Source organism: Plantactinospora sonchi (assembly GCF_036422035.1).
Lineage (GTDB): Bacteria > Actinomycetota > Actinomycetes > Mycobacteriales > Micromonosporaceae > Plantactinospora > Plantactinospora sonchi.
The window spans coordinates 57,672-288,357 of sequence record NZ_JAZGQK010000003.1; the positions used below are offsets into that span (position 1 = coordinate 57,672).

198 protein-coding genes, 1 tRNA gene and 3 pseudogenes (2 of these 202 only partly in view) are annotated in these 230,686 nt (G+C 71.7%); 119 read left to right on the forward strand and 83 right to left on the reverse strand.

Features of this window, described 5'->3' with window-relative positions; genetic code table 11:
* Both V1633_RS03705 and V1633_RS03710 read right to left on the reverse strand, forming a co-directional pair.
* Positions 1-2,045: the start of a zinc ribbon domain-containing protein gene (locus V1633_RS03705; RefSeq protein ID WP_331212718.1), read on the reverse strand. The gene continues 3,079 nt to the left of window position 1, outside the view; 2,045 of the gene's 5,124 nt are visible here — the first part of the coding sequence; its start codon is at positions 2,043-2,045; its stop codon lies off the left edge, out of view.
* A 243-nt stretch (positions 2,046-2,288) separates the two neighbouring features.
* Positions 2,289-3,716, reverse strand: coding sequence for a UDP-glucose dehydrogenase family protein (locus V1633_RS03710; protein ID WP_331212719.1), 1,428 nt, complete (start codon positions 3,714-3,716; stop codon positions 2,289-2,291).
* A 530-nt stretch (positions 3,717-4,246) separates the two neighbouring features.
* Between V1633_RS03710 and V1633_RS03715 the strand changes: the two genes are divergently transcribed.
* Positions 4,247-7,117, forward strand: a complete 2,871-nt coding sequence (locus tag V1633_RS03715; RefSeq protein ID WP_331212720.1) for a M14 family zinc carboxypeptidase — start codon at positions 4,247-4,249, stop codon at positions 7,115-7,117.
* A 66-nt stretch (positions 7,118-7,183) separates the two neighbouring features.
* On the opposite strand, the gene V1633_RS03720 is transcribed toward V1633_RS03715, so the two are convergent.
* Positions 7,184-7,927 (reverse strand): SDR family NAD(P)-dependent oxidoreductase, encoded by a 744-nt coding sequence (locus V1633_RS03720; protein WP_331213131.1) that lies wholly within the window; start codon positions 7,925-7,927, stop codon positions 7,184-7,186.
* A 208-nt stretch (positions 7,928-8,135) separates the two neighbouring features.
* On the opposite strand from V1633_RS03720, the gene V1633_RS03725 reads away from it, so the two are divergent.
* The 6 genes from V1633_RS03725 (at position 8,136) to V1633_RS03750 (ending at position 14,974) form a co-directional block, all read left to right on the forward strand.
* Positions 8,136-8,690, forward strand: coding sequence for a SigE family RNA polymerase sigma factor (locus V1633_RS03725; protein WP_331212721.1), 555 nt, complete (start codon positions 8,136-8,138; stop codon positions 8,688-8,690).
* The gene (locus V1633_RS03730; RefSeq protein ID WP_331212722.1) at positions 8,687-10,114 is read left to right on the forward strand and encodes a hypothetical protein; all 1,428 of its coding nucleotides are present in this window, start codon (positions 8,687-8,689) and stop codon (positions 10,112-10,114) included. Before V1633_RS03725 ends, V1633_RS03730 begins: the two co-directional genes overlap by 4 nt.
* 94 nt (positions 10,115-10,208) lie before the next feature.
* Positions 10,209-10,718 (forward strand): hypothetical protein, encoded by a 510-nt coding sequence (locus V1633_RS03735; protein ID WP_331212723.1) that lies wholly within the window; start codon positions 10,209-10,211, stop codon positions 10,716-10,718.
* A gap of 136 nt (positions 10,719-10,854) precedes the next feature.
* A complete protein-coding gene (locus V1633_RS03740) occupies positions 10,855-12,021 on the forward strand; it encodes an acyl-CoA dehydrogenase family protein (protein WP_331212724.1) in 1,167 nt (388 codons plus the stop codon).
* A gap of 620 nt (positions 12,022-12,641) precedes the next feature.
* Positions 12,642-13,007: a hypothetical protein gene (locus tag V1633_RS03745; RefSeq protein ID WP_331212725.1), complete on the forward strand. Its 366-nt coding sequence runs from the start codon at positions 12,642-12,644 to the stop codon at positions 13,005-13,007.
* A 791-nt stretch (positions 13,008-13,798) separates the two neighbouring features.
* A complete protein-coding gene (locus tag V1633_RS03750; RefSeq protein WP_331212726.1) occupies positions 13,799-14,974 on the forward strand; it encodes an FG-GAP repeat domain-containing protein in 1,176 nt (391 codons plus the stop codon).
* 71 nt (positions 14,975-15,045) lie between these two features.
* On the opposite strand, the gene V1633_RS03755 is transcribed toward V1633_RS03750, so the two are convergent.
* Complete coding sequence (locus tag V1633_RS03755; RefSeq protein ID WP_331212727.1) at positions 15,046-15,759, reverse strand: SDR family oxidoreductase; 714 nt, start codon at positions 15,757-15,759, stop codon at positions 15,046-15,048.
* 199 nt (positions 15,760-15,958) lie between these two features.
* Here V1633_RS03755 and V1633_RS03760 point away from each other — a divergent pair, with 199 nt between their 5' ends.
* On the forward strand, positions 15,959-16,555 hold the full coding sequence (locus tag V1633_RS03760; protein ID WP_331212728.1) for a TetR/AcrR family transcriptional regulator: 597 nt from the start codon (positions 15,959-15,961) through the stop codon (positions 16,553-16,555).
* A gap of 188 nt (positions 16,556-16,743) precedes the next feature.
* Here the strand turns inward: V1633_RS03760 and V1633_RS03765 are convergent, their stop codons facing one another.
* Positions 16,744-17,694 (reverse strand): hypothetical protein, encoded by a 951-nt coding sequence (locus V1633_RS03765; RefSeq protein WP_331212729.1) that lies wholly within the window; start codon positions 17,692-17,694, stop codon positions 16,744-16,746.
* Positions 17,695-17,804: 110 nt separating this feature from the next.
* Positions 17,805-18,479: a hypothetical protein gene (locus V1633_RS03770; protein WP_331212730.1), complete on the reverse strand. Its 675-nt coding sequence runs from the start codon at positions 18,477-18,479 to the stop codon at positions 17,805-17,807.
* A 599-nt stretch (positions 18,480-19,078) separates the two neighbouring features.
* On the opposite strand from V1633_RS03770, the gene V1633_RS03775 reads away from it, so the two are divergent.
* The 3 genes from V1633_RS03775 to V1633_RS03785 all read left to right on the forward strand — a co-directional run bounded on the left by V1633_RS03775 (position 19,079) and on the right by V1633_RS03785 (position 23,075).
* Entirely contained in the window at positions 19,079-19,633 is a 555-nt protein-coding gene (locus V1633_RS03775; protein ID WP_331212731.1) for an acyl-CoA thioesterase, read from the forward strand.
* Positions 19,634-19,940: 307 nt separating this feature from the next.
* Entirely contained in the window at positions 19,941-21,962 is a 2,022-nt protein-coding gene (locus V1633_RS03780) for an acetoacetate--CoA ligase (protein ID WP_331212732.1), read from the forward strand.
* A gap of 105 nt (positions 21,963-22,067) precedes the next feature.
* Positions 22,068-23,075, forward strand: coding sequence for an NUDIX hydrolase (locus tag V1633_RS03785; protein WP_331212733.1), 1,008 nt, complete (start codon positions 22,068-22,070; stop codon positions 23,073-23,075).
* A gap of 105 nt (positions 23,076-23,180) precedes the next feature.
* Here V1633_RS03785 and V1633_RS03790 read toward each other — a convergent pair whose 3' ends face one another.
* Positions 23,181-23,873, reverse strand: a complete 693-nt coding sequence (locus tag V1633_RS03790; RefSeq protein ID WP_331212734.1) for a TIGR03089 family protein — start codon at positions 23,871-23,873, stop codon at positions 23,181-23,183.
* A gap of 226 nt (positions 23,874-24,099) precedes the next feature.
* Between V1633_RS03790 and V1633_RS03795 the strand changes: the two genes are divergently transcribed.
* Both V1633_RS03795 and V1633_RS03800 read left to right on the forward strand, forming a co-directional pair.
* The gene (locus V1633_RS03795) at positions 24,100-25,245 is read left to right on the forward strand and encodes a glycosyltransferase family 4 protein (protein ID WP_331212735.1); all 1,146 of its coding nucleotides are present in this window, start codon (positions 24,100-24,102) and stop codon (positions 25,243-25,245) included.
* Positions 25,246-25,380: 135 nt separating this feature from the next.
* A complete protein-coding gene (locus tag V1633_RS03800; protein WP_331212736.1) occupies positions 25,381-26,481 on the forward strand; it encodes a mannose-1-phosphate guanylyltransferase in 1,101 nt (366 codons plus the stop codon).
* Between the two features lie 22 nt (positions 26,482-26,503).
* On the opposite strand, the gene V1633_RS03805 is transcribed toward V1633_RS03800, so the two are convergent.
* Positions 26,504-27,109, reverse strand: coding sequence for an NUDIX hydrolase (locus tag V1633_RS03805; protein ID WP_331212737.1), 606 nt, complete (start codon positions 27,107-27,109; stop codon positions 26,504-26,506).
* Positions 27,110-27,146: 37 nt separating this feature from the next.
* On the opposite strand from V1633_RS03805, the pseudogene V1633_RS03810 reads away from it, so the two are divergent.
* Both V1633_RS03810 and V1633_RS03815 read left to right on the forward strand, forming a co-directional pair.
* Positions 27,147-28,196 (forward strand): annotated as a pseudogene (locus tag V1633_RS03810) (hypothetical protein); the annotation flags it as partial.
* A 350-nt stretch (positions 28,197-28,546) separates the two neighbouring features.
* Positions 28,547-29,566, forward strand: a complete 1,020-nt coding sequence (locus V1633_RS03815) for an ArsR/SmtB family transcription factor (protein ID WP_331212738.1) — start codon at positions 28,547-28,549, stop codon at positions 29,564-29,566.
* Positions 29,567-29,717: 151 nt separating this feature from the next.
* Here the strand turns inward: V1633_RS03815 and V1633_RS03820 are convergent, their stop codons facing one another.
* Both V1633_RS03820 and cofD read right to left on the reverse strand, forming a co-directional pair.
* Positions 29,718-30,950, reverse strand: a complete 1,233-nt coding sequence (locus V1633_RS03820) for a coenzyme F420-0:L-glutamate ligase (protein ID WP_331212739.1) — start codon at positions 30,948-30,950, stop codon at positions 29,718-29,720.
* The gene (cofD, locus tag V1633_RS03825) at positions 30,947-31,984 is read right to left on the reverse strand and encodes a 2-phospho-L-lactate transferase (protein WP_331212740.1); all 1,038 of its coding nucleotides are present in this window, start codon (positions 31,982-31,984) and stop codon (positions 30,947-30,949) included. Before cofD ends, V1633_RS03820 begins: the two co-directional genes overlap by 4 nt.
* Before the next feature lie 97 nt (positions 31,985-32,081).
* On the opposite strand from cofD, the gene V1633_RS03830 reads away from it, so the two are divergent.
* The 3 genes from V1633_RS03830 to V1633_RS03840 all read left to right on the forward strand — a co-directional run bounded on the left by V1633_RS03830 (position 32,082) and on the right by V1633_RS03840 (position 36,388).
* Positions 32,082-33,074: a hypothetical protein gene (locus tag V1633_RS03830; protein ID WP_331212741.1), complete on the forward strand. Its 993-nt coding sequence runs from the start codon at positions 32,082-32,084 to the stop codon at positions 33,072-33,074.
* A gap of 121 nt (positions 33,075-33,195) precedes the next feature.
* On the forward strand, positions 33,196-35,781 hold the full coding sequence (locus tag V1633_RS03835; RefSeq protein ID WP_331212742.1) for a bifunctional FO biosynthesis protein CofGH: 2,586 nt from the start codon (positions 33,196-33,198) through the stop codon (positions 35,779-35,781).
* 349 nt (positions 35,782-36,130) lie between these two features.
* Positions 36,131-36,388, forward strand: coding sequence for a WhiB family transcriptional regulator (locus tag V1633_RS03840; protein ID WP_101367926.1), 258 nt, complete (start codon positions 36,131-36,133; stop codon positions 36,386-36,388).
* A gap of 144 nt (positions 36,389-36,532) precedes the next feature.
* On the opposite strand, the gene V1633_RS03845 is transcribed toward V1633_RS03840, so the two are convergent.
* Positions 36,533-36,982: a metallopeptidase family protein gene (locus V1633_RS03845; protein ID WP_331212743.1), complete on the reverse strand. Its 450-nt coding sequence runs from the start codon at positions 36,980-36,982 to the stop codon at positions 36,533-36,535.
* Positions 36,983-37,184: 202 nt separating this feature from the next.
* Here V1633_RS03845 and V1633_RS03850 point away from each other — a divergent pair, with 202 nt between their 5' ends.
* The 5 genes from V1633_RS03850 to V1633_RS03870 all read left to right on the forward strand — a co-directional run bounded on the left by V1633_RS03850 (position 37,185) and on the right by V1633_RS03870 (position 42,006).
* The gene (locus V1633_RS03850; protein WP_331212744.1) at positions 37,185-37,553 is read left to right on the forward strand and encodes a DUF3499 domain-containing protein; all 369 of its coding nucleotides are present in this window, start codon (positions 37,185-37,187) and stop codon (positions 37,551-37,553) included.
* A gap of 247 nt (positions 37,554-37,800) precedes the next feature.
* Positions 37,801-38,997: a polyamine ABC transporter substrate-binding protein gene (locus tag V1633_RS03855; protein ID WP_331212745.1), complete on the forward strand. Its 1,197-nt coding sequence runs from the start codon at positions 37,801-37,803 to the stop codon at positions 38,995-38,997.
* A 2-nt stretch (positions 38,998-38,999) separates the two neighbouring features.
* Positions 39,000-40,289, forward strand: a complete 1,290-nt coding sequence (locus V1633_RS03860) for an ABC transporter ATP-binding protein (protein ID WP_407951958.1) — start codon at positions 39,000-39,002, stop codon at positions 40,287-40,289.
* A 5-nt stretch (positions 40,290-40,294) separates the two neighbouring features.
* Positions 40,295-41,161 (forward strand): ABC transporter permease, encoded by an 867-nt coding sequence (locus V1633_RS03865; RefSeq protein WP_331212746.1) that lies wholly within the window; start codon positions 40,295-40,297, stop codon positions 41,159-41,161.
* Positions 41,158-42,006, forward strand: coding sequence for an ABC transporter permease (locus V1633_RS03870; RefSeq protein ID WP_331212747.1), 849 nt, complete (start codon positions 41,158-41,160; stop codon positions 42,004-42,006). The genes V1633_RS03865 and V1633_RS03870 overlap by 4 nt, the downstream gene beginning before the upstream one ends.
* 106 nt (positions 42,007-42,112) lie before the next feature.
* On the opposite strand, the gene V1633_RS03875 is transcribed toward V1633_RS03870, so the two are convergent.
* Both V1633_RS03875 and V1633_RS03880 read right to left on the reverse strand, forming a co-directional pair.
* Positions 42,113-42,472 (reverse strand): immunity 51 family protein, encoded by a 360-nt coding sequence (locus V1633_RS03875; protein WP_331212748.1) that lies wholly within the window; start codon positions 42,470-42,472, stop codon positions 42,113-42,115.
* A gap of 9 nt (positions 42,473-42,481) precedes the next feature.
* Positions 42,482-43,321: a TIGR02452 family protein gene (locus tag V1633_RS03880; protein ID WP_331212749.1), complete on the reverse strand. Its 840-nt coding sequence runs from the start codon at positions 43,319-43,321 to the stop codon at positions 42,482-42,484.
* Positions 43,322-43,452: 131 nt separating this feature from the next.
* Between V1633_RS03880 and V1633_RS03885 the strand changes: the two genes are divergently transcribed.
* The 3 genes from V1633_RS03885 (at position 43,453) to V1633_RS03895 (ending at position 47,083) form a co-directional block, all read left to right on the forward strand.
* The gene (locus V1633_RS03885) at positions 43,453-44,124 is read left to right on the forward strand and encodes a phosphotransferase (protein WP_331212750.1); all 672 of its coding nucleotides are present in this window, start codon (positions 43,453-43,455) and stop codon (positions 44,122-44,124) included.
* Positions 44,125-44,251: 127 nt separating this feature from the next.
* On the forward strand, positions 44,252-44,647 hold the full coding sequence (locus tag V1633_RS03890) for a hypothetical protein (protein ID WP_331212751.1): 396 nt from the start codon (positions 44,252-44,254) through the stop codon (positions 44,645-44,647).
* A gap of 327 nt (positions 44,648-44,974) precedes the next feature.
* Complete coding sequence (locus V1633_RS03895; RefSeq protein ID WP_331212752.1) at positions 44,975-47,083, forward strand: DUF4132 domain-containing protein; 2,109 nt, start codon at positions 44,975-44,977, stop codon at positions 47,081-47,083.
* A gap of 171 nt (positions 47,084-47,254) precedes the next feature.
* Here the strand turns inward: V1633_RS03895 and V1633_RS03900 are convergent, their stop codons facing one another.
* Positions 47,255-49,192, reverse strand: coding sequence for a zinc metalloprotease (locus tag V1633_RS03900; protein ID WP_331212753.1), 1,938 nt, complete (start codon positions 49,190-49,192; stop codon positions 47,255-47,257).
* Between the two features lie 377 nt (positions 49,193-49,569).
* Positions 49,570-50,457: an oxidoreductase gene (locus tag V1633_RS03905; RefSeq protein WP_331212754.1), complete on the reverse strand. Its 888-nt coding sequence runs from the start codon at positions 50,455-50,457 to the stop codon at positions 49,570-49,572.
* A 402-nt stretch (positions 50,458-50,859) separates the two neighbouring features.
* Here V1633_RS03905 and V1633_RS03910 point away from each other — a divergent pair, with 402 nt between their 5' ends.
* The 10 genes from V1633_RS03910 (at position 50,860) to V1633_RS03955 (ending at position 65,800) form a co-directional block, all read left to right on the forward strand.
* A complete protein-coding gene (locus tag V1633_RS03910; RefSeq protein WP_331212755.1) occupies positions 50,860-52,905 on the forward strand; it encodes a hypothetical protein in 2,046 nt (681 codons plus the stop codon).
* A complete protein-coding gene (locus V1633_RS03915; protein WP_331212756.1) occupies positions 52,898-54,958 on the forward strand; it encodes a TOMM precursor leader peptide-binding protein in 2,061 nt (686 codons plus the stop codon). The genes V1633_RS03910 and V1633_RS03915 overlap by 8 nt, the downstream gene beginning before the upstream one ends.
* Before the next feature lie 24 nt (positions 54,959-54,982).
* The gene (locus V1633_RS03920; RefSeq protein WP_331212757.1) at positions 54,983-56,818 is read left to right on the forward strand and encodes a SagB family peptide dehydrogenase; all 1,836 of its coding nucleotides are present in this window, start codon (positions 54,983-54,985) and stop codon (positions 56,816-56,818) included.
* A gap of 97 nt (positions 56,819-56,915) precedes the next feature.
* Positions 56,916-57,137 carry a hypothetical protein gene (locus V1633_RS03925; RefSeq protein WP_331212758.1) on the forward strand — a complete coding sequence of 74 codons (222 nt, stop codon included), beginning with the start codon at positions 56,916-56,918 and terminating at the stop codon, positions 57,135-57,137.
* A 116-nt stretch (positions 57,138-57,253) separates the two neighbouring features.
* A complete protein-coding gene (locus tag V1633_RS03930) occupies positions 57,254-60,094 on the forward strand; it encodes a lantibiotic dehydratase (RefSeq protein ID WP_331212760.1) in 2,841 nt (946 codons plus the stop codon).
* Positions 60,078-61,136, forward strand: a complete 1,059-nt coding sequence (locus V1633_RS03935; protein WP_331212761.1) for a lantibiotic dehydratase C-terminal domain-containing protein — start codon at positions 60,078-60,080, stop codon at positions 61,134-61,136. Before V1633_RS03930 ends, V1633_RS03935 begins: the two co-directional genes overlap by 17 nt.
* A 1-nt stretch (position 61,137) precedes the next feature.
* On the forward strand, positions 61,138-62,223 hold the full coding sequence (locus V1633_RS03940; protein WP_331212762.1) for a thiopeptide maturation pyridine synthase: 1,086 nt from the start codon (positions 61,138-61,140) through the stop codon (positions 62,221-62,223).
* A 243-nt stretch (positions 62,224-62,466) separates the two neighbouring features.
* The gene (locus V1633_RS03945) at positions 62,467-63,546 is read left to right on the forward strand and encodes a Bug family tripartite tricarboxylate transporter substrate binding protein (RefSeq protein ID WP_331212763.1); all 1,080 of its coding nucleotides are present in this window, start codon (positions 62,467-62,469) and stop codon (positions 63,544-63,546) included.
* A complete protein-coding gene (locus tag V1633_RS03950) occupies positions 63,546-64,259 on the forward strand; it encodes a tripartite tricarboxylate transporter TctB family protein (protein ID WP_331212764.1) in 714 nt (237 codons plus the stop codon). Before V1633_RS03945 ends, V1633_RS03950 begins: the two co-directional genes overlap by 1 nt.
* Positions 64,256-65,800 (forward strand): tripartite tricarboxylate transporter permease, encoded by a 1,545-nt coding sequence (locus V1633_RS03955; protein WP_331212765.1) that lies wholly within the window; start codon positions 64,256-64,258, stop codon positions 65,798-65,800. Before V1633_RS03950 ends, V1633_RS03955 begins: the two co-directional genes overlap by 4 nt.
* A 70-nt stretch (positions 65,801-65,870) precedes the next feature.
* On the opposite strand, the gene V1633_RS03960 is transcribed toward V1633_RS03955, so the two are convergent.
* Positions 65,871-66,539 carry a response regulator gene (locus V1633_RS03960; RefSeq protein ID WP_331212766.1) on the reverse strand — a complete coding sequence of 223 codons (669 nt, stop codon included), beginning with the start codon at positions 66,537-66,539 and terminating at the stop codon, positions 65,871-65,873.
* Complete coding sequence (locus V1633_RS03965) at positions 66,536-68,161, reverse strand: sensor histidine kinase (protein WP_331212767.1); 1,626 nt, start codon at positions 68,159-68,161, stop codon at positions 66,536-66,538. The genes V1633_RS03960 and V1633_RS03965 overlap by 4 nt, the downstream gene beginning before the upstream one ends.
* Positions 68,162-68,444: 283 nt before the next feature.
* Between V1633_RS03965 and V1633_RS03970 the strand changes: the two genes are divergently transcribed.
* Positions 68,445-69,575, forward strand: a complete 1,131-nt coding sequence (locus V1633_RS03970) for a Bug family tripartite tricarboxylate transporter substrate binding protein (protein ID WP_331212768.1) — start codon at positions 68,445-68,447, stop codon at positions 69,573-69,575.
* On the opposite strand, the gene V1633_RS03975 is transcribed toward V1633_RS03970, so the two are convergent.
* From V1633_RS03975 to V1633_RS03990, 4 genes are all read right to left on the reverse strand, one after another.
* Complete coding sequence (locus V1633_RS03975) at positions 69,517-70,323, reverse strand: ABC transporter permease (protein ID WP_331212769.1); 807 nt, start codon at positions 70,321-70,323, stop codon at positions 69,517-69,519. The two genes, V1633_RS03970 and V1633_RS03975, sit on opposite strands and share 59 nt — an antisense overlap.
* On the reverse strand, positions 70,320-71,273 hold the full coding sequence (locus V1633_RS03980; protein ID WP_331212770.1) for an ATP-binding cassette domain-containing protein: 954 nt from the start codon (positions 71,271-71,273) through the stop codon (positions 70,320-70,322). Before V1633_RS03980 ends, V1633_RS03975 begins: the two co-directional genes overlap by 4 nt.
* Before the next feature lie 455 nt (positions 71,274-71,728).
* On the reverse strand, positions 71,729-72,589 hold the full coding sequence (locus V1633_RS03985) for a DUF4097 family beta strand repeat-containing protein (RefSeq protein WP_331212771.1): 861 nt from the start codon (positions 72,587-72,589) through the stop codon (positions 71,729-71,731).
* A gap of 68 nt (positions 72,590-72,657) precedes the next feature.
* Positions 72,658-73,203, reverse strand: a complete 546-nt coding sequence (locus tag V1633_RS03990) for a toxin-antitoxin system HicB family antitoxin (RefSeq protein ID WP_331212772.1) — start codon at positions 73,201-73,203, stop codon at positions 72,658-72,660.
* 151 nt (positions 73,204-73,354) lie between these two features.
* On the opposite strand from V1633_RS03990, the gene V1633_RS03995 reads away from it, so the two are divergent.
* The 3 genes from V1633_RS03995 (at position 73,355) to V1633_RS04005 (ending at position 77,716) form a co-directional block, all read left to right on the forward strand.
* On the forward strand, positions 73,355-75,220 hold the full coding sequence (locus tag V1633_RS03995; protein WP_331212773.1) for an ABC transporter ATP-binding protein: 1,866 nt from the start codon (positions 73,355-73,357) through the stop codon (positions 75,218-75,220).
* Positions 75,221-75,255: 35 nt separating this feature from the next.
* Complete coding sequence (locus V1633_RS04000) at positions 75,256-77,043, forward strand: ABC transporter ATP-binding protein (RefSeq protein WP_331212774.1); 1,788 nt, start codon at positions 75,256-75,258, stop codon at positions 77,041-77,043.
* Positions 77,044-77,146: 103 nt separating this feature from the next.
* On the forward strand, positions 77,147-77,716 hold the full coding sequence (locus V1633_RS04005; protein WP_331212775.1) for a nucleosidase: 570 nt from the start codon (positions 77,147-77,149) through the stop codon (positions 77,714-77,716).
* Positions 77,717-77,755: 39 nt separating this feature from the next.
* On the opposite strand, the gene V1633_RS04010 is transcribed toward V1633_RS04005, so the two are convergent.
* The 4 genes from V1633_RS04010 to V1633_RS04025 form a co-directional block, all read right to left on the reverse strand.
* A complete protein-coding gene (locus tag V1633_RS04010; protein WP_331212776.1) occupies positions 77,756-78,616 on the reverse strand; it encodes a HEAT repeat domain-containing protein in 861 nt (286 codons plus the stop codon).
* Between the two features lie 158 nt (positions 78,617-78,774).
* Positions 78,775-80,439, reverse strand: coding sequence for a glucuronyl esterase domain-containing protein (locus tag V1633_RS04015; protein WP_331212777.1), 1,665 nt, complete (start codon positions 80,437-80,439; stop codon positions 78,775-78,777).
* A 313-nt stretch (positions 80,440-80,752) separates the two neighbouring features.
* Positions 80,753-81,457, reverse strand: coding sequence for an Ig-like domain-containing protein (locus V1633_RS04020; protein ID WP_331212778.1), 705 nt, complete (start codon positions 81,455-81,457; stop codon positions 80,753-80,755).
* A gap of 390 nt (positions 81,458-81,847) precedes the next feature.
* Positions 81,848-83,182: a cellulose binding domain-containing protein gene (locus V1633_RS04025; RefSeq protein ID WP_331212780.1), complete on the reverse strand. Its 1,335-nt coding sequence runs from the start codon at positions 83,180-83,182 to the stop codon at positions 81,848-81,850.
* A 364-nt stretch (positions 83,183-83,546) separates the two neighbouring features.
* On the opposite strand from V1633_RS04025, the gene V1633_RS04030 reads away from it, so the two are divergent.
* Positions 83,547-84,917, forward strand: coding sequence for an extracellular catalytic domain type 1 short-chain-length polyhydroxyalkanoate depolymerase (locus V1633_RS04030; protein ID WP_331212781.1), 1,371 nt, complete (start codon positions 83,547-83,549; stop codon positions 84,915-84,917).
* A gap of 33 nt (positions 84,918-84,950) precedes the next feature.
* Here V1633_RS04030 and V1633_RS04035 read toward each other — a convergent pair whose 3' ends face one another.
* The 10 genes from V1633_RS04035 to V1633_RS04080 are packed head-to-tail and all read right to left on the reverse strand — an operon-like array spanning position 84,951 to position 94,292.
* A complete protein-coding gene (locus V1633_RS04035; RefSeq protein WP_331212782.1) occupies positions 84,951-85,733 on the reverse strand; it encodes a MaoC/PaaZ C-terminal domain-containing protein in 783 nt (260 codons plus the stop codon).
* Complete coding sequence (locus V1633_RS04040; RefSeq protein ID WP_331212783.1) at positions 85,730-86,911, reverse strand: thiolase family protein; 1,182 nt, start codon at positions 86,909-86,911, stop codon at positions 85,730-85,732. The genes V1633_RS04035 and V1633_RS04040 overlap by 4 nt, the downstream gene beginning before the upstream one ends.
* Positions 86,908-87,393, reverse strand: a complete 486-nt coding sequence (locus tag V1633_RS04045; RefSeq protein WP_331212784.1) for a maleylpyruvate isomerase N-terminal domain-containing protein — start codon at positions 87,391-87,393, stop codon at positions 86,908-86,910. The genes V1633_RS04040 and V1633_RS04045 overlap by 4 nt, the downstream gene beginning before the upstream one ends.
* Positions 87,390-88,211 carry a fumarylacetoacetate hydrolase family protein gene (locus V1633_RS04050; RefSeq protein WP_331212785.1) on the reverse strand — a complete coding sequence of 274 codons (822 nt, stop codon included), beginning with the start codon at positions 88,209-88,211 and terminating at the stop codon, positions 87,390-87,392. Before V1633_RS04050 ends, V1633_RS04045 begins: the two co-directional genes overlap by 4 nt.
* A gap of 1 nt (position 88,212) precedes the next feature.
* Entirely contained in the window at positions 88,213-89,040 is an 828-nt protein-coding gene (locus V1633_RS04055) for an SDR family NAD(P)-dependent oxidoreductase (RefSeq protein WP_331212786.1), read from the reverse strand.
* Positions 89,037-90,680 (reverse strand): long-chain-fatty-acid--CoA ligase, encoded by a 1,644-nt coding sequence (locus V1633_RS04060; RefSeq protein WP_331212787.1) that lies wholly within the window; start codon positions 90,678-90,680, stop codon positions 89,037-89,039. The genes V1633_RS04055 and V1633_RS04060 overlap by 4 nt, the downstream gene beginning before the upstream one ends.
* Positions 90,681-90,683: 3 nt before the next feature.
* On the reverse strand, positions 90,684-91,094 hold the full coding sequence (locus V1633_RS04065; protein WP_331212788.1) for an acyl-CoA thioesterase: 411 nt from the start codon (positions 91,092-91,094) through the stop codon (positions 90,684-90,686).
* Between the two features lie 9 nt (positions 91,095-91,103).
* Complete coding sequence (locus V1633_RS04070; RefSeq protein WP_331212789.1) at positions 91,104-92,321, reverse strand: FAD-dependent oxidoreductase; 1,218 nt, start codon at positions 92,319-92,321, stop codon at positions 91,104-91,106.
* The gene (locus V1633_RS04075) at positions 92,318-93,340 is read right to left on the reverse strand and encodes a cupin domain-containing protein (RefSeq protein WP_331212790.1); all 1,023 of its coding nucleotides are present in this window, start codon (positions 93,338-93,340) and stop codon (positions 92,318-92,320) included. The genes V1633_RS04070 and V1633_RS04075 overlap by 4 nt, the downstream gene beginning before the upstream one ends.
* A 43-nt stretch (positions 93,341-93,383) precedes the next feature.
* Entirely contained in the window at positions 93,384-94,292 is a 909-nt protein-coding gene (locus V1633_RS04080) for a PaaX family transcriptional regulator (protein ID WP_331212791.1), read from the reverse strand.
* Positions 94,293-94,584: 292 nt separating this feature from the next.
* On the opposite strand from V1633_RS04080, the gene V1633_RS04085 reads away from it, so the two are divergent.
* The 6 genes and pseudogenes from V1633_RS04085 to V1633_RS36900 form a co-directional block, all read left to right on the forward strand.
* The gene (locus tag V1633_RS04085; protein ID WP_331212792.1) at positions 94,585-95,775 is read left to right on the forward strand and encodes an ABC transporter substrate-binding protein; all 1,191 of its coding nucleotides are present in this window, start codon (positions 94,585-94,587) and stop codon (positions 95,773-95,775) included.
* The gene (locus tag V1633_RS04090) at positions 95,772-96,545 is read left to right on the forward strand and encodes an ABC transporter ATP-binding protein (RefSeq protein WP_331212793.1); all 774 of its coding nucleotides are present in this window, start codon (positions 95,772-95,774) and stop codon (positions 96,543-96,545) included. Before V1633_RS04085 ends, V1633_RS04090 begins: the two co-directional genes overlap by 4 nt.
* On the forward strand, positions 96,542-97,195 hold the full coding sequence (locus tag V1633_RS04095) for an ABC transporter ATP-binding protein (protein ID WP_331212794.1): 654 nt from the start codon (positions 96,542-96,544) through the stop codon (positions 97,193-97,195). Before V1633_RS04090 ends, V1633_RS04095 begins: the two co-directional genes overlap by 4 nt.
* Positions 97,192-98,052, forward strand: coding sequence for a branched-chain amino acid ABC transporter permease (locus V1633_RS04100; RefSeq protein ID WP_331212795.1), 861 nt, complete (start codon positions 97,192-97,194; stop codon positions 98,050-98,052). The genes V1633_RS04095 and V1633_RS04100 overlap by 4 nt, the downstream gene beginning before the upstream one ends.
* Positions 98,052-99,044, forward strand: a complete 993-nt coding sequence (locus V1633_RS04105) for a branched-chain amino acid ABC transporter permease (protein WP_331212796.1) — start codon at positions 98,052-98,054, stop codon at positions 99,042-99,044. The genes V1633_RS04100 and V1633_RS04105 overlap by 1 nt, the downstream gene beginning before the upstream one ends.
* A gap of 251 nt (positions 99,045-99,295) precedes the next feature.
* Positions 99,296-99,376 (forward strand): annotated as a pseudogene (locus V1633_RS36900) (RCC1-like domain-containing protein); the annotation flags it as partial.
* A 561-nt stretch (positions 99,377-99,937) separates the two neighbouring features.
* Here the strand turns inward: V1633_RS36900 and V1633_RS04110 are convergent.
* Genes V1633_RS04110 through V1633_RS04125 form a run of 4 tightly spaced genes read right to left on the reverse strand, consistent with a single transcriptional unit; the run spans position 99,938 to position 102,271 of the window.
* On the reverse strand, positions 99,938-100,573 hold the full coding sequence (locus tag V1633_RS04110) for an ABC transporter permease subunit (protein ID WP_331212797.1): 636 nt from the start codon (positions 100,571-100,573) through the stop codon (positions 99,938-99,940).
* Positions 100,573-101,271 carry an ABC transporter ATP-binding protein gene (locus tag V1633_RS04115; protein WP_331212798.1) on the reverse strand — a complete coding sequence of 233 codons (699 nt, stop codon included), beginning with the start codon at positions 101,269-101,271 and terminating at the stop codon, positions 100,573-100,575. The genes V1633_RS04110 and V1633_RS04115 overlap by 1 nt, the downstream gene beginning before the upstream one ends.
* The gene (locus V1633_RS04120) at positions 101,268-101,750 is read right to left on the reverse strand and encodes a hypothetical protein (RefSeq protein ID WP_331212799.1); all 483 of its coding nucleotides are present in this window, start codon (positions 101,748-101,750) and stop codon (positions 101,268-101,270) included. The genes V1633_RS04115 and V1633_RS04120 overlap by 4 nt, the downstream gene beginning before the upstream one ends.
* Positions 101,747-102,271, reverse strand: coding sequence for an RNA polymerase sigma factor (locus tag V1633_RS04125; RefSeq protein ID WP_331212800.1), 525 nt, complete (start codon positions 102,269-102,271; stop codon positions 101,747-101,749). The genes V1633_RS04120 and V1633_RS04125 overlap by 4 nt, the downstream gene beginning before the upstream one ends.
* A 353-nt stretch (positions 102,272-102,624) precedes the next feature.
* On the opposite strand from V1633_RS04125, the gene V1633_RS36905 reads away from it, so the two are divergent.
* Positions 102,625-102,858, forward strand: a complete 234-nt coding sequence (locus V1633_RS36905; protein WP_407951959.1) for a hypothetical protein — start codon at positions 102,625-102,627, stop codon at positions 102,856-102,858.
* 51 nt (positions 102,859-102,909) lie between these two features.
* The gene (locus tag V1633_RS36910) at positions 102,910-103,032 is read left to right on the forward strand and encodes an RCC1-like domain-containing protein (RefSeq protein ID WP_407951960.1); all 123 of its coding nucleotides are present in this window, start codon (positions 102,910-102,912) and stop codon (positions 103,030-103,032) included.
* Positions 103,033-103,118: 86 nt separating this feature from the next.
* Here V1633_RS36910 and V1633_RS04130 read toward each other — a convergent pair whose 3' ends face one another.
* On the reverse strand, positions 103,119-103,919 hold the full coding sequence (locus V1633_RS04130; RefSeq protein WP_331212801.1) for an alpha/beta hydrolase: 801 nt from the start codon (positions 103,917-103,919) through the stop codon (positions 103,119-103,121).
* Positions 103,920-104,111: 192 nt separating this feature from the next.
* On the opposite strand from V1633_RS04130, the gene V1633_RS04135 reads away from it, so the two are divergent.
* The 3 genes from V1633_RS04135 to V1633_RS04145 all read left to right on the forward strand — a co-directional run bounded on the left by V1633_RS04135 (position 104,112) and on the right by V1633_RS04145 (position 106,046).
* Positions 104,112-104,384: a hypothetical protein gene (locus V1633_RS04135; RefSeq protein WP_331212802.1), complete on the forward strand. Its 273-nt coding sequence runs from the start codon at positions 104,112-104,114 to the stop codon at positions 104,382-104,384.
* A gap of 86 nt (positions 104,385-104,470) precedes the next feature.
* Complete coding sequence (locus V1633_RS04140) at positions 104,471-105,193, forward strand: hypothetical protein (RefSeq protein ID WP_331212803.1); 723 nt, start codon at positions 104,471-104,473, stop codon at positions 105,191-105,193.
* 265 nt (positions 105,194-105,458) lie between these two features.
* Complete coding sequence (locus V1633_RS04145; RefSeq protein WP_331212804.1) at positions 105,459-106,046, forward strand: dihydrofolate reductase family protein; 588 nt, start codon at positions 105,459-105,461, stop codon at positions 106,044-106,046.
* A gap of 209 nt (positions 106,047-106,255) precedes the next feature.
* On the opposite strand, the gene V1633_RS04150 is transcribed toward V1633_RS04145, so the two are convergent.
* From V1633_RS04150 to V1633_RS04170, 5 genes are all read right to left on the reverse strand, one after another.
* The gene (locus tag V1633_RS04150) at positions 106,256-107,263 is read right to left on the reverse strand and encodes an RNA polymerase subunit sigma-70 (RefSeq protein ID WP_331212805.1); all 1,008 of its coding nucleotides are present in this window, start codon (positions 107,261-107,263) and stop codon (positions 106,256-106,258) included.
* A gap of 400 nt (positions 107,264-107,663) precedes the next feature.
* Positions 107,664-107,735: transfer RNA gene (locus V1633_RS04155), tRNA-Arg, on the reverse strand.
* A gap of 106 nt (positions 107,736-107,841) precedes the next feature.
* Positions 107,842-108,522 carry a COG3415 family protein gene (locus tag V1633_RS04160; protein WP_331212806.1) on the reverse strand — a complete coding sequence of 227 codons (681 nt, stop codon included), beginning with the start codon at positions 108,520-108,522 and terminating at the stop codon, positions 107,842-107,844.
* 187 nt (positions 108,523-108,709) lie between these two features.
* Positions 108,710-109,426, reverse strand: coding sequence for a DUF305 domain-containing protein (locus V1633_RS04165; protein WP_407951968.1), 717 nt, complete (start codon positions 109,424-109,426; stop codon positions 108,710-108,712).
* A 47-nt stretch (positions 109,427-109,473) separates the two neighbouring features.
* A complete protein-coding gene (locus tag V1633_RS04170; RefSeq protein WP_331212808.1) occupies positions 109,474-110,382 on the reverse strand; it encodes a DUF3105 domain-containing protein in 909 nt (302 codons plus the stop codon).
* A gap of 95 nt (positions 110,383-110,477) precedes the next feature.
* Between V1633_RS04170 and argS the strand changes: the two genes are divergently transcribed.
* The 4 genes from argS to thrC all read left to right on the forward strand — a co-directional run bounded on the left by argS (position 110,478) and on the right by thrC (position 116,076).
* Positions 110,478-112,139 (forward strand): arginine--tRNA ligase, encoded by a 1,662-nt coding sequence (gene argS / locus V1633_RS04175; protein WP_331212809.1) that lies wholly within the window; start codon positions 110,478-110,480, stop codon positions 112,137-112,139.
* A 31-nt stretch (positions 112,140-112,170) separates the two neighbouring features.
* Positions 112,171-113,556, forward strand: coding sequence for a diaminopimelate decarboxylase (lysA, locus tag V1633_RS04180; RefSeq protein WP_331212810.1), 1,386 nt, complete (start codon positions 112,171-112,173; stop codon positions 113,554-113,556).
* Positions 113,553-114,902, forward strand: coding sequence for a homoserine dehydrogenase (locus V1633_RS04185; RefSeq protein ID WP_331212811.1), 1,350 nt, complete (start codon positions 113,553-113,555; stop codon positions 114,900-114,902). The genes lysA and V1633_RS04185 overlap by 4 nt, the downstream gene beginning before the upstream one ends.
* 124 nt (positions 114,903-115,026) lie before the next feature.
* Complete coding sequence (gene thrC, locus V1633_RS04190; RefSeq protein WP_331212812.1) at positions 115,027-116,076, forward strand: threonine synthase; 1,050 nt, start codon at positions 115,027-115,029, stop codon at positions 116,074-116,076.
* Positions 116,077-116,188: 112 nt separating this feature from the next.
* Here the strand turns inward: thrC and V1633_RS04195 are convergent, their stop codons facing one another.
* Together V1633_RS04195 and V1633_RS04200 are read right to left on the reverse strand one after the other, a co-directional pair.
* Positions 116,189-116,854: a response regulator transcription factor gene (locus V1633_RS04195; protein ID WP_331212813.1), complete on the reverse strand. Its 666-nt coding sequence runs from the start codon at positions 116,852-116,854 to the stop codon at positions 116,189-116,191.
* Entirely contained in the window at positions 116,851-117,699 is an 849-nt protein-coding gene (locus V1633_RS04200) for a sensor histidine kinase (protein WP_331212814.1), read from the reverse strand. Before V1633_RS04200 ends, V1633_RS04195 begins: the two co-directional genes overlap by 4 nt.
* A gap of 112 nt (positions 117,700-117,811) precedes the next feature.
* Between V1633_RS04200 and V1633_RS04205 the strand changes: the two genes are divergently transcribed.
* The 10 genes from V1633_RS04205 (at position 117,812) to rho (ending at position 130,454) form a co-directional block, all read left to right on the forward strand.
* Positions 117,812-118,525 (forward strand): ABC transporter ATP-binding protein, encoded by a 714-nt coding sequence (locus V1633_RS04205; protein ID WP_331212815.1) that lies wholly within the window; start codon positions 117,812-117,814, stop codon positions 118,523-118,525.
* Positions 118,522-119,271 (forward strand): hypothetical protein, encoded by a 750-nt coding sequence (locus tag V1633_RS04210; RefSeq protein ID WP_331212816.1) that lies wholly within the window; start codon positions 118,522-118,524, stop codon positions 119,269-119,271. The genes V1633_RS04205 and V1633_RS04210 overlap by 4 nt, the downstream gene beginning before the upstream one ends.
* The gene (locus tag V1633_RS04215; RefSeq protein WP_331212817.1) at positions 119,268-119,912 is read left to right on the forward strand and encodes a hypothetical protein; all 645 of its coding nucleotides are present in this window, start codon (positions 119,268-119,270) and stop codon (positions 119,910-119,912) included. The genes V1633_RS04210 and V1633_RS04215 overlap by 4 nt, the downstream gene beginning before the upstream one ends.
* A gap of 343 nt (positions 119,913-120,255) precedes the next feature.
* Positions 120,256-123,576: an efflux RND transporter permease subunit gene (locus V1633_RS04220; RefSeq protein ID WP_331212818.1), complete on the forward strand. Its 3,321-nt coding sequence runs from the start codon at positions 120,256-120,258 to the stop codon at positions 123,574-123,576.
* Between the two features lie 210 nt (positions 123,577-123,786).
* Complete coding sequence (locus tag V1633_RS04225; protein WP_331212819.1) at positions 123,787-125,037, forward strand: MFS transporter; 1,251 nt, start codon at positions 123,787-123,789, stop codon at positions 125,035-125,037.
* A 61-nt stretch (positions 125,038-125,098) separates the two neighbouring features.
* On the forward strand, positions 125,099-125,800 hold the full coding sequence (locus V1633_RS04230) for a phosphodiesterase (RefSeq protein WP_331212820.1): 702 nt from the start codon (positions 125,099-125,101) through the stop codon (positions 125,798-125,800).
* 111 nt (positions 125,801-125,911) lie between these two features.
* Positions 125,912-126,778, forward strand: coding sequence for an SPFH domain-containing protein (locus V1633_RS04235; protein ID WP_331212821.1), 867 nt, complete (start codon positions 125,912-125,914; stop codon positions 126,776-126,778).
* A gap of 14 nt (positions 126,779-126,792) precedes the next feature.
* Positions 126,793-127,143 (forward strand): hypothetical protein, encoded by a 351-nt coding sequence (locus tag V1633_RS04240; protein ID WP_331212822.1) that lies wholly within the window; start codon positions 126,793-126,795, stop codon positions 127,141-127,143.
* Between the two features lie 62 nt (positions 127,144-127,205).
* Positions 127,206-128,153, forward strand: a complete 948-nt coding sequence (gene thrB, locus V1633_RS04245) for a homoserine kinase (RefSeq protein WP_331212823.1) — start codon at positions 127,206-127,208, stop codon at positions 128,151-128,153.
* 297 nt (positions 128,154-128,450) lie between these two features.
* Positions 128,451-130,454 (forward strand): transcription termination factor Rho, encoded by a 2,004-nt coding sequence (gene rho / locus V1633_RS04250; protein ID WP_331212824.1) that lies wholly within the window; start codon positions 128,451-128,453, stop codon positions 130,452-130,454.
* Positions 130,455-130,532: 78 nt separating this feature from the next.
* Here the strand turns inward: rho and V1633_RS04255 are convergent, their stop codons facing one another.
* Positions 130,533-131,423, reverse strand: coding sequence for an NAD(P)-dependent oxidoreductase (locus V1633_RS04255; protein WP_331212825.1), 891 nt, complete (start codon positions 131,421-131,423; stop codon positions 130,533-130,535).
* Positions 131,424-131,495: 72 nt separating this feature from the next.
* On the opposite strand from V1633_RS04255, the gene V1633_RS04260 reads away from it, so the two are divergent.
* Positions 131,496-131,873 (forward strand): winged helix-turn-helix transcriptional regulator, encoded by a 378-nt coding sequence (locus tag V1633_RS04260; RefSeq protein WP_331212826.1) that lies wholly within the window; start codon positions 131,496-131,498, stop codon positions 131,871-131,873.
* 65 nt (positions 131,874-131,938) lie between these two features.
* Entirely contained in the window at positions 131,939-135,391 is a 3,453-nt protein-coding gene (locus V1633_RS04265; RefSeq protein ID WP_331212827.1) for a phosphodiester glycosidase family protein, read from the forward strand.
* Positions 135,392-135,490: 99 nt separating this feature from the next.
* On the opposite strand, the gene V1633_RS04270 is transcribed toward V1633_RS04265, so the two are convergent.
* Positions 135,491-136,390: a phosphatase domain-containing protein gene (locus tag V1633_RS04270; protein WP_331212828.1), complete on the reverse strand. Its 900-nt coding sequence runs from the start codon at positions 136,388-136,390 to the stop codon at positions 135,491-135,493.
* 51 nt (positions 136,391-136,441) lie between these two features.
* A complete protein-coding gene (locus V1633_RS04275) occupies positions 136,442-137,623 on the reverse strand; it encodes an RNA ligase (RefSeq protein ID WP_331212829.1) in 1,182 nt (393 codons plus the stop codon).
* 229 nt (positions 137,624-137,852) lie between these two features.
* On the opposite strand from V1633_RS04275, the gene rpmE reads away from it, so the two are divergent.
* Positions 137,853-138,077 (forward strand): 50S ribosomal protein L31, encoded by a 225-nt coding sequence (gene rpmE, locus V1633_RS04280; protein ID WP_120780597.1) that lies wholly within the window; start codon positions 137,853-137,855, stop codon positions 138,075-138,077.
* A 97-nt stretch (positions 138,078-138,174) separates the two neighbouring features.
* Positions 138,175-139,269: a peptide chain release factor 1 gene (prfA, locus tag V1633_RS04285; protein ID WP_331212830.1), complete on the forward strand. Its 1,095-nt coding sequence runs from the start codon at positions 138,175-138,177 to the stop codon at positions 139,267-139,269.
* Positions 139,270-139,318: 49 nt separating this feature from the next.
* On the opposite strand, the gene V1633_RS04290 is transcribed toward prfA, so the two are convergent.
* The gene (locus V1633_RS04290) at positions 139,319-140,881 is read right to left on the reverse strand and encodes a GGDEF domain-containing protein (RefSeq protein ID WP_331212831.1); all 1,563 of its coding nucleotides are present in this window, start codon (positions 140,879-140,881) and stop codon (positions 139,319-139,321) included.
* Between the two features lie 191 nt (positions 140,882-141,072).
* Between V1633_RS04290 and V1633_RS04295 the strand changes: the two genes are divergently transcribed.
* The 4 genes from V1633_RS04295 (at position 141,073) to V1633_RS04310 (ending at position 144,536) form a co-directional block, all read left to right on the forward strand.
* Positions 141,073-142,227 carry a N5-glutamine methyltransferase family protein gene (locus V1633_RS04295; protein ID WP_331212832.1) on the forward strand — a complete coding sequence of 385 codons (1,155 nt, stop codon included), beginning with the start codon at positions 141,073-141,075 and terminating at the stop codon, positions 142,225-142,227.
* On the forward strand, positions 142,227-142,877 hold the full coding sequence (locus tag V1633_RS04300; protein ID WP_331213133.1) for an L-threonylcarbamoyladenylate synthase: 651 nt from the start codon (positions 142,227-142,229) through the stop codon (positions 142,875-142,877). The genes V1633_RS04295 and V1633_RS04300 overlap by 1 nt, the downstream gene beginning before the upstream one ends.
* Positions 142,877-143,506: an arsenate reductase/protein-tyrosine-phosphatase family protein gene (locus V1633_RS04305; RefSeq protein ID WP_331213134.1), complete on the forward strand. Its 630-nt coding sequence runs from the start codon at positions 142,877-142,879 to the stop codon at positions 143,504-143,506. Before V1633_RS04300 ends, V1633_RS04305 begins: the two co-directional genes overlap by 1 nt.
* Positions 143,507-143,699: 193 nt before the next feature.
* Complete coding sequence (locus V1633_RS04310; protein WP_331212833.1) at positions 143,700-144,536, forward strand: undecaprenyl-diphosphate phosphatase; 837 nt, start codon at positions 143,700-143,702, stop codon at positions 144,534-144,536.
* A gap of 67 nt (positions 144,537-144,603) precedes the next feature.
* Here V1633_RS04310 and V1633_RS04315 read toward each other — a convergent pair whose 3' ends face one another.
* Together V1633_RS04315 and V1633_RS04320 are read right to left on the reverse strand one after the other, a co-directional pair.
* Positions 144,604-144,978: a hypothetical protein gene (locus V1633_RS04315; RefSeq protein ID WP_331212834.1), complete on the reverse strand. Its 375-nt coding sequence runs from the start codon at positions 144,976-144,978 to the stop codon at positions 144,604-144,606.
* 16 nt (positions 144,979-144,994) lie between these two features.
* Complete coding sequence (locus tag V1633_RS04320; protein ID WP_331212835.1) at positions 144,995-145,330, reverse strand: hypothetical protein; 336 nt, start codon at positions 145,328-145,330, stop codon at positions 144,995-144,997.
* 309 nt (positions 145,331-145,639) lie between these two features.
* Between V1633_RS04320 and V1633_RS04325 the strand changes: the two genes are divergently transcribed.
* On the forward strand, positions 145,640-146,425 hold the full coding sequence (locus V1633_RS04325) for a helix-turn-helix domain-containing protein (RefSeq protein WP_331212836.1): 786 nt from the start codon (positions 145,640-145,642) through the stop codon (positions 146,423-146,425).
* Positions 146,425-146,604, forward strand: a complete 180-nt coding sequence (locus V1633_RS04330) for a DUF397 domain-containing protein (RefSeq protein WP_331213135.1) — start codon at positions 146,425-146,427, stop codon at positions 146,602-146,604. The genes V1633_RS04325 and V1633_RS04330 overlap by 1 nt, the downstream gene beginning before the upstream one ends.
* A 207-nt stretch (positions 146,605-146,811) precedes the next feature.
* On the opposite strand, the gene V1633_RS04335 is transcribed toward V1633_RS04330, so the two are convergent.
* Positions 146,812-147,288, reverse strand: coding sequence for a hypothetical protein (locus tag V1633_RS04335; protein ID WP_331212837.1), 477 nt, complete (start codon positions 147,286-147,288; stop codon positions 146,812-146,814).
* Positions 147,289-147,398: 110 nt separating this feature from the next.
* On the opposite strand from V1633_RS04335, the gene V1633_RS04340 reads away from it, so the two are divergent.
* From V1633_RS04340 to V1633_RS04420, 17 genes and pseudogenes are all read left to right on the forward strand, one after another.
* Entirely contained in the window at positions 147,399-148,571 is a 1,173-nt protein-coding gene (locus V1633_RS04340) for a serine hydrolase domain-containing protein (RefSeq protein WP_331212838.1), read from the forward strand.
* 283 nt (positions 148,572-148,854) lie between these two features.
* A complete protein-coding gene (locus V1633_RS04345; protein WP_331212839.1) occupies positions 148,855-151,995 on the forward strand; it encodes a DUF7933 domain-containing protein in 3,141 nt (1,046 codons plus the stop codon).
* Between the two features lie 356 nt (positions 151,996-152,351).
* Complete coding sequence (locus V1633_RS04350; RefSeq protein WP_331212840.1) at positions 152,352-154,763, forward strand: transglycosylase domain-containing protein; 2,412 nt, start codon at positions 152,352-152,354, stop codon at positions 154,761-154,763.
* A 209-nt stretch (positions 154,764-154,972) separates the two neighbouring features.
* A pseudogene (locus V1633_RS04355) lies at positions 154,973-156,249 on the forward strand (serine hydroxymethyltransferase).
* A 199-nt stretch (positions 156,250-156,448) separates the two neighbouring features.
* On the forward strand, positions 156,449-156,838 hold the full coding sequence (locus tag V1633_RS04360; protein ID WP_331213136.1) for a hypothetical protein: 390 nt from the start codon (positions 156,449-156,451) through the stop codon (positions 156,836-156,838).
* Between the two features lie 272 nt (positions 156,839-157,110).
* The gene (locus V1633_RS04365; protein WP_331212841.1) at positions 157,111-157,344 is read left to right on the forward strand and encodes an AtpZ/AtpI family protein; all 234 of its coding nucleotides are present in this window, start codon (positions 157,111-157,113) and stop codon (positions 157,342-157,344) included.
* Positions 157,345-157,356: 12 nt separating this feature from the next.
* On the forward strand, positions 157,357-158,160 hold the full coding sequence (gene atpB, locus V1633_RS04370) for a F0F1 ATP synthase subunit A (protein WP_331212842.1): 804 nt from the start codon (positions 157,357-157,359) through the stop codon (positions 158,158-158,160).
* A gap of 65 nt (positions 158,161-158,225) precedes the next feature.
* Entirely contained in the window at positions 158,226-158,465 is a 240-nt protein-coding gene (locus V1633_RS04375; protein ID WP_331212843.1) for an ATP synthase subunit c family protein, read from the forward strand.
* Between the two features lie 27 nt (positions 158,466-158,492).
* A complete protein-coding gene (locus V1633_RS04380; protein ID WP_331212844.1) occupies positions 158,493-159,059 on the forward strand; it encodes a F0F1 ATP synthase subunit B in 567 nt (188 codons plus the stop codon).
* Positions 159,059-159,880, forward strand: coding sequence for a F0F1 ATP synthase subunit delta (locus tag V1633_RS04385; RefSeq protein WP_331212845.1), 822 nt, complete (start codon positions 159,059-159,061; stop codon positions 159,878-159,880). Before V1633_RS04380 ends, V1633_RS04385 begins: the two co-directional genes overlap by 1 nt.
* 82 nt (positions 159,881-159,962) lie before the next feature.
* Complete coding sequence (atpA, locus tag V1633_RS04390) at positions 159,963-161,612, forward strand: F0F1 ATP synthase subunit alpha (RefSeq protein ID WP_331212846.1); 1,650 nt, start codon at positions 159,963-159,965, stop codon at positions 161,610-161,612.
* A gap of 9 nt (positions 161,613-161,621) precedes the next feature.
* Positions 161,622-162,560 (forward strand): F0F1 ATP synthase subunit gamma, encoded by a 939-nt coding sequence (locus tag V1633_RS04395; RefSeq protein WP_331212847.1) that lies wholly within the window; start codon positions 161,622-161,624, stop codon positions 162,558-162,560.
* On the forward strand, positions 162,560-163,990 hold the full coding sequence (atpD, locus tag V1633_RS04400; RefSeq protein ID WP_331212848.1) for a F0F1 ATP synthase subunit beta: 1,431 nt from the start codon (positions 162,560-162,562) through the stop codon (positions 163,988-163,990). Before V1633_RS04395 ends, atpD begins: the two co-directional genes overlap by 1 nt.
* A 368-nt stretch (positions 163,991-164,358) precedes the next feature.
* Positions 164,359-165,492 (forward strand): LCP family protein, encoded by a 1,134-nt coding sequence (locus V1633_RS04405; protein ID WP_331213137.1) that lies wholly within the window; start codon positions 164,359-164,361, stop codon positions 165,490-165,492.
* Between the two features lie 255 nt (positions 165,493-165,747).
* A complete protein-coding gene (locus tag V1633_RS04410; protein ID WP_331212849.1) occupies positions 165,748-167,010 on the forward strand; it encodes an LCP family protein in 1,263 nt (420 codons plus the stop codon).
* A gap of 110 nt (positions 167,011-167,120) precedes the next feature.
* Complete coding sequence (locus tag V1633_RS04415; RefSeq protein WP_331212850.1) at positions 167,121-167,402, forward strand: F0F1 ATP synthase subunit epsilon; 282 nt, start codon at positions 167,121-167,123, stop codon at positions 167,400-167,402.
* Positions 167,403-167,414: 12 nt separating this feature from the next.
* Positions 167,415-167,855 (forward strand): DUF2550 domain-containing protein, encoded by a 441-nt coding sequence (locus V1633_RS04420; protein ID WP_331212851.1) that lies wholly within the window; start codon positions 167,415-167,417, stop codon positions 167,853-167,855.
* A gap of 36 nt (positions 167,856-167,891) precedes the next feature.
* Here V1633_RS04420 and V1633_RS04425 read toward each other — a convergent pair whose 3' ends face one another.
* Positions 167,892-168,503 carry a class I SAM-dependent methyltransferase gene (locus V1633_RS04425; RefSeq protein WP_331212852.1) on the reverse strand — a complete coding sequence of 204 codons (612 nt, stop codon included), beginning with the start codon at positions 168,501-168,503 and terminating at the stop codon, positions 167,892-167,894.
* 165 nt (positions 168,504-168,668) lie between these two features.
* On the opposite strand from V1633_RS04425, the gene V1633_RS04430 reads away from it, so the two are divergent.
* Together V1633_RS04430 and V1633_RS04435 are read left to right on the forward strand one after the other, a co-directional pair.
* A complete protein-coding gene (locus V1633_RS04430; protein WP_331213138.1) occupies positions 168,669-169,844 on the forward strand; it encodes a sensor histidine kinase in 1,176 nt (391 codons plus the stop codon).
* Positions 169,841-170,629 carry a response regulator transcription factor gene (locus V1633_RS04435; RefSeq protein WP_331212853.1) on the forward strand — a complete coding sequence of 263 codons (789 nt, stop codon included), beginning with the start codon at positions 169,841-169,843 and terminating at the stop codon, positions 170,627-170,629. Before V1633_RS04430 ends, V1633_RS04435 begins: the two co-directional genes overlap by 4 nt.
* Positions 170,630-170,726: 97 nt before the next feature.
* Here V1633_RS04435 and V1633_RS04440 read toward each other — a convergent pair whose 3' ends face one another.
* Complete coding sequence (locus tag V1633_RS04440) at positions 170,727-171,563, reverse strand: alpha/beta fold hydrolase (RefSeq protein ID WP_331212854.1); 837 nt, start codon at positions 171,561-171,563, stop codon at positions 170,727-170,729.
* A 488-nt stretch (positions 171,564-172,051) separates the two neighbouring features.
* Here V1633_RS04440 and V1633_RS04445 point away from each other — a divergent pair, with 488 nt between their 5' ends.
* On the forward strand, positions 172,052-172,561 hold the full coding sequence (locus V1633_RS04445) for an SRPBCC family protein (protein ID WP_331212855.1): 510 nt from the start codon (positions 172,052-172,054) through the stop codon (positions 172,559-172,561).
* Positions 172,562-172,608: 47 nt separating this feature from the next.
* On the opposite strand, the gene V1633_RS04450 is transcribed toward V1633_RS04445, so the two are convergent.
* From V1633_RS04450 to V1633_RS04460, 3 genes are all read right to left on the reverse strand, one after another.
* Complete coding sequence (locus V1633_RS04450; protein ID WP_331212856.1) at positions 172,609-175,404, reverse strand: helix-turn-helix transcriptional regulator; 2,796 nt, start codon at positions 175,402-175,404, stop codon at positions 172,609-172,611.
* Positions 175,405-175,650: 246 nt separating this feature from the next.
* On the reverse strand, positions 175,651-176,076 hold the full coding sequence (locus V1633_RS04455) for a VOC family protein (RefSeq protein WP_331212857.1): 426 nt from the start codon (positions 176,074-176,076) through the stop codon (positions 175,651-175,653).
* Positions 176,063-176,635 (reverse strand): cob(I)yrinic acid a,c-diamide adenosyltransferase, encoded by a 573-nt coding sequence (locus V1633_RS04460; protein WP_331212858.1) that lies wholly within the window; start codon positions 176,633-176,635, stop codon positions 176,063-176,065. The genes V1633_RS04455 and V1633_RS04460 overlap by 14 nt, the downstream gene beginning before the upstream one ends.
* Here V1633_RS04460 and murA point away from each other — a divergent pair.
* The gene (gene murA / locus V1633_RS04465) at positions 176,634-178,103 is read left to right on the forward strand and encodes a UDP-N-acetylglucosamine 1-carboxyvinyltransferase (RefSeq protein ID WP_331212859.1); all 1,470 of its coding nucleotides are present in this window, start codon (positions 176,634-176,636) and stop codon (positions 178,101-178,103) included. The genes V1633_RS04460 and murA overlap by 2 nt on opposite strands.
* Positions 178,104-178,162: 59 nt before the next feature.
* Here murA and V1633_RS04470 read toward each other — a convergent pair whose 3' ends face one another.
* A complete protein-coding gene (locus V1633_RS04470) occupies positions 178,163-178,732 on the reverse strand; it encodes a MarR family winged helix-turn-helix transcriptional regulator (protein ID WP_331212860.1) in 570 nt (189 codons plus the stop codon).
* A gap of 106 nt (positions 178,733-178,838) precedes the next feature.
* On the opposite strand from V1633_RS04470, the gene V1633_RS04475 reads away from it, so the two are divergent.
* Entirely contained in the window at positions 178,839-179,402 is a 564-nt protein-coding gene (locus V1633_RS04475) for an NADPH-dependent FMN reductase (RefSeq protein ID WP_331212861.1), read from the forward strand.
* 160 nt (positions 179,403-179,562) lie between these two features.
* Here the strand turns inward: V1633_RS04475 and V1633_RS04480 are convergent, their stop codons facing one another.
* Positions 179,563-181,086 carry a hypothetical protein gene (locus tag V1633_RS04480; RefSeq protein WP_331212862.1) on the reverse strand — a complete coding sequence of 508 codons (1,524 nt, stop codon included), beginning with the start codon at positions 181,084-181,086 and terminating at the stop codon, positions 179,563-179,565.
* A gap of 281 nt (positions 181,087-181,367) precedes the next feature.
* Here V1633_RS04480 and V1633_RS04485 point away from each other — a divergent pair, with 281 nt between their 5' ends.
* The gene (locus tag V1633_RS04485) at positions 181,368-182,216 is read left to right on the forward strand and encodes a 3-hydroxyacyl-CoA dehydrogenase family protein (RefSeq protein WP_331212863.1); all 849 of its coding nucleotides are present in this window, start codon (positions 181,368-181,370) and stop codon (positions 182,214-182,216) included.
* A gap of 76 nt (positions 182,217-182,292) precedes the next feature.
* Here V1633_RS04485 and V1633_RS04490 read toward each other — a convergent pair whose 3' ends face one another.
* Positions 182,293-183,189, reverse strand: a complete 897-nt coding sequence (locus V1633_RS04490; protein ID WP_331212864.1) for an NAD(P)-dependent oxidoreductase — start codon at positions 183,187-183,189, stop codon at positions 182,293-182,295.
* A 59-nt stretch (positions 183,190-183,248) separates the two neighbouring features.
* Between V1633_RS04490 and V1633_RS04495 the strand changes: the two genes are divergently transcribed.
* A complete protein-coding gene (locus V1633_RS04495; protein WP_331212865.1) occupies positions 183,249-183,638 on the forward strand; it encodes a MerR family transcriptional regulator in 390 nt (129 codons plus the stop codon).
* A 16-nt stretch (positions 183,639-183,654) separates the two neighbouring features.
* On the opposite strand, the gene V1633_RS04500 is transcribed toward V1633_RS04495, so the two are convergent.
* From V1633_RS04500 to V1633_RS04510, 3 genes are all read right to left on the reverse strand, one after another.
* A complete protein-coding gene (locus tag V1633_RS04500) occupies positions 183,655-184,506 on the reverse strand; it encodes an ABC transporter permease (RefSeq protein WP_331212866.1) in 852 nt (283 codons plus the stop codon).
* Positions 184,507-184,528: 22 nt separating this feature from the next.
* Positions 184,529-185,377 carry an ABC transporter ATP-binding protein gene (locus tag V1633_RS04505; RefSeq protein WP_331212867.1) on the reverse strand — a complete coding sequence of 283 codons (849 nt, stop codon included), beginning with the start codon at positions 185,375-185,377 and terminating at the stop codon, positions 184,529-184,531.
* 68 nt (positions 185,378-185,445) lie between these two features.
* Complete coding sequence (locus V1633_RS04510; RefSeq protein ID WP_331212868.1) at positions 185,446-186,075, reverse strand: DUF4126 domain-containing protein; 630 nt, start codon at positions 186,073-186,075, stop codon at positions 185,446-185,448.
* 73 nt (positions 186,076-186,148) lie between these two features.
* Here V1633_RS04510 and nucS point away from each other — a divergent pair, with 73 nt between their 5' ends.
* Positions 186,149-186,808: an endonuclease NucS gene (nucS, locus tag V1633_RS04515; RefSeq protein ID WP_331212869.1), complete on the forward strand. Its 660-nt coding sequence runs from the start codon at positions 186,149-186,151 to the stop codon at positions 186,806-186,808.
* Positions 186,809-187,186: 378 nt separating this feature from the next.
* On the opposite strand, the gene V1633_RS04520 is transcribed toward nucS, so the two are convergent.
* Positions 187,187-190,345, reverse strand: a complete 3,159-nt coding sequence (locus V1633_RS04520; RefSeq protein WP_331212870.1) for a glycosyl hydrolase — start codon at positions 190,343-190,345, stop codon at positions 187,187-187,189.
* 225 nt (positions 190,346-190,570) lie between these two features.
* On the opposite strand from V1633_RS04520, the gene V1633_RS04525 reads away from it, so the two are divergent.
* The 8 genes from V1633_RS04525 to V1633_RS04560 all read left to right on the forward strand — a co-directional run bounded on the left by V1633_RS04525 (position 190,571) and on the right by V1633_RS04560 (position 200,195).
* Positions 190,571-191,569, forward strand: coding sequence for a LacI family DNA-binding transcriptional regulator (locus V1633_RS04525; protein ID WP_331212871.1), 999 nt, complete (start codon positions 190,571-190,573; stop codon positions 191,567-191,569).
* 179 nt (positions 191,570-191,748) lie between these two features.
* Positions 191,749-192,645 carry an NAD-dependent epimerase/dehydratase family protein gene (locus V1633_RS04530; RefSeq protein ID WP_331212872.1) on the forward strand — a complete coding sequence of 299 codons (897 nt, stop codon included), beginning with the start codon at positions 191,749-191,751 and terminating at the stop codon, positions 192,643-192,645.
* A complete protein-coding gene (locus V1633_RS04535; RefSeq protein WP_331212873.1) occupies positions 192,642-193,913 on the forward strand; it encodes an enolase C-terminal domain-like protein in 1,272 nt (423 codons plus the stop codon). Before V1633_RS04530 ends, V1633_RS04535 begins: the two co-directional genes overlap by 4 nt.
* A gap of 195 nt (positions 193,914-194,108) precedes the next feature.
* A complete protein-coding gene (locus tag V1633_RS04540; protein WP_407951969.1) occupies positions 194,109-195,344 on the forward strand; it encodes an extracellular solute-binding protein in 1,236 nt (411 codons plus the stop codon).
* Positions 195,345-195,460: 116 nt separating this feature from the next.
* Complete coding sequence (locus V1633_RS04545) at positions 195,461-196,372, forward strand: carbohydrate ABC transporter permease (protein WP_331212875.1); 912 nt, start codon at positions 195,461-195,463, stop codon at positions 196,370-196,372.
* Positions 196,369-197,256 carry a carbohydrate ABC transporter permease gene (locus V1633_RS04550; protein ID WP_331212876.1) on the forward strand — a complete coding sequence of 296 codons (888 nt, stop codon included), beginning with the start codon at positions 196,369-196,371 and terminating at the stop codon, positions 197,254-197,256. The genes V1633_RS04545 and V1633_RS04550 overlap by 4 nt, the downstream gene beginning before the upstream one ends.
* A 55-nt stretch (positions 197,257-197,311) precedes the next feature.
* A complete protein-coding gene (locus tag V1633_RS04555) occupies positions 197,312-198,448 on the forward strand; it encodes a glycoside hydrolase 5 family protein (protein WP_331212877.1) in 1,137 nt (378 codons plus the stop codon).
* A gap of 148 nt (positions 198,449-198,596) precedes the next feature.
* On the forward strand, positions 198,597-200,195 hold the full coding sequence (locus V1633_RS04560; RefSeq protein WP_331212878.1) for an FAD-dependent oxidoreductase: 1,599 nt from the start codon (positions 198,597-198,599) through the stop codon (positions 200,193-200,195).
* A 106-nt stretch (positions 200,196-200,301) separates the two neighbouring features.
* On the opposite strand, the gene V1633_RS04565 is transcribed toward V1633_RS04560, so the two are convergent.
* Entirely contained in the window at positions 200,302-201,882 is a 1,581-nt protein-coding gene (locus V1633_RS04565; protein WP_331212879.1) for an FAD-dependent oxidoreductase, read from the reverse strand.
* Here V1633_RS04565 and V1633_RS04570 point away from each other — a divergent pair.
* Positions 201,875-202,642, forward strand: a complete 768-nt coding sequence (locus V1633_RS04570; protein WP_331212880.1) for an AraC family transcriptional regulator — start codon at positions 201,875-201,877, stop codon at positions 202,640-202,642. The genes V1633_RS04565 and V1633_RS04570 overlap by 8 nt on opposite strands.
* A 102-nt stretch (positions 202,643-202,744) precedes the next feature.
* Here the strand turns inward: V1633_RS04570 and V1633_RS04575 are convergent, their stop codons facing one another.
* Both V1633_RS04575 and V1633_RS04580 read right to left on the reverse strand, forming a co-directional pair.
* The gene (locus V1633_RS04575) at positions 202,745-202,948 is read right to left on the reverse strand and encodes a DUF397 domain-containing protein (RefSeq protein ID WP_331212881.1); all 204 of its coding nucleotides are present in this window, start codon (positions 202,946-202,948) and stop codon (positions 202,745-202,747) included.
* A gap of 16 nt (positions 202,949-202,964) precedes the next feature.
* Positions 202,965-203,834: a helix-turn-helix domain-containing protein gene (locus V1633_RS04580; RefSeq protein ID WP_331213139.1), complete on the reverse strand. Its 870-nt coding sequence runs from the start codon at positions 203,832-203,834 to the stop codon at positions 202,965-202,967.
* Between the two features lie 279 nt (positions 203,835-204,113).
* Here V1633_RS04580 and V1633_RS04585 point away from each other — a divergent pair, with 279 nt between their 5' ends.
* The 3 genes from V1633_RS04585 to V1633_RS04595 are packed head-to-tail and all read left to right on the forward strand — an operon-like array spanning position 204,114 to position 206,219.
* Positions 204,114-204,284 carry a hypothetical protein gene (locus V1633_RS04585; protein WP_331212882.1) on the forward strand — a complete coding sequence of 57 codons (171 nt, stop codon included), beginning with the start codon at positions 204,114-204,116 and terminating at the stop codon, positions 204,282-204,284.
* Positions 204,285-204,288: 4 nt separating this feature from the next.
* Positions 204,289-204,555: a hypothetical protein gene (locus V1633_RS04590; RefSeq protein ID WP_331212883.1), complete on the forward strand. Its 267-nt coding sequence runs from the start codon at positions 204,289-204,291 to the stop codon at positions 204,553-204,555.
* 23 nt (positions 204,556-204,578) lie between these two features.
* Positions 204,579-206,219: a hypothetical protein gene (locus V1633_RS04595; RefSeq protein WP_331212884.1), complete on the forward strand. Its 1,641-nt coding sequence runs from the start codon at positions 204,579-204,581 to the stop codon at positions 206,217-206,219.
* Positions 206,220-206,234: 15 nt separating this feature from the next.
* On the opposite strand, the gene V1633_RS04600 is transcribed toward V1633_RS04595, so the two are convergent.
* Both V1633_RS04600 and V1633_RS04605 read right to left on the reverse strand, forming a co-directional pair.
* Positions 206,235-206,897: a class I SAM-dependent methyltransferase gene (locus V1633_RS04600; protein WP_331212885.1), complete on the reverse strand. Its 663-nt coding sequence runs from the start codon at positions 206,895-206,897 to the stop codon at positions 206,235-206,237.
* 79 nt (positions 206,898-206,976) lie between these two features.
* Positions 206,977-208,467 carry an aldehyde dehydrogenase family protein gene (locus V1633_RS04605; RefSeq protein WP_331212886.1) on the reverse strand — a complete coding sequence of 497 codons (1,491 nt, stop codon included), beginning with the start codon at positions 208,465-208,467 and terminating at the stop codon, positions 206,977-206,979.
* Between the two features lie 218 nt (positions 208,468-208,685).
* Here V1633_RS04605 and V1633_RS04610 point away from each other — a divergent pair, with 218 nt between their 5' ends.
* From V1633_RS04610 to V1633_RS04620, 3 genes are all read left to right on the forward strand, one after another.
* Positions 208,686-209,270 (forward strand): FHA domain-containing protein, encoded by a 585-nt coding sequence (locus V1633_RS04610; protein WP_331212887.1) that lies wholly within the window; start codon positions 208,686-208,688, stop codon positions 209,268-209,270.
* Between the two features lie 246 nt (positions 209,271-209,516).
* Positions 209,517-210,572, forward strand: a complete 1,056-nt coding sequence (locus V1633_RS04615; RefSeq protein WP_331212888.1) for an alpha/beta fold hydrolase — start codon at positions 209,517-209,519, stop codon at positions 210,570-210,572.
* Positions 210,573-210,726: 154 nt separating this feature from the next.
* On the forward strand, positions 210,727-212,517 hold the full coding sequence (locus V1633_RS04620; protein ID WP_331212889.1) for a 3-hydroxybutyryl-CoA dehydrogenase: 1,791 nt from the start codon (positions 210,727-210,729) through the stop codon (positions 212,515-212,517).
* A 92-nt stretch (positions 212,518-212,609) separates the two neighbouring features.
* On the opposite strand, the gene V1633_RS04625 is transcribed toward V1633_RS04620, so the two are convergent.
* The 6 genes from V1633_RS04625 to V1633_RS04650 form a co-directional block, all read right to left on the reverse strand.
* Complete coding sequence (locus V1633_RS04625; protein WP_331212890.1) at positions 212,610-213,698, reverse strand: FG-GAP-like repeat-containing protein; 1,089 nt, start codon at positions 213,696-213,698, stop codon at positions 212,610-212,612.
* 119 nt (positions 213,699-213,817) lie between these two features.
* Positions 213,818-214,939, reverse strand: a complete 1,122-nt coding sequence (locus V1633_RS04630) for an Ig-like domain-containing protein (RefSeq protein ID WP_331212891.1) — start codon at positions 214,937-214,939, stop codon at positions 213,818-213,820.
* Positions 214,940-215,017: 78 nt separating this feature from the next.
* Entirely contained in the window at positions 215,018-216,130 is a 1,113-nt protein-coding gene (locus V1633_RS04635) for an FG-GAP-like repeat-containing protein (protein ID WP_331212892.1), read from the reverse strand.
* A gap of 41 nt (positions 216,131-216,171) precedes the next feature.
* On the reverse strand, positions 216,172-217,293 hold the full coding sequence (locus tag V1633_RS04640; protein ID WP_331212893.1) for an Ig-like domain-containing protein: 1,122 nt from the start codon (positions 217,291-217,293) through the stop codon (positions 216,172-216,174).
* Between the two features lie 38 nt (positions 217,294-217,331).
* Positions 217,332-218,447, reverse strand: coding sequence for an Ig-like domain-containing protein (locus V1633_RS04645; protein WP_331212894.1), 1,116 nt, complete (start codon positions 218,445-218,447; stop codon positions 217,332-217,334).
* A 272-nt stretch (positions 218,448-218,719) separates the two neighbouring features.
* On the reverse strand, positions 218,720-219,838 hold the full coding sequence (locus V1633_RS04650) for an Ig-like domain-containing protein (RefSeq protein WP_331212895.1): 1,119 nt from the start codon (positions 219,836-219,838) through the stop codon (positions 218,720-218,722).
* A gap of 223 nt (positions 219,839-220,061) precedes the next feature.
* Between V1633_RS04650 and V1633_RS04655 the strand changes: the two genes are divergently transcribed.
* Both V1633_RS04655 and V1633_RS04660 read left to right on the forward strand, forming a co-directional pair.
* Positions 220,062-220,343, forward strand: a complete 282-nt coding sequence (locus V1633_RS04655) for a hypothetical protein (protein WP_407951970.1) — start codon at positions 220,062-220,064, stop codon at positions 220,341-220,343.
* A gap of 28 nt (positions 220,344-220,371) precedes the next feature.
* The gene (locus V1633_RS04660) at positions 220,372-221,172 is read left to right on the forward strand and encodes an alpha/beta hydrolase (RefSeq protein WP_331212897.1); all 801 of its coding nucleotides are present in this window, start codon (positions 220,372-220,374) and stop codon (positions 221,170-221,172) included.
* A gap of 4 nt (positions 221,173-221,176) precedes the next feature.
* Here the strand turns inward: V1633_RS04660 and V1633_RS04665 are convergent, their stop codons facing one another.
* The 6 genes from V1633_RS04665 to V1633_RS04690 form a co-directional block, all read right to left on the reverse strand.
* On the reverse strand, positions 221,177-222,187 hold the full coding sequence (locus V1633_RS04665) for a glycosyltransferase family 2 protein (protein WP_331212898.1): 1,011 nt from the start codon (positions 222,185-222,187) through the stop codon (positions 221,177-221,179).
* Positions 222,184-223,038 (reverse strand): glycosyltransferase, encoded by an 855-nt coding sequence (locus V1633_RS04670; protein WP_331212899.1) that lies wholly within the window; start codon positions 223,036-223,038, stop codon positions 222,184-222,186. The genes V1633_RS04665 and V1633_RS04670 overlap by 4 nt, the downstream gene beginning before the upstream one ends.
* Positions 223,035-223,883 carry a glycosyltransferase family 2 protein gene (locus tag V1633_RS04675; RefSeq protein WP_331212900.1) on the reverse strand — a complete coding sequence of 283 codons (849 nt, stop codon included), beginning with the start codon at positions 223,881-223,883 and terminating at the stop codon, positions 223,035-223,037. The genes V1633_RS04670 and V1633_RS04675 overlap by 4 nt, the downstream gene beginning before the upstream one ends.
* 72 nt (positions 223,884-223,955) lie before the next feature.
* Entirely contained in the window at positions 223,956-225,359 is a 1,404-nt protein-coding gene (locus tag V1633_RS04680; protein WP_331212901.1) for an O-antigen ligase family protein, read from the reverse strand.
* A gap of 53 nt (positions 225,360-225,412) precedes the next feature.
* Positions 225,413-226,453: a hypothetical protein gene (locus tag V1633_RS04685; RefSeq protein WP_331212902.1), complete on the reverse strand. Its 1,041-nt coding sequence runs from the start codon at positions 226,451-226,453 to the stop codon at positions 225,413-225,415.
* A gap of 60 nt (positions 226,454-226,513) precedes the next feature.
* Positions 226,514-227,851, reverse strand: coding sequence for a glycosyltransferase family 4 protein (locus V1633_RS04690; protein ID WP_331212903.1), 1,338 nt, complete (start codon positions 227,849-227,851; stop codon positions 226,514-226,516).
* An 856-nt stretch (positions 227,852-228,707) separates the two neighbouring features.
* Here V1633_RS04690 and V1633_RS04695 point away from each other — a divergent pair.
* Positions 228,708-230,686 carry the 5' portion of a PQQ-dependent sugar dehydrogenase gene (locus tag V1633_RS04695; protein ID WP_331212904.1) on the forward strand. Its footprint extends 883 nt past the window's final position, so only the first 1,979 of its 2,862 coding nucleotides appear in the window; it begins with the start codon at positions 228,708-228,710; its stop codon lies off the right edge, out of view.

Consider the following 230,686-nt stretch of genomic DNA (forward strand, 5'->3'; position numbering starts at 1 on the left):
CCGGCGTGTACGGCGGCGGCCCGTCGGGTCTGCGCGGTCAGTCCGGCCGCTCCGATGCCGATCGCGACCAGCACCGGCGGCCACGGGGCGGCCACCCAGTTCAGCCCGTACGAGGCCGGTGCGGCCAGGGCGGTCAGCGCGGCGCCGACCACCGCGAACTCGCGTCGTACCTCGGCCGGGGAGGCGAGTACGGCGGCGATGGTGAGCAGGAACGCGGTGGTGGCGAGCTGCCAGGTCGTCGCGGTGACCCCGGCGGCCAGTTCGGCCGGGTACGCGTTGAGGTCGGCGGCCCAGACCGGCAGTGCGGCCCGGATCGGGGCGAGTGCCGCCCGCAGCGCGCCACCGGCCACCACGATGCCGATCACCACCAGGGCGGCGGCCGAGGCGAGTTGCGGTCCACGTCGGGCCGCCTCCGGTACCAGCCGTACGCCGACGCCGGTCGCCACGATGACGGCGGCGATCACGACGAGTGCCTGGCCGGGCAGGGCGACGGCGGCGACCCGGCCGGCGGCACCGATCACCGCCAGCGTCAGCACGGCGGCCCCGACGGCCGGCAGTGGTGGCCGACGCAGGGTCAGCGTGCCGGCCAGTACGGCGGTGGCGGCGAGCAGCAGCGCCACGGCGGCCCGGGTGGCGGCCGGTACGGTGTCCGCGGTCAGCAGGGCGCTGGTGGCGAAGGTGATGGCCACCGCGAGAGCGACGCCGTGCAGGGTCCAGGCCAGTTCGCGGACCCAGGGGGTGGTACGGGCGCGTCCGTTCGGGCCGGCGCCCCGACCGCCGGACGCGTCGGCGCTCAGGCCCGGACCGAGTACGGCGTCGGCCTCCTCCGGGAACGTCTCGGGCCGGTCCGGGCTCCGGTGCGGTCCGACCCGGTCCCGGACCCGGACGCGTTCGGCGGCACCGACCCGCCCGTCGTCGTCCTCGTCGTCGTCCTCGTCCTCGTCGGCCAGGTCGGGATCGGCGGTGCGCCGGTCGGTCGGGTCGACGTTGGCCGGACGCCGTGCCGGCAGGTCCGCTGGATCGAAGTTGCCGGTCGGCCGGAGCAGGTCGGTCGACCGGCCCCCGCCGAACGGGAGACGGGCGCTCCCGGTCAGCCGTCCGTCCTCGGTGAAGAGTTGGCTGAGATAGAGGTTGCCGAGGGCGACCGCGGTCAGCACCACGGCCCAGCCGGTGGGGCCGGCGACCCAGTCGTAGGCGGCCAGCGGCAGGATCGGCTGGACGGCGAGCACCGCCGCGTACCGGGGGGCGGCGAGTTCGGTCGCCCGGGCGTACGCGGTGGCGACACCGGCGGTGAACAGGAAGGCCAGTCCGGCGAAGAGGGAACCGGGCAGGCCGCTCTCGCCGAACCGGTCGACGGTCCAGAGGGCGTACCCGACCAGGGGCACCAGCAGCAGGCCGACCGCCGCGATGGTCTCCGCGGTGGCGGTGAGGCCGCGTCCGGCGATCCGGGGCGGGGCGATCAGCATCAGCGCGGTCGCCAGCACCATGATCGCGACCCGGCTGAAGTCGTCGAGCGAGCTGATCGCCACGGCGGCGAAGGCCACCGCCGCCACGCCGAGCACCAGGGCACCGAGCCCGAGCAGGATGTTCTGCACCTCGCGGGTGCTGGCCTCGGGTCGGGCGCCCGGGCCCGGGTCCCAGGTCGGCTCCGCGCCGGGCGGCGGCGGTGGTGGCGGCGGGGGTACGGTCCGGTCGGTGCCGCTGGTCGGCTGCCGGGGCACCCGGGGTGGTGCGGATCCGGGGGCCGCGGTCGGTGGGCGGCGGTCCGCCCGTCGGCGCAGTACCCGGCGCGGCTTGGCGCTCTGTTTACGTCGTTGCTGGGCGGCGTGGGTGAGGATGTCGCGCTGGAAGAGGGCGGCCTGCATCTGGGAGGCGATCGTCTTCTGTTCCTTGGCGATCGCCGACTCGCGGATCTTCATCTCCGCGATGGACCGTTCGATCCGCGCCAGGTCCTCGGACCACTGCTCCTGGTCCGACCCGCACTGTGGACACTGTGGTGCCGCTTCGAACTCCCGGCCACACGAGGAGCACTGGTACGTACTCACGGCACCCCCTCCAGCCCCGGCCGAGGCCGCGTCCCGGACCTTCTCCGAAGCATGCCCAAGCCGGGCCGGCGTTGAACAGCCCCCGTTCGCGTGCGAATCCCGCCTGAGGAGATCCTAAGAGTCCGGCCGTGGACCACGCGGGGTCCACGGCCGGCAAGTCGGAGTCGAATTTATGTCCGTCGCCCTCCCGGGCGGCGGGGGTCGGCGGTCACCAGGATCGGTGGCCGCCGCTGTCGGCGGTCGCTACGGCCGGCCCATGCCCCGGTAGTCCCAGCCCGCCTGGGTCCACAGTGCCGAGTCGAGGCAGTTGCGCCCGTCCACCACGCGGCGGCCGGTGACCAGGTCGCCGAGGACGACCGGGTCGGCGTTGCGGAAGTCGGCCCACTCGGTCAGTACGCAGACCAGGTCGGCCCCGCGCACCGCGTCGTTCATGCTGGGCTCGTACGTCAGCTCGGGCCGCTCCCGTCGGGCGTTCTCCATGCCCTGCGGGTCGTACACGTGCACGTCGGCACCGGCCTTGTTCAGCGCGGCGGCGACGGCGAGCGAGGGGGCGTCCCGGACGTCGTCGGAGTTCGGCTTGAAGGTCGCGCCGAGCACGGCGATCCGGGTGCCGGAGAGGTCGGGGCCGGCCGGGCCGTAGCGGCGGCCGAGCAGTTCGGCGGCGAGCTGCAGCACCCGGCTGCGGCGGCGCAGGTTGATCAGGTCGACCTCGTGCAGGAAGCGCAGCGCCTCACCGGCGCCGAGTTCCTGGGCCCGGGCCTGGAACGCCCGGATGTCCTTGGGCAGGCAGCCGCCGCCGAAGCCGACGCCGGCCTGCAGGAACCGGTTGCCGATCCGGGGGTCGTAGCCGATGGCCCGGGCGAGCTGGGTGACGTCGCCGCCGGCCACCTCGCAGACCTCGGCCATCGCGTTGATGAACGAGATCTTGGTGGCCAGGAAGGCGTTCGCGGCCACCTTCACCAGCTCGGCGGTGGCGAAGTCGGTGACCACCAGCGGGACCTCCCGGTCCTCGGTGGCGGCCAGGTCGAAGACGCCCTTGTGGGCGGAGTAGAGCATGCCGTTGGCCCACTCGCTCTTGACCCCGACCACGATCCGGTTGGGCCGGAGCACGTCCTCGACCGCGAAGCCCTCCTGCAGGAACTCGGGGCTCCAGGCGACCTCGACGCCGAGGTCGGCCTCGGCGTGCTTGCCGACCAACTGCTCGATCCACTCGGCGGTGCCGACCGGCACGGTGGACTTGCCGACGATCAGCGCCTTGCGGGTGAGGTGCTGGGAGAGTCCGGTGACCGCCGCCTCGACGTACGACAGGTCGGCGCCCATGCCGTCGGCCCGCTGCGGGGTGCCGACGCAGATGAAGTGCACGTCGCCGAACTCGGCGGTCTCGGCGATGTCGGTGCTGAACCGCAGCCGGCCGGCGGCCAGGTTGCGCTTGAGCAGCTCGTCCAGACCGGGCTCGTGGAACGGGACGTCACCGCCGGCCAGCTTGGCGATCTTCTCGGCGTCGACGTCGAAGCCGATCACCTCGTAGCCGAGCTCGGCGAAACAGATCGCGTACGTCGCGCCCAGGTAGCCGGTGCCGAGGAAGGTCAGTCGCGGGCGGGAGGCGCCGGAGGGCGGGATCACCGCGGGGATCGCCGGCAGGGGTTGAGTGCTCGGGTACGGAATCGTCACGCCTGTGTTCTCCGCTCGCGCTTGGCGGCGCTACGTTGCGTCGCGGTCGGGAGGTCGGCGCCGCCAGGACAGCGCCGATGTCGGACATTGTGGGCCTTGTACACCTCTGTGTCGCGCCTGCTCGGTCGGCGAGTCGGCCGCCGGCGCGGGCGACGACAAGCGCTGAGCCTACGCGGCGGCCCCTCCCCGGTGCACGTACGGTCGGCATCTTCACAGCCGGGCGACCGGTCCGGAGGGTCGCCCCCCGGCCGCCGGGCCGAGGTGGTCATCCGCCGGCTCACCGACCATCTACTGCCCGTTTGCTGCCTGACTGTCACTTCGGGTCCGGATCTGTCGAGGCCCGTGCTGGCCTGGTGGTGACTGTGGGCTGGGTTCGTGGTGACTGCTCCGACGGCGTTTTGCCCGCTGGGCCGGTTTGTAACCAACCGGGGGCCGGTTGCCCGCTTTGGGATCTTGACCGGATGAAATCGCTGGTCATAGGCTCCGAGCCACTTTCACCCCCATTCCCCCAGAAGGGACCTGAACTTCAGATGACAGTTCCGAAGTTCTCCCCGACGATCCCTACAAATCCCCCGAAGTCGGTAGTGGGTCGACGGCTCGGCGGCGCGGCGGCCGCGCTGCTGGTCGCCCTGCCCCTGCTGCCGGCCACGCCCGCCGCGGCCCGGCCGGCCGAGCCGACCCCGGCCTCCGTCGGCACGTCCGGGCACGGCACCCCGGGGTGCAGCACCGACCCGAACGCCCGGCTGACCGGCGTACCGAGCCCGGAGGCGCACCTCGGCTTCCCGCTCGGCGTCGGCCAGGAACGGGTGGTCACCGACGACGAGATCCGCTCCTACCTCGGCGCCGTGGACGCCGCCTCGGACCGGGTGGTCACCGGCAACCTCGGCGACAGTGTGCTCGGCCAGTCGATGCCGTACGCGATCGTCTCGGACTCCCGGCACGTCCGCCCGGACAGCCTGCGCCGGATCGCCGAGGACATCCGCGACCTGCGCGACCCGCGTCGTACCTCGGCCCGGACGGCGGCCCGCACCGCCGCCGACAGCCCGGCGATCGTCTGGGTCACCGGCAACGTGCACGGCGGGGAGAAGAGCGGCGGCGACGCCGCCCTGAAGACCCTCTACGAGCTGGCCGCCGGCCTCTCCTGCGGGGTACGCGAGCGCAACGACAACCTGGTCACCATCATCGTGCCGACCCAGAACCCGGACGGCCGGGACGCCAGCCGCCGGCAGAACGAGTACGGCTTCGACCTCAACCGGGACTGGTTCGCCCGGACCCAGCCGGAGACCGACGCCAAGGTCGAGCTGCTCCGCCGCTACCCGGCACAGGTCTTCGTCGACGCCCACGAAATGGGCGGCGACCAGTACTTCTTCCCGCCGAACGCGGACCCGATCCACCACGAGATCCCCGGCGAGACGGTCGACTGGATCAACCGGATCGGCGCCGCCAACGCGGCCGGCTTCGGCTTCAACGGCGCCTGCACCGACACGGTGACCAGCGAGTGCTACTTCAACTACGACACCTACGACATGTTCTTCATGGGATACGGCGACACGGTGCCGACCACCGGCTTCGGCGCCGCCGGGATGACGTACGAGAAGGGCAGCGGGTCCGCCGTGCCGGACCGGGTGCAGCAGCAGTTCAACACCCAGTGGGCCACCCTCGGCTGGGCCGCCGCCAACAAGCGGGAGGTCCTCTCCGGGTACTACAACATCTGGAAGGACGCCCTCGCCGAGGGGCGGGCCGGCACGCTGGAGCCGAACGAGGTGGTCCAGCCGACCAACGAGGTCCAGTTCCCCGTCCCCGACGTCACGATCCGGTCGTACTTCCTGCTGCCGGACCGGCAGCTCGGCGACGTACGGCGGCTGGTCGAGCGGCTGCGCGGGATGGACGTCGAGGTGTACGAGCTGACGAAGCCGGTCAGGGTGCCGAACGCGAAGATCTTCGGCGGGCGCTCCGCGAAGAACCGCACCGTGCCGGCCGGGGCGTACTGGATCCCGATGGAGCAGCCGCAGAAGCACTGGATCCAGGCGATCCTGGGCGAGGACCCGTACGTGCCGTTCCCGTACTTCTACGACGTCTCGTCCTGGAGCAACCCGCTGCTGATGGGCGTCGAGACCATCTACACCGGTGACCGGCTCTCGCCGAAGGCGCAGCGGGTCCGGGACATCGAGGGCGGTCGCACCTCCGCCGCCCCGTGGTACGGCGCGTACGCGTACCCGCTGGACTCGGCGGCGGCGGCCGAGCTGACCTTCGCGCTGCTGAACCAGGGCGTCGCGCTGCGCCGCGACCAGCGCACCGGCGTGGTCACCCTGCCCGCGTCGGCACTCACCGGCGCCCGGGACCGGCTCGCCGAGTCACTCGGCGTCACCCTGACCGCCCGTCGGACCCCACCGGCCGGCACCTCGCTGGCCCTGCCCGACGTCGGCCTCTTCGCCGGCACCGGCATCTCCACCACGTCCGGCTCCCACGGCGAGGCCCGGTACGTCCTCGGCAACCGCTGGGGACTCGACCTGAAGCCGGTCACCACCGCCGACATCAACGACAACACCGCGGCCTTCACCGGCCGGACCGTGCTGCTGGTGCCGGACGGGAGCAACGCCACCGGTGGGCTCACCGCGACCGGCCAGGCGAACCTGCGGGCCTGGGTGTCGGCCGGTGGCACCTACCTGGGGCTGCGCAACCAGGGCACCCGGATGGCCCGCGCCGCCGGGCTGACCTCCACCGTGGAACTGCCGAAGCCGGCCGACTACCGGATGATCGGCTCGCACCTGCGGGTCGACGTGGACGACAGCAGCCCGGTCGGGCTGGGCCGGCCGGCCGAGGACTTCGAGTTCAACAACGGCGACTCGATCCTCAGCCCGTCCACGACCGGGACGAACGTGCTGACGTACCCGGCCGACGAACGGTTCTGGTTCAACGGCTACACGGTGCACGCGGACGCGCTCAAGGGCACCGTCGCCCTGGTCGACGAGCCGACCGGCGCGGGTCGGGCGGTGCTGTTCGCGTTCAACCCGCTGTTCCGGGCGTACAACGAGTCCGGCCTGCACCTGGTCGCCAACGCCCTGCTGACGCCGACGGGTACGACGGCGTCACCCGAGGCCCGGTCGACGGCTCCGGCCGTACCGCCGGCCCGGGCCGCCGCCGCGGCGGCACCCGCCCCGGAGAACCTGGGCGGCGAGTGGCGCCCGATCACCATCGAGGTCGCCGCCACCGAGCTGGACCGGGCCCGGTCCGTCGTCGGCCGGCACACCGGGGACGTCCGGGTGGCCACCGCCGCCGGTTCCGCGTACCTCACCATCCCCAACCCGGACGGTCTCAGCGCCGACGAACACCCGTTCCTGCGGGACCTCGTCCGGGAACTGCGCACGGCGGAGATCCCGCTCCGCTCCCTCACCGCATGACAGCGGTGTAAGGAAGGGCCCCTTCTTATCGCTTTCTGTATAGGAAGGGGCCCTTCCTTACACCCCTCAGATGGTGAAACCGCCGTCGACGTTGACCGTCGCGCCGGTGACGTAACGCCCGTCCGGGCTGGCCAGGAAGGCCACCACGGCGGCGATGTCGGCCGGCGCGGCGAAGTGGCCCAGCGCGGTGAAACCGTTGATGGTCTCCGCGTTCGGGCCGTCGGCCGGGTTCAGTTCGGTGTCGGTCGCACCGGGGTTCACCAGGTTGACCGTGATCGCCCGGCCGCCCAACTCCCGGCCGAGCGCCTTGGTCAGGCCGATCATCGCGGTCTTGCTCGTGGCGTACAGCGAGAAGCCGGGGAAGACCGCCCGCTCGGCCATGTTGCTGCCGATGTTGATGATCCGCCCGCCGGCCGACATGTGCCGGACGGCGGCCTGCGCGGCGACGAACGGCGCCCGGACGTTGACCGCCATGGTCTGCTCGAACTCCGCCAGACCGAGCTGCTCCAGCGGTCCGAGCAGGAACGCCCCGGCGTTGTTCACCAGGATGTCCAGCCGTCCCAGCTCACCGACGGTCCGGTCGACCGCGGCCACCACCGCCGCCGCGTCCGCGCTGTCCGCCGGGATCGCCAACGCCCGCCGTCCCAAGGCCTTGACCTGCTCCACCACGTCGTCGGCGCGCCGCTGGTCGCGCTGGAAGGTGAGGGCGACGTCGGCGCCCTCCCGGGCCAGGCGGAGCGCCACGGCCGCACCGATGCCGCGACCCCCACCGGTGACCAGGGCCACCCTGCCGTCGAGTCGGTTGTTCACTGTCTCGTGGTTCAACACACCGTTGTTCACGAAGAAGAGCCTGGTCGACGGCGGTCCGTACGTCTGGCGGCGATCGGACGCCGCGTTGGCTGGTCGGCCCCGCGACTCGAACAGAACCGTCGCCACTCAACCATTGGCGGACGGGTGGCGTCCTACCTCGCAGCCGTGGCGGCACGGCGGCAGGGCGGCAGGGCGACGTGGAGGTGGCGTGAGGACAGGCGGGGGAGCTGGCGCGGGGACCGGCGGGGAGGACGAACAGTTCCGGTCGTTCGTCCGACAGCAGTGGGGTCCGTTGCTCCGGACGGCGTACCTGCTGACCGGCGATCGGGGGAACGCCGAGGACCTGGTGCAGTCGGCGTTGGAGAAGACCCACCGGCGCTGGGGCCGGATCCGACGGCAGGACGCGCCCGAGGTCTACGTACGCCGGGTGATGGTCAACACCGCCACCTCCTGGTGGCGACGCCGCCGGCCGGTCGAGGTGCCGCTGTTGGCCTCGGACACCATGCCGGTCGCGGACGCGTACGCCCAGGTGGAGCAGCGGCAGCAGCTTGTCGCCGCGCTGCGGCAGCTGCCGCCGAGGACGCAGGCGATCCTGGTGCTCCGGTACTTCGAGGACCTGAGCGAGGCGGACACCGCCCGGGTCCTCGGCTGCTCGGTCGGCGCGGTGAAGAGCCAGGCGTCGCGGGGGCTCGCCCGGCTGCGGATCCAGTTCGAGAAGACCACCCCGCATCCACCGGCGCGACTTCGGAAGGAACCCGCATGAACAACGGAACGGTCGGCTCGACGCTCCGGGAGACCCTTGTGCACGCGACGGGAGAGATGGACGTACCGGAGGATCCGTGGCCGGGATTCGCCAGGCGGGAGCGACGGCACCGCCGGGCGCGCCGGGCTCGGATCCTCGTCGCCGCCGGGGTGGTGGCCACCCTCGTCGGGGTCCAGACGAACGTCGTCCCGCTGCCGGGCTGGGCGCCCGGCATCGCGATCGCCTCGGCGCCGCCGGCGCTGGCCGACGGCCCACCCCGGGGCTCGCTCGCCGGCGACCGGGCCTGGCTGGACGGGCTGCGCCGGCAGATCGGCACCGACGACCCGGGCGTGCTGAGCCACGGGCACAACGGTGTCTGGGAGATCGGCGGCCGGGAGCGGATCCGGCTGCTCTACGGCAGCGACGTGCCGGGACACCGGGTCGCGCTCGTGCTGGTCCCGCTCCGGTTCGGTCTGCTCACCAGGTGGAGCTACGTCTGGTACGCGGGCCCGGCCGGCGCCGAGGGGCGACAGATGCGGTACGCCGGGCACAGCGACGGCGGTGCCCCCCCGGTCGAGACGTTCATGCGGGTCGGCGAGGGCGGTTCCGGTGGGGTCGCGGTGGTGGTCGGTCCAGCCGACTCGACGGTGAGCGTCAGCGGGGAGCCCCGCTACACCGCGCAGGGCACGGTCGAGTTCGACCAGCTCGCCACCTCGGACGGCGGTGGGGTCGGGGTGGCCGCGTTGCCGCCCGGTCCGCTCCACTCGGAACCGGTGGTCCGGGTCGCGCGTGGCGAGGAGGTGCTCCACCAGGGGGGACTGGGTGGTGGGCCGTACGCGGATCCGCTGGGGCCCTCGGGAAAGGAGGTCGGGGCGCTGCTCGCCACCGCCGTACGGGATGCCCGGGGTCCGGTGCCCGACCGGACCCTGCTGACGACGTTCGTCGAGAACGCCTTCCTGGACAGTCGGCTGACGGCGACCGGGACGGCCGTACGGGTGCGCTGGGCGGGCACGGTGCACGGCCAGCCCGCCGTGCTGTTCACAATGCGGCCGGCCGGCGGCGGGGTGGTCGCGTACGCCATGCACGGCGGCGACGGGGTGTTCCGGACCGATCTGCGGTTGCTGCTGCCGGCCGAGGGTGCCGACCGGCGACCGGTGGGCTGGCGGCTGCGTACCGCCGACGGCCGCGGCCGGACCGACCAGGTGATGGTGGCGACCGCCCGGGGTACGGCCACCGCCTCGGTGACGGTCGACGGGGGAGCGCCGGTGCCGGTGGTACTGGACGGGTCGGGCGCCGGCACCACCACCGTGCCACCGGACCGGCCGGCGACGGTGACGGCGTACGCCGCCGACGGGACGGTGCTGGGCAGCACGCCGGTGCCGCCCTTCGAGGACACCATGTCGGGTCTGCCCGGTGACACCCCGGCCACCCGGGTCGTGCCGTGACGCCGCGGTGCCGGTGCGGGTCGTGTCGGGGGGTGCCGGCATGATGCTCGTCACTGGCGGCCCCTCGGCCTCCGGCCAACAGTGAGGAGCCATCGTGTCCGCTGCGGTTCCGGTCTCCGTCGTCTCCGACGGGCGCGCCGATTTCGACTTCATCTTCGGCAGGTGGTCGGTGCACAACCGCAAGCTCGTCGACGGTACCGATCCGGACTGCACCGAGTGGGTGGAGTTCGGCGCGGTCTCGCAGGTGGAGCCGGTGCTCGGCGGGCTCGGTCACGTCGACCGGATGTCCGCCGAGGCGCCGCCCGGCGGCGAGCCGTTCGAGGGTTTCACGCTCCGTCAGTTCGATCCCGAGGCTCGGGTGTGGCGGATCTGGTGGGCGTCGAGTCGGCGTCCGGGTCATCTCGACGCTCCGATGGAGGGCTCCTGGCGTGACGGGGTCGGCCAGTTCTTCTGCGACGAGATCCTGAACGGTCGTGCGGTGAGGGTCCGCTTCCAGTGGGTCAGCAACAGCCCGACCAGCGCGCGGTGGGAGCAGGCGTTCTCCTACGACGGTGGCGCCACCTGGCGGACCAACTGGATCATGGACTTCTCCCGGCTGGAGTAGTCGTGGCCAGGGGCGCCGGTCGGGGCGTCGCGCGGACGGAGGCGGGTGCCCGGGGGTGCCGGAGCCTGGTTACCGGCGAGTATCCTCGGGGAGCCGGCCGGGCTGCCGCCGGCGACGAGCGACGGGGAGGGCCGCGATGAGCAGTGCCGGGTCGGTGTTCGACGCGTACCAGGTGCCCGAGGAGCACGAGATGGTCCGGGCGGCGGTCCGGGAGGTCTGCGACGCGAAGGTCGCCCCGAACGCCGCCGAGGCGGACGAGACCAGCGAGTTCCCGAAGCAGTCGTACGAGGCACTGCGCGCCGCCGACTTCCACGCCCCGCACATCCCCGAGCAGTACGGCGGCGCCGGTGCCGACGCCCTCGCCACCGCGATCGTGATCGAGGAGGTGGCCCGGGCCTGTGCCGCGTCCAGCCTCATCCCGGCGGTGAACAAGCTCGGCACCATGCCGCTGCTGCTCGCCGCCTCCGAGGAACTGAAGCGCCGCTACCTGCCGCCGGTGGCCAGCGGGGAGGCGATGTTCTCGTACTGCCTCTCCGAGCCGGAGGCGGGCAGCGACGCGGTCTCGATGACCACCCGGGCGGTCGCGGACGGCGACCACTACGTGCTGAACGGCGTCAAGCGCTGGATCACCAACGCCGGGGTCTCCGAGTACTACACGGTCTTCGCGGTGACCGACGCGAGCGCCCGCGGCCGGGGCATCTCCGCCTTCGTGGTGGAGAAGTCCGACCCGGGGGTCAGTTTCGGCGCGCCGGAGAAGAAGCTCGGCATCAAGGGTTCACCGACCCGCGAGGTCTACTTCGACGACGTGCGAATCCCGGCGGACCGGATGATCGGCGCGCCCGGCACCGGGTTCGCGACCGCGATGCGGACCCTGGACCACACCCGGGTCACCATCGCCGCCCAGGCGGTCGGGATCGCGCAGGGCGCGCTCGACTACGCCATGGGGTACGTCAAGGAGCGCCGGCAGTTCGGCAAGCCGGTCGCCGACTTCCAGGGCATCCAGTTCATGCTCGCCGAGATGGGGATGAAGCTGGAGGCGGCCCGGCAGTTGACGTACGCGGCGGCCGGCAGGTCGGAGCGGGGCGACGCCGACCTGACCTACTTCGGCGCGGCGGCCAAGTGCTTCGCCTCGGACGCCGCCATGCAGATCACCACCGACGCGGTCCAACTGCTCGGCGGCTACGGCTACACCCGCGACTACCCTGTCGAGCGGATGATGCGGGATGCCAAGATCACCCAGATCTACGAGGGCACCAACCAGGTGCAGCGGATCGTCATGGCGCGGCAGCTTCTGAAGGGCTGATTGCGGCTGTTCTTGCAGCTCAGAGCGGGTGTGACCGAGTCGATCGACTCGGTCACATCTCGTATCCGGCCGGTCGCTCTGTGGGATATTTTCGGCCGTTGCGGCCCCTTTTCGGTTGGCGTTCTGGGGAAATCCTGGGGACTCCATCGGGATATTCGCCTGTACCGAGAGCTCGGTGGACCTGCCGGGCGGCGAGAGCGTCTCGAAATTCGGCCCCCCGAGAGATCGATCGATCTGGATCTAGGCCAGCTCGGGGGCGATTATTTGCTGTGATAGCTCGGGCTCCGGCGGCTCGAATGGGAGCCGTCGAGGTGACCGCGACGACAGCCTGAGTAAGACTCAGTTGAGAGTGCCCCGAGGTCATCCTCACACCCGTGTGGCCGTTCCGGATGCCGTGACCCGCTGGGCTGGGTAGCCAGAGGGTTCGTACCGCGGTCGCAATCGGCAGGAGCGGCTGCGTGTCCATGGGGCATCTGGTCCCCGCCGCCGAGATTGCCACCGCTGCTGTCACGGACGGCAATGCTGGTCGCCGCAGTGCAAGACGGTCTACATGCCGACAGCTGATTGTTTGGGTGAGAGCGGGTTCCCGCTCAGTGGTCGCGCTGTGACATCGTGCGGGCGTGAGCGAGACGGGGCAGACGGATCGGGTGACGGCCGTGGCGGAGAAGCTGGATCAGTGGCATGACTTCCGCAAGAGTGTCGCCCTCGTGTCGATGGTGCTGTTCTTCTTCTGCGTGGTCGGCTTGGGCTTCCTCGTCTACCAGTTGGCGATCGTCGGCGACGAGGGAACCTTCAGCGCCTGGTCGTTCTTCCGCTTCATGTCCGTCGCGATCCCCCTCGGCGTCGCTGCCGTGGCGGGCCTCGGTGTCTACCGCGCCTCCCGCAACGCCGACTCGAAGAGACGCGGTCGGATCATGGCCCTCGCATTGCTCGCGGCTGCGGCCCTGCTCGTCGTGACCGGCATCATCGGGGACCGCCTGTCGTGAGCTTCCTTGTCGAACCCAGTTCGTTGGAGCGCGCTGCTGCCCGCCTGAATGACGCCAGCCTCGACGCCCAGACCGCCCGCGCCTACATCCTCAAGCACACCGACATGCCGTGGCATGGTCAGGGCCTGCTCAACGAAGCATGGCCCGCGCATCAGCGGCTCGTCGACGAGATGAAGTCGGCGATTCGTGACCCCACGCACATCCCCTCGACCGGTCCTCGGCGGCCCGTCGCAGCTACGACCGAATCTGCCGCTGCGCGGATGCGACCGGTCGCGGCCACGAGGAGCGGACCAGCGCCCGGATCGTGTAGATCTCCCGGGTCACGGCTGAGAGTCTCCTTCGCTCCTCCTTCGACGCAGGCACATTGCTCGGGAAGCCTTGACGTCACATCGGACGGCGTTGGACGCTGTGGGTCGTTCCAGCGGGGCGAGTGTGCCGCAGAGTGACCAGAATTCTGGGCAGCGGACCTGGACGGGCTCTGGGGAAATCCTGGGGGGAACGCCGTCTGGGCGAGTTTTCCCAGCTCAGATGGGGTGTTCACGCAGATCTACGAGGGCACGAACCAGGTGCAGCGGATCGTCATGGCGAGGCAGTTGTTCAACTGCCTCGCCTAGGCCGTTTCCCCGCTCCGGGCCACGGCGGTGGCCGATTTTCGCTCCTTCGCACATCCGCCGCCGTCGCGACCGCACGTTCGGAAGGTCACGATCTCGTCAAGGGCCCACCGCGTGGTTTGGCGACCGCCGATCGGGGGCAGCCCCATCCACACTTTTCCGGGTGTCGATGGGGGAGACGTGGAACGTAACGGGGCTTTGCGTACGACGACACTGTTCGTGGCGGTGATGCTGGCAGCGGTCACGACCACGACAGCGGCGCCGGCACAGGCGGCCAGCACAATCGCTTTCCAGCCGGCGCGGTACATCGCCACCGGCCACAGCGGAACCGACAGTCTCGCGGTGGCCGACGTGACCGGCGACAGTCGACCTGACATCGTGGTCGGGGTCGGCGCCGCGCACAACGGCGAGACCAGCTCGCTGCTGGTCTACGCCCAGCAGCCCGATCGTACGTACGGTAGTCCCCGGCGGATCGTCGGCCATGGCGGCTACGGCGGCGAGGTGCGGGTCGCGGTCGGTGACATCGACGGCGACGGGCGTACCGACGCCGCGCTCTCCACCCCCGGCGGGATCGACGTGTTCTACCAGCGGTCCAATCAGCTGGCCGCACCGCTTCTGGTCGGCATCGGCGCCGAGGACGTGGCACTGACCGACATGACCGGCGACGGACGTCTGGACATCGTCGCGGCAGTCACCCACGGCACCGTGCTGATCTACCCGCAGAACGGATCCAGCACCTTCGGCGCCGCCACCACGGTATCCGGCCCGGCTGACTCCGGTGTTCCGAGGACCCAGGTGTTCACCGCCGACCTCAACGGGGACTCCCGCCCGGACGTCGCCCAGTTCTACGGCAAGGGAACCTGGGTACGCCTGCAGCAGGCCGGCGGAGCGTTCGGCCCGGCGACCACGCACCTCATCGCCCCGGACGCCGACGGGTACCGGTGGCCCAGCGGCGGTGCGGCGGTCGGCGACCTCACCGGGGACGGACGGTCGGACCTGATGATGACCGCCGAGGCCAACATCTCCCACAGTGCGGTGAACGTTTTCGCGCAGCGTGGCGGTGCGCTGGCCGTGACGCCCGTGACGTACCCGGCGTACGACTCGGCGATGGGCATGGCCGTCGGTGACCTGACCAGGGACGGGCGATCCGACCTGGTCGTGGCGCACTCAGGGTGGCAGGCGATCAGTGTCCGTGCACAGCAGGCCGACGCAAGCCTCGGCGCCTACCAACTCATCGAGGCCAACGGCATCGTGCCTGCGATCGACGGGGTGGCGATCGCCGACCTCAGTGGTGACGGCAAGCCCGACATCGTGAGTGTCGTCTATCAGGGCCTGGTGCTGTTGATTCAGAAGTGAGCCGGGCGCACCTGGGGTGTCCGGGTGTGGGCCGGACGGACGACCGTCCGTCCGGCCCGCACCAGATGGGGTCAGACGTTGTCGGCCAGGTGCGGGTAGAGCGTGGTGATGTCCTGGGCCAGCGCGCTCTTCACGATCCGGGTCCGCTCGTCGGCGAGCACCTCGTGCTGGCCCGCCTCGACACCGTCGATCGCTAGCCGGGCCACGTCTGCCGGGTCGGACCGGGGCGCGTCCGCCGGGGCCCACTCGGACGCCATGTCGGTGTCGACCCAGCCGACGTGCAGGCCGGTGACGCCCACCCCGAGCGGGTGCAGCTCCTGGCGCAGCGTGTTGGTCATCGACCAGATCGCCGCCTTCGACGCGGCGTACGCGCCGAAGGCCGCGTACCAGGACAGCACCGAGTGGATGTTGAGCAGGTGACCGCCGTTCGCGACCAGTCGGGGAGCGAGGGCCCGGGTCACGTGGAGCGGCCCGAAGAAGTTGATCTCGAACTCGTGGCGGACCTCTTCGAGGTCGCCCTTGAGGAAGTCCGCCCCGAGGGTGGCTCCGGCGTTGTTGATCAGGAGGTTGACGTCCTGGGCGTCGGCGGTGGCGGCGGCCACCGAGGCCGGGTCGGTGACCTCGAGTCGTACCGGAACGACCCGGGGGTGGCTGGCGATCGTCTTCGGGTCGCGCGCGGTGGCGTACACCTTGGCGGCGCCCCTTGCGAGCACCTCGGCGACGAGTGCCTGGCCGAGGCCGCGGCTGCCGCCGGTGACGAAGACGACAGAGTCCTGAATCTTCATGCCAATTCCTTGATCGTCGAAGGAGGTGAAGCGGTGGAAGTGTCCTGCGGTGGTCGTGGCCCGGCCACGCTGACCGCCCTCGGCTCACCTTTGGATGATATCCATAATCTAACTAGATTGACACGGTGGTTGCCAGTTAGATGTGGGGTGTAATCTAAATCTCGCCGCCCGGGTCACCGGCGGCGGAGGGAGAGTCGAGATGGGCAGGGCGTCACGAGCCGACGCGGCGAAGCACCGTGCCGAGGTGGTGGCCGCCACGTCGAAACTGCTTCGCGAGCGCGGCGCGGCGGGCATGACCGTGCAGGAACTCATGGCGGCCGCCGGGCTCACGCACGGAGGGTTCTACAAGCACTTCGGTTCGAAGGACGAACTCGTGGGCGTTGCCGCCAGCACCGCGTTCGAGGAGATCATGACCCTGCTGGTCGGGCTGGAAGAAGGATCGGACGACCCGTCGGCGGCCCGGACCACGCTGCTGCGGCAGTACCTCTCCATCGAGCACAGGGACTCCGCGGGCGTCGGTTGCGCAAATGCGGCACTCGCCGCCGACGCCGCTCGTTCGCCGGCGGACAGTCCGCTGCGCGCGTCGTACGAGGCTGGGTTGCGGGACACCCTGGCGCAGTTCACCAGATATGCGGAGACAGCGGACCGTACGCCGGAGGAGGCACGCCGCCGGGCGATCCTCGACTTCTCGACCATGGTCGGCGCGCTGACCCTCGCCCGCGCGACCAGCCAGACGCCGCTCTCCGACGAGATACTCCAGGTCGTCCGGCAGGCCATGACAGACGCGGCGGAGTAACGCGGACGGCCCGGACACCCTGCTGCGGCGTCCGGGCCGTCCGCCTGTCGTGCACGGCGTTGCCAACGGTCGTGGCGGTTCGTGAGGCTTAGGCGTTGCCTGCGGTTGTGGCGTTGCCTGCGGTTGTGGCGGTTCGTGACGTTGTGGCGTTTGCCCGGCGCGGCGGCGGCGAGGTTACCGGTGGAGACTCAGAACGGCCTGGTGTCGCCGAGTTTGCGGGTCGGACCCTCCGTGCCGTCGTCGTCCGGACGCCCGGCGAACTGGGTGGTCTCGTCCGCGTTCGTCCGCGGCGGAGCGAAGCCCGAGGGGCTCGCCGGAGGCGCGGAGGTCGGCGGGCGAGGACCGGGCGGGGCGAAGGACGGCGGCATGGGCGTCGGTACCGGCGGCGCCGAGCCGGGGGCGCCGGAAACCGGCTGCCCGGGCGTCGCCCAACCCTGGCCGGGTGTCCCACCGGGCGGACCGTAGTGCGGGCCCGGCGTCGGGGCGTTCTGCGGCGAGGTGCCGGGGCCGTAGCCGGCGGGGGCGGCCGGACCGAAGTTCGGCGGGGCCACCTGGCTGTGACTCGGCGACGCCGACGGGCCGAAGTTCGGCGGGTAGCCGGCGGGGGCACCGGGCGGGTACTGGCCAGGCTGCTGCGTGCCGGGTGGGAACTGTCCACCGGGCGGCGGCTGCGTGCCGGGCGGAAACGCCAGCTGACCAGGGTGCCCGGGCGCACCGGGGTACGCGGGAGCGGAGGTCGAGCGGGCGCGACCGCGCCACCGGTCCGGACTCGCCGCCGTGGCGAGCAACGGGATCGCGACCAGCATGGAGATCGTGCCGACCGGCACGTTCATCAGCCCGGGCGGCCCGACCGAGTCGTCGGGGATGACCTTCGCGAGCGACTCGATGTGGACCAGTGCCCAGAAGCTGACCAGCAGATAGAAGCCACCGGCGATGATCGGGCCCACCGGCGAGATCCGGGGTACCAGCATCGCGGCCAGGATGATGCCGACGCCGAGCAGAGCGAGGAAGCCCAGGAAACGGTCTCCTGAACTGTCTTCGAGTAGTCCATTGTTGAGCTTCCACGAGCCGAGGGCGCTCAGCACCCATATCAGTGGCACGCTGATCAGCCCCAGGAGCAGCGATCCAAGGTGTCGCACGTCCACAACCTCCTCAGCCGGTCGCCTGATCGCACCCTAGCCCGACGCGGCAACCCCGGCTTCGCCGTACTGGGTGGGGCGGGCCGACCGAACGACCCGCCCGGAAATCCTCAGCTTGCCGTATTCCGGTCCGTCACGTCGTCCCGTTTGGTGCCCGCCCGCGGCGGCGCCGACCACGGCGATCCGGAACCGCCGGCCTCCCGGCGCGGCAGCGGCGGCAGCGGCTCGGTGTCCGCCTCCGGGTAACCCAGCGTCGGCGGCCGGGTGTCGTGCTCGACCGGGCTGGTCAACGCGGACCAGTCGGTGAGCGTCGGCTCCTCCACAGGGGACGCCGGGGCCGGCGGGGTGGCGACGACCGGGCGTGGCCAGTTACGCCAGCGCTGGATGCTGAACGTCGCCATCAGCAGCATGGCTCCGATCAGGAACATCGTGCCGTTGTCCAGGAGTTGGACCAGCGGCAGCGGGTCGCCGAACACCTCCCAGTTCGTCGGCACCGCGTCCCGCACCGTGAACGGGTCGATGAACAGCCCGACGTACGGGGCGACGAGCAGCAGCCCCGCGGTGAGCGGACCGAGCGGGGAGATCCGCAGCGTGCCGAGTAGACCGAGCAGGATGCCTGCGGCCGCGAGGTATACGGCTCCTTGGATCAGGTTGGCCGTGTTGTACGTGCCGAGTTCCACCCAACGGGTGACGGTGCGGGTCGACCCGTCCTGACCCAGTGCGATCAGGACCCAGGTGAGCGGCGCCGCCACCACTCCGGCGAGGAAGCTCCAGAGATGTCGCATCCGCGCACGGTACCGCCTTCGCGGGAATAGGTCAGCCTGCGGATGCCGGTCCTGATCGATCTTGCAGCCAGTCGCTACCGTGAATCTCTCCGTACACGGTCGACAGGGGGCGGATGGGTCGGAGCCGGGGTGAGCTGTCGCGCTCCGTACACGAGCTGACCGTCGCCGGGTGGCTCTGGTCCGCGGCCGGGGTGCTCATCGTCGGTCTGGGACTCTGGTTGCTGGGGTCCGCCGGCCGGGAGCCGGCCGGGACCCACCCGCCACGCGCCGGCCGGTCCCTCGGGACCCATCGGCCGGGCGCCGGCCGGGACCTACCGGCCACGCGCCGGTTGAGACCTCGTGACCTGTCGGCCACGCCCGCCGGGACCTACCGGCCACGCGCCGGCCGGTTCCTCGGAACCTACCGGCCAGGGGTCGATGGCGGTGAGCGGCGGAGTGCGGCCTGGCTGACCGGTTCGCGTGGCCTGGGGTAACCGGCGTCACGCGGCGGGGCGCGGCCGGCGGGTGGCGCCGTACCGTTGCCGCATGACCGAGCCAAGCGAGGGCATCAGGCGATCCAGCCGTCCGGGTCATGGCGACGACGAGCGCGGGGAGACGTCATGACCGATCCGTCCGTTCCGCCGCCCACCGGTAAGCCGACCTCGTACTCCCGGGTGACCCTGAGCAGGATCATGACGGCGGTCGACGTCAACCTCTACGGCACCGTGCACGGTGGCGTCCTGATGAAGTTCGTCGACGACGTCGCCGGCGCAGCAGCGGCCCGACACTTCGGCGGTACGGCGGTGACCGCCGCGATCGACGAGATCGTCTTCGCCGAGCCGGTCCGGGTCGGTGACCTCGTGCACGCACATGCCCAGGTCAACTGGACGGGCCACACCTCGATGGAGGTCGGGGTCCGGGTGGTCGCCGAGCGCTGGGACAGCGCGGAAGAGGCCCCGATCGAGGTGGCCACCGCGTACCTGGTCTTCGTCGGAGTAGACGTGTCCGGCAACCCGCGGCCGGTCCGTCCGGTGCTGCCGGAAACCGGGGAGGACAAGCGGCGGTTCCGGGAGGCGGAGATCCGCCGGGAGCACCGGCTGGCCCGACGCCGGGCGATCCAGGACCATCGCGGCTCGCACGACTCACCGGTCGACGACTCACCGGTCGCCAGCTGACACTTCGGTCGCCTGGTCGCCCGCCACTCAGCCAGCCCGCCCGGCCGCCGGTTGACGCCAGAGCCGTCGACGCTCCAGCTGTTGGACGCCCGAGCTGTTAACAGGGGGCCCTTTTACTACCGAAAGCGATAAGAAGGGGCCCTTCCCTACACCCGGGGTGTCGGGTCCACATGATCCGTGACGGGTCCATGTGGGGCGGGCACGCGTCGGCCACCGTCCTGCGGAACGCAGAATTGCGGGTCGGGTACGGCAGGATGGCGATCGGACCCAGCACACCGGCGTGCTGGCCGAGGGGAGGAGCTTCGGCATGGATGGTGAGGTGCTCTGGACGCCGCCGGCCGACGTACGCGACCGGTCCCGGATCGGTAGCTACCTGCGGTGGTTGCGTGACCATCGGGGGCTCGAATTCGACGACTACGCCGACCTGTGGCAGTGGTCGGTCACCGACCTCGACGCGTTCTGGCGCTCGATCTGGGACTTCTTCGAGGTCCGGACGTACACCGAGCCGACGGCGACACTGGCCGACGCGCGGATGCCCGGCGCCCGCTGGTTCCCCGGCGCCACGCTGAACTACGCCGAACACGTGCTGCGGATGCCCGGCATCGGCGACGACGAGCCGGTGGTGATCGCGCACAGCCAGACCCGGGAGCCGGTCACCCTGACCGCCGCCGAGCTGCGCGAGCAGGTACGTCGGGTCCGGGCCGGACTGGTCCGGCTCGGGGTCGGCAGCGGGGACCGGGTGGCGGCGTACGCCCCGAACATTCCGGAGACGCTGGTGCTGATGCTGGCCACCGCCAGCCTCGGCGCGATCTTCTCCTCCTGTGCTCCCGAGTTCGGCACCCGCAGTGTGCTGGACCGCTGGCGGCAGATCGAGCCGACCGTGCTGGTGGCCGTCGACGGCTACCGGTACGGCGACAAGCCGGTCGACCGCCGGGCCGAGGTGGCGCAACTGCGGGCCGCGCTGCCGTCCGTCGTACACGCGGTGGTGGTGCCGTACCTCGATCCGGACGCCGCGCCGCCGGACGGGGCGCTGAGCTGGGCGGAGCTGGCGGCGGAGACCGCCGAGCCGCTGGAGTTCGCGCCGGTCCCGTTCGACCACCCGCTCTACGTGCTCTACTCCTCCGGCACGACCGGGCTGCCGAAACCGATCGTGCACGGGCACGGCGGCATCCTGCTCGAACACCTCAAGGTGCTCGCCCTGCACCATGACCTCGGCCCCGGCGACCGGTTCCTGTGGTTCACCACCACCGGTTGGATGATGTGGAACTACCTGGTCTCCGGGCCGGCGGTCGGTGCGGCGATCGTGCTCTTCGACGGCAATCCGGCGGTCCGGGCGGTGCCGGGCCGGCCGGCCGAACCGGATCTTGGCACGCTGTGGCGGATGACGGCGGAGACCGGCACCACCTACTTCGGCACCTCGGCGCCGTTCCTGCTGGCCTGCCGCAAGGCCGGGCTGCGTCCGGCGGAGCTGGCCGATCTGTCCGCGCTGCGCGGGGTCGCGTCGACCGGGGCGCCGCTGCCCGCCGAGGGCTTCCGCTGGGTGTACGACGAGGTCGGCACCGATCTGCAGCTGCACTCCCTCTCCGGCGGCACCGACGTCTGCACCGGCTTTGTCGGCGGCGTCCCGCTGCTGCCGGTACGGGCCGGCGAGATCGCCTGCCGCTGCCTGGGCGCGAGGGTGGAGGCCCGGTCGGCGGACGGCAGCCCGGTTCTCGACCAGCTCGGCGAGCTGGTGATCACCGCGCCGATGCCGAGCATGCCGGTCGGGTTCTGGAACGACCCGGACGGCCGCCGCTACCGGGAGGCGTACTTCGACGTCTATCCGGGGGTGTGGCGGCACGGGGACTGGATCACCGTGAGCGGCCGGGGTAGCTGCGTGATCACCGGCCGCTCGGACGCCACCCTGAACCGGGGCGGGGTACGGCTGGGTACCGCCGAGTTCTACTCGGTGGTCGAGGGGCTGCCCGAGGTGACCGACTCGCTGGTGGTGCACCTGGAGGACGCCGAGGGCGGCGCCGGTGAGCTGCTGCTCTTCGTGGTGCTCGGCGAGGGGCTGGAGCTGGACGCCGCACTGCGGTCGAAGATCGTCCGCGAGCTGCGTACCGCGCTGTCGCCCCGGCACGTGCCGGACGAGATCCACCAGGTCGGCGCGGTGCCCCGGACCCTGTCGGCGAAGAAGCTGGAGGTGCCGGTGAAGAAGATCCTCACCGGTGCGCCGGTGGACTCCGCCGCCGCGACCGGCGCGTTGGCCAACCCGGAGTCGCTGGTCGCGTTCGAGCGCCTGGCCCGGCAGCGTTCCGCCGCCGACGGCGTGCCGGTCACCGGGTAGCGGCAGCGGTCACCGGACAGCGGCTCCGGTCGGCGGTTCCGCACGGCCGCCCCCGGTCGGGGTGGCCGGCTATGCTGCGGTGCCCGCGACCACCGGAGGCGGCCTGTGCAGTGGATCCTGGCGACCGCCGGCGCGATCGTCGTCGGCGTGCTCACCAACCTCGTGTACGACCTGGTCAAGTACGGCACCGTCCGGTTGCCGACGGCGCTGGACCGGCGCTCGACACCGAAGGCGCTGCGCGGGCACGACCCGGTCGGGCAGGGGCTGACCCCGTTCGTGACCTGGTCGAAGGAGCGGCAGCTCAGCCCGGCGTCGCTGCGGACCACGTTTGTCGGTCGGCTTGACCGGCCCCACCTGCTCGCCGGCGACCGCTGGGACCGGGCGGTGGCCACACTGGAGGCGGCCGGTGACCGGGGCGACACCGGCTACGTCAGCCACATCGAGATCGACACCGGGGAACACCCCGCCGCCCGTGACCTGCGGGTGCACATCGCCCGGAGCCGGTACGCCGAGTGCCTCGCGGCCAAGGACCTGGCGACCGGCGAGCCCGACCTGGCCAGCCGGCTGGCCGCCGCGATGGCCACCGGGGTGGCGCCGTTCGCCGAGGTGGTGCCGCCGACCATGGTGAGCGCCTCGGTCGCGGTGCTCAGCGCCGAGGGCCGGTTCCTGGCGCTGCGCCGCTCACTCGCGGTACGTACCTTTCCCGGCCAGTGGACGGTGGGGATCAACGAGTCGATGAAGTACAGCGCCGAGCCGGGTGCCGAGGAGGACTTCTTCGGCCTGGTGCGGCGCGGACTCCGCGAGGAGCTGGGGCTCGGCCCCGGCGACTACGGCCGGATCGGGTTGAGCTGGCTCGGCTGGAGCAGCCCGGCCTGCTGTTGGGTGGTGGTGGCGTCGGTGCGTGCCAGGTTGTCGGCTGCCGAGATCGACGCCCGCCGCGAGCAGTGCCACAGCGTGTACGAGCACGACCTGGCCCGCTGGCTGCCGCTGACCCGGCGCCGGGTCGACGCCATCGTCCGGGGCGACGGTCCCGGCCCGGACGGCGCCACCGGGTGGGCGTACCTGGCGCCCCTGGTGGTCGGTGAACTCTGGCGCTTCCGCGACCTGGTCTGACCTGCTCTGACCGGTGCCGGTGCCGGTGCCGGTGCCGGTGCCGGTGCCGGTGCCGGTGCCGGTCCGGGCCCGGACCGACCCGTCCACGGCGGATGAGGACCCGGGTCAGGCCAGGTCGACGGTCACCTTCTCGGCCGTGACCCGGCCGGGCCGGCGCGCCGGGTCGAGGTGACCGCAGAGCACCACGCTGGCTCCGGCGACCAGCGGGGCGAGCAGCCAGTCGACCGGGTCGGGGTGGCGGGCCGCGTCGACCAGCACCCGGTCGCCGGCACCGATCCCCAGCTCCGCCGCGCGCCGGGTCGCCCGGTCGGCCAGCTCCGTGTCCTGCGGCCCACCACCGGGGTACGGGGTGAAGTGGTCGCCGTGCCCGCGTACCTCGATGACGTAGTCGGCGTATCCGGGCGGGACCTCCCGCAGCGGGGCGGCGAGCGGGGCGAGTGCCAGGGCGTACCGGTCGCCGGCCGGCCAGTCCGCCGCGTCGGCGACCCGGTCGGCGGCGGCGAAGAGCACGTCGACCGGCTGGGCCGCACCGGTCCGCACCTCGGCCCCGGCCGACCAGGCGCCGAGCAGGACTGCGGCGGTCTGCCAGTGCGGCGGGAGCAGGACGCCGACCGGGTCGCCGGGGCTCAGGCCACCCGTGTCGACCAGCAGGTTGGCGGTCTTGGCGACCCAGTTGGCCAGGGTCGCGCCGGACAGTTCGGTGCGGTCCCCGGTGCTGTCGTCGTACCAGGTGAGCAGTGGCCGGGTCGGGTCGGCGGCGACCGCGGCGGCGAAGATCTGGGTCAGGTTGTCGGGCATCGTCCGCGACGATACCCACCCCGCCGTCGCGGGGTGCCGGCCCCGCCGGACCGGGACCTTCGGTCACCGGGGAATTTACCCTCGGTCATCGAAGATCACAGTCACCGGAAAGACAGTTGCCCGACGGGTCGCCGTCGTCGCGCGCCGGCTGTCGCGGCGTAGGCTTGCGGTGAGTGTTCTTCCCCACAGATGTCCCCTTCACAACTGTCAGCCGAGGAGTCGCCCAGTGACCGCCGGTCGTCCGCCCCGCGTGCTCATTGACGCCACTAGCGTCCCCGCCGACCGGGGTGGCGTTGGTAGATACGTTGACGGCCTGCTCGGCGCCCTGGGCGGGGCTGTCGGGGCCGGCCAGGATCTGGCCGTCGTCGCGCTCCGCACCGACGCCGAGCGGTACTCCCGGATGCTTCCGGAGGTCGAGGTGCTCGCCGCGCCGGCGGCGGTGGCCCACCGGCCGGCCCGGCTCGCCTGGGAGCAGACCGGCCTGCCGCTGCTCGCCCAGCAGGTCGGCGCGCAGGTGCTGCACTCGCCGTTCTACACCTGTCCGCTGCGGGCGGGTTGTCCGGTGACGGTGACCGTGCACGACGCGACGTTCTTCACCGAGCCGGAGCACTACGACAAGTCGCGCCGGACCTTCTTCCGCAGCGCGATCAAAACCTCGTTGCGCCGGGCCGACCGGGTGATCGTGCCGAGCAAGGCGACCCGGGACGAGTTGATCAGGTTGCTCGACGCCGACCCGACCCGGATCGACGTGGCCTACCACGGGGTCGACCCGGCGGCCTTCCACGCCCCGACCGACGAGGAGAAGGCCCGGGTGCGGGCCCGGCTGGGTCTGGGCGGGCACAGCTACGTGGCGTTCCTCGGCTCCAAGGAGCCGCGCAAGAACGTGCCGAACCTGATCCGGGGCTGGGTGCTCGCGGTGAAGGACCGCCCGGACCCGCCGGCCCTGGTACTCGCCGGTGGTCAGGGGCACGACGACGAGATCGACCGGGCGGTCGCGGATGTCCCGGCCCACCTGCGGCTGCTGCGTCCCGGCTACCTCCGCTACGCCGACCTGCCCGGTTTCCTCGGGGGTGCGCTGGTCGCCGCCTACCCGTCGTACGGCGAAGGCTTCGGGTTGCCGATCCTGGAGGCGATGGCCTGCGCCGCCCCGGTGCTGACCACGCCCCGGCTGTCGCTGCCGGAGGTCGGTGGTGACGCGGTGGCGTACACCAGCGAGGACCCGAAGCAGATCGCGGCGGACCTCGGGGCGCTCCTGGACGACGAGGCGCGTCGGCTGGCGCTCGCCAAGGCGGGTTTCGACCGGGCCAAGGAGTTCACCTGGGAGTCCAGTGCCGAGGTGCACCTTGCGGCGTGGAGCCGGGCTCGGGCCTGACGGGCACGAACGGGCTGGCCAGGGCTGGTTTCGGAGACCACCGAGACACTGTTAACTACGCTTGGCCACATATTGACTGCTGGTAGTGATGACACGGAAAGGTGATCGGGCGCACGCGTCCGGCATGATGTGCTGATGCTCTTCGCCGTAATCCCGGCTGGTGGCAGTGGGACCCGTCTGTGGCCGCTGTCCCGCGCGGGGCACCCCAAGTTCCTGCACGCGCTCACCGGCACCGAAGCCTCGCTGTTGCAGGCCACCGTGGACCGGCTCGGTCCGCTGACCACCCCGGAACGGACCATGGTGGTCACCGGTGCCGCGCACGTGGCCGCCGTCGCCCGACAGCTGACCGGGTTGCCCGAGGAGAACATCCTCGTCGAACCCTCCCCCCGGGACTCCTGCGCGGCGATCGCGCTGGCCGCCTCGGTGATCGCGATCCGGGAGCCGTCGGCGGTGATGGGTTCGTTCGCCGCCGACCACCTGATCGGCGACCCGGCGGCCTGGGTGTCGACGGTCCGGCAGGCGATCACCGGCGCCGAGCAGGGTCTGCTGATGACGGTGGGGATCACCCCGACCCGACCGGAGACCGGCTACGGCTACCTGCAGTGCGGTGAACTGATCGACGGCGGGCCGCTGCGCCGGGTCGAGGAGTTCAAGGAGAAACCGGCGACCGAGGTCGCCCAGGAGTACGTCCGCTCGGGCCGGTACCTCTGGAACGCCAGCATGTTCGTCTGGCGGGTCGACGTGTTCCTCGGGGAGCTGGCCCGGCAGCAGCCGGCGCTGCACGCCGGGCTGACCACGATCGCGCAGTCCTGGGACACCCCGGAACGGGAGGACGTGCTGGGCGCCGTCTGGCCGACCCTGCCCAAGATCTCGGTCGACTACGCGGTGATGGAGGGCGCGGCCGCGGCCGGGCGGGTCGCCACCGTACCGGGCGACTTCGGCTGGAACGACGTCGGCGACTTCGACACCCTCGGCGAGGTGCTCCCCGCCGACGGCTCGGGCAACGTGGTGCTGGGCGCCGACACCGTCGAGCCGAAGCCCGGGGTGCTGCTGCGGGACTGCGAGCGGCTGGTCGTCGTACCGCACTCCGGGCGGCTGGTCGCCGCGCTCGGGGTACGGGACCTGATCGTCGTCGACACCCCGGACGCGCTGCTGGTCTGCCCGCGCGACCGGGCCCAGGACGTGAAGAAGCTCGTCGACGAGCTCAAGGAGCGGGGCGCGGAGGACCTGGTCTGACGGTGGCTGTCCGGGGCGCCCCCTAGAAACCGACGCCGCCGGGGACCCGGTCGCCTCCACCGCCGGCGGACCGGGCCGGGAACGCCGCCGCGAACGCGGCCAGGGTCGGCGCCACCAGCTGCTCGGTCGCGTCGAGCAACTGCTCGGGCAGCGCGTCCGGGGCGAACCAGCCGAGTTCCAGCGACTCGGCGCTGACCCGCTCCACCGCGCCCGGCGGCGCGATCGCGGCGAACCGTACGTCGTGGTGGAACGAGCCGCCCTGACAGGAGACCGGGTGGATGTCCACGTCGATCGGCACCGGGTCGAGTCGCAGCCCGGTGATTCCGGACTCCTCGGTCGCCTCCCGCAGCGCCGCGCCGGCCACCGTCAGGTCGTCGGGCTCGCAGTGCCCGCCGAGCTGCGCCCACCGGCGGTACTTCCCGTGCAGGCAGAGCAGCACCCGGCTGCCGGTCGCGTCCACGACCAGTGTGCTGGCGGTGACGTGCCCCGGGCGGTGTGCCCGGGTCATCGCGACCGGGCCGTCGGCGAGCAGCTTCAGGGTCCGGTCCCGGGCGTCGGCGGCCGTCGGGTTCGCCGGCTGCCACGCCGTGAGCAGGGCCACCGCGTCGGAGTGTAGGGAGTCCAGCACGAACCCAGCCTAGGCGAGGGCTCGTAGCATCACCGGTATGGCGCGTCCCCTGCGTACCGTCGACCTCGCCCTTCCCGGCAACGAGGCGAGTGATTTGCTGCCGGTACGGTCACCGGCGCTGCTCGCCGCACACGGCGCGCGCCGGGGCTTCTGGACCGTACTCGACGAGGGGCCGGTCGAGCGCTGTCTGGCCCTGCTGCTGGAACGTCACGACGGCGGTTGGGTCACCCACCACCTGCCGATGGACGCGGGCGTGGAGAACGGCCGCACCGACGACGGGGAGGCGCTCGCCCGGGACGGCGAATGGATCTACGTGCTCGGCTCGCACTTCGGTTCGAAACGCGGACCGCTGCGGCCCCGCCGCGCCTTCGTCGCCCGGTTCCGCGAGTCCGAGGCGGTCACCGGAATGCCCCGGCTGCACGTGGTGCGCAACCAGTTCCGGCTGCACCGCGCGGTCAACGACGCCATCCTGGCGGCCGGGATCGCCCCACTGCCGCTCGGCGCCCGGGTCCGGGACCGGTTCATCGTCGCCACCGTCGACCGGGGCACCGCCCGGGCGAAGACCTGGGTGAGCCGGCTCGCCGCCGACGACTTCCCGATCAACGTGGAGGCGGCGGCCTTCACCCCGGCCGGAACCCTGCTGCTCGGGCTCCGCTTCCCGGTCACCACGCGGGGGGAGCCGATCGTCGTCGAGGTGACGGACGTGGCCGCGATGTTCGACCCGACGGCCCGGGCGTGGCCCCGGGCTGTCAGGGCGTACGCGCTGACCGGGGTGACCCGTCCCGGCGAACTCACCGGGTTCCGGGCGCTCTCCGCCCGGGGCGACGGGACGTACGACGCGGTGACCGGCTCGATCGACGCGCTCGGCAAGGCGTCGGTGCTGCTCGACGACCACCCGACCGGTGGTGACGTGCACTGCCGGCACGTACGGTTCCGGCCACCGTTGGACGGCCCGGCCGGGCAGGGCAGCGCGGCGGTACTCGTCGCCGACCTGGCGCCGCTGTACAACGTGGAGGGTGTCACCGAGCTGGACGGGGTCCGCTACTACGTGACCGACGAGGCACACCGGATCGCGCTCTGGATCGGCGGCCCGGAGCGGGACACCCCGACGGAGACGGTGCGGGACGTTCCGACGGGAACAGTGCGCAACACGCGGGAAAGCGACAGCCCGGACGGCACCCTCCGCGGATGAAGGGCCGCGAACCCTCGTGGACGCCGTCCGGGCGCCGCATTCCTCCCCTGCCCCCGGCACATGCCACACCGCCCGCCCGGTGTCGGAGACACCCGCGGGACCGGCATCGCTCAGTGAGCATGCCCGGTGGGCGCACCGACCGTCGAGGTGTTTCAGCTCAGCCTGAAAGACGGAGGTGGATGCCGCCCGGGTAGAGTTCAACTGGTTGCCGTGTGATCCGGTCCGGCGATTCGGGAGTGCGTGTCATGCTGCGGATCGTCTTCTCCACCGAGGACGTCGCCCGGACCCGTGTCGCCCCTGCCGCCGACCAGGTGTGGGAGCTTGTCCTCTCCCTGCACCTGCTGCAGGGACGCAGCCGGGACCCGGTGATGGGCGGCTGGCGGCGCGAGGTGGCCGGCGGTCTCCGTCGGGGGAGCGCCCCCGCACAGTTGCGGGTGCTCTTCGCGCTCAACCCGCCACGCGGCTACTTCCCGGACTTCCTCACCCCGTACGCGAGCCGGTACGGCCTTGAGGCCGGACTGGACGCCGTACGCTCCACTCCGGTCACCTCCCTGGAGCGTGACCTGACCGTGTTCGCCGGGGAGAACCCACTGCCGATGCCGGGCTTCACCGCGGCGCTGGCCCGGGGCGACGTCGAGGTGCTGGGGCACCTCACCGACGCGATGCGGATCTACCGGGAGGCGGCGATCGCGCCGTACTGGGAACGGGTCCAGGCGGCGGTGGAGGCGGACCGGACCCGGCGGGCCCGGGCCCTGCTCGACGGCGGCGGCGAAGGGTTGCTGGCCAGCCTGCGGCCGGCCGCGCGCTGGAACTCGGGTGTGCTGGAGGTGCCGGACTACCCGGTCGACCGCGAGGTGCACCTGGACGGGCGCGGGCTGCTGCTGGTGCCGTCGTTCTTCTGCGCCCGGATCCCGGTCACCCTGGTCGACCCCGAACTGCCGCCGGTGCTGGTCTATCCGGTGGACCGGCTGGGCGGTCTGAGCCCGGCGCCCGGCGAGGGGGCCGGGCCGGTGTCGACGTCACAGCGGGAGAACGGGCGGGCGGCGCTGGCCGCCCTGCTCGGCCGGACGCGGGCCGGGGTCCTGGAGGCGGTCGGTGACGGCTGCTCGACCGGCGAGGTGGCCCGTCGGCTGCACATCTCGCCGGCGGCCGCGAGCCAGCACACCGCCGTACTCCGTAACGCCGGCCTGTTGGTCAGCCACCGGGACCGCAACACCGTGCTGCACACCCTGACCCCGCTCGGCCGGGCCATCCTGAACGCCTGACCCGGCGCCGGGCCGCCGGCCGGGGGTCGTACCGGGGGACGACCGGCAACGCCGGGGTCCGGGTCGCGTCGGTGCCGCCGGCCGGGCCGAGGGATGTGCCGCACCTGAACCCGGCAGGGTGGGACGCGAAAGCCGGCCGGGTGGGACGACCTCAGCGCCCGGGTGCCACCGGGGCGGGGACGGCGGTGAGCAGCAGGGCCGCCCCGACGCCGCCGTCCGGGGTCGGGCGGACGGTGGAGTTGACGCCCTCGGCGGCCAGCGCGGCCCGCAGCCGGTGCAGGTCGGCGCCGAACCTGATCAGCACCGCCGGCTCCGGTGCGGTGGTCGGCGGTCGGCAGTCGAGCACCGCGATCGCGTCGGCCGACCAGCCCGGCACCGCCGTGTCCGGCCCGTTGACCACCGGCTCGGTGACCAGGGCGAAGTGGGTGCCGGGCGCGACCACTCCGGTCACCGTGCCGACCGCCCGGTGCACCGCCGCCGGGTCGACCGCCGGTTCCGGGACCGCCTCGGTCTGCGACCGGCTGGCCGGCGGCTTGTCCGTCCCGGGAGTCGGCTGCCCGTCCGTCCCGGGGGTCGGCTCGGGCGACGGGAACGTGGACCGGGGCGCCGGGACGGACTCGCCGAGCGTGGCGGCGGCCCGCAGCCCCTCCGCGCGGGCCTCCGCCGTGCCCAGCGCGAAGAGGTCGTGGGCGCCGTCGCGGACCAGCGCGGCCACCGCGCCGTCGCCGTCGTCCGGGTCCGGCGCGGTGAGGTAACCCCGGATCACCGCCACCGGCACCTGGTCACACTTGCCCTTCACCAGTTCGCCGGCGGCGGCCAGTTCGTCCACGACCGCCATCTGGGTGATGTTCAGCCGGTTGCCGTACGGGTCGACCTCTCCCCGATGGTCCCGCAGTGCCGGCATGCCGGCCACGCCCAGCGCGACATCGGTGAGCCCGTTCCGCCAGGGCCGTCCCATGGTGTCGGAGACGATCACCGCCACGTCGGCGCCGTGCCGGTCCCGGAGCGCGGCCCGCAACGCCCGGGCCGACGCGTCCGGATCCTTCGGCAGCAGCACCAGCCGGGAACGATCCACGTTGGAGGCGTCGATCCCGGCCGAGGCCATCACGAAGCCGTGGTGGGTCTGCACGATCCGGGTCGATCCGCGCCGGGCCACCGGCCGGGCGGTCTCCGCGGCCAGTACCTCCGCGCGGGCCGTCTCCCGCTCCGGGCCGTCCGCCGGTACGTCGACCAGCCGCCCCTCCGCCTTCGACACGATCTTGCTGGTCACCACGAGTACGTCGCCGTCACGCAGCCAGGGCGCGGCGGTGGCGATCAACGTCGCCAGGTCGTCGCCCTCGACCACGTCGCCGATGCCGAGCACCGGCAGCACCTCGAGCCTCATGCCGGTCCACCCGCCGTCCCCGTCCGCCCGACCGTGGCGGCCAGGTCGACCGCGGCCCGGACCATGGCCGTGGTGGCCGCCTCGTCGGTCATCCACAGCGGGGCCGACCGGACGGCCAGCCCGGGCACCTCGGCCCCGGCGTCGGCGCTGTCCACCAGCCAACCGTCCAGCAGACCGTCGGCCGAGCGGGCGCCGTACAGGCCACCGACGCCGGCGGCGGTGCACGGCACCCCGAGTACGGCGAGACAGCGGTCCGCCATCCCCCGGACCGGCGCACCGCCGATGATCGGCGACACCCCGACCACCGGTGCCCGGTTGCCGGCCAGTGCCTCACGCAGTCCCGGTACGGCGAGGATCGGCGCGATGCTCACCACCGGGTTGCTCGGCGCGACCAGTACGACGTCCGCCTCGGCCAGGGCGTCCAGCACCCCGGCGGCCGGCTTGGCCGCCTCCGCGCCGACAAAAACGAACTGGTGCGTCGGCAGCGCGCCACGGTGACGTACCCACCACTCCTGGAAGTGGATCGCGCGACGGGTCGGCTCACCGGCCGGGCCGTCGGCGGGGCGCACGCCGCCGTCGCCCGGACCGTCCGGGTCGCTCACCACGACGTGCGTCTCCAGCCGGTCGTCGGTGGCCGGGAGCAGGCGTATCCCGGGCTGCCAGCGGGCACAGAGCGCCTCGGTCACCGCCGAGAGCGGATAGCCGGCGTTCAGCATGGTGGTCCGGACCAGGTGCGTCGCCACGTCCCGGTCACCGAGCCCGAACCAGGTCGGCTCGGCGCCGTACGCGGCCAGCTCCTCCTTGACGGTCCAGGTCTCACCGGCCCGTCCCCAGCCACGGTCCCGGTCGGCACCCCCACCGAGGGTGTACATGACACTGTCCAGATCCGGACAGATCCTCAGGCCGTGCATGACCACGTCGTCCCCGACGTTGACCACCGCGGTCACCTCGGCACCCGCCTGCCGGGCGTACGCGCGTACGCCGGTCAGGAAGCGGGCCCCGCCGATGCCCCCGGTCAACACCACGATGCGCATGTCCTCCATCCTCGCCCATCCGCTCGTGGCAGGCGGCGGGCGGGTTGGCCGACTAGGCTCAGGCGTCGCTACCGTCCGTACTGTCTGAGGGGGAGCCGTGACCAGCCAGCCCGGGCCCGCGCCGACCGAGGCGCCACCGGCCAGTCAGATCACCAAGCCGTTACGCGAACTGATCGCGCTGGTGCTACTCGGCGCGAACGCTCTCTTCCTGTTCACCGGGCTTCTCGACCTGTTCTTCGGGTGGGAGGGTTCCACCTTCGACGACCGGGCGGCGACCACCTACCCCTCGTTCGTCGGCGCCTCGGCCATCGGTTTCCCGGTGCTCGCCGTGCTGCTCGCCACGCACGTGAAGCCGGTGGTCGGCCGGGCCCGCCTGGTCGTGCAGATCGCCCTCGTCGAGTACGCCGTCTCCGCGCTGTTCGGCGGGATAGCCCTGCTGGTCGGGGTCTTCGACGCGATGCTCGAGGCCCGGTTCTTCGCCGCCTTCAGCGTCGGGCTGGACCAGTTCGGCTGGTACGCGGTCCTCGTGGTCACCGCGTTCCTGGTCTTCCGGGTCTGGCAGGTGCTCTACCACGTACCGAAGCCCAAGCCCCAGCCGGGTGTCTACGGCCAGCCGCAGCCGTACGGCCAGCCCGGGACGTACGGCCAGCCGGGCACGTACGGCCAGCCGCAGTCGTACGGGCAGCCGGGCAACCCGGCGTACCCCGGCTACCCGCCGGTGCCCGGGCAGCAGCAGGGGTATCCGCCCGCCGGTTATCCGCAGGCACCGGTCGAGCCGACGGTCTACGGCCAGCCGACCGGCTACGGGCAGTCAGGGTTCGGCACCGCCCCGTCCTCGGCGCCGCCGAGCCCGTCCTCCGCGCCGCCGGCGTCCGGACCGGCTCCGGGCGCGGGACCGTCGGTGGGCTCGGGACCGGTGGTCGGAGCCGGGCCGGCCGTGCCGGAGGAGGAAGAGGAGGGCCGGACCCAGGTGGTTCCGCAGCGCGGCACCGCGCCGGACGACCGGACCCAACGGATCAACCCGGCGAGCCAGCAGCCGTCGGCGGGTTCGCCGCCGCCGGACCGGGAGGACGGTCCGACCTCGCGCTGACCCCGGTCGGGGGCTGACGCGGTGTACGGCCGGTCATGCTGTGATCGTTCCCACGCGGATGCGGGTCACCGGTGGGTCGGTCGGGGGCGGCGTGGCCGGCCGTACGGCCTAGGCTGCACGAGTGGCAGATCGGAGTGACCCGGCGCCGACCACCGCGAGTCTGCGGCGGGCGTTGCGTCGGGCGGCGGACGGACGGGCCCTTGACCAGGACGAGGCGATCGCGCTGCTCGCCGCGCGCGGCGAGTTCCTCGACGAACTGCTGGCGGTCGCCGGCCGGTTGCGGGACGCCGGGCTGAGCGACGCCGGGCGGCCCGGTGTGGTCACCTTCTCCAAGAAGGTCTTCATCCCGCTGACCCGGCTGTGCCAGGACCGCTGCCACTACTGCACGTTCGCCACCGTGCCGCACCGGTTGCCCGCCGCCTACCTGGAGCGGGACGAGGTGTTGGCGATCGCCGCGGCCGGGGCGGCCCAGGGCTGCAAGGAGGCGCTGTTCACCCTGGGGGACCGGCCGGAGGCGCGCTGGCCGCAGGCGCGGCAGTGGCTGACCGAGCGGGGCTTCGACTCGACCCTCGACTATCTGCGGGCCTGCGCGATCGCCGTGCTGGAGGAGACCGGGCTGCTGCCGCACCTCAACCCCGGGGTGCTCTCCTGGGCCGAGCTGCAACGGCTCAAGCCGGTGGCGCCGAGCATGGGGATGATGCTGGAGACCACCGCGACCCGGCTCTGGTCGGAGCCGGGCGGTCCGCACTACGGTTCGCCGGACAAGGAGCCGGCGGTGCGACTGCGGGTCCTCTCCGACGCGGGGCGGGTCGGCGTACCGTTCACCACCGGCATCCTGATCGGCATCGGCGAGACGCCCGCCGAACGTGTCGACTCGCTCTTCGCGATCCGGCGCAGCGCCCGGGAGTACGGCCACATCCAGGAAGTCATCGTGCAGAACTTCCGGGCCAAGCCGGACACTGCGATGCGTGGCATGCCCGACGCCGAGCTGCACGACCTGGCCGCCACGGTGGCGGTGGCCCGGATCCTGCTCGGGCCGGGGGCCCGGATCCAGGCGCCGCCGAACCTGATCGAGGGCGAGTACGACCTGCTGCTCCGGGCCGGTATCGACGACTGGGGTGGTGTGTCGCCGGTGACCCCGGACCACGTCAACCCGGAGCGTCCCTGGCCGCAGCTGGACGAGCTGGCGGCCCGGACCGCCGCCGCCGGCTTCACCCTGCGTGAGCGGCTGACCATCTACCCGGAGTACGTCCGCCGGGGCGACCCCTGGCTCGATCCCCGGCTGGCGGCGCACGTGGCGGCGCTGGCCGAGCCGGCGACCGGGCTGGCGGTCGAGGCGGCCCGGCCGAGCGGTCTGCCCTGGCAGGAGCCGGACGACGCGTTCGTCCCGGGTGGCCGGACCGACCTGCACAGCACGATCGACACCACCGGCCGGACCGGTGACCGGCGTGGCGACTTCGACCACGTGTACGGCGACTGGGCCGAGGTCGGCGCCCGGGTGTCAGCCGCCCACGACTCCGACCAGCGACCGGGGTCGACTCCTGGGTCGCGACCGGAGGCCGCCGTCGGGCAGCCGTCGGGCAGCACCACCGGTCGGTTCGACGAGGATCTGCGCGCCGGGCTGCGGCTCGCCGCCGACGACCCGGCCGCGCTGCTGGAGCCGAGGCACGAGGCGGCGGCCCTGGCGCTGTTCGGCGCCGACGGGGCGGCCCTGGACCAGGTGTGTCGGATCGCCGACGAGGTACGCCGGGCGGTGGTCGGTGACGATGTCACGTACGTCGTCAACCGCAACATCAACTTCTCCAACGTCTGCTACGTCGGCTGCCGGTTCTGCGCCTTCGCGCAGCGGGAGCGGGACGCCGACGCGTACCGGCTGTCGGTGGAGCAGGTCGCGGACCGGGCCGAGGAGGCGTGGCAGGCGGGCGCGACCGAGGTCTGCATGCAGGGCGGCATCGACCCGAAGCTGCCGGTCACCGCGTACGCCGACCTGGTGCGGGCGGTCAAGGCCCGGGTGCCCGGGATGCACGTGCACGCCTTCTCGCCGATGGAGATCGTCACCGCCGCCGCGAAGGCCGGGGTCTCCATCCGGGACTGGCTCGGCGAGCTGCGTGACGCCGGTCTGGACACCATCCCCGGTACCGCCGCCGAGATCCTCGACGACGACGTGCGCTGGGTGCTCACCAAGGGCAAGCTGCCGGCCGCGACCTGGGTCGAGGTGGTCAGCACCGCGCACGAACTGGGCATCCGGTCCAGTTCCACGATGATGTACGGGCACGTCGACCATCCGCGACAGTGGCTGGCCCACTTCCGGGTGCTGGCCGGGATCCAGGACCGTACCGGTGGCTTCACCGAATTCGTCGCGCTGCCGTTCGTGCACACCAACGCACCGATCTATCTCGCCGGCATCGCCCGCCCCGGTCCCACCTGGCGGGAGAACCGGGTCGTGCACGCGATGGCCCGACTGCTGCTGCACGGCCGGATCGACAACATCCAGTGCTCGTGGGTCAAGCTCGGCGACGCCGGAACGGCGGAGCTGCTCCGAGGTGGCTGTAACGACCTCGGCGGGACGTTGATGGAGGAGACGATCTCCCGGATGGCGGGTTCGGACCACGGTTCGGCCCGGACGGTCGCGCAGCTGGAGCGGATCGCGGCCGCGGCGGGGCGCCCCGCCCGGCGACGTACCACGGTGTACGGACACGCGGGCTGAACCCCCCGTTCCGGGACTTGCGGAGACGGTCACCGAGCGTTCGGCCAGGCGACACGCCGGAGTCGCCACGCCGATTTCCGACCCAACTCGCCGAGGGTGCGTTACCCGTACCGGGTCTGAATCGATAGGCCCGGTTGCGAGGCCGTGATGACTCGACAGTCGTCCGGACACGCGGTAAGGGTGACTCCACTTAGCAGGTTCGGCTTGACGACGCACGTATAACACGCGTGTAATTTCAGTGGGGTCGTTCGTACGGAGCGCACCAAATCGCTACCGGGCGGACAAACACGCCTTCCGCGTGGGGGGTTGCACCGGCTGCCACGCCGGTGCGCGATAAGGAGGCAACTGGATGGACGGCCGACTCGAGGTGGCCGACCTACTCGGGAATGCTCCGGAGTGGCAAGAGCGCGCACTGTGCTCCCAGACCGATCCGGAGGCGTTCTTTCCCGAGAAGGGCGGATCCACCCGCGAGGCGAAGCGAATCTGCTCCCGCTGTGAGGTCAAGGCCGAGTGCCTGGAGTACGCGCTCGGACACGACGAACGGTTCGGCATCTGGGGCGGGTTGTCCGAACGCGAACGGCGCAAGTTGAAGCGTCGCGTCGCCTGATCGGCGGTGATCCGGGCGGTTGGGGGCCGCCCGGATCCGGCCAGTCTCGTCAGGGTCTCCGTCGGGGGGCGGGAACCCGGCCGGGCGACCCGGGCGACGAAGGTGAGCGCCGTGCCCGCCCGGGCGCCGAGGGTGAGCGGCGGGTCAGGCCAGTTCGTCGGGGTCGACGCCGAGCAGGTTCGCGACCTGCTCGATGATCACGTCGTGCACCAGGTCGGCGAGGTCCTCCCGGTCGATCGCCCGGAACTCCAGCGGACGCCGGTAGAGCACGATCCTCGGTGGGACCTCCTGGCGCCCGGGCCGCCCGGGCAGAAGCCGGGCCAGTGGCACCTCGCCGTCCTCCAGGACGTCCGAGTCGTACACGTTCAGGTCCGGCGGTACGTCCTCGACGGCGAACTCGACGCCGGCCAGTTCCTTGGCGAACCGCCGCTCAAGGGTCTCGACGGTGTCCAACACAAGATCGTCGAAGATCTCCGACTTGGTCCGGGCGAGCGGCACGGTGGCCGGGACCAGCCGACCGCGCAGCCCGCGGCCGTGCCGGTCCCGGCGCGACGGGCGCCCGTTGCCCGGGCGGCGGTTCTCCGGACTGGTCATCTCAGCCTCGCTTCACTCGTCGTGGTGGCCCACGTCGACAGGGTAGACCTGGTCCGGCCGGTAACGGATCGTGGATTCGGCCGTGTCTCCGGTCGCCTGGGGCGGAGGGTCCCGATCCGTCTCCCGAACTGTGATCACGGTTACCGGCGTGTCGCAGGCCCAAGCGCTGCCCCGGAGCCGGTAATGGAGATACCGTGCCGCCGTGAGGTCACCACGGCGTTGCTCCCGCAACGGCTGCCCCCGGCAGGCGGTCGCCACGCTGACCTATGTCTATAACGAGTCGACGGCCGTGGTGGGTCCGCTGGCGGCGTTCGCCGAGCCGCACACGTACGACCTCTGTGAGCCGCACGCCCGCAGCCTGACCGCTCCGCGCGGCTGGGAGGTGGTCCGGCACGAGGGGGAGTTCGAGCCGCCGCCGCCGACCACCGACGACCTGGTGGCGCTCGCCGAGGCGGTCCGCGAGGCGGCCCGTCCCGCGCCCCGGCCACCAGACGAGGCGGACGTCGATCCGCACACCGGTCAGCAGACCGGACGCCGTGGCCACCTTCGGGTCATTCCGCCCAGCTACTGAAAGGAAGGGCCCCCTCTTATCGCTTTTTGCATAGGAAGGGACCCCTCCTAACACCCCAGCCCGGCAACGCCCTCGCATCGTCCGTTCGGTGCGGGGCGTCGTGCTGTCGGCTGACCGGCGGCCGTCCTGGGATACCCGCTCGGCCTCCCGGAGGGTCGCATGCCAGGATCGGCATCTGATCGGATCTCCGCGACGCGGGCCGACCCACGTACCCAGCCCGTCGGCACGACCCGCGAGGAGTTGCCCCATGCCTGCCGCCCGTACCCCTGCCCTGGCCCCGCTGCCCCGGCGCACGCTGCTGCGCGGCGCGGTCGGGACGGCGGCGCTGTTCGCCACCGGAGGCCTGCTCGGCGCCTGCGGGACAAAGGGCGCCCGACAGACCGCGGCGAGCTGCGTCAGCGAGGACCTCTCCGGCACCGAGAAGCGGCTGCTCTTCTCGAACTGGCCGCAGTACCTGGACGTGGACGAGGAGAACGAGGCGAAGCGGCCCACCCTGGAGGCCTTCCAGAGCCGGACCGGCATCCAGGTGACCTACACCGAGGACATCAACGACAACAACGAGTTCTTCGGCAAGGTACGGCCGCAGCTCGCCGCCTGTGAGCCGATCGGCCGGGACATCATCGTGCTCAGCGACTGGATGGCGGCCCGGGTCATCGGGCTCGGCTGGGCGCAGCGGCTGGATCCGGCCCGGATGGCCAACGTCGGCCGCAACCTGCTGCCCTCGCTGCGTAACCGGACGTACGACCAGGAGAACGTGCTCGCCATCCCGTGGCAGTGCGGCCTGGCCGGGCTGGCGTACAACGGCAGGGTGACCGGGGAGATCCGGACCGTCGACGAGCTGCTCACCCGGCCCGACCTCAAGGGTCGGGTGACGCTGCTGAGCGAGATGCGCGACACGATCGGGCTGATCCTGCAGGCCGACGGGCACGACCCGACCAACTTCACCGACGCGCAGTTCGACGCGGCGCTGGAGAAACTGAAGCGGGCGGTGGCGAGTGGCCAGATCCGGCGGTTCACCGGCAACGACTACGCCCCCGAACTCGCCAAGGGCGACATCGCCGCGTGTATGGCCTGGTCCGGCGACGTCATCCAGCTCTCCGCCGAGGACGAGCGGATCCGGTTCGTGGCACCGGACTCCGGGGCGATGCTCTACTCCGACGACATGCTGGTGCCGAACCGGGCGAGTCACCGGGCGCACGCCGAGGCGCTGATGGACTACTACTACGAGCCGGCGGTCGCCGCCCAGGTCGCGGCGTACGTCAACTACATCTGCCCGGTGCAGGGCGCGCAGGCGGAGATGGAGCGGATCGACCCGGACCTGGCGACCAACCCGCTGATCTTCCCGGACGCGGCACTGCAGGCCCGCTCGAAGAAGTTCATGACGCTGAGCGAGGAGCGGGAGCGGGCGTACGAGTCGAAGTTCCAGCAGGTCATCGGGGGATAGCGGTGGAGAATGAGCAGCCCGGGGCGCAGTTGCGGCTGGTCGAGCTGACCAAGTGGTTCGGCACCACGCGCAGGCGCCTGCGCGGCCGGTCCGACGACCGTGGCCGGTCCGACAACCGTGACCGATCCGACAACCGTGACCGATCCGACGACGGTGGCCGGTCCGACGACCGCGACGGTGCCGCGCTCGCGGTGGACCGGCTCGACCTGACCGTGCCGGCCGGGTCGTTCTTCGCCCTGCTCGGCCCCTCCGGCTGCGGCAAGACCACCACCCTGCGGATGGTCGCCGGGCTGGAGGAACCGACCAGCGGTCAGGTGCTGCTCGGTACGGAGGAGATCACCCGGCTGCGGCCGTACCGGCGACCGGTGAACACCGTCTTCCAGAACTACGCGCTCTTTCCCCACCTGGACGTCTTCGAGAACGTCGCGTTCGGGTTGCGGCGCCGGGGCGTACCGGACGTGGCCGGGCAGGTCCGCAGGATGCTGTCACTGGTCCAGCTCGACGGGTACGACCGCCGCCGGCCGGCCCAGCTCTCCGGCGGCCAGCAACAGCGGGTGGCACTGGCCCGGGCCCTGGTCAACCGGCCCCGGGTACTGCTGCTCGACGAGCCGCTCGGTGCGCTCGACCTCACCCTGCGCCGCCGGATGCAACTCGAACTGAAACGGATCCAGACCGAGGTCGGGATCACCTTCGTGCACGTCACGCACGACCAGGAGGAGGCCATGACGCTGGCCGACAGCGTCGCGGTGATGAACGCCGGCCGGATCGAGCAGCTCGGCACCCCGGCGGAGTTGTACGAGTTCCCGGCGACCGCGTTTGTCGCCACCTTCCTCGGCCGCTCCAACCTGCTCGCCGGCCGGGTGACCGGACGCGACGGCGACGACGTGCTGGTCGAGGCGTACGGCGAGCGGCTCTCGGTGCCCGTGGTCCGGTCCCGGAGCACGTCCGGCGCGGTGCTGCTCGGGGTACGGCCGGAGAAGCTGCGGCTGGTCACGTCAATGGACGAGGTACCGGCCGGCCACCAGTCCGTCGCCGGGATCGTCACCGACGCCGCCTACCTCGGCACCAGCACCCAGTACCTGGTCCGGACCGGCTGGGGGACCGAACTGACGGTCTTCGCCGCCGCCGACGGGGAGGCGCGTCCGGTGCCGGTCGGCTCCGAGGTGGTCGCGTACTGGCATCCCCGGTACGCGTTCCTGCTCGACGCCGGGACCGACCCGTCGGGCGGGGAGACCGAGCCGTCCGTCGGTTCGGCCGGTGCCGTACCGGTGAACGGTGTCGGGCCACGGTGAGCGGGATGACCGCGTCCCGGTCCGGGCGGCGGCGCCGGCTGCTGCCGTACCTGCTGGCCGCCCCCGGGGCGCTCTGGCTGGTGGTCTTCTTCCTGCTGCCGGCGATCCAGCTCGGCGCGACCAGCCTCTACGATCCGGCCGGCTCGCTGACCAGTGGCTACGCCATGACCTGGTCGTTCGGCAACTACCCGGACGCGATCGGCGCGTACTGGGTCCACTTCGGACGATCCTTCGGGTACGCCGGACTCGCCACCGCGCTGGCGCTGCTGCTCGGCTATCCGCTGGCGTACGCGATCGCGTTGCGTGCCGGGCGCTGGCAGAACCTGCTGCTCGTCTGCGTGGTCGCGCCGATGTTCACCAGTTTCCTGGTCCGGACCCTGGCCTGGAAGACCGTGCTCTCCGACACCGGCACGCTGGTCGGGCTGCTCCGCGACCTGCACCTGCTGGCCCCGGACGGCCGGCTGCTCGCCTCCCCGGTCGCGGTGGTCACCAGCCTCACCTACGGCTACCTGCCGTTCATGGTGCTGCCGATCTACGCCAGCCTGCAGCGGCTGGACCGCCGGCTGCTGGAGGCGGCCCGGGACCTGAACGCCCGGCCGGCCCAGGTGTTCCGGACCGTCACCCTGCCGCTGTCGCTGCCGGGGGTGGTCGCCGGCACACTGCTGACCTTCATCCCGGCCGCCGGTGACTACATCAGCGCCGAACTGCTCGGTACGCCCAACGAGTACATGATCGGCAACGTGATCGACGCGGCGTTCCTGGTACGGCTCGACTATCCGCAGGGTGCCGCGCTCTCCGTCGTACTGCTGCTGGTGATCCTGGCGCTGGCGGTCGGATATCTGCGCCGGGGCGGCGCCGAGGAGGTGGGGTGAGCGTGGGCCACCGGTTCTGGCGCTGGGTCGCCGACCACTGGGTGCTGGCGGTCGCCGCGCTGGTCCTCGGCTACCTGCTGCTGCCGGTCGCGGTGGTGGCCGGGCTGTCGGTCAACCGGCCGTCGAGCCGGCTGTCGTACGACTTCGCCGAGTTCACCCTCGACAACTGGCGGGACCCGTGCGCCGCGCCCGGGATGTGCGGGGCGGTGCTGCGCAGCGTACAGATCGGGTTCCTGGCCACGCTGGTCTCCACCGTGCTCGGCACGCTGCTGGCGTTCGCCCTGGTCCGGCACCGGTTCCGGGGCCGGGCGGCGGCGAACCTGCTGGTCCTGGCGCCGATGGCCACTCCGGAGGTGGTACTCGGCACCTCGCTGCTCGCCCTGTTGGTCGCGGCCGGGATACCGCAGGGGTTCTGGACCGTGGTGATCGCGCACGTGATGTTCTGCGTGTCGTTCGTGGTGGTCACCGTCCGGGCCCGGTTGTCCGGAATGGACAGTCGGCTCGAGGAGGCGGCGCTGGACCTCTACGCCAGCGAGTGGCAGGCGTTCCGCCGGGTGACGCTGCCGTTGGTGCTGCCCGGCATCGTCGCCGCCGCGCTGCTCGCCTTCTCGCTCTCCTTCGACGACTTCATCGTGACCAACTTCAACTCCGGCACCACGGTCACCTTCCCGATGTACGTCTGGGGCGCCAACCAGCGCGGCATACCACCCCAGGTGAACGTGGTCGGCACCGCCATGTTCGGCCTCGCCCTGCTGCTGATGCTGGCGGTACGCGTCCGGTGGCGGATCCCGCGTCGCCGCCCGGCGCGCACGGCACCGGTCCGTGACCGGGTCGGCGGTCGGTGACCGGGTCAGCGGCGGACGACGGATCGCTGACCGGGTCGGCGGCCGGTGACGGGTCAGCGGCGGACGGCGGAACGTCCGGCTGGTCGGGCCGGGCTGTCGCCGCCGGTCAGTCGAACCACTCGGGGTCACCGGAGCGGATCAGGGCGGCGAGTCGGGCCCGGTCCCGGAACGCCGCCTGGAGCAGACCGGCCAACCGGCGCAGCGCCTCCGGATCGGTGCCGTGGGCGACGAAGGTGCCGCCCTCCGGGTCGAAGTCCAACCGGTCGGCCAGTTCGGCGGCGTCCGCCTGGATCACCGAACGGGCCACCCCCGTCCAGCCGTAGCCGTTGCCGTACTGGCCGCACTCCTCGAAGACGTCCATCACGTCGAGCATGTGGGTGTCGCTGAGCATCAGGCAGTAGTGGCCCGGCTCGTGGTCGTACTCGAAGAAGACCAGCGGGGCGAAGGTCCGGTCGGTGTCGGTCACGCCGGGATCCTAGAACGGGCCGCCGACAGGATCCGGTCGGTGACCGAGGGCCCGGGCGAACGCGGCGTACGTCGGCGTACCGCGCTGCCGGTCGAATACCGCGAAGACCACCTGGTCGAAGCGTGGACCGTCCCGCAGCGCCCCGCCGAACGCCTCCGCCACCACGGTCGGCTCGTTGCCGAAGACCCCACAGCCCCAGGCGCCGAGGACCAGCCGACGGTGCCCGTACGCGGCGGCCACCGCGAGCACCCGGTCGATCCGGCGGCGCAGCAGGGCCGGTACGTCCGCCACCCGGTCCGGCTGACTGCGCAGCATGGCGGACCGGTTCGGCGCCGCCGACGTCAGGAACGAGACCGGGTACGGCGCGGCCAGCGGCTCTCCGTCGTCGTCCCGGAACACCGGTACCGCCGGCGAGTAGATGACCCGGTCGCTGTAACCGAGGTCGGGGTCGGCCCGGTGTGCGGCGTAGAAGTCCCAGGCTGCCTGGAGACAGGCGTACAGCCCGGAGCCCCGGGCCACACTCTCCTCCTGGGCCTGGGCGCCGTTGCGGAACCCGCCGCCGGGATTGCGGGCGGAGGCGAACACCAGGCAGGCCAGGTCGCCGCCGAGCCGGCGGGTCGCGGCGAGGGTGGTCTCGTTGGTCACCTCGACCGTGGGCGCGGTCGGCCGGTGCGGCGTCGGGGTCGGCGGCGCGGGCAGGGGGTCGTCGGGCAGGTGGAGCCGGGTGCCGGCGACCGCCTTCGCCACCTGGTCGGCGATCACCACCTCGGTGCCGCCCGCCGTCCGGTAGGCGCCCCGTTCCAGGGCCTCCACCGTTTCCCGGGCGATCGCCCGCAACCGACTACTCACGTCGCCATCATGATCGCCCGACGGCCGTCGTTCCACCCGTTTCCCGCCGGCCGGTCCGGTACCCCGGCCCGTTTTCCGCCGGCCGGTCCGGTGCCCGGGCCAACCGGACGCGGTCCGATACCGTGGCCGGCATGGCTGAGGGGGTGTTGCTCGGTACCGGCCGGGAGGCGGACGTCTTCGCGCTGGACGACGGGCGGGTGCTGCGCCGCTACCGTCACGGTGGCGACGTCACCCGGGAAGCCTCGATCATGCGGTACGTCGGCGAGTGCGGCCTGCCGGTGCCCCGGGTGGACCGGGCCGAGGGCGCCGAGCTGGTGATGGAACGGATCGAAGGCCCGACCATGCTGGGCGCGTTCCTCGCCGGGCAACTCGACGTACCGGCCGGGGCGGCGATCCTGGCCGACCTGCACGGCCGGCTGCGTGGGTTGCCACCCCGACCGGGCGCCCGACCCGAGTCGCGGGTGGTGCATCTCGACCTGCACCCGGACAACGTCATGCTCGGCCCGGCCGGGCCGGTGCTGATCGACTGGCGCAACGCCCGGGACGACGAGCCCGACCTCGACGTCGCGGTGTCCGCGCTGATCATGGCCGAGGTGGCGGTGAACAACCTGTTCGGTCTCGGTGAACTGGGCGCCCGTTTCCTCGCCGCGTTCCTGGCCCGGGTGCCGGGAGATCCGGTACGCCTGCTCGACACCGCCGTCGCGATGCGGCGGGTCAACCCGACCCTCAGCACCGACGAGGTCGGCCGCCTCGACGAGGCGGCGTCGCTGGTCCGCCACCACTGGCGGTCGACAACACCGTGACCCTCGGGCGGTCCACCGGGCGTGCCCTCGACCGGTTCGGCGCCGACCTGACCGTCGGTCCGTGGCTGCACCGTCGTCGGCGGTCAGTTCACGGGGTTGTCGGTAGCGGTGGCTAAACTCCGCCGTCATGGCAAAGGTGAGCTTCGTCGATGAGACCACGGCCGGTGCCCGGGAGCCCGCGTGGGCGCTGGAGATATTCGAGGAGCGGCTGACTCTGCGGGAGCTGGTCCGGCGTCGGATCTTCCAGGAGGTCGCGGAGTACAACGCGAGCCGGTCCGGGCCCTTCCGAGGGCTGGTGCAGCCCACCCGCACCGAGCGGGCGCTCAATGGCGACCGGGAGTCGGCACCGCCGCGCCGGGTCGACCCGGATCGGCAGGTCGCCCTCGCCGAGGAGGCGTTCGCCCGCAACGGTTTTGTCGTGCTGGTCGGCGACCGGCAGGTCGACGACCTCGACCAGGTCGTCGACCTGGGTCGGGACACCGAGGTCACCTTCCTGAAGCTCGTACCGCTGGTGGGTGGCTGATGACCAGGGGCACCACGACCGGTGACCGGCGTGGTCAGGTCGCCGAGCTGGTCGCCACCGGCCAGCTCGGCGAACTGGCCCGACACCTGCGGGTCAACCTGAGCTCCTCGACCAGCGGTGAGGCAGCCCGCGAGGCGCTGCGCGGGCTGTCCCGGGAGCAGACGGCGGAGCTGATCCGCCTGCTCAGCGCCGCGGCGCCGACCCGCTCCCGGATGGCCTGGCGGGAGCAGGAGCTGATCCGGGAACTGGCCCGGCGGCTGCAACGAGGACCTCGCCGAGCCGACCGCCGCCGAGCTGCTCACCTTCGCCGTCCGGCACCCGCACGCGATGCCGCCCGCGGCGCTGGCCACCCTGGTCCGCCGCGCCCATCCCGAGGGCGACCCGCCCGCCGAGGTCCGTGCCCTGGTGACCAACCGTTCCGGGGAGAGTCCGCACCTGCGTCAGCTGCTTGCCGAGCTCGCCGGGCCGTCGTTGCGACCGGGCGATCCCTGGGCCGACCGGATCCTGGCGGACCTGCCCGGCCTGGATGCGGCCTGGGCGAAGCTGGTGGCCCACGCCAGCACCGCGACCAGCCCCCGTCCGTCCGCCGAGTGGCGGCGCGGCGCCGAGGCGGCGCTGTCCGCACTGGACGCCGCGCGGGTGCGGGCCGTGCTCGGCGACTGGCTGACGGCCGCGTCGGCGCGACCGCTGACCCGGCCGCCGGATCCGCTCAACGCCGACACCCTGCGCGGGCTGCTCTGGACGCTCGAACTGGTCGGCCCCGAGCCGGAGCAGGTGCGGTCGCTGGCCGCACTGGTCGAGGCGATGCTGCGCCGACTGCCCGGCATCGGGCCGACCAGCCCGAAACTGGCCAACGCGGCGGTCGGCGTACTGGGCCGGCTGGACGGGGAGGACGCCCTCGGGCAACTCGCCCGGCTCGTCAACCGGGTCAGCTACCGGGGCACGCTCAACGAGATCGACAAGGCGCTCACCGTACGGGCCGAGGCGCTGGGGCTGACCCGGGACGAGGTCGAGGAACTCGCCGTACCCGACTACGGGCTCACCGACGTCGGCCGGCACTCGGTGCACTTCGGTGCCGGTCGGGCCGAGCTGGAGATCCGGGCGGGTGCCGTCACGGTCAGCTGGTTCACCGACTCGGGTCGTCAGGTCAAGAGCCCACCGGCGGCGGTACGCCGGGACCAGCCCGGTGAGCTGGCCGAACTCAAGACCATGGTCAAGGAGATCTCGGCCATGCTCAGCGCCCAGGCCGCCCGGCTGGACGGTCTGTTCCTGGCCCGGCGGGAGTGGTCGGCGCCGGTCTGGCGGCAGCGTTACCTCGACCATCCCCTGGTGGGTACGTTGGCCCGCCGGCTGATCTGGGTGGTCGACGGGGTGCCCTGCGGGTACGCCGACGGCGCGCTGCGTACCGTGACCGACGCCGAGTGCGCTGTCGTCGACGGTGGCCGGGTCGAGTTGTGGCACCCGATCGGCCGGCCGGTGTCGGAGGTGCTGGCCTGGCGGGAGTGGCTGGAGCGGCACCGTGTGGTGCAGCCGTTCAAGCAGGCACACCGGGAGGTCTACCTGCTCACCCCGGCGGAGGAGCAGACCGGGACGTACTCGAACCGGTTCGCCGGCCACATCCTGCGTCAGCACCAGTTCCACGCCCTGGCCGCGGCCCGGGGCTGGCGGGACAGGCTCCGGCTCTCGGTGGACGACAGCTATCCGCCGCCGGTGCGGGAGCTGCCCCGGTGGGGGCTGCGGGCCGAGTACTGGGTGGAGGGTGTCGGTGACGACTACGGCGTCGACACCACCGAGTCCGGCGCGTACCTGCGCCTCGCCACCGACCAGGTGCGGTTCTATCCGATCGACGCCGAGTCGAACTACACCCACGCCTGGACCGGCGGCTACTCCGCGTCCGGACTCGGCGGGGACGGGCGGGAGCCGGTGCCGGCGCTGCCCTTGGACCAGGTGCCTGACCTGGTGTTCAGCGAGATCATGCGGGACGTCGACCTCTTCGTCGGGGTGTCCAGCGTGGGCAACGACCCCACCTGGTCGGACGGTGGGCCGCAGGGCCAGTTCCGGGACTACTGGGCGTCCTACAGCTTCGGTGAGCTCTCCGAGACCGCCCGGACCCGGCAGCAGATCCTGACCCGGCTGCTGCCCCGGCTTTCGGTCGGTGCCCGGGCGACGATCGACGGTCGCTTCCTGGTGGTCCGGGGCGACCTGCGGACATACAAGATCCATCTTGGTTCGGGCAACATCCTGATGAGTCCGAACGACCGCTACCTCTGCGTGGTGCCGGCCCGGGGCGCCGCCGTCGGCGGTGGTACGGAGGCGCAGTTCCTGCCCTTCGAGGGGGACAATCTGCTCGCGGTCATCCTGAGCAAGGCGATGCTGCTGTCCGGCGACAGCGCCATCACCGATCCCTCGATCACCCGTCAGTTCGACAACGTCTGACCCCGGCGCCCACCCGGAACGAACGCCGGCCCGGAACAGACGCCCGCCCGGGACAGACGCCGGCCCGGGACCAACGCCGCTCCCCCCCGGATGCCGTGGTCGGGCCGACCCTGGCGCGACGGAAACGGGTCCCCTCCCGGTCGGAAGGGGACCCGTTTCCGGGTGAACCTGTCAGGGCTGGCTGCGCGGGCTGTCCGGGTCGAGACTGTCGATGAACTCGTGCGGGTCGCCGAGTTCCACGCTGGTACGGGCCACCTGCGCGTTCCGCTTCAGCTCGGCCTCCGCCCGATCGGCCGGGACACCGGCCTCGCGGGCGCCCTCGACCACCTGGCGGTAGGCCTGGTCGGCGTAGCCGTACGCCGCCGGGTACTGGTGGTCGGCGAGCGCGGCACGGGCCCGGCCGAGCAGCCGGTCCGCCTCCTTCAGCTCGTCGTACGCCCGGTGTGCCCGGGGTGCGGCGAGGACGTCGGCGGCCAGCCCGTTGGCTGCCTCGTTGTAGGCGGCGGTCAGGAACCGGTCGCTGTTGTCGTGGTCGAACTGGCTGAAGTCCCAGTTCAGGTCGATGTAGCTCATCATCGAGTTGACCTCGTCACCGGCGTTGACGAAGTAGAACTCGTCCGCCGGGCCGTAGTCCACCCCGGTGGTGCTGTCGTAGCCGTCGTGCGGGTGGCTCATCCCGATGTGGTGACCGACCTCGTGGATCAGCGTGGTGGTGAGGCCGTACCCGGATTCCACGATCTCCGGCGAGACGAACGCGAAGACGTACGACTGGGTGCCGTCGACGTAGTTGTCGTCGGCGAAGCCGAGCGCCGGGACCGGGGTGCCCTCCGGCAGCGCGTAGCTGAAGATCGGCAGCTCGTAGTCGACCCGGCCCTGGTCGTCCTGGGTACGCGCCAGCTCCTTGCGGTTCTGCAGGTAGAAGTTGGCGAACCCGGGGTAGCCCTCCTCCGGGTAGCAGGACTCGTCCGCCTCGACGGCCAGGAAGTAGCAGCGTTCCGCGTCACCGGTGAACGGCAGGTCCTGGCTGTCGTAGTCGAGCTGGTTGCGCCACCGCAGTTCGCGCAGCTCGTCGAGGAGGAGTTTCGGGCTGACGTACGTCGCGGAGGCGTCGACTCCCGGCCAGCCCTCGTAGACGTTGCTGTCCAGGTTGATCGAGCGTGGCGGCTGCGCCGTCGGCAGCTCGGCCGGGTAGAGCGGGGAGGTGGTGAAGAGCAGGTTCAGGGCGACGTACCGGGTGATTTTGCTCAGGTCGCCGGCGAGCGCGCCCGGCTCCCGGTAGCCACCCTGCCGGTACTCCCAGGTCGCCGGCATCCGGTAGTCCTCGACGCCGTTGCCGTCGAGGTCCGGCTCGTCGACGTTCCAGTTCGAGGTCCAGGACTCCGGCCCGGCGGAGAGGTCGTGGAACCAGATCCGGCGGGTCGAACCGAGGCCGTTCTCCTCGTCCCTGGCGGTGGTGCCACCCCAGGCGATGATCTTGCGACTGTCCCGCTCGGTACCGAAGTTGTAGCCGGTGTCCGGGTCCGGCTCGTCGGTCTTGGTGTACACGTGGAACCGGAAGTCCGAGCGGCCGTACCAGTTGATGAAGAACACCGTGTTGCGGCGGGTGTCCACCCCGGCCGGCGGGTTCTTCGCCAGCCAGCGTTCCACGCTCGGTGCGTCGATCTCGTGGTTGTCCGTGACGTCGAGGACGTTGTTCTGCTGCTCGTTGTACGCCTGCTGGTAGTCGGTCAGCGGTGCCGGTCGGGCCAGCCGCTTCAGCTCACCGAAGAACCGGTCCTCGTAGCGGTGGTCGGCGTAGCTGACCCGGTAGTCGTACGTGTACTGCAGCCCGAGCTTCTCCTCGATGCCGTAGAAGAGCCGGTAGCGGACCGCCGGTTCGTATCCGGCCGGCAGACCGGACCGGAACGTCGACTGCGGCACCTGGGACGGCGAGTAGCCGACAAAAACCACGTTGACCGGGACCCGCTCGGTCAGCCGGGGCTGCCCGCCCGGGTTCAGATGCGTGTAGCGGGTCTTCCCGGTCGCCGTGGCCTGGCTCGCCGGTGCCAACGACAGCACGGTGAGCACCGCGGTGGCCGCCGCCGCCAGTATGGTGCGTCTCGTTCTCATTCCTCCCCTTCCCACCATGACCTGCGCGGGATCCGCGGCGTGCGCCGCACGGGTCCGCGCCGACCGAGCGTACGTCCCATGTGGATATGTGAACAGCTCGATGGGCAGGTGCGGGGCCGGACGACCTGGATCGATCATGGAAATTCACGCCCGTGCCTCCACCAGAAGCATGATCACCGGACCGCCGGAGTCGCTGGGACGCGGGGGATCGCCGGGCCCCGGTGTCTCCCGGACGCCGGACCGCCGGGATCGTCGGGAGGACCTGCCGCGACCACCACCGGCCGGGCCGCCCCGGGACGGCGGGACGGCCCGGCCGGTGGTGGGCCAGGTGGCGTGCGTCGGCTGGTCGGCGCGTTGTCGGCGCCGCGCGGTGCCGGTCAGCCGGTACGGGGGGCGAGCATCGCGGCGGCCGGCGTCTTCGCGAAGTCGATGCTGCTGTCGAAGTCGGTGCTCCGGCTGAGATCGGCCCAGGCGGTCGCCTCCTGGGCGCGCGCCCGGGACGCCTGTTCGGCGAGGTGGACCGCGTCCGAGCCGAGCAGCAGTCGCAGCGGCGGCGCCGCGACGTCGATCAGGTCGACCAGGATCCTCGCCGCCCGGGTCGGGTCACCGGCCTGCTTGCCGTCCATCTCGCGGCGGAAGTCGTGCAGCCGGCCCACGGTCTGCCGGTAGTCCTCACCGACCTCGGCCATCTGCATCGACGAGCCGCCCCAGTCGGTCCGGAACGCGCCCGGCTCGACGATGGTGACCCGGATCCCGAACGGCTTGACCTCGTTGGCCAGCACCTCGGAGAAGCCCTCGACGGCGAACTTCGCCGCCTGGTACGCGGCCAGCCCGGGCGTGCCGCCGACCCGACCGCCGACCGAGGAGAACTGCAGGAAGTAGCCCGAGCGTTGGGTACGCAGGATCGGCAGTGCCGCCTTCGTCACGTTGACGACCCCGTAGAAGTTCGTCTCGACCTGGGCCCGGAAGTCGTTGTCCGGGGTCATCTCGATCGGCGCGCTGTTGGCGTACCCGGCGTTGTTGGCCACCACGTCGAGCCGGCCGAAGGTCTGCACGGCCGCCGTGACCGCCGCCCGGGCGGCGGCCGGGTCGGTCACGTCGAGCGGGTACGGGTGGATCTGGTCGCCGTACTGGTCGACGAGGTCGGCGAGCTGTTCGGGCTGGCGGGCGGTGGCGAGCAGGGTGTCGCCCCGGATCAGGATCTCCCGGCACAGCTCCCGGCCCAGTCCCCGCGAGCTTCCGGTGACCAACCACGTCCTGGTCATGTTGTCTCCTCCTCGGGGCCGCCCTGACCGACTCTGCTGCATGTCGGACGGCGAACCCGGGGGAACGCTCCGGTTCACCCGAGCGGGCTACCCCGGCCCGGCGCGGCTGGGTCGGTACCGGCGCCGGCGGTCCGGCCCTGCCGCGCGATGGCGCGGCTGCACCGGTCGAACCGTCGAAATCCAAGCTGTTGAAGGCAAGATCCGAGCTACCAGGCATTCGTTACCATAAATCTTCCAAAGCTCTACCATTGCCTTTCTCTGGGTCGCACATCCTGCGGACGAAAGCGATTATTTTCGCCCGTCCGAGCGGGAATTCTGGGCATAACGCTAATCTCGATAATCGATGGACTTCGTTTATCTCTCGATATAGCATTGACAAACTTCAAGGTCACGGGGGCGACTGTGAGACCACGCCTGCGCACCGACGTGCGGTTCGTAGAGTTTCCGGACGGTGTCTACCTGCACAGCGACCACGGGGCCTGCACCCTGGCCGGTCGGCAGGCGTACGCCTGGTTGTCACGACTCGCGCCGGCCCTGACCGGCGAGTACACGCTGGACGAGTTGACCGCCGGCCTCTCCGCCGAGAAACGGACCGTGGTGGAGCGACTCGTGGCGAGCCTCGCCGAACAGCGTTACGTGGTGGACGCCCGAGCCGACGAGCCGCACGGACTCGACGCCGCCGAGCAGGAGACGTACGCCGACGAGATCGCCTTCATCCGGTACGCGACGGACTCGGCGGAACGGCGGTTCGAACGGCTGCGGGCCGCCCGGGTCGCGGTGCTCGGGCAGGGACCGCTGGCCGAGGCGCTGGTCGTCGCCGGCCTGCGCTGCGGGCTCCGCGACATCACCCTGTACACCGACGACGACCGGGCCGGTACCGCCACCGCCAGCCGGTTGGCCGCCGCCCGACGGGACCCCCGGCAGTCGGTACGGGTGGCACGTCCGCCCGAGCCGGTCGGGCCGCCCCGGGACGCGACCCTGGTCGTCCAGGTCTCCGCCGACCGGAGCGAACTGGTCGCGCTCTGCCAGTCCGGAGCGGACACCGGGATCCCGCTGGCGCAGGTCTGGGTCCGTCCGGACGAGGCCTGGCTCTCCCCGGTCGGCCCGATTCACGAGACCGGGGCCGAGTCGGCCTGGCACCGGCTCGCAGGTCGACCCGCCACCCCCGGCGACCACGGTGAGCCCCACCCCGACCCGACCGCCGGTGAGGCCGGCGACGGCGTCGACTGGTGGACCGGGCCGGTGCCGACCGTGGTCGCCACCCAGCTCACCATGGGCTGCTTCGCCCACCTGACCGGCCTGGACGCGATACCGCCCCGGCCGGCGGCGGCGCACATGGTGACCCGGATCGACCTGCACGGCCTGGACACCTCGGCACACCGGGTCCGTCGCCACCCCCTGGCCGTCACCCCGCCACCGGTCCCGCCCGACACTCCGCCCTCCCTGGCCGGATGGACCGCGCTGCCCGGGGTGCCCGCCGAGACGGTGTGGGAGCGGGTCGGCCCGGCGGTCGACCCCCGTACCGGACTGCTCGGCAGCATCGACGAGGAGGGGCTCGGGCAACTCCCACTCTGGGTCTGCCGGGCCAGCCTCGCCGACCCGCTCGGCACGTCGGCCGGACGGGTACCGCGCCCGGAGGCGTACGGCTGGGGGCCGGACCGGGTCACCGCGCGGCTGCGGACCCTGCTCGCCGCCCTGGCCGGCTACGCCTGTCTCGCCGTACCCACGGGTTCCCGACCCGAGGGCTGGGATCTGACGACCGGTGAACCGTACCGGGCTCCGGGCTGGGAACCGCCGGCCACGCCGTACCGCCTGCCGATCGGCGCCGCCGCCGCCCTCGACGGGAACTCGGCGGTGCTGGCCGGGCTCCGGGCGCAGTGCGCGGCGATCGCCGCCCGACAGTACGGCGAGGCGGTCGCGGGCGGGACGTACCCGGCGGTCGACCCGATCGCCTTCGCGGACGCCGGACTGGACCGGTTGCTGCGGCAGTTGTCGCTGGCGGAGCAGAAGATCCGGGTCCGGGACCTGACCGGCCTGCTCAACGTGCCGATCTTCGCGGTCGAGAGCGACGACGCGCCGCCGATCGTCTGCTGCGACCCGGACCCGGCGACGGCGTTGCGGGACGGCCTGGAGCGGGCGCTGCTGGGTTGGCAGACCCGGACCGGCGGGGCCCCGGTGCGTCCCGAGACCGCCCCGACCTGGCCTCCGACGACCACCGCCCCGACGATCGAGACAACCTCGGCCCCGACGGCCACGGCCCCGGCGATCCCGACAGCCTCGGCCCTGACGACCACCGCCGTGACGACCGCCGCTTCGGACGGGGTGTCGCGGCTCGTCGACGCCCTGCGGGCGGCCGGACACGTGCCGGTGGCGGTACCGCTGCACCACGATCCGGAGGCGGTCCGGATCCTGCCGTTCCTGGTCCGGGTGGTGTTGCGGAATGCCTGACCCGGGCCGGGGCCGGATCGTGCTGGTCGGGCACGGTCGGCTCGCGTACGCCGTCGGCGAGGCGCTGGCGGCGACCGGCACCGTACGCGTCCGAACCCCGGACGAGCTGACCGGTCAGGCCGGTACCGGCTGGGGCGGTCTGGTGTCGGTCACCGACCACGACGACGAGGCGGTCCGGCCCCTACTGCGCGCACAGGCGGCGCTGCGCCGGCTGCCCTGGCTGCCGGTCCGGGTGGAGAGCGGCGGGGTGCTGCTCGGCCCCGCCGTGCGACCGGGCGTCGCCGGCTGTCCGACCTGCGCGGCCCGCCGGCGCGCCGACAACCGGCCCGACACGCCGGGGCGGCGCGCGCTGCGCGACCGGTACGGCGGGGAGCTGAACGGCCGACCCAACACGCTGCTCACCGCCACCCTCGCGGCGGCGGTCGGTGCGCTGGTCGGCGCCGAGACGGCCGCGCTCCACCGGGACCCGGCGCAGGCCCGGACGGTGGGCGCGCTGCTGCGGATGACGGTGTCGACCGGTGCCGTACGCCGGCACCCGGTCCTGGCCGACCCCTGGTGCCCGGACTGCGGTCGGCTGCCACCGGACGGGCCCGCCGCCGGCCGGCTACGGCTCGATCCGGCACCGAAACCAAACCCCGGGGTGTACCGGGTGACGAGCCTGGCCGGTCGGATGGAGTCGCTGACCCGGCGGTACGTCGACACCGAGACCGGGGTGGTGGAGTCCGTGGCGGCCGGTGCCCGGGGCGACGGCATCGTCGCGGTGGCCCGGCTGCGGCCCGGCACCGGGCACACCAACCAGCACGGGTACGGCCGGACCGGCGACTTCCGGTCGGCCCGGGTCACCGCGCTCGCCGAGGCTCTCGAACGGCTGGCCGGGATCGCGCCCCGGGGCCGGCGCACCACCGTCCGGGCGGCGTACGCCGACGTCGCGGACCAGGCTCTCGACCCGCGTACCCTCGGCCTGCACGAGGACGACCGGTACGACGAGCCCGGATTCGGCTTCGTCCGGTTCGACCCGGAGCGGGTGACCGCCTGGGTCTGGGGCTACTCGTTCGGCCGGGACCAGCCGATCCTGGTGCCGGAAAGCTATGCCTACTACGGCCCCCGGCCCCGGCACGATCCCGGCTTCGTCTTCGAGTGCTCCAACGGCTCCGCGCTGGGCGGCTGTCTGACCGAGGCGATCCTGTACGGCCTGCTCGAGGTGGCCGAGCGGGACGCCTTCCTCACCGCCTGGTACGCCCGACTACCACTGTCCGAAGTGGACCTGGACTCGGCCCGGGACCGACGGATCCCACTGCTCGCCGAACGACTGGCCCACCGCACCGGCTACCGGGCGATGGCCTTCGACGCCACCCTGGAGCAGGGCGTACCGGCGTTCTGGGTGATGGCGGTCGACCACGGCTGGCTGGACGGGCCCGGTCGTCGGCGGGCGGAGACCGGGGCGGACGGTACCGGAACCGACCTGCCGCCCGGCTCCGTACGGCCGGCGCTGATGTGTGCGGCGGCGGCCCACCCGGAGCCGGAGCGGGCGCTGCTCTCGGCCCTGACCGAACTCGGGCCGGGACTGGACGGCCTGCGCGACAGGTACCGGCCGGAGCTGGCCGCCCGGCTCGTCGCCGACAGCGAGCGGGTCCGGGAGATGGACGACCACGCGCTGCTGTACGGCCACCCGGACGCCGCCGACCGGCTGCGGTTCCTCCCCGTCGACGAGCCCGGCCGGGCGATCGGCGAGCTGGCCGGACGGTGGTCGTGGCCGGACCGGGACCAGCCACCCCGCACCGACCTCCGCGTCGACCTGGCCGATCTGGTCACGCGTTACCTCACCGCCGACCTCGACGTGATCGTCGTGGACACCACCGGGCCGGAGCACCGGGTCGGCGGGTTCGCGGCGGTGAAGGTGATCGTGCCGGGCACCGCCGCGATGACCTTCGGACACCGCCACCGCCGTACCCGGGGCCTCTCCCGACTGCTCAGCGCGGCCCGCCGGCTCGGGCACCGGGCGGCGGACCTGACACCGGAACAGCTCAACCCGTACCCACACCCGTTTCCGTGACGACCGGCCGAGAGGGGCGTACGCATGACCCAGCCGACCACGTCGGAGCAGTGCGGACCCGTGACACCCGAGCGGGCCGAGCCGGTCCTGCGGTATCTGGCCGCGCTCGCCGAGCGTGGCCCACGGCCGGCCGAGGAGGTCGGCGCCGCCGCCCGCTACAAGCGTTACCTGACCACCGACCGGTACGTCCTGCCCTGGACCGCCGACCGCGCCGCCCCGTCGTCCGGCAGGCCACCGTCGCCGGTTCCGGCGGACGATCCGGCGGTGCTCGGCGCCCTGCTGCTGGACCTGCTCGGCATCGTACGGCTGATCTGGAGTCTGCCGATCGAGGCGACCGGCCGGGTCAGCCCGGGACCGCCCCGCCTGCTGCTGGGCCGCCCCGCGCCCTCGGGTGGCGCGCTGCACCCGATCGAGGCGTACGTCGCGGTCGGCGGCCGCCGGACCGTCGGTGGCGGTGCCGTGCCGGTCGGGCTGCACCACTACGACCCGGTGCACCACGTACTGGAACGCGTCCGGCCGGGCGACCACCGGGAGGCACTCACCGGGCTGCTCGGCGTGCCGGCCGGCACGCCGCCGGTGTTCCTCGTCCTCACCTCGGTCTTCAGCCGGACCATCGGGCGGTACGGCGAGTTCGGCTACCGACTGCAGTGCCAGGAGACCGGTGTGCTGCTCGCCCAGGCACTGGCGGTGGCGCAGCGGCGCGAACTTGCCGCGACCGCGCATCTCTGCTTCGCCGGCAGCGAGGCGGACCGGCTGCTGGGCCTCGACGGGACGCGGGAGGGCGTGATGCTGATACTCGGCCTCGGCGCCGCGACCCACGGGGCGGACGCCACGGCTCACAGGTCCGGCGTCGCGACGGGTGGCGCGGACGCCACGGCTCACGGGCCCGGCGCCGCGACGGGTGGGACCGGCGTCGTGGGGCGTGCCGACCGGCGGCGGCCGATGACCGGCAGCCGGGAGGTGACCGGCGGGTTGATCAGGTGCGACCCGTCCCCGCCGGCCTCGGCGGCCGCACCGATGCCGGGCACGTTCCGGGCGGCGGCGCTGCACGCGGCCGGCCGCGACCGGGCGGTGCCGGTGGACGCGGCGGGCGTCGGTCTGACCGGCCCGCCGCCGTGGTCGGGGTCGGCGGGGCCAGGCTCTTCGGGCACGGCCGCGGCGGTGCCCGGCTCGCCGGGCGTGGCCGCCGGGGGCGGTACGGCGTACCGGCTGCCGGAGGTGACGCCGGTCCGGCTCGATGCCGGGGTGCCGCACCGCGCCTCGCCGTTCGCCGGCTACCCGCCGACGTCGATCAGCGTCCGGCAGCTCGCGATACTGCTCGCCACCGCGTCCGCCGGTTATCCGGGCGACCTGCCCGGGGCGGCGACGAGCCCCGGAACCCTCGCACTCTGCCTGCTGGTACTGCGGGTCGACGGCGTACCCCGGGGGACGTACCGGTACGACCGACCGGCACACCGGTTGCACCCGCTGGGCGGGGAGCCGGCCGCCGCCCGGATCGTCGGTGGCCCGCTGCTGCCGAACACCCGGCTGGCGCTGCGCGGCGCCGCCGCCGTACTGATTCCGGTCGGTGACCCGGTCCGACCGGCCCACCGGTACGGCCCCGGCTGGTACCGACTCCAACAGACCGAGGTCGGCCTGGTCACCCAACGCGCCACGCTGGCCGCGGCGGCGCTGGGACTGACCTCCCGGATCCATTCGGAGGGGACGAACGGCGGCACCGACGCCGCCCTGGGACTCGACACGACCGGCTGGCAGAGCCTCTGCTTCCTCGCTGTCGGCGCCCGCGCCCGGAAGCTGACGCGGCGGGTCCCCGACCTTCCGACGGCGATCGAGGCGGAGGAGGTGTCGCCCCTGCCCTGACCGGTACGGCCCAGCGGGCCGTCTCCCGTGCCCCCGGCCGGCCGCGCCGCACCCGGTGGGCGAACGTCCGTTACCACCGATCCGAAAGGTGACCCAGATGTCCCGTCCCGAACTCGATCTCGACCTCGACGGCCTCGAGGTCGACACGATCAGCATCCTCTCCGCCGACGCGCTGATGGCCGAGGGCCACGGCACGGTGGAGACCGGCGCCTCGTGCGGCACCTCGTGCACGAGCTGCGCCTACTGCTCCTGCTACACGACCGGCAACAGCTGCTTCGCCCCCGAGTCGCCCGACGAGGACGGCCGCGGCGTCGCCTAGCGACACCCGTACGAACCGGGGCGTCCGGAAACACCGGACGCCCCGGCCACCCGGGGCCGCGCGGTGTCGTCCGCGCCGTGGCGGCCGACCGACGGCCCGGCAAGGAGCGTAGCCACATGTCGTACCGCGTCTCACCGGCGTACGGGGTCCGGGTCACCGGGCTGCCCGCCGACGTCCTGGCCGATCTGCGGTTCGTCGACACCTGGGAACTGGTCGACCGGATCGGCACGATGTCCCGTCGGCTGTCGGGGGAGGGGGCCGAACTCGCCGACGAACTCTACGAGGTGATCGGGGCGGGCCTGGAGCCGGAACTGAAACCCCTGCTGGTGGCGTTGCGACGAGCCCTGTTCACCGGACGCCGACCGGGGGCCCGGGCCGGCTCCGCCGAGGTCCTGCGGGCACTGCCCACCGGTCTCGCCGACCGGGTCGCCGCCTGGCGCTCCGGCCAGGACGAGCTCATCCGGCTCCGCGCCGCCCTGCCCGGGGTGCTGACCGCCGAGACGGCGGTCCGGACCGCGGCGCTCCGCACGGCGGTACGCGCCGACACCTTCCGGCGTGGACTCGCCCAGGGCAGTCGGGTGCTGTCAGCCCGACTGGAGGCCTGGCTGGCCGCGCCGGAGGGCGGGGAGCCGTCCCGTCAGGTGCTGCTGCGGCTGGCGAAGTACCTGGCGCGCGCGGCGGTCAAGCCGAGCCCGTACGCCACGTTTGCACACAGTGGATTCGGTCGGTGGACGGCAGCCGGTCCCGCCGTGGAGCCGGGCGGACGGCTCGACTTCCGGGTGCTGATCGAGCTGGACCGGCGGGTCGTCGAGTACCTCTGGATCGTGCTGTCCCGCCGACCGGACATCCGGGCCCGAGCGGTCGTACGGGTCAATCCGAGCGCCTCGGACGACGGTACCCGGATCTGGTTCTGCGGCGCCGGCCTGGACGAGCCGCTGGCGAGCCTGTCCGCGACCGACCCGCTGCGCCGGCTGCTCCACGCGGTCCGGTCCGAACCGGGACTGACCCTGGGCGCCCTGCTGACCCGGTTGCCGCCCGGGCGGGACGCCGCCGTCGAGGGACTGGTCCGGGCGGGACTGCTCGAACTGCCGCCGCCCTTCGACGACCAGGCCACGGATCCGCTCGGCGACCTGGCCGACTGGCTGACCGGAATCGGTGACCCGGGCACCGCCGACGGGCGCGGGAACCTCACGACGCTGCTACGTCGGCTGCGGGACGCGGTACGCGCCGGGCAGCCGACCGACGACCGTCGGACCAGTGACGACCGTCGGAGCAGTGGCGAACGCGACGCCGACGACCGGGCGAACGACGGCGACGCCGGCGACCAGCCGACCAGCGGCGACGGCGGTGGTGGCGACCACGCCGACCGGTTGGCCGAGATCCGCCGGCTGGTCACCGACACCTTCGTCGCGGTGGACGGCGTGGACCCGGAGCTGCCCGAACTGAACCTGTGTGTGGACAGCGCCCTGCTGACCCGTACCCCGGTCCGGGCCGGGCTGGCCCGGTGGCGGCCGGCGCTGGACGACCTCGACCTGGTCCGACGCTTCCTGGCCATCTTCGACTTGGACCTGCCGGTCAAGCTGGCCGCCACGACGTACTTCCTCGACCGGTACGGCGTGCACGCCGACGTGCCGGTGCTGGAGTTCTACCGGGGGGTGTACACGGATCCGGTGGTCGACGACAACCGGGACGTGCTGCTCGCCCTGCTCCGGGACCGGCTTGCCCCGCATCTCGGCACGCTGAGCCGGAGTCCGCTGGCCCGGCTGCGTGATCTCGCGGCGCACCGGGCGCACGCCTGGGAGGCGATCACCGGCCCGCCGGACGGGGCGAACGGCGTCAGCCGGGCCGACCCGGACCTGGTCGCGAAGCTGGTCGACGGCTGGCCGCCGTCGGTCGTCGCTCCCGGCTCCATCTGCTGCTACCTCCAGCCGGTACCGGACTCGGACGGGCTCGGTCTGGTGGTCAACACCGCCACCGCCGGGTACGGCCGTGGCCTGACCCGACTGTGGCGGCTGATGGACCAGGTCGGCGGTGAGGTGCCGTCGGTCGACGACCTGCGCGCCCCGGCGCCCGGGGCGGCGCTGCTCGCGGAGTGTCGGTCCGCCCTGCACAGCAGCGTCAACCTCAGGCCGGCGACCGCCGACGTGGCGATCGAGTACCCGTTCACCGGTGGTGCCGGCGAGCTGCCGGTGCGCGGACTCGCCGAACTGCGGGTCCGGTACGACCACCGGCGCGACCGTCTGGTGCTGACCGATCTGACCGGGCGGACGGTGCTTCCGGTGCACCTCGGGCTGCTCGCCGAGTACTACCTGCCGTCCGCGCTGCGTTTCCTGGTCCGGCTCTTCGGCGAGCCGGGTACCGCGATGGCGCCCGGCTGGGTCTTCCGGGGCAGTCGGGTACCGGCCACGCTCCAGCGGCACCCCCGGATGAACATCGGCCGGGTCACCCTGGCCCGGGCCTGCTGGCGACTGCGGGCCGGGGACTTCCCGACTCCGGACAGGGGCGGGACCGACCCAAAGTACCTGCCCCGGCTGGCCGACTGGCTGGCCGCGCACGGCGTGCCGCGGCGGTTCTTCGCCCGGGTGGTGAATCCTCGGCGGGAACCGCTGGTCGACGGCCTGTTGGGCAAGGCGCGCAAGCCGTTCTACGTGGACGTGACGAACATCTTCCTGCTGACCGGCTTCACCCGGACGATCGCCACCGACCCGGACGCGCTGCTGGTCCTGGAGGAGGTGCTGCCGGACCCGGCGGATGCGCCGACGTACGGCGGCCACGGCCCCCGGGTCACCGAGTACGTGCTGCAGGTGTCCGCCGAGCCCGACGACGGACCGGCCGCCGGAGACGGACCGGCCGTCGACAACGGGTCGGCCGTCGACAACGGGTTGAGCACCGGAGGCGGGTCGGGAGTCGGAGGCCGGAGTCTCAGGTCCGGAGGTGACGATGTCCGCCGCCGCTGACCGGGGTTGGTTGAGCGCCCACCTGTTCCACCAGGGCGACCTCGACGTACTCGTCGCCGACGTGGTCGCCCCGGTGGTCACCGAGGCGACCAGGGCGGGACTGGCCGACGGTCACTTCTTCCTCCGGTACTGGGAGGGCGGGCTGCACGTCCGGCTGCGGCTGCGCCCGAACCGGGCCGAGCACGTTGAGCCGCTGCGGACGTTGATCCGGGACCGGGCCGAGAAGTACTTCGCCGGCCACCCGTCCGTGCCCCGGTTCACCGCCGAGGAGTACCGGCGGTTCGCCGCGACACTCGCCCGGGGCGAGCGGCTGGACCGGTACGAGGCCGAACCACGCCCCAACGACAGTGTGCAGTTCGTGGCCTACCGGCCGGAGTACCACGCGTACGGCGACGGCGCGGCGATGACCGCCGTCGAGCGGCATTTCACCGGATCGAGCGAGGTCGCGTTGCGGGTGCTGGCGACCGGGGCGGCACCGCCCCGACGGGCGGCCGTGGCCCTGGCGGCCACTCTGGCGACGCTGGCCGTCTGCGAACCGGATCTGCCGTCGGCGGCGGCCCGGCTCGCGGCCGCGCTGGCCGGGACCACCACGTCCGGCGGGCTCACCGGCTCCGTCGCGCTGGGCGGGACCACCACGTCCGGCGGGCTCACCGGCTCCGTCGCGCTGGACCCGTTGCGTGCGGCGAGTGAGGTGATCTTCCAACGGGACCGGGCCGGTCTGCGTCGGCAGGCCCGGGCCTGCTGGACCGGTACGGCGGGTTCGGGGTCCGGGATACTCGCCGAGTGGTCCCGTTCGATCCGGGAGCTGCACGACACGCTGACCGCGCTGTGGGCCACCGGCCGACACGTACCGCCGGATCCGGGCTCACCGATGGGACCGCTCGCGGCCGTCGCGTCGCCCGACCGGCGCACCGTCGCGCTGGTCCTGCTCCGCTGCGCCCATCTGCTGAACAACCGGCTGGGGCTGGGACTGGAGGCCGAGGCCCAGATCGGTCTGGTCGCGGCACGTACCCTGGCCTCGCTGTCCGAAGTGGAGAGATGAGATGCGTCGCTGGCACAGCCTGCACATCGCCTACCACGATCCGGACCGGGACGGTCTGCTCCTCGACGCGGTCCGGCCGGCGCTGGCCGGGCTCGGCGCGGACGGCACCGACGCGTACGTCCTGCGGCACTGGCGGCGCGGCCCGCACCTGCGGCTGAACCTCCGCACGGACGAGGTGACCTGGCGGAAACGGATCCGCCCGGCCCTGGTGGAGGCCATCGGCGGCTACCTGCGGGACCACCCGTCCACCACCGTCGTCGACCAGACGGCGGCACTGGAGCGGCACCGGGTGCTCGCCCTGCAGGAGTACGAGCGGGGGCCGCTCACCCCCTGGTACCCGGACAACTCGATCGTGGACGCCGAGTACGACTCACGCCGACACGTGCTCGGCAGCGACGCGGCGGTCGAGGTGCTGACCGACTTCTACCGGGACGGCAACCCGCTGCTGTTCGAGATGCTCGACCACGTACGTTCCGGTGGTGACCGGCGCGACGGAGTCGCGATGCACCTGATGCTGACCGCCGCGCACACCGCACCCGGCCCGCTGACCAGCGGCTTTGTCGCCTTCCGGTCACACGCCGAGGGATTCCTCGGAGTCTGTGCGCACACCGGTGCCGATCAGGTCCGGACCGCCTTCGACACGGCCTGGCGGGATCGGGCCGACGAGGTCGTCGAGCGGGTCCGTGGCGTGGTCCGGGCACTCGACGACCCGGCCGCGCCGGCGGTGCCGTTCGTCCGGGAGTGGGCCGACCTGCTGACCCGGTACCGGCCCCGGTTCGCGGAACTGGTCACCGACGGGACCCTGGCCGGCCCGCCACCGGCACCGCGCCGGTCGCCCGGCATCGCGCACAGCGAACTGCACCGACTGATGTTCGACCACGAGTCGTACCGGACGCGGGTGCTCACCCGCCCGGACTTCCTGCACTACCGGGCCGCCCTCAACCACACGTACCTGCACCTGACCCGGCTCGGGCTCGCGCCGATGGACCGGTTCCGGGCCGGGCACCTGCTGGCGAACGGGGTCGAGGCGGTGTACGACGTCTCCGCGCTCGCCCTCGTCCGGAACCTGGTCGCCGAAGTGCCCTGACCGGAACCTGGTCGCCGAACTGCCCTGACCGGAACCAGGGGAGGTTTTCCGACGGCGAGCCTCTGCGCTCTGGCCGGCCGGGCACGGTTCTGTCCCGTCCGGGTTCCGCCCGCGGCATGACCACAATGACCACAACGAACTCCGCGACCGTAACGGTGACCCCGGTCACCCTGACCGGAAGCATCTACGCAACCCGGCGGAAACGCCAGGGCAACAGGTGTGGCTGCTGTCGAGGAGTTGGCGATGAGAAAGCTTGTCAGCGTGGTCGGCCCGCTCCGGACCGGGGCGTCCCGGCACGACGGGCCCCGCCGGCCCGGCCGCCGGTTCCGGGCCGTCACGGTGGCCTCCGTGTCCCTGCTCGCCCTCACGGCCGCCGGCTGTGCGGGCGGCGACACCGGCGGCGGTGCCGCGACGAAGTACCCGACCCGGACCCTGCACCTGATGGCGCCCGCCGCACCCGGCGGCGGCTGGGACAGCACCGCCCGGGCGCTGCAGAAGGCGTTCACCGACGGTGGCCTGGTCGAGGAGTCGGTCGAGGTCAGCAACGTGACCGGTGCGGGCGGCACGCTCGGCCTCTCCCAGCTGGTCACCAAGAACAAGGGCGACGCCCACCAGCTCATGGTCACCGGACTGGTGATGATCGGCGGGGTGGTGACCAACAAGTCGCCGGTCAACCTCGGCAACACCACGCCGATCGCGACGCTCACCGCCGAGCAGGAGGCGATCGTCGTACCGGCCAACTCGAAGTACCGCACGTTGCAGGAGCTGATGGCCGACGCCAAGGCGAATCCGGCATCGGTGAACTGGGGTGGCGGCTCGGCCGGCGGCACCGACCAGATCCTGGTCGGCCTGCTCGCCAAGGCGGCCGGCGCCGATCCGAAGGCCCAGAAGTACGTCGCCTACTCCGGCGGCGGCGAGTCCAAGGCCGCGCTGCTCTCCGGGGACCTCAGCGCGGCGGTCTCCGGAGCGAGCGAGTACGCCGACCTGGTCGCCAGCGGCCAGGTCCGGGCGCTCGCGGTCTCCGGCACCACCGGTCTCGACCTCGGCACCGGCACGCCGACCCCGACCATCAAGGAGTCCGGGTACGACGTCGAGCTGATGAACTGGCGCGGTCTGGTCGCCCCGCCCGGCATCAAGGACGCCGAACGGAAGGCCATCGTGGAACTGGTCGACCGGCTGCACGCCTCGACGCAGTGGCAGCAGACCCTGACCGCGCAGAAGTGGGACGACTTCTACCGCAGCGGTGACGAGGCGAAGGCGTACTTCGACCAGGAGACGACCCGGATCACCGGGATCCTGTCCGAGATCGGGCTGGCCGGTTGATGACGGTTGCGAACGACGTTCCGGGGCGGGTGGACCAGGCGTCCACCCGCTCCCGGGCGCCCCGGGGATCCCGGGTGCTCGGCGCCGTCCTGCTGCTGGTCGGGGTGTTCCTGCTCTGGACCGCGTACGACTCGGCCGACGGGGACCTCGGCGTCCGGGGGCCCTGGCTGGCTCCGGGGGTGGTGACCGGCGCCTGGGTCGTCCTGGCCGCGTGGTACCTCGTCGGGGCGTTCCTGCCGACCGGCGCGTCCGTCCCACCGTCCGCACCGACCGGGGCGGTCCCGACGGATCGGGCCGACGGCGGCGACAGCGCCGCAGCCGCCACTTCGGCCGCTCCGACCGCTTCGGCGGCCCTGGCCGCTTCGCCGGCCTCGACCACTTCGACCACCTCGCCGGCCTCGGCTGCCTCGACTGCCTCGGCTGGTGAGGCCGGGCCGGCTCCGGTGGCGGATGACGGCGACGAACCGGTGGTCCAGATCCGGTGGCTCACCCCGGCGCTGCTCGCCGCCTCGCTTATCGGCTACGTCATGCTGCTCGAACCGGCCGGCTTTGTGCTCGCCTCGGCGGTCTTCTTCATCGCCGCCGCCAGAGTCCTGGGCAGCCGTCGCTGGGTACGGGACGTGGTGGTGGCGGTGCCGCTGGCGGTTGTCGTCTACCTCGGCTTCACCCGAGGGCTCGCCATCGCGCTGCCACCCGGGGTGCTGCCGCTGTGAACGTCTTCTCCGACCTGCTGGGCGGATTCGGCACCGTGCTGACTCCGACGTACCTGCTCTACGCCACGATCGGGGTCACCCTCGGCACCTTCGTCGGAGTGCTGCCCGGGATCGGCCCGGCGCTGACCATCGCGCTGCTGCTGCCCGTCACCTTCAGTCTCGACGACCCGATCGGCACGTTCATCATGTTCGCCGGCATCTACTACGGCGCCATGTACGGCGGCTCGACCACCTCGATTCTGCTGAACACCCCGGGCGAGTCCGCCTCGGTCGCCACCGCCATCGAGGGTCACCAGATGGCCCGCCGGGGCCGGGCCCGGGCCGCACTCGCCACCGCCGCGATCGGTTCCTTCGTCGCCGGCACCATCTCGACCCTGCTGCTCAGCCTCTTCGCCCGACCGGTCGCGGCGCTCGCCGTCGAGTTCCGCGCCGCCGACTACTTCGCCCTGGCCCTGCTGGCGATGGTCGCGGTGACCGCGCTGGTCGGCCGTTCCCTGGTACGGGGGCTGATCTCGCTCTGCCTGGGCCTGTTCCTCGGCCTGGTCGGGCTGGACGAACTCACCGGACAGGCCCGGTTCACCTTCGGCACCCTGGAACTGCTGGACGGCATCGACATCGTGGTGATCATCGTGGGGCTCTTCGCCATCGGCGAGACGCTCCACGTCGCCAGCCGGCTGAACTCCACCCCGGACCAGGTGGCCCCGCTGGAACCGGTCCGGGGCGGTTTCGCCTGGCTCAGCCGGCAGGACTGGGCGCGGTCCTGGCGGCCGTGGCTGCGCGGCACCGCCGTCGGTTTCCCGTTCGGGGCGCTGCCCTCCGGCGGCGCCGACATCCCGACCTTCCTGTCGTACACCTACGAGCGGCACCGGGCGAGGAACAGGGCCGAGTTCGGCAAGGGCGCCATCGAGGGGGTGGCCGGGCCGGAGGCGGCCAACAACGCCGCCTTCTCCGGCGTACTCGTTCCGCTGCTCACCCTCGGCATCCCCACCTCGGCGACCGCCGCGGTGATGCTGGCCGCGTTCCAGATCTTCAACCTGCAACCCGGTCCGCAACTGTTCGACAAGTCCCCGGAACTGGTCTGGGCGTTGATCGCCTCGCTCTACGTCGGCAACGTGTTGCTGCTGGCCCTGAACCTGCCGCTGATCCGGCTCTGGGTGAAGGTGCTGCAGATCCCGAGACCGGTGCTGTACGCCGGCATCCTGGTCTTCGCCACCCTCGGGGTGTACGCCGCCTCCGGCAGCGTGACCCAGGTGCTGATCGCGTACGGGATCGGGGTGCTCGGGTTCTTCCTGCGGCACTTCGAGTTCCCGATCGCACCGGTGGTCCTGGGCGCCATCCTCGGCCCGATGATGGAGCTGCAGTTCCGGCGCACCCTGGTGCTCTCCAACGGGGACCTGAGCGTCTTCGTCACCCGGCCGCTCACCGCCGTACTGCTCGGACTGGTGGTGCTGGCGGTGCTGGTGCCGTACCTGCCCCGGATCGTCGCCCGGCTGCGTGGTCGTCGCGCCCCGGCCCGGCTCGCGTTCGGCGAGGACGACTAGACCCCGGCTGCGATGTCAGGAAGGGCCCCCTATCCAACCGAAAGCGATAACAGGGGGCCCTTCCTTGCAGTCAGGCGGTCCAGCGGTAGCGGCGCTCCGGTCGGCCGGCGGAGCCGTAGCGCAGGCTGACCCGCGCCTTGCCCGCCTCCACGAAGTGTTCGAGGTAGCGGCGGGTGCTCACCCGGGACAGGCCGACCCGGTCCGCGCACTCGGTCGCCGACAGGTCGCCGTCGGCGGCCCGCAGCGCCGCGGCGACCAGGTCGGCGGTCGGCGGGGTGAGTCCCTTGGGCAGGTCTGCCGGGGCCGGGCGGAGGGCGGCGAAGAGCTGGTCGACGTCGTCCTGCGCCACCTCCCGGTCACCGGGCAGCCGTCGCTGCGCGGCGGCGTACCGCTCCAACCGGTCCCGTAGCGCGTCGAAGCCGAACGGCTTGATCAGGTAGTGCACGACGCCGCCGCGCAACGCGGTCCGGATCGTCTCGACGTCCCGGGCGGCGGTCACCGCGAGTACGTCCGCGGTCGCGTCGCCGGACCGCAGCCGGCGCAGCACCTCCAGACCGGACAGGTCCGGCAGGTAGATGTCGAGCAGCACCAGGTCGGGGCGGAGCCGGTGTACGGCGTCGAGTGCCTCCGCCCCGCTGTGTGCCACCCCGACCACGGTGAAGCCGGGCACCCGTTCGACGAACCGGTGCTGCACTCTCGCCACCATGAAGTCGTCGTCGACGACCAGCACCCGGATCATGCCGACGTTTCCCGGACCACCGTGTCCGGGACCGACCCGGTGTCGGACCCGGTGCGGCCAGCTCCGCCCGATCCGGCTCCGGCCAGCGGCAGGCGGGCCCGGAACGCGGACCCGTCGACCTCGACGCTGCCGCCCCGGTGCTGGCAGACGAGCCGGATCAGGGCCAACCCGAGACCGTGGTGGCCCTGATCCGGGTCCTTGGTGCTCCAGCCCTGCCGGAAGACCTCCTCGACCAGTTCGGGCGGCACCCCGGGGCCGGAGTCCCGTACCGTCACTACCACCTCCCCGTCGGACAGCCGCACGGTGACCGTCACCCGGCCGCCCGGGCCGGCCGCGTCCAGTGCGTTGTCCACCAGGTTGCCGAGCACGGTGACCAGGTCGCCGGCGAGTTCCTCGTCGACGGCGGGCAGGTCGGAGTCGGCGGAGATGGCCAGCCGTACGCCCTGTTCGGCGGCGAGGCTGGCCTTGGCGATCAGCAGTGCGGCCAGCGCGGGGTCCCGGACCAGCCGGGTGACGTCCCGGTTCAGTTCCTCGTGCACCTGACTGGTCCGGGTGATGTACCGGACCACCTCGTCGTACTCGCCGAGTTCCACGAGCCCGGCGATGGTGTGCAGCCGGTTGGAGAACTCGTGCGCCTGGGCCCGGAGGGTGTCGGTGGTGTGCCGGCTGACGTCGAGTTCCCGGCGCAGCACGGTCAGTTCGGTACGGTCCCGCAGCGTGGTCACCGAGCCGACCCGACGCCCCCGGACCAGCACCGGCCGGCGGTTGAGCACCAGTACCCGGTCGTCACTGAGCACGATCTGGTCGACCCCGTCGACCCGGCCGGTGAGCACGTCACGCAGCCGCGACTCCATCGGCTGACTGTGCAGCGACCGGCCCACCGGCAGGTCGGGGAGGCCGAGCAGGCGTACCGCCTCGTCGTTGACCAGGGTCACCCGGTCGGCGGTGTCGGTGCCGAGCACGCCCTCCTTGATGCCGTGCAGCATCGCCTCCCGGTGTTCGACCAGACCGGTGATCTCGCGTGGCTCCAGGCCCAGCGTCTGCCGTTTCACCCGGCGGGCCAGCAGCAGCGACCCGGCCACCCCGAGCACCCCGCCGAGCAGCAGGTACGTCAGCAGGTTGGTCAGTCCCGCCACGAGCTGCTCCGGCAGCGTCGGGTACGTCTCACCGACCACGATCAGCCCCAGGAACCGGCCGTCCCGCTCGTCGAGGACCGGCACGTGCGCGACCAGTGCCTCCGACCCGTCGTCGACGACGCCGACCCAGGAGCGGCCGGCCAGCGCGTCGCTTCCGCCGAGCACCATCGCGGAACCGGCGTCCGGCCCGGTCACCAGTCGACCGGTGTGGTCGGCGATCAGCACGTACGAGGCACCGGAGACGGCCCGGGCGCTCTCCGCGACCGCAGCCAGCGCGTCCCGACCGGTGGGGTCGCCGAGTCCCAGCCGTACGGTCCGGTTGATCGCCGCGTTCTCTCCCACCGAGCGCAGCCGGGAACCCTCGTTGCGTCGGAACGCCGCGTCGGACTCGGCGATCGACACCGCCGCCACCGCGCTCACCACCAGCAGCACGATCCCGAGTTGCAGCAGCAGGAACTGGCCGGCCAGGGACATCCGCTGCCGCATCGTTCCTCCTTCGTGCGCTTCGGGGTGGGAATCCGAAGCTTGCGCCAGGGCGGTCCCGACGTCAACGGGCGGAGCGCCTGGTCCGGGCGCCTGACGGGCCGCGTCAGGTCGTCGTCCGGGCGCCTGACGGGCCGGGCCCGGCAGGTCGTCGCGGGACACCGCGACGTGACCCGACGCGGGGACGGGGGCGGGGTGTGGCCGGGCGCGACAACCGGGCGGGCGGCCGGGCAGGATCGGCACGGTGGGGCGCAGCGGATGCCGGCCGAGACGGCGACCTGGCCGGATGGCGGTGGCGGGGTGCCTCGCCGTGCTGCTGGCCGGGCTGCCCGGCTGTGCCGGCCGGTCCGACGACGACCTCGCCGGGTTGCGGATCCTGGTGCCGAACGCGCCCGGCAGCGGCTATGACGTGACCGCGCGTACCGTCGCGAAGGCGCTGGTGGACGCGGGAGTCGTCCGTGGGGTGGAGGTCTTCAACCTGCCCGGTGGTGGTGGCGTGGTCGGGTTGCGCCGGCTCGGCTACGAACGGGGCGACAACCGGCTGCTGATGCTGATGGGGCTCGGGGTGGTGGGCGCCCAGCGGGCCGGTGGGGCGGCGTTCACCCTCCAGGACACCGTTCCGGTCGCCCGGCTGATCGAGGAGCCGGCGATCGTGGTGGTGACCCGGGACTCGCCGTACCGGGATCTCACCGACCTGATCCGGGCCTGGCGGGCCGACCCGGGCGCGGTGCCGGTCGGCGGCGGCTCCTCGGCCGGCGGCCCGGACCACCTGGCCCCGATGCTGGTCGCGGACGCCGTGGGCATCGCGCCGCACCGGGTCCGCTACCGCCAGTACGACGGCGGCGGTGACCTGCTCGCCGCGATCCTCGACCACGAGGTCGCCGTCGGTGTCTCCGGCCGCAGCGAGTACGCCGACCAGATCGCCTCCGGCCAGTTGCGGGTGCTCGCGGTGACCAGCGTGCACCGGGTTCCCGGGATCGCCGCGCCGACCCTGCGCGAGCGGGGGGTGGACGTGGTCTTCACCAACTGGCGGGGTGTCGTCGCGCCGCCCGGGCTGGCCGAGCGGGACGTCGCCGCACTGCGCGGGGCGGTCGGGCGGCTGCACGCCTCCGCGCAGTGGCGTTCCCTGCTCGACCGGTACGGCTGGACCGACGCCTACCTCGACGGACCGGCGTTCGGCGCCTTCCTCGACGCCGAGAACACCCGGCTCACCGGCGTACTCGACGAACTTGGTCTGAGCCCGCCCTCGGCGGCCCCGAGCCCGGGCCGCACCGGCGGACCGGACGTCGCGGCGACGCCTGCGACGGGCCCGCCCGAACCGGGCGGGCCCGCGCCCGTCAGTGGATCCGCGGTACGTCCTAGCGGTTCGGCAGCCGCTGGTACGCGACCCGCGCCCACAGGTAGCCGGCCAGGGTGAGGCCCACGCACCAGGCGACGGCGGCGTAACCGCTGTTGCCGATCGGAGAGCCGGTCAGGAGTCCCCGGAGGGTCTCGATGATCGGGGTGAAGGGCTGGTACTCGGCGAACCAGCGCAGCCCGGTCGGCAGCGACTCGGTGGGAACGAATCCACTGCCGAAGAAGGGCAGCAGGATCAGTGGCATCGGGAGGTTGCTCGCGGTCTCGACACTTCCGCTGACCATGCCGAGGGCCACCGTCAGCCAGGTGAGGGCGAGACCGATCAGGGTGAGCAGCCCGAGCGTGCCGAGCCACTCGACCGGGGTGGCGGTGGGCCGGAAACCGATCAGCATCCCGACGCCGAGGATCACCGCGACCCCGAGCAGTGCCTGGATGACGCTGCCGACGACGTGTCCGGTCAACACCGAGGCACGGGAGATCGCCATGGTGCGGAACCGGGCGATGATGCCCTCGGTCATGTCCATCGCGACCGTGATCGCCACCCCCTGGGCGGCGGTGGCCAGGGTGAGCACGATGATGCCGGGGAGGACGTACTCGACGTACGCGGCACGGCCGGCGGCACCGGTGGCCAGGACGGGCCCGTCGAGCCCGGCCCCGAGGGTGCCGCCGAAGACGTAGACGAAGAGCAGCAGGAAGACGAGCGGCATTCCGATCAGGATCGCGGTCATCGAGGGATAGCGCCGCATCCGTCGGAGGTTGCGCCGCAGCATCGTCATCGAGTCGCTCACGGCGTAGCTGAGGGCGGTCATCGTACGGCTTCCTTCTGCTGGTCGGGCTGGCCGGTGAGGGCCAGGAACACGTCGTCGAGGTCGGGGGTGTGCACGGAGAGTTCGTCGACCTCGACCGCCGCGTCGTCGAGGCGGGTGAGCAGGGTCCGCAGTGACCGGACACTGCCGTCGGTGGGGACCTGGAGGGTGAGCGTCTCGTCGTCCCGGGTGGCGCCGTCGAGGGCGTGGGCGGCCCGGTCGAGACGGTGCGGCTCGGCGAACCGGAGCTGGACGTGACCGCCGGGGACGAGTCGCTTGAGCTGGGCCGGGGTTCCCTCGGCGACCAGCCGGCCGTGGTCGAGCACGGCGATCCGGTCGGCGAGCTGGTCCGCCTCCTCCAGGTACTGGGTGGTGAGGAAGATGGTGACGCCCTCGACCACCAGATCCCGGATGATCTGCCACATGGTGCGCCGGCTGCGCGGGTCCAGCCCGGTGGTCGGCTCGTCGAGGAAGATGACGCGGGGGTCGCCGACCAGCGTCATCGCCAGGTCGAGTCGGCGCCGCATCCCGCCGGAGTACGTCGCCACCGGCTTCCGGGCCGCGTCGACCAGGTCGAACTGCCGCAGCAGCTCGGCGGTCCGGCGTCGCCCCTCGGTCCGGCCCAGGTGGCGCAGGTCTGTCATCAGCCGGAGGTTCTCCTCGCCGGTGAGCAGGTTGTCCACCGCGGAGAACTGGCCGGTCACGCCGATCGCCGCGCGTACCCCGTCGGGGTCGGTGGCGAGGTCGTGGCCGGCGATCCGGACCTGGCCGGCGTCCGCACCGATCAGGGTGGAGAGGATCTGCACGGTGGTGGTCTTGCCGGCGCCGTTCGGGCCGAGCAGCGAGAAGATGGTTCCCTCCGGAACCGTCAGGTCGATGCCGTCGAGGACGATCTTGTCGCCGAACGACCTGCGTAGTCCGGTCACCTCGATCGCCAATGGGGGAGTGGGCATCTTCGTCCTTTCATCATGGTTTGTCCCGTCGCAGGGCATGGCTCTCCCGCTGCCGGGGTTGGTGGTGTCGCCGCCGGGCACGGTTGTCCCGGGTGTGGGCAGGGTGGTCCGGCGGGTGGCCGGTGGAGGTGGGCCGGGCGACCGGTACGGCGGGGGAACGGCCGTACCGTCGAGCCGGGAGACGTCGCGGGCCGGGGCGGGGTCGGCCGGCGGGGCCACGGGGCGTGGCGTACGACGCGGGCCGGTGTGCGGTGCCGCTTCGGCGGGTCCGCTGTGGGGGAGACGGGTCGGAGATCAGACCGGTGGACTGGTGGCCCGGAGACCACCTGGCCGGGACGGGTCGGGAGCGTGCGGATCAGGAGCGTCGGTGACCCGCCGTCGGTGACTCAGGTGTCGTCGGCGGGTCGGCGGGACCGGTGGGGTCGGGTCTGTCGGGCGGCGGTGACCCGGGTGGGTCAGGCGGCCGGGGTGAGCCAGGAACGGCGGATCACGATGTCCCCGGAGAAGGTGCGGGCCTGGACCCGGACGGAATCCGTCGACGTGTCAGGGGCCTCCGAGGTCGCCAGCGAGTTGCGTACGTGCCCGGACATCGTGTTCAGGTCGAGCCAGGCCGCGCTGCCCTGCCGGATGCCGATCTCCAGTTCGCCGGAGGCGGTGCCGACCGTGATGTCACCCCGGGCCACCTCGGCGAGCCGTACGCTGCCGTTGGCGGTCTTGGCGCTGACGTCGGCGTGTGCCCGGTCGACGGAGATGTTGCCGTTGGCCGCGCTCAGCCGCAGGTCACCGCTGACCTCGCCGACGTACGTGTCGCCGTTGGAGTTCTTGACCACCGCGCTGCCGTCGACCTGGCCGAGCCGGACGTCACCGGAGTGCGTCGTCACCTCGGCGCGGCCGTCGACCCGTTCCACCGTGATCGCACCGTTGCTGGCGTGCAGGTGGACGGCGCCGGCATGCTCGACCCGGAGCTGTCCGGAGTGGGTCTTGAGCCGGCACTCACCGAACCGGCCGTCGCAGTGGATGAGGCCGGAGGCGGTGCCGGCCTGCACGGACGAGCCGGTGGGCAGCGCGACCGTCAGGTCGACCGAGCCGACCCGGACGGCGAACACCGACCGTTGCTTGTGACCCCTGACCAGGAGCCTGCCGCTGTTGAACTCGACGCGGGTCTGCTCGGCCGCCCGTACGTCCAGGTCGCTGGCGGGGTTGCTGGGACGGACCTCCACGACCGTGTCGGCGCGGTCGCCCGCGGTGATCCGGATGTCGCCGAGAGTCAGGTCGATGGTGGCGGAGATGGGTTCGGGTGTGTCGTACGTCGGCATGACAGGTGCCTTTCTGCGGGATCCGTGGCGTTCCTGGACCGGAACGCGGGGTGGGGGAGTGGCGGTGGTCAGCGCACCCAGCCGGTGTAGCGCTGGCCGAACGCGCCACCCCGGCCCTCGGGTCCGGGCCGAGGATTGGTGTCCTCCAGGGCGGCGCTGACGATCCGGACGAGCCAGGCGTTGACGGAGAGCCGCTCCCGGCTGGCGGCCTCCTCGATCCGGGCCTTGAGCTGCTCCGGAACCCGGAGGTTGATGCGGGAGACCGCGCCGTCGTCCGGCTCGGCCGGCGACGGTCCGCCGGGCGGAGGTGCCGGAGTCCCGGCGCCGACCGTGGGTGGGGTCGGGATCGACGCCCCGAAGGACTGTTCGGTCGGTGGTGGCGTCACCACGAAGTGGGGTTCGCCGCCGCGCAGCCGCAGGTCGACCGAGCCGGGGGCGAGATCCCGGGTGATTTCGTCGGCGGCCGTCGAGAGCGCGTCCAGCAGGGTGAGCCGGACCGCCGAATCGAGCGGCGCGGTCAACCGGTCGGCGAGTGCGCGGGCCTCGTCGCCGCCGGCTTCGGCGGCGACGGCCAGCTGCTGTCGCAGGCGGTCGACGTACTGCGTGATGTCCATGGCACCACTATGGCACCACGATGGCGCCATCGCAAGTAGGTTGGCGCATCAGTGGCGCCAGCCGTGGCGACCCGGCTTCCGGAGACAAACCCGTTGCGTCGACCGGCCCGGGCCGACACCATCAACAGCGGTCGATCGGGGGAGGTGGCCGGTGCGGGGACGGCGGACGGACGGCCTCGGACGGCTGTTCGGCACCCGCGTCCGGTTGCTGCGTCTGCTCGCCGGGGGCGGCACCCTCTCGACCGGGCTCCTGGTCGGTGTCCAAGTCGTCCGGGCGGTGGTCCCGACGGCCCGGGCACTGTCCGTCGGCCACCTGGTCGCCGTCTTCGGCCGGGGGCAGCTCGACTGGCCGGTCTTCGCGGCGGCGGCACTGGTCGCCGGCCTGTTCCTGATCGACCAGTGGGTCTGGTTGGCCCTCGCCGCGGTACGCCCGCTGGTGGTCAGACGGATCGACGGCGGCCTCCGGGCCGGACTGCGTACCCTCGCCGTCAACCTGCCCGGCCTCGACCGGCTGGAGAGCCGGGAGTTCCAGGACCGCGCCGCGCGGGCGGTGGACGTCGGGACCGGCTTCGGTCGGGAACGCTCGCCCGGTACCGCCGCCGTCGGCCAGCTCGAACTCGTGTTCCGGATGGTGAGCGCGGTGGGCGCCACCGTGCTGCTGGCCACCTTCTCGGTGCCGCTCGCGGTCGGGCTGCTGGCGGTGTCGCTGCTGATCCGGAGAACCCTGCGCCGGCAGTGGCTGGGCATCATCGACGTCCTCGACGCGGACACCATCGGCCAGCGCCGCAACTACTACGTCTCGGAGCAGGCCGTCTACGGCGCCGCGAAGGACGTCCGGTTGTTCGGGCTCAGCGACTGGTTCGCCGGGCGGATGCGGGCCACCACGATGCGGACCTACGGGCCGGTCTGGCGCCGGCAGTTGGCGGTGCTGCGTCGGCAGTGGTGGATCGTGCTGTTCTCGGTCGGTGCGGCGGTGGCGACGATGGCCGTACCGGCGGCGGCGGTCTTTGCCGGTTCGCTCGACCCCGCACAGATGATCACGTACGTCCTCGCCGGGTTCGGCATCATGGAGATCGGCCGGATGGGCGAGGAGGCCTTCGACATCGAGTACGGCCTGCGCGGCGTCGAGGCCACCGACGAACTCGCCGCGGAGTACCGGACCACCCGACGGTCCGGCTCCCCGACAACCGTCACGCCCCGCCGACCGGCCGACGAGCCGGGCGGGGCACCGCCGACGATCCGGTTCGAGGAGGTCGTCTTCCGGTACCCGGGCGCCACCCGGCCGGTACTCGACGGGTTGACCCTGACCCTGCGGCCGGGCGAGACGGTCGCCGTCGTCGGCGAGAACGGGGTCGGTAAGACCACCTTCGTGAAACTGCTCGGCGGGCTCTACCGTCCCGACTCGGGCCGGATCACCGTGGACGGAGTCGACCTCGCCACGCTGGACCCGATGGCGTGGCGACAGCGGCTGGCCGTCCTCTTCCAGGACTTCGTCCGGTATCCGGCGAGCCTGCGGGACAACGTCGCGCTCACCGCCGCCGAGCGGGTCAGCGGGCGACCGGCCGACGACGACGCGGTACGGGACGCCCTGGACCGGGCCGGCGCCACCACGCTGCTGGCCGACCTGACCGACGGGCTGGACACCTCGCTGTGGCGTGAGGGGACCGGTGGCACCGACCTGTCCGGCGGTCAGTGGCAGCGGGTCGCCCTGGCCCGGGTGCTCTTCGCGGTCGCCGCCGGCCGACGCGTACTCGTCCTCGACGAACCCACCGCGCACCTGGACGTCCGGGCCGAGGCCGAGTTCCACGAGCGGGTGGTGTCCCGGGTGCGGGACGCCACGACGCTGCTCATCTCGCACCGGCTCTCCACGGTGCGGCCGGCCGGGCGGATCATCCTGCTCCGCGCCGGCCGGGTGGCCGAGGACGGCTCGCACGACGACCTGATGGCACTCGGCGGCGGTTACGCCCGATTCTTCACCGTCCAGGCCGAGGCCTTCGCCGCCCGGGAGCGAGGATGACCGCCGGGAGCGGCGATGACCGCCCGGGAGCGACGATGAGGGACTGGTACCGGCTGCTGCGCCACGTCACCCGGACGGCTCTCCGGGCCGACCGGCGGGCCGCCACCATCCTGTGCGCGCTGACCGCCGGGCAGGCGGGTGTGATCGCCGCGCTGGGGCTGAGCCAACGGTGGCTCGTCGACCACACCGCCAACCGGCAGCTCGCCGGCGTGGTCGGCGCGGTCGCGCTGGGCGCCGCCGCGTTCGGGCTCTCCGCCGGCGCCGGCCGGATCCAGAGCAACCTGATGATCTATCTCGCCAACCGGACCAAGGGGGACCTCAACGAGGAGACCCAGCGCCGGGTCTCGTCGATCCCGACCATCACCCACGTGGAGCACGGGCCGTACGTCGACCGGTGGAACCGGCTGTTCCAGAACTCCTGGTCGCTGGCGTCGATGCCCTGGTCGGTGTTGAACGCCACCGCCGCCCTGCTCAGCCTCGCGGTCACCATCGGCCTGCTGGCCTGGGTCAGCCCGGCGCTGTGCCCGCTGGCCCTGCTCGCCGTACCGCTCTTCCTGGCCAACCGGCGGGCCGACCGGCTGCTGCGCGAGGCCCGCGACGCCGCCACCCAACTCCTCCGGCACGAGCGGCGGCTGCACGAACTCTGCGTCGAGCCGGAGCCGGCGAAGGAGGTGATGCTCGCCGGCAGCGGCGAGATGCTGAACCGGCGGGCGACCGCGTCGTGGGAGGCGGCCGCAACGCGGGAGACCCACGCCCGGCTACGCGGCGCGGCGTACCAGGGTGCTGCCTGGCTGCTCTACACGGTCGCCCTGGCGGGGGCGCTGGTGGTGGTCGCGGATCTGATCGCCGACGGCCGGACGACGGTGGGCGCGGCCGTCATGGTGATCACGCTGGCCACCCAGTTGCAGAGCCAGCTGCACACGGTCCTGGAGAGTCTGAGCACCGTCGCCCAGGCCGGCCAGGTGGTGGAGAACTACTGGTGGCTGCGACGCTACGCCGACCAGGAGGACCGTCCGGGCGACCCGGCGCCGGCCGCGCTGACCGGCGGCATCAGCCTGCACGACGTACGTTTCCGATACCCCGGGGCCGATCACGACGTGCTGCACGACGTCAGCCTGCACCTGCCCGCCGGCAGCACGGTCGCCGTCGTCGGTGCCAACGGCGCCGGCAAGTCGACCCTGGTGAAGCTGCTCACCGGCATCTACCGGCCGACCTCCGGGACGATCACAGTCGACCAGCGGCCACTTACCGGCCTGGACGTCACCAGTTGGCGGACCCGGCTGACCGGGGTCTTCCAGGACTTCGCCCGGCTCCGACTGCTCACCTCGGAGACCGTCGGCGTCGGCAGCGTCCGGCACGTCCGGGACCGGCGTACGATCCGGGCGGCGGTCGACCGGGCCGACGCCGCCGAGGTGGTCGCCGGACTGCCGGACGGGCTCGACACCCAGCTCGGGGCGACCTTCGACGGGGTCGAACCCTCGCTCGGCCAGTGGCAGCGACTCGCCCTCGCCCGGTCCCTGATGCGGGAGGTCAGCGGCGACCGCCCACCGTTGGCCGTGGTGCTCGACGAGCCGACCGCCGCACTGGACCCGATCGCCGAACACGAGCTCTTCCAGCACTTCATGGCCCAGGTCCGGGCGGCCACCCGGCAGGGTGCGGTCACCGTGCTGGTCTCGCACCGGTTCACCACCGTCCGGATGGCCGACCTGATCGTGGTACTGGCCGACGGGCGGGTGGCGGAACTCGGCGGTCACGCCGAACTGATGGCGGCCGGGGGCGGCTACGCCGAGTTGTACCGGCTCCAGGAGCGGGCGTACCGGTAGCGGCTCCAGCCGGGCGACGCGTGCCGGTGCGCTGGATGTGTGCCGGTCCACCCGGCCGGTACGTGACCGCCGGCGGTGGCCGGACCCTGGATAACATGCCGCCGTGGAACTGACCGGAGAGCTGACCCCGGACCGGCCGCTGCTGGTCGTCGCGCTCGCCGAGGAGGCGGCGTACCTCGACCGGAGCCTGCCGGTGCTGGTCACCGGGATGGGGAAGGTCAACGCCACCTTCGCGCTGGCGGCGACCCTCGCCCGGGGGCCGTTGCCCTCCGCCGTGGTCAACCTGGGTACCGCCGGGGCGCTGCGGCCCGGCTGGACCGGGCTGCACGAGGTGGGCCGGGTCATCCAGCACGACCTGGACACCGACTTCCTCCGTACCCTGACCGGACTGACCGTCGGCGCCCCGGTGACCCTGGCCGGTGACGGTCCGGTGCTGGCCACCGGTGACCTGTTCGTCGCCGAGGAGGCGGCCCGGGTCCGGCTCGCCGAGCAGGCGCAGCTCGTCGACATGGAGGGCTACGCCGTGGCGTCGACGGCCGCGCGGTTCGGCGTACCCGTCCGGCTGGTGAAGCAGGTCAGCGACGACGCGGACGAGTCGGCGGCCGGTACCTGGCAGGAGTCGGTGGACGGCTGCGCCAGGATCCTCGCCGAGTGGGTCCGCACCCACCTCTGACCGCCGGGGCGGCGGGGCTCCGGATCCGGGATCGGCTGGTCAGTCGGCCGGGGCGGGTTCGGCGTACTGGGCCGCCTTCTCCCGGACCGCCGGGTCGGTGGAGGCGAGCAGCGCGGCGACCACGTCCGGCCGGTCGGCGGGGCCGAGACGGTCGAGCAGGTCCTCGATCGGATCCCAGTTCCACAGGTACGGGCCGACGGTGTACCCGTCCACGTCGGAGCTGCGGTCGAACCAGGGGTCGCCGTCCGTCCAGCCGGCCCGTACCGCCGCGACCGCCGGCGTACCGGGCCACGGGCCGGCGCGGCGGGCGGCGGCCAGTGCGGCCGCGGCGCGTACCGGGGCCGGCTGGTCCTCGGCGAGCGCCTCGCCGAGCAGCGCGGTGTCCGGGTCCAGTGCGGTCGCCGAGATCACCAGGCCACCCCGGACCTGCGGATCGGCTTCCCCCGCCCACCGGTGGTGCAGTGCCGGCAGGATGTCGCCGGCCCGGCCCGGGCAGTGTCCGAGCGCGAAGACGGCGGTCAGCCGGGTCCACGGCTCAGCGGCGGTCAGCAGCGGCAACAGCCGGTCGACCTCGGCGGTCACCGCGGCGCGGAGCGCGGCCAGCACCGGGTTGTCCGGGTCGACGATGTCGGCCATGTCGCCGAGCAGGTGCGCGATGCCGTCCGGGAACGTGGTCGCCGGGTCGGCCAGCAACGCCCCCAGGAACGGCACCACCGGGGCGGTGGCCGAACAGACGTTGCCCTGGTGCAGCACACTGGCCCGCAGTTCGTACAACGCCTGGACCGCGTCCTCCTCGTCCGGCCCGGCGACCCGGCGCAGCAGCTCGGGTACGTCGTCGGCGGTGCCGTACGCGTGCCTGAGTTCCGCCCACGGCACCCGGTCGAGCTCGTCCAGCAGCACGACGCGACGGTACAACAGCCCGGCTCTGCCACAACCGGGTCGGAACCCCGACCGACCACGGCTTCGTCGTCGGCTCCGGACGGCGGGTCACCGACCCGCACCGGCCGGGCCCGGTGTGGCGGTGAGCCGCCACACCGGGCCCGGGAAGAGCCGCCGGACTACCTGGCCGTGCAGGTGGGGCTCAGCCCCGAGCCGGTACCGCTGCCCTGGAAGCCGAACTCGGTCGACTGGCCAGCGGCGATCGAGCCGTTGTAGCCGACGTTGCTGAACTGGACCGCGCCGCTGGTGCCGCTGCGGTTGACGTTCCAGGAGTTGGTGACGCTGGAGCCGGCGGGCAGGGTCAGCGCCACCGTCCAGCCGCTGACCGCCGAGGAGCCGGCGGTGACCCGTACCGTGGCGACAAATCCGCCCGTCCACTGGTTCGTCGTCACCGACGCCGTGCAGCCGGCACCGCCCGCGGGCGGAGTGGTTGTCGGTGCCACGGTCGGCGGCGTGGCCGGCGGGGTGGTCGGTCCGGAGGTGGGCGGGGTGGTCGGCGGCGTGGTCGGGCCGTCGGCCAGGGTCGGCGTGGTCCAGTCCCGCCACTCGGCCAGGTTGCCGGCCTTGCGGCTGGAGATCCGGAAGACGCCGGCCGCGTTACCCGTCTTCAGCAGGAACTTCTGGATGTTCTGCTGCAGCGGGGTACGCCACTCGGTCCGGGACGCGCAGTGCGTGCCGTCCTGCACGTCGGACCAGTAGCTGATGTTCTCACCCGCACCGAGCGCCTTGTAGATCTCCGCGCCGCCCAGCGCAGCCACACTGCCGGACCGGGAGGCCAGCCAGTCGACGTGCGGGTTCTCCATGATGAACAGCCCTCGTGGCGCCACCATGCCGACCATCTGGTGGGTGTCCACCGGCAGCCCGTTCGGGTTGCCCGTGTACGAGCTGAACGCGTCGCCGAGCCACGGCTGCTCGCCGTAGGCGCTGCTCAGCGGTTGAGCACCGCTCTCCCCGGCGATCGCCCGGAAGGCGGGGACACCGGCGCTGCCCGACTCGATCGGCATGGTCAACGCGACCCGCTGGTCGAACACGCCGGCGGTGAAGGCACCCTTGCCGTACCGCGAGCAGCCGGTGACGCCCACGTCCATCCGGAGGACGTTGCCGCCCGACTGCTGGATGACGTCGATGATCCGGCTGACTCCCCAGGCCCAGGCCATCAACAGGCCGGTGCTGCTGGTGTTGCCGTAGATGCTGTAGAACGCGCCCTGTTTGTTGTTCCGGGGCGTGCCCTCGCGCCCGACCGCGAGCGGGTCGTAGCTGATGACGGCGGCGCCGGCGGACCGGATGGTGGCGGTGTCAGCCCCGAATCCGCCGAGCACGATGACCGCCGGGAAGGGACCGGTGCCGCTGGGCAGTTGGACACCGGCCGAGAAGCTCGCGCTCCGGCCGTTCTGCGACACGTTCACGGTGATGTTGGAACTGGAGACCGTACCGGTGACGGTGGCCGGCTTCGCGGGCTTGTCGCCGTAGACGTACCGCTCGGCCAGTTCCCTGGTCTCCGCCCGACGGCACCGCCAGTCGGCCTTGCTGGTGATCCGCGTGCCGTCGAACTTCCGGAACGGGTCGGGGAGTCGTGAGCCGGTCGGCAGCGAGCCGGGCGGGGAGACCGGGCAGTCGGCGCCCTCGTCCTCGACGGTCGACGCGGCCAGGACGATGTCGCCGGCGGCGGCCTCGGCGGTCGTGGACTCCGCTACTACCGACACTGCTCCACCGACCGCGAGCGCCGCTGCCGCCAGCACGACGACCGTCGAACGGATTCTTGAGCGGCCCGAGCTGATGATCACTAGGGCCTCCTTCCGGGTTGGGGTGATGGGCGACGACAGCGATCGATGATCACGGATGTCGACATTGATAAGTTTCGAACAGAACAGCGAAACGTGTCAATGCTGTTGCGTCCGTTGTCCGTTCGGCCGGCCGGCGGGCGTAGGTCGGGCCAGCCGGTCAGGGCCGGCGTTCCTGCTCAGGTTCCGGATCCGCCCGGCTCACCCCGCCCGGCTCTCTCCGCCCGGCTCACCCCGCCCCGCTGACCCTCGCCCCGCTGATCCCGCCCCGTTCATCCCGGCCCGTTCATCTCGCCCGGGGTGTCGCCGCCCGACGTCAGGACCCGACGGTGACCGAAGCCGAGCCCGGCATGCAGTTGGCGGCATCGGCCCTGGCGGTGACCCGGGCGGTGGCACCGGCGCTGCCGGGAGCGGCGACGACGGTGACCGAGTTCTCCCGGTGGCCCGGTGGCAGGACGGTCGGTGTCACGCTGACCCCGGTGTCGCCGGTCACCGTCAGGTTCAGGCCCGGGGTGCCGAGGCAGACTGTCACGAAGGTCATCGTCGTGGTGCTGCCCTCGGCCACCTGTGCCCGCGACGGGCACGCGATCACCATGAGCGCCGGCGGGATCGGTGCCTGTCCGAAGTGGACAAGCGTCGAGTCGGCGGTCGCCGTGGGGGTGACGACCCGGGCGTACGCGGTGTGCCGCAGGCCGCTTGCGCTGCTTCCCCGGAGGGCCGGGTGGTCGGGCGGAACCTGTGTCTCGTACGGCGCGCTGGCGTCGCTGCCGACGAGCTGGTTGTTGAGGTGGAACTCGACCCGGTCGATCGTTCCGGACGGGACGCTGGCGTCGGCGCTGAGCCGGACCGCGCACACCGACACGAGGTGACTCCCGTCGGTCGGGCTGGTCAGGACCACCTGGGGGTCGGTCGCGGGGCTGGCGGTGGAGATGTTGCCGCCCGGCGTCGTCCTCGCGTCGGCCGGTCCGCCGGTCAGAACGACGCCGGCGGTGACGAGGAGAAGGGCGGTTGCGGCGCTCACCGTAGCCCGCGGCGAGGGCCGGTCCGGCTGGTGTGCGGACCCCGGGCGGTACGCCGACCGGGGTGACGACAACGGCATCGGGCCGACCTCCTTCGATCCGGTGAGCTCCGACTCTCGGACCTGGTCTGCCGGAGCGGGCCCTCGGGTGTCTGCCGATCCTCGCGCGCTCCCTCTCCGGTACGACATTCTTTCATTCGTGACTGTCTATGCACAACGAGTGGGTGCGGCCCTGTCGGCTGTGTCGGATCCGTCAGGGCCGGGTTGGCGCTGTCACCCGGTCGGCGGAACGGGCACCCACGCGACCGGCCCGGCCCGGCGGATGCCGGGTCGGGCCGGAGTCGGTGCGGAGCGGGTCGGCCACGCCCTGGGGCTGGCCTCGGTGCCCGCCGGTCAGGCGGTGGTGCAGGTGGCGCCGTTGAGCGTGAACGAGGTCGGCCTGGCGGTGTTGCCGCTGTGGGTGGCCTGGAAGCCGATGCTCACCGACGCGTTGGGAGCGATCGTGCCGTTGTAGGCGGCGTTGCGGGCGGTGACCTGTCCGGAGGTGGGGGAGTAGGCGGCGTTCCAGCCGCTGGTGATGGTCTGGCCGCCGGGCAGGGTGAAGACCAGGGACCAGCCGTTGATCGCGGTGGTGCCCGTGTTGGTGATGGTGATGCTCTCGGTCAGGCCGGTGTTCCAGCTGTTGATGGTGGTGGTGACCCGGCAGGCGCCGGTTCCCGGCGGTGGGGTGGTGGGCGGGTTGGTCGGCGGGGTCGTGGTCGGTGTGGTGGTGGGCGGGGTGGTCGGTGGCGTGGTCGGCGAGGTGCCCTCGAACTGGGTGAAGAATCTCCAGGTCTCCGCCGGGACCCAGGTCCGGGAGCCGTTCGGGCTGGAGGACCCGTCCACCGGAGTGGGCGTGTGGTCTCCGTCGAAGGCGGCCCAGACCACCGGGTATCCGGCGCGGCATCCGGTGTAGGTGGTGAGGGTGTGGGTCCTGCTGCCCTGCGCCGGCTCGGGCGGGTTCTGTCGCGTGCAGCCGTTGTTGGTGACGAACCTGTCGCGCAGTGACCGCCCCTGGGAGATGTTGAGGACCGAGTCGCTGATGCCGTGCACCCCGAAGTACGCGATCGGCTGGGTGCCGCCGTTGCATCCGCTGAGCTGGGCTCCGGCCAGTACCGCGACCGCGCGGAAGACCGTCGGTCGGGCGCAGGCGAGCGCGAAACTCATCCCGCCGCCGTAGCTGAAACCGGTGGCGAAGCGCTGGGTCGTGTCGATGCACAGCGCACCGTCGAGCAGCCTGACCATGTCGTCGACGAAGGTCAGGTCCTGGCCCCCGGAGTTGGCCCAGCCCGCGTTGAGGCCCTGGGGAGCGACGAAGATCGTGCTGTTGTTCGCCAGGCGGTGGAGCCCGTAGTAGGCCCAGGCGGCCCCGTCGCTCCCACCCGAGGCGACGTCGTTGGCCGAACCGTTCAGCCAGTGGAATCCGAAGACCAACCGGTAGGGCTGGTTGTTGTTGTAGTTGTCGGGGAGCCGCAGGATGAACGAGCGGTTCATGCCACCGCTCTGGATGGTGTGCGTCCCGTTGGCCAGGGTCGGGGCCCTGCCGCACCCTGCGGTCGCCGCGAGGACGCCGACGTCGGCGGCCGACGCGGTCGTGCCGTGTCCCCCACTCAGCATCGCGCCGGCGGCGGCCAGAAGGAGCGTCGCCGCAGCCGCGACGGGCCCGAGGGTGAGCTTGTGCATGGACATCGCGCAGCTCCATCTGTCGGTGATCGACATTTGTGAGAAGAGGTTCCGGGCGTGCGGGCGTTCGCCTGACGACCCGTTGCCCGGTCAGGTGGTCAGGCGCCGCCCCGCAGCCCACATCTATCGATGACAGTCACTATGGACGGTCGTCGTATGAAAGTCAACGATCCGCTTCGTCCCTGCTGGTGGCCGGTGTGCTCGCCGGCGCCCCGAAGCGGGGTCGACCCGGGTCCGCTCCCGGTCGCCGTGGCCCGGCCTCCGGTGCGGGGTGGCGTGGGCCCGGCGGGGCGGGGGACGTCGGTCCGCCCGGCTCGGCAAAGGCATACACTTTATTGACGATCGTCGCTGTAGTTGCTAGCTTACAAAAATGATGACTATCAATATGTTGGGTGCGCGTCCACGACGCGCCGCGCTCGTTGGGCTCGCCGCCGCGGCGCTCGTGGCCGCAGGTGGGGTGGTCGCGCTGTCGTCCCCGGCCGCGGCGGCGTCGCTGGTCGAGGTGACCGGGTTCGGTGACAATCCCGGTGGCATGCGCATGCACGTCTACGTACCGGACAACCGTCCGGCCAGTCCGGCGACCGTCGTCGCGATGCACGGCTGCGGCGGCTCGGGCCCGGGCTTCTACTCGGGCAGCGAGTTCGCCTCGCTGGCCGACCGGTACGGGTTTGTCGTCATCTACCCCAGCGCCACCCAGCAGGCCGGGTTCGGCAACTGCTTCGACACCTGGTCGGCGGCGGCCAAACGGCGCGGCGGCGGCAGCGATCCGGTGTCGATCGCCTCGATGGTGAACTACGTGCAACGGCAGTACGGCGGCGACCCCAACCGGGTGTACGCCACCGGCAGCTCGTCCGGCGGCATGATGACCCAGCACATGCTGGCCCTCTATCCGGACCTGTTCAAGGCCGGCGCGTCGTTCATGGGCGTGCCCTTCAACTGCTTTGCCAACGCGGCCGACTACCCGCCCGGCGCCAGCCAGTGCACCAACGGCCGGATGGACCGGACCCCACAGCAGTGGGGCGACGCGGTACGGCAGGCGTACCCGGGCTACTCCGGCCCCCGCCCGCCGATCCAGCTCTGGCACGGCACCAACGACACCCTGGTCCCCTATCAGCTGCTCCAGGAGTCGGTCGACCAGTGGACCAACGTGCACGGCCTCAGCCTCAACCCGACGTCCACCGACACGCCCCAGTCGGGCTGGAACCGCCGACGGTGGACCAGCGGCGGCACGACGCTCGTCGAGGCGATCGCCGTCAACGGTGCCGGCCACAGCCTGCCGATGAGCGGCATGGCGCTGGCGGCGATCCAGTTCTTCGGGCTGACCGGCGGTCCGACCACGCCGCCGACGACCCGGCCGACCACGCCGCCGCCCACGACGACACCGCCGGTCACGCCACCGCCCACGACCACCCCACCGCCGGGCGGCGCCACCTGCCGGGTCGGCTACACGGCCAACAGCTGGGGCAACGGCTTCACCGCCAGCGTGACGGTGACCAACACCGCCACCGGTGCGGTGAACGGCTGGACGGTCCAGTGGACCTGGTCGGGCAACCAGCAGGTGACCAACGCGTGGAACGCGCAGGTCACCCAGTCCGGCACCCAGGTCTCGGCGCGCAACGTCTCGTACAACGCGTCCATCGCGCCCGGGGCCAGCGCCACCTTCGGCTTCCAGGGCACCTACAGCGGCAGCAACCCGACGCCGACCCAGTTCACCCTCAACGGTACGAGCTGCTCCCAATGACGGCACATTGACAGACGACAGTTGATGGTCATGTCACAGCTCGACCAGGCCGGCGCCCAACACCGGGGCGCCGGCCCGGTCCCGGCTCTCGAACCGGTACCCGTCCCCGTGTGCCCAGACCCGGGTGGTCAGCGCGTCGCCGGGACTGATCGGACGGGTGAAGCGGCAGCTGAGCCGGGTCACGCCGGCCCCGGCGGGCAACACGGTGTGCCCGGCCAGGGCGAGCAGGGCCAGGCCGTGGACGATCACCCCGGGCAGCCCGGCCGCCCGGGCGGTGGCGTCGTCCAGGTGGATCGGGTTGTGGTCACCGGAGGCGGCGGCGTACCGGCGCGGAAGGTCCACGGGGAGCGCGACGGTGCCGACCCGGACCGGCTCGCCGGCCGGCGGGTCGGCCGGCAGGGCGGGGGCGGGCACACCGAGCCGGAGATCCGTCGGCACGCCCCGGTAGAACTCGGTGACGTACTGCTCGTTGAGCAGGTCGCCGTCGACACCGCGGGTCTGTACGCCGATGGTGGCGACGGTGCCGCTGCGTTTGCCGTGCAGGCCGACCACGGCGGCGCGTACCGCCACCCGGCTGTTCTCCGGCAGCGGCTGGTGGAAGAACATGTCCTGCTGGCCGTGCACCACCCGGGCCCGCAGCTCTTCCGACGCGGCCGTACCGGCCACGGCGAACACGAGGTCCATCGCCGGTACGACGGCGTACACCGGGGAGGGCCCGCCGACCGCCCCGGCGTAGGCGGCGACGCCGGCGGCGGTCACCTCGAACCAGTGGTCGTCGCTCCAGCGCCCGACCACCGAGGTGTCGAAGGACGTCATCGGTCGGTCACCTCCACCACGACCGCGCCGGCGGTGTCGCCGGCCGCACAACCGGTGAACAGGCCCCGGCCGCCGCCCCGGGCGTGCAGGGCGGCGACGAGTTCGGCCACCGCCCGCATGCCGGTGGGCCCCTGCGGGTGGCCGTAGACGAGGCTGCAGCCGTACGGGTTCATCCGGTCGAGCGGGAAGCCGGTCTGGCGGGAGAAGTACAGGTCGTTGACGGCGAACGGGTTGTGCGTGGTCACCACGTCGACCGAGCCGATGTCGAGGTCGGCGGCGGCGAGGGCGGCCCGGGCCGCCGGTACCGGCGCCGTGGGCATCCGGGCCCGTTCGGCACGGGCGAACCCGACCGAGAGCAGCCGGGCGACGCCCGTGCCGCCGCCGAGCTCGCGGGCCCGTTCCACGGTGGTGACCACCAGGCCGGCGGCGCCGTCGGCCGGATGGGTCTGCGACCCGTACGTCACCACGCCGTCCGGACGCAACGGAGAGAGCTTGGCGAGGCCCTCGGCCGTCGTGTCGTGCACACCCTGGTCGTCGGCGACCACGGTGTCGCCGCGTCGGCCCGGCACGTGCACCTCGACCAGGTGACCGCGCCGCCGCGCCGTGGCCGCCCGGTACTGCTCGTACCGCAGCAGCGTGACCGCGTCGATCTCGGCGCGCGGGTAACCCTCCTCGGCCGCGACGTGCTCCGCGGTGTCCAGCATGGATTCACCGGTGTTGGGATCGTGCCGCATCGGGTCGAGCACCCAGTGCTCGGTGACCGGCGCGGCGCCGGGCGTGTCCTGCGCCGACCAGACCATCAGCGGACCGTTGCTGGTGCGGTCGGTGGTCAGCGCGAGCACCGTCCGGTGCGCGCCGAGCTCGACCTGTACGGCGGCGGCCTGCAGCACGGCGACCGAGGTGGCGCACGCCTGGGCGACGGTGGGGCCGGTGACCCCGTCGAGCCCGAGACGCGGGGTGACGGTGGTGACCCCGTAGAAGGAGGCCGGCTGCGGCACGGTGGTGCCGAGCGCCACCTGCGTCACCTCCGCGATGTCGAAACCGCGCGCGCCGAGTGCCCGGTTGGTGACGTCGACCAGCAGGTCGACGCTGGACATCCCGGCGAGCGGCCCCTGCCAGCGGCAGAACGGCGACGACCAGGCGAATCCGATCGGCACCGCCACGTCGGACAGTCTCATCGTGCCTCCTCGACCAGGTCGGCGAGCTGCTCGGCGTGGCTCTGCTTGTGCCCGAGGACGTACCGGTCCAGGAACGCGGTCAACGGCTCGGGGCCGTAGCGCCGGTTCACCCTGACCATGGTCAGGTGGTCGTCCCGCACCGCGTCCAGCGCGGCGGCGAGGTTCGCGAACGCGGCGGTGAGGTCGGCACGCAGGTCGTCGAGGGAGCGGCTGCCCGCGGCGGCGACCGCGGCGAGCCGTTCCGGATGCTCGTGGGTACGCCCCACCGGGGCGGCCGGGTCGGCGAGGAAGCGGCGCAGCTCGTCGGCGAAGAACCGGGAGAACTCGGCGACGTGTGCGAGGACCATCGCCGCGCTCCAGGCCTCCACGCCGTCCGGCTTCGCCTCCAGTACGTGCAGCCGGCCCGGATGCACCGAATCGACGGTCGACAGGATCCGGTCGTCCAGCTCGGCGTTGCGGTCACGGACCTCGTCGGCGTTCATCCGGTCTCCTTGACGCACTCGTTCACACACTCGCCGAGGCCCTCGATGCTGGTACGGAGCACCTGCCCCGGGCGGAGGAAGACCTTCGGGTCGCGGGCGTTGCCGACACCGCCGGGCGTACCGGTGGCGATCAGGTCACCCGGCCGCAGGGTGGTGAACCGGCTGACGTACGCCATCGTCTCGGCCGGTCCGAAGAGCAGGTCACCGGTACGGGCCCGCTGCATCACCTCGCCGTCCACCTCGCAGCGCACCTCCAGGTCGGGCTCGTCGCCGACCTCGTCGACGGTGGTCAGCCACGGGCCGACCGGCGTGCTCGCCTCGAACGCCTTGCCGGGCAGCCACTGCGAACTGTGCACCTGCCAGTCGCGCATCGACACGTCGTTGAGCACCGTGTAGCCGGCGATCGCGGCGGCCGCCTCGGCGGCGGTCCCCCGACGCAGCGGCCGCCCGACCACCACGGCCAGCTCCACCTCCCAGTCGACCCGGTCACTGACCGACGGCAGGACGAGCGGGTCGCGGGCGCCGAGCAGGCCGGCCGGGAACTTCGCGAAGAGGGTCGGGGTGGCCGGCACCTGCCGGCCCATCTCGATGATGTGGGCGCGGTAGTTCAGCCCGACGCAGAAGATCTGCGACGGGCGGGGCACCACCGGGGCGAGGTCGAGTTCGGCGACGGGCAGGCGTGGCCCGCCGGTCAGCGCGGGCCAGCTCGGGTCGGCGAGCAGCGCGCCGACGTCGGGCGCGGGGAGCAGCACGGCGTGGTCGCCGTCGACCCGGGCGGCCCGGGTGCCGCCGTCGATCCGGATGGTGGCCAGGCGCATCTCAGCTCATCCCTTCGGCCTGCCCACCGGCGACGGTGAGCACCTGCCCGTGTACGAAGTTCGACCACGGCGTGCAGAGCAGGAAAATGCCGCCGGCGGCCTCCGCCGGGGTGGCCGGGCGGCCGAGCGGGATGCCGGCGGCGGCCCGTTCCCGCACCGCGCCCGGGATGCCCAGCGGTATCCGGCGGTCGCCGTGTGCGAACGCCCCGCCCTCGTCGGCGTCCGCGGTCAGCCGGGTCTCCACGAACCCGAACGCGACCGCGTTGACGTTGATCTTCAGCGGCCCCCACTCCTTGGCGAGCGTCTTGGTGAGGCCGACCAGCGCGGACTTGGCGGCGGCGTAGTTGGCCTGGCCGACGTTGCCCATGGTGCCGGCGATCGAGGTCACGTTGACGACCTTGCGGAAGATCTCCCGGCCCTCGGCGGCGTCGCGCTTGGCCGCCTCCCGCAGCACCGGAGCGGCCGCGCGCAGCAGCCGGAACGGGACGACCAAATGGATGTCGAGCATCGCGGACAGCTGCTCGTCGCTCATCTTGTGGAAGATGCCGTCCCAGGTGTACCCGGCGTTGTTGACGACGATGTCGAGCTGCCCGTGTTCGTCGACCGTCCGGGCGACCACCTCGGCCGGCGCCGCGGGCTCGGTCAGGTCGGTCGCGACCGCCGTGCCTAGACCGTCGAGCAGCTCCACCGTGCCCTTCAGCGCCTCGCCGTCGATGTCGGCGCAGACCACCCGGGCACCGTGCCCGGCCAGCAGCACCGCCGTGGCCCGCCCGATGCCCCGGCCGGCGCCGGTGACCACCGCGACCCGCCCGTCCAACAATCCACTCACGACTGCTCCTTCCGGCCACCCGCCGTCTCTGCCGCGTCGGCGAGGATGTCCCGCCACTGCGCGCGCGCCGCCACCTTGTCGAACTTGCCGGTTGCCGTCGTGGGCAGCGTCTCGACGAACCGGATGACGTCGGGCAGCCACCAGCTCGCCACCCGGGGGCGCAGGTGCGCCAGCAGCGTCCGGGCGGTGACCGGCTCGGCGGCCACGACGAGTGCGGCCGGACGCTCGCCCCAGGTCGGGTGCGGCACCGCGATCACCATCGCCTGCGCCACGCCGGGGTGGTCCATCAGGTGGTTCTCCAGGTCGATCGAGCTGATCCACTCGCCGCCCGACTTGATGAGGTCCTTGGCCCGGTCGATCAGGTGCAGGTACCCGTCGGCGTCGACGGTGCCGACGTCGCCGGTACGCAGCCACCCGTCGCGGAACCGGGTGCTGTTCGCGTCGTCGTCAGGCCGGTGGTAGGACGTGGCGACCCAGGGCCCGCGTACCTCGATCTCACCCGCGGCGACCCCGTCGTGCGGCAGTACGGCGCCGTCCGGGGCGATCACGCGCAGCTCCACCCCGGCGGTGGGTACGCCCTGGGTGGCGTGCAGGGCCAGCCGCTCCGCGTCGGACCGGTCCTCCAGATGGCGGCGGACCATGGTCAGATTGCCGGACGGCGACATCTCGGTCATGCCCCAGCCCTGCCGCATCGCCACCCCGCGCGCGTGGTAGCGGTGGATCAGCTCCTGCGGGATCGCCGCGCCCCCGCACAGGATCCGGTCCAGGCTGGCGAGGTCGTCGGCGGTGGGCCGGAGCTGGTCGACGGCGAGCCAGAACGTCGGCACACCGGCCGCGACGGTCACCCGCTCGTCCCGGATCCGCCGCACGATGGTGGCGGGGCCGGTGTCCGCACCGGCCAGGACCAGGCCGGCACCGGCCAGGGCGGCCGCGTACGGCATGCCCCAGGACAGCGCGTGGAACAGCGGGGTGAGCGGCAGCAGGACGTCCCGTTCGCGGATCCCGAACGAGTCGACGAACAGGCCGCTCATCGCGTGCAGGGTCAGCGAGCGGTGCGAGTACACCACCCCCTTGGGGTGGCCGGTCGTGCCGCCGGTGTAGCAGAGGCAGGCCGGCGCCCACTCGTCCACCTCGGCCGGCTCGTCGGTCGGCGCGTCCGCCAGCAGTTGTTCGTAGTCGAGGGCGTCGGCGAAGTCGGGGTGGGGTTCGGTGCCGTCGGGCAGCACCACGTAGCGGCGGACGCTGGACAGCGTGGGCCGGATCGGCGCCAGCTGCGCGGTCAGCGCCGCCGACACGAACATCACCCGGTCCTCCGCGTGCGCGACCACGGCCGCCACCTGGTCGGCGTGCAGCCGGACGTTCACCGGTTGCAGCACCGCGCCGGCGAGCGGTACGCCGTAGCACAGTTCCAGGTGGGGCAGACCGTTGCCGGCGTACGTGCCGACCCGGTCACCCGGGCGGACACCCAGGGCCGGTAGTGCGTTCGCGAGTCGCCAGGCCCGGGCGGCCAGCTCCGGCCAGGTCCGCGCGTCGCGGCCGGCGGCCGTGTAGCCGACGAGCCGCGCGTGCGGGCCCATGGCGATGCCGCGGCGCAGGACCATTCCCACCGACAGCGGCATCGAGCCCATCGTGCTTCGCATCTGTCAGCCCTCCTGTGGCCCGCCCCGGCTCAGGAGCGTGCGGAGCCGGTCCGGCCACGGTCCGCTGCGTCCGGTCACCGGGTCCAGCCACACCACGGTCAGCGTGCCGCGCGCCAGCGGGGTGCCGTCCCGGGCGACGCTGAACGCGTACCGCAGGGAGCCGCGTCCCACGTGTTCCACCGCGAGTGTGGTCTGCCCGACCTCGCCGAAGTGCAGTGATCCGAGGTAGTCGACGGTGAGGTTGACCCGCACCATCCGCCGGAAGTCGGCGTCCGGGACACCGAGCCGGTGGTGCAGCAGCGTCTCGGCGCTCTCCACGAAACGCAGCACCGCGCCGTAGTGCCACCGGTCGGCCGGGTCGGTTTCCGACCATTCGAGGCGGCGGCAGGTGACGATCGACGCTGGCTCGGTCATCACGCTCTCTCAGTACTTGTGGATGGTGTTGCCGGGCGGCAGCCCGCGTGGCCCGTACGGCGTGGTGTCGAGCCAGTGCCCTCGGCTCTCGTCGGTCGCCGCGTCCCGCGCCGCCTGTTCCAGCACCTCCCGTTCGGCGGGGCCGGGCCGCAGGTGGGCCAGCGCGGCACCGGCCGCGTCCCGGTTGAACAGCGCGGCCCGGCGCCGGGAGAGCGCGAAGTCCTCCACGGCGGCCCGGGCCCGGGCCGGTACGGCGGCGGAGAGCGCGACGTGCACGGCGGTCGCGGCCGCTTCCGCGTCGGCCACGCCGGAGTTCAGGCCCCGGGCGCCGAACGGCGCGAACAGGTGCGCCGCCTCCCCGACCAGCAGGGTGCGCCGTGCCGGTTCGGCGAAGTCGTCCGCCACGACCTGGAGGAACCGGTAGGTGGAGGCCCAGCCGACCCGTTCCGCGTACGCGGGCGGGAGCACGGCCCGCAACCAGTGGCGCAGCCCGTCGCCGTGGCTCAGCTCCTCCGGATCGTCGTCGTCGTGCAGCTGCAGGTCGACCCGCCAACCGCCGGCGAAGGGAACCAGCAGCACGTTACGGTGCCCGGCGGCCGGATGCCGGTAGTGGAACACCCGCTCCACCGGCAGCGGCTCGGCCGGGTCCTCCTCCACGTCCACCACGACGTACCAGCCGTCCGAGCGGCTGCCCTCCATCGGCACGCCGAGCGCGCGACGGACCCCGGACCGGGCGCCGTCGGCGGCGACCACGTAGTCCGCCGTCCAGCGGGCACCGGCGGCGGTCCGCAGCGTGACGCCGCCCGTCGTGGACTCGACGTGTGTCACCTCCGCGTTCCAGGCGAACTCCACACCGGCCGCCTTGCACGCCTGCAGCAGGTAACGTTCGGTCTCCACCTGGGGCAGGCTGGTGAAGTGCGGCAGCGTACCGGCCGGTGGCGGCGGATAGCTGCGGGCGAAGACCTGCCGGCCGGCGTAGAAGGTGCGTTTGGTTCCCCACACCAGCCCGTACGCGGCCAGTTCGCCGGCCAGGCCGGGTGCGGCGCGGTCGAGCACCTCCAGCGTGGCGCGGTGTACGAAGATGGCGCGACTGCCGGGCCGCAGCCGGTCCTCGGCGCCGGCCTCCAGTACGGTGGCCGGTCGGCCGAGTGCCCGCAGCGCCAGCGCGGCGGACATGCCGACCGGGCCGGCCCCGACCACGATCACCGGTCGGTGTCCCCCGGTCACGCCACCTCCTCGCGGTAGAGGCCGAGCGCGGTGATCGCGGGCGCGTCGGTGTACGAGAAGAGCACCGCGTCCTGGCTGGTGGAGGAGTTGACGTGCTGGTAGCGGGCCCAGCCGGGCACGGCGAACACGTCCTTTTCCGACCACTCCAGCAACTGGTCGTCCACTCTGCTCGCCCCGCTGCCGCGTACCACGTGGTAGATCGTGCTCGGCGTCTGCCTGCGGACGACACCCCGGAAGCCGGGGCGCAGCCGGGCGATCCGACAGCCGATGGTGGGCATGACCGGCCCGCCGTTCCACGGGTTCGTGTACTCCAGCACCACCCCGTCGGCGTCGCTGCCGGTCGCGTCCTCGGCGATGGCGTCGAACGCCCGGGCGGTCTCCGTCCAGGGGTAGTTGCCGATCGGCGAGTTGGGGCCCGGTCGGGGGTCCCAGGCCGGTGTCAGGCGTCCGTGGATGAACTGCCGTGACGAGATGTCGTCGGGTACCTCCGCCTTCTGCGTCCGCTCGCCGAACAGTTCGAAGAACCCGGCCTCCAGTGCGTTGACGAGGGGGAAGTCGAGGCCGTCCAGCCACAGCATCGGACCGTCGCCCTCGTGGGCGTGGTCGTGCCAGTGCCAGCCGGGCGTCAGCAGCAGGTCGCCGGGGTGCATGTGCACACGTTCGCCGTTGACCGTGGTGTAGGCGCCGCGTCCCTCGATGATGAACCGGAACGCGCCCGCGCTGTGCCGGTGCGCCTGCGCGGTCTCGCCGGGCAGGATCACCTGGATGCCCGCGTACAACGTGGTCGTGGTGGCCGGTGGGTCGGGCAGGCCGGGGTTGACGAGCATCAGTACCCGACGCTCGGCCTCCTCCAGGGAGAGCACGTCCGCGAAGTGCAGCAGGTACGGCCGCAGTTCCGGGTAGCGCCACAGGTACGGGACGGCCCGGCTGCGTGGCTCGGCGTTGAAGAGGTTGCCGAAGTATCGCCAGAGTGGGGCCGTGCCGAGTCGGGCGATGGCCTCGTAAGCCTCCTCGGTCATGGGCCGAGTTTGACTCTATCTCCGCCTGGCGTCAAGGCTAGTGTCACATGTCGCGGGTGGTGTGGCTGCGTACCAGCGCGGCCAGATCCGGGTCGTACGCCGCGACCACCTGGACCACCCGCTGCTCGGCCAACCCGGCCAGCCCGTCGTACAGCTCGACGAAGAGTTCCCGGGCCCGCACCCGGGGCCAGTGCGGCGGCAGCAGCTCCGTCGGCAGTTCCGGGTCGAGGCTCGGCATGGTGCGCCACTCGTCCATCAGCGCGGTGCGCGAGGCCAGCGCCTCCGCCGTGCCGATCCGCCCACTGCGCCACCGTCGCAGGACCGGCTCGAACGTCGAGAGAAGACGCTCGTACCCGGCCCGGAGTGCGTCGAGGTCCCACGCCCGGATCGGGTGGCCGGCCACCGGGCCGCCCTCGGCCAGTTCGGCGGTGAACACGGTCGCCCGGTCGATGCCCAGTTCGGACAGGATCGCGGTCACCTCGGCCACCCGCTCCTGCGGCGAGACCCAGAGTCCGTCGTACAACGGGGCGAAGCCGTACCAGCCGAGTCGGGTGCGTAACGCGTTGCGGCGGGAGCGGTCGTCCTCCGGCACCGAGAACGCGGCCACCGTCCACCGCCCGGTCCACCCGGTCCGTTCCGCGCCGAACGACAGGATGTGGGCCCGGCCCTCGGTGAGCACCTCGGACGCCCGGGGACTGAGCGAGTAGGAGGTGCGCCGCCCGGACTTCGACTGCTCCAACAGGCCGCGGCGGGCCAGCCGGCTCAGTGCCGCGCGGGCGCCGACCTCGGTGATGTCGAACTCGCCGAGCAGGGCCACCAGGGCCGCCGAGGGCAGCGGTGCGCGCTGGCCGTACCAGTAGTCGCCGAGCAGGGTCAGCAGCAGGTGCTGCGGACTGCCGCCGGTCTGCATGCGGGGGAGGTCGACGGCGGGCGCCGCGGGCGGGACCGACATGCAGGTAACTATACAGTTGGCGTGTCGCTCGCCATCCCACGAGCTGCGCGCGGGGCGGCCTGGGATCGGGTGTCCGGCCGGGTGTGGGACGGCGACACCGAGACTGCGCCAGCGTCCCCGGGAAGCCCTCGGCGGAGGGGTGTGGCGGTGCGGGGGACCGGGGCGCGTCCGGGCGGAGACGACCCGGCGTCCCTCTCTTTCGGACGTCGACAGAAGGCATGAATATTGACCGGCGTGGAATAGATGTCTAGCGTCCTTGTGGCAAGCTGTCCCCTCGTGGTGGGAGGCACCCGTGCGACGTACCGCCGTATCCGTCGCCGCGCTCACCGTGGTCCTCGCCACGGCCGGCTGCTCCGACGACTCACCCGCCGGTGACGGCGCGGGCCCGGTCAGGGTCGGCCAGATCGTGTCGCTGACCGGCAACTACGCGCCGCTCGGCACGGAGAACGAGAAGTCCGTCGCGCTCGCCGTCGAGCAGGTCAACACGGCCGGCGGGGTGCTCGGCCGCCGGATCGAGCTGATCGTCCGCGACGACAAGAGCCAGCCCGACCAGTCGGTGCTGGCCTTCAACGACATCAAGGGCCGGGACGCGGTCGCGGTGATCGGCTCGCCGTTCTCCAACTCCGCGTTGGCGACCATTCCGCTGGTCGACCGGGAGAAGATCCCCTACATCTCGCTGACCCCGGCCGACGAGCAGGTCGACCCGGTCCACCCGTACGTCTTCGTCGTGCCGGCCACCTCCGCCACGTACGCGGACCGGATCCTGCAGTACCTCAGGGCGGAGGGGATCAGCCGGGTCGCCGTGGCGTACGACGGCAAGAGCTCCTACGCCAGGGCCGGCTTCGACGGGACCAGGGAGAAGGCCGGCACGTACGGCATCTCGCTCACCGCGACCCCGGAGTTCCAGACCACGACAACCGAGTTCTCGGCGGTCTTCAACCAGGTGCGTTCGTCCGGGGCGCAGGCCCTCGTGGTGTGGGCCACCGGGCCGCCCGGCGTCGCCCTGGCCAAGCAGTACGCCACGGCGGGCCTGGACGTGCCCGTCGTTTTCACCGGCGCGCAGGCGAGCAAACTGTGGCTGGACCCGGTCGGCGCGGCCGCCGAGGGTGCGTTCGTGGCCAGCTCGATCGGTGTTGTCGGCGCGCACCTGCCGGACGGTGCCCAGAAGCGGGCGATCGACGAGCTGGCCGGCCCGTTCCAGAGCCGGTACGGCTACCCGCCGCCGCAGTTCGCGCAGGACGGGTACACCGGGGTGAAGCTGCTGGTCGCGGCGATCGAGAAGGCCGGCAGCACCGAGCCGGAGAAGATCCGGACCGCGTTGGAGGGGCTGACCTTGACCACCCCGAACGGCAGCTACGTCTACAGCGCCACGGACCACGCCGGCCTGAAGGCCGACTTCATCTCGGTCAACGTGGTCAAGGGCGGTGCCTTCGTACCCACCGAGTGGGCGCGGGAGCAGCTCGCCGCGGTGGCGGGCAGGTGACCGAGCCGCTGCTGCGGGTGGCCGGCGTGTCCCGGTCCTTCGGTGGCGTGTACGCCGTGCGCGACGTCCACCTCGACGTTGCGCCCGGGGAGCTGCGCGGAGTGATCGGGCCGAACGGCGCCGGCAAGTCCACACTGTTCGGTCTGATCGGCGGGCAGCTGGCGAGCCGGACCGGCACGATCACGTACGCGGGGCAGCGGATCGACCGGCTGCCGCCGCACCGCCGGGCCACCCTGGGTATCGCGATCGTCTTCCAGGGTGCCCGGGTCTTCGGGGGCATGACCGTGCTGGAGAACGTGATGGTCGGCGCGCACGCCACCACCGGTGGTGGTTTTGTCGGCGCGGCCCTGCGGCTGCCCCGGCACCACCGGGAGGAGCGGGAGATCCGGCACCGGGCCCGGGAGGCGCTCGACCGGGTCGGGCTGGCCGGGTGGGCCGGCCGGTCGGCCGAGTCCCTGCCGTTGGGCCAGCAGCGGGCGCTCCAGGTGGCTCGGGCCCTGTGCGGCCGGCCCCGGCTGCTGCTGCTCGACGAGCCGGCGGCCGGCCTGCGTGCCGCCGAGCGGAACGCGCTCGCCCAGCTCATCGAGGAGCTGAAGGCCGGCGGCCTCACCATGATCAAGATCGAGCACGACGTGGCCTTCGTGACCCGGCTCGCCGACCGGGTCACTGTCCTCGACCTCGGCAGGGTGATCGCCGAGGGCACGCCCGCCGAGGTCCGCGCCGACCCCGCGGTCGTGGCCGCGTACCTCGGCGGGGAGGTCCCGACGTGATAGAGGTCCGCGATCTCACCGTCCGGCACGGGGCGGCGGTGGCACTCGACCAGGTCAACCTCACCGTGGGTGCCGGCGAGATGGTCGCACTCATCGGCCCGAACGGCGCCGGCAAGTCCACCCTGGCCGACACGCTGGCCGGGATCCTCCGCCCGGCCGCCGGCGCCGTGACGGTCCAGGGCCGGCTGGCGTACGTGCCGGAGGGGCGCCAGATGTTTCCCGACCTGACCGTCGACGACAACCTCCGCCTCGGTGGCTGGGCCATCCGCAACCGGGACACCGGACCGGTCTACGGCATCCTGCCCCGCCTCGACCCGCTGCGCCGCCGCCGCGCCGGCTCACTCTCCGGCGGCGAGCAGCAGATGGTCGCGGTCGGCCGGGCCCTGATGGCCCGCCCGGAGGTGCTCGTCGTCGACGAACTCTCCCTCGGCCTCGCCCCGCTGGTCGTCGCCGACCTCGCCCGGCACCTGCGTGAACTCAACACCGACGGCCTGGCCGTGCTGCTCATCGAGCAGAACGCCCGGCTCGCCCTCGACCTCTGCGGGCGCGGGTACGTGATCGAGGCCGGCCGGGTCGTCGCTGACGGAACCGCCGCCGAACTCGCCGCGGATCCCCGGGTGGCCGACGCCTACCTCGGAGCGGCCAGGTGAGCGACCTCCTCCAGTACCTGATCACCGGACTCGGCGGCGGTTGCGCGTTCGCACTCGTCGGCAGCGGGATGGTGGTCATCCACCGGGTCACCCGGGTGGTCAACTTCGCCCAGGGCAGCTTCGCGGTGCTCGCCGCCATGACCACCTCGACCCTGCTCGCCAGCGGGTTGCCGCACGGGGCGGCCGAGGTCCTCGCCGTGGCGGTCGGCGCCGGAGCCGGACTGCTGGTCGGCCTGGTCGCCATCGGCAGACCGGGTACGCCGCCCGGCGCCTCGCTCATCATCACGCTCGGGCTGGCGGTCTGCGCGTACGCGGTCGAGGTGCTGATCTGGGGTGACCAGCCCCGCTCGTTCGGTGGGGTGCCCGGCGCCGTGGAGCTCGCCGGGGCCCGGTTCCAGGCCCACTACCTGCTGATCATCGGCGTGACGTTGGTCGTATTCGCGATCCTGGCGATCCTGTTCGCCCGTACCGACGTCGGTCGGGCGCTCTCCGCCTGCGCGTCCAATCCGTACGCCGCCAGGGTGGTCGGCATCAGCGTCACCCGGATGGGCCTGTTCTCCTTCGCCATCGGCGGTGCGCTCGGCGGGCTCGCCGGCGTGCTGGTCACGCCGATCCAGCTGGTCACCTTCGACTACGACGTCACCCTGATCGTGGGCGGCTTCGCGGCGGCCATCCTCGGCGGGCTGGTGCGACCGGCGCTCACCCTGGTCGGCGGGCTGCTGCTCGGCGTCGCGCAGGCGCTCGTCGCCGGATACGGCAACGCCGCGTACCAGATGGAGGTCGCCCTCGTGCTGATGCTGGCCGCGATGATCTGGCAGGCCGCGCGCCAGCCGGCCGCCCAGCGGGAGGCGGCCTGATGGCCAGGTGGGCACCGGTGGCGGCGGTGGCGGCGGTGACGCTCGCCCTGCCGCCGCTGCTGTCGGCCAACCACCTGGCCATCTACATCCTGCTCGGCCTCGCCGCGATGGTCACCGTCGGACTGTCGCTGCTGATGGGGTACGCCGGGCAGGTGTCCCTCGGCCAGGCCTCGTTCTACGCCATCGGTGGCTACACGGCCGGCCTGCTCAGCGTGCACAGCCTGCCGCCGCTGGTCGGGCTGCTCGCCGCGCCGCTGGTCTCCGCCGCGTTCGCCACCGTCGTCGGTGTGCCGCTGCTGCGACTGCGCGGCCACCACCTCGCGTTCGCCACCCTGGCGATGCAGCTGATCCTGCTGTCACTGCTGAGCCAGGCGGACTGGGCCGGCGGCGCCATCGGTCTGCAGGGCATTCCCCGGCTGTCGGTCGGTGGCCACGAGTTCGCCGACGACACCTCGTACGCGTACCTGGTCTGGGCGGCGGTCGCGCTCACCCTGCTGGTGGCCCGCAACGTCGTCGCGTCCCGTCCGGGCCGGGCCCTGCGCGCCCTGGCGACCAGCGAGACCGCGGCCGCCGCCAGCGGGGTACCGGTCGGCCGCTACCGGCTCACCGTCTTCGCGCTGGCCGCCGCGTTCGCCGGCCTCGCCGGCGGCATCTACGCGTTCTATCTCGGCTACCTCGCGCCGGGCTCGTTCCCGGTCCTGCTCTCCATCGAGTACGTCGTGATGGCCGTCGTCGGCGGCCTCGGCACCCTGTGGGGGGCCCTGATCGGCGCGACCGCCATCATCCTGCTGGTCCAGGTGCTCAACACCCTCGGCACCCAGCCCGGCATGCCCAGCTACGCACCCAGCGTGCTGTCCTACGCCGGGTACGGACTGCTGCTCGTCCTGGTTGTGCTGTTCCTGCCGCACGGCATCGTCCCCGCCGCCCGGGACCGGCTGACCCGCTTCCGGGCCCGCAACCGGCCGGCGGAACCGGTCGCCCCGGAGCCGTGAACCCGGCCGGCGTCCCACCGGTGTCCCCGGCAAGAGACGAACCTGTACGGCCTGACCCAGCGCCGCACAGTGGCGACCGGTCCTGTGCCGGGCACACCTCGTGGTCGGCGTCGGCGTCGATGACGACGCACGCGTTCAGCCGATGAGCGGGTGCTGGAGCTGACGGTCTCGTGGCCGACGCTCATCAGCCGGGAGGGACATGGAGCGGGGCGGGATCTGCCCAGGGTCACGTACCCGGTAATGCTGTGCACATGAGTAGCCCTGTCATCGCCGCCGGACGCCGACACTCGTTGGGGCTGTGTACCGATGGCACCGTGGTTGCGGCCGGCACGGGGGCATCGGGTGAGTGTCGAGTCGAGGACTGGGCCCAGGTGGTCGCCGTGGCGGCGGCACCGACGTTGTGCATGGCCTGGCGGGTCTGGGCTGCCCAGTCTTCCGTGGGAGCTGGGGTGCCGTCTGCCGGCGATGGGCACTTGACCGGACGTCCAGACCACCCGACTGCCCGGACCAATGGTGGCTACGTGGCTGTACCCGTTCGGACGCGGGAGCGTCGGCGGCGTAGTGAACTCGATCTGCGTCGTGGCGAGCACTTCACGATCGGGCGCAGACAGGGACCGGCCCTGGCCACCCGTACGTGCCGCTGTGCCCGTTCGTTCGTATCGCAGCCTCACTCAAGGCTGGCCGCGCCGCCTGACCCAACGCCAGCCACGGTAGGACCCGTCGGGGTCTGTGGACTGGCCACAGACCCCGAGGGATGCCTTAGCTCAGCAGAACGATCGCGCCGACGACGAGTGCTGCGGCCACGAGCAGGGTGACGAGAATCAGCGTTGTCCTGCCGAATCTGCGGCGGATCAGCTTCGGGTTGTGACTCATCGGTGAGGTTCCTCTCTGGTTCAGGTCCGGCGGCGTATGGCCAGGTAGGCGATGCCGGTCAGGAGGAGCGTGAGGCTGAGATAGGCCGCTGCCTCGGCCGACTGCATGGGCCAATACGGCAGGTCGATGTGGCTGCGCACCGCCCGGCCACCGAGTTGGCTGACGCCGACCAGTAGCACCGCTAGCGGCATGGCGACCCGGGAGTGTCCTGTGACTGCGCCGAGTGCGGCGCCGAGCGTGAGGGCGAACAGCACTCTGGCGAACGGGATCATGCCGTGGCTCTCGTAGTATGGCCAGGCCGTCGGGTCACCCCCGGCGGCGGGCGGTGCCCAGGCCAGGACCGCGGCGAGCAGAGCGGTCGCGGCCAGGGCGCCGGCGGCCGCGGTGGTGAGGGTGGCGGCGAGCCAGCGTCCCCGGGTGATGCTCTGTGTCCAGGCGAGTTTGAAGGTGCCTGTCTCAAGTTCACGGGCGATGAGGGGGGCGCCCCATACGAGGCAGACGGCACCGGGCAGGAATCCCGCCAGTTGGCCGGTGAGACCGGTCAGCTCCGGTTCCAGACGCTCCACGAGTGTGGCTGCGCTGTACAACAGCAGGAGGGCGGCGATGGCGGCGAACTGGGCGCGTTGCCCGCGCCAGGCCACCCACAGCAGCCCCATCAGCGGGCCAGTTCCGGGCTACGCAGGTATCCCAGCACGAGTTCCTCGAGGGTCTGGGCGCGATGGGTGTTCAGCAACTCGGTGAAGGTGCCGCATAGGCGTACCCGGCCGTTACCGAGCAGGATCAGGTGGTCGCACACCTGGGCCAGGTCGGCCAGGACGTGTGAGGAGAGCAGCACGGTGACCTCCAACGTTCGGACCACCTCCATCACGTGGACGCGGGCCAGCGGGTCGAGTTCGGCCAACGGCTCGTCCAGCACCAGCAGGTCGGCCTGCTTGCCGACGGCCAAGGCGAGCGCCACCAGGGTGCGCTGACCCCCGGAGAGGCGGTCCACCCGCTGGCCCGGCGGGATGTCGTGTGCGAGCAGGAGCGACTCGGCGCGTCGCCGGTCCCAGCGGGGGTTGGTGGCCGCGCCGAAGCGCAGCAGATCGGCCACGCTCCAGCGTTGGTACAGCGGCCTGTCTTGAGCGACAAAGGCGACCCTGGCTATGTCCAACGGCCGGCCGAAGATCCGTACCGTGCCCGTGGTGGGTGCGAGCAGGCCGGTCACGAGATTGAGCAGGGTGGATTTTCCTGCCCCGTTCGGCCCGACCACCGCAGCTGCCGCGCCGGCGGGCAGTTCGATGGTGCATTCGCTCAGTGCCCACCGCTGCCGGTACCGTTTGCCCAGCCCGCTGGTTTCCAGGGCGGCGTTCATGCTTCCTCCTCGCCGGTCAGCTTCCGCATGCGGCGCAGCAGCGCGGCGCGGCGGGTGTGGGCTCGCAGGGCCAGCACCAGCGCCGCCGCGACGAACAGGCTCCCGATCGCCAGCGCAGGCAGCAGGCCGGTGCCGTTTTGGCCTGCGATGACAGCCACGAGCCCAGTCGTCACCACGGAGGCAATCAGGGCAATCCAGGCGGCGATCACCTGCTCGGTGGCGAACAACGGCACCCTGCGCGTCAGCAGCCAGCCCCCGTAACCGGCCCAGGCCACAGAGAACACGGTGAACAGCGCGAACGCCAGCTGGGTACGGCCAGGCAACGGTCCCGGCTCGCTCCACCACAGCGAGACCACAAAGACCGTGCCGGCCAGCCCAGCCAGCAGCGCCGCAACCGCGCGAATGCGTGTCCTTACTGACAGCGCGGGCGCAAGTCGGTCGATCATCTCCTGTGCCGACATGCGTGGCTCGTCTGTCACGACTGGTCCTCCTTCTCGTTAAGGCGCTCCCGTAGCAGGCGACGGGCCCGACTCAGCCTGGATTTGACGGTGCCCGCCGGGATTTGACAGATGTGGGCACAGTCCTGCACCGACAGGTCTTCCAGGTAGAACAGGACAAGGATCTCCCGCTCGATTACGGGCAGGCGCGAGAGCGCGGCAACGAGTTCCACACGCGTCACCACTGCCTCGCTGGGGTCGTCGGTAACCGGTTCGTCCCGCGTCAGCGCCGTCTGCTCGCGGGCGTACTCCGTTCGCAGGCGGTCGATCACCGATCGACGAGCGATGGTGAACAGCCAAGGGGTGAACCGGTCAGGCTCGTGCAACCGTGGCAGGCCTCGGACCACAGCCAGCCAGATCTCCTGGGTGACGTCGTCGGCCCGATCCGCGCCCAGCATGCGACGTACGTACGTCCATACCGGCACCCGCCACCGCGCCACCAACTCCGTCAATGCCACCCGCTCGCCCAGTTGGGCACGCACCACCAGTAGCTCATCGGTCATCTCGTCCTCCCGTCACCACCAACAGTCGGGGGAGAGGCCGACCGGGTTCACGACCCACGCATTCCTGATGCGGCGGTCAACCAGCTTCACGTCAACAACGATCCAGACCTGTCGCTGTATTTGCCGCCGGTGGAGATCGACGCCCGGCTGATGGCGAACGTGAAAACTCCACGCGGGTGCCGGACGAAGGTCGGCGGCGGGGAACCGCGGGCGCCGTAGACCGCTGCGAACAGCCCAGACCGCAACTCTGGATCTACCATGAACCCGCAGAACGATCACCAAACAGACCCAACGCATAGATCAACCAAAGCGGTCCGAACCGCCCTCTCAGCGCCGACGGGACCACCGTTGCCGTGGGGAACGATCGCCGTGGGCAGTGCGCGGTCGACACATGGCGTGACGTCACCGCCGTCGCCGCCGGCTACCTCCACACGGTCGGTCTTGGCAACGACGGACGCGTCCTCGCGGTCGGGGATCGATCGACGGGCGCCTGCGACGTCAGTGCTTGGCGGGACGTCGTGGCAGTGACGGCTGGGAGCTACCACACCGTGGGAGTCACCGCGGCTGGCCGAGTCGTGGCCGTCTGAAGCAGAGATTCCGGCCAGTGCGACGTGGCCGACTGGCGCGAGATCGTAGCGGTGGCGGCCGGATCCACCCACACTCTCGGACTACGCGCGGACGGCACAGTTGTCGCCACCGGCAACAACGAGCACGGTCAGTGCGACATCACCGGCTGGGACGCCATCAGGTCGCCCAACTAGATACCGCACGGAGGCTTGCGCTGCTCCTGTTCCCGGCCCGGCATCCGCACCTGACGCCGTTCGTGCGCCGCCCGTAGCCGGATCCGTCACTCGGCGGTGATCGCCCGTCGAGTCGGGTCGAACATCGCCGACATCGGCGAGCTCCGATCGAGGAGGAAGCGGGCCGTCGCGTCGATGACGTCGTCGAAGTACCCGTCATGGCCGGGGTGGTGGAACCCGTGCCCGGCATGTTCGTACTCGAGCAGTGTGCACTCGTTGCCGGCCCGCACCATCGCGTCCCGGAACCGCCGTACGTGGTCGATCGGCTCTACCTCGTCGTCGGTGCCGTGGTGAATCAGCATCGGCGGATTCCCTGGCCGCACGAACTCGACCAGCGAGTAGTCGTCCGCCCTGCCCGCAGAGATGCCGGCCTGCCGTTCGATGGCACGCTGGCGCTCCGGCGAGAACGCACGCAGGTCCAGGCCCGCCGGATTGAGGGCCACGACGGCAGCGACGCCGGGTACGGGCGCGGGTACGGCCCCACCCGGGGCGGTCATCGCGGCGACCAGGGCGAGATGCGCACCGGCCGAACTGCCGCCCGAGACCAGACACGACGTCTCGAGCCCCCGTGACGCGGCCAACCCTCTGACGCGCTCAACCGCCCGCCGGACGTCGGTGATGCAGTCGTCGATGCTCACCGCGCCCCGACCGAGCAGCCGATACCCGGCAGATACCGCGAAGATCCCGCGCGACGCCAACTGACGGCAGTGCGGGGCCAGCCCGTCGGCCGATCCCGTGCGCAGAGCGCCACCGTGGAACAGGACGATTCCGGCCGCGAGCCGCGTGCCCTCGGCCGGTTCGAAGACCAACAGGGGCAGCTCACTGCCGTCGGCGGCGTCGAAGGTCATCGAAGATTCACGACAGGCTGTCATGAACGGCACCCGTTGGCCACGACCACTCATCCTCCCATGGGTGGGCTGTTCGTGAAGTGTGCTCCGTCGGCCCTCCACTCTTGTGTCAAAGCTTTAGCGTGGAATGAATGCCGGGCGCGACGGCACCGCCAACGGGCCAGTGAGTGGCGTGGCCAAGAGGAGGTTCAGATGCCCTACCAGAGCCCTGCCGACTTTTGCGCCAAGTACGCCGGAGCGCACGACCGCGACCAGATCGATGGTTCGGGTGGCGTGTCGAGACTGGATGGTGTGACCGTCGTCAGCGAGACGCCGGACACGGCCCGGATTGAGGCGCTCTGGTATGCATGTGGCCACGACCCGTATTCCGGGTACTGGGACGTTTTTGAGCGCATCGCCTTCGTCCTGGTCAAGCGGCACGACGGATGGCGCGTGCACTCAGAGGAAAATCTCGGCTACGAGTGACAACTGATTGCTGACGGACGGCGCCGCGCTCTGTGGCCCTCACCCAGGTTCCATCACGTCGGCTCGGCTGTGGAACGATCACGCGGGTGACCGATGCGGCGTGCCGAATCCTTGAGGACACCGACTGGTCAGGTCTGGAACACGCCTACGGCCCGGCGTGTCCGGAGACGCCCACCACACTCGCCGGTCTGGTGTCGGGCGAGCCTGACGCGGTGAGAATCGCCCTCAACCACCTCTCGGACGAGCTGATCCACCAGACCACCCTGTTCTCCGCGACGGTGCCCGCCGCCCTGTACGTCGCCGCGTTGGTGAGCGATCCGGAGTGCCGGGAGTCGGTCACGCCCGGCTGGGAGACGGGAAGGTATCCGCTCCGCGCCAAACTACTGGACTGGCTGGAGGCCATCGCCTACGAGATCAGCGACTCGAAGGTGGAGGTGTACCGGTCCTGGGGGTTTTCGGAGGCAGAGGCCCTGCTCCTGTATCCCGGCGTCCGACAGATCCGCCCGACTCTGTTCCCCTACGTGGTCAACTGTCTGGACGATCCCGACCTCAGGGTCCGGAGGGCGGCGGTCAGGGCGGCGGTGAGGCTGGCGGACTGTTCCGACCTGGCGTCCCACCGCGAGCTGCTGGCGCCGTTGGTGCGCGATGTGCTGGTCGTCAGCGCCGAGGAAGAACACCGACGCCTGGCGATCAACACGCTCGAGGCGTGGGGAGAGGACGTGGAGCCTCTCAGAAGCTCCGTGACGCCGATACCACCCGCCGTCCCGGAACGCGCTCCGGAAGGTCCGTTCGACGAGCCACCGTTCTGAACACTCGCCACATAACCTCGGCGACGGCCGGCCCGTTGCCGGCGCTCGCACCATGCCCTCCGTGTCGGCCAGGACGCATCGGATCCTGCGGGAGAGTTGTCGGAGTGTCCGCATGTCGGATCGGCGTAGGTTCCATGACCGTCTTCGCCGATGCGGTTGGCTGGCCATGTCTGCGGTGACCTTGTGTCTGCCGGCAGCGCGCACCGATCAGGTTTTCGCGCAGCGCCCGTCTGTACGTAAGTAGATCGACTTACGAGAGGCTGGCATGATGCGGAAACTGACCTTCGGCATGAATGTGACCCTGGACGGCTACATCGCCGCGCCCGGCGACGACCTCGGCTGGAGTGGCGGTGAGGGACCGGACTCGTCGTCGGGCGACGAGTTGTTCCAGTGGTGGTCCGACCGGGTGGCGGCGACGGGCCTGGCGCTGTACGGGCGCAAGCTGTGGGAGGTGATGAGTTCCGCCTGGCCGACCGCCGACCAGCGGCCCGGCGCCACACAGGCGGAGATCGAGTTCGCCCGCCGCTGGCGGGACATGCCGAAGGTGGTGTTCTCCTCGACGATCGACAAGGTCGACTGGAACACCCGCCTGGTCACCGGCGACGCGGTCGCCGAGATCACCCGGCTCAAGACAGAGGACGCCGGCTCGATGGACATCGTCGGCGCGACGCTCGCCGGGGCGGCCATGCGGGCCGGGCTGATCGACGAGTACCTGCTGGTCACATACCCGGTCCTGGTGGGCGGCGGCACGCCGTTCTTCACCGCGCTGGACAGCTGGGTGAACCTGAACCTCGTGGAGACGCGGACATTTCCCGGCGGCGTCGTGCTGACCCGATACGAGACGAGGCGATGAGCACGGGCCAGTTGCTCGGTTCGTAAGGCCGGGTCGAAATCCTTCCTGGCGTTTCTTCGGGCATCAAGTTGCCCCGCCGGCAACGCCGGCGGGGCGGTGGTGTTCGCGTTGTCGCGTTGGCGTTCAGCTGGTCGGGGTGCTCATTCCGCGGTGACTTCGGTGACCCCGGCCCGTGGCGCTGGACTCGTTGACGACGGGGACCTGTCTGATCACAGTGTCGGGGGCAGGGCCAGCCATGGTTTGTCGGTGGCGTCGAATCCGGTGAGTTCGGCGATCTTCCCGTCGACGATGTGCAGGACCGCGATGTTGAACAACCGGTACTCCGGGTCGTCAGGGGTGCGGAGGTACAGCGCGGCGGCGGGCATGCGGTTGACCGTCGTGGCGATGCAGCGCCAGTCGTCGTAGCCGGGCTGGAAGAGCCCACCGGAGACCCAGCCGTCCACCGCGTCCTTGGCGGTGATGACCGAGGTGCCCGCCTCGGGCAGCATCACGAAGCGCAGGTCGTCGCGGAGCAGGGACATCAGCCCGTCGAGGTCGTTGCGCTCGTGGGCGTCGATGTACGACTTCACCACGCCGCGCTCGTCGTTCGACAGCTCGTGGGCGGCAGGGCTCCGCCAGTCGAGGCGGCGGTCGGGCAGCTGCTCGCGCATCGTCACGCGCGCCCGCTGCAGCGCGCTGGTCACCGATGCGATGGTCAGATCGAGGGCGTCGGCGGCCTTCGACGCCGGCCAGCCGACGACGTCGCGCAGGATGAACACCGCCCGCTGCCGCGGCGGCAGGTGCTGGACGGCGACGATGAACGCCAGCTCGATCGTCTCCCGCGCCACCACCGATTCCTGCGGGTCCTCGGGGAGCATCCGATCGGGGTACGGCTGCAGGTACAGCACCTCGGAGCCGAAGTCCGGCAGCCCGGACGGTACGGGTGTGCGGTCATTGCGCTTCTCCAGGAAGTCAAGGCAAACGTTCGTCGCGATCCGATACAGCCAGGTCCGCAGCGCAGCGTGGCCCTTGAACGACTCCCGCTTGTTCCACGCCCGCAGGAACGTCTCCTGCGTCATGTCCTGGGCGTCCTCGTAGTTCGCAAGCATCCGGTAGCAGTGCACCTGCAGCTCACGCCGGTGGCGCTCGGTGATGAGCGCAAACCGCGCCGTATCGCCTGAGCGAACCACCGCGATGAACGAGGCCTCGTCAGCGCCCAGCGGTCCAGCGTCGGTCATGGTCACCAATCCTTCCAGCGGTGCGAGGGAGCTACCAGAACCGACGACGTGGCGGAAGAATTCTGATCGGTCACGCCATCGTCATCGGGCTAGCGACTTCACGCGGCCGGCGGAACGCCCAAACGAGGTGAGGCCCAAGCCGAGTGCCGCACTTCGCAGCGACCGGAGAGTGGGCCAGATCAGAATACCGCCCGACCCCGCAACCTGGCCGGACTGCGGTCGTACCGCCAGTCAACATGGAACAGCGATCCCGGCGCGTTCCGCGCCCGTACATCGCGCCAACGCGAGGATGCCCCCGGCCGCTCGGCCGGGGGCATCCTCGAACGTCTGCTCGAACGCGAAACCGGCCTCTATGATCAGCGATCGGCCGGTCGCGCTGCGCGTTTGCAGTTCTGTGACGTGCCCCCGGCAGGATTCGAACCTGCGCCCCCGCCTCCGGAGGGCGGTGCTCTATCCCCTGAGCTACGGGGGCTCAGCGACTGGAGAAGAGTAGCAAACGAGGTCGCCCGGCGCCGAATCGGTATCCGTCGTGGCGTCGGGTGCCGCCGTACGACCTCGTGCCACCGACCCCGGCCGTGTTACCGGCCGCAGCTCGGCAGCGGGTGCAGGACGATGCGCGGAGGCAGTCGACGCGGCCACTCGGTACGGGTCCAGGAGCCGTCGACCACCACGTGCAGGGTCCGGCCCTCGGCGCCGCTGAGCCGGAGCAGGAAGTCCCGGGGCAGCGGCGGGTCGACGTTCGGGGTGGCGATCTGGAAACGTACCCGGCCCCGGGCCGAGATCGCGGAGAGTACGTCAGCCGCCGGCACCACGCCGTGCAGTCGGGTCCGGCCGATCCACCAGACGTCGGCCCGATGCTCCAGGGCCGAGCGGACGATCGCCGGATACTCCTGTTCCACCCAGGTCGCCACGGAGTCGACGCAGAGGCCGCAGGCCCGGTCGGTCGGCTGGCGTGGCCCGAGGCCCCAGGCGCGCAGGTAGCCGCTCATGTCGGCGTCGGCCGGCAGGTCGTACCGGCGTTGGGCGAGGGCGGCGACGCTCTGCCGGGTCCAGAGTTCGTCGTCGAGGCCGAGCTGGTCGGGGTAGGCACCGCGGAGCGTCTCGATCAGTTCAAGTTCCTGGTCGCGGCTGAGGGTCCCGGTGGCCTCGCCCGACCGCTGTCCGCGACGTGCGGCCGCCACCGCGCCGTCGCCGCCGATGGTGTGTCGACGGCACCAACTGGTGGCCGACCGACGTCCGTCCCGGAGAGCAACCGTCATGTCTAGGACAACGAAGGCAGATCGTGACCGGTCACGTTATGTACGGAGAAAACTCGTCAAACTGGGCAAGTCCTACAAGCTGCCCTTAAGTGGACGTACCGCCGAGGTGGCCTGACGACGGTCGGTGATCACAAAACGGCGGCCACCCCGGAGGGCGGCCGCCGTGTGACGGTGTCGGTGATCGTCGCTACCGGGCACCGAGCTTGCTCAGCAGCGCCTGGATCAACTCGATCTCCTTCTTCTGCCCGTTGACCATCGACTGGGCCAGCGTGGTCACCTGGTCGTCGTCGGAGAGGTCCAGGATTCCCTCGGCCATGTGGATGCCGCCGAGGTGGTGGTTGAGCATCAGGCGGAGGAAGCGGACGTCGAAGTCCCGGCCGGTGGCGGCCCGCAGCTCGGTGCGTTCGGCGTCGGTCGCCATGCCCGGCATCAGGCCGTTCTTCACCGACCCGGCGAGGTCCGGCATCCACGCCATCCGGGGCTGGCTGCCGGTCGGGTTCAGGCCCCAGGTCTTCAACCAGGTCTGCATGGTGCCGATCTGCGCCTGCTGGGTGAGGGCGATGTCGGCGGCCAGGGTCCGGACGTCCGGGTCGGTGGCCTTCTCGTGGGCGAGGATCGACATCTCGACCGCCTGGGCGTGGTGTGTCGACATGTCCCGGGCGAAGCCGGCCTCGGGGGAGTCGTCACCGGGCCGGAACAGGGTCGGGGCGAGCAGGCCGGCGGCCAGCCCGAGCACCAGTCCCAGCACGACGCCGAGCGCCAGCAGGCCGGTGCCCGGTCCGCGTCGACCCGGTCCCTCCGCGACGGCGCCGGCCCCCGGACCCCCGACCGACGGTCCGCCGGTCGAGGGCTCACCGGTCGGGGTCCCCGCCGGCCCGGCCGTCGTGGCCGCGTCCGAGGTCAACTCCTCCGGACCGGCGGTCACCGTCTCCGACCTGCTGGTCACGGTGCTCAGCTTCCCGGCGGCGGCGGCACCGGCTGGTCACCGGGGACGCCTCCCGGCGGCGCCGCCGGCTGGTCACCGGGGACGTTGTCCCGCGGCGTGGTGCCGGTGGCGGTGATTCCGCCGGAGCAGGGCGCGCCCGGCTCCATGCTGGCGTTCTGCCGCAGGGCCCCGATGAACTCGCCGATCCGGCCGTCGTCGGCGCTGTCGAGCTTGAGCTGGTAGCCCCAGGCCTGCAGCGAGATCGGCTTGTCGAGACCCTCCACCGGGCTCATCAGCATGAACTCGTTGCCCCGGACCTTGCTGGCGAGCTGCTCCACCTGGGCGGGCGGCAGGTCGGGCCGGTAGGTGACCCAGACCGCGCCGTGCTCCAGGCTGTGCACCGCGTGCTCGTTCGCGATCGGCGCGTCGTAGACGTCGCCCATGCAGTTCTGCCAGGCGTTGTTGTGGGTGCTGCCGACCGGCGGGTTGACCTTGTACGTCTGCGGGCCCGGCTCGTGCGACTGCTTGCCCGGCAGCGGGTCCACCACCGACGGGTCGCTCTTCCGGAAGTTGACGATCCCGTCGATCGCCGCGGCCTTGTCCTCCCAGCCCTTGCCGTTCTGGATCACCGCGTACGCGCCGTACCCGATGATGCCGGCGGCGATCACCCCGACCGCGACGAAGATCCCGATGTTCCCCCATGACCGACCACCGCTGACCTTGACCGGGGCGATCGGGCGGCGCTGCTGCGGCTTCTTGCCGCCACCGGTGCGGCCGGCCGGCACCCGCCCACCGGAGGGGCCCTTCGACGGGGTGGCTGCCGGCTTGGTCCCGGCCGCCTTGCCCTCGGCGGGCTTGCCGCCGGCCGGCGCCTTCTTTCCGGTGCTGACCACGGACGGGCGGCGCTGTTCGCCACCCGAGGTGCTGATGCTCATGGTCCCTCGTCAGGTCGGTCGGTCAGGGGATGGCGGCCGGCACACCTGCAGGGTCGCCACCGAGTGACCGAGTCTACCCCCGGTAACATGTTTCGGTGACTCCCGCCAACCTCGCCGAGGCCGTTCTCGCCGCCGCCCACGCCGTCTTCACCCGGCGTGGCCTCGATCACTCCGTCCTGCCGGAGTCGGTGACGCTGGAGCGACCGCGCAATCCCGAGCACGGCGACTACGCCTCGGCGATCTCGCTGCAGCTCAGCAAGCGGGTCGGGGTGCCGCCCCGGGAGCTCGCCGGCGCGCTCGCCGAGGAACTCGCCCGGACGCCGGGGGTCAAGTCGGTCGAGATCGCCGGTCCCGGCTTCCTCAACCTCCGGCTCGACCCGGCCGCCGCCGGGCAGCTCGCCCGCGACGTGGTCCAGGCCGGTCAGGCGTACGGGCGCAGCGACCGGCTCACCGGCCAGCGGGTGAACCTGGAGTTCGTCTCGGCGAACCCGACCGGCCCGATCCACCTCGGGCACACCCGGTGGGCGGCGGTCGGCGACTCGCTGCACCGGATCCTCGCCGCGGCCGGCGCCGAGGTCACCAGCGAGCACTACATCAACGACGCCGGCGCCCAGATCGACCGCTTCGGCCGGTCGCTGTACGCGGTCGCGGTGGGCGAGCCGACCCCGGAGGACGGCTACAGCGGCGAGTACGTCGCCGAGATCGCCGAACGGATCGTCCGCGAGCAGCCCGACCTGACCGGCAGGCCGGCCGAGGAGGCGCTGCCGGTCTTCCGGGACCGGGGCTACCAGCTGATGCTGGACGAGATGCGGACCAGCCTGGAGCGGTTCGGCGTGCACTTCGACGTCTGGTTCTCCGAGCGCACCCTGCACAGCAGCGGGGCGATCGAGCACGCCCTCGGCCGGCTGCGCGAGCAGGGCCACGTCTACGACGCCGACGGGGCGATCTGGCTGCGCACCACCGACTTCGACGACGACAAGGACCGGGTGCTGATCCGGGGCAACGGCGAGCTGACGTACTTCGCCGCCGACTCGGCGTACTACATCAACAAGCGGGAGCGTGGCTTCGACAAGTGCGTCTACCTGCTCGGCGCCGACCACCACGGCTACGTCAACCGGCTCCGGGCGATCGCCGCCTGCGCCGGTGACGACCCGGACTTCAACATCGAGATCCTGATCGGCCAGCTGGTCAACCTGGTCCGCGACGGCCAGCCGGTCCGGCTCTCCAAGCGGGCCGGCAACATCATCACCCTGGACGAGCTGGTCGACGCGGTCGGCGTGGACGCGGCCCGGTACTCGCTGGCCCGCTCCAACACCGACTCGCCGTTGACCCTCGACATCGAGGTGATCACCCGGAACTCCAACGACAACCCGGTCTACTACGTCCAGTACGCGCACGCCCGGATCGCCTCCCTGCTGCGCCGGGGTGCGGACCTGGGGGTGCTGCGGGGTGCCGACTTCGACCCGGGGCTGCTCAGCCACGAGAAGGAGAACGAGCTGCTCAAGACGCTCGGCGAGTTCCCCGAGGTGGTGGCCGAGGCCGCCGGGCTGCGCGAGCCGCACCGGATCGCCCGCTACCTGGAGGAGCTGGCCGGGACGTACCACCGGTTCAACGACGCGTGCAAGGTGCTGCCGCTCGGCGCCAACCCGCCGGCGCCGGAGCTGACCCAGGCCCGGTTGTGGCTGGTCGACGCGACCCGGATCGTGCTGGCCAACGGGCTGGCGCTGCTCGGCGTCTCCGCGCCGGAACAGATGTGACCGACAGGGCAGCGAACGGAAGGCGGAGCTGATGCGCGCGCACGAGGCCGGGGCGATGCACGGGGAGCTCGGGGTACGGGGGCCGGCGTGGCTGCGTACCCCGGAGGACGTCAACGCGCTGGTGCCGCGACTGTGGCCGCGCAACGTGGCGCGCGGCGCCGACGGCGCGCTGACCGTCGCCGGCCTGGGCGTCCGTGAACTGGCCGCCGAGTACGGCACCCCGGTCTACGTCCTCGACGAGGACGACCTGCGGGCCCGGTGCCGGGAGTTCCGGGCGGCCTTTCCGGACGAGGACATCTTCTACGCCGGCAAGGCGTTCATCTGCAAGGCCGTCGTCCGGGTCATCGCCGAGGAAGGGCTGCACCTCGACGTCTGCTCCGGCGGCGAGCTGACGGTGGCGCTGGCCGCCGGCATGCCCCCGGAACGGATCGGCTTCCACGGCAACAACAAGTCGGTGGCGGAGCTGACCCGGGCGCTGGACGCCGGGGTGGGGCGGATCGTCGTCGACTCGTTCCACGAGATCGACCGGCTGACCGCGCTGGCCCGTGAGCGGGGCGTCCGGCCCTCGGTCCTGATCCGGGTCACCGTCGGGGTCGAGGCGCACACCCACGAGTTCATCGCCACCGCGCACGAGGACCAGAAGTTCGGATTCTCGCTGGCCGGCGGCGCGGCGGCGGCCGCCGCGTTCCGGATCATCGACGAGGACGTGCTGGAACTGCGCGGCCTGCACTCGCACATCGGCTCGCAGATCTTCGACACCAGTGGCTTCGAGGTGGCCGCCAAGCGGGTGCTCGGGTTGCAGGCGCAGATCCGCGACGCGCGCGGGGTCGAACTGCCCGAGCTGGACCTGGGCGGCGGCTTCGGTATCGCGTACACCACCCAGGACGACCCGTCGAGCCCGCACGACCTGGCGAAGCGGCTGCACAAGATCCTCGAGGGGGAGTGCGAGGCCGAGCGGCTCGCCGTGCCGCGGCTGTCGATCGAGCCGGGACGGGCGATCATCGGCCCGGCCATCTTCACCCTCTACGAGGTCGGCACGGTCAAGGACGTCGACGGGATCCGGACGTACGTCAGTGTCGACGGCGGCATGAGCGACAACATCCGGACCGCGCTGTACGGGGCGTCGTACTCGGCCACGGTGGCCTCCCGGGCGTCCGACGCGGAGCCGATTCTCGCCCGGGTGGTGGGAAAGCATTGCGAGGCTGGGGATGTGGTGGTGAAGGATGAATTCCTGCCCGCCGACGTGCAGCCCGGAGATCTTGTCGCCGTGCCCGGAACGGGCGCCTACTGCCGGAGCATGGCCAGCAACTACAACCATGTTCCCCGACCCCCCGTCGTCGCGGTCCGCGACGGCCGGGCGCGGCTGATCGTCCGGCGGGAGTCCGAAGACGATCTGCTGGCATTGGATGTGGGATGACAAAGCCTGTCCGTCTGGCCCTGCTGGGCTGCGGGACCGTCGGTACCGAGGTGGTACGCCTGCTGCACGAGCAGGCCGCCGACCTGACCGCGCGGGTCGGCGCCCCGCTCGAGGTGGCCGGCATCGCCGTACGCCGGGCGGGCCGGGACCGGGGGCCGCTGCCGGTCGACCCGGCGCTGTTCACCACCGACGCGCTCGGCCTGATCAAGCGTGACGACGTCGACCTGGTCATCGAGGTGGTCGGCGGGATCGAGCCGGCCCGGGGCTGGCTGGTCGAGGCGATGCGGGCCGGCAAGAGCGTGGTGACCGCCAACAAGGCCCTGCTCGCCGAGGACGGCGGCACGCTGCACGACGCGGCCGCCGAGGGCGGGGTCGACCTCTACTACGAGGCGGCGGTGGCCGGTGCCATCCCGCTGCTGCGCCCGCTGCGCGAGTCGCTGCACGGCGACACGATCACCCGGGTCACCGGCATCGTCAACGGCACCACCAACTTCATCCTCTCCGCGATGGACGCCACCGGGGCCGGCTTCACCGAGGCACTGGACGAGGCGACCGAGCTGGGTTACGCCGAGGCCGACCCGACCGCCGACGTGGAGGGCTTCGACGCCGCCGCCAAGGCGGCGATCCTGGCCTCGCTCGCCTTCCACACCCGGGTCACCGCCGCCGACGTGCACCGGGAGGGGATCACCGAGGTCACCGCCGCCGACATGGCCAGCGCCAAGGCGATGGGCTGCACCATCAAGCTGCTCTGCATCGCCTCCCGGGGCCCGGACTCGGCCGGCGTCGAGTCGGTCAGCGTCCGGGTGCACCCGGCGATGATCCCGGTCAGCCATCCGCTGGCCAGCGTCGGCGACGCGTTCAACGCGGTGTTTGTCGAGGCGGTCGCCGCCGGCCAGCTGATGTTCTACGGCCGGGGCGCCGGTGGGGCGCCGACCGCGAGCGCGGTCCTCGGCGACGTGGTCGCCGCCGCCCGCAACCACCTGGCCGGGGTCCGCGCGGCCAGCGAGTCGGCGTACGCGGCGCTGCCGATCCGGCCGATGGGGGAGGCGGTCACCCGCTACCACATCAGCCTCGACGTGGCCGACCGTCCGGGTGTGCTCGCCGCGGTCGCCGGGGTCTTCGCCCGGCACGACGTGTCGATCGCGACCGTCCGGCAGGCGTCGGTGCCGCCGGGGCCGGCCGGTGGCCCGAGCGGGTCGGCGACCCGGGGCGGTGACGCGGACCTGGTCATCGTCACCCATGCCGCGCCGGACGCCGCGCTCGCCGCGACCGTCGCCGAGCTGCGCCGCCTGGAGATCGTCCGGTCGATCGCCAGCGTGCTGCGGGTCGAGGGCGAGGGCAGCTGACCCGACCGGCCGTCCCGCCAGGTGGTTACCGGCTGGTGCGCGGGGAGCCGATCGGCGACGGTGGGTCACCGTGGAGGTGGGTCGCCGAAGGTGCGACCGACGCGGGAGTCGCGAGGAGAGCGATATGTGGCGGGGTCTGATCGAGGCGTACCGGGACCGGCTGCCGGTCAGCGAGGCCACGCCGGTGATCACCCTGTACGAGGGGAACACGCCGCTGATCCCGGCACCGGTGCTCGCCGACCGGCTCGGCTGCGACGTCTACCTCAAGGTGGAGGGGGCGAACCCGACCGGCTCGTTCAAGGACCGGGGCATGACGTTGGCCGTCTCCAAGGCGGTCGAGGCCGGCAACAAGGCCATCATCTGCGCCTCCACCGGCAACACCAGCGCCTCCGCGGCGGCGTACGCGGCCCGGGCCGGGCTCACCTGCGCGGTCCTGGTGCCCCAGGGCAAGATCGCGCTCGGCAAGCTGGCCCAGGCCCTGGTGCACGGCGCCCGGCTGCTCCAGATCAACGGCAACTTCGACGACTGCCTGTCGCTCGCCGCCAAACTGGCCGTGGACTACCCGGTGGCGCTGGTCAACTCGGTCAACATCGACCGGCTGCACGGGCAGAAGACGGCCGCGTTCGAGATCGTGGCCGCCCTCGGCGACGCCCCCGACATCCACTGCCTGCCGGTCGGCAACGCCGGCAACATCACCGCGTACTGGATGGGCTACCAGGAGGAGGCCGAGGCCGGCAACACCACCCGCCGCCCCAGGATGTACGGCTTCCAGGCCTCCGGTGCCGCGCCGATCGTCACCGGCCAGGCGGTCCGTGAACCGTCGACCATCGCCACCGCGATCCGGATCGGCAACCCGGCGAGCTGGACGAAGGCGGTCGACGCCCGGGACGCCTCGGGCGGTCTGATCGCCGCCGTGACCGACCGGGAGATCCTCGCCGCGTACCGGTTGCTCGCCCGCGAGGTCGGGGTTTTTGTCGAGCTGGCCAGCGCGGCCAGTGTCGCCGGGCTGTTGCAGCAGGCCGCGGCCGGCCTGGTGCCGGCCGGCTCGACCGTGGTGTGCACGGTGACCGGGCACGGGCTCAAGGATCCGGAGTGGGCCATCTCGACCGCGCCCTCACCGGTCACCATCCGGAACGACGTACTGACCGCGGCGCGGGCGCTCGACCTGGCCTGAGCCCGGCCGGGCCCGGGGACGGGGTCGGCTGACCCGCGCTGGGCGCTCGGGTCCGATCCCGTCGCCGGCCACCCGACCCCAACCGTCGCGGCGGCCCGGGTCCGCCCGGCGTTCAACGGCGTGGGCGTACCAGGCCCGCGTCGAACGCGGCGATCACCAGCTGGGCCCGGTCCCGCGCGGCCAGCTTGGCGATCAGGTGCGTGATGTGCGTCTTCACCGTCTTCACCGAGATCACCAGGGCGGTGGCGATCTCGTCGTTCGACAGGCCGCCGCCGATCAGCGTCAGCACCTCGACCTCCCGGCCGGTCAGCCGGCGCAGCGCCGGTGTCGGTCGGTCCGGGCGCGGCGCCGCGACGTAGTGCGCGACGAGCCGGGTGAGGATCGAAGGCGCGAAGAGCGACTCACCCCGGTGGGTACGCCGGATCGCCTCGATCAGTTCCTCGGGACGGGCGTCCTTGAGCAGGAAGCCGGAGGCGCCCGCGTGCAGCGCCTCGTAGACGTACTCGTCGAGTTCGAACATGCTCAGGACCAGCACACGCGTCCTGGAGAGGGCGGGATCGGCGCAGATCCGGCGGGTGGCCGTCAGGCCGTCGAGGCGCGGCATCCGTACGTCCATCAGGATGACGTCGGGGAGTGTGTCGCGGGCGTACGCCACGGCGTCGTCGCCGTCACCGGCCTCGCCGACGACGGTCAGGTCGGGTTCGTTGTCGATGATCATCGCGAGGCTGTGTCGGAGCAGCGGCTGGTCGTCGACCAGCAACACCCGGGCCCCGCTCACGACACCTCGTCCGGGATCCGCGCGCTGACCCGGAAGCCTCCGTCGACGTGCTCCGCGGACAGCGTGCCGCCGAGGCTGCCGACCCGCTCCCGCACCCCGGCCAGCCCGTGTCCGGCACCGGGCGAGGCCGGCCAGCCGTCGACCGACGGGCCGGCGTCCGCCACCGTCAGCACCACGTCCGCCCCGTCCCGGTACAGCCGCACCCGTACGTTCGTCGGTCCCGCGTGCCGAGCCGCGTTGCTGAGCGCCTCCCGCACCGTCTTGCAGACGGCGACCTGCACGCCCTGGGACACCGGGCCGAGCGGCTCGACGTCCAGTCCGATGTCGAGTCCGGCGCGGGACGCCCCGCGCACGATGCCGGGCAGGTCGTCGAGGCTCTCCACCGGCGCGCGACGGCCGGCGGTCGACGGCTCGCGCAGCACCCCGAGCATGCGGCGCAACTCGGCGGTGGCGTGCCGGCTGGTCTCCTCGATGTCGGTGAGCGCCGACTGCACCTCGGCGGACTTCGGCAGGTGCCGGGTGGCCGCCGCGCGTACCGTGATCAGACCGAGGCCGTGCGAGACGATGTCGTGCAGGTCGCGGGCGATCCTGAGCCGCTCCGCGAGGACCGCCTCGGAGGCGGCCCAGGCGGTCAGCCGCGCCTCGTAGGCGGTGCGGTCGGCGCGGGACCGCCGCAGTGCCCACCCTGCCGTCGCGACCGCCCCACCGACCAGCAGCGGCGGCAGTACGACCGCGGGCGGGCCCTGCGCGCCCACCGTGCACATCATCATCACCAGCACGCTGATCACCACGGCGGCCACCGGGACGGCCGTCGACCGACCGGAGGGGCGGGTTCGGGCGTTCACCGCCCCGACTGTAGTTCTCAGACCAGGGTCTGACGGTCCACGGACCGACCCGGCGGGCGCGATCCGAGAAGGGTCCGATGTGCGCGGGCCGCAGCGCCGGTTGACTCGGCCTATGATCACGATCGACCGCGTCAGCAAGGCCAGAGGCCGGACGCAGATCCTGTCCGACATCACCTTCGAGGCCCGCCCCGGCCGGGTCACCGGCTTCCTCGGGCCGAACGGTGCCGGCAAGACCTCCACACTGCGGATCCTGCTCGGCCTGGATCGCGCCCAGAGCGGGACCGCGCTGGTCTGCGGCCGCCCGTACCGGCAACTGAAGCGTCCGCTGACGACGGTCGGTGCGCTGCTCGACGGCAGCGGTGCGCACCGGGCCCGGACGGCCCGCGCCCACCTGCGCTGGATGGCCACCAGCAACGGCCTGCCGGGCTCCCGGGTCGAGGAGGTCCTCGCGGCCGTCGGCCTGACCGGCGAGGCGGGCAAGCGCGCCGGCCGCTTCTCGCTCGGCATGAGTCGCCGGCTCGGACTCGCCGCCGCACTGCTCGGCGACCCGGAGGTGCTGATCCTCGACGAGCCGGTCAACGGCCTCGACCCGGCCGGGATCCGCTGGATGCGCGAGTTCCTCCGGAGCAGCGCCGAGCAGGGCCGGACGGTCCTGCTCTCCAGCCACCTGATGGGGGAGCTGGGCGAGACCGCCGACGACGTCATCGTGATCGACAAGGGTCGGATCGTCACCCAGGGCAGCCTGGCCGACGTCACCGGCGGTCACCGCACCCTGGAGGACGCCTTCTTCGCGCTGACCGCCACCGAGGCCGGTGCACCGTGGTGAACCTGGTCCGCGCCGAGTTGCGCAAGCTGCTGGGCCTGCCCACCGCCTGGATCGGCCTGCTGCTCGGCACGCTGCTGGCTCCTGCGATCACCCTGCTGAACGCGCCGTACGTCCGCCGTTCGATCGCCTCCGGTACCCTCACCGACCTCTCCGACCTGGGCCTGCAGAACCTCGGTGTCGGCCTGCTCGGTCCGATGATCCTCGGCGTGGTCGTGGTGAGCGGCGAGTACACCTCGACCGGTGAGAACGTCCCCGGCGCCCGGCAGCTCACCGCCACCCTCACCGCGGTACCCGCGAGGATCTCCCTGCTCGCCGCGAAGACCACCGCGCTGGTGCTGGTCGTCGCCGTCCAGGCGGCGGTCACCACCGCCGCCGCGCTCACCCTCGTACAGGTGCTGCACGGCGCGCAGGTACCGGTGCCCGCCCCGGCCCGGATCGTCGGCGTGGTCCTCTACTGGGTGCTGACCGCGCTGCTGGCGTACGCGATCGCGCTGATCACCCGCAACGGCATCGTGCCGCTGGCCCTGCTGATCCTCAACAGCACCGTCGTCTCGGTGTCGTTCCTGCTGACGAAGGTCACCGACCTCGCCGCCTACCTGCCGGACATCGCCGGTGCGCGGATGTTCATCCGGGCCGCGGACTTTCCGGTCGAGATGGCCCCGGTGACCGCCGGCCTGGTGATGACCGCCTGGGTCGCCGCGCTGCTCGCGGCCGGTGCCGTCCTGTTCCACCGGAGGGACGCGTGAACGCTGTCCGGGCCGAACTGCGCAAACTGCTGACCCTGCCGTCGTTGCGGCTGACCGCCCTGCTGACCTGGGCCGGCACCCTGCTGCTGGGGTATGCGTACCGGCACGCGGAGTCGCGCGGGGAACCGGTCGGCGGCGGGGACTCCGCCCTGGCCCCGCTCGGCTACGCCCAGGCCGGCTTCCTCGTACTCGGCGTGCTCGCGGCCGCCTCCGAGTACCAGGCGGGCGGCCAGATCCGCAGCACGCTGCTGGCGATGCCCCGCCGGTGGCCGCTGCACGCGGCGAAGGCGGTCACGCTGGCCCTGGTGACGCTTCCGGTGGCCGCCGCGACCGCCGCCACCAGCACCCTGTCGGCCGGCGGGTTCGGGTGGACGCCGGCCGCGACCGGGTACCTGACCCTCACCACCCTGCTCGGCGCGGCGGTCGCCACCCTGGTCCGCCGGGCGGTTCCCGCCGTGGTGCTGCTGTTCGCCCTGTACTTCGTCGCGGGTCCGCTGCTGCGCGCCCGGTACGACGCCAGCGCCGGCTATCTGCCCGACACCGCTGCCCTCGACCCGTCCGGCGGCGCCACCGCCACCATCGTCTGGACGCTGGCCGCCCTGGCGCTCGCCGCCCTCGGTTTCCACCGCCGGGACGCCTGAGAACCGGCGACACGGGCCAGCGGCACGGCACGCGGCCTCGATAGACTGCCCCGGTCGACCACCGGTGTCCGACACCTGCCGGCACCCGCCCGGCCCGTCCGGTGCCCGGATCCGGCGCGCTGAGAGCGGGCTGAGTCGGGCTTGACCGGCGAGCTGAGAGCGGGCTGAGCCGGGGTTGCCCGGCGGGCCGACACCCCGGAGACTGCGGCCCGGTGTTCAGCAGCGGGACGAGTGCCCCAACAGCGGGGACAAGATCCGCGTCAGGCACACTGCTCGTGCCGCGCAGACTCGCAACTCGCGTGAGGGTCATCTCGCGCTAATCGACACAGGAGTGAGCCGCCGCATGTCGTTGCTCGCCAGACTCAGTCTCGCCAACCGGGGGCTCGTGGCCCTGGTGGCAATCGTGATCACCGGGTTCGGGGCGTTCGCCGTACCGTCGCTGAAGCAGCAGCTCCTGCCCTCGCTGGAGTTCCCGGCGGCGTTCATCATCGCGCCGTTCCCGGGTGCCGGTCCCGAGGTGGTGGAGGCGCAGGTCGCCGAGCCGATCGAGAACAGCATCCAGGGCATCGCCGGACTGTCCAAGGTCACCTCGACGTCGCAGGAGGGCAGCGCGACGTTGCAGGTGGAGTTCGAGTTCGGCACCGACCTCGACGACGCGGTCAACAAGCTGCAGACGTCGATCAACCGGATCGGGGCGCAGCTGCCCGCCAACGTCGAGCCGCAGGTGCTCGCCGGCAGCACGGACGACCTGCCGGCGGTGGTACTGGCCGCGGCCGGCGGCGGTGACCAGCAGGCTCTCGCGGACCGGCTCGCCGAGACCGTCGTACCCGAACTGGAGGCCATCGAGGGGGTCCGTACGGTCGAGGTGACCGGCGCCCGCGACCAGCAGGTGGTGATCACGCCCGACCCGGCCAAGCTCGCCGCCGCCGGGGTCGCGCCGACCGCGATCGGTACGGCGCTACAGGCCAACGGGGTGACCATTCCGGCCGGTGCGGTCACCGAGAACGACCAGACCCGGACGGTGCAGGTCGGCGGTCGGATCAACTCGGTCGAGGAGCTGGCGGGCATCTACCTGCCGCCGTCCGGGCCCGGCAAGACGCCGGTACGGCTCGGCGACATCGCGGCGGTGCAGCAGCAGCCCGCCGCGGCCACGTCGCTCACCCGCACCGACGGTGTGGACAGCCTCGGCCTCATGGTCACCGCGACGCCGGACGGCAACGCGGTGCGGATCTCGCACGAGATCCGGGACCGGCTCGACGACCTCACCGCCGCGTCCGGCGCGACCCTCACCGTGGTCTTCGACCAGGCGCCGTTCGTGGAGAAGTCGATCGAGAGCCTCACCACCGAGGGCCTGCTCGGCCTGGTCATGGCGGTGCTGGTGATCCTGGTCTTCCTGCTCTCGGTCCGGTCCACCCTGGTCACCGCGGTCTCCATCCCGCTCTCCGTGGTGGTGGCCCTGCTGGCGCTCTGGATCGGCGACTACTCGCTCAACCTGCTCACCCTCGGCGCGCTGACCATCGCGGTCGGCCGGGTCGTCGACGACTCGATCGTCGTACTGGAGAACATCAAACGACATCTCGGGTACGGCGAGGACAAACGCCAGGCGATCCTGACCGGTGTCCGGGAGGTGGCCGGCGCGGTCACCGCCTCCACTCTCACCACGGTCGCGGTTTTCACCCCGATCGTGCTGGTCGGCGGTTTCGTCGGGCAGCTCTTCGCGCCGTTCGCGATCACCGTGACGGTGGCGCTGCTCGCCTCGCTGCTGGTCTCGCTGACCATCATCCCGGTGCTGTCGTACTGGTTCCTCCGCCCGGCGAACGGCGGTGCGGACGTCGAGGAGATCCGTCGGGAGGCGGAGGAGAAGGAACTGCGCAGCCCGCTGCAGCGCGCGTACCTGCCGGTGATCGACTTCGCCACCCACCGGCGCTGGCTCACCGTCGGCCTCGGCCTGGTGGTCCTCTTCGGTACGTTCGGGCTCGCCACCCGGCTGGAGACCAACTTCCTGGACAGTTCGGGGCAGGACACCCTGAGCATCAGCCAGGAGCTGCCGGTCGGTAGCAGCCTCGGCGCCACCGACGCGGCGGCCCGGCAGGTCGAGGGGGTGCTGTCCCGGACCGACGGGGTCGAGTCCTACCAGGTCACCGCCGGTGGCGGCGGTGGCCCGTTCGGCGGCGGAGGTGCCGCCAACACCGCCAGCTTCTCCGTCGCGCTCGACGAGGGGGCCGACGCCGCGCAGGTCGAGAAGGCGCTGCGGGCGGAGTTCGACAAGCTGTCCGGCGTCGGCGATCTCCGGTTCGGCGGGGCCGGTGGACCGGGCGGCGGTTCGGCCAACGAGATCCAGGTGATCGTCCGGGCGGCGGACGCGGACGTACTGGCCCGGGCGAGCGAGCAGGTCCAGCGGATGATGGCGGACATTCCCCGGGTGACCGACGTGCGGAGCAGCCTGGCGGAGAGCGCACCCCGGATCGACGTCACGGTCGACCGGGCCGCCGCCGCCCGGGTCGGGCTCACCGAGGCCGCCGTCGGTCAGCTGGTCGCCCAGCAGTTCCGGGGCACCCCGCTCGGCCAGGTCAACCTCGGTGGCGAGCCGCAGGACGTGGTGCTGCGGGGCGGGCTGCCGCCGGCCGGGATCGAGGCGCTGCGGGCGCTGCCGGTCGGGCCGGGCGGTGCGGTCAAGCTCGACGACATCGCCGACGTGGCCGAGGTACAGGGTCCGCTGGCGGTCACCCGGATCGACGGCGAGCGCAGTGTCACGGTGAGCGGTACCGCCGCCGGATCGAACCTCGGCGCGATCACCACCGACCTGCGGGAGCGGCTCGACGGGCTCGACGTACCGGGGGCGACGTTCACCATCGGCGGGGTCAGTGCCGAGCAGCAGGAGGCGTTCGCCGACCTGACGCTGGCCGTACTCGCCGCGATCGCGATCGTCTTCGTGATCATGGTGGCCACCTTCCGCAGCCTGATCCAGCCGCTGATCCTGCTGGTCTCGGTCCCGTTCGCCGCCACCGGTGCGGTCGGCCTGCTGCTGGCCACCGGTACGCCGCTCGGCGTACCGGCGCTGATCGGGATCCTGATGCTGGTCGGCATCGTGGTGACGAACGCGATCGTGCTGCTCGACCTGGTCAACCAGTACCGCGAGCAGGGAATGGGAATCATCGAGGCGGTGGTCGAGGGCGGCCGGCGACGGCTGCGGCCGATCCTGATGACCGCCATCGCCACCATCTTCGCGTTGCTGCCGATGGCGCTCGGGTTGACCGGCGAGGGTGGGTTCATCTCGCGGCCGCTGGCCATCGTGGTGATCGGCGGACTGATCAGTTCGACGCTGCTCACCCTGGTGCTGGTGCCGACCCTCTACACCATGGTCGAGAACACCAAGGAGCGGTTCCGGCTACGCCGGGCCGCAAAGCGCGGGCCACAGGGGCCTTCCGGCCCGGAGACGCCGGTCGCCTCGGCCGCCGACGCCGGGACCCCGGCCGGGTCCGGTGGTGCGGCCGGTGCCGGCGGGGTGCCGGTGACCGCCGGGGCGTCGGCGACCGGAACGTCCACATCGGCCACCAGCCGTCCGGCGCCGTCCGGGGCGCTGATCGACGGCACCGACCAGTTCGAGGTGCTGCGGCTGCCGAAGACCCGCCGGTCTCCGCTGCCCCCGCCGACCGAGAGCTGACCCGCGTGGATCGGACGCTGACCGTCAGGGTCACGCCCTGACCGTCAGCAGGCACTGACCGTCGGCTTCGGGCCGGACCGGATCCCACCGGTCCGGCCCGAAGTGTTCTGCGGGCCGGCCGCGCCCCGCCAGCCACCCTCGGGACCGCCGCTGGTGGTCGCGTGCTGGTGCGCCGCGCTGCGGGTACGCCTGCGGGTAAGGTTCGTGTACGTGTCATCTCCCCTTTCGGTCCTTACGGGTAACCGGGACTTCCGTCGCCTCTTCGCCGCCGAACTGGTGGTCTTCGGCGCCGACTGGTTCGTCATGGTGCCGTTGCTGGTGCTGCTGCCCAAGTTGACCGGCAGCGGGGTGTGGGGCGCGCTGGTGCTCGCCGTCGACACCGGCATCCTCGCCCTGCTGCTGCCGTACGCCGGGACGGTGGCGGACCGGGTGGACCGCAAGAAGATCATGATCGTGGCGAACCTGACCGCGCTGGTGGCGGTCCTGCTCCTGTTCGGCGTTCGGAGTGCCGGCACGGCCTGGCTGGCGTTGCTGGCGATCGGGGCGATCGCGGTCGCCAAGGCGTTCTACTCCCCGGCGGCCCAGGCGGCCCTGCCGAACGTGGTCGACCCCGTCGACCTCGCGGGGGCGAACGCGGTCGCCGGCTCGGCGTGGGGCACCATGACCGTCGTCGGTGCCTCGCTCGGCGGGGTACTGACCGCCCTGGTCGGCCCGTATGCCTGCTTCTGGGTGGCGGCGGTCGGCCTGGCGGTGGCCGCCGGCCTGGCCGGGCTGATCCGCCGCCCGTTGCAGGCCCCGCGTGACCACGCGCTGCCGGTCCAGCGGCCCTGGGTGGCGATCCGGGAGGCGTTGGCCTACATCGGTGCCCGTCCCCGGGTGCTGGCGCTGGTCACCGTCAAGAGCGCGGTCGGGCTCGGCAACGGCGTACTGACCGTCTTTCCGCTGATGGGCGCCCTGTACGGGGTCGGCGCGATCGGCACCGGCCTGCTCTTCGCGGTACGCGGGGCCGGCGCCCTGGTCGGTCCGCTGCTGATGCGCCGGGTACTGAGCCACCGCTCCTGGCTGCTGACCGGCCTCGCCATCTCGATGTCCGCGTACGGCATCGCCTACCTCGGGGTCTCGCTCGCCCAGTGGTTCCCCCTCGTGCTGCTCCTGGTCTTCGTCGCCCACTTCGGCGGCGGTGCCAACTGGGTGATGTCGAACTTCGCCCTGCAGGGTGAGGTGCCGGACCGGTTGCGGGGCCGGGTCTTCGCCACCGACATGATGCTCGCCACCCTCGCCATCTCGGTCAGTCAACTGGCGGTGGCCGCGGTGGTGGACCACGTCGACGAGCGGGTGGTGGTGGCCGGCTGCGGTCTGGTCACCGTGGTCTACGCGGTCGGCTGGTGGGTGGCCACCCGGCGGCTCGACATGTCCGACGAGCGGTCCGACGGACGGGACGCCGGCCCCGCCCCCGCCTGAGGGGTAAGGAAGGGCCCCTTCCTATCGCTTTCTGTATAGGAAGGGCCCCCTGTTAACCGGCGTGGCGATCGGGTACTGCCCGACCATCGACCAGTTGCCCGGAACCCGACCCGCCAGCCGCCTGGCCAGGTGGCGTGGTGGTCGGCTGCTGCACCCGCGCGGGCTCTCGTTCACCGGGGAGATCGACATCTGGGGCCGGCTCGCGGTACGGATGGCGGGCGGCCCGGGGCGGCTGCCGGTGACGCTCCGGCTCTCCCGGGGTGTTCCGACGCCGGACGGCTGGCCGGACGTGCTCGGCCTCGCGGTTCGGCTGCACGGCCCCGCCGGCCCGTTCGACCTGCTGCTCTCGACCAGCGCGGCACCGCCGATCCTGCGGCACCTGCCGATACCCCGCCGTGACTTCGCCGGCCCGTACGGCAGCCTGGTCGGCTTCCGGCTGGACGGCCGGCGGACGTACCTGCTGGCCCGGTCGGACCGCCCGTTGGGCCGTACCTGGGCGGAGCTGACCGGGGTCGCCGGCCGGGGCGAGGGGTGCCTGGAGTTGGCGGCGGCCCGGTTCGGCGGTGGGTGGCACCCGTTCGGCCGGATCACCTTCGGTGAGCGGTTGCCCGCCGAGGTGGACGCGGCGCTGGCCTTCGACCCGGCCGGCAACCACTGTTCGGACCTGCGTCCGCGTGGTCTGGTCCCGTGGCTGCGTACCGCCAGCTACCCGTTCTCGCAACGTTCCCGTGGCGCGGCGCGTGACCAGGGGCGCCTGCCCTGAGGGCCGGCGGCATCCGCTGGACGTGCGCCGGGTCGTGGCCGGCTCCGGTCTTGAATCCACGTGCGGCCGTTCGCTATCTTAGTGATATCACTTTAATAGCGAGGAGATGTCATGGAGCGACCCGCCTTCCGGCTCTCGGGCTTCGCCGCGATCGGAGCGCTGCTGGTCCTGACCGCTGTCGGTCTGGCGGCCACCCTGCCGGTCCTGGCCGATTCCGGTCCGGCGCCCTGGATGCTCGTCGCGGTCATCGGCTACGGCCTGGTCACCCTGGTCGGGCTCACCGGATTTCTCGTGGTCGACCCGAACGAGGCCCAGGTCGTGCAGTTCTTCGGCCGCTATGTCGGCAGCGTCCGCCAGCCCGGCCTGCACTGGACCTGGCCGCTGACCGACCGCAAGAAGGTCACCCTCCGGGTTCGCAACTTCGAGACCGACCGGCTCAAGGTCTCCGACGCCGACGGCAACCCGGTGGAGATCGCCGCCGTCGTCGTGTGGCAGGTGGTCGACACGGCCAAGGCCGCGTTCGCCGTGGAGGACCACATCGAGTACGTCGCCGTGCAGTCCGAGGCCGCGGTGCGGCACCTCGCCACCAGCTACCCGTACGACGCGCACGACTCCGCCCGGGCGAGTCTGCGGGACAGTGCGGTGGTCAGCGAGGAGTTGACCCACGAGCTGCGTGAACGGGTCGAGCTGGCCGGTGTCGAGGTGCTCGAGTCCCGCACCACCCACCTGGCGTACGCGCCGGAGATCGCCCAGGCGATGCTGGCCCGTCAGCAGGCGAACGCGATCGTGTCCGCCCGGTTCAAGATCGTGGAGGGGGCGGTGGGCATGGTCTCCAACGCCCTGGAGCGGCTGCGCGAGGAGCACGTGGTGGAGTTGGACGAGGAGCGTAAGGCCCAGATGGTGGCCAACCTGCTGGTCGTACTCTGCGGTGACCGGGCCGCCCAGCCGGTGGTGAACGCCGGATCCCTCTACAGCTAGGACCCTTCTCTCCCATGGCCGAGCGTAAGAAGCTCCTGCTGCGGCTTGATCCACAGGTCTACGACGCGATCGCGAGATGGGCCGCGGACGACCTCCGCAGCGTCAACGCCCAGATCGAGTACGCCCTGCGACTGGCCCTCCGGACGGCCGGCCGCACCCTGCGGCCGGCCCGGGGCGAGACGGCGGCCGACGGGGGCGCCCCGGAACCCGGGCCGGACGGCACGACCGGCGCCTCGGGCCACCCGGCTGGCGTCTCCGACCGCCCGACCGGGCCGGCGACCAGCGCCTCGGACCGCCCGGCCGGGCCGGCGACCAGCGCCTCGGACCGCCCGGCCGGGCCGAACGGCACGACGGAACCGGAGTAGCCGGTGTCCCAGCGCGCGGACAACGGACCGGCCCGGAGCGGGACGGCGCCTAGCATGAACCGGTGCGCCCGTCCTTCCTCTCCGAGCCGGTCCGGGTCCGTGTGCCCGCGACCAGCGCCAACCTCGGCCCGGGTTTCGACACCCTCGGCCTGGCCCTGGCGCTGTACGACGACGTCAGCGCCCGGGTCGTCCCGGCCGGCTGTCGCGTCGAGATCGCCGGGCAGGGCGCGGGCGAGTTGCCGACCGACGACGGACACCTTGTCGTACGGGCCATGCGGGCGGCCTTCGAGGCGCTCGGCGGCCAGCCGTCGGGTCTGGCGGTGGAGTGTGTCAACCGGATCCCGCAGGCCCGTGGCCTCGGTTCCTCCTCGGCGGCGATCGTCGCCGGTGTGACGTTGGCCCGGGCCCTGGTCGTCGACGGGGAGGAGCGGTTCGACGACGCGGCGGTGCTCCGGCTCGCCGCCGACCTGGAGGGGCATCCGGACAACGTCGCGCCCTGCCTGCTCGGCGGTTTCACCATCGCCTGGTCGGAGCCGGGGGTCGGGGCCCGGGCGCGCCGGCTCCCGGTCGCGCCGGAGGTCCGGCCGACGGTGCTGGTGCCGGACGAGCGTGGCCTGACCTCGGTCGCCCGGGCCGCCCTGCCGGCGGTTGTTCCGCACGCCGACGCGGCCCGCAACGCCGGCCGGGCGGCCCTGCTGGTGCACGCGCTGACCACGGAACCGGCGCTGCTCTTCGCGGCCACCGAGGACCGGCTGCACCAGGGCTACCGGGCGCCCGGAATGCCGGCGACCGCCGACGTGTTGGCTGGGTTGCGTGCGGCTGGTGTGGCTGCTGTGGTCAGCGGGGCGGGCCCGACGGTCCTGGCCCTGACCAGCATTCCTGACGAACACCTTCCGGGAATGGGCTGGGCTGTGCAAAGGTTGGTCGTAGACGTAGCCGGGGCCCGGGTTGATAGGGGTAGACTGGGACACGCCGAGCGGGACCCTGTTGCCGCAGGTCGGAAGAGTTGATTACGCTCTAGACCTAGCACAGCCGCGAAGCAATGCGACTCCTGCGGGTCGGTGCACCCCCGAAGCTCTCGGCGGTCAGCCCGTCTCACCCCTGCCTAGGTCTACGCCGCACCGCAGTTTCCACAGGTCGCCGCAGACGGCGAGACCTGCTCACCGATGTTGGTGGGTCGGAAATCAACCGGCTGCTGTGTTACAGACTCCCGCGACGCGTCAGGCGAGGCGGGTGCACCGAGGCCGCCCGGCCACCGTGTTTCTCGGGCCAAGGGCAGCCCCGGCCTTATCGAGGGAAGGACTCCATTGAGCGACACCACCGACGTGACGTCGGATGTTTCCAACGTCGCTGGCGAAGCCACCGCAGGTTCCACCCGCCGTCGGCGGACCGGAACCGGGCTGTCGGCAATGCTGCTGCCAGAGTTGCAGAGCCTGGCCGCGTCGCTCGGCATCTCCGGTACGGCCCGGATGCGCAAGGGCGAGCTGATCAGCGCCATTTCGGAGCGGCAGTCCGGCGGAGCCGCTGCCAGCACCGGCGGAGCGCCACGTCCCCGGGCCGAGGTGGCGGCCGCGGCCGCGCCGGCTCGGGAAGAGGTACGCGCCGAGGTGCGCGACAGCGCTGAGCGGCGTTCGGCCGAGCAGGCGCCGGCGGTAGCCGCCGAGCAGACGCCGGTGGCCGCCACCGAGGGACGTACGCGGACGTCCCGGCGGTCGCGTACGGCCGCGACGGCTGCCACCGAGGTGGAGACCGAGGCGACCCCGACGGAGCGCACCGAGCGTTCCGAGCGGGCGGACCGTACCGAGCGGGCGGACCGTACCGAGCGGGCGGACCGTACCGAGCGGGCGGACCGTACCGACGGCGGTGAGCGTACCGACGGCGGTGAGCGCGCCGAGCGCAACGACCGGGGCGAGCGCGAGTCGCGCGGCGGCCGGGAGCGCAACGACCGGGGCGACCGCAACGACCGGGGCGAGCGCGGCGAGTCGCGCAACGACCGCGACCGGGCTCCGCGCTCGGCGGACCGGGACAACGACGACGACGAGGGCGACGCCGGTGGGCGCCGCAGCCGTCGTAGCCGCTTCCGGGACCGGCGGCGCGGCCGTGGGGACCGTGCGGAGGGCAACGACGGCGGTAGCGGCAGCAGCGGCGGTGGCGGCCGGGAACCGCAGGTCAACGAGGACGATGTCCTCGTGCCGGTGGCCGGCATCATCGACGTGCTGGACAACTACGCCTTCGTCCGGACCACCGGTTACCTCTCCGGCCCGAACGATGTCTACGTCTCGATGTCCCAGGTCAAGAAGTACGGCCTGCGGCGCGGTGACGCGGTCACCGGTGCGGTCCGGGCGGCTCGCGACGGTGAGCAGCGGCGGGACAAGTACAACCCGCTGGTCCGGCTCGACACCATCAACGGGATGGACCCGGACGAGGCGAAGCGTCGTCCCGAGTTCTACAAGCTGACTCCGCTCTACCCGCAGGAGCGGCTCCGGTTGGAGACCGAGCCGCACATCCTCACCACCCGGGTCATCGACCTGGTCACGCCGATCGGCAAGGGCCAGCGGGCGCTCATCATGTCGCCGCCGAAGGCGGGTAAGACCATGGTGTTGCAGGCGATCGCCAACGCGATCACCCAGAACAACCCGGAGTGCCACCTGATGGTGGTACTCGTCGACGAGCGGCCCGAAGAGGTCACCGACATGCAGCGCTCGGTCAAGGGCGAGGTTGTCGCGGCCACCTTCGACCGTCCGCCGCAGGACCACACCACGGTCGCGGAGCTGGCCATCGAGCGGGCCAAGCGCCTGGTCGAGCTGGGCCACGACGTGGTCGTACTGCTCGACTCGGTGACCCGGCTCGGTCGGTCGTACAACCTGGCCGCGCCGGCCAGCGGCCGGATCATGTCCGGTGGTATCGACTCGACCGCGCTCTACCCGCCGAAGCGCTTCCTCGGCGCGGCCCGGAACATCGAGAACGGCGGCTCGCTGACCATTCTCGCCACCGCGCTGGTGGAGACCGGTTCGGTGATGGACACGGTCATCTTCGAGGAGTTCAAGGGCACCGGTAACGCGGAGCTGAAGTTGGACCGGAAGATCGCCGACAAGCGGGTCTTCCCGGCGATCGACATCCACACCTCGGGTACGCGTAAGGAGGAGATCCTGCTCGCGGCGGAGGAACTGGCGATCATCCACAAGCTGCGCAAGGTGCTCCACTCGCTCGACTCGCAGGCGGCGCTGGACCTGCTGCTGGACCGGCTGAAGAAGACCCGGACCAACATCGAGTTCCTGATGCAGATCGCGAAGTCCACGCCGGGCGAGTAGTCCGGACGTACTTCGAGGGTTCTCCACGTGGGGCCCGGCCGGGAAACCGGCCGGGCCCCACGGCTGTCCCGGTCCCGCTCAGCGGAGCAGCAGGTCGACCCCCCCCGGGTGGCTCTCCGCTCCCTGGCCGGCGGGGCGCACGTCGGCCATCAACCCGGTGTACGGGGTCAGCAGTTCGGTACTGACCCCCTGCTCCTCGGCGGTACGCAGCAGGGTGGCGTTGGCCGTGACCATCATGGCGAGATTGGACGCCACCCCCGTGGTGTGGTCGCCGCTCTCCAACTGGGCTGCGGTCAGGTGTGCGGAACCGGCCATCGCGGCGAGCCATTCGGCGAGCAGCGGGGCGAACTCCTTCGGGGCGATCTCCTCTCGCCGGATCAGCGCGAAGGCGTGCGCGATTCCGGAGAACATCCCGGTCATCGCGCTCAGCAGCGCGACGTCGTGCAGGGCGGCGAAGCCGGGATCCGCGCCGACGTACCGGGTGCCGGCCGGGACCGCCAACGTGTGTCGGTACGCCTCGAAGGCGTCGGTCGATCCGCTGTAGAGGATGTACCCGCCGGAGTCCGGTACGCCGATCATCGGAGGTACCGCCATGATCCCGCCGTCCAGGAACCGGGCGCCCCGGTCCTCGACCCAGCGGGCCAGAGCGCGGGCCTGGCCGGGCGTGCCGGTGCTGAGGTTCACCACGTCCCTACCGGTCAGGTCGGTGTCGGCGAGGGTCTGTCGGACCGACTCGTCGTCGAGCAGGCAGACGACCACGAGACGGCTCGCGGCCACCGCCTCCGCGGCGGTACCGGCGACTGTCGCGCCCTCGGCGGCGAGCGGCGCGGCCCGGTGCTGGCTGCGGTTCCAGACGGTCAGTGGATGCCGGGCGGCGAGCCAGGCGCGGGCGAGTGCGGTTCCCATGGCGCCGAGCCCGAGCAGGGTCAGCGGCTGGTGGGCGGAGGTGTCAGAAGCGTGCTGTTCCACACCAGGAAGACTTCCCGGTGCCGTGAGAACGCTCAAGTACGCACTCTGAGGTGCGTGGTTACGCTGGGGTATGTGAGCAGCCAGAAGAGGGTGGCCCTGCCGACGCTGCGGAGGCCGGGGGCGTACGTCTGCGGGATCGACGCGGCGATGGACGTGGTCGGCGGTAAGTGGAAGGTGCTGATCCTCTGGGCGCTCAACGAACAGGTGTGCCGGTTCGGCGAGTTGCGCCGCCTGGTGCCGGGGGTTACCGAGAAGGTGCTCGCCTCGCACCTGCGGGAGATGGAGACCGACGGCATCGTGCACCGCGAGGTGTACGACGAGGTGCCGCCCCGGGTCGAGTACTCGCTGACCCCGCTCGGCGTCTCGCTGAACGACGCGCTGGAGCCGCTCGGCGCCTGGGGTCGGGAGCACGTACTCGGGCGGGGCCCGGACACCGACGGACAGCGATGAAGTTTTCCTTCAGTTTCGTCGCCAGATATTGAAAGTTCTGTGCGACGTCGGGTTGACTACCGGGCATGGTGAACCGCCGTCGATCCGCCGCACTCGCCGGCCTGCTCCTGCTGCTGCCGTCCCTGGTCGTCACCGGACCGCCGGCCACCGCGTCCGGCGTCCCCGGCCGGGGCACCGCCACCAGCACCGCCAGCGAGGACAGCCCGGCCGCCTCGTCCGGCCGCACCGGGTCGTCGTCACCGATCACCGCGACGGCCGCCGACGACGGGATCACCACCGACACCCGGACCCGTCCGGTCGCGCCCGGGCTCCAACTCACCTCGTACGACCGCTTCGACGCCGACGGGTGGATCCGGGCCGACGCGCTCACCGCCGACCTGGCCGGCGGGGTCACCGTCGACTACGTCAACTCCGGTGCGGTGGCCCGGGCCGAACCACTGCGCGGGCCGGTCGACCGGGCCGGCGCGGTCGCCGCGGTCAACGGTGACTTCTTCGACATCAACAACTCCGGCGCCGCGCAGGGCATCGGCATCCAGGGCGGTGCCCTCGTCCAGTCACCGGTCGCCGGACACCACGAGGCGGTCGGGATCACCGCCGAGGGCATCGGCCGGGTGATCCAGGTCCACTTCGACGGCACCGCCACGCTGCCGACCGGACCGGTCACCCTGACCCAGTTCAACAACATGGTCGCGGCGAACGGCATCGGGGTCTTCACCGCGCTCTGGGGGTCGTACCCACGTGGCCGGGCGGTGGAGGGGGCGACCAGGGTGACCGAGGTCACCCTGACCGGCGGTCGGGTCGGCACGGTGGCGGGAGCGGCCGGCAGCGGCCCGATCCCGGCCGGCAGCACCGTCCTGCTCGGGCGGGACGCCGGCGCCGACGCGCTCGCCGCGCTGCGACCCGGCGACCCGGTCGACCTCCGGTACGCCCCGAGGTCCTCGGACGGCAGCACGCCGCGGGCCGCGATCGGCGGCAACCGGGTACTGGTCCGCGACGGCGTGCCGCAGCAGATCGGCGACGTCAACCCGGAACCGCGTACCGCCGTCGGCTTCTCCGCCGACGGCCGGAAGATGTTCCTGGTCACAGTGGACGGACGACAGGTCGACAGCCGGGGCGTGACGCTCACCGAACTCGGCCGGATGATGGCCGAACTGGGCGCCCACGACGCGCTCAACCTGGACGGCGGCGGTTCGTCCACCCTGCTCGCCCGGGAGCCCGGCCAGTCCACGGTACGGGTCGAGAACAGCCCCTCCGACGGCTCCGAACGACCGGTCCCGAACGGGCTGGCCCTGTTCGCTCCCGAGGGCAGTGGCAGGCTGCGGGCGTACTGGGTGAAGACCGTGCTGGACCCGACGAGCGCCCCCGGGATCGGCCCGGTCCCCGGCGGCCGTCCGGAACGGGTCTTCCCGGGACTGACCCGGCGGCTCGCCGCGGCCGGCTACGACGAGACGTACGGGCCGGCGGCCGGCACCCCGACCTGGCGGAGCAGCTCGGTCGGGCACGGCACGGTCGACCGCGACGGGGTGTTCCGGGCCCGGAAGCCGGGCGAGGTGACCGTCACCGCCGCCCGGGGCGGGGCGACCGGCGACCTCGACCTGACCGTGCTCGGTCCGCTGGCCCGGATCGACACCACCGCCGAGAAGCTCGGCCTGGCCGGCGTCGACGCCACCGGCACGTTCGGGGTGGTCGGTTACGACGCCGAGGGCAACAGCGCACCGGTCGAGCCCGCCGACGTCCGGCTGGAGTACGACTCCGGGCTGTTCGGGATCACGCCGACGCCGGGCGGACACCTGTCGGTGCGGGCGAAGGTCGGCAGCGGCGCCGGGCTGGTCACCGTCCGGGTCGGCGACACCAGCACGGTGCTGCCGGTGACGGTCGGGCTCACCGACGTACCGGTGGCGATGTTCGACGACGCGGCGGCCTGGCGGTTCAGCGCGGCCCGGGCCACCGGCTCGGCCACCCCGGCGCCGGGCCACACCGGCACCGGCCTGAAGCTGGCGTACGACTTCGGCCAGTCGACCGGCACCCGGGCCGCGTACGCCGACCCGCCGGCCTGGATCGAGGTGCCCGGCCAGCCGCAGGCGTTCGGGATGTGGATCCACAGTTCCGGCAACGGCGAGTGGCCGAGTCTGCACCTGCACGACGCGCTCGACCAGCAGCACGTGCTCCGCGGCCCCTACCTGGACTGGACCGGCTGGCGGTACGTCGAACTGCCCGTGCCGGCCGGGGTGGTGTACCCGGTGCGGATCCGCCGGTTCTACGTCGCCGAGACCGACGCGGCGACCGCGTACACCGGCGAGACGGTGATCGACGACATCGTGGCCCGGGTGCCGTCGGAGATCAGCCCGCCGGTCGAGCCGCCCCGGATCGACCGGGTGGTGGTCACCGACGGTACGGCCGACCGGGCACCCTGGCGGTTCGCGGTCCTCTCCGACGCCCAGTTCGTCGCCGCTGACCCGGACAGTGACCTGGTCGCCCAGGCCCGTCGTACGCTGCGCGAGGTCAGGGCGGCCCGGCCGGACTTCCTGGTGATCAACGGGGACTTCGTGGACACCGCGTACCCGGCCGACTTCGCGCTGGCGAAACGGATCCTCGACGAGGAACTGGCCGGCGAGGTGCCGTACCACTACGTGCCGGGCAACCACGAGGTCATGGGTGCGCCGATCACCAACTTCCAGGCGGTCTTCGGCGAGACCACCCGGGTCTTCGACCACAGCCCGGCCGGCGGCGGCACCCGGACCCGGTTCGTCACCCTGGACACCTCCGCCGGCAGCCTGCGGACCAGCGGCTTCAGCCAAGTCGCGGGCCTGCGGGCGGCGCTGGACGGTGCCGCCGCCGATCCCCGGATCGGTTCGGTGGTGGTGCTGGAACACCATCCGTTGCGGGACCCGACCCCGGCGAAGGCGAGCCAGCTCGGCGACCGGAAGGAGGCCGCGCTGCTCGAATCGTGGCTGGCCGAGTTCCAGGACCGAACCGGCAAGGGCACGCTTTTTGTCGGGTCGCACGTCGGTACCTTCGCCGCCGACCGGGTCGACGGGGTGCCGTACGTGATCAACGGCAACACCGGCAAGAACCCGTCCACCGCGCCGCACCTCGGCGGCTTCACCGGCTGGACGATGTTCGGCGTCGACCCGGTGAGCCCGGCCGAGGCGGCGAAGGCCCGGCGTGACCCGGTCGCGGCCGGACCGCGCTGGGTGACGGCCCAGACCCGGGCCCACGTCGACACGCTGGCGATCGCCGCACCGTCGAGCCTGCCGGCCGGGGCGACCGTGCCGGTGACCGCGACGCTCACCCAGCCCGCCGGCCGGCAGGTCCCGGTGGCCGCCCCGGTCAGCGCCGACTGGACCGGCTCGGCGAACCTGCACGTCGGCGTACGGTCCGGGCTTCGACCCTGGCACGTCGCCTGGTTCGACCCGGCCACCGGCCGGCTGACCGGGCTGCGCTCGACCGGCACCGTCCGGCTCGCGGTCACCGTCAACGGCGTCCGGGCCGAGACCACCGTCCGCCTGACCCGCTGACCGCTGCGCTGCTGACCCCTGACCGCGGCGCTGCTGCCCCGCTGCGCTGTTAGGAAGGGCCCCTTCCTATACAAAAAACGATAAAGAGGGCCCTTCCTTTCAGAAGTCGCCTTCGGCGACCTGGAACACGGTCAGGCCGAGGGCGCGCCACATCCGGACCACCTGCATCCGGTCGTCGAAGACCCCGACCACCCGGTAGCGGTCCCGGATCTCCCGGTCGAAGATCTCCCGCTTGACGAGCGAGTCCCTGCGGGCGTCGCCGACCGCGCGCATGTGCAGGGCGAGGTACGGCACCCCGACGTGCGCGGCGAGCCAGCGTTCGGTGTCGGCCCGGGCGGAGGCGTCCCGACCGGAGCAGAAGACGATGCCGTACCCGGCGGCGTGCATCGCCTTGACCGCCGCGATGACGGCCGTGTTCGGCAGGTCCACGCCGACCCGGCTCATGTCGTACGGGCTGCGGTCGCCGAGCAGCGCGACGGTGCCGTCGATGTCGACCAGCACGATCTCCGGCGCGTCCCCGGTCGGCGGGGTGTAGACGGTGCCCGGCGTACCCTGCTCGGCGGTCGGGACCGGCAGCGGCAGGGTACGGCCGGCCAGGTAGCGCTCGTGCAGCCGGCGGATCGCCTCCTCGCCGACCCGGTCCTGCTCGGGGCGCTCGGTGTCGCGGCGTACGCACTCGTCGACCGGTACGTCGGTGAAGTCGTGCACCTCGAAGGTGGCCCCGAACCGGGCGGCGAGCTGTGCCCAGTCCCGCAGGGTGCGGGAACGCAGGTTGGTGTCGTCGACGCAGACGTCGATCCCGGCCTTGAGCAGTGCCTCCACCTGGACCCGCTGCACGATGGTCACCTGCCCCTCGGCCCACTGGGTGAAGAGCCGTTCGCCGTGCAGCATCCGGCGCAGGTCGTCCCGGTTCACCCGGACCACCGCCGGCTGCAATTTCCGGGCGAAGGTGGTCTTGCCGGAGGCGGGCAGCCCGCGGGTGGCGATCAGTCGGGTCATTCCTTCACTCCTGGTCGGGGTCGCTCTCGGCTGCCGTCGGCTGGCCGGAGGTCACTCCTGGTCGGGCTCGTGGCCGTGTGGCGTCCAGTCCGCCGACGGGCGTACCTGCTGCCAGAGCCGGGCGCGGTAGTCCCGGCCGTCGAGGCGCAGGAACAGGTGGCCGGCGTCGGGGTGTCGGGCGGCACGCGCGGCGAAGTCGCGTCGGGTCCAGCCGTCGGGCAGCCCGGCCACGATCTCACCGTACGCCTGCTCGATCTGCGCGGCCCGGGCCTCGACGGACGCGGTCAGCGCGGCCACGACGTCGCGGACCCAGACGTGGAACTCGTCGGGCAGCGGCTCGACCAGCGCGGCGAGGTCCCCGTCGGTGACCAGTCGGTCCCAGACGGCGCGGGCGTTGAGCCCGAAGACCAGCCGGTGCAGTTGGAGGTACTCCGGGTATTTGATCTTCACTCGGGTGTCGGTGTCCGGCCAGTGCACGACCAGCCCCTCCCGGCCGGGCCGGGGCGGCGCGGCCAGCGCCTCGGCGAGGCTCCGGTACGGCAGGCGTTCGACCACCGGGCCGGGCCAGTCCGGGACCGCCTCCGGGCCGAAGCTGCGGCCGGTCGCGATCTCCACCGTGCCGAGCAGCACCAGGTCGTCGAGGCCGCCGTAGTCGAGCACGATCCGGTTCGCCGGATAGACGATCTCGACCAGTACGGTGTGCCCGGGCGGCGGGGTGAAGTGCGGGTACCGGCCGCGCAGCACGGCGGTGGCGTGCCGGGCCTGGGCGGAGCTGAACGAGCCCCGGGTGGCGACGGCGTAACCGTCACCCGTCGGGTACACCACACCGAGGCTGCCGTCCGCCTTGTCGGTTATCGACGCTTCCGCGTCGAGTCGGAGTTCCGGTGCGCCCGGCTGGTCGTGGTTGAAGAACTTCCGGTACGGGCGTGCCACCACCGTTCCGGTCGACTCGTCCACGATCAGCCCCCGGCAGACGAGTGTCTCCGGTGTCCAGTTCGCGGCGTAGACGCACGCCTCGGTGTAGTTGTAGATCAGTAGTGGCAGCTCGGGATGCCGCTGAACCCGGACGAACTTCTCGGCGATCGCCGTGTCGAGCGCGATCGGGTCGACGATGTCGCGCAGGCGCACACCGGTCGGGACGGACGCGGTCGGTGCGGACGCGGCCGGAGCGGACGCCCTCGGGTCGGACCCGGTCGGGCCGGGCGCGACCGGGAGGGCGGCGGGGCGGGTCACGGGTGTGCCTTCCAACTGAGGGGGAATTCGTGAGGGAGGAGTGACGTTAACCGTCACGGATCACGTGTGCAGCCCGATTTCGGGCCGGCCCCAGCGCCATGGCACACTGGTCAGTCGGCCACCGGTTCCGGTTCACGCCCGAGTCCGTCCCCGCCAGGCACAGCTCTGGCCTGCGGGTACGGGTGTCGAGGGGCGACCCGGCGACCATCGACGAAAGGACCGAGGCGACATGAAGCCCAACATCCACCCCGAGTACGTCACCACCGAGGTCACCTGCTCGTGCGGTAACACGTTCACGACCCGCAGCACCGCCAAGGGCGGCGCCATCCACGTGGAGACCTGCAGCGCCTGCCACCCGTTCTACACGGGCAAGCAGCGCGTGCTGGACACCGCCGGCCGGGTCGCGAAGTTCCAGCAGAAGTACGCCAAGGTTCAGGCCAAGAAGGCCAAGTAGCTGCGTCGACGGCGCCCGCCTCCGGTCGTGACCGGGGGCGGGCGCCGTGTCGTGCGCCACGGACCGGGCGGAGCAGTCGAGTAGAGGAGAAGCGGGCATGAGTGCTGGTGGTGACCGGCTGGCCGGTCTCCTCGACGAGTACAGCGAGCTGGAACGGCGGCTCTCCGACCCGGCGATCCACGCCGACCAGTCGACCGCGCGGCGGGTGGGGCGGCGCTACGCCGAACTCGCCCCGCTGCACAAGGCCGCCGGTGAACTGGAGCAGGCCCGCGCCGACCTGACCGCCGCCCGTGAACTGGCCGCCGAGGACGCCGCGTTCGCCGCCGAGGCGGAGTCGATCGCCGCGACGCTGCCCGGGCTGGAGGCCCGGCTCGCCGAGCTGCTGATCCCGCGTGACCCGCACGACGCCAAGGACGTGATCGTGGAGATCAAGGCGGGGGAGGGCGGCGAGGAGTCGGCGCTCTTCGCCGGCGACCTGCTCCGGATGTACCTGCGCTACGCCGAGCGGCAGGGCTGGGTCACCGAGGTGATCGACGCCCAGGACTCCGACCTCGGCGGAGTGAAGGACGTCTCGCTGGCGGTCAAGACGAAGGGCGTACCGGAGGGCGGCAACGGCGTCTGGTCCCGGCTCAAGTGGGAGGGCGGGGTGCACCGGGTGCAGCGGGTCCCGGTCACCGAGTCGCAGGGGCGGATCCACACCAGCGCGGCCGGCGTACTGGTGTTGCCGGAGGCCGAGGATGTCGACGTCACCATCGACCCGAACGAGTTGCGGATCGACGTGTTCCGCTCGTCCGGCCCGGGCGGCCAGTCGGTCAACACCACCGACTCGGCGGTACGGATCACCCACCTGCCGACCGGGATCGTGGTCTCCTGCCAGAACGAGAAGAGCCAGCTCCAGAACCGGGAGCAGGCGATGCGGATCCTCCGGGCCCGGTTGCTCGCCAACGCCCAGGAGCAGGCCGACGCGGCGGCCTCGGACGCCCGACGCTCCCAGGTCCGGACGGTCGACCGCTCGGAGCGGATCCGGACGTACAACTTCCCGCAGAACCGGATCACCGACCACCGGATCGGCTTCACCGCGTACAACCTCGACCTGGTGCTCGCCGGCGAGCTGGACGGCGTTCTCGACGCGTTGACCGAGGCGGACCGGGCGGCCCGGCTGGCCGGCGAGACCGAGCTGTCCCGCCGCTGACCGGCTCCCGCCGCCCAATCGCCCTACCACCGGCACCGGGTCGCGGCCGTCAGTACGCGGCGGCGCGGGCCTCGGCCTTGGCGGTGAGCATCTCGCGGTCGGCGAGTTCGAACGCGGCGCTGAACGGGTCGCGGGTGCCGACCCCGACGGTCTGCACCTCGGCGAAACCGACACTCACCCCGACCGGTGTGCCGGGGACCAGCGACTCCCAGTCCTCGGCCCGGATCGCCGTGCGGATCCGCCGACCCACCTCACCGGCCTCGGCCATCCCGGCACCGGGCAGCACCACCACGAACTCGTCGCCGCCGTAGCGGGCCACGAAGTCACCGCGGCGCATCACCCGGTTGATCACACCGGCGACCCGTTGCAGCACCAGGTCGCCGGAGTGGTGTCCGTGTGCGGTGTTCACCGCCTTGAAGCCGTCCAGGTCACAGACGCCGATGACGGCCCGTTCGCCCCTGCCGACCATGCCGGCCACGTACCGTTCGAGGCGGCGTCGGTTCGGCAGCCCGGTCAGCGGGTCGGTCAACGCCTCGCCCTCGTACCGGGCGGCGGCGCGGCGCATCTCCTCGTGCTCGATCCGGGCGGCGATGCCGTCCACGTAGACGTCCCGGAGCCGGTCGTTGCGCCGGGTCGCCAGCCGGAACGCGTACCGGTCGGCCCGGTGTGCGGCGGCGTGGTCGCCGGCCCGGGCGTGGGCCAGGCTGCAGAGCCGGGCGTGTTCGGCCGAGCCCAGCGTCTCGGCGGAGACGTTGATCGTGTCGAGCCGGGACAGCGCCTGCGCGGACCGGCCGGCCGCGATGGCCAGGCATGCCTCGCCGAGCTGCCGCATGTCCCGGGTCCGCGCGCTGTCCCCGCCGTTGGCGAGCAGCCACGCCGGATCGAGTTCCGACCGGGGTGGCGGTTCGACCGGTGCGCCGAGGGCGGCCCGCCGGACCAGGGCGTAGCCGTACGCGGCCCGGCTGCTCGGCCGGAGCCGCCCGGCGGTGCCGGAGCCGACGAACCGTTCCAGGTCGGCGCCGATGTCGCGGAGCACGCGCAGGCATCCGTCGCTGTCGCCGTGGTGGTCGAGCGCCACCGCGTTGCGCAGCCGGATGCCGGGGGCGGCGAAGGTCTCCTCGGGTATGCCGGCCGCCAGCCCGAGTGTGCGGGCCCGCTCGATCGCGCCGAGCGCGTAGCCGTGGAAGCTGAGGTAGGAGTAGGCCATCGCCAGGTCGTGCCATCCCCAGGCGGTGTCCCGGTCCGGTTCGTCCACCGCGCCGAGCGCCCGGGCACCCTGCACCAGGTGGCTGACGCAGCGGTCCAGCGCGCCCTGGTCGTGCGCGGCGAGCGCGGCGAGGGCGTGCAGATGTCCGTGCAGGTACGGCTCGGTGACGTCCCGTACCGCGTCGAACGCCTGCTCGACGGCGCTGGTGTACTCGGCGGTCCGGCCCAGGTTGAGCACCGCCGACAGCCGCTGGACCAGCGCGTCGGCCCGGGCGTACGGGTCGGTCGTGCTGTTGAGGACGTGATCGAAGGCCACGCACGCCTCGGCGGAGCGACTGCTCTCCACCAGGGCACGGCCCTGCCGCAACGCCTCGGCCTGGTCGCCGACCCGGTCGAGCCAACCCACGCGGAACCTCCATCGGTCCAGCAGACCCGTCGGCCCGGCTGGACCCCGCTGTCCAGGGTGCCCGACCGGTCCGAGACTGGCGTCGGGACGGGGCGGCACCACGGTCGCCCGAAAGCGGGAACGCGGTTGTTCCTGTCGCGGAAACACACCCGGGACGAGATGATCCCCGGCCGACGTTTCATGATTATGTCGTGACCCACATTTCCCGGCATCATCAGGAACGGACGGATGGGACCCGGCCGTCCGTCGCGGTCGCCGAGGCGGCGTCCGCGCTGGCCGAGGCCGGGGTCGAGCCGGCCCGCGTCGAGGCCGAGCTGCTGGTCGGGTACGTCGTCGGCGTGTCGCGGGCCGCGCTGGTGCTCGCCGATCCGCTGTCGCCGGAGCAGTTGGACCGGTTGCGTGAGCTGGTGGCCCGGCGGCTGCGTCGGGAGCCGTTGCAGTACCTGCTCGGCACCGCGGCGTTCCGTTATCTGGAGTTGGCGGTCGGGCCGGGGGTTTTTGTGCCCCGTCCGGAGACGGAGCTGCTCGCCGGTTGGGGGGTCGAGCAGGCCCGGGCGGTCTCGCCGCCCGAGCCGGGGGGCGCGGACGAGCCCGGGGTTCCGGGCGGTCCGGTGGGCGCGGGCGAGCTTGGGGTTCCGGGCGGTCCGGTGGGCGCGGGCGAGCTTGGGGGGCGGGGGGGGCCCCCCCCCCCCCGGGGGGGGGGGGGGGGGCCCCACCCCGGGCGGGCGCCCCCCCCCCCCCCCCCGACGTCCGGTCCCGTGGTGGTCGACCTGTGCAGCGGGTCCGGGGCGATCGCGCTCGCGATCGCCGGGGAGGTCCCCGGGGCGCGGGTGGTCGCGGTGGAGCGGTCCGCCGCCGCCCTGGCCTGGTTGAATCGCAACGCCGACGACCGGGCCCGGGCCGGTGACCCGCCGATCGAGGTGGTCGAGGGGGATGTCGCCGATCCGGCACTGCTGCCCGAGCTGACCGGCCGGGTGGACGTGCTGCTCTGCAATCCGCCGTATGTGCCGGACGGGACCGTGGTGGGGCCGGAGGTCGCCGGGCACGACCCGGCGGAGGCGGTCTTCGGCGGCCCGGACGGACTGGTGGTGATCCGGCAGGTGGTGGCGACCGCCGCCCGGCTGCTGAGGGTCGGCGGCGTGCTGGGTATCGAACACGACGACACCCACGGCGAGGCGGTTCCGGCCCTGTTGCGTACGGATGGGCGGTTCATCGACGTTCTCGATCATGCCGACCTGGTGGGTCGCCCCCGGTACGTCACCGCCCGGCGGAACGAAGCCGGGCTGGGATCGGACCGCACCCGTGGCACGGTGGGCGGCACGGCGTGGCAGACTGGCTCCTCGTGATGCTCTACGACTGCCGGTCGGTGGCAGACCGGGACCGAGGCATCGCCGCGGCGATCGAGGCGGTCAAGAACGGCGAGCTGGTCGTGTTGCCGACCGACACGGTCTACGGGATCGGTGCGGACGCGTTCACTCCGTACGCGGTCAAGGCACTGCTGAACGCCAAGGGACGGGACCGGCACCACCCGCCGCCGGTGCTGGTCGGTTCCCGGCGCACCCTGGACGGGCTGGTCTTCATGCTGCCCGCCGCCGCCCGGGAACTGGCCGACGCGTTCTGGCCGGGGGCGCTGACCATCGTGGTCGAGCACTCGCCGAGCCTCCAGTGGGACATCGGCGAGACCAACGGCACGGTCGCGGTGCGGATGCCGCTGCACCCGGTCGCCCTGGAGGTGCTGCGCGAGACGGGTCCGATGGCGGTCTCGTCGGCGAACAAGACCGGGCAGCCGCCAGCGGTGACCGCCGAGGAGGCGCGGGAGCAGCTCGGCTACTCGGTGCGCGCTTACCTGGAGGCCGGGCCGTGCCCGGATCCGGTGCCGAGCACCATCGTCGACCTGACCGGCGAGGTGCCCCGGGTGCTCCGGCAGGGTGCGATCCCGCTGGAGAAGCTCCGTGACGTGGTACCGGACATCGAAGGTATCGAGGACGCGCGGTGATGCCGCCGTTCACCGTCCTGCACGTCTGCATGGGCAACATCTGCCGTTCGCCGATGGCGGAGCGGCTGCTCGCGCTCGCCGTACGGGAACGCCTGGCCCGGCGGGTCGGTGCCGGGGCTGCCCCGGTCGACGCCACGCTGGCGGACCAGCTCGTGCACAGCCACAGTGCCGGCACGGGTGGCTGGCACGCGGGCGAGGAGATGAACCCGCCGGCTGCCCGGCAGGTGCGGGCCCGGGGCGGCGACACCGAGGACTTCGGTGCCCGCAAGCTCCGCTCCGAGCACATCGACGCCGCCGATCTGGTGCTCACCGCCACCGCCGACCAGCAGGAGTACGTGGTGGCGCTGCGCCCGGACGCGGCCGGCCGGACGTTTGTGCTGGGGGAGTTCGGTCGGCTGCTGGCCGGCGTGGACGCGGGCGCGCTGCCGCCGGCCGGGGACACCCCGGACGAGGTGTACGCCCGAGGGGTGGCCCTGGTCGAGGCGGTGCACGCCGCCCGTAGCCACGCGTCGCCGCTGCCGGCGGACGATCTCGACGACCCGTGGGGTCGGGGGGAGCAGTGCTTCAGCCGGGTGGCGGACGAGATCGAGGAGACCGTCCAGCCGCTGGCGGCCGTACTCCTGCCCTGAGCCGCCGGATCCGTGGGCGGGCCCTCGCTGGACGCCGCGTTGCTGCTGTGTGCGGTGCATTGCGCCCGGGTCGTCGTGCCCATCGTGCCCAGCTCTCGGCGGTGTCGGTACGGCTCGGCAATCCGGTGCGGCGGAGCATGATCACTGCCACTATGCTCAGGCCCGCCCAGAACGGGATCAAAGGCGGTCAGGCTTGAACATCTTCGAAGCGGTGCTGCTCGGCGCGGTGGAGGGTTTCACCGAGTTCCTGCCTGTGTCGAGCACAGGCCACCTCACCATCCTGGAGAAGCTGCTCGGGTACGAACTGGACGATCCTGACATCACCGCATTCACGGTGATCATTCAGTCGGGTGCGGTGCTGGCTACGATCCTGTTCCTGCGTAAGGACATCGCGCGGATCGTGCCGGCCTGGTTCCGAGGGCTGTTCTCGGCGGCGGCGAGGACTGATCCGGGCTACCGGTTCGGTTGGGCGGTGATCCTGGGGTCGCTGCCGATCGTGATCGTGGCGCTGCTGTTCAAGGACACGATCGAGACGACGTTGCGGAGCCTGTGGGTCGTGGCCGGGGCGCTGATCGTGTGGAGTGGGGCGATGGCGTTCGCCGATCACGCGGCTACGCAGGCGCGGCACGAGAATGACGTGACCTGGAAGGACTCGCTGATCATCGGGACGGTGCAGTGCCTGGCGCTGATTCCGGGGGTGTCGCGCTCGGGGGCGACGATGTCGGCGGGCCTGCTGCGTGACCTGGACCGGGTGACGGTGACAAAGTTGTCGTTCTTCCTGTCCATCCCGGCGCTGCTGGGCGCGTCGCTGCTACAGGGTGTGGAGGAGGCGGGCAATATCGCCGACGGCGTGGGCTGGACGAACACGCTGGTGGCGACGGCGGTCAGCTTCGTGGTGGCGTACTTTTCGGTGTCCTGGCTGCTGCGGTTCATCGCCCGGCACTCGTACAGCATCTTCATCGTTTACCGGGTGGCGCTGGGCCTGCTACTGATTGTGCTGCTGGCGACGGGTGTGATCGAGGCCCAGTGATCGGGTGCGGTGAGCCCGCCGTGCGGGGGCGGGCGCCGGTGCCTGTGATGGCCTCGTCCTCGCAATGTCATGGCTCTGTGCTTCCGGTCGGGCCGGCCGCCTCTGTCCCAGGTGGGGGACGGGTCGGGTAGCCGGCGGCGAAGCGACGGGCGAGGGCACCGACGACGAGGCGGCGTTCCGGTACCCAGCCGAGAAACCGGGCGTGCAGGGCGGCCGGGTCGGGTCCAGGATTCGGGTGCAGTTTGTAGAGGTCCTCGGTCGCCTCGTAGAGGCAGATGCCGAGGTAGACGAAGAGGGCCAGCGGGTCGAGTCGGAACTGTGCCGGCAGTTGCGTCCTGGCAGTCCGGCAGGGCCAGTCGTCGTGGCAGTCGCGGCACGTCCAACTGGGCCGTTGGGGGACGTGCTCGCGGTCGGGGTCGTCGAGTCGCCTCAGTGCTCGCATCACCACCACGCCCATCTCAGTGTGTGTTGGCGGCGGCGGCGCGGGGGCTGCCGGCGGCGGCGCGGGCGCTGGTGGCGGTGGCGGTGGTGCGGGACTGCTGGGCCGGGGTGAGTCGGCCGGCCCGGCCGACCCGATGGCCGAACCCGGTCGGGCCATCCCAGGCCGGTCGCTGGTTGCGCCCAGAGATCCCGGCCGGCCTGTTCCACACCGTTCGCTGGTTGCGCGATCTTGTCGGGGTCGGATCGGGGTTGAACGGCATCGGTACGACGGGTGTCGCGTCCGGACAGGTCCAGCGGAATCCGCACCAGCAGTAGCGCCAGAGTCGTCGCCAGTCTCTCCGGTGTCTTTTCACAATGCCGCCGCCTTTCCGGGTTTCCGAATGTGTGGGAGGCGGGGACCGCCACGCTCGATACCGGCGTCATCGGGCTGATGCCGGTACGGGCCTTGCCGGTGGGCGGCCCCCGCCGACGGAATGCGGCCCACGGGGAGCGCGGAGGGGAACGCGATCACCCCGACGCGTTGGGCTTTTCGATTCCGTCGATATCCACTCTGGACCGGCTCCCGCCATCGGCGGAAGATGATTGGTGCGTACGGGAAAGCCGCAGGCGCGCCGACCGAAATGACCATCAGGGCCGAAGTGATTTGGGGGACGTGAAATCCTATGTCTGCGAGTCAATATCTGGTAAAGGAGCTTCGCTGGACGCGGGAAGTTCTCGGGCTGACCCAGGAGGCGTGGGGCGAGCGGATCCACTTCTCGGCCAAGCATGTCGGCGCGGTCGAGCGCGGCGAGCGGGCGGCGTTGCCGGACTATCTGGCATCTGTTGATCGGGCGTTCGGGACCGCGTTGATGGAGTTCTACCGGATGTTCGTGACGGAGGAACTCGTCCCGGTCTGGTACCGGCCGTTTGTCGAGCACGAGGGCCGGGCGAGCCTGCTCCGGGTCTACCATCCGCTGCTGGTGCCGGGCATCCTGCAGACCGAGGCGTACGCCCGGGCCGTTCTCCAGGGTTACCGGTTCCAGCCGGACACCGTGGACGCCATGCTGGCGACCCGGCTCGGCCGGCAGGAGATCCTGCGTCGCCGGCCCGATCCCTGCCGGTTGGTCGCCGTGCTGGACGAGGGCGTGCTGCACCGCCGGGTCGGCGACGCCGAGGTGATGCGCGACCAACTGAAGGCCCTGGTCGCGGCGTGTGAGCAGCCGCACGTGCGGGTCCAGGTGGTGCCGTTCGACGCTGGCGCCTACGTCGGGCTGAACGGTCCGCTGGTGCTCGCGTCCGTGGAGGGCCGGTCCGTCGGCTTCCTGGAGGGATATCTGGAGGGTCGACTGGTGGAGAGCCCGGAGGCGACGACCGAATTGGAAGGCGCCTGGGAGGCGATCCGGGACTACGCTCTGCCCGGTAACCAGAGCCTGGAACTGATCATGAGGACGGCGGAGAAATGGACCTGATCACCACCCCGAACTGGCACAAGTCGACGCGCAGCGACAGTGGGTCCTGCGTCGAGGTGGCGGACAACCTGCCCGGCGTGGTGCTGGTCCGGGACACCAAGGACCGGGACGGCGGGACGCTGGCCTTCGGTCCGGCCGTCTGGCGGGCGTTCGTCAACCTGGCGAAGTCGCACCGCTGACCCTCCGTCCGAATTGTTCGGAGGGCAGCCCGGAGCGCCGAGGTGACCGCCACCTGCGGATGGCGCTGCGCTCGACGGCGCTGCCCTCGACGACGGTGCGCTCGACGGCGGTGGTTCGCGACGGCCCGCCGGCGAGCGGCACCCGCGACGCACCCCAGACCAGGAAGACGCGAGCTGTCGGCGTGACCCAGGGCGTCGCCGGGTGCCTCAGGCGGGTGGCTTGGCCGGTGCGACGTTGCGGAACCGCTCGTGCGCCGACTGCCGGCTGATGCCGAGCGCCTTGCCGATCTCAGCCCAGGAGAGCCCGGCCTCCCGCGCCGCCAGCACGGCCCGTTCGGTCAGCGGCCGCTGCCAGCGTTCCACCTCGGCGAGGATGCCGAGCGCCTGCAACGGCCAGGTGGTGGCCAGCTCCGCGACGTTGTCCCGAAGACTGTCGGCGCGGTTCAACAGCCAGCCGGGCGGAGTGGCGGCCAGGATCGGCTTGACGTGTCCACTCCACTCGTGGGTGGCCATCCAGCGCCCCTCCTCGGCGGCCGGGTAGTCACCGGTGCCGACCCAACCGCAACTGCACCGGGCCCGGTAGCCGACGGTGCCGGCCGGTGCTGCGGCGGCGGTACTCAACGTCCCGTCCGGCAACCGGAACGCGATGAGGTCCGCGTGCCCCGCAACCAACTCCTCCGCCATCCCGCAAGCATATTGTTGTCAGGGTTCCCTGACTTACGATGTCAGGGTAGCCTGACGTACCTGTTCGGGCTGGTTGTCGTCCGGGCCCGACTCTGCGGGAGGAGAAGCGCATGTCCGTGGTCAGTGGCACCGTCGCGGCGGGTTACGAGCCGGTTCGGGAGGCGTTCCTGGCGAACTTCGAAACGCGGTCCGAGATCGGTGCGGCCCTCAGCGTCTACCGGCACGGCCGGGAGGTGGTGCGGCTCTGGGGCGGGGTCGCCGACCCCGCCACCGGTCGCGCCTGGCGGGAAGACACCCTTCAGGTGGTCTACTCGACCACCAAGAGCGTCCCCGCCGCCTGCGCGCACCTGCTGGTCCAGCGCGGGCAACTCGACCTGGACGCACCCGTCGCCGAGTACTGGCCGGAGTTCGCGGCGGCCGGCAAGGGCGACATCCCGGTCCGCTGGCTCCTGTCCCACCAGGCAGGGCTGCCGGTACTCGACCGTCCGGTGCCGCTGGAGCAGGCGTTGACCTGGGAGCCGGTCGTCGCCGCGCTGGCCGCCCAGGCACCCGTCTGGCAACCGGGTACCGCGCACGGCTACCACGGAATCACCTATGGTTGGCTGGTCGGTGAGGTGGTCCGTCGGGTCTCCGGCCGCAGCCTCGGCACGTACTTCGCCGACGAGATAGCCAAGCCGCTCGGCCTGGACTTCTGGATCGGCCTACCCGCCAGCGAGGCACACCGGGTGGCCCGGACCGTGGAGCAGCCGACCGCCCCACCCGCTGTCGAGGCGCTGCCGGAGGTGGTGCGGGAAGCGCTCGCCACGTACACCGATCCGACGTCGCTGATGGTCCGGTCGGTGAACGTGACCGACCCGCCGCTCGACCTCACCGATCCACGTACCTGGGCGGCGGAGATCCCGGCGGGCAACGGCATCTGCACCGCCTCGTCACTGGCCCGCTTCTACGCCGGGCTGATCGGGGAGGTCGACGGCGTCCGGATCCTCGACGCGGCCACCCTCGCCGCCGCCACCCGCGAGCAGGCCAGCGGAATCGACCGGGTGCTGATGATGCCGACCCGGCCCGCGCTCGGGTTCGGCCTGCCGCTGCCGGACCAGCCGTGGTGTTCGCCCACCGCCTTCGGCTTCCCCGGCTACGGCGGCTCGCTCGGCTACGCCGACACGGCCAGCGGCATCGCCTTCGGGTACGTGATGAACGGACTCCGCGTCACGTTGGACCCGGACCCCCGCACGGCCGCCCTGATCGAGGCGGTCCGCGCAGTCGTGTCCCGCCAACCGGTCTGACCGCTCTCGACGGCACCCCTCGTCGGACCCGGTGTGGACAGAGACCCGCCGGGTCCGTCCGCCTCCGCTCGTACGGTCGGACCCCCACCTGGGTGCACTGCCGGCGCAGCCGACGGCGAACAGCGGACATTGTCCCATTGAGAGTGACTTATTGCAATTGGCATCGTTACGCCCTATTAGGAGACGATCCGGCCCGGTGCGGGATCTTGACTGGTGGGGGAAGTCCGTGACGGTGAACCGTGTGGCTCGCACGCGTCGTGCACGCCGTTGGTCTACTGCGTCGATGGCAGGGGTGATCGGCGCTACGACGATCCTCGTTGGGCTCGTCGGGATGCCGGCGGCGTGGGCTCAGCCTCCGGTGCCGTTGGGGGTCGCCGAGACGTACGGGGTGCTGGCGGGCCAGGCGGTCACGGACGTTCCGCCTCCGGTCGGTCCTTCGACCATCAACGGGGACCTGGGTGTCTGGCCGGGAACCTCGTTGACCGGTGCTCCCGTGGTGAACGGTGAGATTCACGTTGGCGATACCGAGGCGATGCAGGCCCAGGCCGCGCTGACGACGGCGTACAACTTCGCGGCGGCCCAGCCGGCGACCGCGACGGTGAGCGCGGATCTTGGTGGTCAGACGTTGGTCGCGGGGGTGTACCGGTCGCCGGCGACGATGTCCCTGACCGGGACGCTGACCCTGGACGGGCAGAACGATCCCAACTCGGTGTTCATATTCCAGGCGGGATCCGATCTGATCACCGCGACGGACAGTCGGGTTGTCCTGACCCGTGGTGCGCAGGCGTGCAATGTGTTCTGGCAGGTGACCAGCTCGGCGACGTTGAACACCAGGACGGTGTTTGTCGGCACGATCCTGGCGTTGCAGTCGGCGACGCTGGGCGAGGGGGCGACCGTGGCGGGGCGGGTGTTGGCCCGCAACGGCGCCGTCACGCTGATCCACAACACGATCACCCGGCCGTTCTGTGCTCCGTCCATCGCACCGCCGACCATCTCCAAGGCATTCGGGGACGCCATCATCCCGGCCGGTGGGTCGACGTCGTTGAGCTTCACGCTGACCAACCCGAACACGGGTACGGGGTTGACCGGGGTCAACTTCACCGACGCGCTTCCGGCGGGTCTGGTGGTCGCCAGTCCCGCCGGTCTGACCGGTTCGTGTGGTGGTGGCACGATCACCGCGACCGCCGGTGGCACCAACATCAGCCTGGCCGGGGCGACGTTGCCGGCTGGTGGGAGTTGCACCTTCTCGGTCAACGTCACCGGCACCACCGGTGGTACGAAGGTGAACACGAGCAGCCCGGTCGACTCGAACGAGAGCGGCCCGGGTGCTGCCGCCTCGGCGAGCGTCACCGTCGCCGCCCCGGTCGTCGCACCGCCGACGATCGCCAAGGCGTTCGAGGACGCCACCATCCCGGTCGGCGGGACGACCACGCTGGACTTCACGCTGACCAACCCGAACACGGGTACGGCGTTGACCGGGGTCAACTTCAGTGACGCCCTGCCTGCCGGGTTGGTGGTGGCCACACCCAACGGCCTGACGGGTTCGTGTGGTGGTGGCACGATCACCGCGACGGCCGGCAGCGGCACCATCAGCCTGGCCGGGGCGACGTTGCCGGCTGGTGGGAGTTGTACCTTCTCGGTCGACGTCACCGCCACGACCAGTGGTACGAAGGTCAATTCGAGCGGTCCGGTCGACTCGAACGAGAGTGGTCCGGGTGCCGCCGCCTCGGCGAGTGTCGCGGTCGGTGCCGAAGTGGTCGCGCCGCCGACGATCGCCAAGGCGTTCGAGGACGCCACCATTCCGGTCGGCGGGACGACGACGCTGGACTTCACGCTGACCAACCCGAACACGGGTACGGCGTTGACCGGGGTCAACTTCAGTGACGCCCTGCCGGCGGGGTTGGTGGTGGCCACGCCGAACGGCCTGACCGGTTCGTGTGGTGGTGGCACGATCACCGCGACGGCCGGCAGCGGCACCATCAGCCTGGCCGGGGCGACGTTGCCGGCTGGTGGGAGCTGCACCTTCTCGGTCGACGTCACCGCCACGACCAGTGGTACGAAGGTCAATTCGAGCGGTCCGGTCGACTCGAACGAGAGCGGCCCGGGTGCCGCCGCCTCGGCGAGTGTCGCCGTCGCCGCGCCGGTCGTCGCCCCGCCGACGATCACCAAGGCGTTCGAGGACCCGACCGTCCCGTCCGACGGGACGACGGCGCTGACCTTCACCCTCAGCAACCCGAACACGGGTACGGCGTTGACCGGGGTCAACTTCAGCGACACCCTGCCTGCCGGGTTGGTGGTGGCCACACCCAACGGTCTGACCGGTTCGTGTGGTGGTGGCACGATCACCGCGACGGCCGGCAGCGGCACCATCAGCCTGGCCGGGGCGACGTTGCCGGCTGGTGGGAGTTGCACCTTCTCGGTCGACGTCACCGGCACCACCAGCGGTACGAAGGTCAATTCGAGCGGTCCGGTCGACTCGAACGAGAGTGGTCCCGGTGCCGCCGCCTTCGCGAGCATCACGGTCAGGGCTGTCATCGCACCCACGATCACCAAGGCGTTCGCGGACACGACCGTCCCGTCCGACGGGACGACGGCGCTGACCTTCACCCTCAGCAACCCCAACACCGTCACGGCGCTGACCGGGGTCAACTTCAGTGACGCCCTGCCGGCGGGGTTGGTGGTGGCCACGCCGAACGGCCTGACCGGTTCGTGTGGTGGTGGCACGATCACCGCGACGGCCGGCAGCGGCACCATCAGCCTGACCGGGGCGACGTTGCCGGCCGACGGAAGTTGCACCTTCTCGGTCAACGTCACCGGCACCACCAGCGGTACGAAGGTCAATTCGAGCGGCCCGGTCGACTCGAACGAGAGCGGCCCGGGCACCCCCGCCCTGGCGAGCGTCACGGTGCAGGCCGCCGCGGCGCCGGAGTTCGCCAAAGCTTTCGGAAGCGCTGCCATCCGCCGCAACGGGACGACCTCACTGGTCTTCACGCTGACCAACCCCAACGCGGCTACGGCCCTGACCGGTGTCAGCTTCGTCGACAACCTTCCTTCCGGACTGGTGGTCGCCACGCCCAACGCCGCGCAGACCAACTGCGCCTCAGGCACCGTCGTCGCGGATCCCGGTAGCAGCAGCATCAGCCTGTTCACCGCGACCCTGCCGGCAGGCGGGAGTTGCACAGTGTCGGTCAACGTCACCGGCACCACCACCGGAACCAAGGTCAACACGACCCTTGCCGTCACGTCGGTCGAGAGCGGCCCCGGCGCCCCCGCCACGGCCACCATCACGGTCGGCCCCGTCCTGCCCGTCACCGGCAGCCGAATCTCCAGCTATGTCACCATCGCCCTGGTCATGATCGGCCTCGGCCTGGCGCTCCTCGTGCTCAGTCACCGGCTGGTCCGACGTCGGCGCTACGTCGCCTGAACCCGGGCTTTCCTGGGACAGTCGTGATCCGACAACGCGTGACACGGTTCCCGGCGTTCGAAGTTCCCGCGCTGGCTCGCGGATGTGGTGACAGCCCGGCAGGCGGGGCAACGGCGCCCCGCCTGCCGGGCAGGGCCGAAGGCGGGCCGGGCTCGCCGTTGCGGAGGGAACCGGGGGCGGTTGCCCTGCCCGGTCTGGGGTCGGACGGCGCCGCTGGGGTGAGTCACCCCGAACCGTGAATTCGCCCCGGATTGACACGAAACGGGTGCGACGCCGGAAATCGGCCGGCAGGCTGGCGGGGGACCGGCCCACCTGGCCGCGTCGTACGCCTGCCTGTTTCCGCCCGAGGAGCGCCCATGCTGCGGCTGCGGCTCAACCAGCTCTGGACCCTGACCCTGGCCGGGGTGCTCGCCGGTACGATCCTGGCCGCCGCGCTGCTGCCCGTCTACGCGGTGGCAGCGGTGGGGCTGAAGTCCGTCGGCGCCCGCTACGAGGACCTGCCGCAGGACCTGCGGGTGCCGCCGACCGCCCAGCGGTCCTACCTCTACGCCAACGACGGCCGGACGCTGATCACCTCGTTCTACGACGAGAACCGGACGAACGTCCCGCTCGACCAGGTCGCCCCGGTGATGCGGCAGGCCATCGTGGCGGCCGAGGACGCCCGGTTCCACGAGCACGGCGGGGTCGACCTGCGCGGGGTGATCCGGGCCCTGGTCGCCAACCGGGCCGGCGGCGAGGTACGCCAGGGCGCCTCGACGCTGACCATGCAGTACGTCCGCAACGTGCTCAAGAGCGACCCGAACCTCACCCCGGAGCAGCGGGCCGAGGCGGTCGCCACGAACGCCGGACGCAAGATCCAGGAGATGCGGTACGCGCTGGCCCTGGAACGGCGGCTGAGCAAGGACGAGATCCTGAGCCGCTACCTGAACATCGCCTACTTCGGCGCCGGGGCGTACGGGATCGCGGCGGCCAGCCAACGCTACTTCTCCAAACCGGCCAGCCGGCTGACCCTGCCCGAGGCGGCGCTGCTCGCCGGGCTGGTCCGGTCACCGGAGACGGACACCCCGATCGGCGGCGACACCGACGCCGCCCTGACCCGGCGCGGGTACGTGCTGGCACAACTGGCGGAGACGGGCGTGATCACCGCCGACACCGCGACCCGTACCCAGGCCGCCCCGCTCGGACTGCGGCCCGGGGCGGAGCCGAACGACTGCGCCGGAATCCCCGACGACCACTCCGACTGGGGTTTCTTCTGCGACTACTTCCGGCAGTGGTGGAACGCCAATCCGGCGTTCGGCACCACCGTCGAGGAACGACGGCAGAACCTGCGCCGGGGCGGCTACAAGATCACCGCTTCCCTCGACCTGACGGTGCAGGCCGCCGCCATGACCCAGACCCTGCAGGTGTACGACCGCGACAACCGGCGTGCCATGCCGATGGCGGTGGTACAGCCCGGTACCGGCAGGATCCTGGCCTTCGCGGTCAACCGGAACTACCGGCTCGACCCGAACCCGCCGGGCCAGGGCAACTATCCGAACACGGTGAACCAGTTGATCGCCGGTGGCGGCGACATCGTCGGCTACCAGGCGGGCTCCACCTTCAAGATCTTCACCCTGCTCGCCGCCCTGGAGGCGGGGATCCCGCTGCGGGCCGGCTACGTCGCCCCGGGCCGGCTGGTCACCGACTACCCGGTCGACGGGCCGAGCAGCTGCGGCGGGTACTGGTGCCCGGCCAACGCCAACCCCGCCTGGATGAACGGCTACCACACCATGTGGACCGCCTTCGGACGCTCGGTGAACACCTACTTCGTGGCCCTGGCCGGACGGATCGGCGTCGACCGGGCGGTACGGATGGCGGAGCGGCTGGGCATCGTCTTCCGGGCCGAAAGTGACGCCCGGCTGGCGACGTACGGGACGGACAAGTGGGGGGCGTTCACCCTCGGGGTCTCCGCCACCACCCCGCTGGACCTGGCCAACGCGTACGCGACGCTGGCCGCCGAGGGGACGTACTGCAAACCGCTGCCGGTGGCCGCGATCCTCGACCCGACCGGCCGGCCACTGCCGGTGTCCAAGCCCAGCTGCGGAAAGATGCTCAGCCCGGAGATCGCCCGGGCGGCCACCGACGCGGCCCGCTGCCCGGTCGGCAACCCCTCCGCGTACGGCCAGTGCAACGGCGGCAGCGCGCCGGAGGTGACCCGGATCCTCGGCGACCAGCCGGTGGCCGGCAAGACCGGCAGTGCCGAGGGGTACGCGACCGAGACGTTCGTCGCCTTCACCCCACAGCTCGCCGCGGCCGCGATCGCCGCCAACCCGGACGACCCGGGTGACGCCGTCGGGCAGGCGGTGCAGCGGCAGGTGATCGCCGCCGTGGCGCACACCATGGCCTTCGCCCTGCGGGACCAGCCCCGGCGACCCTTCACCGCGCCCGGACGGGAGATCGCCCTCGGGACCAGCGCGGACGACCTGGCTCCGCCGCCCGGTGCCGGCCCGGCCGTGCCTCCCGGTGCCGTGCCACCCGTGCCGGTTCCCCCGCCGAATCCGACGGTGCCGCCGCCGGCGGGCGGTGCACCCGTGCCTCCGGTACCGGTGCCGACCGCGCCCCGCCCGACCGTGACCGTGCCGCGTCCGGTGGTCCCGCGCCCGACCGTCGTCGTGCCGCGTCCCGTCGCACCACGCCCGACCGCCGTCGTGCCGCGTCCCCTCGCACCAGCGCCGACCGCCGTCGTGCCCCCTCCCGCGCCCCCGCCCAGCGCCGTCGCCCGCCCCTGACGCCACGCGCACACGCCGGCCCGCCACACACGCCGGCCCGTCAGCCCGCCACACACCCCGGCCCGCCACACACCCCGACCCGCCGCACACCCCGGCACGCCGGCTGGCTGTGGTGTTAGGAAGGGCCCCTTCCTCTACAGAAAGCGATAACAAGGGGCCCTTCCTTACACTCGGGGGATGGGTGGCCGTGGGTGTTGTGGGGTGGTGGGGTGACCCTGTTCTGGGGGCCGGATTTCGACGAACTGACCAGGACCGACCCGGAGATCGCCGGAGTGGTCGTGGGTGAGCTGGACCGGCAGCGTGCCGGGCTGCAGTTGATCGCGAGCGAGAACCTCACCTCGCCGGCGGTGCTGGCCGCCCTCGGCTCGACCCTGACCAACAAGTACGCCGAGGGCTACCCGGGCCGGCGGTACTACGGCGGGTGTGCCGAGGTGGACCGGGCCGAGCAGATCGGCATCGACCGGGCGAAGGCGTTGTTCGGGGCCGAGCACGCGAACCTGCAGCCGCACTCCGGGGCGAGCGCCAACCTGGCCGCGTACGCCGCGCTGGTCCAGCCCGGTGACACGGTGCTGGCGATGGAGCTGCCGCACGGTGGACACCTCACCCACGGCAGTCGGGTCAACTTCTCCGGCAGGTGGTTCAGCACGGTCGGTTACCGGGTACGCCGGGACACCGAGGTGATCGACTACGACGAGGTCCGGGATCTCGCCCTGGCCCACCGGCCCAAGATGATCATCTGTGGCGCGACGGCGTACCCCGCCTGATCGACTTCGCCCGGTTCCGGGAGATCGCCGACGAGGTCGAGGCGTACCTGATGGTCGACGCGGCCCACTTCGTCGGGCTGGTCGCCGGTCAGGCGATCCCGTCCCCGGTGCCGTACGCCGACGTGGTCTGCGCCACCACACACAAGGTGCTGCGCGGTCCACGCGGCGGAATGATCCTGTGCCGCGCGTCGCTGGCCGACCGGATCGACAAGGCGGTCTTCCCGTTCACCCAGGGCGGTCCGCTGATGCACGCCGTCGCGGCCAAGGCGGTGGCGCTGCGCGAGGCGGCGTCCCCGGAGTTCCAGGCGTACGCTGCCCAGGTGGTTCAGAACGCGAAAGTGCTGGCCGCCGCCCTCGCCGAGGTGGGGATGCGGCCGGTCTCCGGCGGCACCGACACCCACCTGGCCCTGATCGACCTGCGGACGCTCGGCGTGACCGGCCGGGACGCCGAGGCCCGCTGCGACGCCGCCGGCATCACGTTGAACAAGAACGCGATCCCGTACGACCCGGAGAAGCCGATGGTCGCCTCCGGGATCCGGGTCGGCACGCCCAGCGTCACCACCCAGGGCATGAAGGAGCCGGAGATGCGGCGGATCGCCGAACTGATCTCCCGGGCGGTACTGACCGACCCGGCCGGACCCGGGGGCAGCGACACCCTGACCCGGGTCGCCACCGAGGTCACCGAACTGGTGACGGCGTTTCCGGCGTACCCCCGTGGCTGAGTCGACGGGGCGGGCCGGCGGAGCGGAGGGCGGTGTGGCGACCGATGCCGACACGCCCAACGGCGGCGTGGCGACCGATGCCGACACGCCCAACGGCGGCGTGGCGACCGATGTCGACACGCCGAACGGCGGCGACGCGCCGGAGAACCCGGCCGGGGCGCCGGCGGCCGGCACCGGCTGGGGGGAGCGGCACTGGCGGCTGGCACACCTGCCGACGGTGCTCGCCGCGTCACTGGCGCTGCTGGTCCTCGCCGCCGTGGTCGGTGCGGTGTTCGCCGGCGGGGTCGGCGCGCTCGGGGCGGCCACCGGCGTCGGTGTGGTCACGTTCAGTTATCTCATCTCCACCCTGGTGATCGCCTGGGCGGACTCGGTGCACCCCAATCTGGTGCTCCCCTTCGGCCTGGGCATGTACGTGGCGAAATTCAGCCTGCTCGGGGTGGTGATGGCCACGGTGGCCGGCAGTGGCTGGGCCGGCCTGCGGCCGTTCTGCGCCGGTGTCGTGGTCGGTGTGATCGCCTGGACCGGGGCGAACATCTGGTGGGTCACCCGGGTCCACCAGGCCCGGCTCCGGCGCGCGACCGGCGGCTGAGTCCACGTTCGCCGCGCGCCGCCGTCGGGTCGTCCCGGGCGCGTCCGGGACGCCGTCGGGTCGTCCCGGGCCACCGAGGCGTCGTCCGGGCCGGGTTTTTGTCCGGTAGGTGGGACGGCACAGCAAACTGTCAGTGATCGGTCATTCCTGAGTGGGCCGAACCGGAGTAGCGTGCCGGGGAGACGACGCGCCCACCCATCTGCCCACACAACCGAGGTTGTGCGGGGGGTGAGGCTCAGCCTCGTATCCCCGGCTGATATCGTTCGGCCGTCATGACCGGTGACCAAACCCCCCAGCCCGCAGGCGGCTCAGGCCCTCCGCCCGAGTCCGGCGCTGGCTACACCGCGCTCGGATACCTCATCGGTGGTCTGGCGGTGTGGGGTTTCATCGGTTGGTTGGTCGACCAGTGGCTCGACACCGGTGGTCTGGCCACCGGGATCGGGTTCCTGCTCGGCGGGGCCGGGGGCGTCTACCTGGTCATCCGCCGACTTGGCACCCCTAGCTAGGGAAGGGACGCGGTGATCGGACAGTCGATCGTCCTCGCGGCAGAGGGCGACATTCCGTTTCCACCCAGCGTGGAGGACTTCTTCCTGCCGGCCATCGTGCCGTGGGGGGCGCACAACTCGTACTGGTTCACCAAGTTCACCGCGCTGATCTGGCTGTCCGTCGGCATCCTGATCATCTTCTTCCTGCTGAGCTACCGGAAGCCGCAGCTGGTGCCGACGAAGAAGCAGTGGATCGCCGAGTCGATCTACGGCTTCGTCCGGAACAACATCGCGGTGGACATGATCGGCCACCGGGGCGTCGCGTTCGCGCCGTACTTCACCACGCTGTTCGTGTTCATCCTCATGAACAACATCTGGCAGATCATTCCGGGTGTGCAGATCTCGCCGAACACGCACATCGCCTTCCCGGCGATTCTGGCGATCATCAGCTACGTGCTGTTCATCTGGGTCGGCATCCGGCACCACGGCTTCGTGAAGTTCTTCAAGCACTCGCTGATGCCGCCGGCGCCGTGGTTCATGCAGCCGCTGCTGATCCCGATCGAAATCATCTCGACCTTCATCGCCCGGCCGGTCTCGCTGGCGCTGCGGTTGTTCGCCAACCTGTTCGCCGGACACATCATCCTGCTGGTCTTCACTCTCGGCGGCTTCGTGCTCCTGAACGCCGACTCGTTCTTCCTGAAGCCGATCTCGGTGCTGTCCTGGGCGGTGTCGATCGCGATCACCTTCCTGGAGGCGCTGGTCATCGTCCTGCAGGCGTACATCTTCACCGTGCTGAGCGCAAGCTACGTGCAGGGCGCGCTCGCCGACGAACACTGAGTCCACACGCACACCGTTGTCGTCCCGCGTGAACCGTCACGCGTGATCTCAGGAGGAACCAACCAATGTTGTCGTCGACCCTCGCCGCCGTCGAAATCACCGGCAGCCTCAGCTCCATCGGCTACGGCCTCGCGGCCATCGGCCCGGGTATCGGTGTCGGCCTGGTCTTCAGCGCCTACATCCAGTCGACCGCCCGCCAGCCGGAGTCGTCCCGGATCACCCTGCCGTACGTCTGGATCGGCTTCGCCGTCATCGAGCTGCTGGCGCTGCTGGGCATCGCCTTCGGTTACGCCTTCGGCAACTAGCCGTATCCCTCGAAAGGGAGGTTCCGGATGTTGAGTCTTGCCGCGGAAGGCGGGCACAACCCGATCGTGCCGCTCTGGCAGGAGATCGTGGTCGGCACGGTGGCGTTCGCGCTGCTCTGCTTCGTGCTCATGAAGTACGTCTTCCCGCGTATGGAACAGACGTTCCAGGCCCGGGTCGACGCGATCGAGGGTGGCATCAAGCGGGCCGAGGCCGCGCAGGCCGAGGCCAACCAGCTGCTGGAGCAGTACCGCGCCCAGCTCGCCGAGGCGCGGACCGACGCGGCGAAGATCCGGGACGACGCCCGGGCCGACGCCGAAGGCATCCGTTCGGACGTGCTGGCGAAGGCCCGCGAGGAGTCCGACCGGATCATTCAGGCCGGCAAGGACCAGCTCGCCGCCGAGCGGGCCACCATCGTGCGCGAGCTGCGTACCGAGGTCGGCACGATCGCGGTGGACCTGGCCAGCCGGATCGTCGGTGAGTCGCTGGTCGACGAGGCCCGCCGCAAGGGCACCGTCGAGCGGTTCCTGGCCGACCTGGAGGGCGTCGGAGCCGGCAACGGATCGGCCAACGGCTCCGCCGTGAGGACGAGCTGATGCAGGCCGCCAGCCGGGAGTCGTACGCCGCCGCACGGCAGCGTCTCGACGCGTACGCCGGGGACGCCGCGGCGGACCGGATCGCCACCACCGGTGACGAGATCGGTCTGGTCGCCGGCCTGCTGCGGCGGGAGCCGCGGCTGCGCCGGGCTCTCTCCGACCCGGCCCGGGCCGGCGAGGACCGGGTCGGCCTGCTGGGCAACCTGGTCGGCGACAAGATCGGCGCCGACTCCCGGGAGCTGCTCGGCGCACTGGTCGCCGGTCGCTGGTCGGCCCCGTCGGAGCTGCTGGAGGGGACCGAGCGGCTCGGTGTGGAGGCGCTGCTGGCCAGCGCGGACCGCGCCGGGGAGCTGGGCGAGGTGGAGGACGAGCTGTTCCGCTTCGGTCAGCTGGTCACCGCCAACCCGGAGCTGAGCAACGTGCTCTCCGACCCGATCGCGCCGGTGGCGCAGCGGGCCGAGCTGACCAGGTCGCTGCTGGCCGACAAGGCCGCGCCGGTCACGGTCAAGCTGGTCGAGGTGGCGCTCGCCGGCTTCGGTGGGCGCTCCTTCACCGGGGCACTGACCCGGCTCGTCGAGCTGGCCGCGGACCGGCGGGACCGTCAGGTGGCGTACGTCACCGTCGCGGCCCCGCTCTCCGACGACGAGGAACGCCGACTGGGCGTCAAGCTCACCGAGCTATACGGTCGAGAGGTCTCCGTCAAGCAGACGGTGGACCCGGCTGTGCTCGGCGGCCTGAGCGTCCGGATCGGTTCCGACCTCTACGACGGCACAATCCTGCGCCGCCTCACCGACACCCGAAACGCGCTCGCGAAGCGTTGAGTTCCCTCGACGTCCGCGCCGAGCGCTGACCAGACATTCCCGCCGTTCCGGTTAACCGGGCCCTGAATAGAGGAAGAAGAGGATGGCCGAGCTGACCATCTCGTCGGAGGAGATCCGCGGCGCGCTGGAGCGCTACGTCTCCTCCTATTCGCCCGACGTCTCCCGTGAGGAGGTCGGCACCGTCGCCGACGCCGGTGACGGCATCGCCCACGTCGAGGGCCTGCCCTCGACCATGACCAACGAGCTGCTGGAGTTCGAGGACGGCACCCTCGGTGTCGCCCTGAACCTCGACGTCCGGGACATCGGCGTCGTGGTCCTCGGCGACTACGGCGGTATCGAGGAGGGGCAGCGCGTCAAGCGCACCGGCCGGGTGCTCTCGGTGCCGGTCGGCGACGCGTTCCTCGGCCGGGTGGTCAACCCGCTCGGCCAGCCGATCGACGGCCTCGGCGACATCGTCAACGAGGGCTACCGCGAGCTGGAGCTGCAGGCGCCGAACGTGATGGCCCGGCAGAGCGTCAGCGAGGCGCTGCAGACCGGCCTCAAGGCCATCGACGCGATGACCGCGATCGGCCGGGGTCAGCGGCAGCTGATCATCGGTGACCGGCGGACCGGCAAGACCACGGTCGCCCTGGACACCATCCTCAACCAGCGGGACAACTGGCTCTCCGGCGACCCGGCGAAGCAGGTCCGCTGCATCTACGTGGCGATCGGGCAGAAGGGCTCGACCATCGCCTCGGTGAAGGGCCTGCTCGAGGAGCACGGCGCGATGGAGTACACCACCATCGTCGCCTCGCCCGCCTCCGACCCGGCCGGCTTCAAGTACATCGCCCCGTACGCCGGCTCGTCGATCGGCCAGCACTGGATGTACGGCGGCAAGCACGTCCTGATCGTCTTCGACGACCTGACCAAGCAGGCCGAGGCGTACCGCGCGGTGTCGCTGCTGCTGCGCCGCCCGCCGGGCCGTGAGGCGTACCCGGGTGACGTCTTCTACCTGCACTCCCGGCTGCTGGAGCGCTGCGCGAAGCTCTCCGACGAGATGGGCGGCGGCTCGATGACCGGTCTGCCGATCATCGAGACCAAGGGCAACGACATCTCGGCGTTCATCCCGACCAACGTCATCTCGATCACCGACGGCCAGATCTTCCTGGAGACGGACCTGTTCAACCAGGGTGTCCGGCCGGCGATCAACGTGGGTACCTCGGTCTCCCGGGTCGGTGGCGCCGCGCAGGTCAAGCCGATGAAGAAGGTGGCCGGCCGGCTCCGGCTGGACCTCGCCCAGTACCGCGAGCTGGAGGCGTTCGCCGCCCTCGCCTCGGACCTGGACAAGGCCTCGCAGGACCAGCTCAGCCGGGGCGCCCGGCTGGTCGAGCTGCTGAAGCAGACCAACTACTCGCCCTTCCCGGTCGAGGAGCAGGTCGTCTCGGTCTGGATCGGCACCGAGGGCAAGCTGGACGACATCGCGATCGGCGAGGTCCGGCGCTTCGAGTCCGAGTTCCTGGAGTTCCTCCGTCACCAGTACAAGCCGACGATGCAGTCGATCGCGGACAACAACTGGGACGACGACATCATCAACTCCCTGAACGAGGCCGTCGCGCGGTTCAAGCAGATGTTCCTCGGCAAGGAGGACCAGGTGCGGGTCAACGAGGCGGCCGCCGCGCCGCTGGAGGGCGAGCAGGACCGCGAGACGGTCACCCGGTACCGGGACAGCGAGCCCGCGTCGGACGAGAAGTAGGGCTGACCGGTGGCTGCCCAGGTTCGCGTTCTTCGTCAACGGATCCGCTCGGCGAAGTCGATGAAGAAGATCACCAAGGCGATGGAGCTCGTCGCGACGAGCCGGCTCGCCAAGGCCCAGTCCCGGGTCGAGGCGTCGCTGCCGTACGCCCAGGCCATCACCGGGGTGCTCACGGCGTTGGCTTCCAACGCGCGGATCGACCACCCGCTGCTCACCGCCCGGCCGAAGGTGCGCCGGGCGGGGGTGGTCGTGATCACCAGCGACCGCGGCCTGGCGGGTGGGTACACCTCCAACGCGATCAAGGCGGCCGAGTCGCTGATCGCGCGGCTGCGGGCCGACGGCAAGGAACCGGTGCTGTACGTGATCGGCCGCAAGGGGGTCGCTTACTACCGGTTCCGTCAGCGCAAGGTCGAGGCGAGCTGGACCGGCTTCTCCGAACAGCCTTCGTTCGAGGACGCCAAGCAGGTCGGTGACACGCTGGTCAAGGCGTTCGTCTCCGGTGCCGACGACATCGACGGCGGCGGCCCGGGCATCGACGGGGTGCTCGGCGTGGACGAGTTGCACATCGTCTACACCCAGTTCAAGTCGCTGATGGCGCAGACCCCGCAGACCCGGATCATCGGGCCGATGGAGGTCGAGACCCGGCCGCGCAGCGAGGCGAACACCCCGCTGCCGGCGTACGAGTTCGAGCCGGAGGCGGAGGCGCTGCTCGACGCGCTGCTGCCGAAGTACATCAACACGCGGATCTACGCGGCGTTGATCGAGTCGGCGGCGAGCGAGTCGGCCTCACGCCGTCGCGCGATGAAGAGCGCGACGGACAACGCCGAAGAGATGATCGAGAAGTACACGCGCGAGATGAACTCGGCCCGCCAGGCCGGCATCACCCAGGAGATCAGCGAGATCGTCGGCGGCGCCAACGCGCTGGCCGCGTCGGGAAGTGAAGTGTGATGACTGCTCCAGTTAAGACCGCGACGGGCCGGGTGGTCCGGGTCATCGGCCCGGTCATCGACGCCGAGTTCCCGCGCGATGCCATGCCCGAGATCTTCAACGCCCTCAACCTGGACGTGGAACTCTCCGGTGGGCGTCGGACGCTCACCCTGGAGGTCGCCCAGCACCTGGGTGACAACATGATCCGGGCCATCTCGATGCAGCCGACCGACGGTGTGGTCCGGGGCACCGAGGTACGCGACAGCGGCTCGCCGATCATGGTGCCGGTCGGTGACGCCGTCAAGGGCCACGTCTTCAACGCCATCGGCGAGGTGCTCAACCTCAAGGAGGGCGAGACGTTCGAGGCTGCCGACCGGTGGGGGATCCACCGCAAGGCGCCGGCCTTCGCCGACCTCGAGCCGAAGACCGAGATGCTGGAGACCGGCATCAAGGTCATCGACCTGCTCGCCCCGTACGTCAAGGGCGGCAAGATCGGCCTGTTCGGCGGTGCCGGCGTGGGCAAGACGGTGCTCATCCAGGAGATGATCACCCGGGTGGCGAACAACTTCGGTGGTACCTCGGTGTTCGCCGGCGTGGGTGAGCGGACCCGTGAGGGCAACGACCTGATCCACGAGATGACCGAGTCCGGCGTCATCGACAAGACCGCGCTGGTCTACGGCCAGATGGACGAGCCGCCGGGTACCCGGCTGCGGGTGGCGCTCTCCGCGCTGACCATGGCGGAGTACTTCCGTGACGTGAACAAGCAGGAAGTGCTGCTCTTCATCGACAACATCTTCCGGTTCACCCAGGCCGGTTCGGAGGTCTCCACCCTGCTCGGCCGGATGCCGAGCGCGGTGGGTTACCAGCCGACCCTGGCGGACGAGATGGGCGAGCTCCAGGAGCGGATCACCTCGGTCCGGGGCCAGGCGATCACCTCGATGCAGGCGATCTACGTGCCGGCGGACGACTACACCGACCCGGCGCCGGCCACCACCTTCGCCCACCTGGACGCCACCACCAACCTGGAGCGGTCGATCTCCGACAAGGGCATCTACCCGGCGGTGGACCCGCTGGCGTCCTCGTCGCGGATCCTCGCGCCGGAGTTCGTCGGCGCCGAGCACTTCGCGGTCGCCTCCGAGGTGAAGCGGATCCTGCAGCGCTACAAGGACCTGCAGGACATCATCGCCATCCTCGGTATCGAGGAGCTCTCGGAAGAGGACAAGCTCACCGTGGGCCGGGCCCGCCGGATCGAGCGGTTCCTCTCCCAGAACACGTACGCGGCCGAGGTCTTCACCGGCATCAAGGGCTCGTACGTGCCGGTCAAGGACACCGTCGAGGCGTTCAAGAAGATCGCCGAGGGTGAGTACGACCACTTCCCCGAGCAGGCCTTCTTCATGTGCGGTGGCCTGGACGACCTGGAGCGCAACGCCCGCGAGCTGATGAAGGACTAGTTCGAGGGCCAGATCACACGACAGGACCGCGTCGGCTTCGTCCGACGCGGTCCTTCGTCGTTCTGGCTGGTCACGCTCGTGCTCTCCTGCGCCTTTGTTCGCCCTTGACCCGTTTCTGACGCTTTCGTAACGCGTTATTAACTCGGATCGCCGTTGGCGGTCAAGCAAATCCGGCGTTAATCTCTGCAACGTCTCTGCCCGGTGGGCTCGTCCTTCTCTACGGGGCGCTACGAATGGAGAAGCTGGTGAGTGAAGGCGGCAAGGGCGGAGGCCGACCGGGCAGGAGAGCCGGCCGCCCGGACCGGGAGCGTCCGGTTCCGAGGCACCCCGGCGGCCGGCTGGACGCCGAGCGATCCGGTGGTGACGAGATTGCCGGTCCGGCCCGGAAGGGCAGGGGCCGGACGAAGGACAGGAAGTCCGGGGCACCGAGATGGGCCCGCCTCTGCACGGTCTTCGGCGCGGTGCTCGTGGTGCTCAGCGGGTTGGCGCTGGGTGGTTTCAAGATGGCACTCGCCCGGGTCGAGGGTGCGGTGACCGAGGCCGACCTCTTCGGCGACGAGGCCGGTGGCGGGGCACCGAAGGTGGCGGACATCAAGGGTCCGCTCAACATTCTGCTGGTCGGCATCGACCCGCGGAATCCGGAGACGCCGCCGCTGGCGGACTCGATCATGGTGCTGCACGTCAACTCGACGCTCGACTCGGCGTACCTCTTCTCGCTGCCCCGGGACCTGCTGGTGCAGATCCCGCGGTTCGAGAAGGCCGGCTTCGCCGGCGGCCGCGAGAAGCTGAACGGGGCGATGGCCCACGGCAGCAAGGTGCCGGGCAAGCTGCCGAGTGCCGCGCAGGGCTTCGAGCTGCTCTCCCAGACGGTCAGCAACGTGACCGGGATCAAGCGGTTCGACGCGGGCGCGATCATCAACTTCGGCGGTTTCCAGAAGATCGTCGACGCGATGGGCGGTGTCACCATGTACATCGACCAGAACGTGAAGTCGGAGCACAAGCGACCGGACGGCAAGCAGCGGACCCTCCGGCCGGGCGGCGGCGGTTATCTCGGCCCGCAGAAGGAGTACAAGAAGGGCACCCGTCATCTCCAGGGCTGGGAGGCGCTGGACTACGTCCGACAGCGGTACGGCCTGCCCAACGGTGACTACGACCGGCAGCGGCACCAGCAGCAGTTCGTCCGAGCCATGGCCGACCAGGCGTTGAGCAAGGACGTGGTGACCAACCCGCTCAAGCTCGACAAGGTGGTTCAGGCGGCCGGAAAGTCGCTGATCTTCAGCGGCCGGGGCCACCGGCTGCTGGACTTCGGCTTCGCCCTGCGTCAACTGCGCTCGGACACCATCCAGATGATCAAGCTACCGGGTGGCGGCGTCATGGAGGGCGGCAAGTACCAGGGTGAGCGGTTCGAACCGATCGCCGACGACTTCTTCGCCGCCCTGCGGGACGGGACCATCGACACCTTCGTGATGTCCAATCCCAAACTGTTGAACAAGGTCAAGTGACCTGACCCCACGGGCCGACGCCGCGCGGTACGACCGCTGCCGCACGGCGTCGCTCCGCCGCCGGATCCACGGGTGGATCCGGCGTGAACTCGGCACGAACGGCGTCCCGGACGTCCGCCCACGGTAGTGGGCGCACCGGGCGCGCTGCCCGCCGGCACCCGGACGGCAGGCGGGCGTGATGGATCTTCAGGAAGAGGCGCGGCGATCCTCGCCTGGTGGGGCTGGACGGATGAGGCGCGCCGATGCGAGGCGTGGGTGAAACGAAACGGAGAGATGCGGGTGAGCGAGGGCGGCAAGGGCGCTGGTCGGTCCGACAGACGTACCCGCCGGTCGGACGCGGGTCGACCGGACGGCGTCGGCGGCGAGGGCGGCTGGTCGAGCAGCGTACGGCCGATCAAGGAGGGCCGGCGGAAGAAGTCCACGGTGCCCAGGTGGGCCCGGGTCTGTCTGATCTTCGGGATCGTGCTGGTGGTGCTCAGCGGGGGCAGCCTGGTCGGGTTCGAGGCGGTGCTCGCCCGCTTCGAGGGGGCCGTCCAGCAGGAGGACCTCTTCGGCGACGAGGCGGCCGGGGCCACCGAGGTGAAGAAGGCGGACATCAAGGGTCCGCTCAACATCCTGCTCGTCGGCATCGACCCTCGACAGCCGGACGTGCCGCCGCTGGCCGACTCGGTCATGGTGCTGCACGTCAACTCGACGCTCGACTCGGCGTACCTCTTCTCGCTGCCCCGGGACCTGGTCGTGCAGATCCCCCGGTTCGAGAAGGCGAACTTCAACGGCGACACCACCAAGCTGAACGCGGCGATGTCGTACGGCAGCCACAACCCGGCGAAACGGCTCCCCGACGCCGCCCAGGGCTTCGAACTGCTCTCGATGACGGTCAGCAAGGTCACCGGGATCAAGCGGTTCGACGCGGGCGCGATCATCAACTTCGGCGGTTTCCAGAAGATCGTCGACGCGATGGGCGGTGTCACCATGTACATCGACCAGAACGTCAGCTCCGAGCACAAGCAGCCGGACGGCAGGCAGCGGACGCTCAAGCCCGGCGGCGGCGGTTACCTCGGCCCGCAGGCGAAGTACAAGAAGGGCAGCCGCCATCTGGAGGGCTGGCAGGCGCTGGACTACGTCCGGCAGCGCTACCCGGAGAACGGCGTCACCGACGGTGACTACGGGCGGCAGCGGCACCAGCAGCAGTTCGTCCGGGCCATGGCCGACCAGGCGCTGAGCAAGGACGTGGTGACCAACCCGCTCAAGCTCGACAAGGTGGTGCAGGCGGCCGGGAAGTCGCTGATCTTCAGCGGCCGGGGTCACAAGCTGCTGGACTTCGGCTTCGCCCTGCGTCAACTGCGCTCGGACAGCATTCAGATGATCAAGCTGCCGGGTGGTGGCGTCTTCCAGGGGGACAGCTACAAGGGCGAGGCGTTCAAGCCGATCGCCGACGACTTCTTCGCCGCCCTGGGGGACGGCAGCATCGACACGTTCGTGATGTCCCATCCCGAACTGTTGAACAAGGTCAAGTGAGTTGGCCGGCCCGGAGCGGACGAGCCGGTCCGCTCCGGGCACCCGGCTGGGAGCGCCGCCGGGAGTCGGACTAGAATTTGCCCATCCCGCCGCCGCAGCAAGGAGACAGCGTGGCACAGCTACAGGTCGAGCTCGTAGCCGTCGAGGAGAAGATCTGGACCGGCGACGCCGAGATGGTCGTGGCCCGGACGACCGAGGGCGAGCTCGGGGTGCTGCCAGGGCACGCTCCGCTGCTGGGTCAGCTCGCCGAGCCCGGCCAGGTGCGGATCAAGCTGGCCGGCGGTGAGCAGCTCACCTACGAGGTGAACGGCGGATTCCTGTCGGTGACCGGCTCCGGGGTCACGGTGCTGGCCGAGAGCGCCAGCCGGGTGACCGAGTCCGTAGCGCGCTGATCCGGGGCGTCGATGCTGGTCTTGCGATGGATCGGAGTCGGCGTTCTCGTCCTGCTCGTCGCGGTCGCGGCACTGTTCATCCGCCGTGCCCTGGTCACCAGGTCCGGCGGAATCATCCGGCTCAGCGTCCGGGTCTCGACGATGCTGGACGGCCGAGGCTGGTCGTCGGGGTTCGCCCGGCTCTCTGAGACCGAGCTCCGGTGGTACCGGATGTTCAGCTTCGCCCTCCGGCCGAAACGGGTGCTGTCCCGGCGCGGCCTCGCGGTCGAGCGTCGCCGGCTGCCCGAGGGTCAGGAGCGGCTGATCATGCCCGCCGACTGGATCATCCTCCGCTGTACCAGCCACCAGGCGCCCGTGGAGATCGCGATGGCGAAGTCCACGGTCACCGGTTTCCTCTCCTGGCTCGAATCCGCCCCTCCGGGGGCGGTTTCTCATTTGGTCCTCCGCGACTGAGCCGACCCAGCCGCCCAGCAGCCCCGACCGGTACGGTCAGGAGGAGACGGCGGCGGGCTGCCGGATCGGGCGGCGACAGTGGTAGACCACGGCAGGCGGCAGATTCGCCCACACCGTGCCCCCGACCACCACTTCCTCGAAGAGTTCGCGGAGCATCCGCTGCAGCCGCCGGGCCGGGGGCGCCCACCGGGCGTGCTGGTAGGCGAAGGTGGTGAACGCGCCGTCGTCGGCGAGAGCCGCCACGACCGCGACCAGGATCTCCCGCTGCTTCTGTTCGCTGAAGACCGCCCAGGGCAGACCGCTGACGATCACCTCGGCCCGGGGCAGGTTCCGCTCGGCGAGCAGCCGGCCCAGCGACCCGGCGTCGGCCTTCAGGACGTCAACCTCCGGATGCCGCTGCGCCAGCAGGTCCGCGAAGGTCGGGTTGATCTCCACCGCGAGGTGGCGGCCCTGACCGGCGAGCCGTTGCTGGATCATCCGGGTGAACGAGCCGGTGCCCGGTCCGAGCTCGACGACCAGCGGCTGGCCGGTACGCGGGATGGTGGCGGTGATCCGCTCGGCGAGAGGCACGCTGCTCGGCGCTACCGCACCGACCGCCAGGGGGTTGCGCGCCAACTGGGTCAGGAACGAGATCATCTCGGTGGACACGGACCGAAGCTAGGCGAGCCCGCCAACCTCCGATGTCGTACGGACGGCCGGTATGCCGGCCACTCGGAGGAGGCGGCGTGGCCGGTGGCAGGAGTAGCTGCCGCGGCTCCGCCTCCGTATCGTTGCCGGGTGCGGGAACCGCGAAGATGGTGGCCAGACGTGCTGATGGGACTCATCGGCGGTGGCGTGGGGCTCGTCAAGATCGGCTGGCCGATGGTGCAGAGCGGACCGCTAGCGCTGGTCGTCACGCTGGCCACCGGGCTGACCCTGGCGGCGGCCCGCCGTTGGCCGTGGCCGGTGCTGGTGGTGGAGAGCCTGCTGCTGGCCACCGCCAACTGGACCGCGCCGTTGAGCGGGGACATCGCCCAGTGCGGCTCGCTGATCGCGCTGGGCCTGATCGCGTACACCGCCAACTGGCCGGCGACCGCCCTGGCGCTCGGTCTGGCGTACGGGGCCTCGCTGGTGCACCTGATCGGACCGGGTAGCCAGGGACTGCTCCCCGGCCAGCAGGGGTTCGTGCAACTCGCCGGCTTCGCCGGGATCGCCGTGGCCCCGGTCGCGCTGGCCCGCTACCTCGGCGGGCTGCGCCGGGCCGCACAGTCGGCCGAGGAACGGGCCCGGGAGGCCGAGGCGCGGCAGGAGGTCCAGACCCGGGCGGCCAGGTTGGCCGAACGGGCGGCGATCGCCCGGGACCTGCACGACATCGTCGCGCACCACGTCGGCGCCATCGCGTTGCAGGCGGGCGCCGCCCAGTACGCGGCCCGGCGTACCGGCCGGGTGGACGACGCGGTGCAGGCGCTCGGTGAGCTGCGGGTCACCGCCGGCCAGGTACTGGACGAGTTGCGGGCGCTGCTGGAGGTGCTGCGGGATCCGGACGCGGTGGCGGCGGGCGGCCCCCCGATCGAGCCGGAGCAGTTGATCACCGACGCGGAACAGCGGGTCCGGGCGGCGGGGGTGGCGGTGAGCATGAGCCTGGCCAGCGACATCGGCGACGCCCCGCTGGTGGTACGGACCACCGCTGCCCGGGTGGTCCAGGAGGGGCTCACCAACACGCTGAAGCACGCCGGCCCGGGAGCGAGCGCCTCGGTGGACGTCCGGCCCGACAGCACCGGTCTCCTGGTCGAGGTGCTCGACAGCGGGCCGGAGCATCCCCGTCCGGACCTGCTCCCACCGTCCGGCCACGGGCTGGCCGGCATGCGGGAACGGGTACGCCTGCTCGGCGGCACCCTGCGGGCCGGGCCCACCGGCGCCGGCGGCTGGCGGCTCTCCGCCCACCTGCCGATCCGGGAGAAGACGACGACGTCCGGGCCCATCCGGACCGAGCATCGGCAGGGGCGATGATCCGGGTACTCGTGGTGGACGACCAGGCCCTGGTCCGGGCCGGGGTCACGTTGCTGCTGCGGACCGCCGGCGGCTTCGACATCGTCGGCGAGGCCGGCGACGGTCGGGAGGCGGTACGGCTCGCCGAACGGCTCCGCCCCGACGTGGTGCTGATGGACCTGCGGATGCCCCGGATGGACGGCATCGAGGCGACCCGGCGGATCCTCGACCAGCATCCCGCCACCCGGGTGCTGATCCTCACCACCTTCGCCGACGACGCCAACATCTACGGGGCGCTCGGTGCCGGCGCGATCGGCTACCTGGTCAAGGACGGCGCCCCGGAGGACCTGGTCGACGCGGTCGGCCGGGCCGCCCGGGGTGAGCCGCTGCTGGCCTCGGCGGTGCTGTCCCGGATCGTCAACCGGGCGTTGCGGGCGCACACCCAGGAGGCCGAACGGGAGGCCGACAACGCCCGGCCGTCGGCGCGGCGGCTGCTCAGCGGTCGGGAGCGGGAGGTGCTGGCCCTGGTCGGCGCCGGCCTCTCCAACGCCGAGATCGCCGGCCGGATGCACCTCGGGGTGACCACGGTCAAGACGCACGTCTCGGCGGCGATGGAGAAGCTCGGACTGCGCAACCGGGTGCAGGCGGCGGTGGTCGCGCACCGCCTGGGCCTGGTCGACGACGACTTCCGGCCGGTCGACCCGATCCGGTCCGGTCCCGGTCGGGACCTCGGCACCGGACCGGGCTGGGACGCGGCCGGCGACGACGGCACCGGTGACGACGTCGACCGCCGCCCGGTGCGCTGACCCATCGGCCGACGCCGTCCCGGCCGTCCCCGCCCCGCGAAGCGGGCGGGCGGGGCAGCCACCCCGCCCGCCCGTGATCCCCCGGCCGCTCAGGCCCTCACGAGGCGAGGAAGGCGAGTAGTGCCCGGTTGACCTCCTCGGCGTGGGTCCAGAGCAGGCCGTGCGGTGCCCCTTCGATCTCGACGTAGTCGGCGCTGGGCAGCGCCCGGTGAAAGGGACGCCCGGTGGCGTCGATCGGCAGGATCCGGTCGGCGGTGCCGTGCAGGATCAGGGCCGGCACGTCGATCTTCGGGATGTCGGCCCGGAAATCGGTGAACCAGGTCATCGGGGCGGCGGCGGCGCCGTACCAACCGCCGCCAGCGGCGACGGACCAGCTGTTCCGGACAGCCTCCTTGCTGATCCTGGTGCCCAGATTCTCGTCGAGGTTGTAGAAGTCGGCGTAGAAGGCCGTGTAGTAGGCGTACCGGTCCTTCCGCACCTGCGCCGAGACGTCCGCGAAGAACTCCCGGGGCGCGGCGCCGGTCGGGTTGTCGTCCGTCTTGAGCAGGAACGGCTCCAGCGAGGCGAGGAAAGCGACCTTCGCGACCCGCGCCGATCCGTACCGGCTGACGTACCGGGCGACCTCGCCGGTGCCCATCGAGAAGCCGACGAGAACGGTGTCGGTCAGGTCGAGCTTCTCCATGAGGACGTTCAGGTCCGCCGCGAAGGTGTCGTAGTCGTACCCGAGCGCGGTCCGGCTGGACCGGCCGAAGCCGCGGCGGTCGTAGGTGATGACCCGATAGCCGGCCCCGAGCAGCTCGACCGCCTGCCTCTCCCACGACTGCCCGTCGAGCGGGAAGCCGTGGATCAGTACCACCGGCTGACCGCTGCCGTGGTCCTCGTAGTACAGCTCGATCGCCGTGCTGTTCTCCTCGCCCACGGTGATGTACGGCATGTGCGTTCCTCTCCCTGATTCGGCCCCTCGGATTGAGGGCACCGCTGCGCCGGCGGCGCGAGGGCGCGGCCGGGTCCCTGTCACCGGCCGCGCCCTCCCGGCGCGCCACCGCGATCACAGCGTCGGGGAGCCGTTGCCGGTACCGCATCTGTCAGATGACTTGGATGCCGGCGGTACCGGGGGACCGCCGGGAGCCGGTGACGTACCGACCGGTGTCCGAGATACGCCACGCGGCGGTGTGACGGCACGGCACACCCGCCACCGCCCGGCCGCGCGTGTCGAGCCGTGGTGACCCCCGCCGGCCGCACCCCCGCGCCGACCACGACCTTCCGGCGGGCCGGCAGTCAACCGGCCAGTCATGTGACCGGTCACTCGGCACGCCGGTGGCAGGAGGCTCGATCTCGTGCGGGTGTGGAACGTCGGGCACCCGTCGGAGCGGGCCGACCGGACGGACAGCGGGTGCCCGGAACAGTGGAAGGAGGGACGGCATGACGCACCACCGGGCCCGTCGCGGCGTGTCCTGGGCGCGTCGGGACATCCACCGGCCCGCGGACTTCACGCCGGCGTACACGGAATCGTCCGCGCACGGCGAGGCCGTCATCGAGGCGTCACCGCGACGGGTGTACGCGCACCTGGTCGACGTCCTGCGATGGCCGGGTTGGGTCCCGCAGGTACGCCGGACGCACGTACCGGGCGAAATCAGGGTCGGTGCGGCCTTCGAGATTGAGATGTACGGGATCCGTCTGGATGCCGTGGTTTCGGAGTACGAGCCGGAAAGCCGGTTCGGCTGGATCGGCTCCTCGCCCGACCTGAGCGTCTACCAGGCGTGGATCCTCCTCCCGCTCAGCCCGGGCACGCAGGTGATCGCCAGGAAGGTCGAGCGGGAACTGAACACCGCGCCGGTACGCGACGTCCAGGCGGAGGAGATCTACTACGCCCACCAGGACACGCTGCTGCGCCTCAAGCGGTTGGCCGAGGACGGGCATCCGTCGGCGTGAACGCGGACGTCGGCGGGGCGGGTGGACGCGGCGGCACGCCGCCCGACCTACCGGTCGGGCGTCTCTTCGAGTTCCGCGTCCGCCTCCTCGGGAAGCGCCGCGAGGGCGTCGCGGAGCGCGGCCCGGGAGGCGATCCCCAGTTTGGGGAAGACCTGGTAGAGGTGGGTGCCGACGGTGCGGTGCGAGAGGAACAACTTCTCGCCGATCTGCTTGTTCGTCAGACCGGACCCGGCGAGTTCGGCGATCTCCCGTTCCTGGGGGGTGAGCACGGCCGGCCGCGGAGCCTTCCTCGGCTTCGCCAGACCGGTGGCCCGCAACTCACTGCTCGCCCGTTCGACCCAGGGCCGGGCACCCAGCCGCTCGAAGGCCGCCAGCGCCCTCCGGAGTTGCACCCGGGACTTTCCGGTTGCCCTGGTGCGGCGCAACCGCTCCCCGTACGCCAGCCGCACCCGTGCCAGATCGAACGGCCACCGCTCGATGTCCGGCAGCGCCAGGGCCTTCTCGAACAGCTCCGCTGCCTGGTCGTCGGGGGTGGCGACCGCAGACGCCGCCGCAGCGAGCAGGGCGAGCCGCGACGACAACGCGGCGAGGTTCGCCTGCCTGACGGCGGCGGCGTGTGCGGCGGCCTCGGAGAACCGGTTGGTACGGACAGCCGCCTCCACAAGATCCAGACACACCCACATCGCGTGCGGCACGTACGGGGCGAGGGTGCCGGCCGGACTGATCAGGGCAGTGTGCTGGTACGCACTCTCGTAGTCACCACGGGCGAGGTCGTTCAGTCCCCGTACGTGGTAGGAGTAGAACTCCGCGGCCCGGGCTCCGCGCGGCGCCGCGAAACGCAGCATGGCGTCCGTCAACGCGTCGCTGTGCCCGGCGTTTCCCGACGCCGCCGCGAGCAGCGCCTTGACGTACTGGAAGTACCAGGTGAAGAACCGGAAGCCGTGCTCGTCGCAGAGCCGGATGCCCTCCTCCGCGAGTTCCGCCGCCTCGCCCCACCGCCCGGCGTGGTAGTCGTCGAAGCAGAGGTGCAACAGCGCGCCCAAGTGGCGGCGGGCCGGCGCGGCGCCGTCCCGCCCGAGGCGGACCACCCGCCAGTCCGCGTCCCGGCACTCGGAGAGCCGATCCAGGTAGATGGAGGCGATCCCCACCCGGACGATCTCCGTGGGGTCGACCTCGTCGCTCGTGCCGGCCACGAGCGCGTCGAGGCGGGCCACCGCCGCCTGACCCGTCCGTGCCGGGTCGCCGAAGGTCGCGGCCGCCACCGTGAGCAGGTCCGGCGCCCGGGGCGTCAGCCGGTCCAGCGCGAGGAGAAGGGGCTCCCACGCGGTGGGCTCACCGGAGTAGAAGCAGACCAGCAGGAGCGTGTGCAACACGTCGATCAGGGCCGGGTCGTCGGCGTCGTAGCCGTGGTCGCCCGACTCGATGGCGCCGACGAGTAGCCGGTGTGCGGTCCTGATGTCGCCGTCGCTGTTGAGCAACAGGTGCACGGCTGCGGCGGTGGCGTACAGCGAACCGGCCGGGCTGGCCCGGCGGGCGTCGTCCAACAGTTGCGAGGCACTGGTCAGTTCGCCGCCCGCGTCGGCGCCGATGTAGGCGGCCTGCGCCAACCGTCGGCCGCGCTCGACGGGGTCCGGGGTCAGGTCGGCGGACCGGGTCAACGACGCGACCGCACCCACCGCGTCGCCTCGCCGCAGGATCCGGTGCGCGGCCTGCTCCAGCAGGGCCGCGACGCTCTCGTCCGGTCCGACCGCGGCCTCGCCGAGGTGCCATGCCCTCCGTTCGGGCTGTACGACCAGCGCCCGGGCGAGGGCGGTGTGCGCCCAGCGCAGTTCGCTGCTGGTGGCCACCTCGACGACAGCTGACTCGATCAGCGGGTGCCGGAAGGCGAGACGGCGGGTGTTGGTGTGGACATGGACCAGTTGGTCACGTTCGGCCGGTTCGAGGTCGTCGAGGTCGTGCTCGTCGGCTGCCGCGAGCAGTACGCCCAGTTCGCCGCTACCGTCCAGCGCCCCGAGCAGGAGGAGCCGACGGCACGCCTCGGGCAGTCGGGACACCCGTGACGCGAAGAGTGACTGCAGACGTCGGGTCAGCGGAAGTACCGCAGGCAGGGATGCCGCGCCGAGACGCTGGGATCCGGTCAGCGCGGTGGGCAGCTCCAGCAGGGCGAGCGGGTTCCCGTGGGCCTCGGCGAGCAACCGACGCCGCACGGCCGGGGCGAGCCTGGGACAGCGTTTGTTGATCAGCTCGGTGGCCGCCTGCGGTTGCAGCGGCTGTAGTACCACCTCGGGTATTCCCTGGTGCTCGAAGAAACTGCCGGTGTGCGACCGTGAGGCGGCCAGGAAACCGACGCTGGTGCCGACCAGCCGGCGCGCGACGAACCCGAGCACCGCCGAACTGGCCCGGTCCAGCCAGGGCAGGTCGTCGACGATCAGCAGCAGCGGACGCGCCGTGGCCATCTGGCGGAGCAGCAACAGCACCGCGTTGGAGACCAGCAACCGGTCCGGTGGTTGTCCGCTTCCGAACCCGAGCGCCACCTGGAGTGCTTCGTGGTGTACGGGCGGGAGGTCGGCGAAGGAGTCGTACAGCGGGAACAGCAGCTGGTGGAGGCTGGAGTAGCTGATGCCCGCCTCGAACTCCACCCCGGCCGCCCGGAGCACCCGCATCCCCGCCTCCGTGGCGAACGCCGTGGCCGCGTCGAGCAGTGCCGTCTTGCCGACGCCGGGCTCCCCGGAGACCAGCAACGACGCGCCGTTCACCGTCGCCTGCCGCAGGAACCTACGGGTCAGTGCCAACTCCTCGTCCCGGCCGACCAGGGGCCACGACGGGGCTTCGGGGCGATCCAAGAAGCGGCACCTCCAACCCGTGCTCGTACCACCAGACTTCGGCGTGGGGCCCGTGCCGGTCTGGCTCGTCGCTGGCGGAACCAGCGATGGTCCGGGCTCCACCAGGGGCGAATCTACCCTCCTCGCCCGGCGACCCCGCTGGTCAAGCCCCCCGAGCACCGGCAGGGCGGGCGGCTGCCGGAGCTGACGACCTGCCAGCCGGGCGACGGTGGACCTCGCGATGGGCGCGGGCGCCGGCGGGGACGGTCAGCCGTCGACGGCGGGGACCGTGGCGCAGAGTTCCACCTCAAAACCGGCCTCGTCGGCGAGGTAGCCGGCGTAGTTGTCCGGCCCGCCGGCATACGGGTGGCGGTCGGCGAAGAGCAGCGTCCAGCCGTACGCCGGGGCTTCGGTGACCAGCCGGTCCACCACGGCGGGTGGGCCGGCGTGGAAGGCCAGGTGGTTGAGGCCCGGGGCGAGCCGGTCGTGCCGGCGGGACGACATCGCCGGGGACTCCTCCAGCACCAGGTAGGTGTGGCCGAGCCGCCAGGACCGCCCGCCCGGCCAGTCCTGGAACGGCGTCCAGCCCAGCTCGCCGAGGAGCCAGCCCCAGCCGCGGACGGCCCGGTCCAGGTCCGGTACCCAGATTTCGACGTGGTGCAGGCCGCCTAGCGGGGGATCAGCGCTCGCCACCGGGTACCCATAGCACATCTCCGTCCGGATTTGCCGATCTTGCCAGGATGAACAACAGGTCGGAGAGCCGGTTGAGATACTTTGCCGGAAGAGGACTGGTTCGGTCCGGTTCATGATTGACGAGCGCCCACGCCGAGCGTTCCGCGCGGCGGGCGATCGTGCGGGCCACGTGCAGCAGCGACGCACCCGGGGTGCCGCCGGGCAGGATGAAGGAGTCGAGCTTGGCCAGTTCCGCGTTGAACTCGTCGCACCAGCCCTCCAGCCGCTCCACGTACTCCTCGGTGACCCGCAGCGGCGGGTACGCCGGCTCCGGGTCGACGGGGTTGGACAGGTCCGCGCCGACGTCGAAGAGATCGTTCTGGATCCGGCCGAGGACCACGCGGAGGCGCTCGTCGAGCTGGCCGAGGGCCAGCGCCACCCCGATCGCCGCGTTGCACTCGTCGACGTCGGCGTACGCGGTGATCCGGGGGTCCGTCTTCGCGACCTTCTCGTTGTTGGTCAGCCTGGTCGTGCCGGCGTCGCCGGCCCTGGTGTAGATGCGGTTGAGGTGGACGGCCATGACGCACAGCGTACGGATGTCGGCGCCGACCACGTCCGCCCGGCCGGGGGCGGTCGGGGAGCCGGTGGCCGGGGCGTGGCCGGACGGCGCCGGGCCGGGTGGCGCCGACGACTCTACGATCTGCGACGTGGACGTGATCAGAGTCAGTGGCGGGGCCCGGCTGGCGGGCCAGGTGCACGTGGTCGGCGCCAAGAACTCGGCGCTCAAGCTGATGGCGGCGGCCCTGCTCGCGCCGGGACAGAGTGTGATCACGAACGTACCCCGGATCACCGACATCGCCATCATGGGCGAGGTGCTGCGCCGGCTCGGCTGTCAGGTCTCGTTCGTCGACGACGCGGGGCCGGTGACAACGGGCGGCGGTACCGGGCCGGCCGGCGACGGTGCCCGGTCCTGCTCGGTGACCATCGACGTGCCGGAGGCGCCGGGCACCGAGGCGGACTACGACCTGGTACGCCGGCTCCGCGCGTCGATCTGTGTGCTCGGCCCGCTGCTGGCCCGGCGCGGGTACGTCCGGGTGGCGCACCCGGGCGGTGACGCGATCGGCTCCCGAGGGCTGGACATGCACGTGGCGGGCCTGGCCCGGATGGGCGCGGACATCTCGGGCGAGCACGGTTTTGTCATCGCCTCGGCGCCGCGGGGCCTGCACGGCGCCACCATCTGGCTCGACTTCCCGAGCGTCGGCGCCACCGAGAACCTGGTGATGGCGGCGGTGCTGGCCAGCGGGATGACCGAGATCGACAACGCGGCCCGGGAGCCGGAGATCGTCGACATCTGCACGATGCTCAACCGGATGGGTGCCCGGATCGAGGGCGCCGGCACCTCCACCCTGCGGATCGAGGGGGTCCCCGAGCTGCGGCCGGTGCGGCACGCCACGGTCGGCGACCGGATCGTCGCCGGCACCTGGGCCTTCGCGGCGGCGATGACCCGCGGCGACGTGACGGTGACCGGGGCGAGTCCGGCCTTCCTGGAGATCGCGCTCGACAAGCTGGTCTCCGCCGGCTGTCTGGTGGAGACCCGGGTCGACGCGTTCCGGGTCCAACTCGACCGGCGGCCGTCCGCGGTCGACGTGGTGACCCTGCCGTTCCCCGGTTTCGCCACCGACCTGCTGCCGATGGCGATCGGGCTGGCCTCGGTGAGCGAGGGGGCCTCGCTGGTCACCGAGAACATCTTCGACGGCCGGTTCATGTTCGTGAACGAGATGGCCCGGCTGGGCGCGGACATCAAGACCGACGGGCACCACGCGGTCGTCCGGGGACGCGAACGACTCTCCAGCGCCCCGGTCCGGGCCACCGACATCCGGGCCGGCGCCGGGCTGGTGATCGCCGGACTCTGCGCCGACGGCGTCACCGAGGTCTCACACGTGCACCACGTGGACCGTGGCTACCCGGACTTCATCTCCGACCTGCGTGGGCTCGGGGTCGAGGTGGAGCGGGCCACCGCCCCGGAAGAACCGGCCTTCACGCTATGACCTTCCGCCGTCCGGCCGCGACCGGTGCTCCCCGACCCCGCGCCGCGTTGGTGCGAGGGTCAGGAGCCCGCCGTCACGCCGGCGGCCCGGTCGTCCGGCGGCTCGGCCCGCTGGCCACTGCCCGGCTCGGCCGGCGGTGCGGTCGCGACCCGGCCGTCCTCCGGGTGGTTCTCGCAGACGCCGGTGGTCGCCAGATTCTGCAGGGCGGCGGCGAGCTGGCGGAGGTCCAGGCCGTCGAGGTGGTCCACGATGTGTCGGCGTACGCTCGCCAGCTGGGTGGGGTAGGCCTGCTCCAGCCGGGCGAGGCCGGCGTCGGTGAGCACGGCGTTCCACCCACGGGCGTCCTCGGCGCACCGGACCCGGACGACGTAGCCCGGCTGCTCCAGCCGGCTGACGATCCGGGTCATACCGCTCAGCGAGAGGTCGCAGGCGGCGGCGAGCTCGCTCATCCGCATCTGGCGGTCGGGGGACTCCGACAGGTGCTGCAGCGCGGAGTATTCGTTGAGGGACATCCGCTGTTCCCGCGACAGATCGGCGTCGAGTGCCCGGGGCACGACCAGGATCGCCCGGCCGAGGGCCCGGACCACCGCCTCCTCCTCCGGAGTGAGCGGCGGCAGGGAGCCTGTCATGGAAACCACACTACCACCTCGATTGCTTGACAAAGCAACAAAGTCTCTATTTGCTTGAGCTGACAAGCGTAGGCAACTTGCGCGGTTTTAGAAGGGAACAAGCAACATGACCAGGATTGGGATCATCCTTGGTAGCACCCGGCCCGGCCGGAACGGTGAGGCCGTGGCCCGCTGGGTGCTCGACAACGCGGTGCAGCGCGGCGACGCGGAGTACGAGCTCATCGACCTGCTCGACTTCAAGCTTCCGCACCTGGACGAGGCGGTTCCGCCGTCGATGGGCCAGTACGCCCAGCCGCACACCCTGGAGTGGGCTGCCAAGATCCGCTCGTTCGACGGGTTCGTGATCGTGACGCCGGAGTACAACCACTCCACCTCGGGCGCACTGAAGAACGCGATCGACTTCCTGTTCGCCGAGTGGAACAACAAGTCGGTCGGTTTCGTCAGCTACGGCTCGGCCGGCGGTACCCGCGCGGTCGAGCACCTGCGGCTGGTCGCCGGCGAGCTGATGATGGCCGACGTACGGACCCAGGTGGCGTTCTCGCTCGCCACCGACTTCGAGAACTACAGCGTCTTCAAGCCGGCCGAGTTCCACGTGGGCCCGCTCAACATGATGCTGGACCAGGTCGTCGCCTGGAGCGCCGCCCTCGCTCCGCTGCGCGCCGCGCAGTGATCTGACGGCGGTGGCACACCGCCGAGCATGAACCGGGTGCGGCGGTGGTGACGGAACCCTCCGCCGCCGTACCCCGGTCGCCGTCAACGACGACCCGGTTGACGACGGTCGCCCCGGGCGTGCCGACCGGCCCGCCTCATCGGGTCGGGTGCCGGGGTCGCTACCAGCGCCAGTTGCGCCAGCCCAGCAGTTGGCGGTGGTCGCGTACGGCCGTACCGGCCTGGCGGGCGAGGCGGGCGAGCAGCGGCACGCTGAACCAGAGCAGCACCAGGGCGTAACCGGCGAGAGCCAGACGCTGCAACCCGGTCAGCGGCGGCGCCTCCATGAGCGGCGCCCACAGCGGGCTGAACTCCGGCGTGAAGTGGCAGAGCGCTTCCAGGTACCAGTTGTTGTCGTAGCAGATCAGCGGCCGGACCTGCCCGTACACCAGGCTGTTGGCGGCGCCCCAGACCGAGAGCAGTACGGCGGCGAGGGTGGCCAGGTTCGCCCACGGCCCGGCCCGCTCGGCGGAGAGGCACACGGCCAGCGCCAGGCAGGCCGGCAGGATGGCGAAGAGGAAGAACCTCGGCCCCCAGTACATGCCGCCGTACCAGGCCCACCAGGACGCGTAGACCAGCACCAGGCCGGCCACGAAAACCGCCCACAGCAGCCAGAACGACCACACGTCGTCGCCGGCCGCCCCGCCCTCCTCGCGCAGCCGTCGGCGGATCGGCAGGAAGAGTCCCGGGGTGAACCAGAGCAGTCCCCGACCGAAGGAGAAGAGGATGGCCACGACTCCGAGCAGGAAGGGATAGGAGAAGCCCGGCTCGCCCGAGTACGGCATGACCGTCCGTCCGCCGCCGTTGTCCAGGTAGACGCTGTGCAGCGGGTCGCCGAAGCGCAGCCACGCCTCGCCCATCATCAGCAGTACCGTGACCAGCGGGACCGCCAGGTACCGCAGCCGCCTGCGGCGGAGGCAGAGCAGGCCGACGACCAGGCCGAGCGCCAGCAGCGTAGCCGGGGTGTTGGCGACCCCCAGCACCACCGCGACCCAACCGCCGATCCGGGTCCAGCGGCCGGTCCACGGCAGCGTCGCGGCGAGCAGCCCGACGCCGACCGTCACGGTGGTGAAGACCTCGCCGTAGAAGTCCTGCAGATGCGCGCCGATCATGCTGCCGGCGATCAGGAGCAGCAGGAAGCGGCGGAGCAGCCGGTCGTCGATCCGCTTGTGCAGCAGGATGTGGATCACCATCAGGCCGAGCGTGAAGAGCAGGAAGTTGTACTGCGCCACCACAGCCTGGGTGTCGTCGGTCCACCGGCCGACGAACCAGAGCGGGGTGGCGAACAGCGGCCCGATCAGCGAGTACGCGGTGTCCGACAGTTTCTGCTGTTCGAGCAGCCCGACGAGCGCGTAGTAGCGGGCGAGGCCGTCGCCGATCATCTCCTTGCGGGGGGTGACCGCCAGCACCACCATGCCGACCCCGATCAGGGCCCATTCCAGCAGGGCCGTCGTCCGGCCGGCCGGACGACGGCCGGCACCTCCGGTGGCCCGCCCGGCCTCCGATCCGGTGTTCCGCTCGGCGCCGGGGACGCGTTCGGTGTCCCGCTCGGTGCCGGACTCGGACCTGGGCCCGGGTCGTAGGCTGCGCTCCGCCGGGCTCTCCGGCTCCTCCTCGCGGATGCCGTCGGCGACCGGCGGGTTCATCAACGGGTTCTCCTCCTCGGTCCGTCCCCGGCACCGAACCGGGTCAGGGCGGACCGGATCGCCGGCGGCGTGGCCGGGCGTGACAGTGGCCACAGGCAGTGTGCCAAACAAGGATCGACGGAACCAGCGACGGGGTTGGATGTCGTTCGCGCCGGTCAACGCCGGCTCGGGCCGAGGCCACGCCAGGGTGTCCGACGAGGGTACGGGCTCGGCCCCGGAGCACCCGACCGAGCGAGCGTTAAGGTGCTCCCAGGACACAATCCAGCCGGAGGAGTGAGCACATGGCGGGTCGACTCGCGGTCATCGGGGCCGGTCTGATGGGGTCGGGTATCGCGCAGGTCGCGGCGCAGGCGGGCTGGCAGGTGACGCTGCGGGACCTGGACGACGCGGCCACCGCCCGGGGACTGGACGGCATCCGTACGTCGCTGGGGAAGTTCGCCGCGAAGGGCGTGATCGAGGCCGGTGACGTCGAGGCGACGCTGGCCCGGATCCGGCCGACGACCGAGTTGGAGGCGGCGGCCGACGCGGACATCGTCGTCGAGGCGGTATTCGAGCGCCTGGAGGTCAAGCAGGAGGTGTTCCGGGCGCTGGACAAGATCTGCGGGTCGGATGCCGTCCTGGCGACGAACACCTCGGCGATCCCGATCACCCAGATCGCGGCGGTGACCCAGCGGCCGGAGTCGGTGGTCGGCACCCACTTCTTCTCGCCGGTACCGATGATGAAGCTCTGTGAACTGGTCCGTGGTTACAAGACCAGCGACGAGACGCTGGCCACCGTCCGGGCCTTCGCCGAGGAGATCGGCAAGACCGTGGTGGTGGTCAACCGGGACATCGCCGGATTCGTCACCACCCGCCTGATCACCGCGCTGGTGATGGAGGCGGTCAAGCTGGTCGAGTCCGGCGTGATGTCGCCGGAGGACCTGGACACCGCCTGCAAGCTCGGCTTCGGGCACGCCATGGGGCCGCTGGCCACCACCGACCTGACCGGGGTGGACGTACTGCTGCACGCCACGAGGAACATCTACGCCGACACCGCTGACGAGAAGTTCTTCCCGCCGGAGCTGCTCCAGCGGATGGTCGCCGCCGGTGACCTGGGCCGCAAGACCGGCAGGGGCTTCTACTCGTACTGAGGTCTGCCGGTCGGCGATCCGCCGGTCCCCGTCGTCCTCCACCGGCGGACCGCCGACCGGTGACCAGCCGGACCGCTCAGCCGGACCGCACCGGCTTCAACAGTTCGAAGAGGCTGGCGAAGCTGTCCGTGCCGTGGCCGTCGGCGGTTCGCCGGTCCAGCAGGGCACGGAGCGGCGCGTGCACCTCGGCGTCGACGCCGCGCAGCGTGCTGGTCCGGACCAGGTTGCCCACCGCGACCCGGTTCAGTGCCACCGGGGACACCCCGGCGCCGTAGCTCCGGAACTCGACCTCCTCGGCCAGTTCGGGCATGAACGCCAGCATGCCGTGCAGCCATCGGGTCACCAGGGGCACGAACGCGGTCGGTGGCACCTGGGCGGTGTGCAGCAGTGCGAGGCTGTGCAGGAAGCCGGCCAGTACGGCGTAGCCGCTGCCGAGCAGGGCAAGGTCCCACAGCTCGGCGACGGCGGGGTCCCGGTCGAGGAAGTGGCTGGTGGCCAGGACGTCCAGCGTCGTCCGGTGGGCGTCGAAGGCGTGCCGGGACCCGCTGTAGAGAAAGAAGGCCTCCGGGGTCGCCACGGTCTGGGGCAGGGCCATCATGGCGCCGTCGAGATAGTCGGCACCGGCGGCGGCGACCCGCTCGGCCACCGCCCGGACCTCCTCCGGGGTGCCGGTGGCGAGGTTGACGACGGTACGTCCGGTCAGGCTTGCGGCGGACGCGCCGAGCACCTCGTGCACCGCCCGGTAGTCGGTGACCGTCACCAGGACGAGTGGGCTGGCCAGGATGGCGTCGCCCACGGTGTCGGCGGCCACGGCTCCCCGGGCCACGGGGGCGGCGACCCTGGCCGGGTCACGGTTCCAGACCGTCGTCGGGTGGCCTGCGGCGAGCAGGGCGCCGGCCAGGGCCGTACCCATCCTGCCGAGGCCGAGGACGGTCACCGGACGTGCCGGACCGTCGATGGACTGAACTGTCATGGCGGTTAAGGTAAAGCCTCACGTCGGCGTCAGAGTCGAGCTGTGGTGATGGTGGTCACATGCGGATCGGGGAGCTCGCCCGGCGGACCGGAGTGTCCGAACGGGCTCTGCGGTACTACGAGGAGCAGGGGCTCCTGCGGCCTGAACGACGGGCGAGCGGCTACCGGGTCTACCACCAGGACGACGTACGGCAGGTGCGCCACATCCGCCTTCTGCTGGCCGCCGGCCTGAACACCGGGACGATCGCCGAGATCCTGCCCTGCATGCTCGCCGATGACGACACCCTGGTGCCCGGCTGCCCGGAGGTCGCCGAGATCCTGCTCCAGGACCGGGACCGGCTCAGCTCGGCCATCGAGGGACTGTCGGCAGCCCGGCGCATCCTCGACGCGATCATCGCGGGCGGGCGTACCGTCGACGTTTCGGATCCGGTCGGCGAGGCGGTCGGCTGACCGGCCCCGTCCGTTCTCAGCCGTCGCGGCGGGTGGTCCAGCGGAAGGTGGTCAGGCAGAGCACCAGGCCGACCACGCACCAGGCGGCGAGGACGAGCGCGACCCGGCCGAGTTCGAAGGAGCCGGCGGGTTCCACCGCCCCGAAGGAGTCGGGGAGGAAGACCGAGCGGAGGCCCTGGCACATCCACTTCAGCGGGAAGATCGCGGCGACCTGCTGCATCCAGGAGGGCAGGTCGGTGAAGACGAAGAAGACGCCGGAGATGAACTGGAGCACCAGGGCGACCGGGGTGGCCACCGCGGAGGCGCCGCGTCCGCTACGGGCCAGCGAGGAGAAGGCGATCCCGCAGAGGGTGCAGGCGGTGGTGCCGAGCGCGGACACCCAGAGCAGGGTGAGCCAGCGGTCGACGCCGTCCGGCAGGTCGAGGTCGAAGAGGAGCGTGGCGACCGCGAGCAGCAGCACCGTCTCGACCAGGGCGATCAGCGCAACCATGATCACCTTGCCGGCGAAGTAGACCCACCTCGGCATCGGGGTACCACGCAGCCGCTTGAGCACACCCCGGTCACGCTCGATCGGGATCTGGATCGCCAGGCTCTGGAAGCCGACCGTCATCAGGCCGGTGGCGATCATCCCGGTGACGAAGTACTGGGTGAAGCTCACCCCGCCGCCGATCTCGCCCCGGAAGATCGACGCGAAGATCAGGATCATCACCACCGGGAAGAGCATGGTGAAGACCACCGACTCCCGGCTGCGCAGGAACTGGCGTACCTCCAGGCGACCCTGCCGGACGGCGAGGGCGAGCGGACCGACCCGGCGGGAGTGCGCCGGTGCCGGTGCCGGTGCGGTCGAGGTGGTGGCTGTCGTGCTCATGCCCGGGTCTCGCTTCGCTCGCTCATCGGTGCCCGATCATCCGTAGGTAGACGTCTTCCAGGGTGGGCCGGGTCACGGTCAGACCCGGCACCTCGCCGCCGAACCGCGCGGCCAGCTCGGCGACCAGCGCCGTCGGCGTGGCGCTCTCCGCGCGCTCCACACTCCCGTCCGGGGTACGCCAGGAGACCGTGGCCAGCGCGTTCTCCCGGTCACCGAGCCGGGCCGGGGTGGCCACCTCGACCAGCCGGCCACCCGCGATCACCCCGACCCGGTCGGCCAGCGCCTCGGCCTCGTCCAGATAGTGGGTGGTCAGCACGATGGTGGTGCCGGCGGCGGCCAGGTCGCGGATCAGCTCCCAGAACTCGCGGCGGGCCTCCGGGTCGAAGCCGGTGGTCGGCTCGTCCAGGAAGAGCAGTTCGGGCCGGCCGACGATGCCCAGCGCCACGTCGAGCCGACGCTTCTGGCCGCCGGAGAGGGTGTGCGTCCGGGCCCGCGCCTTGCCGGCCAGGCCCACCCGGTCGACGACCTTGTCCGGGTCGTCCGGATCCGGATAGAAGGCCGCGAAATGGTGCACCACCTCGGAGACGGTCAGGTCGTCGAACTCGCCGGTGCCCTGGAGCACGATCCCGACCCGGGACCGCCAGGCCGCGTCCGCCCGGTCCGGGTCGACGCCGAGCACGCTGACCTCGCCGGCGTCCCGGTGGCGGTAGCCCTCCAGGATCTCCACCGTGGTGGTCTTGCCGGCGCCGTTCGGGCCGAGCAGGGCGAAGACCTCGCCCCGGTACACCGACAGGTTGATGCCGTCCACGGCGACGTTGTCGCCGTACGCCTTGCGAAGCCCCTGGACGGAGATCGCCACCTGCTCGTTCATGACATCAACTATGCGTGACGGCCCGGCAGCGGAGGACACCGGGTGGGTGTCGGCGCTGACCCCCCCCGTCAGTGTTCCGCCAACGACCCGGCCCGGGCCGCCCGGGCCGCCCGCCGCTCCAGCCGGCGGCGGCGCCGACGACGGACCACCCAGACGACAAATCCCGGCAGCGCGACCAGGAAGAGCAGCACCAGCGCCGGAAACAGGAGTGCGGCCAGCGAGCCGAGCACACTCGTCGCGTCCTCGACGGTGCTCGCCACCGGCGCACCGACCCCGGCCGTACCGGCGTTGATCACCGGTCGGGCGGCCGCCTTGACCCCGTGCACGCCGAGCGCGATCAGCACCCCGGCCACGATCGGCAGCCACTGGTGGGAGCCGAAGAACTCTCCCGGGTCACTCACCGTCACCGTTTCCGCGCCGGATCCGGCGCCGAACGCCAGACCGCCGGCGGTCGGCCGGACCACGGTCTGCACCACGTCGTTGACGTGGTCGACCACCGGCACCTTGTCGGCGACGACCTCGATCGCGAGGAGCACCACGAGGATCGTCAGCACCCAGCCGTTGGAGAGCCACTGCCAGCCGCCGGGCAGGGTGACCAGGTCGCTGAAGCGGGCCAGCAGGCCCACGGTGAGCAGAGGGATGTACGCGTTCAGTCCGGCCGAGGCGGCGAGACCGGTTCCGGTGAGGGCTTCCAGCACGGGATCCAGGATCGCACCGACTCGCCAGGACGGCCCGCCGAGCGTCGTCCACGGGCTCGGCTACCCTCGTCGGGTGCGGTTGGTGATTGCGCGGTGCTCCGTGGACTACGTCGGACGACTCTCGGCGCACCTGCCGTTGGCGACCCGGCTGCTGATGGTGAAGGCCGACGGATCGGTCTCCATCCACGCCGACGACCGGGCGTACAAGCCGCTCAACTGGATGAGCCCGCCGTGCAAACTGGAGGAGGCTCCCGGGGTGTGGCGGGTGGTCAACAAGGCCGGCGAGGAACTGCGGATCACCCTGGAGGAGATCTTCCAGGACACGTCGTACGAGCTGGGGGTCGACCCCGGACTGCGCAAGGACGGCGTCGAGGCGCACCTGCAGGAGTTGCTGGCCGCCAGCCCGACCGAACTGGGCGACGGCTTCACCCTGGTCCGCCGGGAGTACATGACCGCGATCGGGCCGGTCGACCTGCTCTGCCGGGACGGCGCCGGGGCCACGGTCGCGGTGGAGGTCAAGCGGCGCGGCGAGATCGACGGGGTGGAGCAGTTGACCCGCTACCTGGAGCTGCTCAACCGCGATCCGCTGCTGGCGCCGGTCTCCGGTGTCTTCGCCGCTCAGGAGATCAAGCCGCAGGCCCGGGTCCTCGCCGTCGACCGGGGGATCCGGTGTGTCGTGGTCAACTACGACCGGCTGCGCGGCATCGAGCGCGACGAACTGACCCTCTTCTGACCTCCGGCCGGGGCGCAGACCAGACGCGGCCGTGGGCCCGGAAGAAGTGTGAGCGCGACCGGCAGGCGGTAGCCACCGTTGGAGGCGAGGCTGACGCCCTCGTCGAGAGCGTGACCTCCGCCGGGATCGCGCCCGCCACCCCGATGTAGCGGGTTCGCCGGCGGCGGAGAGAGCCGGCCTCTCCGCCGCCGTCCGGATGGGTGCTGTCAGGGGCAGACGATCGGTGGGTAGGGCACCTGCCGTACCTGGTAGGACGGTCGGCCGCTCGCGGCGACGACCGAACCGTTCACGGTCACCTTCCCGGCGGGCAGCGATACCGAGCCGGTGGGAAAGGTTTCGGAGACCGGCGTACCGGGCGGCTCGCAATTGTCCACCTCGTCACCGCCGGGCGGGCATGAGCCGCAGGGGGTGGAACAGACTCGGATCCTTCACCTCGGCGACACCCTTGCCCCAGGTGCTCCAGCCGCGGCGGCCCGACCCGTCGTTCTCGTTGATCGCGATCGTGGCGGCCATGATGCGATTGGCCGGGTCGACCCCGAGCGCCGCCCACGTCGCTGCCAACTCGTAGGTCGTCGTCTTCGTCCGCTCGTCCCGTTTCACCGCGGTCGTGATGCCGTCCGTCCCGCCGCTCACCGGCAGCCACCGGGTGAGGTCGACCGGTCCCACGTCGGTCAGGGCGCTGCCGACCTCCCCTACCGGCCTGCCGCTTTCGCCCGGCCAGCCGGGGGAGGACCCGACCTGGAGGCTGTCACCCTGCCAGATGTCCGTGCCTCTGGCGGGCTGCGCGTGGACGTCGTCGACGAGCTGCGCCGTGAGGTAGAGCCGGCTGTCGTCGTGTGTGATCCACAGGCTTCCGCTGAGGTCCTGCGGGCCCTGCCATCCGGTGATCACCTGCTCGTCCTTCCCCAGGGTCTGCGGCGGGAGCTTCCGCAGGGCGCGATCCACCACGCCGTCGACCTGAACCCGCTGGTACGGGACGTCGACCGCCACCGAACTCGCCGCCACCACGATGCCGCTCACGGTGTCGGTCGCGGGTCCGGAGACGGTCGCTGACCACGCGCCGAAGGCGGTGAGCGGAACATCCTGTACGGCCGTGGCTCCGCCGGCCACCTGTGCGTCGACGAGCACCGTTCCCTGCGAGTCGCCGACAGCCCAGGTGACGCCGTCGAGGCGTACCGCATGCGTGCCGCGGTTGCGAACCTTGAGTCGCAGCACGTCCGCGCCGGCGGCGTTCAGCGCATGCTCACCCGTCAGCTGCAGTGCGGGAAGAACCTGCGCGGCAGCGGTGAGGACGCCGATCGCGTGACCTCCCTCCCGCACGACCGCGGTCCAGGTGCGCTGCCCGACCTGAGCGGGTGCGAGCGCCGCCGCGACGTCCTGCGTGGCCCCGGCGGGCACGGTCGCCTGCGTGGTCAGCCCGTCGGAGACCAGCGAGAGGGGGCGGGCCGACGTCCCGGTGTTCGCGATGTGCCAGGTGGCATCCGGCGCGCTGCCACCGACGGCACCCGTCACGGCCAGCGAGAACGGTGAGGCGGTCGTGACCTCACCCAGTGCGCCCCGCAGATAGACCGGCTCCGCACCCACCGAGACGTGCACCCGTCCATCGGCGTCGGGCTCGAGGACGGTCGTACCGCCGTAGAGGTTGGTGACCGTTACCGAGCCGGTCGCCTGGACGCTCCACGTCTGCGGCGTCAGTGCCCACAGTGCCTGCACGCGCGTGTCGGTGGACTCGCCGGCACGTCGGCCGAACTCGACTCCGTAGCGGCCGGTGCCGAGCGACAGGACCGCGCGGACGGGGCGCTCCGCCGTCTGACGCGTGAGTACGCCCTGCGCGGTGAACGCGGGCTTCGGCACGTACGCGCCACGAGCGTCGACCTCGTTGCGGATCATCCCGAAGTTGTGCTCGGGATCGGCCGGGTTCGTGCCGTCGTCCTTGAAGTCGTAGACGGTGTAGCGCGCGATCCCGTCGCCGAGGCCCAGCAGTTGTGCGCGCGCGAGGTTGCGTGCCTGTACGCCGGGCGTCACGCCGGGCGGGTTCTGCGTCGTGTACCAGCCATGCTCGGTGAACCAGATCGGCAGGTCGGGATGCCCGGCGGCGGCGAACTTCTGGCGCAGGGTCGCCACGTGGGTCCGGAACGTCTCCGGCTCGGCGGTGAAGTTGTACGGATGGGTCGAGAACGCGTCGATGTGGTCGAGGCCGCCGGCGGAGATGAAGCCGTCGAGCCAGCCCTGCCAGTCGTTCATCGGCGCGAGGGCGGGCCCGGCCAGCGTCGCGTCCGGATGCGTCGCCTTGACTCTCGCGGCGGTCGCGGCGAGCAGCGCGACGTAGTTCTGCGGCGTCGCCCCCGCGGGACCGTTCACGTCGCGGATGTTCCACTCGTTCCACACCTCGTACGCCGCGTGTGCGGTGCCGAAGTGGTCGACGGATGCCTGGGCGTACCCGGCGAAACCGGCTCGTCCCGCATCGGTCGCGGGTGCTTCTCCCTCGTGGTAGAGCGCGTTGCCGTAGTCGAGTATCTGCAGGAAGTCCACGTCGCTCGCGCGCAGCGTCGCCGTGGCGTTCTCGACGCGGGTGGGGAAGGTGTAGGTGCCTTTGACCCGTTCGACCTCCGACCAGTACGCCTCGTCGCGAGCGAAGCCGAGACCGGCCTTTCCGAGCAGGGATGCGGAGGCTCCCGGCCACCGGCCACCGTAGTGCGTCGAGGCACCGATGCGGCGTTCCCGGAGAGTGGTCGCGGGCAATACCGAGACGTCCGTGCCGCCGTTGACGGTGGTGCCGTCGGGCTGGACGGCGGCAATGTCCACCGTGTACCAGCCGGTCCCGAGCGTACCGAGGGAAATGGTGTTCCCGAGCTGCGCCGGGGTGCCGGAGCCGGTGGCGACGACGGCTCCGTACGCGTCCCGTGCCGACCAGCGCAGCGACGTGGCGGCCGTGTCGACGCCGAACGACACGGGGTCGCCGGTGGTGAACGCGTTACCAAGCGTAGTCGGCGTGATGGCGAGCAGGGGTGGCGGTCCCTGGACGACGACATCGTCGACGTCGAGCGTCACGGCGGGGCCGGGAGAGATGCGAAACGCGTCGATGAGCAGCGAGATCTGCGTCAGCGGCCCGTGCCACACGCCGTCGTTGGCGCCGCCCCAGTGAACGTACTGGGTTCCGCCCGCGAAGACGGTGATCGACAGCTTCTGCCACTGCGTGCCGGGCGAGAGTGCGAGGGTCTGCTGGTGCGCCTGCCCGGTGCTGTCGACGAGGCGCAGGACCAGGCCGGTCAGCTGGGCGCTGCGTACCGAGAGGTCGAGTCTTCGCAGGTCGAGCGAGGGGACGCCGCGCGCCATCTCGACCGTCCCGCTCGGCGCACTCGCCTGGACGCGGGCGGCCGTGGTGCCGCCTGCGGGCGCGTTGGTGGTGGTCGTGAGCGTCGCTGTGGCGCCGCCTGTGGTCACCGGGAACCACGGGTCGGTGCCGTGTTCGAAGTCGCCGATCACGACGGGCCCGGTGCTGGCGGCGGCGGGCTGTGGGACGGACAGCAGTGCCATGACGGCGGCGAGGGAAGCCAGCAGTGCGAGCGCTCGGCGGGAGAGCGCCCTTTCGGAAGGCGGAGAGATTGTCCTGGGCGTGAGCATGAGCACTCCTCGATGGGCGTCGGATGACCGCGATCGGGGGACGGGGAGGCTTTGAGGTGCGAAACCGGTTTCGCAGTTCGCCAATTTTCGCCGGGTGGTCAAACTCTGTCAATGCCCTCGCGTCGGTATGCTTTCGGCATGCCGTCGAACCGCAGCGTCCGATTGAGCGACATCGCGGCGATCGCCGGAGTGTCGATCTCCACCGCGTCCAAGGCCCTGAACGGGGGAGATCGGATCTCGGCGGAGACCCGGGCGCGCGTGCGCGAGGTCGCGGAGCGGCTCGACTTCCAGCCGAACGCGCTCGCGCGCTCCTTCGCGCTCGGGCGCAGCCGGACCATCGGGGTCCTGACCTACCGCGCGACCAGTACCTTCGCGGGTCCGGTCCTCATCGGCGCGGTGCTGCAACTCGGCGAACTGCAGCAGGCATCTCTCGTGTTCGACGAGGACCTGCTCGTGCCGCGTCAGATGACCAAGAGCATCCGGGCGCTCCAGGCGCGCCGCATCGACGGTCTTCTTGTCGTCGGGGACGGTCACGAACGCGTGTCGCACTCGGTGACGCACCACTTCGGCGTGCCTGTGACGTACGCGTTCGCGGCGTCGGACCATCCCGAGGATGTCGTCTACCTGCCCGACAACGAGGGGGCGGGGCGCCTCGCGACACGGCACCTGGTGGGGGTCGGGGCCACCCGTATCGCCCACATCACGGGCAGTCGGGACAGCATCGCCGCCCGCCTGCGTGAGCGTGGGATGCGTGCGGAACTGGAGGCTGCCGGGCTCGAGCAGGCCGGCGAGACCCGGCACGGGTCCTGGTCCCACGACTGGGGCGCCGCGGCGATGTCCGAGATGCTTGATTCCGGTGTCGAGATCGACGCCGTCTTCTGCGGCAACGACCACATCGGCCTGGGTGTACTCGAGGTCTGCGCCGTGCGCGGCCTCCGGGTGCCCGCGGACATCGCCGTCGTCGGCGTCGACAACTGGGAAGGCGTCGTCCTGGATCAGGGCATCCGCCGGCTCACCACCGTCGACCTGGAGCTGCAGCGACTCGGCCGTCTCGCCGCCGCCGACGTCCTCTCGCCCGAGCGGGCGCCCGGCGAGCACCTCGTGGCGCCGACCCTGGTGCTCGGTCCCTCCTCCTGACGGCACGGCCGCAGCGCACAGCCTTTCCGACCGCACGGCAGTCCTGACAGGACCGCCGTGCCTCGGCGTGCGCCGGAGCGGGCCGTCGGCATCAGACTGTTGACATCCTCAGGGGCGTGTGCTTCTCTGCTGCGAAAGCAGTTTCGCAACATCGTTTCCTGACAGTGAGGATCACCGGCGTGCCTGAGCTCATCCGACCCACCCGAGTGTTGGTCACCGGTGCCGACGGGACCGTTGGCCGGCCGACGGTCGAGACGCTCGTCGACCACGGCATCGCCGTCACCGCGCTGTCCCGTAGCTGGTCCGCGCCGACTCCGGCGGACCGGGTCTTCACCGGCGACGCCGCCGACGAAGTCCTGGTACGGGACGCGCTGTCGGACGTGGACGCGGTCGTCCATCTGGCGGCGACGGCGCATCCCGACCTCGACACGCCGCGGGCCGTGTTCGTCGGGAACACCTCCGCGACATTCACGGTTCTCTCGTGCGCGGGGGAGGCGGGTATCCGCCGGGCGGTCATCGCCAGCTCTATCAACGCCTTCGGGATACCGATGAACCGGCACGACGTGATGCCGGCGTACTACCCGCTGGACGAGGCGTCGCCCGTGGCGCACGACGACGCGTACTCGCTGTCTAAGTGGGTCGACGAGCGGATCGGTGCGTTCGCCTGCAGCCGCTGGGACATGACCGTCGTCGCGCTGCGCTTCCCGCTCGTCCGCGAGCTCGCCGCGTTGCGGGACACGGTGCGGCGCATGATCGCGATACCCGGGGAACAGGCACGCCTCGCGCGTGAGGGGTGGGCGTACCTGGAGATGGCGGATGCCGTCGACGCGATCCTGCGCGGCCTCACCCAGCCGATCTCCGGGATGCACACGCTCCTGGTGGCCGCGGCGGACACCATCCTGGACCAGTCCACCGAGGATCTCCTCGACCGCTACGCCGCGCACGTCGAACGCAGGCAACGCTTCGACGGGCGCCGAGCACCGATCGACACGTCCGCCGCGCGCCGCGTGCTCGGCTGGGCTCCCGCCGTCTCGCTCGCCGAGGACGAGGCATCGATCATGGAGGCGACCGCATGAGTACGCAGGACGCAGCGTCCCCCTTCGCCCAGCCCTGGGAGGCACCCGACGACGTGCGTATCACCCGGGTCCGGGCGGTCGCGACCGCACCGGAGGGCATTCCGCTGCTGGTCGTCAAGGTCGAGACGAGCGACGACGGCCTGTACGGGTTGGGCTGCGCGACCTTCACACAGCGCTGGCGGGCGGTCGCGACCTATGTGGAGGAGCACCTCGCCCGGCTGGTCGTCGGCCGCTACCCGGGTGACATCGAGGACCTCGTACGCCTCGCCCGGTTCTCGTCCTACTGGCGTGAGGGTCCGGTCGGCAACAACGCGATCTCCGGGCTCGACCAGGCGTTGTGGGACATCGCGGGAAAGCGGGCCGGGCGGCCGGTGCACGAGCTCCTCGGTGGCAAGGTACGCGGGGCGGCCGACACCTACCTGCACGCCGCCGGCGCGACCGTCGAGGAAACGCTCGACCAGGCGGAACGTCTCCGGGATGAGGGGCTACGGCACATCCGGCTCCAGACGGGCCAGCCGGGTGCCGGTCACTACGGCGCCCCGGCGGTGCCGCACACCGCGACCACGGACCATCAGTATCCGGGCGGCTGGGACGTCGAGGAGTACCTCCGGCGTACCCCGGAACTCTTCGCGGCGGCCCGAGACCGGCTCGGCCCCGACATCGCCCTGCTGCACGACGTGCACTCGCGACTCTCACCGAAGCAGGCCGTCGTGCTCGCCCGCTCGCTCGAGCCGTACCGCCTGTACTTCCTGGAAGACGTCATCGCGCCCGAGCACTGGGACCGCCTGCCCGAGGTGCGGGCGGCCTCGCCCGTGCCCCTCGCGGTGGGCGAGCTGACCACCTCGCTGACGGACGCGGCGCGCCTCGTGCTCGGCGGAGGCGTCGACTTCATCCGTTCCCACATCTCCGGCATCGGTGGCCTCACCGCAGCCCGCAAGATCGCCGCCGCCGCGGAGTTGGTGGGCGTACGCACGGCGTGGCACGCCCCGGGCGACACGTCGCCCATCGGCGCGGCGGCGAACGTCGCGCTGGACATCACCAGCCCGGCCTTCGGCATCCAGGAAGGCCACGTGTACGCCCCCGCCGTGCACGAGGTCTTCCCCGGGACGCTGCGCATCGAGCGCGGCTGGCTGCGCCCCAACGAGGCTCCGGGCTGGGGAATCGACCTCGACGAGGCCGCCGCCGCCCGGTTCCCCGCCGGACTCTCCGGGCACGACGCGTGGGCTGCGCGGGTCCGGGGCCGGGACGGCGGACTCATCGCTCCCTGACCGGCGGCGCTCCCTGACCGGCGGTACCACCCACACCGAGTGATCCACCACCAACACTGTCCGAGGAGTGTCATGACAAGCACAAGAACCCGGCTTCTCGCGCTGGCCCTGGCCGGCGCGACGCTCGCCCTCGTCCCCGGATGCGGCGGGTCGAACAGCGAGTCATCCGGACCCGCGTCGATAACCGTCGCGGGCATGCCCACGAGTCGGCACCCGGAGGAGCTCAACAACTTCAACCGGAACATCTCCGAGTTCACCAAGGCGAACCCCGACGTCAAGGTGGTCGGCGACGAGGCCACCTTCGATGTGCGGACGTTCCAGGCGCTGCTGGCGGGCGGCAAGCTGCCGACCGTCTTCTACGTCCCCTTCACCGAGATGCAGGGCCTCATCGCCCGTAGGCAGGTCGCCGACATCACCAGCGCGATCGGCGCGGACTCCGTGGTCAGCCGGATCAACCCGGCCATCCTGAAGGTGACCAAGGATGCGAGCGACCACGTCTACGGCGTGCCGATCCAGGCGTACAGCATGGGGCTGTTCTACAACCGGGACCTGTTCAGGAAGGCGGGCCTCGACCCCGACAAGCCCCCGACCACGTGGGAGGAGGTACGCGCGGCCGCGAAGGCGATCCAAACGGCCACCGGCGTACAGGGCTTCGCGAGCATGACGAAGGACAACACCGGTGGCTGGGTGCTCACCGCGATGAGCTACGCCAACGGCAGCACGATCGCGTCGGCGGACGGCAGGAACGCGACCGTCGACAACAACGCCACCCGCAGTGTCCTGGAGTTCTACCGTTCGCTGCGGTGGGAGGACAACACGTTCGGCTCGAACTTCCTGACCGGCTACAACGACACCACGAAGGCGTTCGCGGGTGGCAAGATCGGCATGTTCGTGCAGGGCGCGGACGCGTACAAGGTGGTCGTGTCGAACATGGGCATGAAGCCCGACGACTTCGGCATCGCGCCGCTGCCGCAGGGGCCCCAGGGGCTGGGTACGCTCGGCGGCGGTACGGTCGCGATCATCAACCCGCGCGCCTCGGCCGCCGAGACCAGAGCGGCGATCAAGTGGCTGGAGTTCGTCAACTTCCGCAAGTACGACAGCGAGGCGGAGGCGGTAGCGGACGCGAAGGCCAAGGTCGCTGACAAGCAACCGGTGGGCGACCCGGCGCTGCCGCTGTTCGACCAGGCGACGACCGACCGGTACCTCGGCTGGGTGAAGGACTACGTCAACGTGCCGCGGCAGAACTACGCCGCGTACTTCGCCACGGCGCAGACGCTGGCCCTGGTGCCAGAGCCGCCGGCAAAGGCGCAGGAGACGTACGGGACACTCGACACCGTGGTCCAGGCGGTCCTGACCCGCCAGGACGCCGACATCGACGCGCTGCTGAAGGACGCCCAGCGCAAGGTCCAGGCGATCATCGACGCTGGCTGATCCTTGCCCGACCGTCCCTGTCGCGGCGCGGTTCCCGCGGCGCGACAGAGATCCGCCCGCGAACAGACGAGGTGATTCCCCTGAGCGCCCCTGCCCGGTCCAGGCCGGCGTACCGCATGCCCGAAGTCGTGCCGAGCCGTCGTTCCCGCGGCCTCGTCAGCTGGGTACGCCGGGGCGGACTGTCCACGCTCGTGTTCTTCCTGCCCCTGCTGCTGTCGTTCGGGCTGTTCTCGTGGTGGCCGATCCTCCGGTCGCTGCCGCTCAGCTTCCAGCGCACCAACTTCCTGACCACCGAGTGGATCGGCCTCGACAACTTCACCCGGGTCCTGGCCGATCCGCTGCTCGTGACGGCCGCGCTCAACACGCTGTGGTTCGCGGTCCTGGCACTCGTGATCGGGTTCCCCGTGCCGGTGATCCTGGCGGTCTTCATCGCGGAGTTGCGTCGCAGCCGGGGACTGGCCTCGGCGCTCGTGTACCTGCCCGTGATCTTCCCGCCCGTGGTCGCCGTCCTGTTGTGGAAGGCGTTCTTCGACCCGAGCCCGACCGGCGTGCTCAACACCATCCTCGGGTGGGTGGGGCTGGGCCCGTTGTCGTGGCTCAACGACGGAGACCTCGCCATGCCGTCGATCGTGCTGCAGGCCACCTGGGCGTCGTTCGGCACCGCGACCATCATCTATCTCGCCACGCTGATGGGCATCCGGACCGAGCTGTACGACGCTGCGGAGACAGACGGGGCGGGTGCGTTCCGGCGGTTCTGGCACGTCACCCTGCCGCAGATGCGCGGCGTGCTGCTCGTGATGCTGCTACTGCAGTTGATCGGTACCTTCCAGGTTTTCACCGAGCCCTACATCATGACCAATGGCGGTCCCGAGAACCGCACGGTCACGATCCTCATGCTGATCTACCGGTACGCGTTCGTCTCCGGGGACTACGGGCGCGCGACGGCCCTGAGCCTACTGCTGGCGATCGCCCTGTCGGGCCTCTCCTGGATCTACCTCTGGGCGACCAAGCACTGGAGCACGTCGTGACCGCCGACGCTGAACGCAGCATCCTGTCCCGGCTCGATCGGCGCCGACCCGGCGTACGGATCGCCCTTGTCGCCGCCCGTGTGCTGGTCTTCGCCACTCTCGCCGTCTTGTGTGTGGGACCGTTGTTCTGGCTGTTCAAGGCCGCGACATCGACCACGACCGAGACGCTCTCCGCGCCGTTCTCGCTCTGGCCGAGCGGGATCCACTGGAGCACTTTCGCCGAGGTGTGGACAAAGGTCGACTTCGCGCGCTACTTCGTCAACACGCTCTGGCTCATGGCGGGATCGCTGTTCTTCGGGCTCGTCGTCGCGACGACCGGTGGCTATGGGCTCGCCGTCCTGAAGCCGAGGTACGCGAAGGCCGTGTTCGCGGCGATCCTCGCGACGCTGTTCATTCCCGGCGTCATCTCGCTCGTCTCGCTCTACCTGACCGTGATGGACGTGCCGCTCCTGCACGTCAACCTGATCGGAACGCTGTGGGCGGTCTGGCTGCCCGCCTCGGCCAACGCGGTCAACGTGCTGCTCATGCAACGGTTCTTCGCGGCCATTCCCGCCGATCTGTTCGAGGCGGCCCGAATCGACGGCGCGGGTCCCTTCCGGGTCTTCGTCTCGCTCGTGCTGCCGATGTCACGGCCGATCCTGGGCGTGGTGAGCCTGCTGACGCTCGTCGGGGCGTACAAGGAGTTCCTGTGGCCATTGTTGGTGTTGCCGAATCCGGAGGACCAACCGATCTCGGTCGCCCTGCCGCGGCTGGAAACCGCCGGCGACTTCGCGCAGTTCATGGGTGCCCTGTTCATCTCCGTGATCATCCCGGTGGTGCTCTTCCTCGTGTTCCAGCGGCAGTTCCTGAGGGCGGCCGGCAACTCGGGAGCGCTGAAGGGGTGAGCGTGGACCTCGGCAATCCGCTCCGGGCGTCGTTCCTCGCGGATCGGCCGGGCCGGTGAGCACATCGGTCCGCTACGGCGTCAACTACCTGCCCAGCCGTGACTGGTGGTACGCGTGGGTCGACTGGAACGAGGCCGACCTCGCGCGTGACCTCGACGTCATCGCCGGACTCGGCTTCGACCACATACGCATCCAGTGTTTGTGGCCGCTGTTCCAACCGAACCCGGCGTACGTCTCCCCGGCCATGCTCAACCGGCTCGTACGGCTGCTCGACCTCGCCGAAGCGCGCGGCCTGGCGGTCTGCCCGACCGTGCTCGACGGCTGGTTGAGCGGCTTCGACTTCCGTCCCGCCTGGTTGCGGGATGCCGATCCCTTCACCGACCCGGACGCGGTGGAAGCCGCCGCGATGATGGTGACCGCGGCCGCCAGGGCGGTCTCGGGGCATCCGGCCCTGTGGTGTCTCGACATCGCGAACGAGCCGAACGTCCTCATGCGACGGTCCCGGCTCGGACCGGGCGCCTGCGACGACTGGGCGCGCCGCATGGTCACAGCGGCGCGTGCCGGGGCTCCGGGCGTACCGGTGACTGTCGGTGTCGATCACGAACCCTGGATGACCGGCGACTGCCCACTCACCGCGGAGACGGTTGTCGACGTCTCGGACCTGGTCGCCATCCACGCCTGGCCGTACTTCACCGGGGCCCTGGCGCGCTTCGGTGACCAGGAGCGCGGCGCGTGGGCGATCCCGGACTACCTCGCCCAGATCGCGTTGGCGATTCTCGGCGGACGGCGGAAGCCGTTGTGGGTGCAGGAGATCGGCGTGTCCGACCTCTGGCTCGAGCGGGCGACGGTGCCGGACTTCGCCGAACGGATGCTGCGGCGGATCGCCGCGATTCCGGAGGTCACCGCCGTGACGTGGTGGGCGTCGCATGACATCGACCGCCGATTCCGCGGCTTCGACGAACTCGAGTACGGGCTCGGTCTCGTCGACACGGAGAACGCCGTGAAGCCGGTCGGGGCGCGGGTCCGCGACGTGATCGCTGAGCTGCGGGCTCACCCCACGCCACCCGCGCTTGCCGTACCCGGCATTCCGTTGCCGCCGGGAACTGTTCCGGACCTGGAGTTCGCCTCGGAATGGTTCGCCCTGCTCCGAACCGATGCCGGCCCACGCATCGAACGCGAGGGCCGCCGATGAGTGTCGGCGGCCCTCGGCTGCCTGCGTCGGACCGGGCCCTCTCCCCAGGTCAGCTCATACGCCAGCTCGTCTGCGTCGACACCGCCGGTGGAGCCCGTCCCCGGGCAGACCGGTGCGATGCACCGAGGTGCGAAAGGAAAGCGACTGCATGAGTACGGAGCTGCGGACAGATGTTCTGGTGGTCGGCGGGGGAGTCGGCGGCGTCGCCGCCGCGCTGGCCACCGCCAAGCTCGGCCGCAAGGTGATACTCACCGAGGCCACCGAGTGGCTCGGCGGCCAGCTCACCAGCCAGGCGGTGCCACCGGACGAGAACGCCTGGATCGAGACCCAGCTGACCGCCGTCAGTTACGCCGACTTCCGACAGCGCATCCGCCGTCACTACCGCGACAACTACCCGCTGACGCCACGAGCCGCCGCCGATCCGCTGCTCAACCCGGGCCTGGGCCACGTCAGTCGGCTGTGCCACGAACCCCGCTCCGCCGTCGCCGTCATCGATCAGATGCTGGCACCGTGGCAGTCCGCCGGTCGCGTGACCGTCCTGCTGCGGCACGAACCGGTCGCGGCCGACACCGCCGGGGAGCAGGTCACCGCGGTCACCCTGCGCCGCCCCGACGGCAGCGACCTCACGGTCACCGCCGACTACGTCCTCGACGCCACCGAACTCGGCGACCTGCTGCCGTTGGCCGGGGTCGAGCACGTCATCGGCGCCGAAGGCCAGGACACCACCGGCGAACCGCACGCGCTGCCGGTCGCCGACCCGCTCAACCAGCAGGCGATCTCGTGGTGCTTCGCCCTGGAGCACCGGCCCGGCGAGGATCACACCATCGACCGCCCGGCAGGCTACGACGTCTGGCGTACCACGGTCGCCCCGTTCTGGCCCGGTCCGCAGTTGTCCTGGATCGACGTCGAACCGGTCACCCTCAGTACGCGCAACCGGCCGATCTTTCGCGGTGAACCCGGCAGTGGGCCCGCCGACGACCTGTGGCACTACCGGCGCATCCTGGCCGCCCGCCAGTTCACCGGTACCGCCTTCACCGACGTCACCCTGGTCAACTGGCCGCAGATCGACTATTGGCAGACCCCGCTGCTCGGCGTCGACGACGCCACCCGGGCCACCGCGCTCGACGGCGCCCGCGACCTGTCGCTGTCGTTCCTGTACTGGATGCAGACCGAGGCACCGCACCCGGTCGGCGACGGCACCGGATACCCTGGCCTGCGGCTCCGGGGCGACATCACCGGAACCGCCGACGGACTCGCCATCGCCCCCTACATTCGCGAATCACGCCGCATCCAGGCCGAGTTCACAGTCCTGGAACAGCACGTCGGCGTCGATGCCCGCCCACCCGGGGCCGGCAGCAAGGTCTTCGCCGACAGCGTCGGCATCGGCCACTACCGCATCGACCTGCACCCCAGCACCGCCGGGCGGACCTACGTCGACATCGAGTCGTACCCGTTCCAGATCCCGCTCGGCGCTCTCGTCCCGATCCGGGTCGACAACCTGCTCGCGGCCGGCAAGAACATCGGTACCACCCACATCACCAACGGCTGCTACCGGCTGCACCCGGTCGAGTGGAGCATCGGCGAGGCCGCCGGCGCCATGGCGGCGTACTGCCTCGACCGGGGCGTGCCACCCCGCAAGGTCCGCACCGACCACACCCACCAGGCCGACTACCAGCGGCTGCTCACCGACACCCTCGGCGTCACCCTCGCCTGGCCGGACGAGATCCGCAGACACCGAACACCGTGAGTCAGCCCGGAAGGGTGAACCTTCCGCAAACTGGACAGCGCGGCGCGTTCGTCCCGTCCTCCACCCGTGCGACGACGGACCGCACGGGAGGTGCGGATCCGCGGGCCTAGGTGGCGGTCCAGGCGATGACCTGGCCGCGCTCGACGAGTCGGGACTGCAGTCGGGCAACGTCGATGTCCTGCACGTCGGTGTGTTCGCGCAGCGACTGCACCGCGGCGACTGCCGCGGATTCGGCCAGGACGCAGAACACCGGTTCCATCCGGGTCGCCGCGTAGCCGATGTGCGTGGCGGACAGGCAGACCGGGACCAGCAGGTTTCCGCAGTCGGACCGCTTCGGGGTGACAGCCCGGTAGGGAATCGGATACGGCTCGCCGGTGCCCATGTGGCCGCCGAGGAACATGTCGCCCTCAGTCGCCACACCGAGCTGCCCGGTCTCCGGATCACGGTACGGAATTCGCCGTACCGGGTAGACGTCCACGCCGAACAGCGCGAGGCCGATGCTGTCGCTGGGATCGGTCCGGTTGGCAACGTCCGCGTACGTGACCGTGTAGATCCCGGCGAGCCGCCGCGACACCCGCACGTAGAGCTGCGGTGGCCAGCCGTCGGTGTCCGGGAAGACGCCCGCATCCAGGCCGTAGGCGGCTGTCTCCGCCCGGAACTGCTCAGGTACGTCGGGATCGGTCGACAGGAAGTGGTGGATACCGCGGAGATAGTCGATGTGGTGGCGCCACAGTCGCGATCGGTCGTTCCAGTCGCCATCCTGGTAGCGGCGGCTCACTCCGACAGGAGCGTTGGTGATCAGTGACGCGCGCTGGTAGTTGTACTCACCCGAGTTGAGCCAACCGGGAAAGATGCCGCGCAGCGCCTCGACGTCGGAGCCCAGATGTCGGACGTAACGCCGTACCAGCTCGAAGTCGTCGGGGGTGTAGTCGTCGGGGGGAGTGAGTTCGGCCCGACGTGCCGGGTCGGTCGTGACGTAGAAGCGGAAGTTGTACGCCTGCGTGTAGTCGTCGGCCGCGCCGATGGGCAGACCGTGATCGCGATCTACCAGTCTCAGCAGTCCGCTCGTGCTGTCGCCCGGTACGACGTACGGGTCGACAGGTGTCCAGTTCGTGACCGGGCGAACGCCGGCGATCTGTTCGCCGAAGGCGTCTCGTGACTCGCGTCCGGTACGGTAGGGGACCTTGGCCAGTGCCATCAGGTCACCCTCGTACGAGGCGTCGATGAAGACCGCCGCCTGCACGACGACGTCGGGAATCGACTCCGACGCCGGCAACGGGACAGCCCACCGGTCCGGCTGCGAGGTCTCCAGTTCGACGGCGGTGATGCGGTTGCCTTCCCGCCTCACCGAACGGACGCGGCGCTCGAAGATCACCTCGATGCCGGCACTCTTGACCCACTCGTGGAAGGCCAGCATGACGTTGTGGGGGTCGTCCCCGAAGCCGAAGACCACGTCGCTCGTCAGCCCGCCTGCGATCGCGGGAATCGGGCAGTCCTGCCGGGGCTTGATTCCCGAGCTCAGCATGCCGCCAAGCCAACGGCTCGGCTCGATGAGGATCACGGACGCACCCTCCTGATGCGCCGTCATCGCGGCGATGCAACCCGCGGGCGTTCCCCCGTAGACACAAACGTCGGCTGTAGTGGTCATAACCATGGACTCTGCCGTTGCGGGAGTCCCCATGGACATGGCAGTTCCGGCTGTCCACATATACTTTTTTGCCATGGTGACGCTGGACGGCTACCTGCTCGCCCCGTCCCGGGACCAGTTCAGTCTCAGCTTCGACAGGTACGACGACTGGTGCCTGTTGCTGCCGAGGAGCGGATCCTTCACTTTCGAGGTCTCCGGCGGACCGCGAGGGGTTTCGAAGCACGGCGACATCGTCGTCTGCCCGCCGGGTGGCACGCTCTGGCGCCGGATGCAGACTCCGACATCCTTCTTCCATGCGCGCTTCAGCACGGAGCTGGAGCCGCCGATCGGCCGTACCCGGGTACTGGACGTCGACCGCTTCCGCGCCGACCTCGCGATGCTCGAGGCCGCCGAAGCCCACCCCGGCCTGGTGGCCGCTCATGTTGTCACCGACCTCATCCTGATGATGCTCCGCGCCCGCCGCGACGCGCCCGGAGATGAACTGGTGCGGCGAGCGACAGCCTTGATCCTGGACCACTTCACCTCTCCGGATCTCTCGCTCGGCGATCTGGCCGCCGCACTCGGCATCAGTCCGACGCAGCTCTCACGACGCTTCCGAGCTGTCCAGGGCGTCACGCCGGTCGCATATCTCCGCAAGGTCCGGCTGCGGAAGGCACGGGAGTTGCTGACCGAGACCGACGACACGCTGCAGGCGATCGCCGAGCGCTGCGGATACCGCAGCGCTTTCTACTTCAGCCGGGTCTTCAGCACCCACACCGGTCAGTCGCCGTCGAAGTACCGGCACGACAGTCGCGTCTGAGTGAACCTTTCTCACGCGTCCCCTGCTGCCCTCGGACGACGTCCGGCCCCCCACCTGGGACGGTGGAGGGCCGGTTGTCCGACGGTCGATCCCGACCCGGGGTCACCTGGCGATGGTGTCGCCCTTGACCGCGCTCGTGAAGGCCGCCCAGACGGCCGGGCCGAACACCAGCGCGGGGCCGGTGAAGTCCTTGCTGTCGCACACGGCCACGGCTCCGTCGAGGCGCGCCGTCATGACACACTGGCCGTTTCCTGAAGAACGGCTCGACTTTTTCCACACCACATTGCCAAGGTCAGGGGCATTCATGTCCCCAACCCCCTTCCTAATTGAGTGTTCGTATTTTTGTCTCGATCATCTGAAGTGAACTGAAGGGATCGAGAGCCAGCGCCCGCAGATGCTCGAAGACCACTGTGTACCGCCGTACGTCGGGCTCACGTTCCAGGAACAGGTCCCCCGCCATGCTGTCGATGTAAACCAGATCGGGGTCCGCCGCCTCCGGAAAGTCCATAACGACAAACGAGCCAGGCATGCCGGGGTGAGCACCTCGTTCGAATGGGATCACCTGCACCGTGACGTGTGGGTGCGCGGCTGCCCTGACGAGCGCGTCGAGTTGTCCCGCCATCACGCCGGCACCACCGACCAGCCGATGGACGGCCGCCTCGTCGATGATCGCCCACAGTTCCAGCGGTGGCTTCTTCGTGATGAGGGCCTGACGCCGCAGGCGCGCCTCGACCCGGCGTTCGATCTCCTCGTCGCTGGCCAGCGGGAGCGCGCCCCGGATGACGTGACGGGCGTAGCTCTCGGTCTGGAGCAGGCCGGGCATGAACAGGCTCTCGTAGTTGCGGACGCTGCGGGCCTCGGCTTCGAAGCTGATGTAGGCCGTGTACTCCTCGGGAAGTTCCGACTCGTATCCCTGCAGCCAGCCCAGTTGTGTCGCCTGCTTGGAGAGGTCGGCCAACTCGTCGCGTCGGTCCTGGTCGGTCACGCCGTACTTGTCGAGCAGGGCGAGGAGCGTACGGCGCTGTGGCCGTACCCGTGCCGTCTCGATCCGGTAGAGCGTCGCGGGGTTGACGCCGGTCTGCTCGGCCACCTCTTCCCGGGTGAGGCCGGAGATGGCGCGCAGACCACGCAGCTCGGCGGCGAGCCGACGTAGCCGCACGGTGGGTGGTTGCCGACGTGCGGGCAAATCTATATCCCCTTTGCTCCGACTTCGGCTAGCAGTGTCCCCGTCGCCTGTCGGCGCCGGCAAGGCAGGGTGGCAAGTGAAGATCGTGCTAGTGCATACCTTGCAAAGTCCTATCGGCGAGCGCATCATATGCAGTAAGTCACGACAAGCACCCGGCCGTGACACGCGGGTCGACGTCAGGCGGGAACGGCACCTTCCCGGGGGACTGCGTCGGCCCTGGCTTCCAGGCGGCGGCCGGCGGGCAGCGGCAACTGCCCGCCGACCTCCCACCAGCAGGAGATCGCCATGATGCTCGGCCTCTTCGCGGTTGTCGGTTGCACCCTGTTCGGCCTCCTCGCCGGTCTGCTGGTGTTCAAGGTGAAGACCAGGTGGTGTGCCACCTGCGGCTACCCGCTCGGCTGTCTGGCCTGTGCGGGCCGGTCGCAGGTGTCGGGCGCCGGGCACCGACCGCACTGAGCCGATGTACGCGAGCGGGGAAACCCCGGGACAGCCCCCTGCCAGCCCCACCGGCAGGGGCGGAGCGGAGCCGGCCGGGACGGGTCCGCCCGCCGAGTTCTCCGCCCACGACCTGGTCGTGGAGAGCCGGTTCTACGCGGCCATGTCGCGGCTCGCCGAGGTCGCCTGGCAGCGGGACATGACCGCCGAGGCCCTGCTGGCCCTCGTCGACCTGCTGATCCCGGAGCCGCTTCCGAATCGATTCCGGCATTCTCGCGCAGCGGATTCGTGACCCGGGACGGTCATCGTCGTCCCATGGGGGACAGTCGGCGGAGAAGTGGTACCTCCCGGGTGATGCTGGCCTGGCTGGGTGGTCCGGTGAGTCTGCTCGCCGTGCTGCTGCTGGTGGTCAACGACCACGTCGGGAAGGCCGCCCACCCCGGGCTGGTCACCGGCAAACTCAGCGACCTGGCCGGGCTGGTCTTCGCCCCGGCACTGCTCGCCGTCGTCCTCGCCGGGCTGCTGCCGCGACTGGCCCCGACCCCGCTGGCGGTAACCGCCGTGACCACGGTGGGGGTGGTGTTCACGGCCGTCAAGGCGACCCCGGTCGGGGCGGCGACCGCGTCCGCGCTCTGGACCGCGCTGAGCGGACCGTCGGTCGTGCTCGCCGACCGTACCGACCTGGTGGCGCTGCCCGCACTCGGCGTCGCCTGGTGGACGTACACCCGGGCCCGTCGTCGGCCGGTGACCCGCCGGGCGGTACGCCGGTTCGGCGTGTTCGTCGTGCTGCCCGGCGCGGTGCTGGCGGTCGCCGCGACCAGCGCGCCGCAGTATCCGAGCCTGGAGGGCGCCGCCGTGTGGCGGGGCAGCCTGGTGGTGGGGAGCGCCAACCTCTACCACGGCCCGGCCGACGACCCGCTCGACTGGCGGATCGGCGGCCCGGACGGACGCGACTGGCGTCCGATGACCCCGGAGGAGGCCGAGGCGGCAGCCCCGGAGCTGCTCGGTGCCTCGGTCCGGCACCAGCAGATCTGTGTACCCGACCAGGTGGCGTACTGCTACCGACTGGTCCCCGGACGGCTGCGGGTTGAGGAGAGCCGGGACGGCGGTGCCACCTGGCGGACGAGTTGGGAGGTCTCCGAGCCGCACCGGGAGTGGCTCGCCCGGCACTACGACGGGGTGCGGGACCCGGACGTCGAGGTGGTGTCCCGGGCACTGGCGGTACGCCGGGTCGGGGACGGGCACGTCGTCGTGGTGGCCAACGCACGGGACGGGATAGCCGTCCGGGACGTCACCGGGACGTGGTCCCGGGTCGGCTTCGCACCCTACTCCGACGAGGTGGTCGCGCCGGTACCGCTGCCGGAACCGAACCGGCTGCCGGACGGACTCCTGCCCGAGATCACCATCGCGGTGGTCCTCGGCTGCCTGGCGATCTGCCTCGGCTGCGCGCTGCTGACCCGGGGAGAGGCTTCGTCGGCGAGCTGGTTCGTGACCACCGCCCTGCTGGGTCTGCCGTTCGTGGCGGCCGGCCTCGGCGCGTACCTGCTCGGGGACCTCCTGGTGCTGGGGACGCTGGCCCTGATCCCGGTGGGGGCGTTCTTCCTCCTGGTCGGGATCGTCGGTGTGGTCACCGAGGCGGCACGGCTCTGGGGCGTCCGGAGACCGCTCCTGATCGTCCTGGTCGGGGTCCTCACCGCAGCCGGGTCGCTGCTGCCGTTCGCCGGCTGGGCGAACGGGTTGACGGGCCACCGGGGAGCTGCCCTGCTCGGCCTCCTGCTCGCCCTGCTCGGCACCGCCCTTGCCGGTTGGCTCGGTCACCGGGCCGCCCGGCCGGTGTCGCCGGACCCGGCCTGGCCGCCGGTGCCGCCCGACCCGGCCTGGCCGCCGGTCCCGCCCGGCCCGGTCAGGCCGCCAGTCCCGCCCGGCCCGGTCAGGCCGCCGACGTCGACCGGGTGAGCGCCGCCGGGCGGCTCAGGCCGCCGCGGTGCGGACCGCGATCAGGGACTTGATCAGACCGGCGAGCCGTTCGGCGCGGATCTGTGAGTACGGGAAGTAGTGCCGCATCTGGGAACGGTCCACCAGCTCGGTCCAGAGGACCTGCTGGATCGCGATCTCCCGGCTGTCCGGACGGGTGTGCGCGAGCGGCCAGCGTCGGGCCAGCGCCACCCGGAACCGGACCGGGGTGAACTGCATCCCCGGCGCGATCCAGTGTGGCTCGATGGGGAAGTAGCGGTAGGGCGTCTGCACCCAGTGCGCGTCGGCGAGCGCGTGCACCGTCTCGGCGAACCGCAGCCGTCGCTCGTGCCCGCCGACGTGCTCCAGTACGGAGTTGGAGAAGACCAGGTCGTAGCGGCGGCCGGCGATCCGCGACGGGAGTGCGCAGGCGTCGCCGTGGTCGACCTCGGCCCAGTCCGGTACGTCGGCCGGCGCCTGCTCCAGGTTCACCACGTGTACGTGCTTCGGTCGTACCGCGCTCTGCGCCCAGGTGCTCACCCGTCCGCCGAGGTCGATGACGGACATCTGGGCCAGGTCCGGGAACGTCTCGGCGAGCCAGCCGGCCCGACGTTGTCGCCGCCGGGCTCCCCAGGAGTTCTCGCTGTCGACCAGGCGGAATCGCAACGCGTGCAGCCCCATTGGGTGAACGGTACCGATGCGGGAAGCGACGAGGGATGTCCTACCCGCCTATTTGTCGCCACGATCGGTTAGTTACATTTCACCGCCCGTACAATATCCGCGCCATTTTCACAATGCGCTCGACCTGGGCGGGAGTCCGCGCAAAGGTCATCGCGGGCAATGGCGACGGTCCGCGTCGCCTGGTGACGGCTTTCGAGCGGGCGAATTCCCGCAGTCCGTCCGCGCCGTGGATACGCCCGAATCCCGAGTCGCCGACCCCGCCGAAGGGGAGTGTCGACATTCCGACGAAGGTGAGCGTGGAGTTCACCGCGACCATTCCGGACCGGATCCGGGCGGCCAGTTCGGTGGCCCGGCGTCGGCCGAAGACGGACCCGCCGAGCCCGTACGGCAGGGCGTTGGCCCGGGCCACCGCCTCGTCGGCGTCGGCGACCCGGTTGATGGTCAGCGTCGGGCCGAAGGTCTCCTCGCGGACCGCGTCGGCGTCCTCGGGCACCTCGACCAGGATCGTCGGCCGGACGTACGGCGGCTGTACCGCCTCCGGACCGCCGAGCACGGCCCGCCCGCCCCGGTCGATGGCGTCGGTGATGTGCTGCCGGATCACCTCGATCTGCCGGGGCATGGTGATCGGGCCGATGTCGGCGTCGTCCGCTCCCACGGTCAGCCGGCCGGCCTTCGCCACCACCTTCTCGACGAACGTGTCGTGCACGGCGTCGACGACGTACGCGCGCTCGATGCCGATGCAGGTCTGGCCGGCGTTGGTCAGTGCACCCCAGACGCAGGCGTCCGCCGCGGCGTCCAGGTCGGCGTCGGCGTCGACGATCATCGCGTCCTTGCCGCCGGCCTCCAGGACGACCGGGGTGAGCGACTCGGCGCAGCTGGCCATCACCCGCTTGGCGGTGGCGGTGGAACCGGTGAACGCGAGCTTGTCCACCCCGGACCGGCAGAGCGCCGCACCGACCTCGCCGAGCCCGTGCACGGCCCGGAACACCGGCTGCTCGGGTACGACCTCGGCGAAGCTGTCGACCAGCCACTGCCCGACCGCCGGGCTGTACTCGCTGGGCTTGAAGACCACGGTGTTCCCGGCCGCGAGCGCGTAGCAGAGCGAGCCGACCGGAGTCAGCACCGGATAGTTCCACGGCCCGATCACCCCGACCACCCCGTACGGCTGGTACTCCAGGTGCGCGGAGTGTTCGACGAGGACGAGCCGGGAGCGTACCCGGCGCCGGCGGAGCACCCGCTTGGCGTTCCGGGCCGCCCAGTCGACGTGTTCGATGGCCGCGAGGATCTCCACCACCGCGTCGGCGATCGGCTTGCCGGTCTCCCGGTGGGACAGTGCGGCGAGTTCGGAGATCCGGTTCGCCAGCAACGCCCGCCACCGCAACAGCCGGGTACGGCGACTGGCGAAGCCGAGCCCGGCCCACCAGTCGGTCGCCGCCCGGGCCCGGTCGACCGCCCGGGTGACCGCCGCCGGATCGGCGACCGGGAACCGTCCCGCCAGTTCCCCGGTCGCCGGGTTGGTGGAGACCAGTTCGCCGTCGTCGATCGTCGGCACGCCGGGAGCGGTCGTCATGGCGCGAGTCTAGACCCGAGCGTTACTCGCGGGTAGGTACGCGAATGAACATGATCGTCAACGTTCACGCACCGAACCGGCAACCCCGGACCACCGGCCGGACACGCCGACTCGGTCCGCCCGGACGTGGAGGCCGGGCCACGCCGGATGGGAAGCTGACCCCAGAGCCGGCGTTGCCGCGCCGGCCGGGTGGGGACGGGGTGGATTGGGGCGGATCCATGTCCGACGAGCTGCATCTCATGCCGCTGTTGACCGTGACCAGCGGACCGTTGCGGGGGGCGAGTTTCCGGCTGCGGCCGGGGCTGTGCCGGATCGGTCGGGAGGGCGGCGTCGACGTGCTGCTCGACGATCCGCTGGTCAGCCGTCGGCACGCCGCCGTCGAGCTGGGCGGCGGACGGGCGCTGCTGGTCGACACCGGCTCGACCAACGGGACCTGGCTCAACGACCGTCGGATCGGCGCGGGGACCGAACTGCGGGACGGCGACCGGATCCGGATCGGCCACGTCGAGCTGCGCTTCTTCGACCCCGGCTCGGCCCCGACCGAGCCGGTCGGCACGCTGCGTAGGCTGCCGCCGCCGCTCGTCGTACCGCCGGCACCGGCCGTCGTACCGGTGGGGGCCGGGACCGGCCCGAGATCAGCGCCGCTGCCGGCTCCGCCCGGGCCGAGCGGGTCGGCGGCCGCCGCGCTCACCATGCCGACCCAGCTGATGGGTACGCCCCGGCGGTCCCGCCGGATGCTGCTGCTGTTCGGCGCCGCCGCCCTGGTCGGCTGGCTGGCCTGGGCCTACCTCGCCCTGGGCTGAGTACCCGGGTCGGCGTCGCTGTCGACCGGGATGTCGGCTCCGCCCGCTCCGGCGGCGCGGGTCGGGGGAGTCGGCGGAACCGACGGCGAACCAGCCGGCGGCACGCGACACCGGACCCGACGGTTTCCGGCATCGAGGCTGGTGGCGGCTCGGATCCGGGGATGGCGGCCGGGCCCTCGGCGGCGGGCCGGGATATGGCGGTCGGCCACATGGAGCGGCCCCGACCCGACTGGCATGATCCCGCGAATGGAGATCGGGCGTAGGGAGATCATCGCCAACGGCATCCGGCAGCGGGTGCTGGTGGCCGGCGCCGAGGACGGCGAGCCGGTACTGCTGATCCACGGCAACTGCTCCTCCGCCGACTTCTGGCAGCCGCTGCTGCGGCGGCTCCCGGCGACCCTGCGGGTGGTCGCCCCCGACCTGCGCGGCTACGGCGGTACCGAGACCGCCCCGCTGGACGCGACCCGGGGCCTGAGCGACTTCGCCGACGACGTGGCCGCGCTGCTCGACATACCCGGGCTGTTCCCGTCGGGGGCACGGCCGGTGGTGGCCGGGCACTCGCTCGGCGGGGGAGTGGCGATGCGGCTGCTGGTCGACCACCCCGACCGGGTGGCCGGGCTGCTGCTGGCGGCGCCGGTGTCGCCGTACGGGTTCGGCGGCACCCGGGACCTGGTCGGCACCCCGACCACCCCGGACTTCGCCGGCACCGGGGCGGGCAGCGCCAACCCGGACTTCGTACAGCGGCTCGCCGCCGGGGACCGGGGAGCCGACGGCCCGACCAGCCCGCGCAACGTGCTGCGCGGCGCGTACGTGGCGGACCCGGCGAGCCTCGGTCCGGACGAGGAACTGCTGCTCGACTCGGTACTCTCCACCGCCGTCGGTGACGACAACTACCCGGGTACCGCCGAGCGGGTCGAGACCTGGCCGGGTACCGCGCCGGGGGACCGGGGCGTGCTGAACACCCTGGCCCCGAAGCACTTCCGGATCGCCGACGAACTGGTCGCCGTCCCGGTCAAGCCGCCGATCACCTGGGTACGCGGCGACGCCGACGTGATCGTCTCGGACACCTCTCTGTTCGACCTGGCGTACCTCGGCTCGCTCGGCCTGGTCCCCGGCTGGCCCGGCGCGGACGCCTGCCCGCCGCAGCCGATGGTCGGCCAGACCCGGGCGGTGCTGGAGCGGTACGCGGTGGCCGGCGGCAGCTACCGGGAGCTGGTCTTCGCCGGCTGCGGCCACTCACCGAACGTCGAACGGCCGGCCGAGTTCGTCGCCGCGCTGCTGGAGCTGACCGGCGCCCGCTGACCGAAGGGGTCGGATCCTCCGCGGCCGCTCGACGGGGCGACCGGCACCCGGGCGGACGTGCCGTTCCGACAGCGGCGCACGGCATGGCAGACTCGCGCGCAGTGCGCTTGGTGGCCGTTCGGGTGGCGGCCCGGCAACGACGCGGGAGGCTCCAGTGGCAGACGGGTTCACCGACGGAACCGGCATCTCGCGGGTGGGCGTCGTCGGCCTCGGGACCATGGGCGCCGGCATCGCGGAGGTCTTCGCCCGCAGCGGACTCGAGGTGGTCGCCGTCGAGATCACCCCGGAGGCGCTGGAACGCGGCCGGGCCATCCTCACCGCCTCCACCGAGCGGGCGGTACGCCGGGGCAAACTCGCCGAGGCCGACCGGGACGCCCTGCTCGGCCGGGTGACCTTCGCGGCCGGACTGGCCGCGCTGGCCGACGTGAACCTGGTCGTCGAGGCGGTGCCCGAGCGGCTGGACCTGAAGCGGCGGCTCTTCGCCGACCTGGACACCATCTGCAAGCCCAACGCGATCCTGGCCAGCAACACCTCCTCGCTGAGTGTCACCGAGATCGCCGTCGCCACCGGCCGGCCGGGTCAGGTCATCGGCATGCACTTCTTCAACCCGGCGCCGGTGATGAAGCTGGTCGAGGTGGTCCGGACGGTGGTCACCGCCCCCGAGGTGGTGACCACCGTCGAGACGCTCTGCGCCCGGCTCGGCAAGGTCGGGGTGACCATCGGCGACCGGGCCGGGTTTGTCGCCAACGCGCTGCTCTTCGGCTATCTCAACCAGGCCGTCGGCATGTACGACGCCGGCCACGCCTCCCGCGAGGAGATCGACACCGCGATGCGGCTCGGCGCCGGGCTGCCGATGGGTCCGCTCGCCCTGCTGGACCTGATCGGCCTCGACACGGCGTACGAGATCCTGGAGACCATGTACCGGCGGGGTGGCCGCAACCAGCGGCACGCCCCGGCCCCGCTGCTGCGCCAGATGGTGGTGGCGGGCCTGCTCGGCCGCAAGTCCGGCCAGGGCTTCTACCGGTACGAGCAGCCGGGTTCGGCGAAGGTCGCAGCCGACGGGTCGACGGCGGAGGAGGCGTCGCCGGACGGCGGTCGTCCGGTCGGCACCGTCGGGGTGGTCGGGTCCGGGGCGCCCGCCGCCGCCCTCGTCGACCTCTTCGCCGGGGCCGGGTACACCGTGGCCCCGGTGCCGTGGGCCGGCCCGGAGGCCGCCGTGGACCCGACCGGGCTCGCCGCCCCTGATTTCGCCGGGTTCACCGAGCCGGACCTCGCCACGCTGGCCGACCTGGACCTGGTCGTGGTGGCGACCCCCGACGTGCCCGCGACCCCCGACGGGGCGGCGCACTCCAACGGGTTGGCCGGGCAGCGGGCGCTCTTCGCCGAGCTGGGCCGGCGGTGCGGGCCGGAGACGCTGCTCGTCGCCACCGGCGCCGTGCTGCCGGTGATCGAGCTGGCGATGGCGACCGGGCGGCCGGCCGACGTGGTCGGCCTGCACTTCGGCACGGTGGCACCGGAGGCACCCCTGGTGGAGATCGTCCGTACCGTCCGGACCTCGGCGGAGGCGGTCGCCACCGCCCGGTCGGTCTGCGCCCGGCTCGGACGGACCGCGGTGGTCTGCGCCGACCGGGCCGGGTACGTCGTCAACAACCTGCTGTTCCCGTACCTGAACGACGCGGTGCGGATGCTCGCCGAGTCGTACGCGACGGCGGACGACATCGACCACGCGATGACGCTCGGCTGCGGCTACCCGGTCGGGCCGTTCGCGATGCTGGACCGGATCGGCCTGGATGTCGCGCTGGCCGTGCAACGGGGGCTCTACCGGTCGACGCGGGAACCGGGGCTGGCTCCGGCGTCCCTGCTGGAGCAGTTGGTCACCGCCGGTTGCCTCGGCCGGCGTACCGGTCGAGGCTTCCGCGACCACCCGGCGACCCCGGCCGGCTGACCACCCGGCGACCCCCCCCGGCCCCGGTCGATCGGACATAACCCCGGCCCCGGTTGACCGGACACGATTCTGGACCGGACGTCCGGCCGGGTTCAGCGGGCGAGTCGCAGGCTGACCGCCGCGTTGCTGGCCCGGCCCTGCTCGGTGAGCCGGTAGACGAACCGGTCGGCCGCGGCCCGGGCGTTCGGGTTCGGCCGGTAGATGATCGTCCCGGCGCTGGTGATCTGCACCGACCCGTGCGCCGGCGAGGTGACGATGCTGAGCCTGGCCCTGCCGGTGGCGTAGTCGTTGGCGCGTACCGCGAGGTTGGTGGCTCGGAGGCCGCTGACCCGGAAGTTGTCCAGGATCGCCGTGGGACTCCGGTGGAAGGCGCCGGTACCGGTACCGAGGAAGACGTGTTGTACGCCGGTCATGGTGCTGGTGGTACGGACGTCCAGGTGCCCGTCGCCGTTCACGTCCAGCGCCTCGACCGTCCACTGGTCGTCACCGTTCACGTCACCCTGCAGGTCCACCACCGTGCCGTCGTCGAGCACCACCACCACTCCGGTGAAGTAGCTCCCGCAGCCCTCGAAATACCCGATGACGACGTCCATCGCCGTGTCGGCGTCGAAGTCCGCGAGCTGGAACTCGGGCCGGCCGGAGCAGTACCGCACCGGACCGGGCGTCAGCGCCCCGGTGCCGGTGTTCAGGTACGTGGTGAAACCGTCTCCCTGGTCGGTCCACTCGTAGACGTCCTGTCGACCGTCCCCGTTGAAGTCGGCGGTGCCGATGTAGCTGGGCTGGAAGATGGTGTCGAAGCCGGCCGAGACGGCGAACCCGTCGAGCACCAGCAGGGTGTGGTCGACCGACGGCGGCGGCCCGGAGAACCAGGTGATCGCCAGCTCCTCGGCGGCGTCGCCGTCGAGGTCGAGCCCGACCCCCATGTCCGGGCAGTAGAGCGCCGACAGGTACGGATAGGACTCCGCCGGTGCGTAGCCGCCGCCGGGCAGGCCGAGTTCGACCAGGATCCCGCACTGGTTCGGGCCGGACAGGTGACTGAGGGTGTTCCGGTCCGCGACCCCGTCGCCGTTCACGTCGGCGACGATCGGCTCGTCCGGCCCACCGGCCCGGACCGGTACGGTCGTGGCGACCAGAGCCACGGTCACCGTGACGGTGACGGCGGCAAGTCGTCGAGCCCACATGGCGCCTCCTCGGCGTTGGGTGGCCGTCCGGGTGGGCCGGCCTTCGAGGCATACATGCCCAGCTCAGCGACATGATGTCCGGATAATAGTCCAATGTGCCGAAAACGTAATAAAACGCATCACGTGGTCGGAATCTTGATCAGCACGCTCGCCGTGCTGCTCCGGCCGTCCTGGTCGATCCGGTAGACGAACTGGTCGGCCACGCCAGGGTCCGGGCCGGGCAGGTACTCCACGTACCGGCCGTCGGTGACCCGTAGCGTGCCGGCGGTCGGCGGGGTGACGATCTCGATCCGGGCCCGCCGGGTGACCCAGTCGTTCACCTGTACCGGAACCGGGGTCGGGCCGACCCTCGCGACCGTGAAGGTGTCCTGGACGGCCAGCGGGGAGACGACAAAGGCACCGGTTCCGGTCGCCAGGAAGGTGCGTCGCTCCCCACTCGGCACGTGGTAGGTGACCACGTCCGGTACGCCGTTGCGGTCCGCGTTCAGCACGTGCAGCGTCCAGCCCGACCGGTCGTCGACGGCTCCCTGCAACTCGACCAGGGTGCCGTCGTCGAGCACCACCGCGACTCCGCGCGAGCTGTCCGCGCACCGTTCGAGGTAGGCCAGCGCGACGTCCGTCGCCCCGTTCCGGTCGAAGTCGGCCAGCCGGTGCTGGACCAGCGCGGCGCAGTACCGCACCGGCCCGGCCCGCAGCGTGCCGATTCCCGGGTTGAGGAAGGTGGCGAAGCCGTCACCCTGGTCGGTCCAGACGTAGAGATCGGGGCGCCGGTCACCGTCGAAGTCAGCCAGGCCGAGGTGGTTGGGGCGGCGCGGCGCCCGGACCTGATCCACCGGAGTGAGGTTCCGCAGTACCACCAGGTTCTCCTCGGCCCCCCACGGATGACCCCCGTACCAGCCCACCACCAGTTCGTCCACCGCCGGCGTACCGGCCACCGGCGGGTCGAGGTCGACCGCGACCCCCAGGCTCGGGCAGCGGATCGCGGCGGGGGAGCCGAGCGGCAGGTAGGGATACCGGCGAGGGGCGAGGAAACCGCCCTCGGCCGTACCGAACTCGACCGCGACGGCACAGGCGCGCGGCGGTGCGGTGCCGAGCCGGAGCCGGTCGCGTACCCCGTCACCGTTGAGGTCACCGAAGAACAGCTCCCCGGGCCCGGCCGCCGAGGCGGCCGGAGTGAGCATCAGACCGACAGTGATGAGTGTGGCCGTGACGGCCACGGCGGCGACCGGCTTCCTCCACATGACGTTCCTCCGGGGTGAGATGACACGGCGCGGCGGGGACGGCGCACGCGGGTGGACGGGAACGCTGGATGGCGACGGTCAGCCGACGATCTTCAGGCTGACCGCGGCGTTGCTGGTCCGGCCGTCCTGGGTCAGCCGGTAGACGAAGACATCGCTGGTGCCGTGTACCGGGTTCGGGGTGTAGATGACGGTGCCGTTGGTGGTCACCTTCACCGTTCCGTACTGCGGTGGGCTCCAGATGGTGACCCGCGCCCGGTCGGTGGCGTAGTCGTTGGCCAGTACCTGGATGCCGGTCGCCTTGGTGCCGCTGACCGTCGGATAGTCGCGGACCGCGACCGGGGACCGGACGAAGGTGCCGTTGCCGACGCTGATGAAGGTGGTGATCTCGCCGGTGAACTGCTCGTAGGCGGTGATGTCGAGCCACCCGTCATGGTTGGCGTCGACCGTCTCGACCGTCCAACTCCCCAACCCCTCCACGTCGGCGTGCAGGTGGACCTGGCGTCCGTCGTCGAGGAGCACGACGACCCCGCTGAAGTACGCACCGCACCCCTCGATGTACGCGATCACCACGTCCATCGCGCCGTTGCGGTTGAAGTCGCCGAGGCGATAGGTGAGTGGACCGGAGCAGTGGTGGACCGGGCCCGGCACCAGCGTGCCGGTACCTGTGGCGAGATAGGTGGCGAAACCCTCGCCCTGGTCGGTCCACTCGTAGATGTCCTGCCGCCGGTCGCCGTCGAAGTCGGCGGTGCCGATGTAGCTGGGTTGGTAGATGGTGTTGAAGCCGTGGGCGACCCGGAAGTTGTCCAGCACCAGCAGCGTGCTCGACACGGTCGTGGGCGGCCCGGCGAACCAGGTCACCGCGAGTTCGGCCGGAACGTCCGCGTCGAGGTTCAGCCCCACCCCCATGTCCGGGCAGTTCGGCTCGTCGGCCGGCAGCGAGAGATAGGAGTAGGCCTGCTGCGGCCCGTAGCCGCCGCCGGCGAGCCCCAGGCTGACCACCACCTGGCAGGCGACCGCGGCTCCCATGACCGCGGTGAGCACCGCCCGGTCCGGCCGGGCGTCCCCGTTCACGTCGACGATCATCGGCTCGCCGGGCCCACCGGCCGTGGCCGGGAGCGCACCGAGACCCGTCGCGCCGACCGTCGCCATGGTCACCACCACGGTGACCGCGGCGATCCGCCTACCCCTCATGGCACGCCTCCTCGGGCTGGCCAACCCGGACCGGGTTGGACTTATCCGGTCCACCGGATGTACACGACCGCGCTGCTCCGCCGGCCGTCGTCGGTCAGTTGGTAGGTGAACCGGTCCGTCGTGCCGTGGTTCGCCCGGGGCCGGTAGACGATCCGGCCGCCGCTGATCACCTGGGCGGTGCCGTACCGGGGCGGCGAGGTGATGGTGACCGTCGCCGCGCTGGTCGCCCAGTCGTTCGCGAGCACGCTGATCGTCACGGCCCGGGTGCCGGTGAGGTAGACGGTGTCGGTGTTCGCCTGCGGCGTCTGGACGTACCGGCCGCCGGTGTTGATGAAGTAGTCGACCTCGCCGGTGAGCCGGGAGACGGTCCGGATGTCCGGTAACCGGTCAGCGTTGAGGTGTGTCACCCGCACGGTCCAGGTCTCCATCCCGATCGGGTCGCGCTCCAGTTCCAGCGGGGTGCCGTCGTCCAGCACCACCGTCACTCCGCTGGCGAAGGTGGCCGACAGGCAGCGTTCGGTGTAGCTGTTGACGAAGTCCATCCGGCCGTCGACGTCGAGGTCGCTCAGCTCGTACTGGATCGGCCGGGCGCACCACTCCGCCGGTCCGGGGGTCAGTGTGCCGTTGCCCAGGTTCAGGTACGTCTCGATGCCCTGCCCCTGGTCGGTGACCGAGTAGACGTCCTGACGGCCGTCGCCGTTGAAGTCGGCCTCGCCCAGGTAGTACGGCGCGAAGACCGCCTCGACGAGGCCGAACGACGGCTGGAACGCGGTGTTCAGCACCATCAGGTTGTACGGCAGGGTCGGCGGCGGGCCCGGATACCAGGCCACCACCAGTTCCTCGGTCCGGTCGGTGTCCAGGTCGATCGCCACCCCAAGTTCGGGGCAGCGGGTGCTGGGCCCGCTGCCGCCCGGTCGCAGGTAGACGTAGGCCGCCGGAAGCCGGTAGTCGCCGGACGGGGTGCCGTACTCGACGATGACCGAGCAGAAGTCCGGGTCGACCACCCCGAGGGTGACCCGGTCGGTGAAGCCGTCGCCGTTGACGTCGCCGATTATCTGCTCGCCCCGGCCGCCGGCCCAGGCCGGAGCGGCGCGGCCGACGACCGCACCCGCCGTGACCAGCAGCATTGCCGCCGTCAGCAGGGCTGTGCGCTTCCGCCACATGGCGTTCGCCTCCTCGTGCGTACGTCGGTGTTCGGGATTCAGCCCGGGAACTGGACGGTGACCGTCGCGGTGCTCCGCTTTCCGTCCTCGCGGAGCTGGTAGGTGAACCGGTCGGTGCGGCCGTACCGGGGGTTCGGCCGGTAGACGATCCGTCCGTCGGACTGCACCTGGACCCTGCCGTACCGGGGCTGTTGGGTGATGACCAACTCAACGTTCCGGGTGGCGTAGTCGTTGGCGAGCACGTCGATCGCCAGCGCCTTGACCGAGGGAAGTCGGACCCGGTCGGTGTTCGCGTCCGGCGCCTTGATGAAGGTGGTCTCGGTGCCGACCGTGTGGTTGATGAAGTGGTTGACCTGGCCGGTGCCACGGTTCACGGTGCGGACGTCGGTGTACCGGTCGTCGTTGGCGTTCACCGCCTGGCTGCCCCAGGACGTCGCGCCGGTCGGATCGGTCTCCAGGATCTGCGCGACCGTGCCGTTGTTGCGGATCCGCAGCACGCCACTGCTGTTGTCGGCGCAGCTCTGCCGGTAGCTGACCAGCACGCCGTCAACGCCGTCGCGGTTGAAGTCGCCCACGATGACCGCGGGGCTGTCGACGGTGCAGAACGCGACCGGTCCCGGTACCACCGAGGCGCCGTTGATCACGAAGTTCTGCACCCCACCCGGCCCCACGTCGTACGGGCTCTTCCGGCCGCCCAGGATGAACGTTCCCACCCCGACGAAGCTGGGTTGCCGGATGAGCGAGGTGTGGTACGCGCTGGGTATGAAGGTCGGCGGCTGCAGCACGAGGCGGTTGAAGGAGACGGTGACCGGCGCATCGGTGGACCAGCCCACCCAGAGTTCGTCGGCGGGGTCGTCGTCCACGCTGAGCGCGACCCCGACGTCCGGGCAGTGCGCCTCGGAGGTGCCGTTGGGGCGCAGGTAGGTGTAGGCGACCGGCGGTGCGTAGACACCGGGTGCCTGACCGAGTTCGACGATCGTCGAGCAGAGGTTGGGGGCGGTTTCGCCGAGGACCGCGAGGTCGGTGATTCCGTCGGCGTTGAAGTCCCCGTAGAGGGGCTCGCCGGGTAGGGCCGCGTGGGCGGCGGGTGCCGCCGCACCGGTCGCGATCGCGACGAGCACCGCGACCGCTGCCGCAAGGCGCCTGCTGGACATGGTGCCTCCTGCTGTTAACCCCGTTCCGTATGCTGGACCGCTCCTGATACGGACGTTAGACACCTTTTGATAGAGGTCGTTCCGGTCTGACTGTGATCCGACAGCTCTCCTGGGAACATTTCCGCAGTTCAGGACGTTTGTCGGCGCTGCTCTCGGGGTGCTGCGGCGCCGGATTGCCGGGTCGACTCGAACCGTGCTCGGAGCCGGTCGGCGTTCCACCACCCCCCGGCCGGGTCCCGCCGCACCGGCGAATCCGGCGTGGCGTCCTCGCGCTACGGCGCCGCCGGGAAGGTGAGGTAGACCACCGCACTGCTGCGCCGGCCTTCCCGGAGGAGCGCGTAGGTGAACCGGTCGGTCCGACCGTGGGTCGGGTTCGGCGAGTAGAGGATCCGGCGGTCGGACAGCACCTGCACCCGGCCGTACCGGGGTGGAGTCGTCACGATCACCTCGGTCTCCGACGCCGTCCAGTCGTTGGCCAACACGTCGATCGCGATCGGCCGGCTGCGGGGCAGGGTGACCCGGTCGGTGTTCGCCTTCGGGCCCCGGACGAAGTCGCCCAGGCCGGTGCTGTAGTAGTACTCGACCCGGCCGGTGCCGAGGTTCTCGGCCCGGACGTCCAGCAGCTGGTCAGGGCTGAGGTAGGCGGTGGTGACCCGCCAGCGGCTCTCGCCGGCCGGGTCGTGTTCCAACCGGCGTACGGTGCCGTCGTCGAACAGCACCACCACGCCGCTGCTGTTGTCGCCGCAGGCCCGACGGTACGACAGCAGCGTGTCGATCGCCGCGTCGTTGTCGAACCGGGCGTGGACGAAGGCGGGCGCGTCGACCGAACACCACTGCTGTGGGCCGACAACGGGGAGACCTTCCACGAGAATCGCGGTGCTGTAGCCGCCGGGACCGATCACGAAGGGCAGCGCCCGTCCCGTGCCGGTGAAGTCCGCCGACCCGACGACGGTCGGCGCGTTGATCTGCGCGGCCTGGTAGGTGAGGAGCGTCGTGAAGTTCTGGTCGATGATGAGCCGGTTGTAAGTCACGCCGGGTGGCGGTCCGTTGCTCCAGGCGACATAGAGTTCGTCCGTCTGGTCGTTGTCGGCATCGAAAGCGGTGCCGATGTCCGGGCAGTTGGTCCCGGTCGTCACCCCGGGCGCCTGGTAGACGAAGGCGATCGGCGGTACGAAGACGCCCTGCCCGGCGCCGTACTCCACGATCATCGAGCAGAGGTTGGGGTTGATGGCTCCCAGAACCACCCGATCTCTGATCATGTCCATGTTGAAATCGCCGTAGATCGGGTCGCCGGCCCGCTCGGCGACGGCGGACGGCGTCGCGACGAACGCGGCGGCCGCGGTAACCGCGGTGGTGAGGATGGTCAGGGTGGTGACGCGCCTGCTCCACATGGCGCCCTCCTTGCTCCGTAGCCGCCGTCCGTTCAGGGACGACCGCTATTCGCGAACGTTAAACCTGTATGCGGCGTTTTTGCTGATGCTGACTGTGATCTGACAGCTACCTGAGGTAATGGAGATCGCGGTCGTGGTGCCTTGATCGGCCGGTGTCCCGGCTGCGTACGCTGGAAAGGTGAGTCCCCGTCGCAACCGACCCCGCCCCGAGGAGGCCCCGCCGCTGGACCGGGAGCGGCTGGAGCGCGGCGTCGGCTCGGTGCAGACGTGGCAGGACGGCGAATGGCAGGTCCGGGCCATCCCCGCCTCCGCCGCCGGGAAGACGTACCGCTGTCCCGGCTGTGTCCAGGAGATCCGGCCCGGGGTGGCGCACGTGGTGGCCTGGCCAGCCGACGGCCGGGGTGACCTCGGTGACCGGCGCCACTGGCACACCGGCTGCTGGCGGGCCCGGGACCGGCGGGCCCCCGGGGTGGAACGCTCCCGCAGCGCCCCCCGGTACGGCTGACCCCGTAGACCTGGGTGAGACTGGACCGGTGAGCACACCGATCCGCGCCGCCAGCATCCTGCCCGCCCGCCGGGAGGACATCGAGCTGCACACCGCCGACGGCCTGCGCCTGGTCGGCGAACTGGCGCTGCCGGCCGACCGGGAACCGGTCGCCACCCTGATCTGCCTGCACCCGCTGCCCACCCACGGCGGGATGATGGACAGCCACGTGTTCCGCAAGGCCGCCTGGCGGCTGCCCGCGCTGGCCGACCTCGCGGTGCTGCGGTTCAACACCCGGGGCACCAGCAGCGTGCGCGGCACCAGCGAGGGAACCTTCGACGCCGGTGACGCCGAACGCTACGACGTGGCCGCCGCGATCGAGTACGCCGAGTTCAACGAACTGCCGAACATCTGGCTGGTCGGCTGGTCGTTCGGCACCGACCTCACCCTCCGGCACGGCTGCGACCCCGGCGTGGTCGGCGCGATCCTGCTCTCGCCGCCGCTGCGTACCGCCGACGACGACGACCTGGCCACCTGGGCCGCCTCCGGTCGGCCCCTGACCGCGCTGGTTCCCGAGTTCGACGACTACCTGCGTCCGGACGAGGCCCGACGCCGGTTCGCGGTCGTCCCGCAGGCCGAGGTGGTCGCGGTGGCGGGGGCCAAACACCTCTGGGTCGGCGACGCCGAGACCGTGCTGGACGAGATCGTCCGCCGGGTCAACCCGGCCGTCCCGGTGCCGCTCCCCACCACCTGGGACGGTCCGATGGAGACCGGCGACGCCAGCGCGTACGCCGACCGGACCGTGGCCGCGTTCGCCGACCTACCGGTGTCGAAGCCCGAGTCGCACTGACCGGTCAGGCAGCGCCCCGGGCGCCGCTGGCCGGGGCGCTCCCGGTGGGCGGGGCGCTGACGGACCCGCCCGGTTCGTCGATCTCCACCGGGCCGAGTTCGGCGGCGGGCGGCCAACCGGCCAGCCAGACCCGCCGCTGCCGCCACACCTCGCGCCAGTAGCCGGCCCGGCCGGTCACCCGGGAGCCCAGTGCCCGGAGGGCGATGCCGAGCCGCAGCAGTGTCCGGCCCAGCACGGCACGCGAGCGGGACCAGCGCAGCCGCTGGAAGGTGACCTGCCCGCGCAGCAGCATCACGCGCTTGCCGGCACTGGTCGACGCGGCGCCGCCGACGTGCACCACCCGGGCCGTCGGCACCAGCACCGGGCGCGCCCCGATCGCGGTCGCCCGCAGGCAGAGATCGAGGTCCTCGCTGTACATGAAGTAGTCCGGGGTGAAGCCGCCGAGCTGGGCGAAGAGCGTGCGACGGACCAGCAGCAGACAACCGGAGGCGGCCGGCACCCGGACCAGGGTCGACCGGTCCAGCCAGGGCAGCGCCTCCCGGTTGAAGAGCCGGGAGCGCGGAAAGAGCTTGGACAGGCCGGTGGCGAAGCAGGTGAGGGTCCACAGCGACGGCGGGCCGAAGACCGAATGGCCGTCGTCCGCGCCGTCCGCGCCGAGGGTACGGCCGGCGTAGACACCGTGTCCCGGATGCTCCCGGGTGAAGGCGAGCAGCTCGCCGATGACGTTGCCGACCGGTTCGGTGTCCGGGTTGAGCAGCATCAGCCAGTCACCCCGGGCCCGGGCCGCGCCGACGTTGACCGCCCGGCCGAACCCGACGTTGCGGGCCAGCCGGACCACCTGCGCCTCCGGGAAGGCCGCCGCCACCGCCGCCGCCGAACCGTCCGTCGAGTTGTTGTCGACCACGATCACCTCGTACGGCTCGCCGGGGCACGCCGTACCGAGACCGGTCAGGGCGGTCAGGATCAGCTCGCGGGTCTGGTACGACACCACGACCACACTCACCAGCGGCTTCACGACCCCGCCCCCGTCATCGGGTCACCCTCCGGGCGGCGGCTCGACTCGTCCCGTCCCCACCGCTCCCGGGTGCCCGGTCGGCGGGCGGAGGCGGCGGCCAGCACGGTCAGACCGGCGTAACAGACCCCGGCGGGCAGCAGCCACGGCCGGGGCAGCACCACGTCGACCAGCCAGGACGTCCGCCGGGCCGGTCGGACCTGGTCGTCGCCGGCCCGCAGGGTGGCGTTGCCGGCCCGGACCCGGCCGAGTCGGCGCAGCAGGTCGACGGTACGTCGGGGGGTGGCCACCACGGTCGCCACCGAGGTCACCTCCCGCTTCTCGGCGTCGGTGAACTGCGAGTCCAGGAACAGGTCGTCGGCGACCACGTCCGGGAACCGGCCGAACCGGGCCCGACCGGCGGCGGAGAGCGCGATCGCGCCCCGGCCGAAGAGCGCGTTCCGGTAGGCGGGGTGCCGGCGGTTGATCGCGTAGTAGGCGCGTACCAGCAGGGGACGGCCGGTGGTGTCCAGCCGGCGGCCGGGCGCGGCGGCCAGCACCCCCGGCCCGTCGAGCGCGGCGGCGAGTGCCCGGACCGCGGCGGCGTCCAGCCCGATGTCGGCGTCGAGATAGATCCGGGGAAATCCGGTGACGGCGGCGTCACCGGCGTTCAGCGCACCGGGCTTGCCGGCCTCGGGCAGCTCCAGCACCGTCACCCCGGGCACCGAGCGGGCCAGGTCGGCGGTGCCGTCGGTACAGCCGTTGGCGACCACCACCACCTCGAACTCCCCGGGCCCCGCGTCGGCGAGCAGGGTGCGCAGGGTCCGGCCGAGCACCGCCGCCTCGTTGTGCGCGGCGATCACCACGCTGGTCACCACGGTGCCCGCCCGGTCAACGCGAGCCGGATCCGGCGGGCGGCGTTGCGTCGGCGCAACCGCCAGCCCTGATATTCCCGCAGGTCGAGCGGGGCGGCCTGGACCACCCGGGCGGAGTGCCGCATCTGCGCCGTCCACTCGGCGACCGTGGCCACCCCGGTCCGGCGGGCCGACAGCGGTCGGCGGGCCAGGAAGTCGGCGTCGGTCCGGTAGATCGTGTGCGGGCTGCGCGGGTCGTCCATGTGGTCCTCGGGGAGGAAGGGGTGGTACCAGCCGTTCGTCCAGCCGAGCCGGGCGGAGCGCAGGCACCAGGCGGTGAAGGTCTCCCCGTCGCGCAGCGGACCCACCTGGTCGAGCGTCTCGCGCTTGAGCAGGTAGCCGCTGCCCTGCACCCAGTGGTTGCGCAGCAGTCGGTGCCCGCCGGGATAGTCGGCGAGCTTCGCCGCGACCAGGCTGTCGTCGACGTCCTCGGGCGGGAAACGCCAGGTGCCGATGACGCCGAACCCGGGGACGTCCCGGTGTGCCCGGCGCAGCGTGTCGAGCCAGGTCGGATCGGGCAGGCAGTCGTCGTCCACCTTGCTGAGGTACGCCCCGGTCGACTCCCGCCACAGCCAGTTCGTCGGCTCGGTCAGCCCGGCGTTGACCGGGTTGTGGTGGAACCGGTGCACCCGGGGGTGTCCGCGGAACTCCTCGACCGCGTCCAGGGTGGGCTGGTCGGTGCCGTTGTGCCAGAGCCACACCCGGGCGTCCGGAGGGCAGGTCGCCAACAGGTGCGGCAGCGAGAGCCGGACGTACTCCGGCCGGTCGTACGTGATCATGAGGATGTCGACGCCGTCGTCACTCATGCCGCTCCTCGCTGCGCTCGTCAACGCCATGAGCCGTCAACCTGGGCCAGCCGATTCGCTCGCTCCGCTCGCTCATGCCGGTCCCGCCTCCTCGCCGCGTTCGTCCGTCCTGGTCCGGGCGGTCCGACCCGCCTCGATCACGTTGATACGTTCCGCCCTGGTCAGCCGCCACAGCGCGCCGGACAGGCCGAGCAGCAGGTGCACCGTGATGAAGAACGTCGTGAAGTACATCGAGTCGAAGGTGAAGCCGGAGACGGCGGCGACACCGAGCGCCACGGCGAGCACCGCCGCCAGGTCACGGTCGCGTTCCGACCGGGCGAACCGGCGTACCCGACCGGCCACCACCACCCCGGACATGAAGAAGACGGTGAGCCCGGCGACCCCGATGAACCCGGTCTGGACCAGGGTGGTCAGCCACTGGTTGTCGAGCAGTTGGTACAGCTCGGGCAGGAAGGTGCCGATGCCCCGGCCGAGCCACGGACGTTCCCGGATGAACGGCGCCACGTAGTCGTAGTCCTCCACCCGGGCCTGCACGCTGGGATCGCTCTCGCCGGCGAGCAGCAGCGACTTCAGGGTGGCCAGCAGCCCCGGCCGGACGGTCTGGATCAACGCGGTGAGAAAACAGCCGACCACCAGCACGTTGAAGGTGGTCCGCAGCGGCCAGACCAGGATGAAGAGCAGGATGGCGGCGCCGAGGGCGAGCACCCCGGTCCGGGACAGCGAGATCGGGATGACCGCCGCCTGGACCATCGCCAGCGCACCGTAGATCTGCCGGTCCCGCCGCCTGTCGGCGAACCGGGCGAAGTGGATCGCCACCACCAGGCCGATCACCATCAGCACGCTGAACTCGATGTAGTGCCCGGCGGTGCCGGCGACCCGGACCAGCCCGTCGCCGCCCCGCTCCCGGAAGCCGACCACCTCCCGGTGGAAGGTCAGCAGCGGCGGCAGTTTCATGTACGTGGTCAGGTCGATCCGGGTGACGAACTGGGTCAGCGCGACGAACGCCATGAAGGCGCAGCCCCAGCAGAGCCAGCGCAGGATCGTGTCGATGCGTTCCCGGGTCAGTACGCCGTCCGCCGCGGCGAGCAGGATCCCGGCGCCGGCCAGCGCCTGCAGCAGGGTCCGCTCGGCGCCGTTGACCTCCAGCACCGGCATCCCCCGGGCCTGCCCGGCGATGTAGGAGAGCAGCAGGGTGACCAGATAGATCGCCATGGCCCAGCGCATCGGCTGCTGCCCCCGGGTGACCAGGCTCGGGTGCAGCCGGCTCAGCCCCCACCAGACCAGCAGTCCGAACCCCACCATCAACCCCGGCTTGCCGAGGTCGCTCAGCGGCGGGAAGACCAGCCGGAACGGCAGCAGGTAGGCGAGCAGGAGCGAGGCGATGATGGCGGCCGTCGCATCCGGGAAGTGGCGGACGGTGGGGGCGATGCCGTCGTACACCGTGTCGGATCGCCGCGCGGATAGATAGGTCGGCACGTCGCTCGTCTCGTCCGTGCGCCGTCACCCGGCGCTGCTGGGGCTTTCGGCGATCATTGGGACGAATCCTCGGCGGGGTTCCGGACGGTGGTCAGCAGGATGGTCTCGTCGGACTGCGGCGCGGACCGGTATCCGCCCCGGGTCGGCGGTCCGGCCGGGCCACGGTCCCCGGTCCGGTCCGGCCCGGGACCCCGCTCCTCGGCGGCGTGTGCGGCACGCCCGTTGGCCAGGTGTCCGGCCGCCCGGTCGTGGTCGCCGGGGTACGCGGGTCCCCGGTCGTCGCCCGGGCGTCCGGCGATCTTCGCGGCGGCGGCCGAGAGCGGCTGGGTGGCGTCCCGTCCGCCCGGCGCCGACGGCGCCGACCGGGCGGCGGGAGCCGGGGTGACCGAGGGCTGGCCACCGGAGCGGTTCGCTCCGACCGCGGCCTGGCCCCCGTTCCAGGTCATCGGGGTACGCGGATCGCGGCGGCCGAGTCGCGCGGCCGCCCGGCGGCGGAGCACCGCGTCGTAGACGACGGCGGCGACCGCGGCGAGCAGCAGACCGATAGCGGCGATCACCACCTGCGCCCGGAGCACGTTGGAGCGGGACGGGACGATGTTCAGCCCCGGGTCGAGCACCTGGGTGGTGATCTGCTCGCCCGGCCTCGGCTGGTACTCGGCCTGCTTTCCGGCCACCTCGTCGGTGAGCAGCTGGGTCACCGCGATCACGGTCGCCCGCGCGCTCTGCTCGGTGGCGGCGGTGACCGCCACGGTCAGGATCGAGCTCCGGGTCACCAGGCCGACCTCGTAGTCCGGGTCACCGCCGGCCGCCGCCACCCTCATCCGGGCGTCGTGCGAGGAGATCGAGATCTGCACCGCCTGGGCCATCTGGTTCTCGCCGAGGCGCAGCCACGGGTTGCCCGGCTGCGGGGTGGCGTCGGGCTCCGGCGCCGCCTGGGCGGTGGTCGGCGGGACGAGCAGGATGGCCGCCTCGGTCTTGTACTCCGGCTGGATCGCCAGACCGAACGCGAAGGCGGCGCCGAGGGTCCCGACCACGATCGGGGCCGAGACGTACCACCGCCGAAACATGAGTTTCAGCAGGTCGAGCAGGTCCATCGGGCCACCCCTTCGCCGGGTGCGGAAGTGCTGGTGTCGTTGTCGTTACGGCGGCGCTCGTCAGTTCGGCAGGCGCGCGGCATCGGCTCCGCTATCGGGTGAAACTTGGTTGTAGCCGTTTGGCGACGGCCGGAGCAATCGATCCCAGAGTCGGATGTACGACTTGACCTGGTGGTCCCAGGCGAGTTCGGCAATGAACCGTTGACGGCCCGTACGACGCATTTCGGCCCGGGCGTGTCCGTCACTGAGCAGCTGGTCGATGGCCTTGGCGAATTCGTCCGGACTGCCGGTCTGCACATAACTCGCGGCCCGGTCGGCGGTACGTCGGGTCTCCAGCAGGTCCACCGCGACGACCGGTACGCCCCGGGCGACGTACTCCACCGTCTTGGCCATCGTGTAGAACTCGGCCATCCGGCTCGGCAGGTCCGGCTGGATCGCGATCGACGCGGAGCAGAGCAGCGCGTCCACCTCGTCGGACTCCAGCCAGCCGGTGAACCGTACGACGTCGTCGACGCCCCGGTCCGCGGCGAGCCGGCGCAGTTCGGGCAGGCTCTCCCCGTCACCGGCGACGACCAGTTCCCAGTCGTCGGCGCCGCGCAGGCCGACCAGCCGCTCGGCGGCGAGCACCGCGGCCTCGACGTTGTCCTGCGGGTTGATCACCCCGACGTAGACGATCCGCTGCCGGTCCCGGTTGCCCGGGTGGGCGACGTCCGTCCCGGACCCGCTGTCCGGGCCGGTCTGCGGGGGCCGGCCGGCGGGGTGCGGAGCGACCCCGTCCGGGCCGAGCAGCCCGGCCCGGCCGACCTCGGCCAGCGCGGGACCGTTGCGGACCACCACCACCTTCTCCGGCGGGCAGCCGCCCCGGCCCATCGCCAGCTCCCGGAACGACTCGTTGGTGGCGACCACGGCGGTGGCGACCCGCCAGGAGAGCCGCTCGAAGAGCTTCAGCGTCCAGAGCACCGCCGGTCGGGGGGTGCCGGACTTGCACTCGTAGAGTTCCGGGCTCAGGTCGTGGTGGTCGAAGACGAACGGGCGCCCCAGCGCCCGCATCAGCAGTCCGACGATCCAGAAGACGTCCGGCGGGTTGCAGGCCTGCACGGCGTCGACCCGGCCCCGCAGCATCAGGCCGAGCAGTCGTACGGTGACCGCGATCAGCGCCCAGGCGAACTCGGCGGCGAAGGAGAGGACACCCTTCCCGGCCAGCGGCTGGGGAAAGGAGTGGATCCGGGCGGCCACCGTGCCCGGCACCAGCGCGGGCCGCCGCGGACCTCGGGGACAGATCACCGATGCCCGGTAGCCGGCGGCCTCCAGGGCCTGGCACTCCCGGATCACCCGGCGGTCCCGTTCGGCCGGTAGATTGACCACGACGATGACCACGTGCGGGCGTCGATCGGCCATCTCTAACTCCCATCCGCGCAGCTCGGACGACGTTTTCGATGGAGGGTCGCGGCATTGGGGAAATACGCCGCGACCCGAATGAAACTCGTTGTCACCGGGGCATACGCCACCGGCGCCTGTCCTACAAAGACACTGCTCTACCGGCCCGCTGTGGGCAAGGACCGCGCATTGACGAGTCTGTCGACTTACTTACAAGGTCACGACCGATCGGCCGATTGTTCGTTCACTCATTCATCCCCGTCTCAGCGGGCCGGACGGCTGCACTTCCGCGATATCGCCGACAAATCGCCGCGGCCTGTGCCACATGCGCACTGATTGAGCGATCTTCGTCCGCATTCGCGTTTTGACGCGGCGGGCTTTTCTTCGTGCCCCCGGTGCCCGACCGGGCCGGGCGGCACGGTGCCGCGGTTCGACCCGGCGACCGGGGCGGCCGCCCCGGGTATCCCGTTCGCCGGCTCGGCGGACGCCAACGCCCGCCGGAGCGTCGGCCCGGCTGTCGTGCCCGGTCAACCAGCCGACGCTGGTGGACGGCACGTCCGTGATCTACCGGTCGGGCCCGCCGTGCGCCGGTGCGAGCCGAGCCTTCGGTAACCACTCAGCGTGTCGAAGATCGGCCACCGGTGGCTGCGGGACAGCTGTCCCGCCGGGTCGGGCCGATTGTCGTGCCACCGGTCGCCGATGGTTCCGACCCGTCGATCAAACGTCTGACCTGCGGAGCTGATCGGGCGTTAAGTCGGTCTGCTTGACGCCGGCCCCGGTCGGGCTCGCGACAGTCCGGTCGGTCACCGACGGTGATCCTGATGGCGAGCAACGGGTGTCGGGCGAGCCGGCCCCGGGCTCGCGGAGGGAGGCCGTCATGACGCGAGTACTGCGGCGGAGTTGGGCGCTGACCCTGACCGTCCTGCTCGGCGTGCCGGTACTGGTCGGGCTGCCGCCGGTGCATCCCAGGCCGGCGGCGGCGGTCCCGCAGGGCTTCACCCAGCAGGTGGTCTACACCGGTCTCACCCGGCCGACCAAACTGGTCTTCTCCCCGGACGGGCGGGTCTTCGTCGCCGAGAAGAGCGGAATCATCAAGGTCTTCGACAGCCTCTCCGACGACACCGCGACGATCTTCGCCGACCTGCGTCCCAAGGTGTACGACTTCACCGACCTCGGCCTGATCGGCCTCGCCCTGGCCCCGAACTTCCCCACCGACCCGTACGTCTACGTCAGCTACAGCTACGACGGGGTGATCGGCGGCAGCGCGCCGACGTACCACGACAACTGTCCGAAGATCGGCGACTGCGCGGCGAGTGCCCGGGTCTCCCGGCTGCGGGCCAGCGGCGACGTGATGACCGGCAACGAACAGGTGCTGCTGCACGACTGGTGCCACCAGATCGACAGCCACTCGATCGGCGACCTCGGCTTCGGCCCCGACGGGGCGCTCTACGTCTCCGGCGGCGAGGGGGCGTCGGCGACCTTCACCGACTACGGACAGGCCGGCAACCCGACCAACCCGTGCGGGGACCCGCCCGCCCCGGCCGGCGGGGCGATGAGTCCGCCGACCGCCGAGGGCGGCGCGCTGCGCGCCCAGGACATCCGGTCCGCCGCCGACCCGACCGGGCTGAGCGGGACGCTGATCCGGATCTCGCCGACCACCGGCGCCGCGCTGCCGGACAACCCGCTCGCCGCCAGCGCCGACCCGAACAACCGGCGGATCGTCGCCTACGGGCTGCGCAACTCGTTCCGGTGGACGTTCCGACCGGGGACCAGCGAGGTGTGGGCCGGTGACGTGGGATGGCGTACCTGGGAGGAGATCAACCGGATCGTCGACCCGGCGATCGGACCGGTCCGCAACTACGGCTGGCCGTGTTACGAGGGCAACGCGGCGCAGGGCGGCTACAACGCGGCGAACCTGACGCTGTGCGAGAGCCTCTACGCCAACCCGGCGGTGGTGCCGCCGTACCACACGTACCAGCACAGCCAGTCGGTGGCGACCGGGGACGGCTGCCGTACCGGCGGGTCGTCGCCGGCCGGGGTGGCGTTCTACCCGACCAGCGGCGGCGGCTACCCGTCGACGTACGCCGGGGCGCTGTTCTTCGCCGACTACTCCCGCGGCTGCCTCTGGGCGATGCGGGCCGGCGCCGACGGGTTGCCCGACCCGGCCAGGATCGTGCCGTTCGCCGCCACCCCCGGCGTGGTCGACCTGCGGATCGGGCCGGAGAACGATCTCTACTACGTGGACCTCACCGGCGGTACGGTGCGCCGGTTCCACTACAGCTCCGGCAACCAGATCCCCCGTGCGGTCGTCGACGCGACCCCGACCAGCGGGAACTCCCCGCTGACGGTCTCCTTCGACGCGGTCGGCTCCACCGACCCGGACCCGGGCGACATCCTGGAGTACCAGTGGGACTTCACCAACGACGGCACCGTCGACGCGACCGGGCTGACCGCCAGCCACCGGTACACGTCGGTCGGCACGTACACGGCCCGACTGCGGGTGGTCGACATCGGCGGACTCAGCGACACCGCGACCGTGCAGATCCGGGTCGGCACCGCCGCCCCGGTGCCGGTGGTGGAGACCCCGACCGCGGCGCTGCGCTGGGCGACCGGGCAGACGGTCACCTTCCAGGGCCACGCCACCGACCCGCAGCAGGGCACCCTGCCGGCGTCGGCGCTGAGCTGGGCGCTGGTCCTGCAGCACTGCAGCACGGTGGACAACTGTCACAGCCATCCGGTGCGGGACTGGACCGGGGTCAAGGGCGGCGAGTTCCTCGCCCCGGACCACGAGTACCCGTCCTATCTGGAGCTGACCCTGACCGCCCGGGACACCGGCGGACTGACCGGCAGCACGAC

Bases quoted from the DNA above. Each gene is read 5' to 3' on its own strand.
- V1633_RS04500 (WP_331212866.1), bottom strand. From the start codon at position 184,506: ATGAGCACGACAGCCACCACCTCGACCGCACCGGCACCGGCACCGGCG.
- V1633_RS03960 (WP_331212766.1), bottom strand. From the start codon at position 66,539: ATGATCCGGGTGCTGGTCGTCGACGACGACTTCATGGTGGCGAGAGTG.
- V1633_RS03740 (WP_331212724.1), top strand. From the start codon at position 10,855: ATGAGCAGTGCCGGGTCGGTGTTCGACGCGTACCAGGTGCCCGAGGAG.
- V1633_RS03770 (WP_331212730.1), bottom strand. From the start codon at position 18,479: ATGCGACATCTCTGGAGCTTCCTCGCCGGAGTGGTGGCGGCGCCGCTC.
- V1633_RS03965 (WP_331212767.1), bottom strand. From the start codon at position 68,161: ATGCGGCAGCGGATGTCCCTGGCCGGCCAGTTCCTGCTGCTGCAACTC.
- V1633_RS04030 (WP_331212781.1), top strand. From the start codon at position 83,547: ATGATGACTATCAATATGTTGGGTGCGCGTCCACGACGCGCCGCGCTC.
- V1633_RS04690 (WP_331212903.1), bottom strand. From the start codon at position 227,851: ATGGCCGATCGACGCCCGCACGTGGTCATCGTCGTGGTCAATCTACCG.
- V1633_RS03945 (WP_331212763.1), top strand. From the start codon at position 62,467: ATGAGAAAGCTTGTCAGCGTGGTCGGCCCGCTCCGGACCGGGGCGTCC.
- V1633_RS04340 (WP_331212838.1), top strand. From the start codon at position 147,399: ATGTCCGTGGTCAGTGGCACCGTCGCGGCGGGTTACGAGCCGGTTCGG.
- V1633_RS04315 (WP_331212834.1), bottom strand. From the start codon at position 144,978: ATGCGAGCACTGAGGCGACTCGACGACCCCGACCGCGAGCACGTCCCC.
- V1633_RS03985 (WP_331212771.1), bottom strand. From the start codon at position 72,589: ATGCCGACGTACGACACACCCGAACCCATCTCCGCCACCATCGACCTG.
- V1633_RS04335 (WP_331212837.1), bottom strand. From the start codon at position 147,288: ATGGCGGAGGAGTTGGTTGCGGGGCACGCGGACCTCATCGCGTTCCGG.
- V1633_RS04650 (WP_331212895.1), bottom strand. From the start codon at position 219,838: ATGTGGAGCAGGCGCGTCACCACCCTGACCATCCTCACCACCGCGGTT.
- V1633_RS04065 (WP_331212788.1), bottom strand. From the start codon at position 91,094: ATGACCGAGCCAGCGTCGATCGTCACCTGCCGCCGCCTCGAATGGTCG.
- V1633_RS03730 (WP_331212722.1), top strand. From the start codon at position 8,687: ATGAACAACGGAACGGTCGGCTCGACGCTCCGGGAGACCCTTGTGCAC.
- V1633_RS04345 (WP_331212839.1), top strand. From the start codon at position 148,855: ATGGCAGGGGTGATCGGCGCTACGACGATCCTCGTTGGGCTCGTCGGG.
- V1633_RS03920 (WP_331212757.1), top strand. From the start codon at position 54,983: ATGACCCAGCCGACCACGTCGGAGCAGTGCGGACCCGTGACACCCGAG.
- V1633_RS04040 (WP_331212783.1), bottom strand. From the start codon at position 86,911: ATGAGACTGTCCGACGTGGCGGTGCCGATCGGATTCGCCTGGTCGTCG.
- V1633_RS04490 (WP_331212864.1), bottom strand. From the start codon at position 183,189: ATGACAGTTCAGTCCATCGACGGTCCGGCACGTCCGGTGACCGTCCTC.
- V1633_RS04075 (WP_331212790.1), bottom strand. From the start codon at position 93,340: ATGACCGAGGAGGCTTACGAGGCCATCGCCCGACTCGGCACGGCCCCA.
- V1633_RS04495 (WP_331212865.1), top strand. From the start codon at position 183,249: ATGCGGATCGGGGAGCTCGCCCGGCGGACCGGAGTGTCCGAACGGGCT.
- V1633_RS04380 (WP_331212844.1), top strand. From the start codon at position 158,493: ATGTTGAGTCTTGCCGCGGAAGGCGGGCACAACCCGATCGTGCCGCTC.
- V1633_RS04685 (WP_331212902.1), bottom strand. From the start codon at position 226,453: ATGGACCTGCTCGACCTGCTGAAACTCATGTTTCGGCGGTGGTACGTC.
- V1633_RS04135 (WP_331212802.1), top strand. From the start codon at position 104,112: ATGCCCTACCAGAGCCCTGCCGACTTTTGCGCCAAGTACGCCGGAGCG.
- V1633_RS04420 (WP_331212851.1), top strand. From the start codon at position 167,415: ATGCTGGTCTTGCGATGGATCGGAGTCGGCGTTCTCGTCCTGCTCGTC.
- V1633_RS04220 (WP_331212818.1), top strand. From the start codon at position 120,256: ATGTCGTTGCTCGCCAGACTCAGTCTCGCCAACCGGGGGCTCGTGGCC.
- V1633_RS03915 (WP_331212756.1), top strand. From the start codon at position 52,898: ATGCCTGACCCGGGCCGGGGCCGGATCGTGCTGGTCGGGCACGGTCGG.
- V1633_RS03715 (WP_331212720.1), top strand. From the start codon at position 4,247: ATGACAGTTCCGAAGTTCTCCCCGACGATCCCTACAAATCCCCCGAAG.
- V1633_RS04060 (WP_331212787.1), bottom strand. From the start codon at position 90,680: ATGCGAAGCACGATGGGCTCGATGCCGCTGTCGGTGGGAATGGTCCTG.
- V1633_RS04050 (WP_331212785.1), bottom strand. From the start codon at position 88,211: ATGCGCCTGGCCACCATCCGGATCGACGGCGGCACCCGGGCCGCCCGG.
- V1633_RS04625 (WP_331212890.1), bottom strand. From the start codon at position 213,698: ATGTGGGCTCGACGACTTGCCGCCGTCACCGTCACGGTGACCGTGGCT.
- prfA (WP_331212830.1), top strand. From the start codon at position 138,175: ATGAGTGCTGGTGGTGACCGGCTGGCCGGTCTCCTCGACGAGTACAGC.
- V1633_RS04150 (WP_331212805.1), bottom strand. From the start codon at position 107,263: ATGACCGACGCTGGACCGCTGGGCGCTGACGAGGCCTCGTTCATCGCG.
- V1633_RS04110 (WP_331212797.1), bottom strand. From the start codon at position 100,573: ATGGGGCTGCTGTGGGTGGCCTGGCGCGGGCAACGCGCCCAGTTCGCC.
- V1633_RS04080 (WP_331212791.1), bottom strand. From the start codon at position 94,292: ATGTCGGTCCCGCCCGCGGCGCCCGCCGTCGACCTCCCCCGCATGCAG.
- V1633_RS03800 (WP_331212736.1), top strand. From the start codon at position 25,381: ATGCTCTTCGCCGTAATCCCGGCTGGTGGCAGTGGGACCCGTCTGTGG.
- V1633_RS04350 (WP_331212840.1), top strand. From the start codon at position 152,352: ATGCTGCGGCTGCGGCTCAACCAGCTCTGGACCCTGACCCTGGCCGGG.
- V1633_RS04205 (WP_331212815.1), top strand. From the start codon at position 117,812: ATGATCACGATCGACCGCGTCAGCAAGGCCAGAGGCCGGACGCAGATC.
- V1633_RS04545 (WP_331212875.1), top strand. From the start codon at position 195,461: ATGCCCGAAGTCGTGCCGAGCCGTCGTTCCCGCGGCCTCGTCAGCTGG.
- V1633_RS04145 (WP_331212804.1), top strand. From the start codon at position 105,459: ATGATGCGGAAACTGACCTTCGGCATGAATGTGACCCTGGACGGCTAC.
- V1633_RS04365 (WP_331212841.1), top strand. From the start codon at position 157,111: ATGACCGGTGACCAAACCCCCCAGCCCGCAGGCGGCTCAGGCCCTCCG.
- V1633_RS04485 (WP_331212863.1), top strand. From the start codon at position 181,368: ATGGCGGGTCGACTCGCGGTCATCGGGGCCGGTCTGATGGGGTCGGGT.
- V1633_RS04525 (WP_331212871.1), top strand. From the start codon at position 190,571: ATGCCGTCGAACCGCAGCGTCCGATTGAGCGACATCGCGGCGATCGCC.
- V1633_RS04505 (WP_331212867.1), bottom strand. From the start codon at position 185,377: ATGAACGAGCAGGTGGCGATCTCCGTCCAGGGGCTTCGCAAGGCGTAC.
- V1633_RS03755 (WP_331212727.1), bottom strand. From the start codon at position 15,759: ATGAAGATTCAGGACTCTGTCGTCTTCGTCACCGGCGGCAGCCGCGGC.
- V1633_RS03845 (WP_331212743.1), bottom strand. From the start codon at position 36,982: ATGACCAGTCCGGAGAACCGCCGCCCGGGCAACGGGCGCCCGTCGCGC.
- V1633_RS03980 (WP_331212770.1), bottom strand. From the start codon at position 71,273: ATGCCCACTCCCCCATTGGCGATCGAGGTGACCGGACTACGCAGGTCG.
- V1633_RS03790 (WP_331212734.1), bottom strand. From the start codon at position 23,873: ATGCCCGACAACCTGACCCAGATCTTCGCCGCCGCGGTCGCCGCCGAC.
- V1633_RS04615 (WP_331212888.1), top strand. From the start codon at position 209,517: ATGGAGATCGGGCGTAGGGAGATCATCGCCAACGGCATCCGGCAGCGG.
- V1633_RS04585 (WP_331212882.1), top strand. From the start codon at position 204,114: ATGATGCTCGGCCTCTTCGCGGTTGTCGGTTGCACCCTGTTCGGCCTC.
- V1633_RS04595 (WP_331212884.1), top strand. From the start codon at position 204,579: ATGGGGGACAGTCGGCGGAGAAGTGGTACCTCCCGGGTGATGCTGGCC.
- V1633_RS03975 (WP_331212769.1), bottom strand. From the start codon at position 70,323: ATGACCGCCCTCAGCTACGCCGTGAGCGACTCGATGACGATGCTGCGG.
- V1633_RS04605 (WP_331212886.1), bottom strand. From the start codon at position 208,467: ATGACGACCGCTCCCGGCGTGCCGACGATCGACGACGGCGAACTGGTC.
- atpD (WP_331212848.1), top strand. From the start codon at position 162,560: ATGACTGCTCCAGTTAAGACCGCGACGGGCCGGGTGGTCCGGGTCATC.
- cofD (WP_331212740.1), bottom strand. From the start codon at position 31,984: ATGCGCATCGTGGTGTTGACCGGGGGCATCGGCGGGGCCCGCTTCCTG.
- V1633_RS03905 (WP_331212754.1), bottom strand. From the start codon at position 50,457: ATGACCAGGACGTGGTTGGTCACCGGAAGCTCGCGGGGACTGGGCCGG.
- V1633_RS04630 (WP_331212891.1), bottom strand. From the start codon at position 214,939: ATGTGGAGGAAGCCGGTCGCCGCCGTGGCCGTCACGGCCACACTCATC.
- V1633_RS04445 (WP_331212855.1), top strand. From the start codon at position 172,052: ATGACGCACCACCGGGCCCGTCGCGGCGTGTCCTGGGCGCGTCGGGAC.
- V1633_RS04460 (WP_331212858.1), bottom strand. From the start codon at position 176,635: ATGGCCGTCCACCTCAACCGCATCTACACCAGGGCCGGCGACGCCGGC.
- V1633_RS04025 (WP_331212780.1), bottom strand. From the start codon at position 83,182: ATGTCCATGCACAAGCTCACCCTCGGGCCCGTCGCGGCTGCGGCGACG.
- V1633_RS04240 (WP_331212822.1), top strand. From the start codon at position 126,793: ATGGCCGAGCGTAAGAAGCTCCTGCTGCGGCTTGATCCACAGGTCTAC.
- V1633_RS04480 (WP_331212862.1), bottom strand. From the start codon at position 181,086: ATGAACCCGCCGGTCGCCGACGGCATCCGCGAGGAGGAGCCGGAGAGC.
- V1633_RS03935 (WP_331212761.1), top strand. From the start codon at position 60,078: ATGTCCGCCGCCGCTGACCGGGGTTGGTTGAGCGCCCACCTGTTCCAC.
- V1633_RS04035 (WP_331212782.1), bottom strand. From the start codon at position 85,733: ATGACGTCCTTCGACACCTCGGTGGTCGGGCGCTGGAGCGACGACCAC.
- V1633_RS03990 (WP_331212772.1), bottom strand. From the start codon at position 73,203: ATGGACATCACGCAGTACGTCGACCGCCTGCGACAGCAGCTGGCCGTC.
- V1633_RS04000 (WP_331212774.1), top strand. From the start codon at position 75,256: ATGAGGGACTGGTACCGGCTGCTGCGCCACGTCACCCGGACGGCTCTC.
- V1633_RS03895 (WP_331212752.1), top strand. From the start codon at position 44,975: ATGCCGCCCGCGGCGCTGGCCACCCTGGTCCGCCGCGCCCATCCCGAG.
- V1633_RS03930 (WP_331212760.1), top strand. From the start codon at position 57,254: ATGTCGTACCGCGTCTCACCGGCGTACGGGGTCCGGGTCACCGGGCTG.
- V1633_RS04265 (WP_331212827.1), top strand. From the start codon at position 131,939: ATGGTGAACCGCCGTCGATCCGCCGCACTCGCCGGCCTGCTCCTGCTG.
- V1633_RS04640 (WP_331212893.1), bottom strand. From the start codon at position 217,293: ATGTGGCGGAAGCGCACAGCCCTGCTGACGGCGGCAATGCTGCTGGTC.
- V1633_RS03780 (WP_331212732.1), top strand. From the start codon at position 19,941: ATGGATGGTGAGGTGCTCTGGACGCCGCCGGCCGACGTACGCGACCGG.
- V1633_RS04520 (WP_331212870.1), bottom strand. From the start codon at position 190,345: ATGGCACTGCTGTCCGTCCCACAGCCCGCCGCCGCCAGCACCGGGCCC.
- V1633_RS04270 (WP_331212828.1), bottom strand. From the start codon at position 136,390: ATGACCCGACTGATCGCCACCCGCGGGCTGCCCGCCTCCGGCAAGACC.
- V1633_RS03970 (WP_331212768.1), top strand. From the start codon at position 68,445: ATGGCGGTGGCGGGGTGCCTCGCCGTGCTGCTGGCCGGGCTGCCCGGC.
- V1633_RS03925 (WP_331212758.1), top strand. From the start codon at position 56,916: ATGTCCCGTCCCGAACTCGATCTCGACCTCGACGGCCTCGAGGTCGAC.
- V1633_RS03820 (WP_331212739.1), bottom strand. From the start codon at position 30,950: ATGAGGCTCGAGGTGCTGCCGGTGCTCGGCATCGGCGACGTGGTCGAG.
- V1633_RS04635 (WP_331212892.1), bottom strand. From the start codon at position 216,130: ATGAGGGGTAGGCGGATCGCCGCGGTCACCGTGGTGGTGACCATGGCG.
- V1633_RS04470 (WP_331212860.1), bottom strand. From the start codon at position 178,732: ATGACAGGCTCCCTGCCGCCGCTCACTCCGGAGGAGGAGGCGGTGGTC.
- V1633_RS04565 (WP_331212879.1), bottom strand. From the start codon at position 201,882: ATGTCCATGGGGACTCCCGCAACGGCAGAGTCCATGGTTATGACCACT.
- V1633_RS04575 (WP_331212881.1), bottom strand. From the start codon at position 202,948: ATGAATGCCCCTGACCTTGGCAATGTGGTGTGGAAAAAGTCGAGCCGT.
- V1633_RS03815 (WP_331212738.1), top strand. From the start codon at position 28,547: ATGCTGCGGATCGTCTTCTCCACCGAGGACGTCGCCCGGACCCGTGTC.
- V1633_RS04115 (WP_331212798.1), bottom strand. From the start codon at position 101,271: ATGAACGCCGCCCTGGAAACCAGCGGGCTGGGCAAACGGTACCGGCAG.
- V1633_RS03855 (WP_331212745.1), top strand. From the start codon at position 37,801: ATGCCTGCCGCCCGTACCCCTGCCCTGGCCCCGCTGCCCCGGCGCACG.
- V1633_RS04160 (WP_331212806.1), bottom strand. From the start codon at position 108,522: ATGACGGTTGCTCTCCGGGACGGACGTCGGTCGGCCACCAGTTGGTGC.
- V1633_RS03940 (WP_331212762.1), top strand. From the start codon at position 61,138: ATGCGTCGCTGGCACAGCCTGCACATCGCCTACCACGATCCGGACCGG.
- V1633_RS04105 (WP_331212796.1), top strand. From the start codon at position 98,052: ATGGCCAGGTGGGCACCGGTGGCGGCGGTGGCGGCGGTGACGCTCGCC.
- rpmE (WP_120780597.1), top strand. From the start codon at position 137,853: ATGAAGCCCAACATCCACCCCGAGTACGTCACCACCGAGGTCACCTGC.
- atpA (WP_331212846.1), top strand. From the start codon at position 159,963: ATGGCCGAGCTGACCATCTCGTCGGAGGAGATCCGCGGCGCGCTGGAG.
- V1633_RS03865 (WP_331212746.1), top strand. From the start codon at position 40,295: ATGACCGCGTCCCGGTCCGGGCGGCGGCGCCGGCTGCTGCCGTACCTG.
- V1633_RS03890 (WP_331212751.1), top strand. From the start codon at position 44,252: ATGGCAAAGGTGAGCTTCGTCGATGAGACCACGGCCGGTGCCCGGGAG.
- V1633_RS04235 (WP_331212821.1), top strand. From the start codon at position 125,912: ATGGAGCGACCCGCCTTCCGGCTCTCGGGCTTCGCCGCGATCGGAGCG.
- V1633_RS04325 (WP_331212836.1), top strand. From the start codon at position 145,640: ATGTCTGCGAGTCAATATCTGGTAAAGGAGCTTCGCTGGACGCGGGAA.
- V1633_RS03840 (WP_101367926.1), top strand. From the start codon at position 36,131: ATGGACGGCCGACTCGAGGTGGCCGACCTACTCGGGAATGCTCCGGAG.
- V1633_RS04305 (WP_331213134.1), top strand. From the start codon at position 142,877: ATGCCGCCGTTCACCGTCCTGCACGTCTGCATGGGCAACATCTGCCGT.
- V1633_RS04375 (WP_331212843.1), top strand. From the start codon at position 158,226: ATGTTGTCGTCGACCCTCGCCGCCGTCGAAATCACCGGCAGCCTCAGC.
- V1633_RS04610 (WP_331212887.1), top strand. From the start codon at position 208,686: ATGTCCGACGAGCTGCATCTCATGCCGCTGTTGACCGTGACCAGCGGA.
- V1633_RS03950 (WP_331212764.1), top strand. From the start codon at position 63,546: ATGACGGTTGCGAACGACGTTCCGGGGCGGGTGGACCAGGCGTCCACC.
- murA (WP_331212859.1), top strand. From the start codon at position 176,634: ATGACGCACAGCGTACGGATGTCGGCGCCGACCACGTCCGCCCGGCCG.
- V1633_RS04560 (WP_331212878.1), top strand. From the start codon at position 198,597: ATGAGTACGGAGCTGCGGACAGATGTTCTGGTGGTCGGCGGGGGAGTC.
- V1633_RS04535 (WP_331212873.1), top strand. From the start codon at position 192,642: ATGAGTACGCAGGACGCAGCGTCCCCCTTCGCCCAGCCCTGGGAGGCA.
- V1633_RS04185 (WP_331212811.1), top strand. From the start codon at position 113,553: ATGACAAAGCCTGTCCGTCTGGCCCTGCTGGGCTGCGGGACCGTCGGT.
- lysA (WP_331212810.1), top strand. From the start codon at position 112,171: ATGCGCGCGCACGAGGCCGGGGCGATGCACGGGGAGCTCGGGGTACGG.
- V1633_RS03775 (WP_331212731.1), top strand. From the start codon at position 19,079: ATGACCGATCCGTCCGTTCCGCCGCCCACCGGTAAGCCGACCTCGTAC.
- V1633_RS04125 (WP_331212800.1), bottom strand. From the start codon at position 102,271: ATGACCGATGAGCTACTGGTGGTGCGTGCCCAACTGGGCGAGCGGGTG.
- V1633_RS04570 (WP_331212880.1), top strand. From the start codon at position 201,875: ATGGACATGGCAGTTCCGGCTGTCCACATATACTTTTTTGCCATGGTG.
- V1633_RS03900 (WP_331212753.1), bottom strand. From the start codon at position 49,192: ATGAGAACGAGACGCACCATACTGGCGGCGGCGGCCACCGCGGTGCTC.
- V1633_RS04590 (WP_331212883.1), top strand. From the start codon at position 204,289: ATGTACGCGAGCGGGGAAACCCCGGGACAGCCCCCTGCCAGCCCCACC.
- V1633_RS04475 (WP_331212861.1), top strand. From the start codon at position 178,839: ATGACCAGGATTGGGATCATCCTTGGTAGCACCCGGCCCGGCCGGAAC.
- V1633_RS04435 (WP_331212853.1), top strand. From the start codon at position 169,841: ATGATCCGGGTACTCGTGGTGGACGACCAGGCCCTGGTCCGGGCCGGG.
- V1633_RS03885 (WP_331212750.1), top strand. From the start codon at position 43,453: ATGGCTGAGGGGGTGTTGCTCGGTACCGGCCGGGAGGCGGACGTCTTC.
- V1633_RS04130 (WP_331212801.1), bottom strand. From the start codon at position 103,919: ATGACCTTCGACGCCGCCGACGGCAGTGAGCTGCCCCTGTTGGTCTTC.
- V1633_RS04170 (WP_331212808.1), bottom strand. From the start codon at position 110,382: ATGAGCATCAGCACCTCGGGTGGCGAACAGCGCCGCCCGTCCGTGGTC.
- V1633_RS04045 (WP_331212784.1), bottom strand. From the start codon at position 87,393: ATGAACGCCGACGAGGTCCGTGACCGCAACGCCGAGCTGGACGACCGG.
- V1633_RS04440 (WP_331212854.1), bottom strand. From the start codon at position 171,563: ATGCCGTACATCACCGTGGGCGAGGAGAACAGCACGGCGATCGAGCTG.
- V1633_RS04645 (WP_331212894.1), bottom strand. From the start codon at position 218,447: ATGTCCAGCAGGCGCCTTGCGGCAGCGGTCGCGGTGCTCGTCGCGATC.
- V1633_RS03760 (WP_331212728.1), top strand. From the start codon at position 15,959: ATGGGCAGGGCGTCACGAGCCGACGCGGCGAAGCACCGTGCCGAGGTG.
- V1633_RS04540 (WP_407951969.1), top strand. From the start codon at position 194,109: ATGCCCACGAGTCGGCACCCGGAGGAGCTCAACAACTTCAACCGGAAC.
- V1633_RS04430 (WP_331213138.1), top strand. From the start codon at position 168,669: ATGGGACTCATCGGCGGTGGCGTGGGGCTCGTCAAGATCGGCTGGCCG.
- V1633_RS04675 (WP_331212900.1), bottom strand. From the start codon at position 223,883: ATGAGTGACGACGGCGTCGACATCCTCATGATCACGTACGACCGGCCG.
- V1633_RS04385 (WP_331212845.1), top strand. From the start codon at position 159,059: ATGCAGGCCGCCAGCCGGGAGTCGTACGCCGCCGCACGGCAGCGTCTC.
- V1633_RS04600 (WP_331212885.1), bottom strand. From the start codon at position 206,897: ATGGGGCTGCACGCGTTGCGATTCCGCCTGGTCGACAGCGAGAACTCC.
- V1633_RS04300 (WP_331213133.1), top strand. From the start codon at position 142,227: ATGCTCTACGACTGCCGGTCGGTGGCAGACCGGGACCGAGGCATCGCC.
- thrC (WP_331212812.1), top strand. From the start codon at position 115,027: ATGTGGCGGGGTCTGATCGAGGCGTACCGGGACCGGCTGCCGGTCAGC.